Source organism: Enterococcus pallens ATCC BAA-351, assembly GCF_000407485.1.
Classification (GTDB): Bacteria; Bacillota; Bacilli; order Lactobacillales; family Enterococcaceae; genus Enterococcus_A; species Enterococcus_A pallens.
This window is the reverse complement of record NZ_ASWD01000003.1, coordinates 691,773-922,458: the sequence shown is the minus strand read 5'-3', so window position 1 is coordinate 922,458 and position 230,686 is coordinate 691,773. Positions and strand designations below refer to the sequence as shown.

Annotated in this window: 239 protein-coding genes, 3 tRNA genes, 2 pseudogenes, 1 riboswitch and 1 other annotated feature (1 of these 246 running past the window's edge); of the genes and pseudogenes, 189 read left to right on the top strand and 55 right to left on the bottom strand. The window is 40.4% G+C overall.

Going from position 1 to position 230,686, the window contains the following annotated elements; translation table 11 throughout:
* Positions 1-51 precede the first annotated feature (51 nt).
* From I588_RS17055 to secG, 6 genes are all read left to right on the top strand, one after another.
* Positions 52-924, top strand: coding sequence for a fumarylacetoacetate hydrolase family protein (locus I588_RS17055; RefSeq protein WP_010760012.1), 873 nt, complete (start codon positions 52-54; stop codon positions 922-924).
* A gap of 17 nt (positions 925-941) precedes the next feature.
* On the top strand, positions 942-1,436 hold the full coding sequence (locus I588_RS17050) for a gamma carbonic anhydrase family protein (protein WP_010760011.1): 495 nt from the start codon (positions 942-944) through the stop codon (positions 1,434-1,436).
* Positions 1,436-1,762, top strand: a complete 327-nt coding sequence (locus I588_RS17045; RefSeq protein WP_034694753.1) for a hypothetical protein — start codon at positions 1,436-1,438, stop codon at positions 1,760-1,762. Before I588_RS17050 ends, I588_RS17045 begins: the two co-directional genes overlap by 1 nt.
* A gap of 64 nt (positions 1,763-1,826) precedes the next feature.
* On the top strand, positions 1,827-2,096 hold the full coding sequence (locus tag I588_RS17040) for a (4Fe-4S)-binding protein (RefSeq protein ID WP_010760009.1): 270 nt from the start codon (positions 1,827-1,829) through the stop codon (positions 2,094-2,096).
* 2 nt (positions 2,097-2,098) lie between these two features.
* A complete protein-coding gene (locus I588_RS17035; protein WP_010760008.1) occupies positions 2,099-2,374 on the top strand; it encodes a GNAT family N-acetyltransferase in 276 nt (91 codons plus the stop codon).
* Between the two features lie 84 nt (positions 2,375-2,458).
* Positions 2,459-2,695 (top strand): preprotein translocase subunit SecG, encoded by a 237-nt coding sequence (gene secG, locus I588_RS17030; RefSeq protein ID WP_010760007.1) that lies wholly within the window; start codon positions 2,459-2,461, stop codon positions 2,693-2,695.
* A 51-nt stretch (positions 2,696-2,746) separates the two neighbouring features.
* On the opposite strand, the gene I588_RS17025 is transcribed toward secG, so the two are convergent.
* Positions 2,747-3,172, bottom strand: a complete 426-nt coding sequence (locus tag I588_RS17025) for a hypothetical protein (protein WP_010760006.1) — start codon at positions 3,170-3,172, stop codon at positions 2,747-2,749.
* Between the two features lie 182 nt (positions 3,173-3,354).
* On the opposite strand from I588_RS17025, the gene I588_RS17020 reads away from it, so the two are divergent.
* From I588_RS17020 to I588_RS27605, 25 genes are all read left to right on the top strand, one after another.
* A complete protein-coding gene (locus tag I588_RS17020; protein WP_010760005.1) occupies positions 3,355-4,104 on the top strand; it encodes an alpha/beta hydrolase in 750 nt (249 codons plus the stop codon).
* Position 4,105: 1 nt separating this feature from the next.
* The gene (gene rnr, locus I588_RS17015; RefSeq protein ID WP_010760004.1) at positions 4,106-6,445 is read left to right on the top strand and encodes a ribonuclease R; all 2,340 of its coding nucleotides are present in this window, start codon (positions 4,106-4,108) and stop codon (positions 6,443-6,445) included.
* A gap of 7 nt (positions 6,446-6,452) precedes the next feature.
* Positions 6,453-6,917, top strand: coding sequence for an SsrA-binding protein SmpB (gene smpB / locus I588_RS17010; RefSeq protein WP_010760003.1), 465 nt, complete (start codon positions 6,453-6,455; stop codon positions 6,915-6,917).
* A gap of 289 nt (positions 6,918-7,206) precedes the next feature.
* Complete coding sequence (gene atpB, locus I588_RS17005) at positions 7,207-7,926, top strand: F0F1 ATP synthase subunit A (protein ID WP_010760002.1); 720 nt, start codon at positions 7,207-7,209, stop codon at positions 7,924-7,926.
* 35 nt (positions 7,927-7,961) lie between these two features.
* Positions 7,962-8,177, top strand: a complete 216-nt coding sequence (gene atpE, locus I588_RS17000) for an ATP synthase F0 subunit C (RefSeq protein ID WP_010760001.1) — start codon at positions 7,962-7,964, stop codon at positions 8,175-8,177.
* A 70-nt stretch (positions 8,178-8,247) separates the two neighbouring features.
* Positions 8,248-8,769, top strand: coding sequence for a F0F1 ATP synthase subunit B (atpF, locus tag I588_RS16995; RefSeq protein WP_010760000.1), 522 nt, complete (start codon positions 8,248-8,250; stop codon positions 8,767-8,769).
* Complete coding sequence (gene atpH, locus I588_RS16990; RefSeq protein WP_010759999.1) at positions 8,759-9,304, top strand: ATP synthase F1 subunit delta; 546 nt, start codon at positions 8,759-8,761, stop codon at positions 9,302-9,304. The genes atpF and atpH overlap by 11 nt, the downstream gene beginning before the upstream one ends.
* A 15-nt stretch (positions 9,305-9,319) precedes the next feature.
* A complete protein-coding gene (gene atpA / locus I588_RS16985) occupies positions 9,320-10,846 on the top strand; it encodes a F0F1 ATP synthase subunit alpha (RefSeq protein ID WP_010759998.1) in 1,527 nt (508 codons plus the stop codon).
* Positions 10,847-10,865: 19 nt separating this feature from the next.
* Complete coding sequence (locus I588_RS16980) at positions 10,866-11,768, top strand: F0F1 ATP synthase subunit gamma (RefSeq protein ID WP_010759997.1); 903 nt, start codon at positions 10,866-10,868, stop codon at positions 11,766-11,768.
* Between the two features lie 22 nt (positions 11,769-11,790).
* Positions 11,791-13,191: a F0F1 ATP synthase subunit beta gene (atpD, locus tag I588_RS16975; RefSeq protein WP_010759996.1), complete on the top strand. Its 1,401-nt coding sequence runs from the start codon at positions 11,791-11,793 to the stop codon at positions 13,189-13,191.
* A gap of 13 nt (positions 13,192-13,204) precedes the next feature.
* Positions 13,205-13,633 (top strand): F0F1 ATP synthase subunit epsilon, encoded by a 429-nt coding sequence (locus I588_RS16970; RefSeq protein ID WP_010759995.1) that lies wholly within the window; start codon positions 13,205-13,207, stop codon positions 13,631-13,633.
* Between the two features lie 195 nt (positions 13,634-13,828).
* A complete protein-coding gene (locus I588_RS16965) occupies positions 13,829-14,062 on the top strand; it encodes a DUF1146 family protein (RefSeq protein WP_010759994.1) in 234 nt (77 codons plus the stop codon).
* 59 nt (positions 14,063-14,121) lie between these two features.
* On the top strand, positions 14,122-15,423 hold the full coding sequence (gene murA, locus I588_RS16960) for a UDP-N-acetylglucosamine 1-carboxyvinyltransferase (protein ID WP_010759993.1): 1,302 nt from the start codon (positions 14,122-14,124) through the stop codon (positions 15,421-15,423).
* A 13-nt stretch (positions 15,424-15,436) separates the two neighbouring features.
* Complete coding sequence (locus I588_RS26935; protein ID WP_010759992.1) at positions 15,437-15,613, top strand: DNA-directed RNA polymerase subunit beta; 177 nt, start codon at positions 15,437-15,439, stop codon at positions 15,611-15,613.
* A gap of 46 nt (positions 15,614-15,659) precedes the next feature.
* Positions 15,660-15,950, top strand: coding sequence for a membrane protein insertion efficiency factor YidD (gene yidD, locus I588_RS16955; RefSeq protein WP_010759991.1), 291 nt, complete (start codon positions 15,660-15,662; stop codon positions 15,948-15,950).
* A 430-nt stretch (positions 15,951-16,380) separates the two neighbouring features.
* Positions 16,381-17,559, top strand: coding sequence for an ABC transporter substrate-binding protein (locus I588_RS16950; protein WP_010759990.1), 1,179 nt, complete (start codon positions 16,381-16,383; stop codon positions 17,557-17,559).
* A gap of 69 nt (positions 17,560-17,628) precedes the next feature.
* On the top strand, positions 17,629-18,507 hold the full coding sequence (locus I588_RS16945; protein WP_010759989.1) for a branched-chain amino acid ABC transporter permease: 879 nt from the start codon (positions 17,629-17,631) through the stop codon (positions 18,505-18,507).
* 9 nt (positions 18,508-18,516) lie between these two features.
* Entirely contained in the window at positions 18,517-19,491 is a 975-nt protein-coding gene (locus I588_RS16940) for a branched-chain amino acid ABC transporter permease (RefSeq protein ID WP_010759988.1), read from the top strand.
* Positions 19,472-20,248 carry an ABC transporter ATP-binding protein gene (locus I588_RS16935; protein WP_010759987.1) on the top strand — a complete coding sequence of 259 codons (777 nt, stop codon included), beginning with the start codon at positions 19,472-19,474 and terminating at the stop codon, positions 20,246-20,248. Before I588_RS16940 ends, I588_RS16935 begins: the two co-directional genes overlap by 20 nt.
* Positions 20,248-20,949 (top strand): ABC transporter ATP-binding protein, encoded by a 702-nt coding sequence (locus tag I588_RS16930; protein ID WP_010759986.1) that lies wholly within the window; start codon positions 20,248-20,250, stop codon positions 20,947-20,949. Before I588_RS16935 ends, I588_RS16930 begins: the two co-directional genes overlap by 1 nt.
* Positions 20,950-20,952: 3 nt before the next feature.
* Positions 20,953-21,597 carry a CBS and ACT domain-containing protein gene (locus I588_RS16925; RefSeq protein ID WP_010759985.1) on the top strand — a complete coding sequence of 215 codons (645 nt, stop codon included), beginning with the start codon at positions 20,953-20,955 and terminating at the stop codon, positions 21,595-21,597.
* Between the two features lie 81 nt (positions 21,598-21,678).
* Positions 21,679-21,909, top strand: a complete 231-nt coding sequence (locus I588_RS16920; RefSeq protein WP_010759984.1) for a DUF2969 domain-containing protein — start codon at positions 21,679-21,681, stop codon at positions 21,907-21,909.
* 116 nt (positions 21,910-22,025) lie between these two features.
* Positions 22,026-22,106 (top strand) — tRNA-Tyr (locus I588_RS16915).
* A gap of 4 nt (positions 22,107-22,110) precedes the next feature.
* Positions 22,111-22,182, top strand: a tRNA-Gln gene (locus I588_RS16910).
* A 129-nt stretch (positions 22,183-22,311) separates the two neighbouring features.
* Complete coding sequence (locus tag I588_RS27605) at positions 22,312-22,488, top strand: hypothetical protein (RefSeq protein WP_010759983.1); 177 nt, start codon at positions 22,312-22,314, stop codon at positions 22,486-22,488.
* 36 nt (positions 22,489-22,524) lie between these two features.
* Here the strand turns inward: I588_RS27605 and I588_RS16905 are convergent, their stop codons facing one another.
* The gene (locus I588_RS16905) at positions 22,525-23,133 is read right to left on the bottom strand and encodes a TetR/AcrR family transcriptional regulator (protein WP_010759982.1); all 609 of its coding nucleotides are present in this window, start codon (positions 23,131-23,133) and stop codon (positions 22,525-22,527) included.
* Positions 23,134-23,309: 176 nt separating this feature from the next.
* On the opposite strand from I588_RS16905, the gene I588_RS16900 reads away from it, so the two are divergent.
* Both I588_RS16900 and I588_RS16895 read left to right on the top strand, forming a co-directional pair.
* The gene (locus I588_RS16900) at positions 23,310-27,554 is read left to right on the top strand and encodes a 2-hydroxyacyl-CoA dehydratase (protein WP_010759981.1); all 4,245 of its coding nucleotides are present in this window, start codon (positions 23,310-23,312) and stop codon (positions 27,552-27,554) included.
* A 112-nt stretch (positions 27,555-27,666) separates the two neighbouring features.
* On the top strand, positions 27,667-28,371 hold the full coding sequence (locus I588_RS16895; protein WP_010759980.1) for a GntR family transcriptional regulator: 705 nt from the start codon (positions 27,667-27,669) through the stop codon (positions 28,369-28,371).
* A gap of 9 nt (positions 28,372-28,380) precedes the next feature.
* On the opposite strand, the gene I588_RS16890 is transcribed toward I588_RS16895, so the two are convergent.
* Complete coding sequence (locus tag I588_RS16890) at positions 28,381-29,025, bottom strand: YigZ family protein (protein ID WP_010759979.1); 645 nt, start codon at positions 29,023-29,025, stop codon at positions 28,381-28,383.
* Positions 29,026-29,099: 74 nt separating this feature from the next.
* Here I588_RS16890 and I588_RS16885 point away from each other — a divergent pair, with 74 nt between their 5' ends.
* The 26 genes and pseudogenes from I588_RS16885 to I588_RS16765 all read left to right on the top strand — a co-directional run bounded on the left by I588_RS16885 (position 29,100) and on the right by I588_RS16765 (position 53,830).
* Complete coding sequence (locus I588_RS16885; RefSeq protein WP_010759978.1) at positions 29,100-29,387, top strand: DUF7662 domain-containing protein; 288 nt, start codon at positions 29,100-29,102, stop codon at positions 29,385-29,387.
* Positions 29,388-29,442: 55 nt separating this feature from the next.
* Positions 29,443-30,747, top strand: coding sequence for a DEAD/DEAH box helicase family protein (locus I588_RS16880; protein ID WP_010759977.1), 1,305 nt, complete (start codon positions 29,443-29,445; stop codon positions 30,745-30,747).
* Positions 30,748-30,770: 23 nt separating this feature from the next.
* Positions 30,771-31,412 carry a ComF family protein gene (locus I588_RS16875; protein ID WP_245569622.1) on the top strand — a complete coding sequence of 214 codons (642 nt, stop codon included), beginning with the start codon at positions 30,771-30,773 and terminating at the stop codon, positions 31,410-31,412.
* Between the two features lie 139 nt (positions 31,413-31,551).
* Positions 31,552-32,097 (top strand): ribosome hibernation-promoting factor, HPF/YfiA family, encoded by a 546-nt coding sequence (gene hpf, locus I588_RS16870; RefSeq protein ID WP_010759975.1) that lies wholly within the window; start codon positions 31,552-31,554, stop codon positions 32,095-32,097.
* 286 nt (positions 32,098-32,383) lie between these two features.
* Positions 32,384-34,757 (top strand): annotated as a pseudogene (gene secA / locus I588_RS16865) (preprotein translocase subunit SecA); the annotation flags it as partial.
* A 74-nt stretch (positions 34,758-34,831) separates the two neighbouring features.
* Positions 34,832-34,915 (top strand): annotated as a pseudogene (locus tag I588_RS28225) (SEC-C metal-binding domain-containing protein); the annotation flags it as partial.
* 89 nt (positions 34,916-35,004) lie between these two features.
* A protein-coding gene (gene prfB / locus I588_RS16860; RefSeq protein WP_179943933.1) for a peptide chain release factor 2 occupies positions 35,005-36,115 on the top strand; the annotation gives its coding sequence in 2 pieces (ribosomal slippage) (positions 35,005-35,076 and positions 35,078-36,115; 1,110 coding nt in all).
* 94 nt (positions 36,116-36,209) lie between these two features.
* Entirely contained in the window at positions 36,210-36,899 is a 690-nt protein-coding gene (gene ftsE, locus I588_RS16855) for a cell division ATP-binding protein FtsE (protein WP_010759972.1), read from the top strand.
* Positions 36,892-37,776, top strand: a complete 885-nt coding sequence (gene ftsX / locus I588_RS16850) for a permease-like cell division protein FtsX (protein WP_010759971.1) — start codon at positions 36,892-36,894, stop codon at positions 37,774-37,776. The genes ftsE and ftsX overlap by 8 nt, the downstream gene beginning before the upstream one ends.
* 135 nt (positions 37,777-37,911) lie before the next feature.
* Positions 37,912-39,363 (top strand): cardiolipin synthase, encoded by a 1,452-nt coding sequence (cls, locus tag I588_RS16845; RefSeq protein ID WP_010759970.1) that lies wholly within the window; start codon positions 37,912-37,914, stop codon positions 39,361-39,363.
* Positions 39,364-39,432: 69 nt separating this feature from the next.
* Positions 39,433-40,281 carry a phosphate ABC transporter substrate-binding protein PstS gene (locus I588_RS16840; protein ID WP_010759969.1) on the top strand — a complete coding sequence of 283 codons (849 nt, stop codon included), beginning with the start codon at positions 39,433-39,435 and terminating at the stop codon, positions 40,279-40,281.
* 268 nt (positions 40,282-40,549) lie between these two features.
* A complete protein-coding gene (gene pstC, locus I588_RS16835; protein ID WP_010759968.1) occupies positions 40,550-41,476 on the top strand; it encodes a phosphate ABC transporter permease subunit PstC in 927 nt (308 codons plus the stop codon).
* Positions 41,476-42,363 (top strand): phosphate ABC transporter permease PstA, encoded by an 888-nt coding sequence (pstA, locus tag I588_RS16830; RefSeq protein ID WP_010759967.1) that lies wholly within the window; start codon positions 41,476-41,478, stop codon positions 42,361-42,363. Before pstC ends, pstA begins: the two co-directional genes overlap by 1 nt.
* A 10-nt stretch (positions 42,364-42,373) precedes the next feature.
* A complete protein-coding gene (pstB, locus tag I588_RS16825) occupies positions 42,374-43,174 on the top strand; it encodes a phosphate ABC transporter ATP-binding protein PstB (RefSeq protein WP_010759966.1) in 801 nt (266 codons plus the stop codon).
* Between the two features lie 17 nt (positions 43,175-43,191).
* Positions 43,192-43,947 (top strand): phosphate ABC transporter ATP-binding protein PstB, encoded by a 756-nt coding sequence (pstB, locus tag I588_RS16820; protein ID WP_010759965.1) that lies wholly within the window; start codon positions 43,192-43,194, stop codon positions 43,945-43,947.
* Between the two features lie 24 nt (positions 43,948-43,971).
* The gene (gene phoU / locus I588_RS16815; protein ID WP_010759964.1) at positions 43,972-44,649 is read left to right on the top strand and encodes a phosphate signaling complex protein PhoU; all 678 of its coding nucleotides are present in this window, start codon (positions 43,972-43,974) and stop codon (positions 44,647-44,649) included.
* A gap of 212 nt (positions 44,650-44,861) precedes the next feature.
* Positions 44,862-46,235, top strand: coding sequence for an MATE family efflux transporter (locus I588_RS16810; RefSeq protein WP_010759963.1), 1,374 nt, complete (start codon positions 44,862-44,864; stop codon positions 46,233-46,235).
* 251 nt (positions 46,236-46,486) lie between these two features.
* Positions 46,487-48,025 carry a daptomycin-sensing surface protein LiaX gene (gene liaX, locus I588_RS16805; RefSeq protein WP_010759962.1) on the top strand — a complete coding sequence of 513 codons (1,539 nt, stop codon included), beginning with the start codon at positions 46,487-46,489 and terminating at the stop codon, positions 48,023-48,025.
* Positions 48,026-48,050: 25 nt separating this feature from the next.
* Entirely contained in the window at positions 48,051-48,356 is a 306-nt protein-coding gene (locus tag I588_RS16800) for a PspC domain-containing protein (protein ID WP_010759961.1), read from the top strand.
* The gene (locus I588_RS16795; protein ID WP_010759960.1) at positions 48,356-48,718 is read left to right on the top strand and encodes a phage holin family protein; all 363 of its coding nucleotides are present in this window, start codon (positions 48,356-48,358) and stop codon (positions 48,716-48,718) included. Before I588_RS16800 ends, I588_RS16795 begins: the two co-directional genes overlap by 1 nt.
* A 118-nt stretch (positions 48,719-48,836) precedes the next feature.
* Positions 48,837-49,778 carry an HPr(Ser) kinase/phosphatase gene (gene hprK, locus I588_RS16790; protein WP_010759959.1) on the top strand — a complete coding sequence of 314 codons (942 nt, stop codon included), beginning with the start codon at positions 48,837-48,839 and terminating at the stop codon, positions 49,776-49,778.
* Positions 49,775-50,608: a prolipoprotein diacylglyceryl transferase gene (lgt, locus tag I588_RS16785; RefSeq protein ID WP_010759958.1), complete on the top strand. Its 834-nt coding sequence runs from the start codon at positions 49,775-49,777 to the stop codon at positions 50,606-50,608. Before hprK ends, lgt begins: the two co-directional genes overlap by 4 nt.
* Positions 50,609-50,661: 53 nt before the next feature.
* Complete coding sequence (locus I588_RS16780) at positions 50,662-51,678, top strand: NAD(P)H-dependent glycerol-3-phosphate dehydrogenase (protein WP_010759957.1); 1,017 nt, start codon at positions 50,662-50,664, stop codon at positions 51,676-51,678.
* A 22-nt stretch (positions 51,679-51,700) separates the two neighbouring features.
* On the top strand, positions 51,701-52,600 hold the full coding sequence (galU, locus tag I588_RS16775; RefSeq protein WP_010759956.1) for a UTP--glucose-1-phosphate uridylyltransferase GalU: 900 nt from the start codon (positions 51,701-51,703) through the stop codon (positions 52,598-52,600).
* A gap of 220 nt (positions 52,601-52,820) precedes the next feature.
* Positions 52,821-53,249, top strand: coding sequence for a DUF948 domain-containing protein (locus I588_RS16770; protein ID WP_010759955.1), 429 nt, complete (start codon positions 52,821-52,823; stop codon positions 53,247-53,249).
* Positions 53,250-53,263: 14 nt separating this feature from the next.
* The gene (locus tag I588_RS16765) at positions 53,264-53,830 is read left to right on the top strand and encodes a YtxH domain-containing protein (RefSeq protein ID WP_010759954.1); all 567 of its coding nucleotides are present in this window, start codon (positions 53,264-53,266) and stop codon (positions 53,828-53,830) included.
* Between the two features lie 61 nt (positions 53,831-53,891).
* On the opposite strand, the gene I588_RS16760 is transcribed toward I588_RS16765, so the two are convergent.
* Positions 53,892-54,992 carry a M24 family metallopeptidase gene (locus tag I588_RS16760; RefSeq protein ID WP_010759953.1) on the bottom strand — a complete coding sequence of 367 codons (1,101 nt, stop codon included), beginning with the start codon at positions 54,990-54,992 and terminating at the stop codon, positions 53,892-53,894.
* A gap of 195 nt (positions 54,993-55,187) precedes the next feature.
* Between I588_RS16760 and ccpA the strand changes: the two genes are divergently transcribed.
* Positions 55,188-56,189, top strand: a complete 1,002-nt coding sequence (ccpA, locus tag I588_RS16755; RefSeq protein ID WP_010759952.1) for a catabolite control protein A — start codon at positions 55,188-55,190, stop codon at positions 56,187-56,189.
* Positions 56,190-56,276: 87 nt separating this feature from the next.
* On the opposite strand, the gene I588_RS16750 is transcribed toward ccpA, so the two are convergent.
* Entirely contained in the window at positions 56,277-58,652 is a 2,376-nt protein-coding gene (locus tag I588_RS16750; RefSeq protein WP_010759951.1) for a transglycosylase domain-containing protein, read from the bottom strand.
* Between the two features lie 189 nt (positions 58,653-58,841).
* Between I588_RS16750 and tyrS the strand changes: the two genes are divergently transcribed.
* The 14 genes from tyrS (at position 58,842) to I588_RS16680 (ending at position 73,587) form a co-directional block, all read left to right on the top strand.
* The gene (gene tyrS / locus I588_RS16745; protein ID WP_010759950.1) at positions 58,842-60,104 is read left to right on the top strand and encodes a tyrosine--tRNA ligase; all 1,263 of its coding nucleotides are present in this window, start codon (positions 58,842-58,844) and stop codon (positions 60,102-60,104) included.
* A gap of 53 nt (positions 60,105-60,157) precedes the next feature.
* Positions 60,158-61,066, top strand: a complete 909-nt coding sequence (locus tag I588_RS16740; protein WP_010759949.1) for an AEC family transporter — start codon at positions 60,158-60,160, stop codon at positions 61,064-61,066.
* A gap of 34 nt (positions 61,067-61,100) precedes the next feature.
* Complete coding sequence (locus I588_RS16735; protein WP_010759948.1) at positions 61,101-61,988, top strand: deoxyribonuclease IV; 888 nt, start codon at positions 61,101-61,103, stop codon at positions 61,986-61,988.
* 195 nt (positions 61,989-62,183) lie between these two features.
* Positions 62,184-63,344 carry an MFS transporter gene (locus I588_RS16730; RefSeq protein WP_010759947.1) on the top strand — a complete coding sequence of 387 codons (1,161 nt, stop codon included), beginning with the start codon at positions 62,184-62,186 and terminating at the stop codon, positions 63,342-63,344.
* Positions 63,334-63,966 carry a FadR/GntR family transcriptional regulator gene (locus tag I588_RS16725; protein ID WP_010759946.1) on the top strand — a complete coding sequence of 211 codons (633 nt, stop codon included), beginning with the start codon at positions 63,334-63,336 and terminating at the stop codon, positions 63,964-63,966. Before I588_RS16730 ends, I588_RS16725 begins: the two co-directional genes overlap by 11 nt.
* A 108-nt stretch (positions 63,967-64,074) precedes the next feature.
* Positions 64,075-64,293: a YneF family protein gene (locus tag I588_RS16720; protein ID WP_010759945.1), complete on the top strand. Its 219-nt coding sequence runs from the start codon at positions 64,075-64,077 to the stop codon at positions 64,291-64,293.
* Between the two features lie 201 nt (positions 64,294-64,494).
* Complete coding sequence (trxB, locus tag I588_RS16715) at positions 64,495-65,409, top strand: thioredoxin-disulfide reductase (protein WP_010759944.1); 915 nt, start codon at positions 64,495-64,497, stop codon at positions 65,407-65,409.
* A gap of 113 nt (positions 65,410-65,522) precedes the next feature.
* On the top strand, positions 65,523-67,238 hold the full coding sequence (locus I588_RS16710; protein WP_010759943.1) for a phospho-sugar mutase: 1,716 nt from the start codon (positions 65,523-65,525) through the stop codon (positions 67,236-67,238).
* 14 nt (positions 67,239-67,252) lie between these two features.
* Complete coding sequence (locus tag I588_RS16705; protein ID WP_010759942.1) at positions 67,253-67,543, top strand: ArsR/SmtB family transcription factor; 291 nt, start codon at positions 67,253-67,255, stop codon at positions 67,541-67,543.
* A gap of 134 nt (positions 67,544-67,677) precedes the next feature.
* The gene (locus I588_RS16700; protein ID WP_010759941.1) at positions 67,678-68,970 is read left to right on the top strand and encodes a homoserine dehydrogenase; all 1,293 of its coding nucleotides are present in this window, start codon (positions 67,678-67,680) and stop codon (positions 68,968-68,970) included.
* A gap of 5 nt (positions 68,971-68,975) precedes the next feature.
* The gene (gene thrC / locus I588_RS16695; RefSeq protein ID WP_010759940.1) at positions 68,976-70,034 is read left to right on the top strand and encodes a threonine synthase; all 1,059 of its coding nucleotides are present in this window, start codon (positions 68,976-68,978) and stop codon (positions 70,032-70,034) included.
* Positions 70,031-70,894, top strand: coding sequence for a homoserine kinase (gene thrB / locus I588_RS16690; protein WP_010759939.1), 864 nt, complete (start codon positions 70,031-70,033; stop codon positions 70,892-70,894). The genes thrC and thrB overlap by 4 nt, the downstream gene beginning before the upstream one ends.
* 6 nt (positions 70,895-70,900) lie before the next feature.
* Positions 70,901-71,129 (top strand) — a binding site (T-box leader).
* A 248-nt stretch (positions 71,130-71,377) separates the two neighbouring features.
* Positions 71,378-72,649, top strand: coding sequence for an O-acetylhomoserine aminocarboxypropyltransferase/cysteine synthase family protein (locus tag I588_RS16685; protein WP_010759938.1), 1,272 nt, complete (start codon positions 71,378-71,380; stop codon positions 72,647-72,649).
* 2 nt (positions 72,650-72,651) lie between these two features.
* Positions 72,652-73,587 carry a homoserine O-succinyltransferase gene (locus tag I588_RS16680; protein ID WP_010759937.1) on the top strand — a complete coding sequence of 312 codons (936 nt, stop codon included), beginning with the start codon at positions 72,652-72,654 and terminating at the stop codon, positions 73,585-73,587.
* 87 nt (positions 73,588-73,674) lie between these two features.
* On the opposite strand, the gene I588_RS16675 is transcribed toward I588_RS16680, so the two are convergent.
* Entirely contained in the window at positions 73,675-74,538 is an 864-nt protein-coding gene (locus I588_RS16675) for a pyruvate, water dikinase regulatory protein (protein ID WP_010759936.1), read from the bottom strand.
* 84 nt (positions 74,539-74,622) lie between these two features.
* Between I588_RS16675 and I588_RS16670 the strand changes: the two genes are divergently transcribed.
* The 25 genes from I588_RS16670 to glyS all read left to right on the top strand — a co-directional run bounded on the left by I588_RS16670 (position 74,623) and on the right by glyS (position 99,072).
* A complete protein-coding gene (locus I588_RS16670) occupies positions 74,623-75,057 on the top strand; it encodes a Fur family transcriptional regulator (RefSeq protein WP_010759935.1) in 435 nt (144 codons plus the stop codon).
* A gap of 143 nt (positions 75,058-75,200) precedes the next feature.
* On the top strand, positions 75,201-75,377 hold the full coding sequence (rpsU, locus tag I588_RS16665; RefSeq protein WP_002356740.1) for a 30S ribosomal protein S21: 177 nt from the start codon (positions 75,201-75,203) through the stop codon (positions 75,375-75,377).
* Between the two features lie 18 nt (positions 75,378-75,395).
* Positions 75,396-75,839: a GatB/YqeY domain-containing protein gene (locus I588_RS16660; RefSeq protein ID WP_010759934.1), complete on the top strand. Its 444-nt coding sequence runs from the start codon at positions 75,396-75,398 to the stop codon at positions 75,837-75,839.
* A gap of 154 nt (positions 75,840-75,993) precedes the next feature.
* Positions 75,994-76,323 carry a PTS lactose/cellobiose transporter subunit IIA gene (locus I588_RS16655; RefSeq protein ID WP_010759933.1) on the top strand — a complete coding sequence of 110 codons (330 nt, stop codon included), beginning with the start codon at positions 75,994-75,996 and terminating at the stop codon, positions 76,321-76,323.
* A complete protein-coding gene (locus I588_RS16650) occupies positions 76,323-77,717 on the top strand; it encodes a glycoside hydrolase family 1 protein (protein WP_034694739.1) in 1,395 nt (464 codons plus the stop codon). The genes I588_RS16655 and I588_RS16650 overlap by 1 nt, the downstream gene beginning before the upstream one ends.
* A 56-nt stretch (positions 77,718-77,773) precedes the next feature.
* Positions 77,774-78,064, top strand: a complete 291-nt coding sequence (locus I588_RS16645) for a PTS sugar transporter subunit IIB (RefSeq protein ID WP_010759931.1) — start codon at positions 77,774-77,776, stop codon at positions 78,062-78,064.
* Between the two features lie 6 nt (positions 78,065-78,070).
* On the top strand, positions 78,071-79,426 hold the full coding sequence (locus I588_RS16640) for a PTS sugar transporter subunit IIC (protein WP_010759930.1): 1,356 nt from the start codon (positions 78,071-78,073) through the stop codon (positions 79,424-79,426).
* A 79-nt stretch (positions 79,427-79,505) separates the two neighbouring features.
* Positions 79,506-81,365, top strand: coding sequence for a BglG family transcription antiterminator (locus tag I588_RS16635; RefSeq protein ID WP_010759929.1), 1,860 nt, complete (start codon positions 79,506-79,508; stop codon positions 81,363-81,365).
* A 213-nt stretch (positions 81,366-81,578) separates the two neighbouring features.
* A complete protein-coding gene (locus tag I588_RS16630) occupies positions 81,579-82,499 on the top strand; it encodes a PhoH family protein (protein ID WP_051130133.1) in 921 nt (306 codons plus the stop codon).
* 15 nt (positions 82,500-82,514) lie between these two features.
* Positions 82,515-84,716, top strand: coding sequence for an HD family phosphohydrolase (locus I588_RS16625; protein ID WP_010759927.1), 2,202 nt, complete (start codon positions 82,515-82,517; stop codon positions 84,714-84,716).
* Positions 84,716-85,189: an rRNA maturation RNase YbeY gene (gene ybeY / locus I588_RS16620; protein WP_010759926.1), complete on the top strand. Its 474-nt coding sequence runs from the start codon at positions 84,716-84,718 to the stop codon at positions 85,187-85,189. Before I588_RS16625 ends, ybeY begins: the two co-directional genes overlap by 1 nt.
* Entirely contained in the window at positions 85,167-85,622 is a 456-nt protein-coding gene (locus I588_RS16615; protein ID WP_425387145.1) for a diacylglycerol kinase family protein, read from the top strand. The genes ybeY and I588_RS16615 overlap by 23 nt, the downstream gene beginning before the upstream one ends.
* A 96-nt stretch (positions 85,623-85,718) precedes the next feature.
* Positions 85,719-86,618, top strand: coding sequence for a GTPase Era (era, locus tag I588_RS16610; RefSeq protein WP_034694785.1), 900 nt, complete (start codon positions 85,719-85,721; stop codon positions 86,616-86,618).
* 106 nt (positions 86,619-86,724) lie between these two features.
* The gene (gene recO, locus I588_RS16605) at positions 86,725-87,516 is read left to right on the top strand and encodes a DNA repair protein RecO (protein ID WP_010759923.1); all 792 of its coding nucleotides are present in this window, start codon (positions 86,725-86,727) and stop codon (positions 87,514-87,516) included.
* A gap of 227 nt (positions 87,517-87,743) precedes the next feature.
* A complete protein-coding gene (gene hisG / locus I588_RS16600; RefSeq protein ID WP_010759922.1) occupies positions 87,744-89,300 on the top strand; it encodes an ATP phosphoribosyltransferase in 1,557 nt (518 codons plus the stop codon).
* A complete protein-coding gene (gene hisD / locus I588_RS16595; protein ID WP_010759921.1) occupies positions 89,297-90,580 on the top strand; it encodes a histidinol dehydrogenase in 1,284 nt (427 codons plus the stop codon). Before hisG ends, hisD begins: the two co-directional genes overlap by 4 nt.
* Positions 90,577-91,635: a histidinol-phosphate transaminase gene (hisC, locus tag I588_RS16590; protein WP_010759920.1), complete on the top strand. Its 1,059-nt coding sequence runs from the start codon at positions 90,577-90,579 to the stop codon at positions 91,633-91,635. The genes hisD and hisC overlap by 4 nt, the downstream gene beginning before the upstream one ends.
* On the top strand, positions 91,632-92,225 hold the full coding sequence (gene hisB / locus I588_RS16585) for an imidazoleglycerol-phosphate dehydratase HisB (protein ID WP_010759919.1): 594 nt from the start codon (positions 91,632-91,634) through the stop codon (positions 92,223-92,225). The genes hisC and hisB overlap by 4 nt, the downstream gene beginning before the upstream one ends.
* A 14-nt stretch (positions 92,226-92,239) precedes the next feature.
* Entirely contained in the window at positions 92,240-92,866 is a 627-nt protein-coding gene (gene hisH, locus I588_RS16580) for an imidazole glycerol phosphate synthase subunit HisH (protein ID WP_010759918.1), read from the top strand.
* Positions 92,863-93,582 (top strand): 1-(5-phosphoribosyl)-5-[(5-phosphoribosylamino)methylideneamino]imidazole-4-carboxamide isomerase, encoded by a 720-nt coding sequence (hisA, locus tag I588_RS16575; RefSeq protein WP_010759917.1) that lies wholly within the window; start codon positions 92,863-92,865, stop codon positions 93,580-93,582. The genes hisH and hisA overlap by 4 nt, the downstream gene beginning before the upstream one ends.
* Positions 93,582-94,340 carry an imidazole glycerol phosphate synthase subunit HisF gene (hisF, locus tag I588_RS16570; protein WP_010759916.1) on the top strand — a complete coding sequence of 253 codons (759 nt, stop codon included), beginning with the start codon at positions 93,582-93,584 and terminating at the stop codon, positions 94,338-94,340. The genes hisA and hisF overlap by 1 nt, the downstream gene beginning before the upstream one ends.
* Positions 94,341-94,352: 12 nt before the next feature.
* Positions 94,353-94,988, top strand: coding sequence for a bifunctional phosphoribosyl-AMP cyclohydrolase/phosphoribosyl-ATP diphosphatase HisIE (hisIE, locus tag I588_RS16565; RefSeq protein WP_010759915.1), 636 nt, complete (start codon positions 94,353-94,355; stop codon positions 94,986-94,988).
* 11 nt (positions 94,989-94,999) lie between these two features.
* Positions 95,000-95,824, top strand: a complete 825-nt coding sequence (locus I588_RS16560; RefSeq protein WP_010759914.1) for a histidinol-phosphatase HisJ family protein — start codon at positions 95,000-95,002, stop codon at positions 95,822-95,824.
* A 277-nt stretch (positions 95,825-96,101) separates the two neighbouring features.
* Positions 96,102-96,992 (top strand): glycine--tRNA ligase subunit alpha, encoded by an 891-nt coding sequence (gene glyQ / locus I588_RS16555; RefSeq protein WP_010759913.1) that lies wholly within the window; start codon positions 96,102-96,104, stop codon positions 96,990-96,992.
* A gap of 1 nt (position 96,993) precedes the next feature.
* A complete protein-coding gene (gene glyS / locus I588_RS16550; RefSeq protein ID WP_010759912.1) occupies positions 96,994-99,072 on the top strand; it encodes a glycine--tRNA ligase subunit beta in 2,079 nt (692 codons plus the stop codon).
* Positions 99,073-99,116: 44 nt separating this feature from the next.
* On the opposite strand, the gene I588_RS16545 is transcribed toward glyS, so the two are convergent.
* The 4 genes from I588_RS16545 to I588_RS16530 all read right to left on the bottom strand — a co-directional run bounded on the left by I588_RS16545 (position 99,117) and on the right by I588_RS16530 (position 103,534).
* Positions 99,117-100,058: an AEC family transporter gene (locus I588_RS16545; RefSeq protein WP_010759911.1), complete on the bottom strand. Its 942-nt coding sequence runs from the start codon at positions 100,056-100,058 to the stop codon at positions 99,117-99,119.
* A gap of 78 nt (positions 100,059-100,136) precedes the next feature.
* Positions 100,137-102,062, bottom strand: coding sequence for a fructose-bisphosphatase class III (locus I588_RS16540; RefSeq protein ID WP_010759910.1), 1,926 nt, complete (start codon positions 102,060-102,062; stop codon positions 100,137-100,139).
* A 12-nt stretch (positions 102,063-102,074) separates the two neighbouring features.
* Positions 102,075-102,893, bottom strand: a complete 819-nt coding sequence (locus I588_RS16535; RefSeq protein WP_010759909.1) for a pyruvate, water dikinase regulatory protein — start codon at positions 102,891-102,893, stop codon at positions 102,075-102,077.
* A gap of 11 nt (positions 102,894-102,904) precedes the next feature.
* Entirely contained in the window at positions 102,905-103,534 is a 630-nt protein-coding gene (locus I588_RS16530; RefSeq protein WP_010759908.1) for a helix-turn-helix transcriptional regulator, read from the bottom strand.
* Between the two features lie 164 nt (positions 103,535-103,698).
* On the opposite strand from I588_RS16530, the gene I588_RS16525 reads away from it, so the two are divergent.
* The 3 genes from I588_RS16525 (at position 103,699) to I588_RS16510 (ending at position 105,186) form a co-directional block, all read left to right on the top strand.
* Positions 103,699-103,770, top strand: a tRNA-Glu gene (locus I588_RS16525).
* A 164-nt stretch (positions 103,771-103,934) separates the two neighbouring features.
* Complete coding sequence (locus tag I588_RS16515) at positions 103,935-104,774, top strand: helix-turn-helix domain-containing protein (RefSeq protein WP_010759907.1); 840 nt, start codon at positions 103,935-103,937, stop codon at positions 104,772-104,774.
* Entirely contained in the window at positions 104,767-105,186 is a 420-nt protein-coding gene (locus I588_RS16510) for a DUF2000 domain-containing protein (protein ID WP_010759906.1), read from the top strand. Before I588_RS16515 ends, I588_RS16510 begins: the two co-directional genes overlap by 8 nt.
* Positions 105,187-105,276: 90 nt before the next feature.
* On the opposite strand, the gene yidC is transcribed toward I588_RS16510, so the two are convergent.
* Complete coding sequence (gene yidC / locus I588_RS16505; RefSeq protein WP_010759905.1) at positions 105,277-106,200, bottom strand: membrane protein insertase YidC; 924 nt, start codon at positions 106,198-106,200, stop codon at positions 105,277-105,279.
* A 105-nt stretch (positions 106,201-106,305) separates the two neighbouring features.
* Positions 106,306-106,581: an acylphosphatase gene (locus I588_RS16500; RefSeq protein ID WP_034694730.1), complete on the bottom strand. Its 276-nt coding sequence runs from the start codon at positions 106,579-106,581 to the stop codon at positions 106,306-106,308.
* An 86-nt stretch (positions 106,582-106,667) separates the two neighbouring features.
* Between I588_RS16500 and I588_RS16495 the strand changes: the two genes are divergently transcribed.
* The 3 genes from I588_RS16495 to I588_RS16485 all read left to right on the top strand — a co-directional run bounded on the left by I588_RS16495 (position 106,668) and on the right by I588_RS16485 (position 109,136).
* Positions 106,668-107,429 carry a TrmH family RNA methyltransferase gene (locus tag I588_RS16495; RefSeq protein ID WP_010759903.1) on the top strand — a complete coding sequence of 254 codons (762 nt, stop codon included), beginning with the start codon at positions 106,668-106,670 and terminating at the stop codon, positions 107,427-107,429.
* A gap of 131 nt (positions 107,430-107,560) precedes the next feature.
* Positions 107,561-108,046, top strand: a complete 486-nt coding sequence (locus I588_RS16490) for an HD domain-containing protein (RefSeq protein WP_010759902.1) — start codon at positions 107,561-107,563, stop codon at positions 108,044-108,046.
* A 466-nt stretch (positions 108,047-108,512) separates the two neighbouring features.
* Positions 108,513-109,136 carry a YczE/YyaS/YitT family protein gene (locus I588_RS16485; RefSeq protein WP_010759901.1) on the top strand — a complete coding sequence of 208 codons (624 nt, stop codon included), beginning with the start codon at positions 108,513-108,515 and terminating at the stop codon, positions 109,134-109,136.
* Positions 109,137-109,153: 17 nt separating this feature from the next.
* On the opposite strand, the gene I588_RS16480 is transcribed toward I588_RS16485, so the two are convergent.
* A complete protein-coding gene (locus I588_RS16480) occupies positions 109,154-111,508 on the bottom strand; it encodes a cation-translocating P-type ATPase (RefSeq protein ID WP_010759900.1) in 2,355 nt (784 codons plus the stop codon).
* A gap of 228 nt (positions 111,509-111,736) precedes the next feature.
* Between I588_RS16480 and efp the strand changes: the two genes are divergently transcribed.
* Positions 111,737-112,300, top strand: coding sequence for an elongation factor P (gene efp, locus I588_RS16475; protein ID WP_010759899.1), 564 nt, complete (start codon positions 111,737-111,739; stop codon positions 112,298-112,300).
* 95 nt (positions 112,301-112,395) lie between these two features.
* Here the strand turns inward: efp and I588_RS16470 are convergent, their stop codons facing one another.
* Positions 112,396-112,932 carry a folate family ECF transporter S component gene (locus tag I588_RS16470; protein WP_425387144.1) on the bottom strand — a complete coding sequence of 179 codons (537 nt, stop codon included), beginning with the start codon at positions 112,930-112,932 and terminating at the stop codon, positions 112,396-112,398.
* Between the two features lie 26 nt (positions 112,933-112,958).
* A riboswitch (THF riboswitch) is annotated at positions 112,959-113,056 on the bottom strand.
* Between the two features lie 219 nt (positions 113,057-113,275).
* On the opposite strand from I588_RS16470, the gene I588_RS16465 reads away from it, so the two are divergent.
* The 6 genes from I588_RS16465 to I588_RS16440 all read left to right on the top strand — a co-directional run bounded on the left by I588_RS16465 (position 113,276) and on the right by I588_RS16440 (position 117,916).
* Complete coding sequence (locus tag I588_RS16465) at positions 113,276-114,043, top strand: formate/nitrite transporter family protein (protein WP_010759897.1); 768 nt, start codon at positions 113,276-113,278, stop codon at positions 114,041-114,043.
* A 107-nt stretch (positions 114,044-114,150) separates the two neighbouring features.
* Positions 114,151-115,125: an alpha/beta hydrolase gene (locus I588_RS16460; RefSeq protein WP_010759896.1), complete on the top strand. Its 975-nt coding sequence runs from the start codon at positions 114,151-114,153 to the stop codon at positions 115,123-115,125.
* The gene (locus I588_RS16455) at positions 115,122-115,490 is read left to right on the top strand and encodes a DUF1722 domain-containing protein (protein ID WP_010759895.1); all 369 of its coding nucleotides are present in this window, start codon (positions 115,122-115,124) and stop codon (positions 115,488-115,490) included. The genes I588_RS16460 and I588_RS16455 overlap by 4 nt, the downstream gene beginning before the upstream one ends.
* Before the next feature lie 37 nt (positions 115,491-115,527).
* On the top strand, positions 115,528-116,505 hold the full coding sequence (locus I588_RS16450) for an NADP-dependent oxidoreductase (protein WP_174316943.1): 978 nt from the start codon (positions 115,528-115,530) through the stop codon (positions 116,503-116,505).
* Between the two features lie 206 nt (positions 116,506-116,711).
* The gene (locus I588_RS16445; RefSeq protein ID WP_010759893.1) at positions 116,712-117,455 is read left to right on the top strand and encodes a cyclase family protein; all 744 of its coding nucleotides are present in this window, start codon (positions 116,712-116,714) and stop codon (positions 117,453-117,455) included.
* An 8-nt stretch (positions 117,456-117,463) separates the two neighbouring features.
* Entirely contained in the window at positions 117,464-117,916 is a 453-nt protein-coding gene (locus I588_RS16440; protein ID WP_010759892.1) for a GNAT family N-acetyltransferase, read from the top strand.
* Here the strand turns inward: I588_RS16440 and nfsA are convergent.
* A complete protein-coding gene (gene nfsA, locus I588_RS16435; RefSeq protein WP_010759891.1) occupies positions 117,908-118,639 on the bottom strand; it encodes an oxygen-insensitive NADPH nitroreductase in 732 nt (243 codons plus the stop codon). The two genes, I588_RS16440 and nfsA, sit on opposite strands and share 9 nt — an antisense overlap.
* 155 nt (positions 118,640-118,794) lie before the next feature.
* Between nfsA and I588_RS16430 the strand changes: the two genes are divergently transcribed.
* The 3 genes from I588_RS16430 to I588_RS26485 all read left to right on the top strand — a co-directional run bounded on the left by I588_RS16430 (position 118,795) and on the right by I588_RS26485 (position 121,923).
* A complete protein-coding gene (locus I588_RS16430; protein WP_010759890.1) occupies positions 118,795-119,064 on the top strand; it encodes an ACT domain-containing protein in 270 nt (89 codons plus the stop codon).
* A gap of 30 nt (positions 119,065-119,094) precedes the next feature.
* On the top strand, positions 119,095-120,438 hold the full coding sequence (locus I588_RS16425; RefSeq protein ID WP_010759889.1) for a PFL family protein: 1,344 nt from the start codon (positions 119,095-119,097) through the stop codon (positions 120,436-120,438).
* 84 nt (positions 120,439-120,522) lie between these two features.
* Complete coding sequence (locus I588_RS26485) at positions 120,523-121,923, top strand: DUF4767 domain-containing protein (RefSeq protein ID WP_010759888.1); 1,401 nt, start codon at positions 120,523-120,525, stop codon at positions 121,921-121,923.
* 35 nt (positions 121,924-121,958) lie between these two features.
* Here I588_RS26485 and I588_RS16415 read toward each other — a convergent pair whose 3' ends face one another.
* Positions 121,959-122,507 (bottom strand): TetR/AcrR family transcriptional regulator, encoded by a 549-nt coding sequence (locus tag I588_RS16415; protein ID WP_010759887.1) that lies wholly within the window; start codon positions 122,505-122,507, stop codon positions 121,959-121,961.
* 150 nt (positions 122,508-122,657) lie between these two features.
* Here I588_RS16415 and I588_RS16410 point away from each other — a divergent pair, with 150 nt between their 5' ends.
* Complete coding sequence (locus tag I588_RS16410) at positions 122,658-123,359, top strand: ABC transporter ATP-binding protein (protein WP_010759886.1); 702 nt, start codon at positions 122,658-122,660, stop codon at positions 123,357-123,359.
* Positions 123,360-123,369: 10 nt separating this feature from the next.
* Positions 123,370-126,036: an ABC transporter permease gene (locus I588_RS16405; RefSeq protein ID WP_010759885.1), complete on the top strand. Its 2,667-nt coding sequence runs from the start codon at positions 123,370-123,372 to the stop codon at positions 126,034-126,036.
* A gap of 86 nt (positions 126,037-126,122) precedes the next feature.
* On the opposite strand, the gene I588_RS26480 is transcribed toward I588_RS16405, so the two are convergent.
* The gene (locus tag I588_RS26480; protein ID WP_010759884.1) at positions 126,123-126,866 is read right to left on the bottom strand and encodes a hypothetical protein; all 744 of its coding nucleotides are present in this window, start codon (positions 126,864-126,866) and stop codon (positions 126,123-126,125) included.
* Between the two features lie 207 nt (positions 126,867-127,073).
* Between I588_RS26480 and I588_RS16395 the strand changes: the two genes are divergently transcribed.
* The 5 genes from I588_RS16395 to I588_RS16375 all read left to right on the top strand — a co-directional run bounded on the left by I588_RS16395 (position 127,074) and on the right by I588_RS16375 (position 134,065).
* Positions 127,074-128,384, top strand: a complete 1,311-nt coding sequence (locus I588_RS16395) for an NAD(P)/FAD-dependent oxidoreductase (RefSeq protein ID WP_010759883.1) — start codon at positions 127,074-127,076, stop codon at positions 128,382-128,384.
* Positions 128,374-129,840 (top strand): AcpB/EbpR/MafR family transcriptional regulator, encoded by a 1,467-nt coding sequence (locus tag I588_RS16390; RefSeq protein WP_010759882.1) that lies wholly within the window; start codon positions 128,374-128,376, stop codon positions 129,838-129,840. Before I588_RS16395 ends, I588_RS16390 begins: the two co-directional genes overlap by 11 nt.
* 161 nt (positions 129,841-130,001) lie before the next feature.
* Positions 130,002-131,498, top strand: coding sequence for a glycerol kinase GlpK (glpK, locus tag I588_RS16385; RefSeq protein WP_010759881.1), 1,497 nt, complete (start codon positions 130,002-130,004; stop codon positions 131,496-131,498).
* 17 nt (positions 131,499-131,515) lie between these two features.
* Positions 131,516-133,348 carry a type 1 glycerol-3-phosphate oxidase gene (gene glpO, locus I588_RS16380; RefSeq protein WP_010759880.1) on the top strand — a complete coding sequence of 611 codons (1,833 nt, stop codon included), beginning with the start codon at positions 131,516-131,518 and terminating at the stop codon, positions 133,346-133,348.
* Entirely contained in the window at positions 133,349-134,065 is a 717-nt protein-coding gene (locus I588_RS16375) for an MIP/aquaporin family protein (RefSeq protein ID WP_010759879.1), read from the top strand.
* Between the two features lie 57 nt (positions 134,066-134,122).
* On the opposite strand, the gene I588_RS16370 is transcribed toward I588_RS16375, so the two are convergent.
* Entirely contained in the window at positions 134,123-134,728 is a 606-nt protein-coding gene (locus I588_RS16370) for a TetR/AcrR family transcriptional regulator (protein WP_010759878.1), read from the bottom strand.
* A 214-nt stretch (positions 134,729-134,942) separates the two neighbouring features.
* Here I588_RS16370 and I588_RS16365 point away from each other — a divergent pair, with 214 nt between their 5' ends.
* The 5 genes from I588_RS16365 to I588_RS16345 all read left to right on the top strand — a co-directional run bounded on the left by I588_RS16365 (position 134,943) and on the right by I588_RS16345 (position 139,314).
* Positions 134,943-136,037, top strand: coding sequence for an ABC transporter permease (locus I588_RS16365; RefSeq protein WP_010759877.1), 1,095 nt, complete (start codon positions 134,943-134,945; stop codon positions 136,035-136,037).
* Position 136,038: 1 nt separating this feature from the next.
* Positions 136,039-136,713 (top strand): ABC transporter ATP-binding protein, encoded by a 675-nt coding sequence (locus I588_RS16360; protein WP_010759876.1) that lies wholly within the window; start codon positions 136,039-136,041, stop codon positions 136,711-136,713.
* Positions 136,714-136,778: 65 nt separating this feature from the next.
* A complete protein-coding gene (locus tag I588_RS16355; protein ID WP_010759875.1) occupies positions 136,779-137,783 on the top strand; it encodes a nucleoid-associated protein in 1,005 nt (334 codons plus the stop codon).
* An 85-nt stretch (positions 137,784-137,868) separates the two neighbouring features.
* Entirely contained in the window at positions 137,869-138,777 is a 909-nt protein-coding gene (locus I588_RS16350) for a ParA family protein (RefSeq protein WP_010759874.1), read from the top strand.
* Between the two features lie 48 nt (positions 138,778-138,825).
* Positions 138,826-139,314 carry a hypothetical protein gene (locus tag I588_RS16345; RefSeq protein ID WP_010759873.1) on the top strand — a complete coding sequence of 163 codons (489 nt, stop codon included), beginning with the start codon at positions 138,826-138,828 and terminating at the stop codon, positions 139,312-139,314.
* Between the two features lie 92 nt (positions 139,315-139,406).
* On the opposite strand, the gene I588_RS16340 is transcribed toward I588_RS16345, so the two are convergent.
* The 6 genes from I588_RS16340 to I588_RS16315 are packed head-to-tail and all read right to left on the bottom strand — an operon-like array spanning position 139,407 to position 144,588.
* Positions 139,407-140,579 (bottom strand): aminotransferase class V-fold PLP-dependent enzyme, encoded by a 1,173-nt coding sequence (locus tag I588_RS16340; RefSeq protein ID WP_010759872.1) that lies wholly within the window; start codon positions 140,577-140,579, stop codon positions 139,407-139,409.
* Positions 140,580-140,594: 15 nt separating this feature from the next.
* Positions 140,595-141,554: an ornithine cyclodeaminase family protein gene (locus I588_RS16335; RefSeq protein ID WP_010759871.1), complete on the bottom strand. Its 960-nt coding sequence runs from the start codon at positions 141,552-141,554 to the stop codon at positions 140,595-140,597.
* Positions 141,555-141,569: 15 nt separating this feature from the next.
* Complete coding sequence (locus tag I588_RS16330) at positions 141,570-142,313, bottom strand: amino acid ABC transporter ATP-binding protein (RefSeq protein ID WP_010759870.1); 744 nt, start codon at positions 142,311-142,313, stop codon at positions 141,570-141,572.
* On the bottom strand, positions 142,310-143,017 hold the full coding sequence (locus tag I588_RS16325) for an amino acid ABC transporter permease (RefSeq protein ID WP_010759869.1): 708 nt from the start codon (positions 143,015-143,017) through the stop codon (positions 142,310-142,312). The genes I588_RS16330 and I588_RS16325 overlap by 4 nt, the downstream gene beginning before the upstream one ends.
* On the bottom strand, positions 143,014-143,715 hold the full coding sequence (locus I588_RS16320; protein WP_010759868.1) for an amino acid ABC transporter permease: 702 nt from the start codon (positions 143,713-143,715) through the stop codon (positions 143,014-143,016). The genes I588_RS16325 and I588_RS16320 overlap by 4 nt, the downstream gene beginning before the upstream one ends.
* 27 nt (positions 143,716-143,742) lie before the next feature.
* Positions 143,743-144,588, bottom strand: coding sequence for a transporter substrate-binding domain-containing protein (locus I588_RS16315; protein WP_010759867.1), 846 nt, complete (start codon positions 144,586-144,588; stop codon positions 143,743-143,745).
* A gap of 564 nt (positions 144,589-145,152) precedes the next feature.
* On the opposite strand from I588_RS16315, the gene I588_RS16310 reads away from it, so the two are divergent.
* Genes I588_RS16310 through I588_RS16300 form a run of 3 tightly spaced genes read left to right on the top strand, consistent with a single transcriptional unit; the run spans position 145,153 to position 148,481 of the window.
* Entirely contained in the window at positions 145,153-146,529 is a 1,377-nt protein-coding gene (locus tag I588_RS16310) for a cation:dicarboxylate symporter family transporter (protein ID WP_010759866.1), read from the top strand.
* Positions 146,530-146,547: 18 nt separating this feature from the next.
* Positions 146,548-147,726 carry a double-cubane-cluster-containing anaerobic reductase gene (locus I588_RS16305; protein WP_010759865.1) on the top strand — a complete coding sequence of 393 codons (1,179 nt, stop codon included), beginning with the start codon at positions 146,548-146,550 and terminating at the stop codon, positions 147,724-147,726.
* Positions 147,714-148,481 carry an acyl-CoA dehydratase activase gene (locus I588_RS16300; RefSeq protein ID WP_010759864.1) on the top strand — a complete coding sequence of 256 codons (768 nt, stop codon included), beginning with the start codon at positions 147,714-147,716 and terminating at the stop codon, positions 148,479-148,481. Before I588_RS16305 ends, I588_RS16300 begins: the two co-directional genes overlap by 13 nt.
* Before the next feature lie 106 nt (positions 148,482-148,587).
* On the opposite strand, the gene I588_RS27330 is transcribed toward I588_RS16300, so the two are convergent.
* The 6 genes from I588_RS27330 to I588_RS16275 all read right to left on the bottom strand — a co-directional run bounded on the left by I588_RS27330 (position 148,588) and on the right by I588_RS16275 (position 151,554).
* Complete coding sequence (locus tag I588_RS27330) at positions 148,588-148,668, bottom strand: type I toxin-antitoxin system Fst family toxin (protein WP_342662627.1); 81 nt, start codon at positions 148,666-148,668, stop codon at positions 148,588-148,590.
* An 86-nt stretch (positions 148,669-148,754) separates the two neighbouring features.
* On the bottom strand, positions 148,755-149,348 hold the full coding sequence (locus tag I588_RS26930) for a DUF2922 family protein (protein WP_010759863.1): 594 nt from the start codon (positions 149,346-149,348) through the stop codon (positions 148,755-148,757).
* A gap of 57 nt (positions 149,349-149,405) precedes the next feature.
* The gene (locus I588_RS16290; protein WP_010755456.1) at positions 149,406-149,798 is read right to left on the bottom strand and encodes a hypothetical protein; all 393 of its coding nucleotides are present in this window, start codon (positions 149,796-149,798) and stop codon (positions 149,406-149,408) included.
* Between the two features lie 124 nt (positions 149,799-149,922).
* Complete coding sequence (locus I588_RS16285; protein WP_010755457.1) at positions 149,923-150,165, bottom strand: DUF2922 domain-containing protein; 243 nt, start codon at positions 150,163-150,165, stop codon at positions 149,923-149,925.
* 2 nt (positions 150,166-150,167) lie between these two features.
* Positions 150,168-150,383 (bottom strand): DUF1659 domain-containing protein, encoded by a 216-nt coding sequence (locus tag I588_RS16280; RefSeq protein WP_010756368.1) that lies wholly within the window; start codon positions 150,381-150,383, stop codon positions 150,168-150,170.
* 397 nt (positions 150,384-150,780) lie between these two features.
* Positions 150,781-151,554: a hypothetical protein gene (locus tag I588_RS16275; RefSeq protein WP_016250079.1), complete on the bottom strand. Its 774-nt coding sequence runs from the start codon at positions 151,552-151,554 to the stop codon at positions 150,781-150,783.
* A 734-nt stretch (positions 151,555-152,288) separates the two neighbouring features.
* On the opposite strand from I588_RS16275, the gene I588_RS16270 reads away from it, so the two are divergent.
* The 16 genes from I588_RS16270 (at position 152,289) to I588_RS16200 (ending at position 167,237) form a co-directional block, all read left to right on the top strand.
* A complete protein-coding gene (locus I588_RS16270) occupies positions 152,289-153,401 on the top strand; it encodes a tyrosine-type recombinase/integrase (RefSeq protein WP_034706087.1) in 1,113 nt (370 codons plus the stop codon).
* Between the two features lie 187 nt (positions 153,402-153,588).
* Entirely contained in the window at positions 153,589-153,732 is a 144-nt protein-coding gene (locus I588_RS27600) for a hypothetical protein (RefSeq protein ID WP_016250077.1), read from the top strand.
* A gap of 38 nt (positions 153,733-153,770) precedes the next feature.
* Positions 153,771-154,604 carry a coiled-coil domain-containing protein gene (locus I588_RS16265; RefSeq protein WP_010759859.1) on the top strand — a complete coding sequence of 278 codons (834 nt, stop codon included), beginning with the start codon at positions 153,771-153,773 and terminating at the stop codon, positions 154,602-154,604.
* An 18-nt stretch (positions 154,605-154,622) separates the two neighbouring features.
* On the top strand, positions 154,623-155,756 hold the full coding sequence (locus tag I588_RS16260) for a hypothetical protein (protein ID WP_016250076.1): 1,134 nt from the start codon (positions 154,623-154,625) through the stop codon (positions 155,754-155,756).
* 51 nt (positions 155,757-155,807) lie between these two features.
* Positions 155,808-156,272 carry a signal peptidase I gene (gene lepB / locus I588_RS16255; protein WP_034706079.1) on the top strand — a complete coding sequence of 155 codons (465 nt, stop codon included), beginning with the start codon at positions 155,808-155,810 and terminating at the stop codon, positions 156,270-156,272.
* Positions 156,269-156,559, top strand: a complete 291-nt coding sequence (locus tag I588_RS16250) for a hypothetical protein (RefSeq protein WP_016250074.1) — start codon at positions 156,269-156,271, stop codon at positions 156,557-156,559. Before lepB ends, I588_RS16250 begins: the two co-directional genes overlap by 4 nt.
* On the top strand, positions 156,552-157,616 hold the full coding sequence (locus I588_RS16245; protein WP_016250073.1) for a glucosaminidase domain-containing protein: 1,065 nt from the start codon (positions 156,552-156,554) through the stop codon (positions 157,614-157,616). Before I588_RS16250 ends, I588_RS16245 begins: the two co-directional genes overlap by 8 nt.
* Positions 157,617-157,629: 13 nt before the next feature.
* The gene (locus I588_RS16240) at positions 157,630-158,559 is read left to right on the top strand and encodes a signal peptidase I (RefSeq protein ID WP_016250072.1); all 930 of its coding nucleotides are present in this window, start codon (positions 157,630-157,632) and stop codon (positions 158,557-158,559) included.
* A 61-nt stretch (positions 158,560-158,620) separates the two neighbouring features.
* The gene (locus I588_RS16235; protein ID WP_016250071.1) at positions 158,621-159,874 is read left to right on the top strand and encodes a hypothetical protein; all 1,254 of its coding nucleotides are present in this window, start codon (positions 158,621-158,623) and stop codon (positions 159,872-159,874) included.
* Between the two features lie 27 nt (positions 159,875-159,901).
* The gene (locus tag I588_RS16230) at positions 159,902-160,678 is read left to right on the top strand and encodes an LPXTG cell wall anchor domain-containing protein (protein ID WP_016250070.1); all 777 of its coding nucleotides are present in this window, start codon (positions 159,902-159,904) and stop codon (positions 160,676-160,678) included.
* Entirely contained in the window at positions 160,675-161,571 is an 897-nt protein-coding gene (locus tag I588_RS16225; protein WP_010759849.1) for a BsaA family SipW-dependent biofilm matrix protein, read from the top strand. The genes I588_RS16230 and I588_RS16225 overlap by 4 nt, the downstream gene beginning before the upstream one ends.
* Complete coding sequence (locus I588_RS16220) at positions 161,571-162,215, top strand: hypothetical protein (RefSeq protein ID WP_010759848.1); 645 nt, start codon at positions 161,571-161,573, stop codon at positions 162,213-162,215. Before I588_RS16225 ends, I588_RS16220 begins: the two co-directional genes overlap by 1 nt.
* 110 nt (positions 162,216-162,325) lie before the next feature.
* Positions 162,326-165,514, top strand: coding sequence for a hypothetical protein (locus I588_RS26475; RefSeq protein ID WP_010759847.1), 3,189 nt, complete (start codon positions 162,326-162,328; stop codon positions 165,512-165,514).
* 20 nt (positions 165,515-165,534) lie between these two features.
* Positions 165,535-165,726: a hypothetical protein gene (locus I588_RS16210; protein WP_016250069.1), complete on the top strand. Its 192-nt coding sequence runs from the start codon at positions 165,535-165,537 to the stop codon at positions 165,724-165,726.
* Positions 165,723-166,460, top strand: coding sequence for a recombinase family protein (locus I588_RS16205; protein ID WP_016250068.1), 738 nt, complete (start codon positions 165,723-165,725; stop codon positions 166,458-166,460). Before I588_RS16210 ends, I588_RS16205 begins: the two co-directional genes overlap by 4 nt.
* Before the next feature lie 15 nt (positions 166,461-166,475).
* The gene (locus tag I588_RS16200; protein WP_016250067.1) at positions 166,476-167,237 is read left to right on the top strand and encodes a helix-turn-helix domain-containing protein; all 762 of its coding nucleotides are present in this window, start codon (positions 166,476-166,478) and stop codon (positions 167,235-167,237) included.
* A 101-nt stretch (positions 167,238-167,338) separates the two neighbouring features.
* Here the strand turns inward: I588_RS16200 and I588_RS16195 are convergent, their stop codons facing one another.
* Both I588_RS16195 and I588_RS16190 read right to left on the bottom strand, forming a co-directional pair.
* Complete coding sequence (locus I588_RS16195; RefSeq protein WP_010759843.1) at positions 167,339-168,841, bottom strand: PTS transporter subunit EIIC; 1,503 nt, start codon at positions 168,839-168,841, stop codon at positions 167,339-167,341.
* Positions 168,842-168,875: 34 nt separating this feature from the next.
* Complete coding sequence (locus I588_RS16190) at positions 168,876-169,574, bottom strand: N-acetylmannosamine-6-phosphate 2-epimerase (RefSeq protein ID WP_010759842.1); 699 nt, start codon at positions 169,572-169,574, stop codon at positions 168,876-168,878.
* A gap of 149 nt (positions 169,575-169,723) precedes the next feature.
* Here I588_RS16190 and I588_RS16185 point away from each other — a divergent pair, with 149 nt between their 5' ends.
* Together I588_RS16185 and I588_RS16180 are read left to right on the top strand one after the other, a co-directional pair.
* On the top strand, positions 169,724-170,542 hold the full coding sequence (locus I588_RS16185; protein WP_010759841.1) for a MurR/RpiR family transcriptional regulator: 819 nt from the start codon (positions 169,724-169,726) through the stop codon (positions 170,540-170,542).
* Between the two features lie 17 nt (positions 170,543-170,559).
* Positions 170,560-171,519 carry a P1 family peptidase gene (locus tag I588_RS16180; protein WP_010759840.1) on the top strand — a complete coding sequence of 320 codons (960 nt, stop codon included), beginning with the start codon at positions 170,560-170,562 and terminating at the stop codon, positions 171,517-171,519.
* A 34-nt stretch (positions 171,520-171,553) separates the two neighbouring features.
* On the opposite strand, the gene I588_RS16175 is transcribed toward I588_RS16180, so the two are convergent.
* The 5 genes from I588_RS16175 to I588_RS16155 all read right to left on the bottom strand — a co-directional run bounded on the left by I588_RS16175 (position 171,554) and on the right by I588_RS16155 (position 175,818).
* Positions 171,554-172,072, bottom strand: coding sequence for an Asp23/Gls24 family envelope stress response protein (locus I588_RS16175; RefSeq protein WP_010759839.1), 519 nt, complete (start codon positions 172,070-172,072; stop codon positions 171,554-171,556).
* Between the two features lie 12 nt (positions 172,073-172,084).
* A complete protein-coding gene (locus tag I588_RS16170) occupies positions 172,085-172,273 on the bottom strand; it encodes a DUF2273 domain-containing protein (protein ID WP_010759838.1) in 189 nt (62 codons plus the stop codon).
* Between the two features lie 12 nt (positions 172,274-172,285).
* Positions 172,286-172,864, bottom strand: coding sequence for an alkaline shock response membrane anchor protein AmaP (gene amaP, locus I588_RS16165; protein ID WP_010759837.1), 579 nt, complete (start codon positions 172,862-172,864; stop codon positions 172,286-172,288).
* A gap of 189 nt (positions 172,865-173,053) precedes the next feature.
* Complete coding sequence (locus I588_RS16160; RefSeq protein ID WP_010759836.1) at positions 173,054-173,947, bottom strand: SDR family oxidoreductase; 894 nt, start codon at positions 173,945-173,947, stop codon at positions 173,054-173,056.
* A 128-nt stretch (positions 173,948-174,075) separates the two neighbouring features.
* Positions 174,076-175,818 (bottom strand): ABC1 kinase family protein, encoded by a 1,743-nt coding sequence (locus I588_RS16155; protein ID WP_010759835.1) that lies wholly within the window; start codon positions 175,816-175,818, stop codon positions 174,076-174,078.
* A 140-nt stretch (positions 175,819-175,958) separates the two neighbouring features.
* Between I588_RS16155 and I588_RS16150 the strand changes: the two genes are divergently transcribed.
* The 3 genes from I588_RS16150 to I588_RS16140 all read left to right on the top strand — a co-directional run bounded on the left by I588_RS16150 (position 175,959) and on the right by I588_RS16140 (position 177,842).
* Positions 175,959-176,192: a type II toxin-antitoxin system prevent-host-death family antitoxin gene (locus I588_RS16150; RefSeq protein WP_010759834.1), complete on the top strand. Its 234-nt coding sequence runs from the start codon at positions 175,959-175,961 to the stop codon at positions 176,190-176,192.
* A 58-nt stretch (positions 176,193-176,250) separates the two neighbouring features.
* Positions 176,251-176,511, top strand: coding sequence for a type II toxin-antitoxin system RelE/ParE family toxin (locus I588_RS28220; protein WP_071879658.1), 261 nt, complete (start codon positions 176,251-176,253; stop codon positions 176,509-176,511).
* 380 nt (positions 176,512-176,891) lie between these two features.
* Positions 176,892-177,842 carry a zinc-binding dehydrogenase gene (locus tag I588_RS16140; protein ID WP_010759832.1) on the top strand — a complete coding sequence of 317 codons (951 nt, stop codon included), beginning with the start codon at positions 176,892-176,894 and terminating at the stop codon, positions 177,840-177,842.
* A gap of 104 nt (positions 177,843-177,946) precedes the next feature.
* On the opposite strand, the gene I588_RS16135 is transcribed toward I588_RS16140, so the two are convergent.
* Positions 177,947-178,408, bottom strand: a complete 462-nt coding sequence (locus tag I588_RS16135; protein ID WP_010759831.1) for a DUF441 domain-containing protein — start codon at positions 178,406-178,408, stop codon at positions 177,947-177,949.
* A gap of 192 nt (positions 178,409-178,600) precedes the next feature.
* On the opposite strand from I588_RS16135, the gene I588_RS16125 reads away from it, so the two are divergent.
* The 4 genes from I588_RS16125 (at position 178,601) to I588_RS16110 (ending at position 183,523) form a co-directional block, all read left to right on the top strand.
* Positions 178,601-179,962 carry an FAD-dependent oxidoreductase gene (locus I588_RS16125; protein ID WP_245569610.1) on the top strand — a complete coding sequence of 454 codons (1,362 nt, stop codon included), beginning with the start codon at positions 178,601-178,603 and terminating at the stop codon, positions 179,960-179,962.
* 107 nt (positions 179,963-180,069) lie between these two features.
* A complete protein-coding gene (locus I588_RS16120; protein WP_010759828.1) occupies positions 180,070-181,026 on the top strand; it encodes an aromatic acid exporter family protein in 957 nt (318 codons plus the stop codon).
* A gap of 93 nt (positions 181,027-181,119) precedes the next feature.
* Positions 181,120-181,941 (top strand): DUF4097 family beta strand repeat-containing protein, encoded by an 822-nt coding sequence (locus I588_RS16115; protein ID WP_010759827.1) that lies wholly within the window; start codon positions 181,120-181,122, stop codon positions 181,939-181,941.
* A 124-nt stretch (positions 181,942-182,065) separates the two neighbouring features.
* Entirely contained in the window at positions 182,066-183,523 is a 1,458-nt protein-coding gene (locus tag I588_RS16110; RefSeq protein WP_010759826.1) for an aldehyde dehydrogenase family protein, read from the top strand.
* Positions 183,524-183,556: 33 nt separating this feature from the next.
* Here the strand turns inward: I588_RS16110 and I588_RS16105 are convergent, their stop codons facing one another.
* Positions 183,557-184,240 carry a YoaK family protein gene (locus tag I588_RS16105; RefSeq protein ID WP_010759825.1) on the bottom strand — a complete coding sequence of 228 codons (684 nt, stop codon included), beginning with the start codon at positions 184,238-184,240 and terminating at the stop codon, positions 183,557-183,559.
* 389 nt (positions 184,241-184,629) lie between these two features.
* Here I588_RS16105 and I588_RS16100 point away from each other — a divergent pair, with 389 nt between their 5' ends.
* The 3 genes from I588_RS16100 (at position 184,630) to I588_RS16090 (ending at position 186,584) form a co-directional block, all read left to right on the top strand.
* Positions 184,630-185,385: an AzlC family ABC transporter permease gene (locus I588_RS16100; protein ID WP_010759824.1), complete on the top strand. Its 756-nt coding sequence runs from the start codon at positions 184,630-184,632 to the stop codon at positions 185,383-185,385.
* Positions 185,378-185,695: an AzlD domain-containing protein gene (locus I588_RS16095; RefSeq protein WP_010759823.1), complete on the top strand. Its 318-nt coding sequence runs from the start codon at positions 185,378-185,380 to the stop codon at positions 185,693-185,695. The genes I588_RS16100 and I588_RS16095 overlap by 8 nt, the downstream gene beginning before the upstream one ends.
* A gap of 235 nt (positions 185,696-185,930) precedes the next feature.
* A complete protein-coding gene (locus tag I588_RS16090; RefSeq protein ID WP_010759822.1) occupies positions 185,931-186,584 on the top strand; it encodes a YfbR-like 5'-deoxynucleotidase in 654 nt (217 codons plus the stop codon).
* 87 nt (positions 186,585-186,671) lie between these two features.
* On the opposite strand, the gene I588_RS16085 is transcribed toward I588_RS16090, so the two are convergent.
* Positions 186,672-187,601, bottom strand: a complete 930-nt coding sequence (locus I588_RS16085) for a dihydroorotate oxidase (protein ID WP_010759821.1) — start codon at positions 187,599-187,601, stop codon at positions 186,672-186,674.
* Positions 187,602-187,991: 390 nt separating this feature from the next.
* On the opposite strand from I588_RS16085, the gene folB reads away from it, so the two are divergent.
* The 5 genes from folB to folP all read left to right on the top strand — a co-directional run bounded on the left by folB (position 187,992) and on the right by folP (position 190,935).
* Positions 187,992-188,363, top strand: coding sequence for a dihydroneopterin aldolase (gene folB, locus I588_RS16080; RefSeq protein WP_010759820.1), 372 nt, complete (start codon positions 187,992-187,994; stop codon positions 188,361-188,363).
* Positions 188,360-188,848, top strand: a complete 489-nt coding sequence (folK, locus tag I588_RS16075; protein WP_010759819.1) for a 2-amino-4-hydroxy-6-hydroxymethyldihydropteridine diphosphokinase — start codon at positions 188,360-188,362, stop codon at positions 188,846-188,848. The genes folB and folK overlap by 4 nt, the downstream gene beginning before the upstream one ends.
* 5 nt (positions 188,849-188,853) lie before the next feature.
* On the top strand, positions 188,854-189,417 hold the full coding sequence (gene folE / locus I588_RS16070; protein WP_010759818.1) for a GTP cyclohydrolase I FolE: 564 nt from the start codon (positions 188,854-188,856) through the stop codon (positions 189,415-189,417).
* 139 nt (positions 189,418-189,556) lie between these two features.
* Positions 189,557-190,153, top strand: a complete 597-nt coding sequence (locus I588_RS16065) for a non-canonical purine NTP pyrophosphatase (RefSeq protein ID WP_010759817.1) — start codon at positions 189,557-189,559, stop codon at positions 190,151-190,153.
* A 20-nt stretch (positions 190,154-190,173) separates the two neighbouring features.
* On the top strand, positions 190,174-190,935 hold the full coding sequence (gene folP / locus I588_RS16060; protein WP_010759816.1) for a dihydropteroate synthase: 762 nt from the start codon (positions 190,174-190,176) through the stop codon (positions 190,933-190,935).
* A gap of 122 nt (positions 190,936-191,057) precedes the next feature.
* Here the strand turns inward: folP and I588_RS16055 are convergent, their stop codons facing one another.
* The 3 genes from I588_RS16055 to I588_RS16045 all read right to left on the bottom strand — a co-directional run bounded on the left by I588_RS16055 (position 191,058) and on the right by I588_RS16045 (position 193,150).
* Positions 191,058-191,357: a hypothetical protein gene (locus I588_RS16055; RefSeq protein ID WP_010759815.1), complete on the bottom strand. Its 300-nt coding sequence runs from the start codon at positions 191,355-191,357 to the stop codon at positions 191,058-191,060.
* Between the two features lie 81 nt (positions 191,358-191,438).
* Positions 191,439-192,479 (bottom strand): HAMP domain-containing sensor histidine kinase, encoded by a 1,041-nt coding sequence (locus I588_RS16050; RefSeq protein ID WP_010759814.1) that lies wholly within the window; start codon positions 192,477-192,479, stop codon positions 191,439-191,441.
* Entirely contained in the window at positions 192,479-193,150 is a 672-nt protein-coding gene (locus I588_RS16045) for a response regulator transcription factor (RefSeq protein WP_010759813.1), read from the bottom strand. The genes I588_RS16050 and I588_RS16045 overlap by 1 nt, the downstream gene beginning before the upstream one ends.
* Before the next feature lie 128 nt (positions 193,151-193,278).
* On the opposite strand from I588_RS16045, the gene I588_RS16040 reads away from it, so the two are divergent.
* Positions 193,279-195,621, top strand: coding sequence for an ABC transporter ATP-binding protein/permease (locus I588_RS16040; protein WP_010759812.1), 2,343 nt, complete (start codon positions 193,279-193,281; stop codon positions 195,619-195,621).
* Between the two features lie 46 nt (positions 195,622-195,667).
* On the opposite strand, the gene pepA is transcribed toward I588_RS16040, so the two are convergent.
* Complete coding sequence (pepA, locus tag I588_RS16035) at positions 195,668-196,738, bottom strand: glutamyl aminopeptidase (protein ID WP_010759811.1); 1,071 nt, start codon at positions 196,736-196,738, stop codon at positions 195,668-195,670.
* A 167-nt stretch (positions 196,739-196,905) separates the two neighbouring features.
* Here pepA and I588_RS16030 point away from each other — a divergent pair, with 167 nt between their 5' ends.
* The 3 genes from I588_RS16030 to I588_RS16020 are packed head-to-tail and all read left to right on the top strand — an operon-like array spanning position 196,906 to position 199,262.
* Complete coding sequence (locus I588_RS16030) at positions 196,906-197,691, top strand: glucose-1-dehydrogenase (RefSeq protein WP_010759810.1); 786 nt, start codon at positions 196,906-196,908, stop codon at positions 197,689-197,691.
* A gap of 16 nt (positions 197,692-197,707) precedes the next feature.
* Complete coding sequence (locus I588_RS16025; RefSeq protein WP_010759809.1) at positions 197,708-198,559, top strand: GRP family sugar transporter; 852 nt, start codon at positions 197,708-197,710, stop codon at positions 198,557-198,559.
* A gap of 22 nt (positions 198,560-198,581) precedes the next feature.
* Positions 198,582-199,262: a Pr6Pr family membrane protein gene (locus I588_RS16020; protein ID WP_010759808.1), complete on the top strand. Its 681-nt coding sequence runs from the start codon at positions 198,582-198,584 to the stop codon at positions 199,260-199,262.
* Positions 199,263-199,357: 95 nt separating this feature from the next.
* On the opposite strand, the gene I588_RS16015 is transcribed toward I588_RS16020, so the two are convergent.
* Positions 199,358-200,077, bottom strand: a complete 720-nt coding sequence (locus I588_RS16015; protein WP_010759807.1) for a methyltransferase domain-containing protein — start codon at positions 200,075-200,077, stop codon at positions 199,358-199,360.
* A gap of 68 nt (positions 200,078-200,145) precedes the next feature.
* Here I588_RS16015 and I588_RS16010 point away from each other — a divergent pair, with 68 nt between their 5' ends.
* The 5 genes from I588_RS16010 (at position 200,146) to I588_RS15990 (ending at position 205,086) form a co-directional block, all read left to right on the top strand.
* On the top strand, positions 200,146-200,529 hold the full coding sequence (locus tag I588_RS16010) for a VOC family protein (protein WP_010759806.1): 384 nt from the start codon (positions 200,146-200,148) through the stop codon (positions 200,527-200,529).
* 167 nt (positions 200,530-200,696) lie between these two features.
* The gene (locus I588_RS16005; RefSeq protein WP_010759805.1) at positions 200,697-202,427 is read left to right on the top strand and encodes an ABC transporter ATP-binding protein; all 1,731 of its coding nucleotides are present in this window, start codon (positions 200,697-200,699) and stop codon (positions 202,425-202,427) included.
* Positions 202,420-204,183 (top strand): ABC transporter ATP-binding protein, encoded by a 1,764-nt coding sequence (locus tag I588_RS16000; protein WP_010759804.1) that lies wholly within the window; start codon positions 202,420-202,422, stop codon positions 204,181-204,183. Before I588_RS16005 ends, I588_RS16000 begins: the two co-directional genes overlap by 8 nt.
* 108 nt (positions 204,184-204,291) lie before the next feature.
* Positions 204,292-204,708: a GNAT family N-acetyltransferase gene (locus I588_RS15995; RefSeq protein WP_010759803.1), complete on the top strand. Its 417-nt coding sequence runs from the start codon at positions 204,292-204,294 to the stop codon at positions 204,706-204,708.
* On the top strand, positions 204,709-205,086 hold the full coding sequence (locus I588_RS15990) for an ACT domain-containing protein (protein WP_010759802.1): 378 nt from the start codon (positions 204,709-204,711) through the stop codon (positions 205,084-205,086).
* A 10-nt stretch (positions 205,087-205,096) separates the two neighbouring features.
* Here the strand turns inward: I588_RS15990 and I588_RS15985 are convergent, their stop codons facing one another.
* Both I588_RS15985 and I588_RS15980 read right to left on the bottom strand, forming a co-directional pair.
* A complete protein-coding gene (locus tag I588_RS15985; protein WP_010759801.1) occupies positions 205,097-205,798 on the bottom strand; it encodes a DUF554 domain-containing protein in 702 nt (233 codons plus the stop codon).
* Positions 205,799-205,929: 131 nt separating this feature from the next.
* The gene (locus tag I588_RS15980; RefSeq protein WP_010759800.1) at positions 205,930-207,354 is read right to left on the bottom strand and encodes an amino acid permease; all 1,425 of its coding nucleotides are present in this window, start codon (positions 207,352-207,354) and stop codon (positions 205,930-205,932) included.
* A gap of 230 nt (positions 207,355-207,584) precedes the next feature.
* Here I588_RS15980 and I588_RS15975 point away from each other — a divergent pair, with 230 nt between their 5' ends.
* The 10 genes from I588_RS15975 to I588_RS27320 all read left to right on the top strand — a co-directional run bounded on the left by I588_RS15975 (position 207,585) and on the right by I588_RS27320 (position 217,919).
* On the top strand, positions 207,585-209,147 hold the full coding sequence (locus I588_RS15975) for a PucR family transcriptional regulator (RefSeq protein ID WP_010759799.1): 1,563 nt from the start codon (positions 207,585-207,587) through the stop codon (positions 209,145-209,147).
* 215 nt (positions 209,148-209,362) lie between these two features.
* The gene (locus tag I588_RS15970; protein ID WP_010759798.1) at positions 209,363-210,634 is read left to right on the top strand and encodes a cytosine permease; all 1,272 of its coding nucleotides are present in this window, start codon (positions 209,363-209,365) and stop codon (positions 210,632-210,634) included.
* Positions 210,635-210,637: 3 nt separating this feature from the next.
* Positions 210,638-211,741 carry an S-methyl thiohydantoin desulfurase family protein gene (locus I588_RS15965; protein ID WP_010759797.1) on the top strand — a complete coding sequence of 368 codons (1,104 nt, stop codon included), beginning with the start codon at positions 210,638-210,640 and terminating at the stop codon, positions 211,739-211,741.
* Complete coding sequence (locus I588_RS15960) at positions 211,734-213,284, top strand: hydantoinase/oxoprolinase N-terminal domain-containing protein (protein ID WP_010759796.1); 1,551 nt, start codon at positions 211,734-211,736, stop codon at positions 213,282-213,284. Before I588_RS15965 ends, I588_RS15960 begins: the two co-directional genes overlap by 8 nt.
* A 477-nt stretch (positions 213,285-213,761) precedes the next feature.
* The gene (locus I588_RS15955; protein ID WP_010759795.1) at positions 213,762-214,310 is read left to right on the top strand and encodes a GNAT family N-acetyltransferase; all 549 of its coding nucleotides are present in this window, start codon (positions 213,762-213,764) and stop codon (positions 214,308-214,310) included.
* Between the two features lie 891 nt (positions 214,311-215,201).
* On the top strand, positions 215,202-215,885 hold the full coding sequence (locus I588_RS15950; protein WP_010759794.1) for a DUF1538 domain-containing protein: 684 nt from the start codon (positions 215,202-215,204) through the stop codon (positions 215,883-215,885).
* Positions 215,882-216,676: a DUF1538 domain-containing protein gene (locus I588_RS15945; protein ID WP_010759793.1), complete on the top strand. Its 795-nt coding sequence runs from the start codon at positions 215,882-215,884 to the stop codon at positions 216,674-216,676. The genes I588_RS15950 and I588_RS15945 overlap by 4 nt, the downstream gene beginning before the upstream one ends.
* A complete protein-coding gene (locus I588_RS15940; protein ID WP_010759792.1) occupies positions 216,669-217,040 on the top strand; it encodes a nitrogen regulatory protein P-II in 372 nt (123 codons plus the stop codon). Before I588_RS15945 ends, I588_RS15940 begins: the two co-directional genes overlap by 8 nt.
* Positions 217,041-217,493: 453 nt before the next feature.
* Complete coding sequence (locus I588_RS27325) at positions 217,494-217,667, top strand: hypothetical protein (RefSeq protein WP_010759791.1); 174 nt, start codon at positions 217,494-217,496, stop codon at positions 217,665-217,667.
* 75 nt (positions 217,668-217,742) lie between these two features.
* On the top strand, positions 217,743-217,919 hold the full coding sequence (locus I588_RS27320; RefSeq protein WP_010759790.1) for a hypothetical protein: 177 nt from the start codon (positions 217,743-217,745) through the stop codon (positions 217,917-217,919).
* Positions 217,920-218,029: 110 nt separating this feature from the next.
* Here I588_RS27320 and I588_RS15935 read toward each other — a convergent pair whose 3' ends face one another.
* Both I588_RS15935 and I588_RS15930 read right to left on the bottom strand, forming a co-directional pair.
* The gene (locus tag I588_RS15935) at positions 218,030-218,767 is read right to left on the bottom strand and encodes a cyclase family protein (RefSeq protein ID WP_010759789.1); all 738 of its coding nucleotides are present in this window, start codon (positions 218,765-218,767) and stop codon (positions 218,030-218,032) included.
* Between the two features lie 18 nt (positions 218,768-218,785).
* Entirely contained in the window at positions 218,786-220,015 is a 1,230-nt protein-coding gene (locus I588_RS15930) for a cysteine desulfurase-like protein (protein WP_010759788.1), read from the bottom strand.
* A gap of 200 nt (positions 220,016-220,215) precedes the next feature.
* Here I588_RS15930 and I588_RS15925 point away from each other — a divergent pair, with 200 nt between their 5' ends.
* Positions 220,216-220,908 (top strand): GntR family transcriptional regulator, encoded by a 693-nt coding sequence (locus I588_RS15925; protein ID WP_010759787.1) that lies wholly within the window; start codon positions 220,216-220,218, stop codon positions 220,906-220,908.
* Positions 220,909-221,158: 250 nt separating this feature from the next.
* Here the strand turns inward: I588_RS15925 and I588_RS15920 are convergent, their stop codons facing one another.
* The 3 genes from I588_RS15920 to I588_RS15910 all read right to left on the bottom strand — a co-directional run bounded on the left by I588_RS15920 (position 221,159) and on the right by I588_RS15910 (position 223,471).
* The gene (locus I588_RS15920; protein ID WP_010759786.1) at positions 221,159-221,704 is read right to left on the bottom strand and encodes a DUF6560 family protein; all 546 of its coding nucleotides are present in this window, start codon (positions 221,702-221,704) and stop codon (positions 221,159-221,161) included.
* Between the two features lie 195 nt (positions 221,705-221,899).
* Complete coding sequence (locus I588_RS15915) at positions 221,900-222,472, bottom strand: type IV toxin-antitoxin system AbiEi family antitoxin domain-containing protein (RefSeq protein WP_281169994.1); 573 nt, start codon at positions 222,470-222,472, stop codon at positions 221,900-221,902.
* A gap of 315 nt (positions 222,473-222,787) precedes the next feature.
* Positions 222,788-223,471 (bottom strand): metal-dependent hydrolase, encoded by a 684-nt coding sequence (locus I588_RS15910; protein ID WP_010759784.1) that lies wholly within the window; start codon positions 223,469-223,471, stop codon positions 222,788-222,790.
* A gap of 110 nt (positions 223,472-223,581) precedes the next feature.
* Here I588_RS15910 and I588_RS15905 point away from each other — a divergent pair, with 110 nt between their 5' ends.
* Positions 223,582-224,235: a B3/B4 domain-containing protein gene (locus I588_RS15905; protein WP_010759783.1), complete on the top strand. Its 654-nt coding sequence runs from the start codon at positions 223,582-223,584 to the stop codon at positions 224,233-224,235.
* Positions 224,236-224,285: 50 nt separating this feature from the next.
* On the opposite strand, the gene I588_RS15900 is transcribed toward I588_RS15905, so the two are convergent.
* The gene (locus tag I588_RS15900) at positions 224,286-224,762 is read right to left on the bottom strand and encodes a YbaK/EbsC family protein (RefSeq protein WP_010759782.1); all 477 of its coding nucleotides are present in this window, start codon (positions 224,760-224,762) and stop codon (positions 224,286-224,288) included.
* 91 nt (positions 224,763-224,853) lie between these two features.
* Here I588_RS15900 and I588_RS15895 point away from each other — a divergent pair, with 91 nt between their 5' ends.
* The 5 genes from I588_RS15895 (at position 224,854) to I588_RS15875 (ending at position 228,819) form a co-directional block, all read left to right on the top strand.
* Positions 224,854-225,828 (top strand): sugar-binding transcriptional regulator, encoded by a 975-nt coding sequence (locus tag I588_RS15895; protein ID WP_010759781.1) that lies wholly within the window; start codon positions 224,854-224,856, stop codon positions 225,826-225,828.
* Positions 225,829-225,978: 150 nt separating this feature from the next.
* Positions 225,979-226,659, top strand: a complete 681-nt coding sequence (locus tag I588_RS15890; protein WP_010759780.1) for a fructose-6-phosphate aldolase — start codon at positions 225,979-225,981, stop codon at positions 226,657-226,659.
* 148 nt (positions 226,660-226,807) lie between these two features.
* On the top strand, positions 226,808-227,275 hold the full coding sequence (locus I588_RS15885; RefSeq protein ID WP_010759779.1) for a Dps family protein: 468 nt from the start codon (positions 226,808-226,810) through the stop codon (positions 227,273-227,275).
* Between the two features lie 111 nt (positions 227,276-227,386).
* Positions 227,387-227,620, top strand: a complete 234-nt coding sequence (locus tag I588_RS15880; protein WP_010759778.1) for an AbrB/MazE/SpoVT family DNA-binding domain-containing protein — start codon at positions 227,387-227,389, stop codon at positions 227,618-227,620.
* 173 nt (positions 227,621-227,793) lie between these two features.
* A complete protein-coding gene (locus tag I588_RS15875; RefSeq protein WP_010759777.1) occupies positions 227,794-228,819 on the top strand; it encodes a CPBP family intramembrane glutamic endopeptidase in 1,026 nt (341 codons plus the stop codon).
* A 235-nt stretch (positions 228,820-229,054) separates the two neighbouring features.
* Here I588_RS15875 and I588_RS15870 read toward each other — a convergent pair whose 3' ends face one another.
* Together I588_RS15870 and I588_RS15865 are read right to left on the bottom strand one after the other, a co-directional pair.
* A complete protein-coding gene (locus I588_RS15870; protein ID WP_010759776.1) occupies positions 229,055-229,708 on the bottom strand; it encodes an Rpn family recombination-promoting nuclease/putative transposase in 654 nt (217 codons plus the stop codon).
* A gap of 111 nt (positions 229,709-229,819) precedes the next feature.
* A protein-coding gene (locus tag I588_RS15865; RefSeq protein ID WP_211219390.1) for a tyrosine-type recombinase/integrase crosses the window boundary here: on the bottom strand, positions 229,820-230,686 show its 3' portion. 114 nt of this gene lie beyond the right edge of the window; 867 of the gene's 981 nt are visible here — the last part of the coding sequence; the start codon falls outside the window, past its right edge — the gene reads right to left on this strand; the stop codon is at positions 229,820-229,822.

Sequence of the window (230,686 nt, the reverse complement as noted above, 5' to 3'; positions counted from 1 at the left end):
TTCCGTAAGCGAATACACTAAAATTAATTTAAGAAGAATAGGAGATCGACTATGAAATTTTGTACGTTTCGCCAACAGGGAGTAGAACAGGTTGGTATAATTTCCCAAAACAACCAATCTGTTTATGCCCTAAAAGAATTAGATCCTACCATTGAAAAAATGGAAGAATTAATTGAAAAGTATCCTGAGTTAAAAAAAGAAATTGCTGAAAAAATCGAACAATTGACCCCAATTCCCTTAGAACAGGTAGAATTACTTGCCCCAATTCCACAACCAAAGCATGATATGCTTTGCGTTGGTTTGAATTATCGACTGCACGCCTTAGAGTCTGCTAAATTTGCAGGAAGAGACTATCAAAAGCCAGAGCATCCAGTTTACTTTTCAAAACGAGTAAACCGAACGGTTGGTCCTAATGGGACAATCGATGCTCATTCAGATATTACAGAAAAGTTAGATTATGAGGTAGAATTGGCGGTTATTATAGGAAAAACTTGCTCTAAGCTGGCTCCAGAAGAAGTATTCGATGCTATTTTTGGATATACTGTCGGTAATGATGTTTCAGCTCGAGATATCCAAAAAGCTTATGGGCAGTATATGTTCGGTAAAGGACTGGATGATTTTGCTGCACTAGGACCTTGGATTGTCACGAGAGATGAAGTCAATGAGCCGCCTCATCTGAACCTTAAAACTTATGTTAATGGGGAATTGCGTCAAGATAGCAATACAGCTGATTTAATTTTCGACTTACCTTATATGATTAGCGAACTGTCTCAAGGCATGACATTGGAAGCTGGAGACATTCTATTGACCGGTACGCCAGCTGGAGTAGGAATGGGCTTCAATCCACCTAAGTTTTTAAATGCTGGTGACGAGATAATTTGTGAAATTGAAGGTATTGGACAGTTGAGAAATACAATTGTATGAGAAAGAGGTAGAGGAAAATGCCACAATTTATCGCAAACAGTGCTGACATTTATGGAGATGTAACGATTGGTGAAGGTTCAACAGTTTGGTTTCAATCGGTCATTAGAGGAGATAGTAATTCAATTAAAATTGGTGAGGTGACTAATATTCAAGATGGTACAGTCATCCATGTGGATCACGATGCACCAGTCTCAATTGAAGATTACGTAACAGTAGGCCATTCGTGCATCATTCATGGGTGTACTATTCATTCTGGTGCATTAATCGGCATGGGCAGCACTGTCTTAAATTATGCTGAAATTGGTGAGAACAGTCTGATTGGGGCCGGGTCATTAGTTACTGAGCATACAGTGATACCTCCTAATTCGTTGGCCTTTGGATCACCTGCGCGAGTGATTCGTCAGCTAACGTCAAAAGAAATTGAGAAGAATCGTCAAAATGCTTTACACTATCAGGAACAGGGTGCCGCTTATTCAGTAGACCAATTCTCTTCTTATACAGGTGAAAAATGATGAATGAGGATGGATTTCTCCAATTGTATACGGAACTGCAAAAGATCTTTTCAGAAGAAGACCTGCAGGAACTATTAATCTATCCTGATGATCAACAACGCTTTTTAGTTTTCCATCAGAAAGGCATGTATGTACTAGAAAATACTGCTAAAAAACCTTTTCGCTATTACCCAACCAGTCTGTTGAAGCCTTGCAGTGTCTATTCCTGTGCAGGCAACTTTCAACTGGTCATCGAGACTATTGGTGGACATACTTTCAAACTCTTGTTTGAAGAACAGTCCAAAGCCTACCAAGTGATGACCGCCTTGATGGAGATTATGACCTGACAGACACTTTGATGTATCTTTTTTAAAATAATTGCTATAATCTAAAAAAAGGGGAGTGCTGACTATGAAGGGCAATCAAATTAACGGTGAAGCTGTTACAGCAGAAATGCTGGAGGCTAAAGGCTATAAAAGATACCGCGGTGAAGGGATAGACATTTACTATAATAAAGATATTTGCGCACATATTGGCAACTGTGTTCGAGGCAATCCGGATATATTTGAGGTTGGGCGTCGCCCGTGGATTATTCCAGACAACGGGAGTGCAGAAAATGCTGCCTACGTGGTAGACACGTGTCCAAGTGGTGCATTAAAGTTTATTCGAAAGGAAGATTAAACATGGAAATGAAAGAAGAGAAAAATCGCTTAGTGCTATTAAATGATGAAGGTCAAGAAGCAGGAGAAATGACTTGGTCTGATGCAGGAGAAGAAATCATGATTATTGACCATACATTTGTAGATCCAGCCTATCGTGGTCAAAAACTGGCAGAAGGTTTAGTACGTGAGGGTGTTGAAATTGCCCGTCGCGATCACAAAGAAATTATTCCACTGTGTCCATTTGCTAAGCGTGAATTTGAACTAAAAAGTGAGTACAGTGATGTACTAAGAAAATAAACAAAAAGCGGCTCCCCCTAGTCAAACGCTCAGAATTGTGCTAAAGTAATTCTGAGATAGTTTGGGATAAAGGAGGAGCTTTTTTTGTACAATATTATTTTAGGTGTGATTTTGGTATTATCTGTCATTATCATCATTACGATTATGATGCAGCCAAGTAAACAAAATAGTGCAGCAAGTGCATTCACTGGAGGAGCCGATCAATTATTCGGTAAACAAAAAGCACGTGGTTTCGAAGCAGTAATGCAACGATCGACAGCCATTTTAGGTGCAGTTTGGATGATACTTTTATTCGTTTTGATGTATTTATCAAGCAAATAAGGAAAAACCTCTCACATAGGAGAGGTTTTTTTATTTAGTTGGACCGAGTAGTTATTCACCCGGAGAAATCAATTCAATATTTTCAATGGAATTTCCCGGCAGTTGAGGAGGGATTGACATGGTCATGACAGGAACTTTTTTGAGTGTACATTGCACAATGCTTCCTTCTGATAATTGTTCTGGGGACAGCCCTTCTAAAGTATCGATAGGTACATGAACGATTACACCGTCATTTTTAAAGACGGAAACAATGTCCTCTGGATCATTAAGTGCTTCTACTGAATGCAAAACAATACTTAAAACGGAAGGATCAGACTCTGCCGTATAGGAAGAGGTAACTTTACCAGTGAAAATAGTTGTCATTGTAGCTTCTCCTTTCGTTGTTATTTGCTCAGTCGTCTGGGAGTGTTCAGGTTCTGGTTGATTGCTGCAAGCCGTAAATAAAAGTAAAGCAAGCATAAGAACAAGGCGTTTCATGCTAGAATCCTCCGAATCTCTTTTTCGATTAACCAATTATACGAAAAAATTATTCGGACTTACAACAATTAAGCGCTTAATAAAGTGAGAAATTTTTCGGGATTCCAGCGTTTTTATTCACTGAATCGAAAAAATAAAGTATCATCAAAGGTGTGCTAGAATGAATCGAGGAGTTGAGGGTTATGATCCAAACAAAAGCGCCAAAACCTATTTTTTTGCCACACGGAGCTAAGGCTGTTCTATTGTTGCATGCCTATTCTGGAAGTCCCAATGATGTTCGCATGCTAGCTCGTGCATTAGAAAAGCGAGATTATACTGTTTATGCACCAATGTATAAAGGGCATGGGACAATGGATCCGATAGATATTTTGCAGCAAAAGCCTGAAACTTGGTGGCAGGAAACGAAAGAAGCAATCGCCTTTTTACAAAGTAAAGGATATAACGAGATTGCCGTATTTGGTCTTTCAATGGGTGGTGTATTAGCAACTCGATTATTGACTGAAAATCAGGCTGGGGTAATCGGCGGTGGCTTTTTCTGTTCACCTATTGCACCGGTAAAAACTACAGTAGTAGAAAGCTTCTTGGCTTATGCTAAGCAACTATTAGAAGGAAGCAAAACGACAGACATAAATGAACGACTGCGAGAGTATCAACCATTAGTAACCGAACAGCTGGCAAAGATTGAGCAACAGGCAAGTGTAGCCTATCAAAAACTATCGGAAGTTCAGCAGCCTTTTTTCATGGCACAGGCTGGCAAGGATCAAATGATTGAACCAGAAGGGGTATTTAAGACAGCCCGAGAATTAGAACAAGCTCGCTTTCAGTTGAACTGGTATCCCAAGAGTGGTCATGTAATTACTGTTGGTCCTGAACGAAGACAATTAGAGCAAGACGTGGCCGAATTTTTGGCAGGTCTTGATTGGAGAGAATGAAATGACAAGAAAAACAATTAAGGAAGAAATTCTGAGCTTTTTGCAGGAGGCCAAGAAAAAGAGCTTCTCGATGGAAGAACTGGCTCAGCACTTGGGGATGCAGAAAAGTACTGACTATAAATTACTTGTTCAAACAATTGCACAAATGGAACGAGAACAAAGTGTCGAATTTAGCAATAAAGGAAAGATCAAGCTGCCCTTTGCACCAGTAATGGTTGAAGGTACGTTTCGTATGAATGAACGAGGCTTCGGTTTTGTAACGGTTGATCCGGAAGAGCCGGATATCTATATTTCCAGTGATGCAACTAATTATGCGATGAATGGCGATAGAGTCATGATTGATATCGTAAAGAATGCCGACCCATTTGGTGATCGAGGTGCTGAGGGGCGAGTTGTATCAATTAAAGAACGGGCTATTCATCAAGTAGTGGGAGAGTTCACTGCCTATACGCCTACTGAAATCGATGAGACCGATTTATATGGTGTGGTCACGCCTAAAGACAAGAAAAATGCACCATTCAAAGTATTTGTAGCAGCTGAAGGGATTCAGCCCGTGGACGGAAGTATCGTAGTTGTAGAAGTAACTCATTATCCTGAAAAAGGTTATGCCTCAAGCTTAGAAGGATTAGTAAAAAAAGTCGTCGGTCATAAAAATGATCCGGGAATGGATATTTTATCAGTAGTAGTTGCTCAAGGGATTCCTACTAGCTTTCCAGATGAGGTTTTGGAAGAAGCTGATCAAGTGCCTGATCAAATTTCCGAAAAAGATCTTATCGGCCGTCGTGATTTGAGAGACCAAATGATCGTCACTATTGATGGCGCTGATGCTAAAGATTTGGATGACGCGGTGACGGTTCGTAAACTATCAAACGGGAATTACTTTTTAGGTGTCCATATTGCCGATGTTTCGTATTATGTAACAGAAGGCAGTCAATTAGACCGAGAAGCTTTTGAACGTGGAACGAGTGTCTATTTAACAGATCGAGTGATTCCAATGATTCCGCAGCGTTTGTCTAATGGTATTTGTTCATTGAATCCACAAGTACCTCGATTAGCGATGAGTTGTGAGATGGAAATTGATACGAATGGTACGATTGTTTCCCACGAGATTTTTCCAAGTGTGATTCAAACAGTGGAAAGAATGACTTACTCTGCTGTAAACGGTATTTTGGAAGAGACTGATGCCGAACTAATCAAACGTTATGAATCTCTGGTTCCAATGTTTACTTTAATGAAAGAATTACATGAAATTTTAGAAAGTCGGCGTATTAATCGTGGAGCGATCAATTTTGAAGACCGCGAAGCTAAAATCTTAGTGAGTGAAAACGGCACACCTTTGGCAATCGAGTTGCGTTCCCGTGGTGTGGGTGAACGGCTGATTGAATCTTTTATGTTAGCAGCTAATGAAACTATAGCGGAACATTATAATCAATTGAAGCTGCCTTTTATTTATCGGATTCACGAACAGCCAAAGGAAGAAAAAATGCAGCGATTCTTTGACTTTGCTGCTGCATTAGGAATCTTAGTTAAAGGTACCAAGGAAAGTATTACACCAAAAGATTTACAACAAGTAATTTCCGATGTAGAGGAAAAACCAGAATCAGCAGTAATTAACACAATGCTTTTAAGAAGTATGCAGCAGGCTCGTTACTCTGAAGACAATTATGGGCATTATGGACTGGCTGCGGAGTACTACACGCACTTTACCTCTCCAATTCGCCGTTATCCTGATTTAATTGTTCATCGTTTGATCCGTACCTACGAAGAAAGCCAGAGTGAAAAGGTTCAGGGAAAATGGGCGGAAGTCTTGCCAGAGATTGCTAAACATAGCTCAGATATGGAGCGACGGGCGGTTGATGCAGAGCGCGAAGTAGATAGCTTGAAAAAAGCAGAATATATGGCTGATAAGGTGGGAGAAGAATTTGACGGCATTATCAGTTCCATTACTAAATTTGGAATTTTTGTTGAGTTGCCAAACACAGTAGAAGGCTTAATTCATTTAAATGAATTGAAGCAAGACTATTTCCATTTTATTGAAAATCAATTAGCCTTGGTTGGAGAACGTACGCGCCAAACCTTTAAAATTGGTCAGAAGGTAAAGATTAAAGTAACGAAGGCGGAACCAGAGACACGGGAGATTGACTTTGAACTTCTTGAGGCTGAAGAAATTCCAGCATTGGAAGCACCAACACGTAATCGGCGTCGTGAGCGCAAGGGAAAGCCGTCTTATAATAAGAACAACAAAGAAAATAAACAACCGCGTAAGAATAAGAAAAAAACAAAAGGGAAAAAGCCTTTTTACAAATCCGTAGCTAAGAAGAAAAAAGGTGGAAGAAAGTAGGGATACTATGCCAAAAGGTGAAGGAAAATTAGTTGCACAAAACAAAAAAGCACGCCATGATTATACAATCATTGACACCATAGAAGCTGGAATTGTTTTGCAAGGAACAGAGATTAAATCAATTCGCAACAGCCGAATTAATTTAAAAGACGGTTTTGCTCGCATCCGTAATGGGGAGATGTATTTATATAATGTGCATATCAGTCCTTATGAACAAGGAAACATTTTTAACCATGATCCTCTGAGAACAAGGAAACTTTTATTGCACAAGAAGCAAATTGATCGTTTGGCTGGTGAAACGAAAAATACGGGTGTAACCATTGTGCCATTAAAAGTGTATTTAAAGGATGGCTATGCTAAGGTATTACTAGGGTTAGCAAAAGGAAAGCATCAATATGATAAACGTGAAGCCTTAAAGCGAAAAGATGTGGACCGCCAAATTAGCCGTACACTGAAAAATTATAGCAGGTAATTGAATATCCTTTTTCGCATATTTGATAAGAATTCCTTTACTTAATTATGAATTTTGATACGATTAGTAATTATCATAATAGCTCTCTTATGGGCTAAAATGCTTGGCGTTATCATCTTTTTCCGTGAGAATCTTTCTATTAGAAAAAGAAATAGAATTTATTTGATTTTTTTCATGAAAATCCTTTGAAATTTACGGGCGATGGTGGTAACATACGGTAGTATTTTGCCTGGTATGCCAAATACGACGAATACAAGCATCAGGTTACTGGGAAAAGAGGTGAAATGGATTGGATGAAAAATCTTGGGTTTTTCATATTGGTCCAATATGGTTTGACGGGACTGTGACAACAATGATTCTGTTGACTTGCTTAATTGTTTTTCTTCTTGTGTTCTTTTTTACGAGAAATCTTTCAATGAAGCCAACAGGCAAACAAAATGCTATTGAGTGGTTGGTCGATTTTACCTCCGGAATAGTTGGCGACAATATGCCGCGAAAAGAAGTGAATAACTTCAGTCTTTTATCTTTTACACTATTTCTATTCATTTTTGTTGCCAACCAGATCGGCTTGGTTACGAAGATCGTTACACCAAACGAGGTATCTTTATGGAAAAGTCCAACTGCTGACCCGTTTGTAACAATGGGATTAGCAATGATGATACTGGTGTTGTCGAACCTTCTAGCATCGGAACGCTTTGGTCTTCGCGGGTATATTAAGAATTCATTCTTATCACCGATGCCAATGTTGTTGCCGATCAAAATCATGGAAGAGTTTACGAATGTTATTACATTGGGGTTACGTCTTTACGGAAACATTTATGCCGGTGAAGTCTTGCTAACATTGATTGCCAGCATGGTAACAAGTCTCGGCTGGGTCGCTATTCCGATAGCTATTCCATTGGAAATGATCTGGATTGCATTTTCATTATTTATTGGTAGTATCCAAGCATTTGTCTTTACCACTTTATCTATGGTGTACATTAGTCATCAGATAGAAGTAGAAGAATAAACAAGAAAACAAACATTTTAGGAGGATTTTTAATTATGAACTTTATCGGTGCGGGAATCGCAATTTTAGGAGCAGCAATTGGTGCTGGTTATGGTAACGGAAAAGTTATTTCAAAAGCAATCGAATCTATGGCACGTCAACCAGAAATGTCAGGTCAAATCCGTTCAACGATGTTTATCGGTGTTGGTTTGATCGAAGCTGTGCCTATCTTAGGTGTCGTATTGGCTATGTTGATGGTCTTCAATGGCTAAAAGCAACGAATTTCGTTGCTGCTTTTTTGCCTAAAAGCAAAATGTTACTTACCAGAAAGGAAGACCGAGTATGCTGAATCTAGTTATCGCTGCAGCTCCCAACACAACGCTCGGTAACTTAATAGTTGTTACAGGATCTTTTTTGATTTTGTTGCTTCTATTAAAGAAATTTGCTTGGAAAAGCGTTATCGAGATTTTAAAGAAACGGGAAGAAAAGATCGCCAATGATTTAGATTCTGCTGAACAATCACGTGTTAAAGCAGCGCAATTAGCAAAAGAACGCGAAACACAATTGCAAAGCTCGCGCAGTGATGCAGCAGATATTATCAAAAATGCCAAAGAAAACGGCGAATTAAGCCGTCAAAACATTATCAAAGACGCGAAGGAAGAAGCAGCTCTTTTAAAGGATCGTACAAAAGTAGAGATTCAAGAAGAACGCGAGAACGCTTTGACAGCAGTTAAAGATGATGTGGCAGATCTTTCCTTGCAAATCGCTGAAAAACTTTTAAACAAAGAGTTGACTGGTGATGCGCATCAAGAGTTAATCAATGAATATATTGACAGACTAGGAACGACCAAGCATGAAGCTTGATAAATATACTGTTGGTAAACGTTACGGTAAAGCTTTGTTTGAACTGGCGGTCGAAAAACAAGCCACCGATGACATTTATCAAGAGTTGTTAACAATTCGTCAAATTTTTAAAGAAGTGCCGGATTTAGGCAACATCTTGTCAGATGTGCGCTTAACTGGTGATGAAAAAGAAGCGATTATGGAAAAGTTCGCCCAAGGTTTCGAAGGAGTTATCAAGAACTTCTTATGGGTCGTATATGACTATAATCGAATTGACGATCTTTTGTTTATGATTGACGAGTACGAGCGTCGCTATGACAGCTTAAATCAAGTTGCTTTAGGGACAGTTACGACAGCGGTGCCGCTCTCTGAAGAGAAGCAGCGCGAAATTGAAGCAAAAGTCGCTGATATTTTTGGCTACAAGAAGGCCAATTTAACCCCTGTAATCGATGAATCGATTATTGGCGGTGTCATTGTTGAAGCCGATCATCAGGTGATCGACGGTAGCCTCGCTAGCCAGTTAAATGGCCTACGAGCAGCACTTAGCAAAAAGTAAGAAGAGGTGAAATGAATGGCCATCAAAGCAGAAGAAATCAGTGCATTGATCAAGGAACAGATCGAGAACTATGATAATAAATTGTCTGTGGAAGAAATTGGCACAGTCACATACGTAGGGGACGGGATCGCTCGTGCCCATGGACTAGAAAATGCAATGAGCGGCGAGTTGTTAGAGTTTTCTAACGGCTCTTATGGAATGGCCCAAAATTTAGAAAGCAATGATGTTGGTATTATTGTTTTAGGAGAATTTGAAACCATTCGTGAAGGGGATAAAGTAAAACGTACTGGAAAAATCATGGAAGTCCCAGTTGGTGATAACATGATTGGCCGGGTAGTAAATCCTTTAGGTCAGCCAGTTGATGGACTTGGTCCAATCGAAACAAGTAAAACACGTCCTGTTGAAACCTTAGCTCCAGGTGTTATGCAGCGTAAATCAGTTAGCGAACCAATGCAAACTGGTTTAAAAGCGATTGATGCTTTAGTTCCAATCGGCCGTGGTCAACGGGAACTGATTATTGGCGATCGTAAAACCGGTAAAACTTCCATTGCTATTGATACAATCATTAATCAAAAAGGGCAAGACATGATTTGTATTTATGTAGCGATTGGACAAAAGGAATCAACTGTTCGTTCACAAGTTGAGACTTTGCGTAAATTTGGTGCATTGGATTATACCATTGTTGTGACAGCGGGAGCTTCTCAACCAGCACCATTACTGTATATTGCTCCTTACGCTGGAACAGCGATGGGTGAAGAATTTATGTACAATGGTAAGCACGTATTAGTTGTCTTTGATGACTTATCAAAACAGGCAGTAGCTTATCGTGAACTTTCTTTACTATTACGTCGTCCTCCAGGTCGTGAAGCTTATCCAGGGGATGTTTTCTACTTACATTCCCGTTTATTAGAGCGGGCAGCAAAATTGTCTGACGAATTGGGTGGCGGTTCACTAACAGCTTTACCATTTGTTGAAACACAAGCTGGAGATATCTCGGCTTACATTCCAACTAATGTGATCTCAATTACTGATGGTCAAATTTTCTTAGAAAATGACCTGTTTTACTCAGGAATTCGTCCAGCTGTAGATGCTGGTTTATCAGTCTCTCGAGTTGGCGGCTCTGCGCAAATCAAGGCAATGAAAAAAGTTGCTGGTACACTGCGTCTTGATTTAGCCAGCTTCCGTGAATTAGAAGCCTTCACTCAATTTGGTTCAGATTTGGATGCTGCAACACAAGCTAAACTGAATCGTGGACGTCGTACTGTTGAAGTATTAAAACAACGTCTGCATGATCCACTTCCAGTTGAAAAGCAGGTAGTGATACTTTACGCATTGACTCACGGTTTCTTAGACAGTATTCCAGTGAACAATATTTTAGATTTTGAAGAACAATTATTTGAATACTTGGATGCGAATCATTCAGATTTATTTGATACGATTCGTACAACAAAAGATTTACCTGATACTGATCAGTTAGATCAAGCAATTCAAGCATTTAAAGATATTTTTGATGCAGCAAACACAAAACAAAACCCAGCATAAATCGAGGTGAGAAGAGTATATGGCATCCTTAAATGAAATCAAGACGCGGATTGCGTCAACTAAAAAGACCAGCCAGATTACTAATGCAATGCAAATGGTATCAGCTGCGAAATTAACTAAATCGGAAGCCTATTCTGCCCGTTTTCAAATTTATGCCTCAAAAGTACGGGAAGTTTTGACCCACTTAACCGCCAGCGAATTGGAGGAAATTGCGACAGCAGATCATGAAATTAATGGAATAAATTACCATAGTATGCTGATTAATCGTCCTGTCAAAAAGACAGGGTATATCGTAATCACTTCTGATGGCGGTCTTGTAGGCGGGTATAACAGTTCTATCTTGAAGCAAACGATGACAATGTTGGAAGATGACCACGATTCTCAGGACGAATATGTCTTGTTGGCAATCGGTGGTACTGGTGCGGACTTTTTCAAAACTCGAGGGGTAAAATTGGCCTACGAATTGAGAAACTTATCTGACCAACCTAGCTTTGATGAAGTTCGTAAAATAGTTTCTATGACAACCAGCATGTACGAAAATGAAGTATTCGATGAATTGTATGTTTGTTACAATCATCATGTGAATTCGTTGTCTAGTCAATTTCGAGTAGAAAAAATGCTGCCAATTTCTGATTTGGATCCGGATGAAGCAGAAGTCTATACGCAAGAATATATTTTCGAACCTTCTAAAGAAGCGATATTAGATCAATTATTGCCTCAATATGCTGAAAGTTTGATTTATGGAGCGATTGTCGACGCTAAGACAGCAGAACATGCTGCTGGCATGACTGCGATGAAGACGGCTACAGATAATGCAAAATCAATTATTGGTGATTTGACCATTTCGTATAACCGTGCGCGTCAAGCGGCGATCACTCAGGAAATAACGGAAATTGTCGGCGGGGCTTCCGCGCTAGAATAATTTCGAGATTGGAGGAAAAAACATGAGTTCAGGCAAGATTGTTCAAGTAATTGGTCCCGTTGTTGACGTGGAATTTTCTTTAGATCAATCCTTACCAGATATCAACAATGCGTTGATCGTATACAAAAATGACAAAAGTAAAGTCGTACTTGAAGCGGCATTAGAACTCGGTGACGGTGTGATTCGGACTATTGCAATGGAATCTACAGATGGTTTGCAACGTGGCATGGAAGTTGTAGATACAGAAAAACCAATCTCAGTCCCAGTTGGAACCGATACACTAGGTCGTGTCTTCAATGTCTTAGGGGAAACAATCGACAACGAGGCACCATTTCCTGAAAATGCTGAAAAAAGCGGTATTCATAAAAAAGCGCCAGCTTTTGATGAGTTAAGCACTAGTAACGAAATTCTAGAAACTGGAATTAAAGTTATTGATTTATTAGCACCCTATCTTAAAGGTGGTAAGGTCGGCTTATTCGGCGGTGCTGGTGTTGGTAAAACAGTGCTGATTCAAGAGCTGATTCATAACATTGCGCAAGAGCACGGTGGGATTTCTGTATTTACCGGAGTTGGTGAACGAACTCGTGAAGGCAATGATTTATACTTTGAAATGAAGGAATCTGGCGTTATCGAAAAAACCGCTATGGTGTTTGGTCAAATGAATGAGCCACCAGGTGCCCGGATGCGGGTTGCATTAACTGGTTTAACTTTAGCTGAATATTTCCGTGATGAACAAGGCCAAGATGTTCTTTTGTTCATCGATAATATTTTCCGTTTCACTCAAGCTGGTTCAGAAGTATCTGCCTTATTAGGCCGGATGCCATCTGCAGTTGGGTACCAACCAACCTTAGCGACTGAAATGGGACAATTGCAAGAACGAATTACTTCAACTAAAAAAGGTTCTATTACGTCGATTCAAGCTATTTATGTGCCAGCGGATGACTATACTGACCCTGCGCCTGCTACTGCGTTTGCCCATTTGGATGCAACAACCAACTTGGAACGTAAACTAACTGAGCAAGGTATTTATCCAGCGGTGGATCCATTAGCATCTTCTTCTAGTGCTTTGGCACCTGAAATTGTTGGAGATGCCCACTATCAAGTGGCAACTGAGGTTCAACGTGTTTTACAACGCTATCGTGAATTGCAAGATATCATAGCTATCCTGGGAATGGATGAATTATCTGACCAAGAAAAAGTTATCGTGTCTCGGGCACGTCGTATTCAATTCTTCTTGTCACAAAACTTCCACGTGGCTGAACAATTTACTGGTCAGCCAGGATCATACGTACCAGTTGAAGATACTGTTAAAGGATTTAAGGAAATTTTGGAAGGAAAATACGATGACCTTCCAGAAGATGCTTTCCGTAATGTAGGGAAAATCGAAGAAGTAGTCGAAAAAGCAAAATCTTTAGGCTACTAGAAAGAGGTGCCCTATGGAAAATAAAGAAGTGCTTAATGTAAACGTAGTGACACCTAATGGGCTTATTTATGACCATCATGCAACGATTGTGGTGGCTAAGACTGTATCAGGTGAGCTAGGAGTTTTGCCAAAACACGCACCGATTATTGCACCGCTGGCGATTGACGAAGTACGTATTCGTCGAACAGACGCTGATACTCACGTGGATTGGATCGCTGTCAATGGCGGTATTTTAGAAGTTCGGGATAATCAGGTGACGATTATTGCCGATTCTGCTGAACGTGAACGGGATATTGATGTTTCACGGGCAGAGCGTGCGAGACAGCGTGCTGAACAACGAATACAAGAAGCAAAAGCACAACAAGACAGCGATCAGCTTCGTCGGGCTGAGGTTGCTTTACACCGTGCAATGAATCGAATTAAAGTATCAAAACACACATAAAAATGAGTACAGATTCTAATTTTTAGAGTCTGTACTTTTTTTGATTAGTATGATTTTTATGTCTGTAAAAAATAAGAAGAATTGATTTCTATTTTCTAAAAGTTTTTTAAAAGTCTTATAGAGCTTTAAAGCATTCTACTTTCTTGAAAACTATGATATAATCCGTTTGTTGATTTTTTTGAAAGGAAGACACAAATGCAAGTATATGGTATAGATGCGATCATCCGAATTGTTTCACACTTTGCTTTTATCTACTTGGCTTTTTGGGCGTTGCGCTCGATAAGGACGGAAAAGCTGTTTAAAGCATTTCATGAAACACAGATCCGAATGGTGATTATGATGGCATCTGTAGCACTGGGATTTACATTCAGCACTTTCTTTTTAGAAATCATCGTCTTGTGTAAAAATATCTTTTTAAGTTATCAATAATAATAACTAAGTACATACAAACGTGTGAATCGGTTATAGCGATTTTTGGAGGGAACGTAATGGAAGAGATCATCGTTCGAGGTGGCAGAAAATTAAACGGTACAGTAAAAATTGAAGGTGCGAAAAATGCGGTGTTGCCTATCTTAGCTGCAAGCTTATTGGCTGAAGAGGGCACAACAAAATTAAGCAATGTACCGATATTATCTGATGTATTTACGATGAATCAGGTGATTAGTTACTTAAATACAGAAGTTGAATTAGACGAAACAGCAAAGGAAATTACTATAGATGCAACAAAACAATTAGAAGTTGAAGCGCCGTATGAGTATGTAAGTAAGATGCGAGCATCAATTGTTGTTATGGGCCCTTTATTGGCTCGTAACGGACATGCCAAGGTTGCATTACCTGGCGGTTGTGCTATTGGTAAACGACCAATTGACTTGCATTTAAAAGGATTCCAAGCCTTGGGTGCTAAAATTATCCAAAAAAACGGGTATATTGAAGCAATTGCTGATGAATTGACTGGCAGCAATATTTATTTAGATTTTCCAAGTGTTGGTGCAACTCAAAACATTATGATGGCTGCTGTTAAAGCTAAAGGAACGACTGTCATCGAAAACGTGGCTCGTGAACCTGAAATTGTTGATTTGGCTAATTTTTTGAATAAAATGGGTGCTCGTGTTTATGGTGCGGGTACAGAAACCATGCGTATTGAAGGTGTCACTCACTTGCACGCAGTATCACATCCAATTGTGCAAGATCGTATTGAGGCAGGTACTTTCATGGTGGCTGCAGCGATGACTGAAGGAAATGTCTTGATAGAGGAGGCTATTTCTGAACACAATCGTCCATTAATTTCAAAATTATTGGAAATGGGTGCAGTGATTACTGAAGAAGAAAATGGGTTGCGTGTTGTAGGACCAAAAGTCATTAAAGCTACTGATGTAAAAACAATGCCACATCCAGGCTTCCCAACAGATATGCAAGCTCAAATGACTGCTATTCAAACAGTTGCTGATGGAATCAGTACGACTGTTGAAACTGTCTTTGAGAATCGCTTCCAGCATTTAGAAGAAATGCGCCGAATGAATGTCGACGTAAAAATTGACAATAATGTAGCAGTTATTAAAGGTAATACCAAATTACAGGGAGCAGAAGTATATGCGACTGATCTGAGAGCAGCAGCAGCACTAATTTTAGCTGGTTTGCGTTCTGAGGGGATTACACGCGTACGCAACTTAAAATATTTGGATCGCGGTTATTATCAATTCCATCAGAAATTACAGTTGTTAGGTGCTGATGTTGAACGGGTAGACAGCGAAACTGGTGAAACTGTAGCACAATCTGCTGTATTTGCTTAAGGGGTGAAAACTTATGAGTTCAAGTGATCATATTTTACGCAGTTTAATAAAGATTGTCGGTGTATTGTTGGCAGGGGTTATTCTGTTTATTATCGGCAGTATGATCGGTTATGGAGTCATGGGCGGCGGAAATCCTTTTGGTGTATTACTTCCAGGTGTTTGGCGTCACATTTTAGATTTTGTACAATAAAGGGCCTAGTTTAGGCCCTTTTTACTTTTTTGAAAGGAAGTTTCGTATGATTAAGAATGGATTGATTATGCTTGTACGAGGCTATCAGCGTTTTATCTCGCCTTTATTTCAACCTTCCTGCCGTTACTATCCTTCATGCTCTAGTTACATGATTCAAGCCTTAAAGGTCCATGGAACGGTTAAGGGGCTTCTAATGGGGATTTCTCGCATTTTTAGATGTAATCCTTTTGCCAGGGGGGGAATTGACTATGTACCTGTCAAATTTTCTCTCCGTAAAAATTTGATAGATGAAGATCCGCCAAATTATGAAGAGAAAAAAAGATACTTCTTTTTTTAGAATAGTCAAAAGAATAACTTTGGTAGTGAAATGTTTACTCACGATAGTTTTAGGCATTTTTTTAAGAGGGTTAATTCCTCTTAAAAATTCTATCGGTAGTGAAAAGTTTGTCGAAAGGGACAGTATACTAAAATCGCCGATTAATTCTTCTAAAAAATGCAGTTGAAATTATATGTGATAGGGGAAAATGATTTTAGTAAGCTTGATCAAAAGCATATTATATGACTAGTTAACTTAAAAGAAATCTGTGCGTTTAAGATAAACTGCATAGATTTCTTTTTCTATTCCAGTTTGAGTGTAAGCGTTATGAATTATTCAATATTCGCGAATTATTAAAATATTCAGAAAATTTAATTGACAGTGAGAAAAAAATCCGATATATTGATACTTATCTTAGCGTTCTATCATTATTTTATTAGGGGGAAATAGGATGAAAAAAAGTGTATTTGTTGCGGTAGCAGCAGGACTATTTTTGTTTGGCGCATGTGGCTCGCCATCAGCAAATTCTAACGGAGACAGCGGTGGCGGCAACAGCGCTGACAGCGATACAATTAAGATTGGTGGCAACTTTGAGTTATCAGGAGCTACTGCAGCCTATGGTGAGGCTGAAAAAGAAGCGGTTGAATTAGCAGTCGAACAGATCAATGCAGATGGCGGTATCTTAGGTAAAAAAGTTGAATTTGTTTCTAAAGATAATAAATCAGACAATAATGAGGCTGCATCTGTTGCAGCGAATTTAACTACAAAAGACAATGTAGTAGCAGTTGTAGGACCAGCTACTTCAGGAGCAGTAAAAGCAACTTTACCGAACTTGACTAAATCTAAAATTCCAGCAGTTACTCCATCAGGAACTGATGATGCAATTACTGTACAAGGAGACAACGTACAACCATACATCTTCCGTGCGTGCTTCCAAGACAGTTTCCAAGGAGTTGTATTGGCAAAATATGCACAAGACAACATGAATGCACAAAAGGCAGTTATCTTTGGCGATAATGCAAGTGACTACGCAGACGGGTTAACGAAAGCCTTCAAGAAAACTTATAAAGGTGAAATTGTTGCAGAAGAAAAATTCACAGCTGGCGACAAAGATTACCAAGCAATGTTGACAAAAGTAAAGGACAAAGATTTTGATGTCATCTTCATTCCTGGTTACTATACAGAAGCGGGCTTAATCATCAAACAAGCACGTGAAATGGGTATTGACAAGCCAATTATTGGTGCGGATGGATTTGGTGATGAGAAGTTAGTTGAAACTGCTGGTGCAAGCAACGTATCTAACGTTTACTATACTGGACACTTCTCAACTGAAGCACCAGCAACTGATAAAGTTCAACCATTCATTGAAGCATTCAATGAAAAATACGGACGTCAGCCTTCTTCATTCAATGCGCTAGGATATGACGCAGTTTACATGATCAAACAAGCAATTGAAGATCAAGGGGAAGCGACACCAGCTGCAATTACTGAAGGCTTGGCAAACTTGAAAGACTTTGAAGGTGTAACCGGTAAAATCACAATGGATGATCAACATAATCCTGTGAAATCGGCTGTAGTTCTTGGTCTGACTGACGGAAAAGAATCTTCTGCTGAAACTGTAAATCCTTAATTGTTTAAGCAGGCAAGGCAAGACAAGCATGCTTGTCTTGCCTTTATTATTTGAAAAGAGAGTGATTAGATGGAAATATTCATCCAGCAATTGGTAAACGGCCTATTCTTAGGTAGTATTTACGCACTGATGGCTTTAGGATATACCATGGTTTATGGAATTATTAAACTGATTAATTTTGCCCATGGGGATATTTATATGATTGGGTCGTTTATCGGCTATTTTTTGATTAATCAATTTAATATGGGATTCTTCCCTGCGCTGATTTTATCAATGCTTGGAAGTGCGGTATTAGGAATCGTGATTGAATTTCTAGCTTATCGTCCATTAAGAAATTCAACTCGAATCGCCGCATTGATTACAGCAATTGGGGTTTCCTATTTATTACAAAATACGATGATTTACTTCTTTAGTTCCACTACAAGACCTTTTCCGCAAGTTATTCCGTTACAAACTTACCATATCGGATTCTTGCAGGTATCAAATATTCAATTATTGATTTTGGGTATTTCTTTACTGTTAATGATCTTATTGAATTTAATTGTTCAAAAAACCAAAATGGGTAAAGCAATGCGTGCTGTGAGCGTTGATGCTGATGCAGCACAATTGATGGGGATTAACGTGAATCGGACTATCTCATTTACTTTCGCTCTGGGTTCAGCTTTAGCTGCTGCTGGCGGAATGATGATTGGACTTTATTATAACTCGATTGAACCGATGATGGGATACATTCCGGGTCTTAAATCATTTATCGCTGCTGTATTGGGCGGTATTGGCCTGATCCCGGGAGCTGCAATTGGCGGTTTTGTGATTGGCTTGATTGAAACCTTAACAACTGCATTAGGCTTTTCTGATTTTAAAGATGCGGTGGTATATGCTGTATTAATTCTAATTTTATTGGTGCGTCCTGCCGGAATTTTAGGCAAGAACATCAAAGAGAAAGTGTAGGTGAATCAAATGAAAAAGAATTTAAAATACAATTTGATTTGGCTCGCTTTAATTATTGCCGGTTATTTGGCTTTGTACATTTGTTATTCGGCTGGAATGGTCAATTTGTTTTTAGATAATATCATTGTTCAAATTGGAATCAATGTCATTTTAGCGGTAGGGCTGAATTTGATTATCGGTTTTGCTGGACAATTTTCTCTAGGACATGCGGGATTTATGGCAATTGGTGCGTACGCCGCAGCTTTAATCTCTATGAGCAATCCAACCTATGCGGGCTTCTTTTTAGGAATGGCAGTAGGGGTAGTCCTAGCTGGTATAGTAGCTGTTATCGTAGGGATTCCAACCTTACGTTTAAGTGGAGATTATTTAGCCATTGCTACATTAGGTGTTGCGGAAATTATCCGTATTTTGATTATCAATATGAAGGATATTACTAATGGTCCTTCAGGTATTTTTGGTATTTTACCATTTGTTGACTGGCAGATGGTATATGGCTTTATGGCAGTAACAACTCTGATTGTTGTAAACTATATTCATTCTGGTGCTGGTCGGGCAACTACTGCCATTCGTGAAGATGAAATTGCAGCGGAATCAATGGGAGTAAATACGACTAAATATAAAGTAATGGCTTTTACTATTGGTGCTATGACTGCTAGTGTGGCAGGAGCATTATATGCCGGATATTTACAATCTATTGCACCAAAGGATTTTGCCTTTACGAAATCAATTGATATTTTGATTATGGTCGTTTTAGGTGGAATTGGTAGTGTTACTGGTAGTTTTATTGCAGCAATTCTATTAGGCATTATCAATATGTACCTACAGGACTTTGGAGCATTACGTATGATTATCTATGCATTGGCACTAATCATTTTGATGATCTTCAAACCAGGCGGTTTATTAGGTACAAAAGAACTGTCAGTGAAGAAAATTTTTAACAAAGCAAAAAAAGGAGATGACCAAAATGCCTCTATTGGAAATTAAAGATTTAACCAAAAATTTCGGTGGGCTGGCGGCTGTCTCTAATGTAAATATGCAATTGGACAACAATCAGCTGATTGGCTTAATTGGACCAAATGGAGCAGGAAAAACAACTTTGTTCAACTTGATCACGGGGGTATATGAACCTAGTGAGGGCGATGTACTGCTAGAAGATAAGGGACAAGCTGTCCGACTTAATGGCAAAAAGCCCTATAAGATTGCCGATTTAGGCTTAGGTCGTACATTTCAAAATATTCGTCTATTTAAAGACTTAACAGTATTAGATAACGTACTAATTGCCATGAACAGCAAAAATTCAGAAAGCTTCATTTCTAGTGTTTTCCGACTACCTAGCTTTTATAAAAAGGAAGAAGAACTAAAAAAAGAAGCAATGGAATTACTGGCAATATTTGATTTGCAGGATAAAGCTGATAATTTAGCGCGTAATCTGCCTTATGGGGAACAGCGCCGATTGGAAATCGTTCGAGCGTTGGCAACACATCCGAAAATCCTGTTTTTGGATGAACCAGCAGCGGGAATGAATCCACAGGAAACAGCTGAACTAACTGAATTAATTCGTAAAGTTCAAAAGGAATTCCAAATTACGATTCTTTTGATTGAACATGATATGAGCTTGGTTATGGAAGTATGCGAGCGTATTTATGTTTTGGAATACGGTCGGGTATTGGCAGAAGGTACGCCAGAAGAGATTAAATCTAATCCAGAGGTAATCAAAGCCTATCTGGGAGGTGACCTATAATGCTGAAAATAGAAAATCTTTCTGTACATTATGGTGTTATTCAAGCGGTTCGTGACGTAAATTTCGAAGTTAATGAGGGTGAAATTGTTTCATTGATTGGAGCTAATGGTGCGGGAAAAACAACCATTTTGCGCACGATTTCAGGTTTAATTCAACCTTCAAACGGCAAAATTACTTTTGAAGGAGAAGAAATTCAAAAGCGCCAACCGCAAAAAATCGTGGCTAAAGGAATTTCTCAAGTTCCAGAAGGGCGACATGTTTTTTCAGGACTAACAGTTCAAGAAAATCTTGAAATGGGCGCTTTCTTGCGTAAAGATGGCAACCTGGGAGAAGAATACGAAGCAATTTTCCAAAAGTTCCCAATTCTGAAGGAACGTCGTACACAAGATGCTTCGACTCTATCTGGTGGAGAACAGCAAATGCTGGCAATGGGGCGGGCATTAATGTCTAAACCACGTTTGTTACTTCTAGATGAGCCATCAATGGGTCTGGCGCCAATCTTCATTAAAGAGATATTTAACATTATCCAAGAAATTCAGCAGCAAGGGACAACAGTTCTGCTGATTGAACAAAATGCTAAAATGGCTCTGTCGATTGCTAATCGAGGGTATGTGCTGGAAACTGGTAAAGTTGTTTTAGAGGGTACTGGTGCAGAGCTCTTGGCAAGTGATGAAGTGAAGAAAGCATACTTAGGAGGATAAAAAATGAGCGTAAAAGATTTTATGTCCGCTGATTTAGTGGTGGTTGATCCACAAACTAAGATATTTGATGCAGTGGATTTAATGAAAAAGCATGATATTCATCGTTTACCAGTCATTGACAATGGTAAATTGGTGGGCTTAATCACTGAAGGAACTATTCAAGAGGCTCTACCTTCCAAAGCGACCTCTTTGAGTGTATATGAAGCAAACTACTTGTTAAATAAAACGGTTGTTGCTGATGTAATGATTAAAGACGTAAAAACAATCCAGCCTAAAGCTCAGCTAGAGGACGCAGTTTATACAATGCGGAAAAATAATATCGCTGTTCTTCCTGTTTTAGACAATGACCAGTTAGTAGGTATTATCACGAACAATGATATTTTTGATGCGTTTTTGAAGTTGGCTGGCTATCATGAAGGTGGAAGCCGCATCCAGGTGCGCATTCAAGAAGATAAAAAGGGTGTCTTAGCAGAAATTGCTAAGGTACTGGCTGATAATGATTATAGTATTTTAACAGTGATTATTGATCATGTGGATGGTGCTGCAATCGTTGAGCTGCAAATGCAAGCCAAAGAGCCTGAAAAAATAAAAACTTTGCTGGAGCAAGCAGGTTTTGAAGTAACACAGGCTGTTTTAACGAACCCTTAAAGACAAAACTGACCGCTTCTGGCGGTCAGTTTTGTTTTCAGCCTTAGGTTATGCTACAATGGATTTCGCGAGGTGAAAGCAATGGCAAAAAAGAACAAAGACATCCAAGTACAAATTCAAGATGCTCAAAAGCAAGTGAATGGAAAAACTATTGAAGTTATTCAGTTAGTGATTGGAAAAAAAATCATTGGCGAGCTGATTCCTGATGGAAAAAATTTCCAAATCTTTGTTGATGGTAATTCTTTAGGTGCTGCAAAGTCCCTTGATGACGGGATTGAAGCGGTCATTCGAAATTGGAATCTTCATGATTAAAAAAATGAAGAAAAGTACTTGCATTTTTTTTTGAAATTCGGTATTATAACTGAGTCGGGTTTTTAAGAAACCTTTCAAAGAATGCAAGTTCCGACTTTGGGATTTGTTTTAAATATGGAGGAATAGCGAAGTGGCTAAACGCGACGGACTGTAAATCCGTTCCTTAGGGTTCAGTGGTTCGAATCCACTTTCCTCCATCATTGGGGTATAGCCAAGCGGTAAGGCAAGGGACTTTGACTCCCTCATGCGTTGGTTCGAATCCAGCTACCCCAGTACTTCTAGTCAGATTATGATCTGGCTATTTTTTTTGCCCAGCCGTTACCTAAGCGTCAAAAAGAAAAATATAGTAAAATAATAGTAAGGAAAGAAAAATAGACGAATTCTTATATCGGAGGCGATAAAATGGAACGAGCAAAAAGAATAAAAGAAATGGTAACAGAAGCAGCAGAGCATGTATACGATCTTTTAAAAGATAATCAGGTAGAGGTAACTTTAGATACCAAAGAGAAAAAAGGCTTGAAGGTCCGCAAAATGCGTCCAACACAACATACCATCAAGTGGAAAGCTAAAAACCATTAAAATAAAAAATGGCGAGCAAATTTGTTCGCCATTTTTTTAATGTTCAATTTCTATTCCTAGAATGGTTAAATGACCATTACCTACTAGTTTGATTACTAACTTAGCTAGATGATCTGCTGGCATTTGTGTATCACTAGTAATCCACCAATGCAAAGTACCAACAAAGATAGAGGTCATGTATTCTAAGATGAAATCCATGGGTACTTCAATGTCATTTTCCGTAATTTTTAGACGCTTAAAGACATGAGCATATTTTTCGTCTAAAATTTCTTCAATTTGTTTTCGCAATAGTTCATTGGCTGAACCATCCATGATAGTCAAAAAGAATTTGCGGTTTTCTTGAATTCTTCTATAAATGTTGGTTAAGACAAGTTCGATTTGTTTTACCTTCAAGCGGTTGCCTTGAACAATTTGATCGGGATCTAGTACAGAAGCAAAGGCTTCAACAGCGTTACGGAAAATAAAATCATACAAATCCTGCTTGTCCTTGAAATGAGCATAGAAGGTAGCTCGATTAATCATTGCTTCATCTGCGATTTCTTGAACGGTGATATTATCATAACCTTTTTGCTCAACGAGGTGGACAAATGCCTCCACAATCATTTTATGAGTGCGCTTTACACGTAAATCTATTTTTTTTGCCATAGAAATTCCTTTCTTTTTGACGACAAGTAGCAATAAACTGTTGCTTATCTCACAGTTACAGGTAATTTGCTTGTTGCTTTCTAATCAAAATCTTTTTAGAATATACGTGAGTAGTATAACAAACACGATGTAAGATAATCAACATGTGTCGTAAAAAATAGAAGGTAGGAAATAAAATGACATTACGTGCCGGGATCGATGTTGGCTCAACCACAGTCAAACTAGTCATCCTAGATGAAGAGAATCGGAGTCTGTTTTCAAAATATGAACGTCATTTTTCAGATGTGAAAGCTGCCACAGAACGTGTATTAAGAGAAGCACGAGAGATTGTTCAAGATCGTCCATTGACTATGAATATCACTGGGTCTGGTGGTATGGGTCTGGCGGATGTTCTGTTGATTCCATTTGTACAGGAAGTAATTGCCTGCACCAGAACCGTGGAAGAGGTAATTCCACAAACCGATGTAGCGATTGAATTAGGTGGGGAAGACGCAAAAATTACTTTTTTTGAAGGTGCCTTGGAGCAGCGTATGAATGGAAGCTGTGCGGGAGGTACGGGAGCCTTTATTGACCAGATGGCAGTTTTATTAAAAACGGATGCTAATGGTGTGAATGAGTTGGCGAAGAATTATAAAACTCTCTATCCAATCGCTTCACGCTGTGGCGTATTCGCCAAAACGGATGTGCAGCCATTAATTAATGAAGGGGCGGCCAAAGAGGACCTTGCTGCAAGTATTTTTCAAGCAGTAGTAAATCAGACGATTGCCGGTTTAGCTGCTGGACGTAAGATTAAAGGGAATATTGCTTTTCTAGGCGGTCCTTTATATTTCATGTCGGAATTACGCAAACGATTTATTGAAACTTTGGATATTGCACCTGAAAATGTTGTATTCCCAGAAAATCCGCAATTATTTGTGGCAATGGGAGCAGCCTTTTATTCTGAGGATGCTGAAGCTACGACACTTGCACAGTTGATTACACGTTTAACTACAGCTGAAGAAGGGCATCTTTCTCCTTCAGAACGATTAACACCTTTATTTAAGGATGAAGAGGATTTAGCAGAATTCCGAGCTCGTCATAGCCAAGCATTAGTTGATGAAAAGGATTTGCAGGAACATCATGGAGCAGCTTTTCTAGGGATTGATGCTGGATCAACGACCACTAAAGTAACCCTGATTGATGATAGCGGCCGTTTAATGTATTCTTTCTACGGAAACAATCAAGGACAGCCTTTAGAAACAACCATGACCGTGTTAAAGGATTTATATAAAAAGCTGCCAGAAGATGTATTTATCGGGAAAGCGGCCGTTACTGGTTACGGCGAACAGCTGATTAAAAATGCTTTGAAGGTAGATATTGGTGAAGTAGAGACTATGGCTCACTACAAAGCAGCGAATCACTTCCAACCTGGCGTGGATTTTATTTTAGATATTGGTGGTCAAGATATGAAAGCAATGACTATCAAAGATGGCGCTTTGTCTTCTATTCAGTTAAATGAGGCCTGCTCTTCCGGGTGTGGATCATTTATTGAGACCTTTGCAAAATCATTAAACTATAAAGTAGAGGATTTCGCTCAAGCAGCTTTGAAATCACAATCGCCAGTTGATTTAGGATCACGTTGTACGGTCTTTATGAACTCTAAAGTAAAACAGGTTCAAAAAGAAGGAGCCTCTGTCGGAGATATTTCGGCTGGACTTTCCTATTCCGTAATTAAAAACGCTATTTATAAAGTAATTAAAGTACGTCGTCCAGAAGAATTAGGTGCTAAAATTGTTTGCCAAGGTGGTACATTTTACAATGAAGCTGTTTTAAGGGCTTTTGAATTAGTTACCGAACGTGAAGTAGTGCGGCCATCTATTGCAGGTTTGATGGGAGCATATGGTGCAGCGCTCATTGCATTAGAAAATTATGAAGTTGGTGTAACTAGCCAGACACTGTCATTAACTGAACTAGATGAGTTTACCGCAGAGAAAGAGTTCACTCATTGTGGCTTATGTGAAAACAACTGTATGATGACAGTAACAATTTTTTCAGATGGACGCGAATTCATTACTGGAAATCGATGTGAACGCGGTGCACGAATCAAAATTAAGCGAGAAGATCGCAAAGTAAATTTAGTGGATTACAAATATCGTCGACTGTTTAAATATCGTCCGTTGCGTAAAAAAGAAGTTACTCGCGGCTCAGTGGGAATTCCGCGTGTCTTGAATATGTATGAAAATTATCCCTTGTGGCATACCTTCTTCACTGATTTAGGGTTTCGTGTGGAGCTGTCGCCTCGTTCAAACAAGGAATTATATGAACAAGGCATGGAGACTATTCCAAGTGACACAGCTTGTTACCCAGCTAAAATCGCTCATGGACATATTCAGGCGTTGATTGACAAAGGGATTCCCATGATTTTCTATCCTGGAGTAGTTTTTGAACGGGAAGAATCCAAGAATGCGGATAATCATTTTAATTGTCCAATTGTCCAAAGTTACCCCGATGTTATTCGGAACAATGTGGATGACATTCGCGAAGGAAAAGTGGACTATCGCAATCCGTATTTGAATTTAGCTAACGAAGCTTCGGTTGCAAAAGTGTTGAGTCGTACTTTCCAAGATTTAGGAATTAGTGAAGATGAGATTACTCAGGCATTGCATCATGGATATCAAGAGCTTGAAGCTTTCAAAGATGATATTCGAAGTAAAGGTGAAGAAACCCTGATGATGTTAAATCAGAAAGGTGAAAGAGGGATTGTTCTATCCGGTCGTCCATATCACCTTGATCCTGAAATTAATCATGGGATTGCTGAGGTTATTACCCAAGAAGGTTTTCATGTCTTAACAGAAGACAGTGTTTCACATTTAAGTGATGTAGGCAATTTGCGGGTAGTCAATCAATGGGTATATCATTCTAGGTTATATGCGGCTGCTCGCGTAGTTGCCAAAAGTAAAAATCTTGAATTAGTTCAATTAAATTCCTTTGGCTGCGGCTTAGATGCTGTGACAACTGATCAGGTCGAAGAAATTATGGATCAATATGGCAAGATTTATACGGTGCTTAAAATTGATGAAGGTTCTAATTTAGGTGCTATTAGGATTCGATTACGTTCCTTGAAAGCTGCTGTGAACGAACGGGACAAATCTAATTTTGAACCTGTTCAACGTTTTGAAGAACCAGCTAAAATTACTTTTACGAAAGATATGCGTAAGAAGCATACACTACTCTTGCCAATGCTAAGCCCGATTCATCAAAGTGGATTATTTGATGTGGCGTTAGAGGCTTCTGGCTATAATGTCGTATGTTTGCCGGCTATGGATCGTGAAGCAGTCAATGTTGGTCTAAAATACGTAAACAATGATGCTTGTTATCCAGCGATTATTTCAATCGGGCAGCTAGTTGAAGCTTTACAAAGTGGAAAATATGATTTAAACAATGTCAGTGTAATGATGAGCCAAACTGGAGGCGGTTGTCGTGCAACCAACTATATTCCGTTGTTACGTAAGGCATTAGCTGATGCTGGCTTCGGCCAAGTACCGGTTGTATCGGTATCATTGGGGAATAAAGGTGTCGAATCCAATCCAGGATTTAAGTTCACACTGCCTATGATAAAACGTGCTGTTGTAGCAATTCTTTACGGCGATTTATTTGAGCGAGTTGTTTATCGAACGCGTCCTTATGAATTGGAAAAAGGTCAAATTGACGCTTTACATGAGGCTTGGTTGAAAAAAGTTGAAGGTAATGTTCGCAATGGTTCATTAACCCAGTTTAATCGCAATATGAGAAAAATCATTAAAGATTTTGATACAGTGCCGATTTCGGATGAAGTGAAACCCAAAGTTGGAGTAGTAGGAGAAATTCTGGTCAAATATTCGCCAACGGCTAATAACGATATTGTTCGTTTACTAGAAGAAGAAGGGGCCGAAGCAGTTGTACCCGACCTTGTAGGGTTCATGAATTATTCCTTATATAACCAGATTTGGAAGCATGATAATATGGGAATGCCGAAAAAGAGCAAAAATATTGCGGAATTTGTCATTAAATTAATCGAAGTAGTCGAAAAACCAATGGATAAAGCTTTACGCAACTCTAATCGCTTTACCGGTATTCATTCGATCTATCAATTGGCTGAGGATGCCAGCAAAATTCTTTCTATCGGGAATCATACTGGTGAAGGCTGGTTCTTAACCGGTGAAATGATTGATCTGTTAAAAACAGGGGTTAACAACATCGTTTGCATGCAGCCATTTGGTTGTTTACCAAACCACGTAGTTGGTAAAGGGGTGATTAAGGAGTTACGTCACCAGTATCCAAAATCTAACATCGCAGCAATCGATTATGATCCAGGAGTATCAATTGTCAATCAATTAAACCGTATTCGATTAATGATGGCAACTGCTAATAAAATGTTAAAAGAAGAAAAGGTAAAACTTTAAAAAATAGTGATAAATAAGGAGGTAGATCATTTTTTTCGTGAATGGTCTACCTTTTTTTATTGTGAATGAGGTATATACCAGTTATAATGGATAAAAAAGAGGAGCGATCAAAATGGCTAATCAAGTCCCGGTTTATATTCAAATACATGACCAATTGAAAGATGAAATTGAAAAGGGTGTTTGGAAGGTCGGAGATCGTTTGCCGTCTGAACGGGAATTATCAGTGAAATTCAAAGTCAGTCGAATGACTTTACGGCAAGCTATCCAAACTTTGGCAGACGAAGGAATTTTGGAACGTAAAATTGGTTCCGGAACCTACGTTGCAAATGAAAAAGTTCAGGAAAAAATGAGCGGAACCACCAGCTTTACTGATATTATGGAATCACAAAATCGTATTCCTTCTAGCAAAACTATTTCATTTTTCCATTCACCAGCCAGTTCTAGTGAAGCTGAAAACTTAGGAATGGCAAAAGGAGATCAAATTTTGCGGATGGAACGAATTCGTTATGCAGATAATATCCCGATCTGCTTTGAAGTTGCAAGTATACCGGCAAAAATTGTTAAGGGCTTCAGTAAAGAAGAAATTACCGATTCCTTTTACCATACATTGCAACAAAAAGGGATGGAGATCGGGCGAGCAAATCAAACAGTTTCTGCAATCCTAGCTTCAGAGCAAATTGCTGATTATCTGCAAATCAAACGAGGAGATGCGATTTTGCGCTTGCGTCAAATATCCTATCTAGCTGATGGGCAACCCTTTGAATATGTTCGAACGCAGTATGTTGGTAGTCGTTTTGAATTTTATTTGGAAAAATAAAGGAAGCAACTAATCTGCTTCCTTTACAAGTTGTTCAAAATAAGCGATTTCTCCAGTATCAAAGGTTGCTTGACCACTCAAAAGATCAGTGACCTGGTCTTCGAACTCATCAATTTTTGGTTGATCAATCATACAGGTTACAACTACTTGATCGGTAAACTGGGTATCCTTTACAGGAATCTGCTGGTTTTCAATAAAATTCTCCATTTTAGCCCAGCTAGCATAATTCAGTGTAACCATAATTTCTTGCTGCAATCGTCCCTCAACAATTCCGGTTCCGCGAATTGCGTGGGCAACTGCGCCAGAATATGCCCGAATTAGTCCGCCAGCACCTAGCTTAATTCCACCAAAATAGCGAGTGACAACAACGGCGACGTTAATGAGATCATTTTTTTTCAAAACCTCTAGCATAGGAACACCAGCTGTGCCACTAGGCTCGCCATCATCACTAGTTCGTTGAATCTCTTGATGATCTCCCAGCACATAAGCACTGCAGTTGTGGTTCGCTTTCCAATGCTCTTTTTTTATTGCTTGAATGAAAGCCTTTGCTTCTTCTTCAGTTGTTACGCGCTTTAAGGAACAGATGAACTGAGATTTTTTAATCTCGGTTTCATGAACACTATCTTGCTGAATTGTTCGATAACTTTGCAACATTTTATCACCTCAAAGTATAGTATAGAGGAACCACTAAAAAAAAGAAATGGATCATCAAAAAGGAGGAACAGATAATGGCTCGAACCAAAAAATATGACGGGATTACTCATTACCTTAAAAGTAATGGCGGTTCGCAGGTTACATTAACGTTTACTCAATACGATGAATTATTATTTCCTAGCAGCGGACTGCCTAAAACAGCCCGAGAGGATTCAGATTGGTGGGCAAATGATTATCGTCATCCTGAAAAAGGTGCCTATGGGTGGCTGAATGCTGGATATGAAGTAGTACATGTTAATCTAAAAAAAGAATATGTTGTTTTCAATCGTTTGGTTAAGTCCAATTGGTTCTTCAAAAAGTGAGCGAAGTTAAAAATTCGTTCACTTTTTTTGCGTATATTATTACGAGGTGAAGACAATGAATGTATATGAGGGGCAACGCCTGTTAAAAAGTGAGTGGGAAACCTTTTATCCCACCATCGATATAACAAAAGCTCAAACGATCCCAGCGATGATCAAGCATGAAAAATCAGGCATGCTTTGTCAACGCTGCGGCAGTAATTCTAGTGAACAGGTTCCTGCAGGTTTTTACTATTGTCCGTTTTGCATCAGCTTAGGACGCATCAGCAGCAATCAATTGCTGTACACTTTTCCACTAACTTCGCTGTTAAGACGCAGTGTATCTTGTCAATGGACCGGAACTTTATCACAAGCACAACAGGAAATAGCCGATCAGCTAGTGGCAGATCAATCATTGGCTGATACATTTTTAATCTGGGCAGTTACTGGGGCTGGAAAAACTGAGATGTTGTTCCCTTTAATTCAAGACTATTTATCACAAGGCAAACGGATTGCGGTTACTTCTCCAAGGGTAGATGTTTGTAATGAACTACATTTACGTTTTACTCAATCCTTTCAGCACGAAAAAATTAGTTTGTATCATGGCAGCAAGAGAATTGATGCAGGAAACCAGTGGATTGTTTGTACTATTCATCAACTGTTTCGCTACCATAATACCTTTGATTTAATTATTTTAGATGAAGTCGATGCTTTTCCTTACGCTAATAATTCTTTTTTAGAGCAGGCTGTTATGCGCAGCAAAAGATTGCAAGGGAAAATCGTCTATCTAAGTGCAACTCCAGCTAAGCTGCTGCAACATTCGGTAGAGCGCTGCTACCGTTTGCCCGGACGTTATCATAGAAGACAACTTCCAGTGCCTAAAGTTTTATTGTCAGTATTCCTCTATAAACAGCTGTTTCAAGGAAAGCTGCCTAAAGCAGTTATCAATGAGTTGATGCGTTTATTAAAGAAGAATGATGTTTTGCTGTTTTGTCCAAGTATTCCGTTGCTTGAAGTTGTCGCAAAACAGTTGTTAGCGAAGGAACCAACATTGACTTTGACCACTGTTTTTGCGAATGATGAAGAGCGTTCAATAAAGGTAGAAAATATGCGGGACAGTAAGTATCAACTCCTAATTACTACTACCATTTTAGAACGGGGGGTAACCTTTGAAGGTGTATCGGTCATGATTTTAGCGGCGTCTCACCAGGTTTTTAACAAAGCGGCTTTAGTTCAGATTTCAGGAAGAGCTGATCGTAAAGGGCCTTTTCGTGAAGCAGAGGTTTGCTTTGTCACAAGTGAATGGACTAGAACGATTAAGCAAGCGATAAAGGAAATTGAAGAAAACAATCGCCTAGCGAAAAAAGCGGGGTTGATTGAATGAAATGCAGCAATTGTCAGACTGATATGATTGAAAATTTAACCCTCATTGAATGGTTTAAAACCTCTGATGTATTGTGCACTTGCTGTCAGCAACAATTTTTTCGTTTAAAAGATACAACAACTTGTCCAGGATGCGGAAGGAAAAATGATGGGATTCTGTGTTCCGATTGTCAAAGATGGCGAGAGATACAAGGATATACTTTACAAAATAGAGCTTTATTTGCTTACGATGAAGGATTTCAGCGATGGATTGAAGCTTACAAGTTTAAAGGAGATTATCGTTTGCGAAAGGCCTTTGCTCAGGAATTAAAGCAGGAGCTGCAAAATTATTCTGATTTTTTATTTTGCCCAATTCCACTATCTAAAGAGCGTTTTGATCAACGAGGATTTAATCAAGTAATTGGCTGTTTAGAAGCAGCAAATTGTTCTTATGAATTACTATTGAAAAGAAAAGAGGACGGGACGCCTCAAGCGATGAAAAAACGTTTCGAACGATTGCAAATGCCTCAACCATACGAATTAGAGGAAGATGAAAGCAAAATTAGAGATAAAAATATTCTTATAATTGATGACGTTTATACTACTGGCAGAACTTTGTTTCACGCGGCGGAAATTCTATATGAAAATGGCGTCAAAACAGTGCAAAGCTTGAGTTTTGCTAGATAATAATTTCTAGTTTTAGATAAAAAAATGATAGCGATTTACTTTGCAAACCGATTAGAGTTGGTTATAATAGAGTTAAGAAGTGGGGCGAAGAGTGGTCCTTCCCCGTATCTTCAGTTGGTAGACGAAAGGGGCAATTTGTATGTTTAGATATAACGTTCGAGGAGAAAATATCGAAGTTACTGAAGCAATTCGTGATTATGTAGAGAAGAAAGTGGGGAAACTAGAACGCTACTTCACAGATGTGCCCGATGCAACTGCACACGTGAACTTAAAAGTTTATACTGAAAAAACAGCTAAAGTTGAAGTAACGATTCCTCTTCCTTACTTAGTGCTACGTGCAGAGGAAACTTCACCAGATTTATATGCAAGTATTGATTTGGTAGTGGATAAATTAGAACGTCAAATCCGTAAATTTAAAACAAAAATTAATCGTAAAGCACGCGAAACTTCTTTACCAACCCGTGAGGTTGCCGTAGAGTTGAATGATGAAGCAGAAGAAACTTCAGAATTAGAAATTGTGCGTACAAAACGTCTTTCTTTAAAACCAATGGGCAGCGAAGAAGCCGTATTACAAATGAACATGTTAGGACACAACTTCTTTATTTTTGAAGATGCTGAGACTAACGGAACCAGCATTGTTTATCGTCGTAAAGATGGCAAATATGGTTTAATTGAAACAGATTAAGCATTTAACCCTCAGCCTTGGCTGAGGGTTTTCTACTTTTACAGCAACATGAACAAACTTTTTTTGTGGAAAATTTCTTAATGTAACTCTCGAAGCCTCTAATTTTTTATCAAAAAAGAGGAGTTCGAGAGTGTTTTTAGGTGAAAGTACTAAAAGTAGGTAGTACTTTTTGTAAAGATATTCTTTTTATTCTAGGGATAAGTTTCTTTTCCGCAGGACTAATGATAAAATAGACTAGCGGATTTGTAGACAAATCAAAGAGAGCATAAAGGAGTAAGAAAAACGAATGGCAAACTTTCTAAGAAAGATGATCGAAAACGATAAAAAAGAACTGAAGCGTTTAGATGGTATAGCGAATCAAGTCGAGCGATACGCTGACGATATGGAGAAACTCTCCGACGAACAACTTCGAGCAAAAACAGATGAGTTTAGAACGCGTTATCAAAATGGAGAAACTTTGGATGAGCTGTTACCAGAAGCTTTTGCAGTAGTACGTGAAGCAGCTAAGCGAGTATTAGGATTATATCCTTACCATGTACAGTTAATGGGTGGCGTTGTATTACATGATGGTAATATTCCAGAAATGAAAACCGGTGAAGGTAAGACTTTGACCGCGACAATGCCGGTTTATTTGAACGCTCTAACTGGGGAAGGCGTTCATGTTGTTACCGTGAATGAATATTTGGCAACTCGTGACTCGACTGAGATGGGAGAACTATATAATTTCCTAGGCTTAAGTGTTGGCTTGAATATCAATTCAAAAACCGCCGATGAAAAACGAGAAGCTTATGCCTGTGATATTACTTATAGTACCAACAACGAGCTTGGTTTTGATTATTTAAGAGACAACATGGTAGTTTACCGCAGCCAAATGGTTCAGCGTCCGCTAAACTATGCAATCGTCGATGAGGTCGATTCTATCTTAATTGATGAAGCTAGAACACCTTTGATTATTTCGGGAGCTGCTGAAAAATCTACCGCTCTATATACTCGCACGGATAATTTCATTAAACGATTGCGAGAAGACGATGATTACAAGATTGACGTTCAATCAAAAACAATTGGTTTGACTGAACAAGGAATCGAAAAGGCTGAGGATAATTTTGGTCTAGAAAACTTGTATGATTTAGAAAATACTGCATTAACACATCACCTAGATCAAGCATTGCGTGCAAACTACATTATGATTCGTGATATTGATTATGTGGTTCAAGAAGGAAAAGTCCTAATTGTTGACCAATTTACTGGTCGAATAATGGATGGTCGCCGCTATTCTGACGGTTTACACCAAGCGATCGAAGCAAAAGAAGGCGTAGAGATCGAAGACGAAACGAAAACAATGGCTACCATTACATTCCAGAACTATTTCCGTATGTACAAGAAATTATCTGGGATGACAGGTACGGCGAAAACGGAAGAAGAAGAATTTCGTGAAATCTACAATATCGAAGTTATTCAAATTCCAACGAACCAGCCGGTTATTCGTGAAGACCATGCTGACTTATTGTACCCGACTTTGGAAAGTAAATTTAAAGCAGTGGTGCAGGATATCAAAGAACGTCATCGTAAAGGACAACCGATTCTTGTTGGTACGGTAGCAGTTGAGACGTCTGAATTGTTATCAGATATGCTAAACAATGAAAAAATTCCTCATGAAGTATTGAATGCTAAAAATCACTTCAAGGAAGCTGAGATTATTATGAACGCTGGACAAAAAGGTGCGGTAACTATCGCAACCAATATGGCTGGTCGTGGTACGGATATCAAACTAGGTTTAGGTGTTGTTGAATTAGGCGGTTTAGCAGTTATTGGTACAGAACGCCATGAATCACGACGTATTGATAACCAGCTGCGTGGACGTTCTGGTCGTCAAGGAGATCCAGGGGTTTCTCAATTCTATTTATCTCTTGAAGATGATTTAATGAAGCGGTTCGGTTCTGAACGAATCAAGGCCTTCTTGGATCGTATGAAAGTGGAAGAAGAAGATGCAGTTATCCAAAGTAAAATGTTGACCAAACAAGTTGAATCTGCACAAAAACGAGTAGAAGGAAATAACTATGACACTCGTAAAAATGTTTTGCAATACGATGATGTTATGCGGGAACAACGGGAAGTTATCTATAAACAACGTCAAGATGTAATTATGGAAGAAAAAGATCTTTCTCCACAATTATTAAACATGGTTCGTCGGACGATTTCTCGCGTTGTAGACAGTCATACTCAACTTGAAAAGGACAATTGGACATTAGAAAGCATCGTAGATTTTGCTGGCAATGCTTTAATTCATGAAGATTCTATTTCAGTGTCTGATTTGGAAAATAAAACACCAGAAGAAATGAAGGATTTGTTGTTTGAGCGTGCGAAAGAAGTATTTGAAGCCAAAGCTGCACAATTGCACAGCCCAGAACAATTGTTAGAGTTTGAGAAGGTTGTCATCTTGCGTGTAGTAGATACTAAATGGACCGATCACATTGATGCAATGGATCAATTACGTCAGTCAATTGGTCTGCGGGCTTATGGACAAAATAATCCATTGGTAGAGTACCAAACTGAAGGTTATACTATGTTTGAGGACATGGTTGGCGCAATTGAGTATGAAGTTACTCGTTTGTTCATGAAAGCTGAAATTCGTCAAAATGTTCAGCGGGAACAAGTAGCTGAACCACAGGAAACGCATCCTGTTGAAGCCGATGGCGATCCTAAAAATTTAACTAGTACAAAAAGAATGCCGAAAAAGGTTCAAAAAGTAGGACGGAACGATCCATGTCCGTGCGGTAGTGGTAAAAAATACAAGAACTGCCACGGTAAGGGAGAATAATATCCTAACTATCGGACGGGACATAGTAGCCTAACAGCTATGTCTCGTCTTTCTATGTTAATTGATCCATAAAGAAAGAGGGAAAGACTTTGGAAAACGCAGAGATCAGAAACTTGTTGGATACAATCCAAGAACAAGTAAACAGCTTTAGGGGGTCTCTTTGACCTCGATCGCCTAGAAGAAGATATTGCTGAAGCCGAACATCAAATGGCGGATCCAGGCTTTTGGGATGATTCTGAAAAAGCGCAGGAGCTGATTAATAAAAATAATTTAGAAAAAGAAACCTTTACTAAATTTAATGATATCAAGGATGAGGCAGAAGAACTGAATTTAATGGTGGAGATGCAGCAGGAGGAATATGATCCCGAATTGCAAACAGAGCTGGTGGATCGACTGCAGCAGTTAAAAGATCAGGTGGCTAGTTTTGAACTATCCTTGCTGTTAGATGCTCCTTATGATAAAAATAATGCTATTTTAGAACTTCACCCAGGAGCCGGGGGCACTGAGTCACAGGATTGGGGATCAATGCTATTAAGAATGTACACTCGCTGGGCTGAGCAGCATGGTTTTGGTGTAGAAACCATTGATTATCAGGCTGGAGATGAAGCAGGTATCAAAAGTGTTACTTTGATGATTAAGGGCGTAAATGCTTATGGCTATTTGAAGTCTGAAAAAGGCGTTCATCGATTAGTGCGCATCTCTCCCTTTGACTCAGCAAATCGACGCCATACTTCATTTTGCTCTGTTGACGTTATGCCGGAATTAGATGGTACTATTGAGGTAGAAGTGAACCCTGATGATTTGAAGATAGATGTTTATCGGGCCAGTGGTGCCGGTGGTCAGCACATTAATAAGACTTCTTCGGCTGTCCGTATTACCCATTTACCTACCGGAACAGTGGTTGCCAGCCAAGCACAGCGATCCCAATTTCATAATCGGGAAACAGCAATGACTATGCTGAAAGCGAAGCTGTACCAAATGGAACTGGATAAGAAGGAACAAGAAGCAGCTGCATTGCGTGGCGAACAAATGGATATTAGCTGGGGCTCGCAGATTCGTTCTTACGTTTTTCATCCTTACTCTATGGTCAAGGATCACCGTACAAATTATGAAACAGGTAATGTGCAAGCAGTCATGGATGGCGATCTGGATCCTTTTATCGATGCTTACTTGAAATGGCATTTAGGTCAGAGCAGCTAAGTCAAATGAAATCAAATTGTAAACTACTGAAAGCCTGTTGCAATGTTTCCGTGCTATAATAGCTAAGAATTTAAGAGGATATGGAGAGATAACCATGATTGAAATGAAAGATGTGGTGAAAAAGTATCCCAATAAGACTACGGCGGTTCGCGGTCTTACGGTCAATATTGATCAAGGGGAGTTTGTATATGTTGTAGGACCCTCAGGAAGTGGGAAATCAACCTTTATCAAATTGATGTACCGGGAAGAAAAAGCAACTTCTGGGAAAAAATTGGAAGTAGCCGGTCATGATTTGTTGAAAATTAAGAACCGAGATGTACCTTATTTACGCCGAGACGTTGGTGTGGTTTTCCAAGACTTTAAATTACTGCCACGAAAAACAGTTTATGAAAATGTTGCCTATGCTATGCAGGTAATTGGACGTAAGCCTCGAGATATTAAAAAGCGAGTAATGGAAGTTTTAGATTTAGTTGGCTTAAAGCATAAAGTTCGTGTGTTTCCAGGAGAACTATCTGGTGGGGAACAACAACGGGTATCTATTGCTCGGGCGATCGTTAATACACCGAAAGTATTAATTGCTGACGAACCTACGGGAAACCTTGATCCAGAAACGTCATGGGAAATCATGAAATTACTGGAACGGATCAATGCACAAGGAACAACAATTGTCATGGCAACTCATAATAAGACAATTGTGGATACGATGCGTCACCGATTGATTGCGATTGAAAATGGCTTGATTGTTCGAGACGAAGCGGGAGGAGAATACGAATTCGATGATTAGAAATTTCTTCCGACATTTGTTGGAAAGTGTCAAAAGCTTAAAACGTAATGGCTGGATGACTTTGGCTTCTGTCAGTGCAGTAACCATCACATTAACGTTAGCAGGTGTCTTTCTAGCAATTATTATGAATGCAACAAAACTAGCCGAAGATGTTGAAGGCAATGTCGATGTAACGGTCTTTGTGGACATCGGTACTAGTGAAAAAGATTTAAAAGCGTTAAAGGGTGACTTAGCTGATATTTCTCATGTTGATAAGGTTCAGTTTTCTAGTAAAGAAGATCAGCTTAAAAAGATCCAGTCCGCTTTAGGGGATGCTTGGGATTTATTTGAAGGTGACAATAATCCTTTGTATGATGTCTATATTGTTAGTGCAACAGATTCTCAGTACATCAAACCTGTTGCTGACCAAGCAAGTAAGCTGCCAAATGTTAATCGTGCCGATTACGGTGGTAATTCGGCGGATCGGATTATTACAATTGCCGGAGTTGTCAGAACTTGGGGGCTAGCAGCCGCAGCCTTGCTGATTTTTGTAGCAATTTTCCTAATTTCCAATACGATTCGAATTACAATTATTTCCCGTAAACGCGAAATTCAAATTATGCGTTTAGTAGGAGCCAAAAATGGGTATATTCGTTGGCCGTTCTTCTTGGAAGGTGGCTGGATTGGTTTAATTGGTTCGATTGTTCCTATTTTAATTTTGACATATGGATATCAGCAAATCTATGAATTAGCTGCACCATATTTACTACAGTCTAACTTGAACTTGTTAACGCCAAGCAGTATTGTTTGGAAGCTGGATGTTTTAATGGCTGTAGGAGGATATTTAATTGGATCGTTAGGATCGATCATTTCAATGCGTCGTTTCTTAAAAATTTAGAGCAAAGCAAGTGTTGGCGATTCATTTTGCCAACACTTTTTATTTTGCTATAAGAAAGCAGAATCTGTAAAATAGCTATGTTTTTGTTTACTTTCAGGACCTTCTTCGCTATTCTTTAAAAGAAGGAGTGGGAGCATGATAAGTTTTTTGATGGGACATATGGGCTTAGTTTTCTTAATCGTGAATACAATTTTGTCATTAATTATTGTCTTTCGAGAACGAAAGGATACTGTTACAACTTGGGCCTGGTTGTTAATTCTAACTTTCTTGCCTGTTGTAGGTTTCGTCATGTACATCTTTTTAGGAAAAGGTATCTCGAAGGAACGTATTTTTGATTTGAAGATGCAGACTAAGGTGGGAATGAATGTTGAGATCGAACAGCAGCAGCGTGCTCTAGCTCGGGGATTATTTCCTAAGCCCTCAACGGATCAAGTAGACCCGAAACAATTGATTTATATGCTAACCATGTTTGAAAGTTCACTTTACACGACGAATAACGAGGTTACCCTGTATACTGATGGTAGGGAGAAATTCGACGCATTGCTAGCGGATATTCAAAAGGCAAGTCTTCATATTCATATGGAATATTACATCTATCGCAGTGATGCGTTAGGTGTAGAAGTAAGAGATGCCTTAACCGAGGCAGCTAAACGAGGAGTTAAGGTGCGCCTTTTACTAGATGCTTGGGGATCTACCCAAGTAAATCGTAAATTTTTTGCACCATTACTAGAGGCTGGTGGAGAAGTCGAATTCTTTTTTCCACTATTTGTACCCTATTTAAATCCTCGAATGAACTATCGCAATCATCGTAAAATTGTTGTTATTGATGGGGAGATTGGCTATACTGGCGGCTTCAATGTTGGTGATGAGTATTTAGGGTTAGTGGAAAAATTTGGCTATTGGCGTGACAATCATATTCGTGTACATGGAGATATCGTATATTCTTTGCAAAACCGCTTTTTAATGGATTGGAATTCCCAGCATAAGAATGAAGTCTTGTATGAGCCGATTTATTTTCCAAAGATTGATTCTGAGGGGCATTGTGCTTTGCAAATTGTAACCAGTGGACCAGATAGTGCTCATGAGCAGATTAAGATGACATACTTGAAAATGATCAATCTGGCTAAAAAAGAAATACTGATTCAAACGCCATACTATATTCCAGATGACTCTATTCATGAAGCTCTGAAGTCTGCTTTACTATCAGGTGTGAAGGTACGCATTCAAATTCCTAACAAGCCGGATCATATTTTGGTTTATTGGGCGACTTATTCCTTTGCAGCTGAGCTTTTGGAATACGGAGCTATAATTGAGACTTACGAAAATGGGTTTATTCATGCGAAAACGATGATTATTGATGAGGGGATTGCTTCAGTTGGCTCAGCGAACATTGATGTTCGATCCTTTCAACTAGATTTTGAAGTAAACACAGTCATTTATGACAGTCAATTTGCTTCTAAGGTTCGCAATGCTTTCTTCAAAGATTCTGAGAAGTCGGAATTATTAACTCAGGAGCGCTATGATCAACGTGGGGTAGTAATTAAGTTTAAAGAAGGAATTGCTCGTCTGATCTCACCATTATTGTAAAATATCTCTTGCTCTTTAAAAATGAAATGGTACAATAAACTAGCTTATTTTATTTAAAGGAGAATCCAAATGAAAAAATGGTTACTGCCCCTCCTAGGGACTGTACTTTTATTGTCTGGCTGTTCTAAATGGATCGATCGTGGTGAATCAATTACAGCTGTTGGTTCATCTGCACTGCAGCCTTTAGTGGAAACAGTTGCTGAAGAATATCAAAGTGAAAATCCTGGAAAATTCGTTAATGTCCAAGGTGGCGGAAGTGGTACGGGATTAAGCCAGGTACAATCTGGTGCAGTTGAAATCGGCAATTCTGATGTATTTGCGGAAGAAAAAAGTGGGATTAAAGCGGATCAACTAACTGACCATAAAGTTGCAGTAGTCGGGATCACCCCAATTGTAAACAAGAATGTCGGTGTGAAAGATATTTCTTTAGAAAATTTGCGTAAGATCTTTTTAGGTGAGATTACCAACTGGAAAGAACTTGGCGGAACCGATGAAGATGTCGTTATTTTGAACCGCGCTTCCGGCAGTGGAACTCGAGCTACTTTTGAAAAATGGGTATTGGATGGTCAGACAGCTGTCCGAGCTCAGGAACAAGATTCTAGCGGAATGGTTCGTCAAATCGTTGCTGATACTCCAGGTGCTATTAGCTATACGGCATTTTCATATGTGAGTGATGATGTACAAACACTTAGTATCGATGGGGTTGAGCCCACGGATGAGAATGTCACTGTGAATAAATGGCAAATTTGGGCTTATGAGCATATGTATACTAAAGGGAAACCGAGTGAATTGAGTGCTGAATTTTTAGAATACATTCAGTCAGAGGAAATACAGAATCGAATTGTTCCCCAATTAGGCTATATTCCAATTTCTTCTATGAAGGTTGAACGTGACTGGCAAGGAAATATTGTAAACTGAGGCGGAAATCCTCAGTTTTTTTTGTGAAATTTTATTTGAGTGTGGAAGCATTGAACTTTTTTGTATTTAAAAAGTTGGGATCTTTGGCAAAAGTAGGATTACTTTGAGTATCTGAAAAATTAGGCTAAAATTGAGATAAATCACCGTTGATTATGTGAATTTACACAATCTTTACAATTGTCATCCAAGCTTTACACAAGATTAAAAAGAAATTGACGTTCAACTTGTAAAATGAATCCGTTAGATTATCGTTTAGGAGGAATATCCTTTGGAGAATGAAGAAGTAAAAAAAGCTCTTACCACTAAATCAAAAAGAGCACGTATTGAGCAACGAGGGCGATTCATTAGCTTCATCTGTATTGCCTTGATTGTATTTGTAGTAGGTGCTATCTTCTATTTTGTTGCCAGCAAAGGGTTGGCTACATTTTTTGTAGATAAAATTAATGTTTTTGACTTTTTATTTGGGACGACTTGGAATCCTAGTGCCACGGGGCCAGATGGTCAGCCGTTAGTAGGGGCCTTGCCGATGATTGTGGGCTCATTTATCGTTACCTTTTTATCAGCAATTGTAGCAACCCCCTTTGCGATTGGTGCGGCAGTCTTTATGACAGAAATTTCACCCAATAAGGGACAAAAGTTTTTACAACCAGTAATTGAATTGTTGGTGGGTATTCCATCTGTTGTTTATGGATTTATCGGTTTATCGGTTATTGTGCCAATGGTACGTTCCGTTTTTGGCGGAACTGGATTCGGAATTTTATCTGGGACATTTGTTCTGTTTGTAATGATTTTGCCAACAGTAACAACGATGACTGTCGATACATTGAAATCTGTTCCACGGTACTACCGAGAGGCTTCTTTGGCTCTGGGAGGTACTCGTTGGCAAACTATTTACAAAGTTGTGCTGCGGGCAGCAATTCCAGGAATTTTAACGGCGGTTGTATTTGGGATGGCGCGTGCATTCGGTGAAGCCTTAGCCATTCAAATGGTAATTGGTAATGCAGCTTTGATGCCAACTAGTTTAACTACGCCAGCTTCAACTTTAACTTCAATTTTAACAATGGGAATCGGAAACACTATTATGGGAACTGTAGAAAACAATGTACTGTGGTCGTTAGCGCTAATCCTGTTGTTTATGTCTTTAGTTTTCAACATTGTGATTCGCTATATTGGTAAAAAAGGAGCGATTAAATAATGGATAAAGCAAAACGCGCAGATAAGATTGCTACAGGTGTCTTATACGTGATCTCTGGATTAATTGTTTGTATTTTGGCTTTTCTATTACTTTATATTTTAATTCGCGGGTTGCCGCACATTTCTTTGGAATTTTTAACCTCACCTTCTAAAGCTTATCAAGCAGGCGGTGGTATTGGTATTCAATTATTCAACTCAATCTTCTTATTGTTCATTACTATGCTGATCAGCTTTCCGATTTCTTTAGGAGCAGGAATTTATCTTTCAGAGTATGCGAAGGATAATTGGCTGACAGGTTTAATTCGAACCTCTATTGAGATCTTGAGCTCATTACCATCAGTAGTAGTTGGTTTATTCGGGTTCTTAGTATTTGTTATTCAATTTGGTTATGGCTTTTCAATTTTGTCAGGGGCATTAGCTTTAACCTTGTTCAATCTGCCTTTACTGACACGTAATATTGAAGAATCTTTACGGGCAATTCATTATACTCAGCGGGAGGCTGGATTGGCTTTGGGCTTATCTCGTTGGGAAACTGTGACCAAAATTGTTGTCCCAGATGCTTCACCAGGAATTTTAACGGGGATCATTTTGAGTTCAGGTCGTATTTTTGGTGAGGCAGCTGCTTTGATTTATACTGCAGGACAAAGTGCTCCAGCTTTAGATTTTACTAACTGGAATCCATTGAGTGTTTCTAGTCCGATTAGTATTTTCAGACAAGCAGAAACTTTGGCAGTACACATTTGGAAGATCAATACTGAGGGAACCATGCCGGATGGTGCAAGTGTCTCTGCAGGTGCTTCGGCAGTCTTGATTATTGCAGTATTGCTATTTAACTTTGGTGCGCGGGCGATAGGCAAACGTCTGCATAAAAAGATGACCTCAGCATAAGGAGAATTCGATGAAAGAATATAATTGGGAAGAACGCAATATTATCCATATGCCTGGAGATATCGTTCTCCACACAGAGGATTTACATGTTTATTATGGAGAAAATGAAGCAATCAAAGGTGTCGATTTAGAGTTCGAGAAAAACAAGATTACGGCTTTAATTGGACCATCTGGTTGCGGAAAGTCTACGTACTTGCGTTCATTGAACCGGATGAATGATGGCATTAGCAGTGCCAGTGTGACTGGGAAAATTATGTATAAGGGTGTAGACATCAATGCTGATAATATAGACGTATATGAAATGCGTAAACGAATCGGCATGGTATTCCAACGCCCAAATCCTTTCAGTAAATCCATTCGTGAGAATATCACGTTTGCTTTAAAGCAGCATGGAGAAAAGGATAAGCACAAACTAGAAGAAATGGTTGAAACCAGTTTGAAGCAAGCGGCTTTATGGGATCAAGTAAAGGACAACTTGGACAAAAGTGCTTTGGCTTTATCAGGTGGACAGCAGCAACGTCTGTGTATTGCTCGAGCAATTGCCATGAAGCCGGATATTTTACTTTTAGATGAACCAGCAAGTGCCCTTGACCCGATTTCGACTGGTACAGTAGAAGAAACCTTAACACAATTGAAGGATGACTATACAATTATTATTGTTACCCATAATATGCAGCAGGCAGCTCGTATTAGTGATTACACTGCATTCTTTTACCTTGGTCATGTGATTGAGTATGATGAAACTCGTAAAATCTTTACACGACCAAAAATCCAAGCGACCGAAGATTATGTATCTGGGCACTTTGGTTAAGAGACGGAGGAAAATAAATGTCTGAGATTATTACTTCCAAAGACCTTCACCTGTATTATGGGAAAAAAGAGGCCTTAAAGGGAATTGATTTAGCTTTTAATGAAAATGAAATCACGGCAATGATCGGGCCTTCCGGTTGTGGGAAATCCACTTATCTGCGTTGTCTGAATCGAATGAATGATTTGATTCCAGACGTAACAATTACCGGTAGTGTAGTGTATAATAATCGGGATATTTACAGTCCTAAGACTGATACGGTTGAATTGCGCAAACAAATCGGTATGGTTTTCCAGCAACCCAATCCTTTTCCATTTTCCATTTACGAGAATATCGTTTATGGGTTAAAATTAAAAGGTGAAAAAGACAAAGCAAAATTAGATCAGGTTGTGGAAGAAAGCTTGAAAGCGGCCTCTGTATGGAATGACGTGAAGGATAAACTGCATGAGAGTGCGTTATCCTTGTCTGGTGGACAGCAGCAGCGGGTTTGTATCGCTCGGGTTTTGGCTGTCAATCCAGAAATTATCTTGATGGATGAGCCAACCAGTGCCTTAGATCCTGTTTCAACCGGGAAAATTGAAAACATGCTTTTGGAATTGAAGGAACGCTACACGATTATTATTGTAACTCATAATATGTCCCAAGCTTCACGAATTTCTGATAAAACAGCTTTCTTTTTACAAGGCGAGCTTATCGAGTTCGACAAAACAAAGAAAATCTTCCTAGACCCTGGCAAACAAGAAACGGAAGATTATATTTCTGGTAAATTCGGTTAAAAAAAAGAATTAGGGAGGTAAACAATGCTACGTACACAGTTTGAAGAAGATTTGTTAAACTTGCATAATCAGTTTTATGAAATGGGGATGTCGGTTTCTAGCGCGGTACACAAATCCGTGCGTTCCTATATTGAACATGACAAGCATTTAGCACAAGAAGTGATTGATAACGATATTGAAATCAATAATATGGAAGTAAAGCTGGAAAAGAAAAGCTTTGAAATGATTGCTTTACAACAGCCGGTTACAACAGATTTGCGCACAATCATTACAATTATGAAAGCTAGCTCTGATTTGGAACGGATGGGGGATCATGCCGTTTCGGTTGCCAAATCGACTATTCGACTAAAGGGAATGCCACGGATTTTAGAGGTTGAACAAGAGATTTCAGAGATGTCTGACTATGTGAAGAAAATGGTGGACAATGTGCTGATCGCCTATGTAAAAACGGACGAAAAAGATGCCCGTATGATTGCTAAAATGGATGAACGTGTTAATGAGTACTTTAAGCAAATTTACAAAATGACGACGGACACGATGGAACAGCAATCAGAAACAATTATTAGCGGAACGGATTATTTGAATGTAGCCAGTTATCTAGAACGGATCGCTGATTATGTCACTAATATCTGTGAATGGATTGTTTACTTAGCTACTGGTAAAATCACAGAGTTAAATAGTAATCGCGATGAACAATTTTAATTTTGAAGACACGTCATTGTGCGTGTCTTTTTCTTTTTAGCACAAAGTTTTATTGGTTTATGATAATTTTTTTAAGATCAGCTTGAAAAGTGATCGTCAATTTTGTAGAATGACGATAATAGAATATTGCTTATTAAAGCCCGTCTTTTGCTATTTTCACGACTTAAAATAGTAAGAGGGGGCTTTTTCTGCGAGAAAGAAGGGATGTTAAAATGAATAAAATGGCCGAAAAACCAATGCCATCATTGTTGTTTGGTATGGCACTGCCGCCAATGGTCTCAATGCTGATTCAGTCGCTTTATAATATTGTTGATAGTATGTATGTGGCTCAAATCAGTGAAGGAGCATTAACTGCGGTGTCAATTGTTTTTCCGATTCAAAGTTTGATTATTTCTGTGTCGGTGGGGATTGGTGTAGGAGTGAACTCTTATATTTCACGTAAACTAGGGGAACAAGATCAAAAGGAGGCCAATAGCACAGTTGCTCATGGGATGCTGCTGGCTACGCTTGCTTCCATCATTTTTTGTTTATTTGGATTAGTGGGCACTGAACGTTTTTTACAAATGTTTACTCAAGATGCAGCGATTATTGCGGATGCATCTAGCTATATGTACATTGTTGTTTATTTTAGTTTTACGAGTTTCTACTATATATTAATAGAAAAGATTTTCCAATCGACTGGTCAAATGAATATTCCGATGATGATCCAAGTTGTTGGAGCAGTAGTGAATGTTGTTTTAGATCCAATTATGATTTTTGGCTGGTTTAGCTTTCCTGCATTAGGGGTTGCTGGAGCTGCTATTGCAACCGTTACTGCACAATTTATTTGTATGCTGTTGTCTTTTTATTTCCTACTAAAAAAGAATCAGGATATCACATTAAAATTGCGGGAATTTAAATACAATGTTGAAACTCTCAAGCAGATTCTATTTATTGGGATTCCTAATACATGTATGAATGCTTTAGGATCCTTTTTAGTAATGGGATTAAATGCAATCTTAATTTCTTTTTCGACAACTGCAGTTTCTTTATATGGAATCTATTATAAGCTGCAAACATTTGTCTTCATGCCAGTCAGTGGTTTAACTCAAGGTGCGATGCCAATTATGGGTTACAATTATGGCAGAAAGGATGCCAGCCGTCTGTTGCATTGCTTGAAAATCTGTTTAGGTGCAGCCATGGGAATGCTTTTAGCAGGTGTTTTGCTTTTTCAGCTCATCCCTGCGGAATTATTAAGCTTATTTAATGCTTCAGAGGAAATGCAAGCGATGGGAGTTCCAGCCCTACGAATTATTTCCATTAGCTTTATCCCAGCGGCTTTTGGTTTCATTTTGCCTACTTTGTTTCAATCAATGGGTAAGGGGAAAGAGTCGCTAGTTGTTTTCTTGCTACGCCAATTTTGTATTACAATGCCGCTAGCTTGGTTACTGAGTAAAATTTGGGGGCTTAATGGTATTTGGTTTTCATTTATTATTGCTGAAACAGTGGCTGCGCTTGCGTCTGTTGCTTTTTTCAAACGGTTGACTAAGCGTGATCGAGTGTTAAGCAAAGAAATTGCACCAGTGATAACTAACGAATGGAGCTAAAAATGCTAGAAGATTTTGTGAATTTTTGCTAAACAAATCGTTTTATCTGATCTATACTTATGACAAAAAGCCTTGAATTCGGTACACTTTCAGTAGTTGGAAGAGGATTCAGGCTTTTTTCTTTAGAAAGGTTTCGATGGTTGGAGAAAAAGATAAGCCTTTAGTCCTATGACAAATGGAGAAAAACATTGCATAATAGGTACATAAGTTAAGTAACCCAAACGTTTGATTGCTGAAGGAGGCAATTTTTTATGAATGAAAGACAAAGAGTTTTAGAACTAGTAAAAAAAGGAATCATCTCAACTGAAGAAGGTTTAGATTTATTGGAAAGCATGGCGAAAGCCAAAGATGAAGCGCAAATCGAACAGGACGCAGATAAGGTAGATTCTTACCACCGCGACCAAGCCGCTAACCTAGCTGATGAATGGGAAAACGGTCAAGAAGAACGTGAAACAAAAGAAGATGGGCTGGAAGATTTAGAAGCTTACTTCGACGAACTAGCAACCGAAGCCAATCAAATTTCTACCCGTATCGATGAGATTAATCGGGAAAAACAAGAACTTAAAGAGGACATTCGGGAAAAACAAGAAGTATTGATGGAATTAAACACGAAGGAAGAACTAGATGCTCTATCTGAAGAAGATGAAGCAATTCGGGAACGTGTGGAAGCTGAGATCAAGGTTTGGGAAGAACAGTTAATTCGTTTAGAAAACCAAGAGCTGGAACAGCAAGAAGCATTAGAATCCATTCGAGAAGACCAAGAAGCTAAAGGCAAACGTATTTACATGAATTTCGAGATTCCTGAAGATTTGAAGGAACAAGCAAGCGAAACTTTCAATCAAGTAGGTGAAAAGTTAGGCGAAGCTGGTGTACAGTTCGGCAAATTCATGAAGAAAGCTATCAAAACTGTTTCAGAAACAGTTGAAGAAAACGTCGATTGGAAAGATATCAATGTAAAAGTTCCTGGCGTTGCTACTACTAAGTTTGAACATCAATTTTTATACAGTGATGTTGAACCAACCTTGATTGATGTTAAATTAGCTAATGGTAAAGTAACTTTCAAGTCTTGGGATGAAAAAGACATCAAAGTAGATGCAAAAGTTAAGCTTTACGGTAAAATGAATGAAGCAACACCACTGCAATCCTTCATGGAACGCAGCCAGATTGAAGTAAATGATGAACATATCACATTCCAAGTACCAAACAAACGAGTGAATGCAGAACTAGTTTTCTATTTACCAAAACGTACCTATGACCATGTTGCAGTTAAACTATTAAATGGCAACTTGATGGTTGAAGAATTGGATGCTAAAGATGTATATGCTAAATCAACGAATGGAAATATTGTATTCAAGCAAATCAATGCTACCATGTTGGAAATTCAAGGTGTAAACGGCAATATCGAAATTCGTGAAGGAGAAGTTCTGGATTCTATCATTGAGACGGTAAACGGAACGATTTCTTCAAGAGCAGCTGTTCAAAACTATGGTATTTCACTAATCAATGGTGATGTAAAATTAACTGTCGGTCACGACACACTGAAAAAGATTAAAGCAAGTTCTGTCAACGGAAATGTTAAAGTTTCCTTGCCTAAAGCTTTAGGTTTAGAAGGAATTGCAAAAACAAGCTTGGGAAGTATCAACCACCGCTTATCAGACTACGAGGTGGTTCGCGAGAAAAAAGAAAAAACCAACCGCTTATTGCAATTCAGAAGAACCAATGAACAAATGGCACAAATTGATGTTTCAACGACAACAGGCAGCATTTTCTTGAAAGATTTTGACAAATAAGGAATAATAGGAAGGAAGATTATATATGCAAAAGAGACTAACAAAATCAAGGAGCAACGTGGTACTGACTGGTACCCTAGCCGGAATCGCAGAATTCTTCGGCATTGATCCTACTATTGTTCGTGTCATTTATGTCTTCTTGAGTTTTGGCTTGATTGGTGCACCGGTAGTTCTATATGTTTTGTTGGCATTAGTAATTCCAGCAGGACCACGAACCAATTCATATGGTCATGACAATCCTTATTACGGACGTAATAACACGAGTCAAAAGAAGACGAAAGAACGCAAACAAGCTGAACCCGTTGATGACGATGACTGGAGCGATTTCTAATGACTTACTTACAGCGCGTAATAGCTAATACTTTGATTTTTATCTCATTGTCCGTGATATTTCCCGCACATGTATTTGTCGCAAATATCTGGGTAGCTATTCTCGCAAGCTTTATCTTGTCTATTCTCAATACATTGGTAAAACCGATCTTAACGCTTTTGTCTTTACCGTTGAATCTATTGACCTTTGGACTGTTCAGCTTCGTGATCAGCGCTGGTATGTTACAAATGACTTCCAGCATTGTAGGAAGTTATCGTTTTGGCTTTGCAAGCTTCGGAACAGCTATTTTGGTAGCTGTGGTGATGGCGATCGTCAATGTGATTGTATCCGATCATTACCTAGATAAATATAACGAACGCTAACCAGAGGACGCTTTTGTCTTCTGGTTTTTTAGTTTTGTCTCAGAAAGGTTGTATAACCTAGTAACCCTCTTCAATAAATGATAAAATAGAACGGAAACTGATAGAAAGAGGGGCTCAAATGTCTGAAACAGTTAAAGTGAAAGAATTAGTTGAAGCACTTTCATTGGAGGTAGTAACGGGGGATGAAACCAGTTTAGAACGGGTAATTGTAACTGGCGACATTTCGCGTCCCGGTCTAGAATTGACCGGATATTTTAATTACTATTCCCATGATCGTCTGCAGCTATTTGGAAATAAAGAGATTACCTTTGCGGAACGTATGATTCCGGAAGAACGATTAATGGTTATGCGTAGAATGTGTAGTGAGGATACGCCAGCGTTTATTGTATCTCGTGGATTAACACCGCCAGAAGAGATGGTGACAGCAGCCAAGGAGCATGGTATTGCCGTACTGCGATCACCAATTGCGACTTCGCGTTTATTAGGAGAAATATCTAGCTTCTTAAATGGCAGTCTAGCACCACGTACTAGTGTCCACGGTGTTTTAGTAGACGTATATGGTTTAGGGGTTCTAATTCAGGGAGACAGCGGCATCGGAAAGAGCGAAACAGCTCTAGAGCTGGTGAAACGGGGGCATCGTTTAATTGCTGATGATCGTGTAGATGTTTATCAGCAAGATGAATTGACATTAGTGGGTGAACCACCAAGAATTTTGCAGCATTTAATCGAAATTCGCGGAGTGGGGATTATCGATGTCATGGATCTGTTTGGTGCAAGTGCAGTTCGCGGATCTATGCCAGTTCAATTAGTAGTGTATTTAGAAAATTGGGCGAAAGATAAGAAATACGATCGCTTGGGTAGCGATAATACAGAAGTTGAAATTGCAGAAGTGAATATTCCACAAATAAAAATTCCAGTTAAAACAGGACGAAATGTCGCAATTATTATTGAGGTTGCGGCCATGAATTTCCGGGCGAAAAGCATGGGCTATGATGCAACGAAGACATTTGAAAATCGTCTAACGGCTTTAATTGATGAGAATTCGGGGCAAAATAAATGATTGCTCAAGTAAATCGGACAGCCTTTGAGATATTTGGTCTTGAAATCTATTGGTATGCGATTATTATCGTTTCTGGAATTGCTATTGCCTTATGGTTAGCAACTCGTGAAGCGGTTCGCGTGGGGTTGAAGGAAGATGATATGACCAATTATTTAATCTGGGCGTTGCCAATTGCGATTATTGGTGCCCGGCTGTACTTTATTTTATTTGACTTAGAGCCTTATTTGGCGGATCCAATTCAGATTTTTAATATTAGAAGTGGAGGTCTGGCAGTCTATGGCGGATTAATTGCGGCAGTGATTGTTTTGTTCTTCTATACAAGGTACCATTTCATTGATCCTTGGTTGTTTTTAGATGTATGTGCTCCAGGTGTTGTTTTGGCACAAGGAATGGGCCGCTGGGGAAATTTTATGAACCATGAAGCATTTGGTGGTGAAACAACTCGCAGTTTCCTAGAAAGCTTGCATTTACCGCAGTTCATCATTGATAATATGTATATTGATGGTGCTTATCACCAACCAACCTTCTTATACGAGTCACTTTGGTGTTTTCTAGGCTTTTTCCTGTTAATTTTCTTAAGGAAAAAAAACAACCTCTTTAAACAAGGGGAAATCTTTTTGAGTTATGTTCTTTGGTATAGCTTTGCTCGTTTCTTTATTGAAGGAATGCGGACAGATAGTTTGTATCTATTTGGCGAATTGAGAGTATCCCAGGCACTATCATTAGTATTGTTTGTTGGGGCATGGATTGTAATCTATTTGCGCCGAAAACATCAACCACCAGTGCCCGCTTATCGACGAGATCAAGGTACCAATCAACACATAGTATAATTTACGACAATTAAATAAAATTATGATAGGATTAAAGACAGGAGGAACGAGCTGTGAAACAAAAAGTTGCCGTTCTGGGGCCGGGTTCTTGGGGAACCGCCTTAGCAAAAGTATTGGCAGAAAATGGTCATGATGTGAGAATCTGGGGAAATAATCCTGCACAGATTGATGAGATTAACACTTATCATACGAATCGTCACTATTTACCTGATTTAAAGATCCCCGACAGCATTCTTGGCTGTAAAGACTTAAAAGAGGCCATTGATGGGGCTGATGCAGTTCTATTCGTTGTGCCAACTAAAGCAATGCGTATAGTAGCCAAGGAATTTAGTAAAATCGTAACTGGCGCCCCAGTGATTATCCATGCAAGTAAAGGTTTAGAACAGGATAGCCACAAGCGCATTTCAGAAATATTAGCCGAAGAAATTCCAGAAGAGAATCGTCAGGGAATTGTAGTCTTGTCTGGTCCAAGTCATGCTGAAGAAGTAGCAGTCCATGATATTACAACAATCACTGCTGCCAGCGACAATGAGGAACTGGCAAAATATGTACAAAAGCTGTTCATGAATGAGTATCTGCGCATCTATACAAACACTGATGTGATTGGTGTTGAAATGGGGGCCGCACTTAAAAATATTATTGCTATTGGAGCTGGAGCTTTACACGGTCTTTCCTACGGTGATGATGCCAAGGCGGCTATTATGACTCGAGGCTTAGCTGAAATCAGCCGTTTGGGTGTGGCCATGGGAGCCAATCCATTAACATTTATCGGTTTAAGCGGGGTTGGTGATTTAATCGTTACTTGTACTTCAGTTCATTCACGAAATTGGCGTGCCGGCAACCTGCTGGGCAAAGGCCACAACTTGGATGAAGTATTGGAGAATATGGGGATGATTGTTGAAGGAGTAGCAACAACCAAAGCAGCCAAAGAGCTTTCTGAAAAAATGGAAGTCCAAATGCCAATTACCCAAACAATTTACTCTGTTTTATATGAAGGAAAGGACGTTCGTCAAGCTTGTACGGATTTGATGCTGCGGGCAGGGACGTTTGAAAATGAATTTACACTATAATCAAAAAGTTGGAGGAAGTACCATGCGTGTAAAAAAAGCTGTGATACCAGCAGCAGGTTTAGGAACTCGTTTTTTGCCGGCTACTAAAGCGATGGCAAAAGAAATGCTGCCGATTGTTGACAAACCAACAATCCAATTTATCGTTGAGGAAGCCTTGAATTCAGGTATTGAAGATATTTTAATTGTTACCGGAAAAGCAAAGCGCCCAATTGAAGACCATTTCGATGCGAATATTGAGCTGGAAATGAATTTAAAAGAAAAGGGCAAAACTGATTTACTAGCCCTAGTTGAAGAAACCACAGATGTTAATCTTCATTTTATCCGTCAGTCACATCCAAAAGGTTTGGGTCATGCAGTCTTGCAAGCGAAAGCATTTGTGGGAAATGAACCTTTTGTTGTTATGTTAGGTGATGATTTAATGGAAGATAAGGTGCCGTTAACAAAGCAGTTAGTCAATGATTATGAGAAAACTCATGCATCAACGATTGCTGTAATGCGTGTACCTCATGAAGATACATCAAAATACGGAATCATCAATCCTGGTGAAGAAGTTGAAAAAGGCTTGTTTAATGTAAAAAACTTTGTAGAAAAACCAAATCCTAAAGAAGCACCTAGCGACTTAGCAATCATCGGACGCTATTTGCTGACACCGGAAATCTTTTCTATTTTGGCTAATCAAAAACCAGGTGCGGGTGGCGAAATCCAATTAACGGATGCCATTGATACATTGAATAAAACACAAAGAGTTTTTGCCCAAGAATTTACTGGCAAACGTTCAGATGTGGGAGATAAATTTGGTTTCATGACTACCAGTATTGAGTATGGTTTGACTCACCCAGAAATTAAAGACAAATTGGCTGATTACATTGTGAAGCTAGGAAAAGAAATTGAAGGTAAAAAGCCTAAAGCACCGAAAGAATAGGAAGTCAGAAAACAGCAGCTTAGGTTGCTGTTTTTTTCTTTTTTAGAAGGAAGAATTATTAAGGCAAAGGCAGCTGGTGTGCGCAATAAAGAGGGCTCTCTTTTGAGTAGCCGTCATTTTTGTTCTGGGGGATAAACTTTTGTTTAATACTGGATGAATGGTATAATAAAAGTTAACAAATAAAGGTTTTTTTACAGAAAATGAGCAAGGGAGTGTTCGGATGAGCCTAGGAGGTATTGCTGCCCTCATTGCAGCCTTAGCATTTGTTGTATTGGTTGTTTTTCTGGTAAGAGTATTGAATCAGGTCGCCAAAACGGTGGAAAAAGTCGATACTACAGTTAAAGAAGCAAATACAACAATCAGTGTATTAACAAAAGATGTAGATTTGTTGATGCAGCAAGTAGAAGGATTGCTGGTGAAAAGCAATCATTTATTGAATGATGTCAATGGGAAGGTAGCGACGATTGATCCATTGTTTACTGCTGTAGCAGATTTAAGTGAAAGTGTTTCTAACTTGAACCATGCTAGTCGCAACTTAACCGGAAAGGTAGCTAGTGTCGGTAAAACTACTGCTAAGGTAAAAGTTGCTGGTAAGGTTGGAGAATCAACCATGAAGTTTTTCAGAAATCGCAAACAAACTAATTTATAGTAGGAGGAATTACGATGGGAAGAAAAAAAGGCGGATTTTTATTAGGAGTAGTCATTGGTGGAGTTGCAGCAGCAGCTACAGCTTTATTATTAGCACCTAAATCAGGTAAGGAACTACGTGATGAATTAGCAAGTAAAACAGATGATTGGCGTGATTTGGCGTCTGATTACACTGAAGAAATTGTTGGAAAAACTAGTGAAATGAGTGCAGTAGTAAAAGAAAAAGCAGCAGATCTAACGAACCAAGCAACTGAATTTGCTTCTTCAGTCAAAGGTAAATCTGAGGATGCTGTGGATGATTTAGGTGATATTCAAGCAGATTTATTTGATGACTTGAAACAGCAAAGCTCAGATTTATCTGATCGCTTCCGTAAAGCCGCTGATGAAGCACAGGACGTCGTTGAGGATACTGCTGATGATATTGTCCTTGATGCCGATGAAGTTAAAGCAGACGCTAAACAAACTGTTTCTGAGGGAGCATCAGAACTAAATGTAAAAGCCGAAGATTTAAAAGACTCTGAAACCTTTGATGAAATCAAAGAAGAGATTAAAGAAGAAGTTGAAAAGAACAACCCTGAATAATAAATCCCGACAGTAAAAAGTTGTCCCTCTCAAATATTTTATGAGGGACAACTTTTTTATTTTATAAAATGATCAATTCTTTCGAGGTCTTGGTAAATGGTATGCAACCATCTTTAGTTACAAAAATACAATCCTCGATTCGGACACCTATATCATTTGGCAGGTAAATCCCAGGTTCAATGGAGAAGCACATACCTTCTTTGATTTCCATGTCATTTCCACCAACAATTGAAGGAAATTCATGGATAGTGGTTCCTATGCCATGACCTAAGCGGTGATTGAAGTACTCGCCATAGCCGTAGCTTTCAATCACATCACGTGCAATTTTATCTAATGCGGCTGCTGTAATGCCAGGTTTAACGGCCTCCTGAGCCTTTAATTGCGCTTCTAATACAATATCGTAGATTTCCTTTTGACGATCCGTTGGCTTGCCGCAAGCGACTGTTCGAGTAGCATCACTGCAATATCCGTTAACAATTGTTCCAAGGTCAAAAAGAACTAATTCATTTTCCTTCACAGTATTTTTTCCTGGTGAACCATGAGGACTAGCGGCGTTTGGTCCAGCTAGTACTTCAGTTGGGAAGGACATTTCTTTAATTCCTTGTTTTTTCAATTCGTATTCGATTTCTGCTACAATAGATTCTTCTGTTGCACCAGCTTTAACTAGCTTAAAGCCAATTTCAAAAGCCAAATCAGCAGATGAACCTGCTTCAATCAAACGTTGGCATTCTTCTTCTGTTTTATAAAGCTGTAATTGCTGTACTAAAGGAGTCAGGTCAGCAGAGAAGTCAGTACCGGTAAAAGCATCTGCTAAGCGTTGATAACGATCTAAAACTAACTGTCCTTTTTCGACAGCTAATTTCTTCGGTGTACCATAACGTTTATTAATTTCGGCAATAATAATTGCCCAAGGATCTTCACTGTCTAAGTAGCCAATTACATCGTATTCCCAGCTGCTTGCTTTAGCGTCTTCAACTTCTAAGCCTGGAGCGAATAAAAAAGGGTCTTTGTCTAAAGGAATGAAAAGTGCTAAAATTCGTTCCATCGGATTGCTGTCAAAGCCTGAGAAATAAGCGATATGGCTAGGATCAGACACATAAGTTAAATCCACATTATTTGACGCCATCCATTTGCGTAGTTCTGCAACTTTTTCTTGATTCATAGTTATCCTTCTTTCTTTTGAGCATATAAATATTGTATCACTTGTACCGTTTTCTGCAAATAATATTAGAAAACGCTTGCAAATCTTTTAATAAATTAGAGTAAAACGGTTGCAATCAGAGAAAAGACGTGCTATTATCTTTAGGAAATGTAAATGAGATTTTCTGAAAACGAAAAGAGATGGGAGAAAAATCAAATGGAAAAACAAACAATCACAATTTACGATGTTGCCCGGGAAGCAAATGTTTCGATGGCAACCGTTTCACGCGTAGTAAACGGCAACCCAAATGTTAAACCAACAACACGCAAAAAAGTTTTGGAGGTCATTGATCGTCTAGATTATCGTCCTAATGCAGTGGCACGTGGACTTGCAAGCAAGAAAACAACAACTGTAGGGGTAATTATTCCCGATGTCAGCAATATGTTTTTTGCTTCATTAGCACGAGGAATTGATGATATTGCTACTATGTACAAGTACAACATTATTTTAGCTAACTCTGATGGTGAAACCTTGAAAGAGGTTAATGTATTAAACAATCTGTTGGCTAAACAAGTGGATGGTGTTATTTTCATGGGACACCGCATTACTGATGAAATCCGTGCAGAATTTTCACGTTCTAAAACACCAATTGTTTTAGCTGGTTCAATTGATCCAGACGAACAAGTTGGCAGTGTAAATATCGATTACGCAACAGCTGCGAAAGATGCAGTAGAAATTTTAGCTCAGCACGACAATAAGAAGATTGCTTTCATTGGTGGTGCATTAATTGATCCTATTAACGGACAAGCACGTATGAAAGGATATAAAGAAGCCTTAAGCGACCATGGTCTTTCTTACAACGAAGGCTTAGTTTTTGAAGCTGCTTATAGTTTTAAAGATGGATTGGCTTTAACTGATCGAGTATTAAACAGCGGTGCAACTGCTGCTTACGTAACAGATGATCAATTAGCAATTGGTTTGTTAGATGGCTTGTTGGACAAAGGTGTAAAAGTACCTGAAGACTTTGAAATCATCACAAGCAATGATTCCTTATTGACAGATGTTGCTCGCCCACGCTTAACAAGCGTTACTCAACCGTTATATGATATCGGTGCAGTAGCAATGCGTCTATTAACTAAAATGATGAACAAAGAAGACATCGAACAAAAAACGATTATTTTACCACATGGTGTCGATGAAAAAGGTTCAACTAAATAATCAACGGAAAGCTCTCAGTTTTTGAGGGCTTTTTATTTTATTCCGCAAAAAAAGACTAGGAGAAAGCTCCTAGCCCAATTATCGATGCTAATTTTCATCATCGTCCTCATTGTTATTGTTGTTTGTTACGTTGCTGCGATTCGAACGATTACGAGTATTCCAGTAGTCTTCATAGTTAGCATCTGTACCACCGATACCAAATTTGTAAGTGTTGCTTCCTGGTCCATCTTTTGCCCAGAAGGATTCAGATTCACCGCTCGGCACTTGGTAGGTAGTTCCATCATGACTAACTTTTCCAGGTTTTAATCCAGTAAAAGTTGAAACCTTTTCTTTCTTGACATCATCAGATAACTTAAATTCCTCATTTACCCCAAATACATCAGGATTCACACCATAGATTCGACCAGCTAGATAAGCCATATAGGTAGCAGTACGGTTTCCAGCATTGCTGTCCATAGGTTGATTATCATCTCGTCCAGTCCAACTGCCTAAAGTAACAGAAGGTGTAGAAACGATAAGCCAATTATCCGTATAATTATCGGTTGTTCCCGTTTTACCTACCCAGTCAGCAGTGCTTAAGGTATAATTTACGCCACTCAGTAAAGCTTTAAATGGAGTAGTTTGTTGTTCGGTGATTACACTGCGCATCAGATCATTCATGATACTTGCTGTGGCTTTAGAGTAGACCTGCACAGGATTTTCTTGGTGTTTGTAGATTTCTTTGCCTGTACTGTCTGTAATTGATTCAATCAAGTAGCCCTCTTGATAAACACCACCATTAGCTAATGCTTGGAAGCCATTTACCTGATTCAAAGTAGTGGTCTCGATAGTTCCCAATGGGGCGGATTCAACCCCCCAATTGTCGGAGCTTGGAAAATTCATCTTCTTCAAATAATCGTTGTAAACATATTGATCAGAACCTTTTTCGGTTAATAAATCTTGATAAACGTGATAAGCCGGGATATTGGTAGACTCTACTAACGCTTCACGAGTTGTTTGGAAGGTTCGTGAGCCTTCGCCAGTCGCGTTTTTCAATTCTTTTCCAGCATTAGTACCTTGTTGATATTTCATTGGAAAATCAGCTATACGCGTTCCGCTGCCGATTAATCCTTGATCAATAGCAGGTCCATAAACCAAAAGTGGTTTAATCGAAGAGCCTGGCTGCCGAATGGTATCAAAAGCATGATTGTTCTGATTCGTATTGTAATCACGACTGCCGACGAAGCCATAAATCCGACCTGTCTGATTGTCCATCAAAATATTTCCGGTTTCGATAGGTGTTCCCGATCCATTGTCAAGATACTGACCGTATTCGGCTACCGAAAGCTGCATTGCATCATAAATATTTTTATCAATCGTTGATTTAACGTTTAAACCTTGATTCTGAATTTTTACTTTAGCTTGTTCAACGTAACGAGTGCGTACGTCATCTTTACTATAATCAGCTTCACTGACACCATCTTGTGCCGCCTGCTGTCTAGCTAAAATGCTGACCGCTTCATTGTATACAGTATAGTATAAGAAACCACGTTGCTCCTCAACCACATTTTCTCGTGGTTGAAAATCTTTAGCTAAGTCATAATTCTTGGCATCTTCGTATTCTTGTTTGGAAATTACCTTTTCCCGATACATATTAAAAAGTACATTATCCTTGCGGTCCATTCCAATAGAGTAATCTTCTTTGAGATCACCAGTATTTGTATAAGGGCTGTAAACAATAGGGCTTTGGGGCAAGCCAGCAATAAAAGCAGCCTGCGGCAAGTTTAAATCTTTAGCCTGAACACCAAAAATACCAGTAGCGGCTTCTTCCACGCCTGCAATATTTTGTCCCTTGTTGTTACGACCAAATGGTGAAATATTTAAATAAGCAGTGAGGATTTCATCTTTACTTAAATACTTTTCAACATCTAGAGCGAGAACAATCTCATTGGCTTTTCGCTTAAAAGAAGTTTCGCTGGTTAACACTTGCTGTTTAATCAGCTGTTGAGTTAATGTTGAACCACCAGAGCTTCCTCCCAGACCAGTTACTTCGCTGACTAGGGCTCGAACAACGGCTTTTGGCACGACCCCAGGATGTTCATAAAAATATTCATCCTCTGTAGCAACAATGGCTTTTTTAACCCAAGGTGAGATTTCATCAGAGTTAACTTTTTGCCGAATAGGGTCAGCACTGATTGTGGCAATTTCTTTATTGTCTGCATAAAGCAGTTTGGATGATTCGGTGATATCACCGACAGTTTGCTTTACTTCTTCTTTCGTCGGTGTGGCAGTTCCTTCAACTAAATAAGCAAAATAGCCCGCACCGATTCCTAAAGCCAGCATACCTCCTAGAAACAAAACTAGGACAAGGCCAATAGATAAGGATTTTACCACCCTTAGTATGACATTAATATAAAAAGAAGTACCTACCAAGTGTTTGGTGGAACGGGGCTTCTTCTTTTTTTCTTTTTTCTTGTGAGCCAAAAAGTTCACCTCATCGATTATCTGTATAATTCTGTTGAATTATAGCAAAGAATCTAATGCCATAACAAGCACTTGACGATATTGTAATCAAAACTTCAAATAATCGTAGTCATTTTGAATCTTACGTCTTTTAATTCGTCATTTTTTCAGTTAATATGGGGAAGTATACAACTTTGAGGAGGAAGAAAAATGAGTTCAGACTTTTTTCAGGAGCTAAAAGACCGTGGCTTGGTCTTTCAAGTGACCGATGAAGAAGCTTTAAAAAAACAATTAAACGAAGAGTCTGTCAAATTATATATTGGATTTGATCCAACTGCTGACAGCCTGCATATTGGGCATTTGCTGCCAATTTTGACTTTGCGTCGTTTTCAGCAAAATGGTCATGTGCCAATTGCTCTGGTAGGTGGAGGAACTGGTATGATCGGTGACCCTTCATTTAAGGACGCTGAACGTCAGTTAAACACTTTGGACACTGTTCAAGCTTGGTCACAAAGCATTAAAAATCAGTTATCCGGGATTATTGATTTCGAAAGTAAAGAGAATCCAGCGATTGTAGCCAATAACTATGAGTGGTTAGGTGAGGTATCGTTGATTGATTTCTTGCGGGATGTAGGTAAGAATTTTACGATTAACTACATGATGAGTAAAGAAAGTGTAAAACGCCGAATCGAAACCGGGATTTCTTACACAGAATTTGCTTACCAATTGTTACAGGCTTACGATTTCCTTCAATTATTTGAACGCTATGGCTGTCAGCTGCAATTAGGCGGCAGCGACCAGTGGGGCAATATTACTTCCGGAATTGAATTAATTCGTCGTGAAAAGGAAGCCCAAGCATTTGGCTTAACAATGCCTTTAATCACAAAAGCAGATGGAACGAAATTTGGGAAAACTGAAGGAAACGCAGTGTGGCTTGATCCTGAAAAGACTTCTCCTTATGAATTCTATCAATTCTGGATCAATACAGATGACCGGGATGCAGTGAAATTCTTGAAATACTTTACTTTCCTGCCGTTAGAAGAAATTGACGCCATTGAAAAAGAATTCAATCAAGCACCAGAGAAGCGTTTGGCGCAGCGTACATTAGCTAAAGAAGTTACTACTTTGGTTCATGGTGAAAAAGCCTATGAACAGGCTGTTCATATTTCAGAAGCATTGTTTAGCGGAGATGTAAAAAATCTAACTGCGGATGAAATCAAACAAGGCTTTAAAAACGTACCAAGCTACCAAGTAAAGGCTGAGGATGATTTAAACCTAGTAGAAATTTTAATTACAGCTGGGATCGAGGCTTCTAAGCGTCAGGCCCGTGAAGATATCACTAACGGAGCGATTTATGTGAATGGCGATCGTGTACAAGATCTAGCTCACATCTTAAGTGATGAAGATAAATTGGCGGATGCTTATGTGGTTATTCGCCGTGGAAAGAAAAAATACTTTGTGTTGCAGTTTTAACAGATAGTTGGCTAAATCTTCGGATTTAGCCAACTCTTTTATAAGGAGCAAAAATGACAAACATTTTATGGAATTCTTTAGGGCTGTTTTTGATTGTCTGTTTAGGCTATTTAACGAAGCGTTTTAATGTATTAAGCAAAGCAGATGGATCGACATTATCGATGATTATTATAAATATTACGCTGCCAGGGGCAATTATCGTCAATCTAGCCAGATTAGATATTGCTTCTAATTTGCTGTTACTGATTCTTGCCGGAATTGTAATGAATATGGTGATGATCGGGTTAGGGGCATTCTTTTCCAAGAGGCAGCAGACAGTGGAGCGCGAGCTGTTAATGTACAGTGCTTCCGGCTATAACATTGGAAATTTTGCTCTGCCTTTTCTACAGAGCTTCTTACCGCAAGCAATTCCTGCCTTGTCAATCTTTGATATTGGCAACAGTATTATGCTGGCAGGTGGATCGACAGTCATGATTGAGGCTGTTAGTGGATCTAGTAAAGAAATTCCCAGCATTTTTCAAATTGGTAAACGTTTAGCTCGTTCTGTTCCTTTTTTATGCTACTTAATCATGCTGTTTTTGCGCAGCTTTTCTATTGAAATTCCGATGCGATGGGTAACTATGATTCAACCAATTGCAAATGCCAATACCTTTTTATCGATGTTTATGATCGGATTATTCTTAGAGCTGCGGTTGCCTAGAAGTGATCTGGTACTGGTGGTGCGAACATTAGCTGTAAAATATGTATTTGGCGGCATGGTTGCTATATTGGTAGCACTATTACCGCTACCATCTATTATTAAAATTGTGTTGTGCTTAGTTTCGTTGGGACCTTTAACTACCTTTGGTGTGGTAAATAGTGTACAAGCAGGGGCTCGGCCGGAGGTTGTTGGTTTCACCTCATCCGTCAGTTTTCTAATTAGTCTGCCGCTGATGACAGCGATTTTGTTGATCGTATTGTAATTGACTAAAAGTTTTGTAAGGAGTGAAGGAACATATGTTAATCGGTTCTCATGTAAGTATGAAAGGAAAAGAAATGTTGTTGGGAGCTGCTAAAGAAGCAGCTAGCTATAATGCTTCTACTTTTATGATTTATAGCGGTGCGCCGCAAAATACTAAACGCAAGCCTGTGGAAGAAATGAATATTCCAGCTGGAGAGGCTTTTATGAAAGAACATGGCTTATCTAATATCGTAATGCATGCACCTTACATCATTAACTTAGGGAATACAACCAAACCTGAAATGTTTGGTTTTGCAGTCCAGTTTTTACGAGATGAGATTATGCGTGCAGAAGCATTAGGTGCCACGCAAATTACCCTTCACCCGGGAGCTCATGTGGGGGCAGGTGAAGAGGCTGCACTGAATCAAATCATTAAGGGACTAAATGAAGTGCTGACCAAGGAGCAAAAGGCTCAAATTGCTTTAGAAACCATGGCCGGTAAAGGGACTGAAGTGGGAAAAACCTTTGAAGAGCTGGCGTATATTATTGATGGTGTGACGTTAAATGATAAGTTATCAGTTACGTTTGATACTTGTCACACGAATGATGCAGGTTATGATGTAAAAAATAATTTCAATGGTGTAATGGAAGAGTTTGACCGAATTATTGGTTTGGATCGACTGAAGGTCCTCCATATTAACGATTCAAAAAATCCAATGGGTGCTAGAAAAGACCGCCATGCTAATATTGGTCATGGAACAATTGGTTTTGAGGCATTGAATCAAATTGTGCACGATGAACGCTTTGCTGCAGTATCTAAAATTTTAGAAACACCTTATGTTGGAAAAGATAAAAAGACTGCTTATGCACCTTATGGAAAAGAAATTGCCATGTTTAAGGAGCAAAAATTTGATGAGACAGCTTTTCCAGAGTTAGCTGAATAGTAATTGTTAACTGATAATCCGAACGACGAGTATTTTACCTGTGAATTGATCGTGCTTTAGCGATTGATTGAAAGGTTAGACTAGTTGTTGGGATTTTTTTGTGGCAAGAATAGAGAAAATTCTTATTGGCAAACCTCCACACAAATGATATGATGATTTTAAATTCATCATATGATTTAGAAGATGAGGTAATCAATGACAAAGAAAAAAACTGTGGTGTTAATCTTTTTAGTGGCATTTAATTTACGGTTAGGTATTTCTAGTGTACCGCCTATTTTAACTATTATTCAAAATAGCTTGGATTTATCCAATTTTGCGGTTAGTTTGCTGACAAGTATTCCCGTAGTTTGTATGGGAATCTTAGCCTTTTTAGTTGCGTTTGTACAAAAAATACTCGGACGGAATAATGGGATTTTTTTATTCTTGTTGATTTTAGGCGCCGCAACTCTAAGCCGTAGTGTGCTTAATAATTTTGGGGGATTAGTAGTTACTACTTTATTAATAGGCTGCTCAATTGCATTGATTGGACCTTTGTTGTCCGGCTTTATTAAAGAGCTTTTTCCAGAAAAAGCAGGTCTATTGATTGGTGTTTATTCGTTAAGTATGGGATTAGGTTCGGTTAGTGCCTCCAGCCTAATGATACCGTTGACTCAAAGATTTGATGGTCAATGGTTTAAAGCATTGTCTGTATGGGGAGTATTAGCCCTAATAAGTGGCATTATTTGGAAATTAGCGATAGGGAAGCAGACGACCTTGACTGTCAATAATCAGCTCAAATCTTTTTCTTTTAGAGATAAGAAGTTGTGGAAGCTAGCCTTGTTTTTTGGTGTTCAGTCGGGAGTATTTTACAGTTTTACCACTTGGATTACTTCTGCCTTATTGAATAAAGGAGTATCACAGGTAATGAGTATTACCTTACTGACTACCTTTACAGCGGTACAAATGATTAGCAGTTTTCTGATACCGACTTTAATGGACAAGGTCGGAACAACTAGACAATGGATTGTTTGCTGCAGTTGCTGTTTATTAAGTTCGGCTCTATTATTGCTTTTCACAAGTGGGTTATTTATGCTGATAGTGAGTGTTCTATTGGCAGCAGTAGCAACAGGCGGTTTTTTCCCAATTGCTATGCTGCTGCCAATTCAAGAAAGTCAAGACGCTTCACAGGCTAGTATTTATGCTAGTATTGTACAAGCTTTTGGCTATGTTATTGGGGGCTTTACTCCTATATTAATTGGCAGCCTTATTGATTTAACAAACAGCATAACTAGCTTATATTGGTTACTGTTAATTGGTGCATTTTTACTGCTGATTATAGGATATTCATTGGAAAGCGGGGAAGCAAATGGTAAATAAAAGAGGACTGGTTAATCAGACTATTACTGAGCTTTTAGCTTATATTGAGGCACAAAATTATGAAGCAGGACAAAAACTTCCTATTGAAGCAGAACTGGCTAAGCAATTGGGTGTAGGACGTTCCACTTTAAGGGAAGCAGTAAAAATATTGTCTTTTTCAGAAGTCTTGGATGTTCGTCAAGGTTCAGGCACTTATTTGAAAACGACCCGTTTTAAAGAGGATTTCTCAACAGCAGAATTGCTAGTTGCGCGGCAAATGCTGGAGGTTCAGGCTGTTCGATTAATTATCCAACAAGAATCTGATGTAGAAGATATGCTTAAATTAAAAGAATTATTGTTTAAACGAAATCACCTATTAGAAGATGGTCAATTTTCCAAATACGTAATCCAGGATATGGCTTTCCACAAGAAAATTATAGATCTAGCCAATAATCCATTTTTAGTAAAATGGTATCAGGAAATCGAAGAAGATATTCGGCTGTATCTTAGCGCTCAGATGTTGCAAGCTACTAACTATCAAGATAATACTCGGCTTCATAATCAGCTGTATCAAGCTTTAGTAGAGAAAAATTTAGAACTGGCTGAGCAAATGATTATGGCCAATAATGGTTTTGAAGAGTAGTGATTTTCGAATATTCTAAGGAGATTACCAAGTTTTGGAAAATACCTTTTCTTTTGAGGGAAGTTCTAGTAAAATATGTAGCGAATGTCAAAAGAGAGGAGCGATAAAATGGTATCAACAGGAATTGTTGTGTTGATTGCAGTCATTGCCGCAATATTGGGTGCTGTAGGTGGTTTCTTCTTAGCTAGAAACTGGATGAAAGATTATTTAAAAAAGAACCCTCCAATTAACGAGGATATGTTGCGTCAGATGATGATGTCGATGGGTCAAAAGCCTTCTGAGAAAAAAATTCGTCAAATGATGCAGCAAATGAAAAATCAGGATTAATTTTAAGCAAGGACAATCATTTATAGATGGTTGCCCTTCTTTTTTGAAATGAAGGAAGTTAAATTGAAAATAATCGACAATTCGGCTTTGCCAAAAACGTTTCAATGACAAAATCTAGGGATGTTTACAAACCTTTTGTAAGCAAATAACTCGACAGAAATCAATTGTAGCAGTAAAGTTAAGCCAAATGGGGGGATTCGAATGTACGACGTAATTATTATTGGTGCCGGTCCTGCAGGGATGACGGCTGCTTTGTATGCATCACGTTCAAATTTGTCTGTATTAATGATCGAGCGCGGTGCGCCTGGTGGACAGATGAACAATACAGCTGAAGTAGAGAACTATCCAGGATTTGACTCAATTATGGGTCCTGAGTTGGCACAAAAAATGTATGAAAATGTAGAAAAATTTGGAACTGAAAATGCTTATGGTATTGTCCAAGATATCAAGGATCACGGAGATTACAAAGAAGTAATCACTGAAGATCAAAGTTATCAAGCAAAAACAGTGATTATTGCAACTGGATGTGTCCATCGTAAATTAGGTGTAGCTGGGGAGGAATCGTTCGCTGGTCGTGGTGTGTCTTATTGCGCAGTTTGTGATGGAGCCTTTTTCCGCAACAAACGGTTACTAGTTGTTGGCGGCGGCGATTCAGCGGTAGAAGAAGCAATTTACTTAACGCGTTTTGCTTCTGAAGTAGTTATTGTTCATCGTCGGGATGAATTAAGAGCTCAAAAGATTATTCAAGACCGTGCATTTGCCAATGAAAAAATTTCGTTTATTTGGGATAGTGTAATAGAAGAAATTGTTGGTAATGAAATGGTTGTAACAGGTGCGAAAATCCGTAATGTTAAAACTGAGGCAGTCCATGAAGAACCAGCAGACGGTGTTTTCATCTATGTGGGGCTGGAGCCATTAACTGAACCATTTAAGAATAGCGGAATTACTAACGGAGCAGGCTGGATTGAAACAGATCATGAGATGAAAACCAGCATTCCAGGCGTTTTTGCAATTGGTGATGCGCGTGAAAAAGATTTGCGTCAAATTACAACTGCAGTTGGTGAAGGCGGAATTGCAGGTCAACAAGTTTATAAATATATCGAGAGCAATAAATAATGAGTGTCATTTTTGACACTCTTATTTTTTTGCTCCCTTTTAATGTTTTTGTTTGCTGAATATAACAAGGATGGTATACTTGAAAGGTAAGAAAAATGAAAGAGGTGTCCTTCATGTCTTGGGAACAAGTGTATGAACAATGGATGAATTCCGATAAACTGGATGAAAAAATGCAACAGGAATTAAAAGCGCTTGATAAGGATGCTGAATTGAAGCAAGATGCGTTCTATACATCTTTAGAATTCGGCACAGCAGGTATGCGCGGAATTTTAGGACCAGGAACCAATCGTATGAATATCTTTACGATTCGTCAAGCGACAGAAGGTTTGGCACGTTTTATGGATACACAAGATGAACAAACCAAAAAGCGTGGCGTAGCAATTGCCTATGATTCTCGTCACATGTCACCTGAATTTGCTATGGAAGCTGCGCGAACATTGGCTGCCCATGATATTCCTTCTTATGTTTTTGAAAGCCTGCGACCAACGCCAGAACTTTCTTTTGCAGTACGTCATTTGAATGCTTTTACCGGCATTATGATTACAGCTTCACACAATCCTGCTGAGTATAATGGGTACAAAGTTTATGGTGAAGATGGAGGTCAAATGCCGCCAGAAGATGCGGATGCGTTGACTAAATTTGTCCGTTCGGTTGAAAATCCTTTAGAAGTAGAAGTTTTACAAGATGAGAACAGCAAATTAATTACGATTATTGGTGCAGAAGTTGATGCTGCCTACTTAGAAGAAATTAAAGCTGTGACTATCGATCAAGCATTGATTAACGAGATGGGTAAAAACCTTAAACTTGTTTACACACCGTTGCATGGTACTGGAACAATGCTTGGAGAAAAGGCTCTGAAGCAAGCCGGTTTTGAGGAGTACATGCTGGTGCCAGAACAGGCAGTAGCAGATCCCGATTTTTCTACTGTGAAGTCGCCAAATCCTGAAGAGCATTCAGCGTTTGAGTATGCGATTAAGTTAGGGGAAAAAGAAGGCGCAGATTTATTAATTGCTACTGATCCGGATGCTGACCGCTTAGGAGCAGCTGTTCGTTTGCCAAGTGGTGAATATCAAGTACTAACTGGTAATCAAATCGGAGCGATTTTGATACGTTACATTTTAGAAGCGCACAAACAAGCGGGCGATTTACCAGAAAATGCGGCAGTACTGAAATCTATCGTTTCAAGCGAGTTGCCAACCGCAATTGCTAAAGCATATAATACTGAAATGATTGATGTTTTAACGGGCTTCAAATTTATTGCTGAGAAGATCCAACAATACGAAAAAGATGGTTCTCATACTTTCATGTTTGGTTTTGAAGAAAGCTACGGTTACTTGATCAAACCATTTGTCCGTGACAAGGATGCTATCCAAGCATTGCTTTTATTAGCAGAAGTTGCTGCTTATTATAAGAAACAAGACAAAACACTTTATGATGGATTGCAAGAAATCTTTGAAGAATACGGCTACTTTGCTGAAAAAACCATTTCTGTAACATTAAGCGGTGCTGAAGGTGCTGCTAAAATCAAAGAAATTTTGGAAGGCTTACGGGCTCAAGCGCCAACCGAGTTTGCTGGTGTTCCAGTTTCGTTAACTGAAGATTATTTAACGCAAAAGGCAACCGATAGTAATGGGGCAAGTACACCAATCGATATGCCATCTTCTAATGTGTTAAAATATACTTTAGAAGATGCTACTTGGTTAGCTATTCGACCTTCTGGTACAGAACCAAAAATTAAATTTTATATTGGAGTAAAAGGTTCTTCAGAGGAAGATGCAGAAAATAAATTAGCAACCTATGAAGCAGCAATTCGTAAAATCACAGAGTAGGAGAGTGGCTTAGAATGAGTACACGGGAAACAGAAATTCAAGCCGTTAGTCAATTGTTCAAAGTATTGAGCGACCCCACTCGTTTAAGAATTTTATTGTATTTGAAACAAGGTGAGCGCAATGTTTCTTCCATCAGTGAAAATTTAGCGATGGAGCAGTCAGCGGTTTCCCATCAATTGAAGTTGTTGCGGGATAATCGTTTAGTCAAAGCAAGACGAGACGGCAAGGCAATGCTGTATAGTTTAGATGACCATCATGTCTTGGATATTTTGGATCAAACCTTCCGTCACGTGTCTCACCATTAAGACAACTAGTGATTTTCCACTTTTATTGGAAAATCACTAGTTTTTTTTTGGTATTTTAGTTATACTAAGACACAAACTATATTAAAATATGATGAAACACGTTTAATCTTTGTGCAATCATTTGGAGGCGAATTATGGAAAAACCAGTTAAAGTAGGTCTATTAGGTTTAGGTGTTGTAGGAACTGGCGTGCTAGAGATTCTAGCAGATCATCAGGAAAAAATCGAAAAGAGTATTGGTTGTCCTTTAACCGTAACAAAAGCGTTGATTCGCCCAACCGAGGACAAAGATGAAATGGCGAAAAAATACAATCTTCAATTAGTACATGAGTTAACCGATATTATTGAAGATCCAGAGATTGATATTGTGGTAGAGGTAATGGGACGAATCGAACCAGCTAAAACTTTCATTGCTGAAGCTTTAAAAGCTGGCAAGCATGTCGTTACTGCAAACAAAGATTTATTAGCGCAGCATGGCAGTGAGCTAGCTTCACTGGCTCATGAACAAAAACGAAACTTATACTATGAAGCAAGTGTAGCGGGGGGAATCCCAATCTTGCGCACTATTGCTAATAGTTTAGCTGCTGATGATATTCAGGAAGTATTAGGAATTGTTAACGGAACGACTAATTACATGTTGACTAAGATGGTTACTGAGCAGCTGGATTATGATACAGCCTTAAAACAGGCACAAGAATTAGGCTTTGCTGAAAGCGATCCTACCAATGATGTGGATGGTATTGATGCCGCTTATAAAATGGTCATTTTAAGTAAATTTGCTTTTGGGATGACCATTAACATGGATCAGGTAAAAGTAAAAGGAATTCGCGGCTTATCTGGCAACGATGTTACGGTTGCTGATCAATTAGGCTATACTGTTAAATTAATCGGATCTACGGTTAAACAGGGCGATAGTATCGCTGCAGAAGTAGGCCCAGTATTAGTACCAAGTGATCATCCACTGGCTTCAATTCATAACGAATTCAACGCAGTATTTGTGAAGAGTTCAGGGATTGGTGAATCAATGTATTACGGACCAGGTGCTGGATCACGACCAACGGCAACTAGTATCGTGGCAGACTTGATGACGATTGTTAATAAGATTCAACTAGGAACAATTGGTCACCGTTTTAGCGAATATACTCAACCGACTAAGTTAACACCGCCAGAAGAAATTGTCAGCAAATATTTCTTATCATTAAAAATGCCAGACGAAACTGGTCAATTTTTACAATTAGCAGAAATTATGGCGAAAGCTGGTGCCGGACTTGAGCAAGTAGTTCAAGAGAAAGCACAAGTAGAAAATCATGCTCGAGTTGTGGTAATTACGCATAAAATGTCTGAAACAACCATGAGCCAAATTCAAAAAGATATTGCTGAAAAAACGAATTTTGAACTACTATCAACAATGAAAGTAATGGGGGAATAGCCAACATGTACGAAGGATTATTAAAGCAGTACCAAGAATATTTGCCAATCACTGACAAAACACCAATGCTGTCACTAGCAGAAGGAAACACACCATTGATTCCACTGCATAATTTGTCAAAAGAATTAGGAATTACCTTGTATGGTAAATATGAAGGCTTGAACCCAACTGGATCATTTAAAGACCGCGGAATGGTAATGGCTGTAGCGAAAGCTGTAGAAGACGGAGCGAAGGCGATTATCTGTGCTTCAACCGGTAATACTAGTGCAGCAGCGGCTGCTTATGCGACTCGTGCAGGGATTAAGGCATATGTAGTGATTCCTGATGGAAAAATTGCCATGGGTAAACTAGCTCAAGCCATTATATATGGTGCAGACATCATTTCAATTCCTGGTAACTTTGATGAAGCATTAAAAGCGGTGCGGGACATCGCTGAAACCGAAGCTGTTGCTTTGGTGAACTCAGTGAATCCTTATCGTTTAGAAGGCCAAAAAACGGCTGCATTTGAAATTTGCGAGCAATTAGAAAAAGCACCTGATGTTTTAGCTATCCCTGTCGGTAATGCTGGAAATATTTCGGCTTACTGGAAAGGATTTAAAGAATGGCATGAGGTTAAGGGTACAGCCTTACCTCGTATGCACGGTTTTGAAGCAGAAGGAGCAGCGGCAATTGTTCGGGGAGAAGTGATCGAACAGCCGGAAACTGTAGCGACAGCGATTCGTATTGGGAATCCTGCTAGCTGGAAATTAGCAGAAGCAGCTAGAGATGAATCGGGGGGACACATTGATGCAGTAACCGATGAAGAAATCTTAAATGCTTATCGTAAAGTTGCTGCTCAAGACGGTGTCTTTGTTGAACCAGGTTCAGCTGCATCATTAGCTGGAGTGATTCAGCATGTGAAGAGTGGAAAAATCAAACAAGGTGAAACTGTAGTAACAGTCTTCACTGGAAATGGATTGAAAGATCCGGATACAGCAATTAATGCAACCGATGTTAAAATCAGCAAAATGAGTGACTTGGAAGATATGCGTCAACACTTGAAAGAAGGAGTGGCGAAACTATGAAAATCCGCGTTCCAGCCACAAGTGCCAACCTAGGTCCAGGCTTTGACTCTTGTGGGATCGCGCTTTCGCAGTATTTAGTGATCGAAATCGGTTCAGTGACGCAAAAGTGGGTAGTAGAGCATGATTTATCTAACGCTATTCCCCGTGATGAGAAAAATTTATTGATTCAAACAGCGCTGAAAATAGCACCTGAATTGACGCCTCATAGCATAAAAATGTCAACCGATATTCCAGTGGCTAGAGGGTTAGGCAGCAGTTCTTCAGTCATTGTAGCTGGAATTGAACTGGCAAACCGTTTAGGCAATCTAAACCTTTCTGTTCGAGAAAAATTAGAGATTGCCACTGAAATCGAAGGACACCCTGATAATGTAGCACCAGCTATATGCGGTAGTTTTGTTGTAGCAAGTTATGCGGATGGACAGGTAGAATACGTGAAACATCATTTCCCTGAATGTGATGTAGTGGCTTTTATCCCAGATAAAGAATTGCTGACTTCTGCCAGCCGCAGTGTTTTGCCAGATGAGTTTTCTTATCAAGAAGCGGTGAAGGCTAGTTCAATTGCGAACGTGATGATTGCCGCAGTCTTAAATGGCAATCTTCCTTTGGCAGGTAAAATGATGGAAAAGGATTTATTCCATGAGATACACCGGAAGCATTTAGTGCCTCATTTGACTGAAATCCGGGCTATTACTCAAGAGCTAGGCGGATATGGCAGCTATCTTAGTGGAGCAGGTCCTACTGTACTTACTTTGTTAGCACCAGACAAGTCTCAACAGGTTGCTGAACGGCTAAAGGATTTGGATACTACTGCTCGAGTAGAAATTTTAGCTGTGGATCAAGAAGGCTTACAAGTTTATTAAGTGAATAGTTACGCGATGAAAAGAAGAGTATAAAAAATAAGGGTTTCCAGAGAGCTTCGGTAGCTGAGAAGAAGCATTCCTTATCTTTTAGAAGATGGTCTTGGAGCATAGAATGATGAACGGAGTAGTCATTTTCGGGTTAGCCCGTTACAGCTTGCAACAGTTTATCTGTTGAATAAGATTGATGATTGATCAATGAATAAAGGTGGTACCACGGAAAACTTCCGTCCTTTCCTATAGCAGGAGGACGGAAGTTTTTTTGCCAGTCGCACTTTTCATAGTATGACTTAAGCAGTAAGAGATTGCTATCTTAAAAAAGGTATAGCAATAGAAATATTTAGTACGGTATGCCTATGACGATAGAATTCATTTTTCTATTTTTGAAAGATGAGAACCTAACGACCAGTTAGCTGCCAGTTTTAAAAGTAAAAATTTTCTATATTGTATTTAGTATAAACCTAAAAATTAAAGGAGGAAAAGAATATGGAATTTGAAACAAAATGTCTGCATGCGGGGTATACACCAGGAAATGGGGAGCCTCGGGTATTACCAATTACACAGAGTACCACTTATACTTACGACTCAACAGAAGAAATTGGAAAACTATTTGATTTGGAAGAAAGCGGCTATTTTTATACTCGTTTAGCCAATCCCACTACTGGGGCAGTTGAAGAAAAGCTGGCTGCATTGGAAAATGGTGTGGGTGCGTTATGTACAGCTTCCGGACAGGCAGCAACTTTTTATGCTATTTTGAATATTTTAGAGGCTGGGGATCACTTTATTTCTTCTTCCTATGTTTATGGTGGAACCTATAACTTATTTGCTCATACCTTACGTAAAATGGGTATTGAGGTAACCTTTGTCGATCAAAATGCCTCTTTGGAAGAGTTGAAGCAGGCAGCTAAGCCAAATACTAAAGCGGTTTTTGCTGAAACGATTGCAAATCCTGCCTTATATGTCCTTGATATTGAAAAATTTGCTCAATTGGCTCAAGCTTTAGATGTGCCGTTCCTAATCGATAATACCTTTGCTACACCTTATTATTGCCGTCCAATTGAATTTGGTGCGGATATTGTCATTCACAGTACAACTAAATATTTGGATGGTCATGCAGTTCAGACTGGCGGAGTGATTATTGATGGCGGTAAATTTAACTGGAATAACGGTAAATTCCCGCAATTATCTGAACCAGATGAAACCTACCATGGGATTGTTTACACTGAAGCTTTTGGAGCAGCTGCTTACATTACTAAGGCACGCGTGCAGTTAATGCGTGACCTTGGTGCGACACCATCACCTCAGAACTCTTTCTTGTTGAATTTAGGAATTGAAACCTTGGCAGTAAGAATGGAACGTCACTATCAGAATGCATTAGTTGTTGCCGAGTTTTTGACAAAGCAAACGGCGGTTAAATCTGTGACTTACCCAGGCTTGAAGCAAGATAAAAGCTATGAGTTGGCACAAAAATATGTTCCAAACGGTTTATGTGGCGTGATTTCTTTTGAAATTGCAGCTGGAAAAGAAGCGGCAGCTAAATGGTTAGATGCTTTACAAATGGTTTCTTTAGAAGTTCATGTGGCAGATATCCGGACATGTGCGTTGCATCCAGCAACCTCTACTCATCGTCAGTTAAATGAAGATGAATTGATGAATGCAGGAATTTCACCTGGGCTGGTACGTTTATCTTGTGGAATTGAAAATGTAGCTGATATTTTAGCAGACCTGCAGCAAGCTTTTGAACAGCTGGAGGGATAGTCATGCCGATTCGTTTAGAACCTGATTTTCCAGCTAAAAAGGTTTTGGAAAATGAAGACATTTTCGCCATTGATAATCTACGAGCGAATCAGCAGGATATCCGTCCGTTAAAATTATTGATCTTAAATTTGATGCCCAATAAAATTGTTACAGAGATTCAATTGCTGCGTTTAATTAGTCAAAGTCCTCTGCAAATTGATGTGGATTTTATGAAGGTAGCTTCTCATGAGCACCGGAATACTAGCAAAACCCATTTGGAAAAGTACTATTTAGAATTTTCTTCTATTAAAGAAACCTGTTATGATGGATTGATTATTACTGGTGCACCGATTGAAAAGCTGCCTTTTGAAGAGGTAGATTATTGGGAGGAGCTTACAGCTATTATGGCTTGGAGTCAAACCCACGTGACTTCGGTTATCCACATCTGCTGGGGAGCTCAAGCAGGGCTGTATCACCATTATGGAATCAATAAGGTTATGTTCGAGGAAAAACTATTTGGTATTTTTTCGCAAAAGCTTTTGACAAAGCATCGGCTGTTTCGCGGCTTTGATGACGTCTTTTGGATGCCGCAATCTCGTTATACTGGTATTGATGAAGCACAAGTTTCAAACAGTCCCTTAGAAGTGATTGCTCGTGGAGAAGAGGAGGATGCTACGATTCTTCTTTCAGACGATGGCCACAATGTATTTTTACTAGGACACTTTGAGTATGACTCGGGGACCCTGGAAGGTGAATACCTGCGGGACTTAGATAAAGGCTTAGACACTCAAAAACCTGAAAATTATTATTTGTCATCAGATGAAAAGGTTACAAATCGCTGGCGAGCGCATGCTTATTTGTTTTTCCATAATTGGATCAACGATGTTTACCAAACAACGCCTTATGTATTAAATCAAATAGTAGAAATTCAAACGAAAAAGCTAAATAAGTCATTTTAGAACTAAAATATCCGAATTCTAGTGATTTCGCTCCTGTAACAATGGGCGATTTCACTATCATTCGGATATTTTTAATGTTTTTTAGGGTTATTCGTCATCATCAGAGTCTTCCATGAAATAGTAGCTGTGGTCTTCTAGGTCCAAGGCAGTCATAATTTTTGCAGCAGTTTCTTCGATCGAATAATTGGCTACATTTACCACATAGCAACCTAGCTTTTGATACAAATCATTGGCAAATTCTAATTCAGCTTGAATTTTGTCACGATCTGAATAAGCCGTTTCAGGGTTAAGTCCGTAAGCACGCATCCGTTCTTTCCGAATATTGATTAATACCTCTGGATCATTGGTCAAGCCGACAATTTTCTTAGGATCAATCTGGAACAGCTGCTTAGGAATATGGGCTTGTGGAATTAATGGTAGATTAGCAACCTTTAAGTTTTTGTTAGCTAAAAACAAGCTTAAAGGTGTTTTTGAGGTCCGTGATACCCCTAATAAAACGATGTCAGCATCAAGGAAGCCTTTCGGATCTTTCCCATCATCGTATTTTACAGCAAATTCTAATGCTTTGATTCGTTTGAAGTAATTGTCATTTAGGTGATGTAATGCTCCAGGTTCGTAGCTAGGTTCAATATGTGCCCGGCGTTCAATTTCATTAACAACCGGATTCAGCAGGTCCATATGGAACAAGCCGGCCTGTTCACAAAATTCTTCGGCAATTCGTGATAGCTTTGGATCGATCAATGTATGAATGATTAGTGCATTTTCGTTTTTTGCATCCTTTAATGCTTTCAACAGTAATTCTGATGAGCTAATAAAGGTTCGACGGAATAAGCAAAATTCTACAGTTGGGTATTGGGCCATAGAAGCTTGTGCCAATTTAGAAGCTGTTTCACCTGCCGAATCGGAAATGATAAAGATCGTTACAAGATCAGTTTGATTTTCCTTCTCCATAAAATTCTCCCTTGTATTTTAAGATAATTTATTATACCATATTGTTTATTCATAATCATTACGATTTAATTAGGAGGAATCGTCATGACTCAACCGACCTTGTTAGAAAAAGCATTGGTAAAAGTAAAAGAAAATGGCTTTAAATACACAAAAAAGCGTGAAACTTTGCTGGATTATTTAATCAAAAAGAATCGTTATGTAGCTGCCAAAGAAATCTATGAACATTTGAATAATCTTTTTCCAGGACTTAGTTACGATACTGTTTATAGAAACTTAAGAGAATTTTGTGAAATTGGAATTATAGAAGAGACTGATTATCAAGGTGAGATGAAGTTCCGCTTCAGCTGCAGTGAAGATTTTGGGCATCATCATCATTTTATTTGTACTGTCTGCGGCAAAACGAAAGAGATCCATATGTGTCCCATGGATTTCTTTAAGGAACAATTAGATGATTGTCAAATTGAAGGCCATCGTTTTGAGTTATATGGGCGTTGTTCGGATTGTAAAACGATTGCTTAAATAATCGGGAAAAATAAAACTCCTCAGTACCTTGACTCGTATTTATCCATTCGATATAATAACCTATGGACGGTCTTGTTTTTTGAGAGTATATTTCAATAACAAAAACGGTTACTTTTTAAGCTCGGAGGGAGGGAATTTATATGTCAAAAACAGTGGTTCGTAAAAATGAATCTCTTGACGATGCTCTTCGTCGCTTCAAACGTTCCGTTTCAAAAGCGGGGACTCTACAAGAATCTCGTAAACGTGAATTTTATGAAAAGCCAAGTGTGAAACGTAAGAAAAAATCAGAAGCAGCTAGAAAACGCAAAAAATTCTAGTGTGAATGGAGTGATATGATGTCACTGCTTACTCGGCTAAACGAAGACATGAAGCAGGCGATGCGCAGCAAGGACAAGGAGTCTTTGCAGGTGATCCGAATGCTGAAAGCCGCTGTTCAAAATGAACAAATCAATACCGGACAGGAATTATCAGAAGATGAAGAATTGACTGTATTGTCTCGTGAGATGAAACAACGTCGTGATTCATTAACTGAATTCGAAAAGGCCGATCGTACTGATTTAGCGGACAAAGTAAAAAAAGAAATTGTAATTGTGGAAAAATACTTGCCAGCGCAGCTTTCAGAAGATGAAATCCGCAGCATAGTAAGTGATGCAATTGCCAAAACTGGAGCAGCTTCACCAAAAGAATTTGGTAAAGTAATGGGTGCTGTGATGCCTAAGGTCAAAGGTAAGGCCGATGGTAATCAGGTAAATGCCATTGTGAAAGAGCTGTTACAATAAGAATTCTTACCATCGAGAAGAAATTTCTCGGTGGTTTTTTTGTTGTGTAAATAGTGCGTCTCGTAATTTCCACTTTAAAGTGGAAAATAAAAAATTTAAACCAACTTGAAAACGTTTTATAGTTAAACCAGAGAGAAGGAGGAGGAACTTTTTAATGGAAGAAGTTAGAATCGGAACTGAGATGGAATCGATGGCCATCATCTTACATGCAGGTAACGCAAAAAGTGATGCCTATGAAGCCCTGCTCGCTGTAAAGCAAGGAGACTTCAAAACATTTGATGAAAAATATATGACAGCGAAAAGTGAGATGAAGCTTGCCCATCGTGCTCATGCAGAAATGCTGAGGAAGCTTTCTTCAGAGGAGCGAATGCAAGATGTGGATCTATTATTAGTACATGCAGAGGGGCACTTAACCTCAACTGATATTGCAGTAGATATGATTGCTGAGTTTGGAGAATTGTATAAATGGAAGGAGACTATTTAATGGATAAAAACTTTTTCTGGGGTGGAGCAACCGCTTCTTATCAATGTGAAGGTGCTTGGGATGTAGATGATAAGGCAGAATCTATGTGGGATCATTACCTACATGAAAATGGTATGGAAAATGGGGATGTTGCCAGCGACCATTATCATCGCTTTGAAGAAGATATTCGCATGATGAAAGAAGGAGGACAAACCTCTTATCGTTTTTCACTGTCTTGGCCGCGAATCATCAAAAATAAAGCGGGTGAAATTAATTTAAAGGGGATAGAGTTTTATCATCGTTTACTGGATGCTTGTCACAAACACGGCATTGAACCCTTTGTAACGATTTATCATTGGGATTTACCACAGTATTGGGAAGCAGAAGGCGGATGGTTGAATCGGGATGTAGCTTATGCGTTTGAGCATTTAGCAAAGGTTTGCTTTGAACATTTTGGAGATAAGGTTCGCTATTGGACAACCTTCAATGAGCCGAAATGGTTTATTGCTAACGGCTATTTTATCGGTAACTATCCACCGGGTTTACAAGATGTGCAGAAAACAATGATTGGTGCGTATCATGTAATGCTGGCAAGTGCTTTGGGAGTCCGCGCTTTCCGTGAAGGTGGTTATCAGGGACAAATCGGCATCGTTCATAGTTATACACCTGTTAATGGCGTAGACGATACAATCGAAACCAAGATTGCGATGCGCTATGCTGATAACTATTGCAACAACTGGATTTTAGATACTGCAGCTTTAGGCAAATTCCCAATTGACTTAGTAGCCAAGCTAGCACAGGACTATGACGTAAGCTTTATGCAGGCAGAAGAATTGCAAGTTATCAAAGAAAATACGGTTGATTTTATCGGCCTAAACTATTATGCTCGTACTTTAGTGAAACCGTATACTGAAGGTGAAACACAGTTAGTGTTCAATCATTCTGGAAAAAAAGGACAAAGTAAAGTAGTAATCAAAGGCTGGTTTGAACAAGTCAAGGATCCGAACAGTGAATTTACTGCTTGGGATACAGAAATCTATCCTAAAGGCTTACAAGATGGCTTACTTGAAGCTTGGGATCGGTATCATTTACCAATTTACGTGACTGAAAATGGTGTGGGTGTTCGTGAAGATGTGACAGTTGATCAAGTGAATGACGATTACCGTATTTCATTTATGAATGATCATATTAATGCCATCATGAATGCGATGGATCGTGGTGTGGATATTCGTGGCTATTATGCTTGGGCATCCTTTGATTTATACTCTTGGAAAAACGGTGTCGAAAAACGTTATGGATTAGTTGCTGTTGATTTTGAGAAGGGACAGGAACGTAAACCGAAAGCTTCTTATTACTGGTTTAAGGATATTATTGAAAGTCATGGAGAAAAAATCCAAAGAAGAGCGTTTGAATAAAAGCAGTTGTATTTTCAAAACATAGAAAAGTACTTCATTGAGAGGAACGATGAATAATGAAAAAAGTGATGCTAGTTTGTAATGCAGGGATGTCAACAGGAATGTTAGCCAAAAAAATTGAAGCAGCCTCCGGTAATACGCTGGAAGTAAAGGCCTACAGTGAGTCAGAATACCAAGATTACTTGGACGGAGTAGATTTGGTTCTAATTGGACCACAAATTCGTTTCTTAAAACCACAAATTTCTGAGGCAGTGGACGTGCCAGTCGAGGCAATTTCGCCAATGAAATATGGCATTATGGATGGTAAAGGTGTTTACGAAGATATCAAAAAATTGATCGGGGGATAAAAGGTCATGGGATTTAATACATTAAGTGAGAAAATGGATCAATACATCTCGCCGCTTGCGAACAAATTAAGTCAGCAGCGGCACTTAAAAGCAACTCGTGATGCCTTTATGTCGATGCTGCCAATTACTTTGTTCGGTTCAATTCCAATCATTTTAAATGCTGCACCGGTGACTGAAAATACGACAAATGGTTTTTTACTGGCTTGGGCGAGCTTTGCAGAACAAAACAGTATGATTTTAAACTGGATAAGTGGAATTACTTTAAGTGCCATGTCATTATTCATCTGTATCGGTGTAACCTATTTCTTATGTCGTCATTATAAGGAAGATGTTTTGCGACCGTTAATGTTTGCAGTAGCAGGATTTTTGATGTTGGTACTGACTCCTTTGAAATTGGGCTGGGATGGTAAAGAAGTCGAAATCAGTTTTTTAGATGGTCGGGGTATTTTGTTGGCACTCTTTGTTTCTATTGTTACGGTGGAAGGCTATCATTGGATGCGTAAGAAAAATATTGGACGGATATCTATGCCTGACAGTGTGCCGGCCTCATTGTCAGAAACTTTTGCAGCTTTGGTGCCTGGATTAATTTTGATGACATTCTTTTCAATCATCTTTATTATTTTCCATGCTTTTGATACAACTGCTGTGCAATTCTTATACAATATTATGGCGCCAAGCTTCCAAGCGGCTGACAGTTTGCCGTTTACTATTTTAAGTATCTTCTTGATTCACTTATTCTGGTTCTTCGGAATTCATGATGCGGCACTGGCGGGCATTTTGGGTCCGATCCGTGATGGAAATTTGTCGATTAATGCCGCAGAAAAAATGGCGGGTACTGATTTAAGCAATATTTTTACTACACCATTTTGGACTTACTTCGTTATTATAGGCGGATCTGGTTCGGTATTGGCACTAGCGTTTTTGATGATGCGTTCTAAATCGAAGCAGTTAAGCACCGTAGGGAAAGTCGGATTTCTGCCTTCCATTTTCGGAATTTCAGAACCGATGATCTTCGGAACACCCTTGATGTTAAACCCAATTTTCTTTGTACCCTTTATCTTCACATCTGTATTTAACGGAATTGTCACCTATTTATGTATGTCATGGGGGATTGTTGGTAAGACATTCGCAGTGTTCTCTTGGCAGATGCCTGCCCCGATTGGAGCCTTTCTTTCGACTATGGATTGGCGTGCCATTGTATTAGTTGCGGTGCTAATTGCCTTGGATGGGGTGCTGTACTATCCATTCTTCAAGGTCTATGAGAAAAACTTGGTTGCGTTGGAAAAAGAATCTGAGGCAGAAAATGCAGAAGCTGAGCAAAAAACACCTGTAGAGGTTTCAAACGATACGACAACTGCCTAATATTTTGGAGCATAGGTAATCCTATGCTCTTATTATGATATAATCTAAAAGCTAAAATGCCTTCAGGAGGATGGAAAATATGCAAATTTCTCAACGTCAAGAGCAGATTATTGAGAAATTGTCCTTTAGTAATCTTCCTCTTACTGCTCAGGTGCTATCTAAAGAGCTAGGGGTATCTACTAAAACAATTCGTAATGATATTCAACAACTAAATGGACAAACAGAACAAGCTGTAATTTTGTCGAAGGCGGGTGCGGGATTTTATCTTAATCCGGAAACTCTTTCGTCTTTGGATAGAGAAAAAACAATAGATCAATCGAACCTTCATTTTGAATTGCTGGGTCAAATTATTGATCAAGACAGCTGCGATTTTTACGAATTGGCCGATGATTTCTTTATAAGCGAATCAGCGCTTAATCGGATTATTAAAGAGTTAAATGATTTGATTTCTCGACAGGATCAATCATTGATTATTCAACGAAAAAACAATCAACTATTTATTGCTGGTGAAGAAGCTGATAAGCGGCGAGTGTTTACTTTGTTTTTGAATCAAGAAATTGAAGCAAACAAACTGAGCTTAGAAAAGTATTCGAATTATTTTGGACAAATAGATTTAGCTAAACTATCGCAATTGGTTATTCGGTTTCATCAGCAGGAAAATTTTTTCATTAATGACTTTTCGACGATTTCTTTTATATTGCATGTCGCTGTATTGCTGGAGCGGGTGAGCAAAGCGAGCTTTTTGAATACCGTTAAGCCTGTAATGAAAGATCAGGAGAGTCGACTGCTTACACTTAAGCTGGCAGCTTTACTGGAAGAAAATTTTCAGGTGGGCATTCCAGAAGAGGAGTTGCCATACATTTATCGATTATATTCCGGTGTGATTGTTTCAAATGAGAGCTTAGAAGAACTGCAGCTAAAAGATGTGATTGAAGAATTACTGGATAGTATCATGGGGATTTTTTATTTGGATTTTACTCAGGACGAAAAGATTGTTGATTATCTACTAACCCATGTTTCAGCCTTATATAAACGTGCGATTAGTCATCAATACTTGACTAACCCTTTGTTAGAAGAGATTAAAAGCAAGTTTCCTTTCGTTTATAATGTTAGTGTCTATGCTTCTGCATTTTTACAGCGGACATTGCATATTCAATTTCCAGAGGACGAAATTGCCTATTTGTCTTTGCATTTTCTTTCGGCACTAGAAAATATTCGCCGGAAAATGAAGAAACAGGTTTTGCTAGTCTCGCCTTATGGGGTGGGGAATCAGCGGATTGTCCGCGCGTATCTTGATCGAATCAAGGATTTCGAAATAGAGCTATCGGTAGCAAAATCAGTTTTCGATATAAATGATGAATTAATCAAGAACAAGGATTTGATTTTGACTACGGAAGCACTGCAATTAGAAACAACTGTTCCGATTTATCATTATCATTCTTTTCTAACTGAGCAGGATTTAAATGAAATTACGCAAATTTTTGTAGAGGACAGCCAAGTACCATCAGTTCTAACTCGCTTTTTGAAGGAGGAGCTGTTCTTTCCACATGAAGCACAAAAAACACCTGAAGAGGCTATCCGTTTTCTTTGCCAACAGTTGTTCGAGAAAGAGTATTGTGAAGCAGACTATGTAGAGAAAGTATTGGAACGGGAGTCTTTGTCCAGTACGGCCTTTGGTAATTACTACGCGATCCCCCATGCGATTAAACGTGAAGCTAAGAAAAATGCTGTAGCAATTTGTTCCTTTGAAAAGCCGATTCAATGGCAGGGGAAAAAAGTCAAACTTGTTTTGCTGCTGGCACTAAAAGGGGAACGGGATAATTCCTTTGAGCAACTGTTTGAAGAACTGGTAATGATTTTAAACGAACCTGCACGAGTCAAACGACTAGCAAAACAAACTAGTTTTGAAAAGTTTTTGGCAATTTGTCAGGAAAAATGAAAAAGACAGTGATTTTGGAAGGGACCCAATCTCGGGTACTTCGAAGATTGCTGTCTTTTTAGGTCTTTCTTAAGGTGCAATCGCTGGCAATTTTTCTTTTATTTAGAGTGTGGTATGATAGGGTGAATGATTAAATGAGGGGATGAAGTATTTTTGACAAAAAACGATTTTGAGTCGTTGGAAATAAAACTTAACGCCAAAGATGATATTAGTATGTTGTTAGGTTCCCATGACAAACATATCAAGTTTTTAGAAGATAATACAGAAACAACAATTAATACACGTGGCGAAACTATTCAAATCATTGGTGAAAAAGAAGAAACTAAACTGGTAGCTGATGTCATACGCGCATTGCAGATGTTGATTGATCGTGGTATAAAAGTTGCGACACCTGATGTGATGACTGCTCTTCGTTTAGCTAAAGATAATCATTTAGATGAGTTCGTGATGATGTATGAAGAAGAATTGTTAAAGGATCGCAATGGAAAACCCATTCGACCTAAAAATATTGGTCAAAGCCGCTATATCTCAGCTATCCGTAAATCAGACGTAGTATTTGGAATCGGTCCTGCCGGTACGGGTAAGACCTATTTGGCGATTGTCATGGCGATTGCTGCACTGAAAAAGGGTGAAGTACAGCGGATTATTTTGACTCGCCCAGCAGTAGAAGCAGGAGAAAGCTTAGGCTTTTTACCAGGTGATTTGAAGGAGAAGGTTGATCCTTATTTGCGGCCAATGTATGACGCACTTCATCAAATCTTTGGGGTTGAGCACACGAATCGTTTATTAGATCGTGGTGTCATTGAAATTGCTCCGCTGGCCTACATGCGAGGACGTACTCTAGACGATGCTTTCGTCATTTTAGATGAGGCGCAAAATACCACGATTGCCCAAATGAAAATGTTTTTGACTCGGCTGGGATTTAATTCTAAAATGGTGGTTAATGGCGACACGAGTCAGATTGATTTGCCAAAGGGACAAATGAGCGGTTTGATGCATGCTGAAAGAACGCTGCGCGCAATCAAACGGATTCGCTTTGTGAACTTTGAATCTGCTGATGTAGTTCGTCACCCAGTAGTAGCTGAAATTATCGAAGCTTACGAGAAAGAAAATCTACGCCATTCAAATGAGTAGATTGGAGGAAACAACATGTTGAATCAACCAATCAATAATTTGCGAAAAAAACTCGGCTCACGTTTCATTCCGTTAATCTTGGTCTTTTTTGCATTTCTTTTGATTGTTACGATGTTTACCAGCGTGCGTCAAAAACGAGTGGACTATCGGGAGGGACAAGTTGCTTCTGAAAGTATTCGTGCCAACAAGACTATTGAGAATAGTGCTGAAACGGATCAGAAACGTCAGTTGGCAGCAGAGGCTGTTACTCCGGAGTACACGTTCCAGCCGGAATTGGCTGAAACTCAGCACGATCGCATCAGTCAATTGATTGATTTGGTTCTGAAAACCAATAGTGATATTGATAAAGCTAATCAAACCAAAGTTTCCCAAGCTAAAGAAGGTGAAACAGTTCCTCAACCGACTGTGGAGGAACGTGTCGCCGCAGTAAAAAAGAACTTTGAAAACATTAATCAAGATACTGTCAGCTTTTACCAAAAGCTGCCGGAGAATTTTTTTCGGCTGGTTGTTCAGCTAAATAGTCAACAGCTGGAGCAGGTGAAAACCTCGACGCTGAAACTGAATGATGAGCAGATGAGCAAACGAATTCGAGAAAGTGATCTAGAAATCTATCGACAACAGGCGATTGATCAAGTTTCTAATTTAGGCTTAACAGATAATCAAAATCAGGTGATTCAGTACTTGCTGGAAAGTGGTATTGTGGTCAATGATATTCTTAACGAGAAACGAACAGAAGACTTGCGGGAACAGGCGAAAAGCTCTGTTCAGCCAGTTATGATTTATCAAGGGGAAATCATTGTGCGTGAGGGCAGTCAAATTGACGCCAGCGCCTTTAATAAGTTGAAATTGTTAGGTCTAACCAGTTCTGGCGGGTCAACTTTCCCGTTAATTGCGATGATTTTATCGACTATTTTACAAGGATTTGTCCTATGGTTTTACAGTCGGCAATTCGAAGTGGAATTTCAACGCATTCGATTCATTTTGTTCTATTCAGCTTCAATGATTTTTAGTGTGCTGGTTATGAAGTTTCTGCAGATTTTCCAAAGCACTAGCAGTAACAACCTAGCACTGTTTTTCCCAGCGGCCTTTGTACCGTTGCTGTTAACGGTGTTTGTAAATCGTAGAGCGGGTAGTCTAGCCGCAGTCTTTCAAACTATTTTTGCTTTATTTGTCTATTATGATTCCATTGGAACCAACATGTTGACAATTATTTTAATGACTTATTTGTTCTCAGGTGTATTGGCAGTGATGGTGAAGCAAAAACGAGTGTCTGATCAAGCTAAACAAGCCTTGCTTTGGATTGTTATCTTCCCAATTATATGGGCGATCATTTTAAATATTTACCAAGGCTTATCATTTACTAATAGTGCAACTTGGGGAACGTTAATTTGTGCCGTAGCTGGTTCGTTACTTTCTTTCTTGTTAGGGACCGGCTTGCAGCCGTATATTGAATTATTAGTAACCGACAATGGAGTGATTACGTTAAATGAACTAAGTAATCCTAACCATCCATTGCTGAAGCAGCTTTTGGAGGAAGCCCCAGGGACATACCATCATTCCATGATGGTAGCAAATCTGAGTGCTAATGCGGTTGCGGAAATTGGCGGACGGTCACTGTTAACGCGAGTGGCTTGTTACTACCACGATATTGGTAAAATTCGTCATGCAAATTTCTTTGTGGAGAATTTGCCGCCAGGAGCGGAGAACCCGCACAACTTCTTGCTGCCGGAAGACAGCAAGCAAATTATTTTTGGTCATGTGATTGAAGGAGCCAAAATTTTAGAGGAATATAAAATGCCGCAAATGGTGATCGATATTTGTTATCAGCACCATGGAACGACTTTAATGAAATTCTTCTATGTGAAAGCTAAAGAACGCAATCCAGAAATCACTGAAGCAGAGTTCCGTTACCCTGGTCCAAAACCTCAAACCCGTGAAGCTGGGGTAGTTAGTATTGCAGACAGCTGTGAAGCAGCAGTACGAGCGATGGATCATCCATCAATTGAAAAAATCAGTAGCTTTGTTCATGATTTGATCGAAGAACGTATTTCTGATGGTCAATTAGATGAATCTGGTTTGACCTTGAAGGAAATCCGAATTGTCGAAAAATCGTTAGTCAGCAGTTTGAGTTCGACTTTCCATTCACGGATCAAATATCCGAAGATGAAATCAGAAGCGGAGAAAATGAAAGAAGAGCAAGAAAGAGGCGAACGGTAGTGGATATTACGTTTATTGATGAAACTGGTGAGGTTTCTCAAGATAAAATCACCGAAATCGAAGACCTGCTACAATTTGCAGCGGACTATTTAAAGCTGCCGGAAGATACTGAAATGTCCGTTACTTTTATGGATAATGCGGCGATTCAGGTTATCAATCGTGATTATCGTGATAAGGATGCACCAACAGACGTTATCAGCTTTGCCATGGAAGAAGATGGTGAAGATGAAGTACCGATTATTTTTGACGAAGAAATGGCGATGCCGAGAAATCTAGGAGATATTATGATTTCTACAGAACGTGCGGCAGAACAGGCAGAAGAGTACGGACATAGTTTCGATCGGGAATTGGGCTTTTTGGCTGTTCATGGTTTTTTGCATATCAATGGCTATGACCATATGACACCGGAAGACGAAAAAGAAATGTTCGGACTACAGAAAGAGATTTTGGATGCCTATGGACTCAAAAGATAAAACAGAAAAAGTAGAAAAGACAGACAAAGTTGTTGAAAGTGATAAGGAAAAAAGAGACAGAAATATCGAGAAAAACAAGCATTTTATTACTTCTCTAGAGTTTGCGGTCAAGGGAATTCAAACCGTTTTTGAGGAAGAGCGTAATATGCGCAAACATGTTTTTCTTGGTGGCTTGGCAATGTTGGCAGGTGTTGTCTTAAGACTAAACCGTTTAGAATGGCTTTGGATTTTCTTAGCAGTTTTCTTAGTTTGGATTGTCGAAATTATCAACACAGTATTTGAAAATGTAGTGGACATGTGTACCGACTGTCATTTCCATCCAATTGGAAAAAAAGTAAAAGACATGGCTGCTGGGGCGGTATTAATGACCTCAATTTTTGCAGTGATTGTTGGTCTGATTATCTTTTTGCCAAAAATCATCGCATTATTTTAACCAATGGAAACAGACAGGGAGTAAAGAGTGGCTGGACGAACAGGCTTTCAAAAGCTGGTATGTTCGCCCAGCCTTTTTCAAGAAAGGAATAAAACTATGACAGAACACAAATCAGGATTTGTCGCAATTGTTGGTCGTCCAAATGTAGGAAAATCAACTTTATTGAACCGGATTGTTGGGCAAAAAATTGCCATTATGAGTGACAAGGCTCAAACAACTCGTAACAAAATTCAAGGGGTTTATACAACAGATGAAGCTCAGTTGGTTTTCATTGATACTCCAGGAATTCATAAGCCAAAGCATCGTTTAGGGGACTATATGGTGGAAGCTGCTTACAGTGCGTTACGAGAAGTTGATGCCATCATGTTTATGATTAGTGCTGATCAAAAACGTGGACCGGGAGACAATTTCATTTTGGAGCGTTTGAAAAATCAGAATGTTCCAGTTTATTTAATTATCAATAAGATCGATAAAATTCATCCAGATGAACTACTGGCAATTATTGACGATTATCGCCAAGTGATGGAATTTAAAGAAGTGATTCCTATTTCAGCGACTGAAGGGAATAATGTAGAGCATATGATGGAAACCTTAGTGGATCAGATGCCTGAAGGACCGCAATATTTTCCAGAGGATCAAGTGACAGATCATCCAGAATATTTTATTGTTTCGGAATTAATCCGGGAAAAAGTGTTGCAGCTGACTCGCGATGAAGTTCCTCACTCCGTAGCAGTCGTAACTGATTCCATGAAAAGAGACGAGAATCAGAAGGTTCATATCCAAGCGACAATCATTGTAGAACGTACCAGTCAAAAAGGAATTATTATTGGCAAGGGTGGCAAAATGCTGAAAAATGTAGGCACTCAGGCACGTAAAGATATTGAGCGCTTGCTGGGAGATAAAGTATTTTTAGAGCTGTGGGTGAAGGTGCAAAAGGATTGGCGCGACAAAAAAACTTATTTACAGGATTACGGCTATCGTAATGACGATTATTAAGCTAAGTAGGGGTGAAGCTGAGCTTTGCCTCTTTTTAGATGGATTCATTTTGTAGGGGAAACGTGAAAGTCCCTTTATAATAGAAGAAAAGAGCGGAGGTGACGTGATGGCACAGGTCAGTGAAACGAAAGGGTTGATCCTTTTTAGTCGTGACTATAAAGAAAAGGATAAGCTGATTAAAATTTTTACAGAATCAGCTGGCAAAGTCATGTTCTTTGCTAAAGGGATTCATCGGCCAAATAATCCGTTGCGGCCTGCAATTATGCCTTTTACTGAAGCAGTCTATATTGGCAATTTAAAGGAGGACGGTCTATCTTTTTTAAATAGTGCCAAGGAGGTTCATCCTTTACGCAAATTGCAGGAGGACATTTTTCTCAATGCTTATGGTTCCTATATTTTAGGTTTGGTGGATGCGGCGATTGATGATCATGTGTATGATCCAGCTTTGTACAGCTTTACTAAGCAGGCGCTGGAATTGATGGATCAGGGCTATGATGGAGAAACAATCCTGAACATCTTTGAATTGCAAATAATGCAGCGCTTTGGGGTAGCTTTAAACTGGCGGGCCTGCAGTATTTGTGGGAAGACTACCGGGGCCTTTGATTTTTCTTCGAAATATAGCGGGATTTTGTGTCAGGATCATTGGCATATGGATGAGCATCGCTATCATGCAGATCCACGGTCGATTTATTTCATCCGGATGTTTTCGACAATTTCTTATGATAAAATCAGCAGCGTAAACTTGAAGACTGAAACGAAGCAGGCTATTCGTAAAACGATTGATCAGCTGTATGAAGAATATGTTGGACTGCATTTAAAGAGTAAACGATTTATTGATCAAATGGGGGAATGGCAAAATATGCTGAAGCCGGTTGATCCAGATAATGATCTTAAATAATCTGTACTGTCTTATGAACAGTGCGGATTTTTTTTTGCTTTTTAGCGAAATTTTAGCGGGTAAGAGATTTTAGAGAGCATAAAAATCCTTTTTCAGATTCTTTCTTGAAAAAATATCCAGTTTGTTTAATAAATTTTCCAGCTTTCCTTGACCTTTAATGATAAAATGATTAATATACTTTAAACGTAAACTTATTAGAATTTCATTTTGGAAAAGGAGTGGTATAGATGAAGGAACTTTGGGATGTGTTACGCCCAGAAGAACAAATCGAATTGCAAATAAGAAGGTTGTATCAAGAGCATCATTTTCATCTATACCAGTTAAACAGCTTTGAAGAATTTGAAGGCTATCAGCAACAACGAAATTTTTTCAAGGACAGCACAATTATTACCTTTACCGGAAATGATGGACGAACGATGGCTTTGAAGCCGGATGTAACTATTTCCATCGTTAAAAATACACCTTCTGGCGAACGACGCAAAGTGTATTATGTCGAGGATGTTTATCGACAGGATCGTCAAGAAGGGGAATATCAAAAAATTCGTCAGGTAGGACTTGAGATTATTGACAATATCAGTCAGCAAGATGAGCTGGAGGTTCTGCGATTAGCTTGGCAGAGTTTAGCCTTGGTGGGCGAAGGAACCTTGGATATTTCACATATGGGAATTATCAATGCGATCTGTGAGCAGTTTCCAGAAGAGGAACGTGACCAGGTGTTAAAGGCTTTACAGCATAAAAGTTCTCATGCCATGGATGAGTTGACGCAAAAATACAATTTACCAAAGGAAGATAGCGAGAATTTAGGGAAACTACTGCGACTTTCCGGAAAATTTGAACAATTTTACGAAAAAGCCCGCAGATTATTAGCTGCTTTGCCTAAAGCTCAGGCAGCTTTGGATGAGTTAAAGGAATTGCATGATAAGTTGACCAACGATCCTGAGCTGTCGTCACTGATTCGCTTGCGACTGGATTTTTCAATTATGAATGATGCTGATTATTATAGCGGTTTAGTCTTCCAAGGGTTCATTAAGGAATCAAAGGAAACCATTCTTCATGGCGGACGCTATGATCTGTTGTTAAAACGACAAGGGAAGAGTCAGGGAGCCATTGGATTCGGGATGAAGCTGAACCACGTTGGTGAGAAAACGGCCCCTAAAGATTCTGAATATCTGAACATTGCTTTACCAAAAGGACGGATGGGCGACACAGTCTATCAATTATTTACTAAAGCTGGCATTGCCAGTGAAGGTGTTTTTGAAGACAATCGTAAATTAATTTTCGTGGATGAAAAAAATAAATTGCGCTTTTTCCTAGTGAAACCAAGTGATGTGGCTATCTATGTAGAACATGGTGCGGCTGACATCGGAGTGGTTGGGAAAGATATTTTAATGGAAAATTCTGCGCATGTGATAGAATTTTTAGATTTGCATTTAGGGGAGTGTCGGATTGCGGTTGCGGCCTGCAATGATTTTGTCGAGGATGAAAGCCGCCCACTCAGGGTTTCAACGAAGTACTCCAATATTACGCGAGATTATTATGATGGCATCGGCCGGTCGATTGAATTGATTGAACTGCACGGTTCGATTGAATTAGCACCATTATTAGATTTATCGGATGTGATTGTCGATATCGTAGAAACAGGAACTACCTTGAAGGAAAATAATTTAAAGGTCATTCAAGATATTGCTCCGTCTTCTGCACGATTGATTATTAATCATGCTACCTGGCGCTTTAAACAGGCACGTATTCAAGAGGTTATTGAGAAAGTGAGGCAGGAAATTTGAAAATCTTCTCAACAGTAAAACAAACTCAGGCAGAAATTTTAGCACGAAAAATGTCTGAATCGGTGGATGTTTCGGCTACTGTAGCTGAAATTTTAGCGAAGGTTCAAACTGGCGGCGATCAAGCGGTCAAAGAACTGACTAAAGAAATTGATGGTGTTGAGCTGGCAGATCTGCGAGTAGCAGCGGTTGATATCGAAGCAAGTGTCCATGAGATTTCCAGTGAATTATTGGCCGTTTTGAAAAAAGCTAAAGAGAATATTATGGCTTATCACGAAAAACAGGTTCGCCAAGGTTTTGTCTCAACTTCGGAGCAGGGGGTTGTCATGGGACAACGGGTACTGCCGCTGGAAACGGTTGGGGTGTATGTGCCTGGTGGGACAGCAGCCTATCCTAGTACAGTCTTGATGGATGTATTGCCAGCAAAAATAGCTGGAGTGAAGCGAATTGTTATGATTACGCCGCCTAGCAAAGAGGGAAAACTGGCACCAGCTATTTTGGCCGCGGCTCAGATTGCCGGTGTAGATGAGATTTATCAAGTTGGTGGAGCACAAGGAATTGCCGCTCTAGCTTACGGAACGGAAACCATTCCAGCAGTAGATAAAATTGTCGGACCGGGCAATATCTATGTTGCAACCGCTAAACGCATGGTTTACGGACTGGTGGATATCGATATGATTGCTGGGCCAAGCGATGTCTTAATTGTGGCCGATGACAGTGCCAAGCCTGAATGGTTAGCCGCAGATTTAATTGCACAGGCAGAGCATGACCCTTTGGCGCAAGCGATTTTGATTACTACCTCAGAGTCAATGATTCAAGCAGTTGATCAAGCTGTTCAGCGGCAATTGGCAGATTTGCCTAGACAAGCAATTGCTCAACAGTCGCTGGATAATAATGGCAAACTAATTTTGGCCCAAAACTTAGACGAGGCAATAGCTTTAGCAAATCAAGTAGCACCAGAGCATTTGGAGCTGGCTGTTGATCAGCCTTTTGGACTATTAGGCAAAGTGAAAAATGCCGGTAGTGTCTTTTTGGGGCATTATACACCTGAGGTTTTAGGAGATTATTTCGCGGGTCCGAATCATACCTTGCCAACTGAAGGAACTGCCCGTTTTTACTCACCGTTATCAGTGGATGATTATGTTAAGAAAAGCAGTTACCTTTACTATACACCGGAAGCTTTGGCAGAGGCAGGACCATCGGTTGAATTATTTGCTAAAACGGAACATTTGGATGGACATGCTCGTTCGATGGCTATCCGTTTAAGGGGGGAAGAAGAATGAATTTCTTACATTCGAAATATGACCACTTAATTCCTTATACTCCAGGAGAGCAGCCGAAAGCGACTGATTTTATTAAGCTGAATACTAATGAAAGTCCTTATGAACCGGCTCCTTCGGTTATGGATGCAGTAAAGGCTGCCGCACACAGCTTGAATCGTTATTCAGACACTGCTGCGCGAATTGTTGTGGAACCTTTGGCCAGACAGCTGGGGATCAAAGCAGAGCAAGTTATTTTAGGAAACGGCAGCGATGAAATTTTATCCTTCATTTTTCAGGCCTTTACTGAAAAAGGTATGGCTTTTCCTGATGTGACCTATGGCTTTTATCAAATTTACTGCGATATGTATCAAGCAAAAGCTAATGTCGTTCCCTTAAAAGAAGACTTTACCTTAGATTTAACAGCTTATGATGAGCTGGAAGGGACCGTAATTATTGCCAACCCTAATGCACCAACTGGTTTACTGCTTTCCTGCGAAGAAATCTGTACTTTCTTAAAACGTCATCCCGACCGTTTGCTGGTAGTCGATGAAGCATATATTGATTTTGGCGGCGAATCGATGGTGGGGTATATTGAGCAATTTGAGAATTTGCTGGTTGTAGGAACTTTTTCAAAATCACGTCAATTAGCTGGCGCACGATTGGGCTACGCTGCTGGCAATAGTCAACTGATTGAAAACCTAAATCGGATTAAATACAGTGTGAATCCCTACAATATAAATGCGATGACCCAAGCAGCCGGAGCTGCTGTCTTGGCAGAGCAGGCGTATGTAAATCGATGTATTCAAGAAACCATTCAGGTCAGGGAATGGAGTATACAAGAATTAAAACAGCGCGGATTTGAAATGACCAACAGTTATTGTAATTTCCTGTTTGCCAAACATCCTAAACTTGCCGGGGAAACACTTTTTGAAGCGTTGCGAGAGCAAAAAATCTTAGTCCGCTGGTTTAACCAGCCACGAACCAAGGACTATCTTCGTATATCAATTGGAACCAAAGAACAAATGGAACGCTTAATGGAAGCCGTAGATCGAATTTTGGAGGGAGTCAACCAATGAGAAAAGCAGAAGTAACACGCAATACCTCAGAGACGAAAATTCAACTGCAATTAGCGGTTGATGGGACTGGTCAGCAAAAAATTAAAACAGGTGTCGGTTTTCTAGATCATATGCTGGAGCTGTTTACTCGGCATGGTCGTTTTGATTTAGAGCTGGTTTGTGATGGCGATATTGAAGTGGATGCACACCATACTACAGAAGATGTGGGGATTGCAATTGGTCGAGCCTTTTCTGAAGCTTTAGGTGAACGCCGGGGAATTAAGCGCTACGGAAGTATGATGCTGCCAATGGATGAAGCATTGGTGGTGACTGCCTTGGATATCAGTGGCCGCGGCATGGCAGTGGTGGAGCTGGATATTCCCACAGAAAAAATTGGACAACAGTTTGATACTGAATTGGTGGAGGAGTTTTTCATTGCCTTTGCTCGTGAATTAGGAGCAACCATTCATCTACATCAAATTGCTGGCAAAAACAGTCATCACATTGTTGAAGCCTGCTTTAAAGGATTTGGTCGTGCATTAGGTGAAGCAGTGACCATCAATCAGGCTGCTCCTGATGAAATTCCTTCAACTAAAGGAACGATTATCTAGAAAGGGAGAATCTGATGATAGCGATTATTGATTATGGTGTCGGCAATTTGTTCAGCTTAACCCGATCATTGGAATATATCGGTGAAAAAAGTGTCGTGACGCGAGATTTAAGTATCTTAGAAGCGGCTGATCATATTATTTTGCCAGGTGTCGGTGCGTTTGGTGATGCTGTTGAGAAGTTGGCACAGCTGGAATTAATTGCACCCATTCAGCAATTAGCAGCTAGCGGCAAACCTTTCCTAGGGATTTGTTTAGGGATGCAGCTTTTATTTGAAACCAGTGAGGAATTTGGCAGCTATCAAGGGCTCGGCTTAATCCCTGGAAAAATTGTTTCTATGACTGAAGCCTTTCAAAAGCAAGCAATTGACTTGAAGGTCCCACAAATTGGCTGGAATCAATTGGAAATCCTGCAAACCGCTTGTCCGCTGGTTCGCGATATCCAGCAGGGAGATTATGTTTATTATGTGCACAGCTTCTATGCGTCGGATTGCGAAGAGTCACTGATTGCAGTGAGTGATTATGGCGTAAAGGTCCCTGGAATTGTTCAAAAGGGCAATGTCATGGGAACTCAATTTCATCCAGAAAAAAGCGGCGATGTCGGCTTGAAAATTCTTAAAGCATTTGCGGAGGTGGGGAAATGAAAATCTTTCCAGCAATCGATTTATTAAATCAAAAGGTGGTTCGCCTGTATCAGGGAGATTACGATCAGCAGGAAGTCTTTGGTGACGATCCAGTCGCTTTTGCCCAATCCTTTGAGGAAGCTGGAGCGGAATATCTGCATTTAGTGGATTTGGATGGGGCCAAGGCAGGAAAGCTGCATTATTTTGAAATTGCCAAGCAAATTGCTGAGCAAACCAACCTGTTTGTAGAGGTTGGCGGTGGGATTCGAGACGAAGCCACGATTCAACATTGTTTGGATGCTGGTGTAAACCGGGTTATTTTAGGAACAATTGCACAAAAAGATCCTGAATTTACCCAAGCGATGCTGGCAAAATATGGTGAAAAAATCGCTATTGGTGTTGATGCTAAGGACGGGAAAGTAGCTGTGGAAGGCTGGTTGGAGAAAACCGAAACCGATGCCTTCGACTTTTGTCAGCAGCTGCAAAGCTGGGGAGCCAAAACAATTATTTTCACGGAGATTTCGCGAGATGGTACGGGGCAAGGAATCAATATTCCTTTATACCAAAAGCTAAATAAACTAGATTTAGAAATTGTTGCTTCTGGCGGAGTAGCTAGCTTAGCTGATATCCAGCAGCTTAAAGAGAGTCAAATTGGTGGAGCGATTGTCGGTAAATCGTTGTATAACGGCAGCTTGAAGTTAGAGGATGTCTTGGCAGCTGGCAAGGAGGAAAGCTGATGCTTGCAAAACGAATTATTCCTTGTTTGGATGTCCGAGATGGACGAGTCGTTAAGGGCGTAAACTTTGCTGGGCTGAAAGATGTCAATGATCCAGTTACTCTGGCCCGTTTTTACAATGAACAGGGGGCGGATGAGTTGGTTTTTTATGATATTACCGCCTCTGCAGAAGACCGCGAGCTGTTCACTGATATTTTAGAAGCCGTTGCTTCCGAAGTCTTTATTCCCTTGACTGTGGGCGGCGGCATTAATGAAGTGGCCGATTTTGAACGAGTACTAAACTGTGGCGCCGATAAGGTAAGTGTGAACTCCGGTGCTTTAAGGAATCCCCAGCTGATTGAAGATGGCGCCAAACGTTATGGCAGCCAATGTGTGGTCCTTTCGATTGATATCCGCAGGGTAGGCGATCAATGGCGAGTTTTCGCTAAAGGCGGCCGCGAAGATACGGGGTTGGACGCTTTAGAATGGATCAAAAAAGGGGAAGCGTTAGGCGCTGGTGAATTGGTAATTAACAGTATGGATACTGATGGTGTGAAGCAGGGCTTTGATTTGCCTTTGTTAAGAGCAGTTAGTGAGATCAGCTCCTTACCCATCGTTGCTTCTGGCGGAGCTGGCAACAGTGAAGACTTTTATCACCTGTTCCAGCTGCCGAATATTGAAGCCGGCTTAGCGGCTTCGATCTTCCATTACGGAGAAGTAAAAATTCCTGATTTAAAACGTCAATTAGCAGAAAAAGCAATTCCGATGCGGATTGTTTAGAGGAGGAAGCAGATGGAACTGAAATTTGATGAACAAGGCTTAATCCCGGTGATTGTACAGGATGTTAAAACGAATCAAGTTTTGACCCTTGCCTATATGAATCAAGAAAGCTTAGAATTGACCTTGAAGGATCGCCTGATGACCTTTTATTCTCGCAGTCGTCAGGAATTATGGCGCAAAGGTGAAACCAGCGGCAATTATCAGCATTTAGTTTCTTTAACGGCTGATTGTGATCAGGATGCGTTGGTTGCCAAGGTAACCAAAGATGGACCAGCTTGTCACACCGGTTCAGAAAGCTGCTTTACGGAAAAGCTTTTTGGTGAGGCCGAGCAGGAAAAAGTTCAGTTGACAGATTTGTATCAATTAATTAAAGATCGTAAAACATCCCCTAAAGAAGGCAGCTATACTAGTTATTTGTTTGATAAAGGCTTAGAAAAGATTTTGAAAAAAATTGGTGAAGAGTCTACTGAGGTTGTCATTGGTGCAATGAAAAAGGATCGGCAGGAAACGGTTTTTGAAGCGGCAGACTTAACGTATCATATGTTGGTACTTTTAGTAGAAATGGGTATTTCAGTAGAAGAGGTTCAGCAGGAGCTAGCCAAACGGCACGTCGTTGATCATAAGGTAAAACAAGAAACGCTAAAATAGGGGGGAGTTTCATGTTCTATTCAAATGCACATACCCACAGTACTTGGTGTGATGGGAAGGATTCTTTGCTGGCAATCGCTGAGGCGGCGATTCAAATCGGCTTCACCGATGTAGGCTTCACTAGTCATTCTTCCGCACCCTTTGATCCATCTTGTCCGGGTGTTTCAGATGAGTCTGGATATCAAAAAGAGGTTCGGGCTGTGCAGGAACAGTTTAAGGATTATTTGACCGTTCGCCTAGGATTAGAGTGGGATTACTACAGTCCTGATCCCCAGATTGGGTATGACTACTTTGTGGGTTCGGTTCATTATTTTCCGCCACGAGAGGGTGTTTATCGTTCAGTAGATGAAAGCCCAGAAAGTCTAATGGAAACCTTACATGACTGGTATGGTGGTGATAAGCTGTTGATGATTCAGGATTACTATGACACAGTAGTCGCTCATATTCAGCAGCATCAGCCTAAGATCGTTGGACATTTTGATTTAATTACCAAGTTTAATGAAAAGGCTCCATGGTTTGATGAAACTAGCAGTGCTTACCAGAAAATCGCATTAAAGGCGTTGGATGATGTGATTGATTTGGTGCAATCCTATGATGGCTTGGTAGAAGTGAATACTGGGGCTATTTCCCGTAATTGGCGAACCCAGCCTTATCCCGATTGTTTCTTGCTGCAGCAGCTGCAGTTGAGAGATTGTCCGGTAATTGTTACCAGCGACAGCCATGAGACAAATACCTTAAATTTTCATTTTAGAGAGACAGGCGAGCTGCTGCAGTCCTTAGGTTTTATTTCAACCGTTCAATTAAAGGATGGCGAATTTCAAAAAATTTCGTTTTAAGCTAAATACGATTTGACAAACCATAGGAAAAGTCGCTATTATAGTAGCAAGTTGAATAGGTGCGTTGAGCAAAAAAAGAAGTTCATCCCTCTTTTGAGCGAGTCCGGGGCAGTGGAAGCCGGGTATGATATGAATTTTGCAGGCGTTTGTGAGCACAGGAATGAAAAGCTGCCAAGTTCTTTACTTGGAAGTAGGGTGGAACCGCGTTAATACGTCCCTATGTCTATTGCAGACATAGGGCTTTTTCATGTTTTAGCACAATCAAGGAGGAAAACAAATGAGTAAACGATCGATGCAAGACATTATTTTGACATTGCAAAAATTTTGGTCCGACAATGGCTGTATGCTGATGCAGGCCTATGACACAGAAAAGGGTGCCGGAACGATGAGTCCTTATACCTTTTTACGGGCAATTGGACCAGAGCCATGGCGGGCGGCTTACGTAGAGCCATCACGTCGACCAGCGGATGGACGCTACGGAGAAAATCCAAACCGTTTGTATCAGCATCACCAGTTTCAGGTAGTGATGAAGCCTTCACCAGAAAATATTCAAGAGCTGTATTTAGACAGCTTGCGTTTATTAGGAATTGACCCATTGGAGCATGATATTCGCTTTGTAGAAGACAACTGGGAAAACCCATCAATGGGCTGTGCGGGTCTGGGCTGGGAAGTTTGGTTAGACGGGATGGAAATTACCCAATTTACCTATTTCCAACAAGTTGGCGGCCTGCCTTGTCACCCAGTTACTGCGGAATTGACCTATGGATTGGAACGTCTGGCTTCTTATATTCAAGAAGTAGAAAGTGTTTATGATCTGCAATGGTCAAACGAAGTAAAATATGGCGAAATCTTTAAACAGCCGGAATATGAGCATTCAAAATACTCCTTTGAAGTCAGTGATCAAAAGATGCTGCTGGAAAACTTTGATAAATTCGAAAAAGAAGCACAACGTTGTATTGACGAAGACTTGGTACATCCAGCGTATGACTACATTTTGAAATGCAGCCACACCTTCAATCTGCTGGACGCGCGGGGAGCAGTTTCGGTTACTGAGCGGGCAGGCTACTTAGCACGTATTCGTAACATGGCACGGGCTGTGGCGAAAATCTTTGTCGCTGAACGGGAAAAATTAGGATTCCCATTGTTAAATCATGAGGAGGGCGAATAATATGGCAAAAGATCTATTGTTAGAAATTGGTTTAGAAGAAATGCCTGCCCATGTGGTTTGGCCTAGCAGCAAGCAGCTGGAAGAGCGAGTAGTAAAATTTTTGGAAGAAAACAGCTTAACCTTTGATTCAGTGGAAAGCTTTTCAACACCTCGACGTTTGGGGATTCGGGTAACTAACATTCCTGATCGTCAAGAAGATGTGCAAGAAGAAGTTAAGGGACCGGCTAAGAAGATTGCTCAGGACGCAGAGGGGAATTGGAGCAAGGCTGCAGAAGGATTTGTACGCGGCCAAGGTTTAACTACAGATGCAATTACTTTCCGTGAATTAAACGGTGTTGAATATGTTTATGTAACTAAGTATATTCATGGAAAAGAAAGTAAAGAAGTGTTAACGCAATTAGACAAGGTTATCACTAGTATGACTTTCCCAGTAACAATGCATTGGGGCGATACGACCTTTGAATACATTCGTCCAATTCACTGGATTGTGGCTCTACTGGATGAAGAAGTGATTCCGTTTGAAATCTTGAACGTTAAAACGGGTCGTGAAACCCGCGGCCATCGTTTCTTAGGCGACAATGCGGTAATCAACGAGCCAAAAGAATACGAAGAAAAATTAAAAGAGCAATTCGTCATTGCGAATGCCCAAACACGTCAGCAAATGATTGTCGAGCAAATCAATCAATTGGCTGAAGAAAACAAATGGCAAATTGATTTAGATGCAGATTTGTTAGAGGAAGTAACGAACTTAGTGGAATACCCAACAGTTTTTGTTGGTGATTACGAAGAGCGCTTCTTATCTGTCCCTGAAGAAGTTTTAGTTACCTCCATGAAAGAACATCAACGCTATTTTGACGTTCGTAACGAAAAGGGTGTATTATTGCCGCACTTCATTTCGGTTCGTAACGGAAACAATGTCAAATTGGACAATGTCATCAAAGGGAATCAAAAAGTATTAACTGCGCGTTTAGAGGACGCAGACTTTTTCTACGAAGAAGACAAGAAGCTGTCAATCGACGCTTGTGTTGAAAAACTGAAAAATGTTACCTTCCATGAGAAAATCGGCAGTATTTACGAAAAAATGCAGCGAGTTGGCAAAATCAGCCAATTAATTGGCCAACAGGTTGGCTTAACAGACGAGGAGTTAGCTGATTTGCAGCGGGCTTCAGAAATTTATAAATTTGACCTAGTCACCAATATGGTGGGAGAATTCCCAGAATTGCAAGGAATCATGGGTGAGAAATACGCCTTGCTGCAAGGGGAGAAACCCACTGTTGCGCAAGCAGTTCGTGAACATTACCTGCCAATTTCATCAGAAGGCGAACTGCCTGAATCGACTGTCGGAGCAGTATTAGCAGTTGCTGACAAATTGGACAGCATCTTAGCCTTCTTTGCGGTAGAAATGATTCCAAGTGGATCAAATGACCCATATGCGTTACGTCGTCAAACTTACGGAATTGTACGGATTATTGAGAATAAAGGCTGGAGTTTCCCATTCCGTAAAGTTCAACGAGTGGTAGCTGAAGCCATTAACGCTGATGAAGCTAGCTTTGGCATTCATTTTAATCAAGATCAGCAAGCCTTAGTAGACTTCTTTAAAGGTCGTTTGCGTCAACGGTTGCAGCTGCAAAATATTCGTCATGACTTGATTGATGCAGTATTAGCTTCAAAACAAGATGACCTGACCCAAATTTTTGAAGCGGCCCGTATTTTTGGTCAACATGCCAAAGATGGAGATTTTAAAGAATCAATGGAAGCTTTAACCCGAGTAATTAACTTAGCGAAGAAGGTCAATCCTGAAGCAGTTGGTCAAAAGGTTGATCCGAAACTCTTTGAAAATGACAGCGAAAAAGAATTGTTTGCTGCTGTAAAATCTGCCCGTGATCAATTTGGTGATCAGTCAATGGCAGATAACTATGAAATGCTGGCAAACCTGCGGCCGGTAATTGAGCGTTACTTTAACGAGACGATGGTTATGGCAGAGGATGAAAAAATCCGCAACAATCGCTTAACTCAATTGGCTCAAATTGCTGACATGGCAGAAGCTTTAGCAAGCATCGATAAAATCATTACAAAATAAGCAGAAAGAAACCTTCAGACCAACAATCTGAAGGTTTCTTTCTATTATAAAATAAGTTTTAGCAGCACTGGAATGTACACGAGATACAATAAAACGGAGTAGCCTAATGAAGAAGTCGCATATTCTTGATCTCCGCCATAAGAGCGCGTTAATATCGGCACTGAATTTTGTACTGGCATAGCTGATTGGATAATGAAAACTGACAGCATCAGCTCAGGTACCCGAATCCACTGTCCCAGCAGCCAGACAATCAAAGGTGACAACAGGTAACGACCCACTAAAACTCCAACGATATCCTTGTTCAATTTAAGATTCCGAATCCCTACATTATATACGATGATCCCAATGACGAACATTGATAGAGGGGTAGTCAGATTTCCTAAATAGGCAAAAAAGGTGGCCGCCTCGTCAGGCATTGGAAAGTTGAGCAACACCCAACCTACACCTACCAAAAAACCTAATAAGGCAGGGGAGAAAATCTTCTTTAAGACCTGTATCGGATGAAAATGAACCGTTGCTTGTTCGATTTGCGGATGATCTTTGGCGATCAGATAAATCCCAATGGTCCAAAATAATGTCGTATTGACAATGTAATACAGCAGAACATAGGGCACGGATTTTTCACCGAAAATTGCTAAGTTAATAGGCAAGCCGATAAAAATTGTATTCGAGCAGGTAAACATGGTGGCGAAGGCCCCTTGCCGTCCTTCAGAAACTTTGAATAATTTGACATATAGATAGCTAAAAGCAAAGGTCAACAGCATAGAAATAAGGGGAATAATCATTCCACTGAATAGCTGTAAAAATTCTTCACGCGAAAAGTTCTTGGTAATATTCAAAAACATATTGCAGGGAAGAGCAATTTGCAGCACCAGCTTGGAAAAGACATCACCGACTTGGTTGGTAAACCATTGTTTGTACGTTAAAAAATAGCCCATAAACATCAAGGCAAAGATTAGAAAGATATTAATGTACGCAGAAACCATAAACAACACCTCGTTTTAACTATACCGAAAAACACCTCTCCCAACAAGCTGAATTGGAAAGAGGTGTGAAAATTTTTCTTAGTTTTTCTGATATTGAAGCAAACCAGTTAGATTTTCGATTTGTTCTTCAATGCTAAGACCAACTGTTGTATCCTTAATCAAAATTCTAGTCAGTTCCTGGTCGATCACTTTTTTCAAAGAGGTTTGATCTGACTGCTTCTCTAATAGATTTTCAACCGAAGTAAACGGCTCATGGGTTACTAATTGGAAGCCATAGGAATTATTCAATAGTGAATAACCGGCAATCCCAGTCGTTTTCTGGTAAGCTTTTGAAAGGCCGCCATCAATGACAAACAGCATACCTTCACCTTTAATCGGAGATTCTCCACCTTTGACCTTCACCGGTGTGTGCCCGTTAATGATCCGTGAAGCTGGTGAATACAAACCAAATTCCTCTAAAATCATTTCGCAAATTTCTTTTTTATCTCGGAAGGAATAGTAGCTGTTTTTCACCTCAACGTGGGTCTTTTTATCTTCAATAAAGTAGCGTTCAAAGGTCGTCATGGCACTTTTCCCGAATTGCGGCGAAATTTTGCCGGTCCAGCAATACCAAATCCAATCAGCATGGGGATTATCTGTACTTTGATCGTTACAGCCCAAACGGATCTGATTTTCAAAAAATTCCAACAGCCCTTTTCCTTCGTACACGTCTTTTCCAACCTTTAGCGGCAAGAAATTTCCTTTCTCATCTAGTGGAATACAGCCGTGGAATAGAAGGTGCTGATTATATACTAAGTACATGGAGCCTTTGTCTAGTAAAAAATTCATATGTTCCTGCATTTTTGCTGACATTTGGAAGGAGGCCATCAGCATATCCACTACATAATATTCCTGCTGTGTAAGGGCATATGGGTCCTTTTGCAGTGTTTGGAAACAGCTTCCTTGCAAGGGATAAGTGTTTTTCCCCAGTTTGATCGTATTCGACTTGAAATTAATTCGATCAAACATTAAACGATCCTCCATCTCAAATTCAGGATGACGTTTAATTAACTGGCCTTCTAATTTGAATTGTAAAATAGATAAGGCTTGATGAACCTTTTCTAGTGTGTCTAAGCTTTCAATAGAATAATCAGCACTGCAATTCTTTTCTTTAGGCGTAAATACTGGATTCTTTTCATAATGCTCTTCAGCATACATAAACAAAGGACGCAGATTTAAGGCATAAGCCTGCTCAATTTCATAAAGATAATTGTAACGAGCGGCAATCCGCAGCAAGGTAATCAAACAAGCACGAGATCCGCCATATGCTCCCATCCATAAAATGTCGTGGTTGCCCCACTGAACGTCGATAGAAGGCTGCTGGCATAATCGATCCATAATCTTGTCCGCAGCCGGTCCACGGTCATAAATATCGCCTACTACGTGCAGATGGTCTAAAACCAGTCGTTGAATACTGTAGCACAAAGCAATGATAAAGGGCTCGCCCTGATCCAGCTCCAAAAGATGAGACATGATTTGGTCAAAATAGTCGGCTTTATCCTGATAATTGGTATCAGTGTACATTAACTCTTCAATAATATAAGCATATTGCTTAGGCAAAGCTTTTCTGACCTTCGAACGGGTATATTTGGTAGAAGAATAGCTCAATAGCTCAAGCAGCTGGCGAATTTTTTTACGGTACCAAGAACAATCCTTATGGTCAAAGAAGGTTTTACTGGCTAACGTTTCTCTTGGATAAGCCACTAAAAGGGTTAATTTATCTTTCTCATGGGAAGTCAAGCGATCTTGAAACAATCCGCTGATCTTTTCTTTGATATTACCAGCTCCGGTGCGCAGAATATGATTAAAGGCATCATATTCACCGTGAATATCGCTGATATACAATTCGGTTCCTTTAGGCAAGTGCATGATTGCTTCTAGGTTAATCAGTTCAGTCAAGATTGCTTCTTTGGTATTGAATTCCTTTTCCAGCATTTGATAATATTTTTCACGGGTAGACTGCATAAAAACCTCCAATTAGTCTGGTAAATTGCTATCCATGTATTCAGCAATTAAGGTGGCAGCTTCTTCAATGGATTTATTGGTTACATCAAGTGAGAATGCTCCTAACTCATCAAACACACCTAAGGCATAATCCAGCTCATCTTTGATTCGTTTGATATCTGCATAGCGAGAGTTTTCCTGCAGGCCTAATGAATGTAGACGGCTGGTACGGATTTTTTGTTGAGTTTCTGGCTCAATAACTAAGCCCACCAGTTTTTCTTTCGGCACCTGCTTAATCTGTTCGGGCAATGGCACCTCAGGAATCAGTGGCAAGTTGGCAACTTTGTAACGGTTATTTGCTAAGTACATGCTTAAAGGTGTTTTAGAAGTGCGTGAAATCCCCAATAGGACAATATCAGCTTCCATAAAGCCTTTTGGATCTTTTCCGTCATCATATTTCACTGCAAATTCGATGGCTTCTACTCGGTTAAAGTATTCCTGATTCAATTTATGAACCGTACCCGCTTCTTGCAGCGGTTCAACCCCGGTTTTTTGATAGATAATATCCATGAATGGACACATCAGGTCGATATATTGCAAACCAGTTCGGCTACAGAATTCCGCAACAATCTTCGTTAAATTACTACTAACCAACGTGGTGACCACGATTGCGCCATCTTTTAAGGCATCGCTCAAAATTTCCTTCAACTCTGCTTCATCTTTCATGAAAGGGAAACGATAAGACATATCGAAATCAACATCAGGAAATTGTGCAGTAACTGCATTTACCAATTTTAAAGAAGTTTCGCCAACGGCATCAGAGATCATATATAACGGTACACTTTTTTTCATTATTAATTCTCCTATCGATTAGTTTCTGTTTGCTTCGCTTGCTGCATAATATAGTTGAAGATACGTGATTTTGTAATTTTGCCAATCACTTTTTTGGGATCATCATCACTGACAACCGGCAAAGAATCCACTTGATAATCCAATAAGACTGCTCCTGCCTCTAAGACGGTATAGTCTTTTGTGCACGTGCGGATGTGGGGTGCGCGGGTCATGACCACTGCAACGGGTGTATTCTGCAAATTGCTGTTCAAAGCGGCCCGCAGCAAATCTTTTCGGGATAATAAACCAACTAAATGCTGCTCTTTGTCTGTGACATAAATAGAACCGACATCATACATGAACATATTAGTAATCGCATCGTGAATCGATGTGTCCTGCGGAGTCAGCAGTGGTGAGAGCATAATATCACCGACCTTCACTGAAAAGATTTTATCAAACAAGAATTGTTCGATGCCGATACCGGTATAGGTATACCCGACTTTAGGGCTGGCCTCCAGCATACCGGCCATCGTCAGAAAAGACAGGTCTGTACGCAACGTTGCGTGGGAGATGCCTAAATTTTCAGCAATCTTTTCTCCGCTTAACGGCTGGTCTTTTTTTACGATTTCGATGATTTTCTCTTGCCGTTCTGATAGCTTCATAAGTTCCTCCTATAGTGCTATGATTCATTCGTACATCAAATATTATACACTTATTCGCTATATAAACAACATAAATAGCTAAATAAACGCATATTAATTTTCCGTTGATGAGACAAATTCTTTTACGAATAAAAGGATTAGCGTTATACTGTTTTTGGTTAAATAGCCTGTTGGTCAAGGGGTTAAGACGCCGCGTTCTCAGCGCGGAATCACGGGTTCAAATCCCGTACAGGTTATAGTTGGCTGCGGCAGTCGTTTTTTTATTGACGATTGTCGCAGCTTTTTTTTCTTATGAAAAACTAAAAGGTTCCTCTTTTTTCGTTGAACAAAAAAGTCGATATTTTCCAAGCCAATTGGCGTATACTGTCTATATAATGAGGAAAAGACAGGAGCATGGTGAATGGCACAAGCAAAAAAAGTGATTTGTTATGATGCACAATTGGAGCTGGAGGCGTATACCTTTACGGGCGTTTCCCAAAATTTTCCCAATCATTTCCACGATTATTATGTAATTGGTCTAATTGAGGCTGGTGAGCGCCATTTGATTGTAAATCAACAGGAATATAACATCGGACCAGGTGATCTTCTGACCTTTAATCCCTATGACAAGCATAGCTGCGAAGAAATTTCGTCAGGACGTTTAACTTATCGTTGCTTCAATCTCCAAAAGGAAAAAATGCGTCAAGTTATGCAGGAGATTGGCGCTCAGGAGGAATTGCCGTATTTTCTTCAACCAGTTCAATTTCAAATTACTCAAGGGGACGACTTTACCCAAGTCCATCAAATGATCATGGCTGAGCAGGAAGAAAATGAAAAGGAATCGCTGTTTTATTTGCTTATGGAAGAGCTGCTGCAAAGCTTTACTTCTATGCAGCCGACTCAATTATCGTTTGCCAAGGAAGAAGTGGAGCAGGTGTGCAGCTATTTGGAACAGCATTACGAGGAGAAGATTACCTTAGATCAATTAAGTGAAATTGCTCATTTAAATAAGCACTCCTTAGTTCGTAACTTTACCCGTTACAAAGGCATCACACCGTATCGCTATTTAGAAACTTTACGGATTGACAAAGCCAAAAAATTGCTGGAGCAGGGGGAAAGCTTGTTAGCAGCGGCCCAACAAACTGGCTTTTATGATCAAAGTCATTTTGCCAATTATTTTAACCGCCTAATTGGTCTTACGCCTAGTCAATACCAGTCTGTCTTTTTAAAAATGAAGGAAAAAGAGGATTTGTATGAATAGTGAACGAAAATGTGTCATGGTAGTGGATGAGAAGATGCCTTTAGGAATTATCGCTAATAGTACCGCAGTAATGGGGGTTACGATTGGCAAGCTATTTCCAGAGGTGGTAGGACAAAATGTATTTGATCAAACCGGTTATGAGCATCAAGGGATTATTGAATTTCCGATTCCCATTTTGAAGGGCAATAAAGATTTTTTGCGGGAATTAAAGGAGAAAATCCAAGAACCAAAGTTTGAAAAGGTAACGGTAGTCGATTTCTTTGATGCCGCTCAAAGCTGCAAAACCTATGAAGAATATATTGAAAAAATGAAGGACATTCCAGAATCAGCCCTTCAATATTTTGGCTTAACCTTTTTTGGTCCGAAAAAACAGGTGAATCAATTAACAGGCAGTTTGCCCTTATTAAGATAAACAGGAAGCTGTGTCCGTTCACAATTATGCGAGCTGACACAGCTTTTTTTGCTGAAAAAAACCTAGCTGCAACGAGCTAGGCTTAATCAACTATTTACGTTTTTGTTTTCCGGCATTCCGACCATTAGACGATTTCTTCGGCTGATTAACAGCTTTAGGTTTAATTGGTTCGGCTTTTTTCATCGTTTGAGGCGTCACGACCTGTTTTGGCGGATTTTTCGCCAGGTCTTCTTTAATTTGCGCTTTAATTCTTGGACGCATCAATACATTAGTAATAAATGTTTGGATACAGCTGAAGATACCGCCGACTACCCAGTAAAGACCCACACCAGCTGGTGAACTGAAGGTCATGAAAACGATCATCAAAGGTGAGGCAATCATCATGCTGCGCATGGTTTTCTTCTGTTCTTCTGGCACACCAATTAGTGAAATATAGCTTTGCAGCAGGTAAGCCACCCCTACAAAAACCACTAAAATATAGCTAGGTTTTGCTAAATCAATCCCTAAGAAGACTGAGTCTTGGATTCCTGTAGAGAAACGAGCTGTATAATACAAAGCAGAAAAAATTGGCATTTGAATTAATAACGGTAGACAGCCGATACCGCCCATCATGCTAACATTGTTTTCTTTATAAACTGCCTGCATTTCTCTTTGAGCTTCCATTTGTTCTTCAGGAGTTGATGCTTCCTTTAATTTTGCTTGAGCAGCGTCAACCTGGGGCTTGATAGATTGCATTTTCTCTGTTTGAATCAATGATTTTTTCGACTGATTGATTCCTAATGGCATAATAATCAAACGGACAATGATCGTCAAAACAATGATTGCTAAACCATAGGACCAGTTGAAATTATGAACCATCCATTCCAAGAAGCTCTCTAAAGGGACAACTAAGAAGCGGTAAACAATACCTGATGTATCTGGTTTTCCGTCACTGCCCATGCGGACACAGCCAGATAGAAATACCACAAGACTTAGGAGACCCGTTCCAAGAAGCCATTTTTTCATTTTATTCATTTAATTCTTCCTCTGCTAATAAAATTTCACACAGGAAATACTATACTAAAGATCACATCCCTTTTCAATTGAATTTCAAAAAAAGGCGATGGATTCAACGTTTTCTTAATAGATTACCGAGAATTTCTTCCGATCCTCAATCGAAGAGTCCTCATACTTTTCCATATGGTCTACTCGAGCAAAGGAATGGGGCGGCTGTTTGATTTTTTCCAAGAAGGTTTCCATTTGTTCAGCTGTACCAATGGCCTCAATTGTTACACTACCATTATCTTCATTTTTTACAGTTCCAGTAATACCGATTTCCTGAGCCAGCATTTGCGTAGTGTAGCGGAAGCCGACACCTTGAACACGTCCAGTGACATTAATATACATTTTCATGATCTGATTCCTCCTTTTTTACTATCATAACGAGTTTTGCTGGCTGAGACAAGAAAACGCGTGCTATAATGCCAAAGAGGTGACGCAAGTTGAAAGAAATTCAATCCATCAAAAATCCATTAATTAAAGAAACAAAAAAATTGCAGCAGAAAAAGTATCGCCAGCAAACCAATTCCTATATGCTGGAGGGCTTTCATTTGGTTCAGGAAGCCTTCCATGCAGGAGCAGCGATTCAAGAAATTTTTGTTAACCAGCGGGGGCATAAGGAATGGTCCGATTGGCTGGAGGAACGGTACCCTGAATATTATTTAGTTAGCGATGAGATTCTAAAAACGCTGGCTGACCAGCCCACACCCCAAGGAATGATCGCCGTTGTTTCCATGACAGAAGGCTCAATGGAACAGTTCGATGGCGCCTGGCTGCTGCTGGATCAGGTTCAAGATCCAGGAAATGTTGGTACAATGATTCGAACCGCGGATGCTGCTGGTTTCAGCGGTGTTGTGTTAGGCGAGGGAACCGTTGATTTATATAATCCCAAAACCTTGCGCAGTATGCAGGGAAGTCACTTTCATTTAACCGTGGTGTCTAGGAAGCTGGAGGAATTGATTCCTGAACTACAAGCACAGCAAATACCTGTCTATGGAACAGCCTTAGACAAAGATGCCAAAAACTATCGAACAGTGGAAGCACAAGCCAATTTTGCCTTAGTGATGGGAAATGAAGGTCAGGGAATGAATCCAGACATATTAGCGATGACAGATGCTAACTTATATATTCCCATTAAAGGCCAAGCAGAGTCCTTGAACGTAGCAGTAGCCGCTGGAATCCTAATGTTTAAGTTGGTTAAGTAATTGTGAAGAAAGATTCATGCTTATTAAGGTTCCTTTAAAGTTGGTTACAAGTCAGGTAGTTCACCTATTTTCTTGTTTGAAAGCGTGTTATACTACTTAACAGATACGAAAGAAAAGGGGCTTTGCATTACATGAATTGGCAAGACGATAAAGAGTATATGTCCTATGTTGAAGATCTGCTAGCTACCGAAGAAGTACAAAAATTGGCAAATTATACCCAACACATGAATTCAACACGCTTGGAACACTCAATTAGTGTTTCTTACAATAGCTATAAAATTGCAAAACGTTTGAATGGCAACGCGAAAGCAACAGCGCGCGCGGGACTGTTACACGATTTGTTTTATTATGATTGGCACACAACTAAGTTTGATGAAGGTTCTCATGCTTATATGCATCCGCGTATTGCAGTGAAGAATGCAGAAAAGATCACTGAATTATCTGCATTGGAACGTGATATTATCATCAAGCATATGTGGGGCGCAACCATTACACCGCCTAAATACAAAGAAGGCTATATTGTGACAATGGTTGACAAATATTGCGCTATTAAAGAAGCAGCAGCACCATTTACTGCACGCTTAAACAGAAGAAGAGTAAAAAAAGAAGTTATCTAAAGAGCCTAATTTAGGCTCTTTTTTTTTATCAGTTCTGCTTTTGGCAGGATCTTAATGGAATGAACACTGCATAAAATTCAAATAAAATCAGAAAAGTGAACAGTATAGCAGAATGATATGCGCAAGAGAATGAGAATCATTTTTCGGTTTTAGAAAAATGCTATCCTATTTTACGAATTAGCTGTCAGTTCTGCTTTTCGCAGCATGCAAATGGATGATAACTACATAAAAAATATCAAAAAATTGGAAAAGCAACCAGTATAGCAGAATGATATGCGCAAGAGAATGGGAATCATTTTTCGGTTTTAGAAAAATGCTATCCTGTTCAACGTGTCTTTCTAAGATATTGAAAGGGTTCTAGGTTTAAATGTTGACGGAAATGACGGTTTGCGGCTACAATGATAAGAGGTGAATTTAAGTAAACTACACCTTTTCCCTGGAATAGACATGAGTGAGGAAGATAAATTTGATTGGAAAAGACAATTTAGTAAAACAGTTTACGTTAGCATTAACAGGTACGTTTATTGCAGCTTTGGGCATTCGTTTAATTGTTGTTAGTGGATTAGGTGCTGATGCAATTAGTACACTGGTGTTGGGTCTCTTACAGCACATCCCATTGCGCTTTGGTACAATCAGCTTACTATTTAATGCGATTGTATTAGTGATTATCTTTTTTTATGATCGCAGTATGGTTGGTATTGGTAGCGTTATCAATGGTTTTGGCGTGGGACTTTGCCTAAATCTGATTGATTCGCTTGGGTTGCTGCATACGATACCTGAGGCACTGGCCTATCCGTCAGTTGTAATAGGAACGGTCGTATTTGGGATGGGTACAGGTATATACCTGTTGGCAAATGCTGGCTCAGCTGCTTACGAAAGCTTAATGATCGTTTTGCAGCGAGTATTAAAGGTATCAGTCAAAACAGCCCGCATTGTATTAGATGGCAGTTTCTTTCTAGTCGGCTTTCTGCTGGGGGGGACAATTGGTTTTGGTACAGTGATTGTGCTGGTGCTGATGGGGCCGTCATTGGAGCTGACCTTGAATCATTTACCAAAGTGGAGGATGTTTCGGACGCGAAAAGTAAATTAAAAAGCTGGTGCAAAATTCTAATGAAAGAATTTTGCGCCAGCTTCTTTTTTGGGCATTGGATGAGGCAGTGCCTTGGATAGGAAAATGTAGCCAACAGCATTTAAAATCATCATACCAATAAAGATAGCAAATGATCCAGGGTGTAGTAGACCAACTTCCAAAATAGAATGGAAAAGCATGGCAGCTACATAAATCCCCCCTACGGTTGTTACGATCAAAAAGATACGTAAGGGGTTTAGCGGCAGGCAGGCTTTGATAACTGCCAAACAGCTGATACCGATTAACAGATAATACATCAAAGTCGTTGTATCAATTTGTGTCCAGTGATTGTTTCGAGCAAGCAAGGAAACAATCAGCACATTTGCAACAACGAGTAAAGCGTTAGGAGCGGCTGCCCGCAATGCTGTTGGCAGGAATTTACCTTTAATCCGTTCCTTGTTTCCTTCAAAGGATAAGAAGAAGGAAGGGTAGCCTTCAATCGCCAAATCAATTAAAGTAATTTGAATCGGGATGAAAGGGAACGCCGTAGCGGTTAATAAGCAAATCACAGACAACAGAAACGAATAGATCGTTTTGATAAAGAAGATCCCAGATACCTTGGTAACATTATTGACTACTCGGCGACCTTCAAAAACAACTTCAGGCAAGGAAGTAAAATCTGAATCTAACAAGACTAAATTAGCAATCTGGCGAGTGGCATCATCACCATCAGCCATTGCAATACTAACGTCCGCTTCCCGCAGAGCTAATACATCATTTACACCATCACCGGTCATGGCAACGGTCCGGCCAGCATTTTTCAATGACTGCACCAGTAATTTTTTCTGATGAGGAGCAACCCGGCCAAAAACCGTATATTGTTGTGCTGCATCAATGACTTCTTGGTCTGTGTCGCAGGTAGCCAAATCAATATAGCGTTCAAAATTTGGCAGGCCAGCCCGACGAGCAATGTTGGACACGGTGATGGGATTATCACCAGAGATGACCTTCAATTCCACACCCTCGTTATAGAGATAAGCCAGTGTTTCTTCTGCATTGCGGCGGATCACGTCTTCAATCTCAATCACAGCCAGAGCAGTAAGATTTTCTTTCTCCTCAGGAACTTTGCTGCCAGGACCTGCGGCTAAAAGCAATACCCGTAGTCCTTCTTCTTGAGCGCTTGCTACTTGAGCGGGTAAAGCATTGGCAGCTAATAATTTTTCAGGTGCTCCCAGGTAAACCACACCAAAGTCTTCTAAAGCCATTGCTCCCCATTTACGGTCAGAGGAGAAGGGTAAGACATCTAAGCTGCGGTAACGATCAGTTTCAGGAAAGTAGTCTCGCAAAGCTTGCATCGTGACATTGCTATCCGTGCTTTGTGCCAGATAACTGCCAAGCAAGGCCTGGACATCAACATCGGAAGCAACCGAGTGAACATTGGTTACTCGCATGTTTCCTTCAGTAATGGTTCCCGTTTTATCTAAACAAAGAGTATCCACATGAGCCAGGGTTTCGATTGAATACATATCTTGCACTAAAATCCGTTTTTTCGCCAATTTGGTTACACCAGTTGTTAAGGCGATACTGATTAAAAGGACCAATCCTTTTGGCAGCATACCTAAAACCGCAGCAGCTGAAACGACTACGGATGCTTTAATCCCGCTTGTCCGGAAAAAGAAGGCCTCCAGAAACAACAAGATCCCAAAAGGAATAATGATGAAGCTGGTAAACTTAGATACCTTACGAATAGCTCGAACCAATTCTGAATTGAATGGTTTGTGAACTTTGGCTTCACTTGCCAGCTTCGTTGCGTAATTGTCTGCACCCACGTGAATGACTTTTGCGACCACTTCACCACTGGTTAAGAAGCTGCCTGATAACAATTCGCTGCCAGCAGTTTTACTGATTAAATCAGATTCGCCGGTTAACATCGCTTCATTGACTTCAGCAAAGCCCGATAGAACATCCATATCAGCTGAAATTTGTTCGCCAGCATGGACAATCGTGATATCGTCCAACACCAAGTCTGTCGAGTTGATGGCTTGCTCCTGGCCGTCACGAATGACTTTAACCTTTTGCTGGTTAACTATCGATAGTTTCTGCACCAGATTCCGCGCATGAATTTCTTGGTAAATTCCGATACAAATATTGGTTAAAATAATGACTAGATAGAACATGTTGGTGTAGGCACCTACTAGAAAAAGGCAGATACCAATAATCAAATTTAAAAAGTTGAAAAGAGTGACAATATTATCGTAGAGAATCGCCTTCGTTGATTTTGTGGCGTTTTCCTCATAGTTGTTTTGCAGCCCCTGCGCTTTGCGCTGCTGTACTTCGTTTTCAGTTAGTCCTGTTTGCTTCACAACATTTCCCGCTTTCCGTAAAAATCTCATACAGCATCCAAGATAGCATAAAATAAAGGGCAAATAACGAAAATGTGGGGAAACACGCGTTTTTTTATGAAAATTTTAAAGGACAAAATTGTAAATTAAAGGAAACTATTTCTTGGATTTTCAGTCTAAAAAGTTCTTTTAAGAAGAAAACGCATTTATGCCTAGTAAGTCAGGAACATATTTGCTACAATAAACGAGGTGTAATTATCGAAGAAGGAGTGTTTTTTAATGATTTCAGCAAGCGATTTACGTGCCGGCATGACCTTTGTTCAAGACGGCAAATTAATTAAAGTACTAGAAGCCAGCCATCATAAACCTGGTAAAGGAAATACCGTTATGCGTATGAAATTGCGTGACGTTCGTTCGGGTGCTACTTATGATACGACTTTGCGTCCTGATGAAAAATTTGAGAAGGCTATGATGGAAACCAAACCGGTTCAATACCTTTACAGCCAAGATGACATGGCTATCTTTATGGATTTGGAAACCTACGAACAATATGAATTACCTATTTCTACAATCGAAGAAGAAATGAAATATTTGTTGGAAAACATGGAAGTAAAAATCCAATTTTTCGGTTCAGAAGTTATCGGCGTAACATTGCCAACATCCGTTATCCTGCGAGTGGTTGAGACCCAACCATCCATCAAAGGTGCAACGGTAACAGGTTCTGGTAAACCAGCTACAATGGAGACGGGCTTAGTTGTTAACGTTCCTGACTTTGTTGAAGCAGGAGAATTATTAGAAATCAATACACAAGAAGGCACCTACGCAAAACGCGCAGGTAAATAATCGACCAGAGGACCCAAGTGCTTTTAGGCAATTGAGTCCTCTTTTTTATACGGTAAAAGGACCAGCCACCGGGATTGGATGGCTGATCCTTATTTTTAATGTGTATAAAAATGGGTGACCCAACGCTTGTAAGGCAAGACACTTCCTAAGAAATAGGTAAGGATGCTTTGGATCGGAACCCAGATGACTGCTTTAATTAGTCGTGGTGCCCAGATAACCCAGCTGTCTAATGGAACATGGTACATCATTGCCAGCCATAAAGGGGTTAACATCAAGTTAATTACCACAGTGTTGACTAAAACAGATTGAATAGAGTTTTTCCAGGTAATTTCCTTTTTGTAAAAAAAATACCCGTAGATTGCACCAGATAAAAAGGCATTAATCGTAAAGCCAATAAAAAAAGGTGCTTTTGGCAGCAATGCCATACCGATAAAATCAGCAATGACAGCTCCTACTCCGGTCCAGATAGGACCAAAAAGCATGCCCATAATGATTTCCGGGACAAAGGAAAAATTCACTTTCAAAAACTGTGTCTCAATTCCTAGTACCCGAGTTAAAGTGACCATCATAGCAATCAATAATGCCATAGTGGTGATGCTTCTAGCATCCATTTTTTTCTTCATTTCTAGCATCTCCTTTAAGAGCTGCTACATCTTCATGCAGCGAATGCGAAAATAAAACCGCAGACCGAAGTCTTTCGTCCAGCAGGCAACATCCCATCCTCCCGGCACTTAACGCTTTATTCTCTACTCTGATTTTTATTTGGGGAAAACCCCGCTAAATCGTATCACAAATCCCTACTAAGCGCAATCGAACCCAGCCTTCGTTTTCAGAAAAACAAAATAAAAACTTTTCTTATTCTACGTTTTCTTATAAAATAGGGAGGAGTTATGGGAAATAATTCACAAAGATGCAAGTTTTCCTGAATTTGAGTAAGCAAATGGGAAACTAATTTGATAAATGAGGAGCAGGGACATGTATTCACCAACGGAAATTGCTGAGATTTGTGTAAAAAAAGGAATAGAAAAAACGAAGAAATCATTCATCGCCAAGCTTATTTTAGGCTTTATTGGTGGAGCAATGATTTCGTTAGGGTATTTGGGCTATATGAAGGTAGTGGCAATCACCCCAGAGGAGCTGCTTTTCTTGGGGACGCTGTTAGGGGCGTCGATTTTTCCAATTGGATTAGTAGTCATTTTGTTAGCCGGCGGTGAATTGGTGACAGGAAATATGGTGGCTGTCTCAATTGCTTGGCTGGATAAGAAGGTCAGCGGTATGGCTGTCATAAAAAATTGGGCGCTGATTACGTTTGCTAACTTCATCGGTGCGATTTTTGTTGCTTATTTCTTTAAACACTTAGTAGGATTAACGAGCAGTGGTGCGTATTTGCATGAGATTCAGGTTGTAGCTGCATCAAAGTTGGCTGCAACGCCACTGCAGGCCTTTGTATCAGGGATTGGCTGTAACTGGTTTGTGGGCCTTGGCGTATGGCTAAGCTATGGCTGCAAAGATTCAGCAGGCAAGATTCTCGGCATCTGGTTCCCGATTATGGTATTTGTTTTGCTGGGATTTCAACATAGTGTGGCTAACATGTTCGTCTTAACGGATGCAATAATCGAAGGGTATGCGGGCTTCGGCGATTTTTTCAGCAATATTATCCCCGTTTATTTTGGAAATATCGTTGGTGGTGTCGGTTTTGTTTCGCTGCCGTATTTTATGAGCTACTTAAATGGGGATCATTAGTTTTTGGTTGAGGAGCAGGATTGACTTGCTGCTCTTTTTTTATTTAGTGGCCTTCAGTTGTTGTGGCAAAAGAAAATATGCTACTCTAGGAAAAAGAGGTGGAAAGTATGACCCATTCAAAGGAAATAGCTGCAGAATTACGAGGGAACGTCTTGTTCAAAGTGTTCCCCTATTTATATAGTAAAAACTTGTCAAAAATGGCAAATCGTTTTCTTTATTCTTCCATTGGCAGCCAAGTAAAAAGTCCCACGCTGGGCTATGAGGAACGCTTTATCCCTCGAGTGGATGGCAGTCAGCTGCGTATTTGCATTTATCGGTCTAAAGACGAAGAAGTATCTAAAAAAGGTCCAGGCATTCTTTGGCTGCACGGAGGAGGGTACTCCATGGGAATTCCAGAGCTGGATGAACGAACCTATGAAGCACTTCTATCTGCCCATCCATGTGTCATTGTGGCGCCGGATTATCGACGGAGTGTTGATGCTTCGTATCCAGCAGCCATAGATGACAGCTATTTAGCCTTAAAATGGTTAAAGGAAAATGGGGAGCGTCTTGGCTGTCGTGTGGATCAATTGATGGTAGGCGGCAATAGTGCTGGCGGTGGACTGACTGTCGCTTTGACCATGCTGGCTCGTGACAAGCAGGAAGTCAGCATTGCTTATCAGATGCCGCTGTACCCTATGCTGGATGATCGCATGCAGACCGATTCAGCTAAGCATAATCATGCGCCGGTCTGGAATAGCCGAGCAAATCGGATTGCTTGGGATTTATATTTAGGTAAGCTGAAGGATTCACCCGACGTTCCTATTTATGCCGCCCCTGCTCGAGCCAAAGACTATACAGGGCTGCCGCCAGCAGTTACCTACGTGGGGGATATTGAACCTTTTTATGATGAAACCCTGCAGTATGCAGCTCAGTTGAAGGCGGTGGGTATTCCAGTTGCTTTAAAGGTTTTTCCAGGGGCTTATCATGGGTTTTCACAGGTGAAATTCGATCAGACGATCTCTCAAGAGGCCTTTGCTTTCTTTATTGAGAACTATATCTATGCCTGCCAACACTATTTTGCTAAGCAGGTGGAGGCATGAATCAGCGGGAAGCACAACAGGAATGGGCTCGTTGGAAATACTATGTAATGGCGCGCTCACAAGCAGAATATTTAAGCTTACGTCAGCTTTTCTCAGGAAATCAATGGGATGAAGAGAAGGAAAAAAGCTTTGTTGCAAGTCTTCAAAGAATCCAAAAACTTCCCGCTAATCCGAAAGCTATGCGCAATGCTTATGAACATGTGTGGGGCTACTATAAAAAGCAGGCTACCTCGGATGAACGAGCAACTTTTTACCAGAAGCTGACTGCTATCAGTGAAACAAAGGATGAGGCCTTAGCTTATTTACGCTATTTAAATGAAAAATATCCCAATCAATACCTTACGGACTCTAAACTATTCACTTAAAGCAGATTGTTTTCTTCTTTCCTGCAAACCTTCTATAATGAGGACGATGGAGGGATACATAATGAAAACTAGAGCAATTGTGATAAATCAATACGGCGGAGCCGACCAATTAGTAGAAGATACAGTGGAGCTGCCGGAATTAGAAGCGAATCAAGTAATCGTGAAGGTTAAAGCAACTTCAGTCAATCCAATTGATTGGAAGCTGCGTGAAGGATATTTAAGTCAAATGATGCCTTGGGAATTCCCCATCATTTTAGGCTGGGATGTTGCGGGTGAAATCGTAGAAGTAGGGGACCAAGTAAAGGATTGGCAGGTAGGAGATCAAGTCTTTGCCCGACCTGAAACGACCCGTTTTGGAACCTATGCCGACTACACGATTGTCGATGATCATCTGTTGGCTAAATTGCCTGAAAATATTTCCTTTGAAGAAGCTGCGGCTGTTCCCTTGGCAGGTTTAACTGCTTATCAAGCGTTATTCACCCATGGTCATTTAAAGGCTGGTGAAAAAGTCTTAATCCATGCTGGTGCTGGCGGGGTAGGTATGTTTGCTATTCAGCTGGCTAAAAATGCTGGGGCTGAGGTAATCACTACCGCTAGTGCAAAGAACCATGAATGGCTGAAGAAATTAGGGGCTGATCAAGTGATTGATTACCACACGACTGATTTTTCAGAAGTCTTAAGCGATATCGATTTAGTCTTTGATACAATGGGCGGCGAGATCCAAGCGAAAAGCTTTAAGGTTTTAAAACCAGAAAGCGGCCGGTTGATTTCAATTGTAGGCACACCAATTTTGGAGCTGGCTAAGGAATACAATATCTTGTTGGCTAAAAGTATTTGGTTAAATCCAGATGGTGGTCAGCTACAGGAATTGGCTGAGTTATTGCAAAAAGGAAAATTGCAAAGTATCGTTGGCGAAACGTTTCCTTTAACAGCTGATGGTGTGAAAGAAGCCCATCAATTGAGTGAAACCCATCACGCCAAAGGGAAAATTGTTTTAACGAATACCTTTAGTTAATAAAACAAAACGCTGACAGATAAGAACTCTCTTAGGCGATGACATCAGTTTTATGCAAGGCAGTCAATCAGTACTTAATCAGTGTCAAAAATACTTACTAAAATGCGTGCTTCTTAAATGAAGGACGCATTTTTTTGTGGTTTATTCGCTATTGACAGCCTTATCTTTTGTTTGTATCGTTAAAATAAAACGTTGGAGGTTGTGCCATGAGTAAAATTACCGAAAGTATTGCTTTTTTACAGCAGCAAAAATGGATTGATTTGACCCACACGGTTTCAGCTGAAATTCCTTATTTTCAATCTTTTAAACCCTTAAGTGAAGAAACCCTGTGTACATTGGAAAAAGATGGATTTTTCGCTAAAGAATATCATGTGGTGACCCAGTACGGGACCCATATTGATGCACCGATACACTTTGCGGCGGGTAAGGATTATTTGGAACAATTGGATATGCGGCAGTTCATTTTACCATTAATCGTGCTGCATAAAGAAGCGGCTGTAGCTGAGAATCCGGACTATTGTTTGACAGTAGCGGATATCGAAGAATTTGAACAGCAGCAGGGCAAGATTCCCGCCGGCAGCTTTGTAGCCTTTGCCAGTGGCTGGTCGAAACGCTGGCAGGATCACGACTCATTTTATAATGTTGACGAGGATGGACAGGCGCATACTCCGGGCTGGTCTTTGGAAGCTTTAAAGTTTTTACATGAAGAACGCGAGGTAACCGCGATCGGACATGAAACACTGGATACGGATACTTCAATGGATTGTACGAAAAATGGCGGTTTAATCGGTGAATTATACTGGCTGTCCCAAAATAAATTCCAAGTCGAAGTATTAACCAACCTATCAGACCTGCCAGCAACTGGCGGCGCAATTTTCCTAGGGGTTCCTAAAATCAAAGCCGCTCCTGGTTTTACTGTTAGAGCCTTTGCTATCGTGCCAGAAGAGTAGGTCAAAGGATGATTAAGGTAGTGACTGCTGATTACGAAATCCAGGAAGCTGTTGAGTTGATTTGGCAGGTGTTTAGTCAATTTGAAGCCCCGGAGTATTCGCCAGAAGGCATTGAGGAGTTCAAAGCGTACATTGGCTTGGCTGGAACTAAACGTCGAATAGAAACACAAGAATTGAAATTGTGGGGGTGCCAACAGAAAAATAAACTCGTTGGGGTGATTGGGATCAGGCCTCCAGCTCACATTTCATTACTATTCGTGGATCCGGCATATCACCGTCAAGGAATTGCCAGAAGCTTGTATCAGGCAGCTTCTGCAGCAATGGGGGAACAAACGATGACCGTAAATTCTTCGCCTTTTGCGGTTCCAGTGTATCGGCGCTTAGGCTTTAAGGAGACGACTGAAGAACAAACCGTGAATGGAATTCGTTTTATCCCGATGAAAAAACAAGGCTTAGAATAAAAAGCCTTGTTTTTTTAGGAATTCTTTTGTTTGTGGACGCCGAGGTTCATAAAAGTGAGCCAACATTTTTCTTGACCAGTCAGCATCAGCTGCATTAGACGAACGTTGTGCGTAGTAGTCCTGCATCAGCTGATCATAGGCCGAAATTCGTTCTTTTGTCATCGGCTGATAACGATCGAGATGTTGAATATCCTGCATTGGCAAACGCGGCTTCACTTCATTTTTTTCCGCTGGATAGCCTACTGACAGGCCAAACAATGGGAAAGTATATTCAGGCAGCTCAAGCAGCTCTGCCATTTTAAACAAATCGTTGCGAATACCGCCGATGTAGCAAATACCTAAGCCTAACGACTCAGCATACACACTCATAGTTTGAGCGGCAATTGTTGTGTCTACCACGGAAACGGTGAACGCTTCTTCATTTTTTAAAGCTTGTAGAGAATGCTCCTGCTGGGTTAGGATCTGAGCATGCTTATTTAAATCAGCTACAAAAACATAAAAGGCACCGGCATCTTTGATATAACCAAAGCAGTTAGATAGGCCTTCAATGATTTCCAGTTTTTGTGGATCAGTTACTTCAACAATGGAATAGGCCTGAATGAAATTGGAACTGCTGCCGCTTTGGGCTGACAAAATCAATTGCTTCTTGATTGCTGGTGATAATTTTTCTTTAGTAAAGTTGCGAACCGAAGTATGGCTCATTAATTGGTCAAGTAAATCCATGGTACAGCCTCCATTCTTTCCTTTATAATAAAACAGCTGAATGAAAATGTAAAAGGCGAACGTTCCTGTAAATAATATGAAAAAAGATTCACGATTCCCTCATCTCTTTCTAAAGATTGTGCTATAATGAGAAAAATCAATTTGGAGGGATTATTATGCGCGGCATCGTTACCGTTATTGGAAAAGACAAAGTAGGAATTATCGCAGGTGTCAGTCAAAAATTAGCTGAGCTTGAAGTGAATATTTTAGATGTATCTCAAACAATCATGGATGACTATTTTACTATGATGATGTTAACTGATTTAACCAGTGCTAACAAAGAATTTGATGATATCCGTGAAGAGCTTCATCAATTAGGCAAAACATTGGGAGTCAAAATCAGTGTGCAAAATCAAGAAATTTTTGACACAATGCACAAATTATAGGAATTTTTTAACCAAAACAGGAGGGGCTACATGGAAACCAATCAAATATTAGAAACCATCCGAATGATTGAAGAAGAAAATCTAGACATTCGTACGATTACGATGGGTATTTCATTGTTAGATTGTATTGACAGCGACAGTGAAAAAGCCTGTGAAAAAATCTATCAAAAAATTACAACTAAAGCAAAGAACTTAGTACAGGTCGGCCAGTCCATTGAATCTGAGTATGGTATTCCGATTATCAACAAACGTATTTCTGTAACACCCATCGCGATCATCGCAGCGGCTAGTGAAGACACTGACTATGTGAAATATGCGAAAACCTTAGACCGTGCAGCAAAGGAAGTCGGGGTTGATTTTATCGGCGGATTCTCTGCGTTAGTTGAAAAAGGCTACCAAAAAGGCGATAAAATTTTGATTGATTCAATTCCTCAGGCCTTGGCTGAGACTGATTTTGTCTGCTCATCAGTTAATATCGGTTCGACCAAAGCGGGGATTAACATGGATGCTGTAAGACACATGGGTGAGATCATTAAGGAAACAGCAGCGGCTTCTGACTTAGGCTGTGCGAAATTAGTAGTCTTCGCCAATGCAGTGGAGGACAATCCATTTATGGCTGGTGCTTTCCATGGCGTCGGAGAAGCTGACTGTATAATTAACGTTGGCGTGAGCGGACCTGGTGTCGTTAAACGGGCCTTAGAAAAAGTCAAAGGAGAACCTTTTGACGTTGTGGCTGAAGTAGTGAAGCAAACGGCCTTCAAAATTACCCGCATGGGTCAATTAGTTGGTCGGGCAGCCTCTGAACGTTTGGATGTTCCATTTGGAATTGTTGATTTATCCTTGGCACCAACACCTGCTGTTGGTGATTCAGTTGCTCACGTATTGGAAGAAATGGGTCTGGAAACAGTTGGGACACACGGAACAACTGCTGCTTTGGCACTGTTGAACGATGCAGTGAAAAAAGGCGGGGTAATGGCCTGCAACCATGTTGGCGGATTATCGGGCGCATTCATTCCAGTTTCTGAGGATGCTGGTATGATTGATGCAGTAAACAATGGTTCCTTGAATATTGAAAAATTAGAAGCAATGACAGCGATTTGTTCCGTTGGTTTGGATATGATTGCTATTCCTGGCGATACACCAGCAGCCAGCATCTCTGCTATGATTGCAGATGAAGCAGCGATTGGGGTTATCAACCACAAAACGACGGCTGTTCGAATTATTCCAGCAGCCGGTACTAAAATAGGCGACACCGTTGAGTTCGGCGGTTTGTTGGGTCGTGCACCGGTTATGAAGGTAAATCCGGCTGGATCAGCTGACTTTGTAGCCCGTGGCGGACGGATTCCGGCACCGATTCATTCCTTTAAAAATTAATCCACTAAAGAAGGCCCTAGCGGCTTTCTTTTTTTGATTGTTTTCCTTTCACCTTTTTGAGAGAATAGGGTGGGAGGCGAGAATATGCGAAAGTGGATTGGCCTTGTCGCATGTCTGTTTTTTATAGTAACAGGCTGCAGCAAGCAAACAAATACAACTGACGAAGCGACCTTTGATAAGCATGTACAGCAGGCAGAAAAGCTGGTTAAGGAGCAGAAATATCCTGAAGCAATTGAGGCGTACGATCAAGCGTTGGCGGTGGAAACCAAGCAGGATAAGCAATCGGTCGAAGATGATAAGGCAGGGGTAAACTTATTAATTACAGTCAATAAATTAATTGACCAAGAGAACTATCGTAAAGTGATCGAGCGTCTAGGCTCTTCGGACTTGCGGAAGAGCAAGAATGTGATTGTTCATAAAGAACTGGAAGAGGTCTATCAAGCGGCTCGCTCCAAACAACGGGAGCAATGGGGCAGCGAAAAGGAGTCTACTGAAGAATCAACGGCAACCTCTGATACGACTGTTCAATCAACGAGCTTGTGGAATCAAGAAAAAGGCCAGGCCTTGGAAGGTTTTATGGCACAATGGGGCTCAGCTATGGGTCAGAAGTATGAAAACTATTCGAATGGAGCAATTGGTGATTTTTACGGCATGAGTATTCCTAACGACGTAATTGCTCGGGCTGCGCTTGATGGAAAGCAAGCGAACCTTTCTTTAACTAAGGAAGTTACTAGTAAGCAAGGGCGCCATTTAGTAGCTGTTTATTCTGATGCTGCTCATGGCGGCTATCTGGATAAGCATCTCTACCTGTTTATCATTGATAATGGTCAGCCAAAGGTTTATGTGACCATGCAAAATCAAGGAAATAATGAAAATTTATTGTACTTTGATGAAACGGAAAACCAGGATGTAAAAAATGGCTTTGCAGCGATTGTTGCCAATACGAAAGGCTATCAATCTTCGGGACAAGCTAAGAAACAGCTTTCTCAAGTTGAAATCAATCAAGCCTTTTTAGACTGGGCGATTCAGCGTGCTGAACTGGGTGGTATGGCAATATCCAGCCAATACTTTACACACGGAGCTGCTGGTATGGGTGATTGGTATGCTCAGACTCCAGATGGTGATGTTCAATTGCAGGACAACAGAAACCCAGGTGCGGCAGCATTTAAAACTCACATTATTGGTGGCTGTGTATTTTACACTTCTAAAGATGGCACGGTAGGCTTGGATCAAAAAGCAGAGAACGGGACCATAGCTGATAGTTACCATATTAATTTGGATCGAAGTCAACCAGTCCATATTTATCTATTAGGTGATAATGGCAAAGTATATGAAGGTACCTATATGCCGGATCATGAAACAGACAGAGACCTGATTGGCGAACTGGAAGATGATGGTACCAAAGGACAATACGGTCCCACTAAAACCTTCGCTGTTTCTGAAGATGCGGATGCCCAGGCGAAATTAAAAGAATTGCTAAATTAAAAACGGCTTCCCACAATCAAAGTGGGAGCCGTTTTTTAGTAGATCTCAGTCTTGAAAACATTCAATAGCAGTTTGCTGATAGCCGCAGCACTCATACTTTCATAATCTCTTAGCCAGCGAACAATTAAGCCCACTGAGCCTTCGACAAAATAGGACAAATAGAGCTCTTTTTCTACCGTTGAAGCTTCTGGAAAATACTGGGAAAAATGCTGGAAGGCTTCTGGTTTAATCCGCTCCAACAAGGGCGATAAGAAATTGCTTTGATGATTGCCCAGCACCAGAATACGTACCTCTGGCCGCTGCTGAATTTTTTGCAGCAGAGTGGTCAACCATTTTTCAATTGGCTGACTGTTTAACTGAATATCCGCCAACAAATCCTCCATAGTTTCTTCTTCAATCTTCTGCAGCAGATCAAAGGCATCTTTATAATATTTGTAAAAGGTCCCTCGATTAATATCGGCTAGCTGAGTAATTTCTTTTACAGTGATTTTTTCTAAGTCTTTTTGTGTTAACAAGGTTAAAAAGGCTTCCCGAATAGAATTTTTCGTATAAATCGTGCGCCGATTATTGGCTATTCCTACCATCTTTTCTCCTGCTTTCTTTCAACATTTCAATTAAAACTGTCGCTTTAATGACAGGCATTTTAGTTTTGTTTCTTGTCCTTTGGAATGTTGCCTAGTATACTAACAACAGACTAAAAAAGCAACAGCTGTTCAATTAATGGAGGTCATAAAGTGAATTATGTAGAAGTCCAACATGTATCCAAACGTTATAAAATGGGAGAATCTGTCATTACAGCTAATGACGATCTGTCCTTTAACATAAAAAAAGGGGAGCTAGCCGTGATTTTAGGTCCTAGTGGTGCCGGAAAATCTACCGTATTAAATATTTTAGGCGGCATGGATGCACCAGACGAGGGTAAGATTTTAATTGACGGCACCGATATAGCTCAGTTTAATGATAAACAATTGACTGCCTATCGCCGTGAAGATGTGGGATTTGTTTTTCAATTTTATAATTTAGTGCCGAATTTAACGACAAAAGAAAATGTTGAGCTGGCAACCGAGGTTTCTCCTAAAGCACTAGATCCTGAGGAGGTCTTGAAGCAGGTAGGGTTGGATCATCGCTTGAACAATTTTCCAGCGCAATTGTCTGGCGGTGAACAGCAAAGGGTTTCGATTGCTCGAGCTTTAGCTAAAAATCCGAAGCTGCTTTTGTGTGACGAACCAACTGGAGCACTGGATTTTGAGACGGGTAAGCAAATCCTCAAGCTCTTGCAAAATGCCAGCCGCGTTCAAGGCAACACCGTCTTAATTATTACCCATAATTCAGCGTTGGCTCCAATGGCTGACCGAGTGATTCGCATCAATGATGCCAAGGTACGTTCGGTTGAGGTCAATGAACATCCTATTTCAATTGATGAGATTACATGGTAGGGGAGAGCGTATGAAAAATAAAACCTACTTAAAAGCCAGTCTGCGGGAAATAGCCTATTCGAAGGGCCGTTTTATCGCGATTATCTTGATTATTTTATTAGGAACGATGCTGTTTGTGGGAATCAAAGCAGCAGGTCCAATTTTGAATTCCTCAGCCAGTCGTTATGTAGACCGTCACGAGCTGTCGGATTTGCAGATCGTATCTACTGGCGGACTGACAGAGGAGGATCTGACTCAGGCGAAAAAGCTTGAAGGGGCCAAGGTTGAGCTTGGCTATCAGTTCTTTTACGCCAATCCAGACAAAAATGAAGTTGTTCAAGTCTTCTCCTACGATCCGCAGCAAAAACAAAATCAATTAGTTGTAACTGAAGGCCGTTTACCCGAGAAAAACAATGAAATTGTATTGGATACCAAAGCCAAAGACGATGGCTATCAGCTAAATGACACGTATAAAATAGATGACAAGGATCAACTGAAGACAAACAGCTACAAAATTGTCGGTTTTGCTAATTCACCGATTTTTATCGGCACGAGTGAACGGGGACTTTCTAACGTTGGCAACGGACAGGTAAGTTATTTTGCTTACGTGCCGAAAGCCCAGTTCAAAGCTGACGTCTATGGTATTTTCTATCTAACCTTCAAGAATACTCAAGGACTGGAAACCTATGGCAGTGAGTACGAAGACATCATGGAAGATAATCGAAAAGACCTGGAGAAACTTTTTGTTGAGCGTCCGCAAGAACGGCTGACAGAAATCCGCTCCGACGCGCAGGCTGAAATAGATCCAGAAAAAACCAAAGTAAGTGATGGATTAGCAGAGCTGGACCAAGCTCAAGCACAGCTGGACCAGCAGCAGGCCTTTGCAGCACAGCTGCCAGCTGAACAACGGGCACAATTATCAGCAGCTCAAATACAACTGACAGAAAACCGCCAGCAGTTGACGGAGGCTCAATCCAAAATTGAGGAACAGGAACAAACCTTGGCGGACTTGAAGGAGCCCAGCTATTCTTTCCATCTGCGCTCTGATAATCCTGGTTTCCAAGAATACGGTGACCTTTCGGAACGAATTGCAGCGATTGCCAACGTATTTCCAGTCTTCTTTTTCTTTATAGCGGCCTTGATTACCTTCACCACCATGACTCGGATGGTTGAAGAAAATCGCCGGGAGATTGGTACTTTGAAGGCTTTAGGCTACAGCAAGTTTGAGATTTCTAAAAAGTATTTCATCTATGCCTTATCTGCTGCAGCACTTGGGATTTTATTAGGAAGCGTGACTGGAACAGAGGCCTTGCCGCGAATTATTTTCGCCTTGTCCAGTGAACGCTACAACTTTGATCAGGTGCATGTTTATTATTTACCACGTCCGATTATTCAGGCAGCGATTGCTTTTGTGATAGCTAGTTTAGGATCAGCCTTACTGGTTCTCATGAAGGATTTGAGAGAAAAACCAGCTCAGCTGCTGCAGCCTAAAGCGCCAAAGCCGGGAAAACGAATCTTTTTGGAATACATTAAGCCGTTATGGTCCCGTTTGAGCTTTAATCAAAAGGTCAGCTACCGCAACCTTTTACGCTACAAGTCTCGGATGGTGATGGCGATTATCGGAATTTCCGGTTGTGCCGGTTTGATGGTTGCCGGAGTGGGTCTGAAGGATTCATTAAGCTCAGTTACTGCTAAACAATTTGGACCAATCATTGATTATCAAGGAATCGTCACCCTATCCGATGATGCGGATAATCCAGCTGATCGACAAACGGTTGAAACAGTATTTGATCAAGACGGACAAGTAACAGCTTCTTTGCCTAGCTTTAATGAAGCTGTTGAAATGCGCCAAAGCGGTCAGGGAACTCAGCAGCTGACAATGATGGTACCGCAAGATAATAAAAAGTTTGCTGACTATGTTCATCTAACGAATCTGGAAGGACAAAGGGTTCAGCTGGATGACCAAGGAGCGGCGATTACTGAGAAGCTGGCTGAACTTTTTGATCTAAGTGAAGGTGACAGCGTGACGATTTATGATAGTCAGCAGCAGCCAATTCAACTGAAAATCAGTCACATTGTTGAAAATTATTTGGGCAGCTTTTTGTACCTGTCTCGGGAATACTATCAGCAAGTGACAAAAGAGCGTTATCAGCCGAATGCCTATTTCCTGCAAACTGGAAAAATGACTGAAGCACAGGAGAATCAGCTGTCAGAGGATCTGCTGGCGAGCGGCCATGTGGTAAACACCTCCTTTGTATCACAGCAGATACAAGCTCAAGAGGATTCCATGGCTAATTTAGATGCCATTGTATTGATTTTCGTGGTCTTGTCGGGTTTATTGGCTTTTGTTGTATTGTACAACTTAACCAATATCAATGTTTCAGAACGTATTCGCGAGCTGTCGACAATTAAGGTGCTGGGCTTCTTTGACAAGGAAGTCACCATGTATATTTTTCGGGAAAACGTGATTTTCACGTTACTGGGAATCGTGGTTGGTTACGGTGTCGGCTATGTGCTGACCGCCTTTATCCTGCGGCAGGCTTCAATGGAAAATGTCATTTTTCCACTTGTCATTCACTGGACGGCCTATGTCATTTCCGGTGGACTGACGATTGTCTTTACCTTGATTGTTATGGCAGTCACTCATCGCAAGCTGAAGCATATTAACATGATTGATGCCTTAAAATCCAATGAATAACCAACTTCACCGGAGAATTTTGCAGAATTTATTCTCCGGTGGTTTTCTCGTTTAATTCAAAGTTTGATTCAGTATTTTCATTTTTATTATTTAACTTCTACATTATTTTCTTTATCATATAAAATGAAGTCTACAGTATATCTTGTAGAACCATCGGACATCTGGACTTCTCGGATTTTTCCAAGCCAAGCGTGATTTTTGTTTCCATTAATACCATTAGCGCTATACCATGGAGAATTTTGATCAGTCAAAAAGGCAATAACAGCAGCATGGGCTTCATTTGAAGTTAATACAAAAACGCCGCTGTTCCCTATTGGACTAATTGCTATTGGATCAGTTGAGTCTCGATTTGTACCGTACCAAGCAATTCCTTCCTCTCTCCAACCTGCACTTAGTAGCATCTTTTGTTCATTAGCGTTCACTGTGTAATTATGGCTGCCTGCTTTAGCATTTGGGTTATAGGCACGGTAAAGAGGAATTGTCTTTTTAGCATCAGAATACCAGCCTATACCTTCGTATTTCCATCCAACTTTGACAAGAGCTTCTTTTTCATTCCAGTCAACTGTATAATGATGGTCTCCAGCATTTGCATTATAGACACGATAAACAGGATTACCAGATTGAGGTGCAAACCAGCCTACACCTTCATATCTCCAACCTGCTTTTACTAAGATATCCTTTTCTACACCATTTTGTGTGTAAAAGTGTTCCCCACTATTTGGATTGTACACACGATGCATATCCGTGGTTGCAGCTTCACTATGTGCTGAAAAAGATGTTGCTGCTAACATGCCCACTAAAAATGCTCCTTTGATAAATAACTTTTTCATTCTAACTCTCCGTCCTTTTTCTTGATACTACTAGTATATCAAAAATTTTTATTCAAATTCTATTATTGAAAAAAATGAGAGAAATAACTAATACAATACACGTTAAAATCCCCCTTCTTTTCTTATCTAATGATAAAGGGTTTTACATGGGCGATTTTTATTTCTCATGGTATCATAAATATAGAAGCAGAAATGGGGAAATGCTAGATGAAGATCGTCATTATTGGTGGTTCGTTTGCAGGGATACAGGCAGCCATTACTAGCCGCACATATTATCCACAAGCTGAAATTGTGTTATTGGAAAAGCAGTCGGAGATTGGGTATATTTCTGGAAGCTTGTCCTTGCTGCTGCAGGGGAAAATTACAAATCTGGATCAGCTGTCTTGGATGTCCGCACGGCAGTTGCAGGAGGAATATCAAATTGATGTACGCTGCAATCGAGCTGTCGTCGGATTAATGGAGGGCAACCAATTACAGTTGGCTGACAATGAAATCGTTTCCTATGATCGGTTAATTATTGCAACCGGTTCAGGTCAATATTCCCGTTATGGCGGTGAAGCTGGAGAAGCTCCGTCACGTATTTTGCGTTTTAAGAAAAAAAGTGAAGCCGAAGTATTGCTGGAATGGCTGCCCACGGTTCAAAAGATCGCGGTAATTGGCGGTGGTCAGGTGGGCTTGGAGCTGTCTGAGGGCTTAATCCATGCAAACAAACAGGTCCATTTATTTGAAAGCAGTTCGCAGCTGCTCTTTCGTTATTTGGATGCTGAGATGGCAGCACCACTGACCAAATCAGCTGCCGCGGCCGGTGTACAGCTGCACTTGAATGCCTATGTACAAGAGCTGCAGGAAAAAAACGATCAAGTAACATTGATTACTGCCAACGAGCAGGAAACGGTTGATCTAGTGTTAGTAGCTACTAGTACACGTCCTGACAATAGCTTATGGGACGACACCTTGAACCTCAATGATGATGGAACAATTCAGGTGGATCGCTGGATGCAGACCAGCCGTCCCAATGTTTTCGCAGTAGGGGATGCTGTACAGGTGATTTTTCAGCCGACTGGTGAGGCGATGTATATTTCTTTAGTTAACAACGCGATCCGCACGGCTAAGCTGGCAGCAGCTAATTTAGCGGGGCTAAAAGAAGAAGATTCTGGAACTCTGCGAACAATCGGCAATTATTTATTTGGTTATTATTTAGGCAGTACGGGTTTAACTGAAAGTGAAGGGATCTTTTATTCTGCACCCTTAAGAACCCAAACCTTGGAGCTGCCGATCAATCTTTTCACTAAGGAAAAACAACGAATCAAATTACTGGTTGATGAGCAAACTCACCAGCTGGTTGGAGCTCAAATAGTAAGCACAGCTCCTGTACTGGAAATTCTAAATCGTTTTGCAGAGGCCATTCGCTTAAAGCAAACGATCCAGCAGCTGCAGCAAAGTGAGGAATTTTTCCATCCGGCGCTTAATCTTCCTCAGCCCTTGATGGCTAGAATCGAGGATCCGTATGAGGATTGAACAGTTGTTAGAGAAAAAAGAGCAACTGCAGCTGATGATTTTACGGCAACTGATTCTGCAAGGAGGACGTGTTTCCGCTGCCGACTTGCGTAAGGTGGTGGGGTTGTCCCGCAACGCCTTTGAACAGTATGTTAGTGACTTGGAATATGTATGTCAAGTGTCGCAAATCCCCTTAAAGCTGTTGTATGAGGGAAGCGACCTAGTAGTGGAGCTGCCGGCAGCATACAATTTGATGGACGTAGTGGAGCTGTTTACTGCTGAGAGTATCCATTTTCAAATCTTAGACTTTTTATTGCAGCACAAGGAGTTTACGATTGTACAGCTGGTCAATGAGTTTATGGTTAGCGAGTCATCTATTTTTCGCAAGATCAAAGAGCTGAATCGGTTACTGGCCGAATTTGGATTGCAGATTAAAAATGGTCAGTGGCAAGGAGAAGAAGCCCAGATTCGCTATTTTTATGATCAAGTCTATCGTTTTTTACCGAATAAGTTACCGGCTTACATGCAAATAACCTCGGAAAATCAAAGCTTTATTCATGCCCTGGAGCAAGTCTTAGAAACGCGTTTCTCTCAAGAGGCTGTAGTAAAAATTTCCCGTTGGCTAGGCATTACCCGTAAGCGGTTGATGGTTAAGAAAACGCAAAACAAAAAAATTCAACAACAAATACGGCCATTTTTAGAAAATGCGCTTTATAAGAAGATTGATCACGTTGTAACCCTGTATTTTAGTCGGACATCGCTGGAGGTTACTCAAAGCGAAAGTATGATTTTCTATGCGTTTTTTGTTTCTAACTATCTGTTGGAAGAAGACGATGCCTATCATTTTGAATTGTTGCGCAGCAAAAAGCTGCCCACTGCTGTTGTAGACGTGTATGTGCGAGAAACATTGCTGCTGCATTATCGGCCGCGAAGACTTCCGATTGAAATGGAAAAGAAAATCGGCTATCATCTGGCGCGCATACATAATGAGCTTTACTTTTTTCAAGGGAAAATAGAACAATACCAGCGTGATCACCTGCTGAATCAGCAAAAGCGTTTGCTGGGCTCAGCTCTTAGCCAGTTAATCGATCAGCTGACAGAGCTTGCGCTAAAGCAAATGAAGCAACCCTTTAATCCAATCAATGGCCTGCATTTAAGTCTGCCGCAAAACTATGCTAGTGTGCTGTCGATGATTGATTTTTATTTGATGGACAATGTCAAAATCGGGATTGATTTGACAGGTGTTTGGAAAGAGCCCTTTTATCAGCTGTTAATTGCTGCATTGCGACCAATCATCGGGGTCCAAATCGAGGTTTATCAGGCCGACCGCAGCTACGATATGATCCTGACAAATCGCGCAAAGCAGCAGGCTTATATTGGCCAGCCGTTAATTTACCGTCTCTCAGAATTTGCTTCTGCTTATGATCTTGAAACGATCAAAGGGTGGATTGACCGTTTAAAAAAGACCAATGTCTAATTTTTTTAAGCGGTCTCAATACCTTGAGGCTGTAGCTGTCTTAGTCAAAACTATCATAGAAAATAAAAATTTGCTTGATTTTGACAGTTTGCATTTTTGAAAGCGTTGTATGATAAATACAGTTGAAAGAAAACGGTTGCAAATTATAAGGGGGAAACATGATGACAGCAGAAACTTACATTATGGCGATTGACCAAGGAACCACCAGCTCACGGGCAATTATTTATGATAAAAAAGGTCGCCAAATCGGCAGCTCGCAAAAGGAATTTGCTCAATACTTTCCGAAAGACGGCTGGGTGGAGCATGATGCGAACGAAATTTGGAATTCAGTGCAGTCGGTCATTGCTGGGGCTTTTATTGAATCGGGGATTAAACCGGATCAGGTTGTAGGTATTGGAATTACCAATCAGCGAGAAACAACCGTAATCTGGGACAAAGAAACCGGACATCCAATCTATCATGCGGTGGTGTGGCAATCTCGCCAGTCAGCACCGTTAGCGAACAAATTAAAAGAAGACGGGTACAGCGATTTTATTCATGAGAAAACAGGCTTAATTATTGATGCCTATTTCTCTGCTACCAAGATTCGCTGGATTCTAGATCACGTAGATGGGGCACAAGAAAGAGCGGAAAAAGGCGAATTATTATTTGGAACCATCGATACTTGGCTAACTTGGAAGTTAACGGATGGTGGTGCTCATGTGACTGATTATTCTAATGCCAGCCGAACGATGCTTTTCAACATCAACGAGCTGGATTGGGATCAAGAAATTTTGGACTTATTAAAGATTCCTCGTTCCATGTTACCAGAAGCCCGCTCCAATTCAGAAATTTATGGCCACACTCAGAGCTATCATTTCTTTGGAGCAGAAGTGCCTATCAGTGGAATGGCTGGCGATCAGCAGGCAGCCTTATTTGGTCAAATGGCTTTTGAACCAGGGATGGTGAAAAATACTTATGGGACGGGTTCCTTTATTGTAATGAATACGGGGGAAACGCCTCAACTGTCGAAAAACAATTTATTGACGACCATCGGCTATGGGATTAATGGCAAGATTTACTATGCATTGGAGGGCAGTATTTTCGTTGCCGGTTCCTCCATTCAATGGCTGCGGGATGGCTTGAAGATGATGAAGAAGGCCAGCGAATCAGAAGATGCAGCGAAGCGTTCGAAAAATCACAACGAAGTATATGTGGTACCAGCCTTTGTTGGTCTAGGAGCACCCTATTGGGATCAGGAAGCTCGAGGTTCCATGTTCGGCTTGACTCGCGGAACTACTCGCGACGATATTATTAAAGCTACTTTGCAATCCATCGCATACCAGGTTCGCGACATTGTTGATACGATGCAGCAGGATACAGGAATCAAGATTCCCGTACTGAAGGTGGATGGCGGAGCAGCCAAGAATGAATACTTAATGCAGTTTCAGTCGGATATTTTAGATACACCTATTCAACGAGCACAAAACCTAGAAACCACCGCTTTAGGAGCAGCATTTTTAGCAGGGTTAGCGGTTGGCTATTGGAAAGACACGGATGAAATTCGCGAGTTCTATGAAGCCGGCAAGATTTTTGAAAGCAAGATGCAGGAAGACGAACGAGAAAAACTTTACAACGGTTGGAAGAAGGCCGTCGCAGCAACACAAGCGTTCAAATAAGAAAGGAAGCGTAGAGCATGGCATTCTCAATTCATACACGAAAAGAAACCATTCAAGCAATGCAACAAGAAGAATTAGATCTGCTGATTATTGGCGGAGGAATAACCGGAGCAGGGGTGGCCTTGCAGGCTGCCGCTTCTGGTGTAAAAACGGGCTTAATAGAAATGCAGGATTTTTCTGAAGGCACGTCTTCACGTTCAACGAAGCTGGTACATGGCGGCATTCGCTATTTGAAAAATTTTGATGTCGAGGTGGTAGCAGATACAGTAACTGAGCGAGCTGTTATTCAAGGAATTGCTCCTCATATTCCTAAGCCTGATCCAATGCTGTTGCCAATTTATGACGACGAAGGCCCAACAACCTACAACATGTTCTCAGTAAAAATCGCGATGGACCTGTATGATCAACTGGCTCATGTTAATGGTACCTCTTTTGAAAATTACGTGATTGACCCAGAGGAAGTGCTGAAGCGGGAACCCTATTTGAAAAAAGAAGGACTGCAGGGGGCGGGCGTTTACCTAGATTTCCGCAACAATGATTCACGACTAGTGATTGAAAATATCAAGCAAGCAGCTGATGACGGCGGCTATATGGTCAGCAAAATGAAAGCAGTAGGCTTCTTATACGAAAAAGAAAAAATTGTCGGTGTGAAGGCCCGCGATTTACTAACTGGCGAAACGATTGAAATTCGGGCAAAATTAGTCATTAATACAAGCGGTCCTTGGGTAGATAAGGTGCGTAATCTGAACTTCAAACGGGCAGCAGTACCTAAAATGCGTCCAACTAAAGGGGTTCACTTAGTAGTAGATCGTGAAAAACTGCCAGTTCCGCAACCAACCTATTTTGATACCGGCAAACAAGATGGCCGAATGGTCTTTGCTATTCCGCGAGAAAATAAAACCTACTTTGGAACAACAGATACGGATTATACAGGTGATTATGAAGATCCAAAGGTAACACAAGAGGATGTAGATTACCTGTTGGATGTAATCAATCATCGTTATCCTGAAGCGAACTTAACCTTAAATGATATTGAATCAAGCTGGGCTGGATTGCGACCGCTGCTTACCGGCAATGCAGGTTCGGATTACAATGGCGGCGACAATGGTTCAATTTCAGAAAAGAGTTTTGATGAAGTAATTGATGTGGTCTCACGCTACAAAGCCGATCAAGCATCTCGCGGTGATGTAGAGCACGTGTTAAACAATCTAGAGAGCAGCCGGGCAGAAAAAGAACTGTCCCCGTCGCAAGTTTCCCGCGGCAGCTCTTTGGAACGAGAGGAGGATGGCTTAATAACTTTATCTGGCGGGAAAATTACTGATTATCGCAAGATGGCAAATGGAGCCATGAAACTGATTCAGCAGCTCCTGAAGGATGAATACAATCAGGACATTGAAGTAATTGATTCTCAGCATTACCCGGTTTCTGGTGGTCACTTTGACCCAACGCAAGTGAATGAACATGTAGAAATGCTGACTAAGCAAGGTGTTTCAGCAGGTTTGCCAGAAGAAGAGGCTCGCTACATCGCCGATTTCTATGGAACCAATGCGCAAGAAGTTTTCAAACTGGCTCAGGAGGAACCATTCCCTGGCTTGTCAGCAGCAGAATCTGGCCGTTTGCGTTATGCACTGGAATCAGAAATGATTCTGACACCGGCTGATTATCTGATGCGCCGAACGAATCATATTTTGTTTGAACGAGACACATTGGATGAATTAAGACAGCCAGTAGTTGATGCAATGGCTGACTATCTATCTTGGGATGAAGCAGAAAAACAAAGACAACAGGAAGAATTGGATGCAGTGGTGGCCGAATCTGATTTGGCAGAATTGAAAGAAGGGGTGAACTAAATGACAGGAGATATGGCAGCAATTTTCGGTGAATTTATTGGTACAATGATTCTGATCGTGTTAGGGAGCGGAGTCTGTGCGGCAGTCAATTTGAACAAAAGTAAAGCGCAAGGTTCTGGTTGGATTGTTATTGCTTTTGGCTGGGCAATGGGTGTTGCAATGGCCGCGTACATTTCTGGATTTATGGGGCCTGCCCATTTAAATCCGGCGGTTACTGTAGCTATGGCAATGACTGGTAATTTGGAAGTTGGATTAGTCTTTCCATTCATAATTGCTCAAATGCTAGGGGCGATTGTCGGGGCTGTATTAATTTGGTTAGCATACCTGCCGCACTGGGCAGTGACAGAGGACCAAGATGCTATTTTGGGAACCTTTGCTACCGCACCAGCGATTCGCAATTATCCCGCAAACGTGATGACCGAAATCTTAGGAACCTTTATTTTAGTCCTAGGACTACTAGCCTTTACGCAAAATGAATTTGCTGGCGGTGTAAATGTTTTAGCAGTTGGTGGTTTGATCCTAGCCATTGGTCTATCACTAGGCGGACCGACTGGGTATGCCATTAATCCGGCTCGGGATTTAGGGCCACGAATTGCTCATGCCATTTTACCAATAGCCAATAAAGGCGGTTCTGATTGGGCTTATTCATGGGTACCAATTGTTGGGCCAATGCTTGGAGCGGTGATTGCAGTATTGGTTTATCAAGTGATGGTTTAATTATGCTATTCATACAAATAAATTAATTGAAAAAGACTTGCGAAAAGGGTGTGTGGTTTACCCCTTTTGCAAGTCTTCTTTTTTTAACCCTTCCGTCAGCCAGCGAGCCTTAAAACGGAAATCCTTCACCAGCTGCTCTTCTGTCCAGTGATTCGCCAGTAGATCGGTTAAGGATTCAATGACCAGCTTCATAGAAAAGTACAAAAAGCTGATACTTTCTTCTTGAGAGTCAATGGCAAATTGATTCTTATCCAAAATTTCCTGCCACAGTTCTAATCCGTGAGACACCTCATTGCGGTAAGAGAACAAATAGCTGTTCTTAGTCAGCAGCACTACCTCACGATAGCGCAGCTCATCTGGCTTCAGTCCAGCAGCCAGCAGTAAAAATTCTTCGATTCCCTTGAAGAAATCTCCTTCATGATGAGTGATATATTCAATAATTTCCCCGTGAACCTTGCCGGCATAATAGCGAATGATATAGTCATAGGCATCGTTCAAATCCTCAAAATATTTATAAAAAATACCACGGGACATTTGCAATGCAGCCACAATTTCACTCACCTTCACCTGGCTGACAGGTTTCTCATAGAAAATGGTCAGCAGCAGTTCACGAATCTGCTGTTGCCGTTCAGCTGGCAGATTATTAAAGGTTGACTTAGGCAAAGCGATTCCTCCTGTCTTGTACGAAAGTATCATACCACGATTTTGATAAATAGCTTCTTTTTATTCTTTTTCTTAAAGGAATTCTGTTCTTTTCAGCATAAACAATTGGCTAAAATAGGGAGTCTTTTTTATTAGTATAGCACATGAGCAAATCAAGTGACATTGTGTCACTAAGGGAGTAAGATAGCACAAGTAAAAGAAAGGAAGATCCCTTATGTATTTAGCATGGAAGGAAATACGCTATTCAAAATTGCGTTATGGACTAATCATCGGCATCATGTTTTTAGTAGCCTATGTAGTCTTTATATTATCAGGATTAGCCAATGGATTGGCTCAAGGAAATCGTCAAGCGGTGGATGACTGGCAGGCAAAAACAGTCATTTTATCCGAAGACAGCAATAAAGTTGCCAGTGCTTCTCAATTGACCCGCAGTGATGTGGATCGAGTAAAAGCTTCGGATAAGACAGCCGTAGGAATTTTTTCATCAGCAATGGAGCGCAGCAATAGTAATGCTAAAACCAACGTTTCGATTTTTGGCGCAAACAGTGACAGCTTTATCGTACCGAAAATCAAAGACGGCCGTTCCGTTAAAGCCGCTGACGAAATTGTGATCTCAGAAAACTTGGAAAACGACGGCTTTAAGTTGAATCAAACCGTGAAACTGGGCGCCGGAAAAGAATTCAAGATTGTTGGTATTGTTCCAGCAACAACTTACATGATCGCACCGGTTGTTTATATGAACTTGGATGGCTACACTGGGTTGAAATATGGCGCTCAGCCTTTTGCCAGTGAGGATCAAAAACCAATCAGTGCGGTAGTGGTCAAAGACGAAACACCTAGCCAAGTCTCCATCACCACTAACGATGGTCAAAAGCAAATGCAAAAACTAACCAGCAATGACTTTGTGGAAAGTCTACCTGGCTATAAGCCTGAAAAATTAACTCTGGATGCCATGATCTACTTCTTGTTTGTAGTTGTTGCAGCCATCATTGGGATTTTCATGTATGTAATGACTCTGCAAAAGACGGCCATTTTTGGTGTTATGAAGGCACAAGGCGTTTCCACCGGCTATTTGGTTCGTTCGATTTTGGCTCAATCCTTAATCGTCGGTATTGTCGGTGTCGCATTAGCCGTACTGTTTAGTGAGTTGACGAGTCTAGTATTACCAGACGCCATGCCTTTTGCAGTTGATTGGCTGGAGTGGGGCATTTACAGTATCGTTCTAGTACTTGTAGCAATGGTGGGCGGTTTGTTCTCCATTCGCACTGTGACCAAGGTCGATCCTGTTACCGCGATTGGAGGAGAATAAGATGGATAACGAAATTTTAGTCATGAAGGATACCGTGAAGAAGTTCGGACAAGGACATACAGAAGTGACGGCTCTAAAAGGCATCAACTTCACTGTCCATGGCGGTGAATTTATCAGTATCATCGGACCCTCTGGATCAGGAAAAAGTACCTTTTTAACGATTGCCGGCGGTCTGCAAACACCGACTAGCGGAACGATTGAGATCAATGGACAAGACTTTACCCACATGGGAGAAAAGGAACGTTCGAAAGCGCGATTCAAAGAAATCGGCTTTATCCTGCAAAGCTCTAATTTGATTCCTTTTCTTAAAGTGCAGGAACAATTCGAGTTAGTCGAACGGATTGAAAAGCAAAAGAATCAGGATAAAATTGAAGACCTGTTAAAATCACTTGATATTTGGGAGCTGCGAGAACAATTTCCTAAGGCCTTATCTGGTGGGGAACGCCAGCGGGTAGCGATTGCCCGTTCGCTGTTTAATGATCCTAGCTTGATCTTGGCGGACGAACCTACTGCCAGCCTGGATTCCGATCATGCCTTTGATGTAGTAAAACTATTGGCTAAAGAAGCCCATAGCCGCAACAAGGCAATCGTGATGGTGACCCATGATGAACGAATGACCCAGTGGAGTGATCAAATTTACCGCATGGAAGATGGTATTTTGGTCTCTCAAAAATAAAACTTGCCAATTTTCCTGTTTCTTGTGTATGATGACTAAGTCAGCAATTAGGAAGTAGGAAAAGCATGGATATCTATTTAAAAAAAGCAGCATTGCATATTATTGACCGGGAAACCGGTAATCCCATTTACAGCCAACAGGAGCTGGATTTGACTAAAGAATTCGTTCGCGAATACTTGATTAAAAAAATTCAAAAGCTGTCATCGGCCCAAACCAAAACAGGTATTTTAGCCGAGGACTCTGAATTTGCCCAGCTTAGTCGTCAGGCTCAGCACGACTTTTTACCATCCAGTGAGAAAATCGTGGAGCGCTGGTACAATGCCTATCAGGAAAGTGAAGAAGCGCCTAGCGCCGATGTATTTGTGGCGCTGTATGAACAAGACACCCAGCTGTACATTGCCTTTTTGAAGGTTAACTATCACGAAGGCTATACCCATCTGGTAGACTCCAACGAAGCCGGCTTAAACAATGAGCTGATTTTACACAGAGCGATTCTTTCTGGCAAGACCCAAAAGGCCGACGAAGGCTTAACCGTAAATTTGGATAATTTGAGCTTTGAACTCATCGAGAAGAAATATCCCTTCTCTGGGGAGAAACGCTTATATTTTTCAACAGATGTCATCGAAAGTGAACCAGCCCCTTCGTTAGAAGAAAGTGTCAAGGTGATCAAAAAGGTTGCCGAACGGATTGGCTCCCAATTTGAAAATCCGAAGCACGATGTGGTTGCTGACGTGAAGGAAGCCGTTTATGAACTCGTGGAGGAACACGGACAAATCGATGCCAAAGAAGTTTCTCAACGAGTCTTCAAGGACAACATTTCAGCACAATTAGCCTTTCAAGAAGAAGTCGTAGAAAAAGGCTACGTGGATCAAGCACCGTTGCCTCGCGAAGTCAGAGAAATTACCGAAAAGAAATATGGCAAACAAAAACTAAAGCTTTCTAACGGAATCGAATTGATCGTGCCTTTGGAAGTCTATCGCAATCCAGAGCTGATCGAGTTCATCAATAACCCCGATGGCACCATTTCCGTTACAATTAAAAATGTTGACGAAGTCATTAACCGCTTATAGTGGTTGATGGCTTTTTTTGAAATCATTTTGCCGCCCGTTTGCGTATCTTATACACGAGAAACAAAAGCAACAATAGGAGGATGACATGAAAAAGATATTTATCGGCAACTACAAAGGCGGCGTCGGCAAGACAACCAGTACCTTATTTTTAGGAAAGTGCCTGAAGGATCTAGGAAAGAAGGTTTTGCTGATGGACTTAGATCCCCAAAGTTCCCTCAGCGAGATTTGTATTAAGAAGGACGACAAGGAACGCTCACTGGAATATCTTGAACCCAAGCAAACCCTGAACTATGTTTACGATCTTTCGATTGATAATGTGCGCAAGGGCTATAACTTAGAACTGCAATTTGATTTGAATTATTTGATTAGTCAATACGAAGAGAAGTTAGATTTTATTGCATCAAGTCTATATTATCGGGAAAACGTTGGTTTAGATGAACTGAATATGGCTATGGAAAAGGATATACGATACTTCTCTATATTGGCAAAACTAATCCAGAATATCGAGGATAAACTGCCAGACTATGATTATTTACTAATGGATTGTCCGCCTAACAGCAGTATTATCACTCAAAGCGCGTTTATGATCTCCGATGGTTATCTAATTCCTACCATTGTTGATTCGATTAGTGCCAAAGGTATCATGCATTATATCGGAACGATTTCTAAAATCCATGCAAAGTATTGTAATGACTATGAGGATGCTTATTTGTTTAGACATTATTTTGGCGAGAATCCTAAATTAATAGGTATATTCTATACACTTATTCGGGGGCAGGTTAGGTATGACGAAGTGATTGAAAAGTTAAGAAATGAATTGGGTAAACTAAATATTGATCAATGTATTTATGTATTTGAGAGTTTTACGAACAATTATGTAGCTATTACTAGAGCCGTTGCAGAAAATAAATTGGGTAATTTACATGTATCGAAAAATACGTACCCAAAAATCACAAAAGAGTTTCTAAAGAGGCTATCCGATTTGAATCTGTAAGAAAAATTATGTAAAATAAGTTTACAAGTACAAGGGGAGTGAAGGACGATGACCAAGACCAACCAAACTCTTTTTGAGGAATTCATGCAAGCTTTAGCTGAAGCCAGTCGTACTGCTCCTGTTCGTCCAAAATTGAAGGAATTGGAGAATAAATTTGATTTGGAGGATATGGATCAAATTTTGACCCTGTTTTACAAGGTGAATAGATCCAGATTGAAAAACGCGGATAAACCAGTCACTCCTCATATTTCTAAAACGTCCAAAATGCTTTCTCGTCCAGCAGAGGTGATTGAAAAACAGTACTCCGAAGAAGAAGTGCGAAAGATATTTAAGACAGAAACCAAAGAAGAAACGATTCGCAACTATACAAAAAGAGAACTGACCGATATGTACGTTTCTCTGACAGGGACTAAACTACTAACTAGTAGTAATAAATCAGATATCTACAATAATATACAAGGACTCTTTGATGCGCAGCAACGTGGAGCAGCTATCTATCGAAACTATATAGAGAGACCTTGGGAAAAAGTAAAATAATCATTATGTGCCGGCGACCTAAATATCGCTGGTATTTTTTTACACCACAACAAAAAAAGACGCCAAGTCAACACTCAGCATCTTCTCAAAAATCATCTTAATTCATAGTCTCCTGCAATCGCCAGCAGCTGATCGATATCCTCCTGATTGTTAAAAGCACCCAGTGAAAACCGAATAAACTGATCAGCACTGATACTTAAACAAACGTTTTTGCTGCGGAAATAGTCAAACATCCACTGCAGTTGATCAGTTTTCAACGATAAAATTCCGCAATGAGCAGCTTCCTTGGCAGGTGTTACCACCTCGTAGCCCAACTCAACTAATCCGGCATGCAGCTGATCGTAAAGAGTACGAATATGCTGCCAAATCGTATCAGGACCAATTGCCAAAATTTCCTGCAAGGCATCATGCAAAACATAAATGCCCAAATTATCTAACGAACTATTTTCCATTTTACCGGCTTTGGTATCCTCTGAACAGCTTAAGGAATACTGACCGTCAGCTTCTTCAATATGAATAAAAGAATTAGCTGCTGTGTAGACCGGCCAAATGTGCTTTAGTAATTCAGGATGATAGTAGGTAAATGCTGTACTGTTAACTCCGCAAAGCCCCTTATAGGAAGCAGCAGCTACAGCGGCTACGTGCCATTTTTGAGCCAAGAAGGGCTGCAGGCCTAAACTTTGAATAGCATCGACAATTAAGAAAATCCCCCGTACATGACACCAGCGGCCTAGCTTCTCCAAATCAATTCGATAACCGGTCGCTGATTGGACATGGCTGACTAAAATCATGCGAGTCCGATCATCAGCGGCAGCCGTCAGCTCTTCAATTAATACCTGTCCATCTTCTCTAGCAGGGATTACCCGAGCTTCTACACCTCGGGTTCTAGCAGCATTCAAGCAAGGCATCAAAACAGAAGGGTGCTCCTGTCGGCTGGTAACGATATTGTCACCAGGTTGAAAATCGAAGCCTTGTAAAATTGCATTAATGCCTTCATTGGTGTTTCTAGTAAAGGCGATTTGGTCAGCTCCCAATCCGCCAACTAATTGATTTAGTAATTCCCGCGTGGCATCCAGCGTTTTAAACAAGGTTGCCCGTCCAGGACCGCCGCGCTCATTGCGCACAGCACCATACTCCCAATCATCAAAATATTTCTCAGGTGCTTTTCTGGCGATGGCTGTGCCGCCGCAATCGTAAGCATTATCTAAGTAAATACACTGCTCGGCAACTGGAAACTGCTGCCGATAAGTTGTTTGCCAATCCATTTTTTCACCTTATTCCTATCGATTCTTAGCAACCTGACATAAGTAATTGGCTACCGCTAAATCTTCAACGGCCATTCCTAGCGCCTCGAAAACAGTCATGTCATCCTTTGCTAATCTACCAGAAACAGCACCTTGGATGACTTGTCCAACGGTTCCTAAATAATGATCTTTAGTAATTGCCTCTTCATGAAGCGGAATAAGAAAATCTCCCGCTTCGTGCATCACGGATTCTTCATTGTCACCGAAAAAGCGGGCTTGTTGAACAATGTCCGTCGCCAACTCACGGGTGTCGGCAGTACAAGCCCCCACGGCATTAATATGAACGCCAGGCTTTAGCCAAGCGGCTTCAATAATCGGTGCTTTTGCCGGCGTGAGGGTACAAATAATATCAGCATCCTGCACTGCTTTCTGACTTGTTTGGCACGCAGTAATGGCAACCTGCTGCTTTGCACTTTCCCTGTCTGCAAACCGCTGTGCCCGCTCAAAATCCCTATCCCAAACAGTAACCTCTGTTAACGCAAATTGAGTCAGTAACGCCTGCAAATGAGATTCGCCTTGCTCGCCAGCACCTAGTAAAGCCAGCTTGCTAGAGTCGGGATTCGCTAATACTTTGCTGGCAGCAGCACTGACTGCGCCAGTTCTAAGCTTCGTTACGGAAGTTGCATCCACGACTCCCTGCAGCTGACCATGTTCTTTTTCAAAAATCAAAATCTGACCTTGGTGGGAGGGGTAGCCGTCCTGACTGTTTTGCAAATAAACGCTTAAGACTTTCGTTCCAAAATAACCAGAATTAGAATAGCCCGGCATTAAGCCTAAGATATTCTCGTTAGGCATTTTGATCGCGTTACGCAAGTATTGAACATCCTCACCAGTTTCTACATTTTTCAATGTTTCAGTCATTAAATCAACACAAACCTGCATATCCAAATGTTCTTCCACAAAGGCGGCATCTAAAACTAGAAGTTCTTGTGTCATGCTGTTCCCCTTTTCTTAAATCGATTCCGGCAAAATGCGTTTTAGGAAGCGGCGGGTTCGTTCTTCTTTAGGATTTGAGAAGATTTCCTCTGGCGGTCCTTCCTCGACAATGACGCCTTCATCCATAAAAATTACCTTGTTAGCTACTTCAGAAGCAAAGGCCATCTCATGAGTAACTACAATCATAGTGACGCCTTCATCAGCAATCTTTTTCATGATTTTCAAGGTTTCTCCTACCAGCTCAGGATCAAGGGCTGAAGTCGGTTCATCGAACATGATGATTTCAGGATTCAAGACAATTGCTCGAGCAATGCCCACCCGCTGCTGCTGCCCACCAGATAATTGAGAAGGGTAGGAGTCATATTTTTCTGCCAACCCCACTTTATCTAAGGCTTCTTTTGCTCGTTTTTCAGCTTCGGCCTTGGGCACCTTGCGAGCGATAACCAGACCCTCCATCACATTTTCCAGCGCAGTTTTATTGTTAAACAAATTGTGGTTTTGGAAAACAAAGGCCGTTTTCTTGCGAACATTTAAGATTTCTTTTTTCGATGCATGCTTCAAATCCACTGTTTCTCCCGCGATAGTCAATGTACCGCTGTCCGCTTTATCCAAAAAATTGATGCAGCGCAGCAGGGTGGTTTTCCCTGAACCGCTGACACCAAGAATAACGATTACGTCACCAGTCTCTACCTTCAAGCTTACGCCCTTCAGCACCTCATGGCGATCAAATTTCTTATAGACATCTTTAACCTCAATCATGCTTGGCTCCTTCTATAACGTCCCATACGTTCTTCAGCTAATTTTCCTAGTTGGATACAAATCAGGCTGATGCCCCAATAAATCAAGGCCGCGGCCACATATGCCTCCAGGTAGCAGTAGTAAATGCTCGCAATTTTCAATCCAGCGTTCAACACATCCTGAACCCCAACTAAGATAACCAGGGCAGACAGCTTCACTAAGGAATTGATATTGCCGATCAAGGTGGGAACAAGCACTAAAAAGGCTTGCGGCATAATAATACGGTAGAAGGTTTGAAACTTCGTTAATCCCACCGTGTAGCCGGCTTCGTACTGTCCTTTATCTACCGACATTAATGCCCCACGAACTGATTCAGAAAGCAGAGCAATTGCTGCAATCGACAAAGCAAAAACGGCCACATAAATTTTGTCTACTTCAGAAACGGTAATGTTCCGGCCTAATGATTGCGCAATGGCGTTAAAGTTGCTATTGAACCACAGTCCAGCAATCAGAATAATCAGATTGACCGGAATGGCTTTAACAATCGCAATCACCACAGTAAAGAATTGATCCAGCCCCCTCACATGAAAGATCCGAATCAAGGCGATCGGTGTACCAATCAGCAAACCTACAATCAAAGTAGTTGCCGCAATACCTAAACTAACCGGAATCTTCATGAAGCTGGCCTGCAAACATTCAAGAAAATAATTCAATTGAAAGTTCATACGACCACCTTCTTTCTACTGCCAGATCTACGATTAATCACCGCGAAAATACCTTCTAATATCAGACTGATTGCTGCAAAAATAATTGCTACGCCAATATATCCTTCAATTGAATGCCGGGTAGTGGCTGCAATCATTCGAACTTTTCCCATCATATCGGCCACACCGATCATATAAGCCAAGGCGGTATCCTGCAGCAGCATAACAAACAAAGTCTCCAATCCAGGAATAGCTACCTTTAATGCTTGCGGGAAAACAATGCGATAGAAAGCCTGCCAGCCAGTTAAGCCTACCGAATAAGCCGCTTCCGTTTGTCCAATGGGAACCGATAAAATTGATGCTCGAATCAACTCCGCCATGTAACCGGCTTGGTTCAACCCAAAAGTGATGAAGACAAAAAAGATCTTGTCCACACCACTTAAATCCATATTCAAGTAAGAACGGAATAATAGAGGCATTCCATAGTAAACGATGAACATTTGAACCAGCGCCGGTGTTCCGCGGAAAAAGGAGATCATCAAATAGGCCAGCTGATTTAAAACGGGAATCCGTTTGATCCGAATCACCGCAAGCAGCGTTCCTAGCAACAGTCCAATAATTGTCGCAATCACAACAATTTGAAAGGTTACTGGGAGCTTTTGCAGCACCTGCGGAAAGACGTGAACAAAGCGTTCCCAAGAAAAAAAGTTAGAACTCATAGTTTACATCCTTTTCCCTAAAGCTTCTTATTTTGTATAATCTTCACCTAAATATTCAGTGGAAAGCTTCCCAGTTTTTCCTTCTTCATGTAATTCCTTCAAAGCAGCACTAACGTCTTTTTCTAATTGCTCATCATTCTTGTTGTACAAGTAGTAGCAGCCAGAATCAGCCTTGTCGCCAAAGATATTGGTTCCATATTGTTCTAAGCCGTCAAATTGCTTCACCCATTGATCAGCATCGATTTTTTCATTAATGTAAGCATCGTAAACACCGTTGGTTAGATTGCTGACGATTTGCTCGTTTTCTGAATCCTCATAAACGATTTCAACCGCTTTTTTAGGATTTTCCTTGTTGTAAGCTTCCAACAGGTTCGAAACGTTGCCGCCAGTTTTCACCTGAACCTTTTTTCCAGCCAAATCATCAAGAGTTTTAAAATCCTTGCCTTCAGCCCCTAGAATCACATAACCACCAGTAGTTACACTTGGTGTTTCAGAATACAGATATTTTTTGTCACGATCTTCATTCCAGCCAAAGCCATGAACCCCCATGTCATAGCTGCCAGTATCTAAACCAACTAAGATATTAGAAAATTCCGTTGGTTCATAACTAAACTCATATTGTGGCAGCTTTTCATCTACCAGCTTCAGTACCTCATATTCATAACCTGCCAACTCTTCGTTTTCATCTAAATAACAAAAAGGATTGTAGGCATTACCAATACCAACCTTGACTACCCGAACATCATCTGCTGAAGCAGAATCACTGTCGCCAGTTGCCGAATTATCATTATTGCCGCAAGCTGTCAGTACGATCCCAGATAACGTTAATACCCCAAGCACCGCCAATTTCTTAAAAAAACCATTCTTCCCCATACATAAAGACCTCTTTTCTCATTTTTTGTTTAAAAATTACTAATCTAATTTTAAGGTAAGTGTACATTCTTGAGCAAGAGGTGTCAATCAGTCCTTTGAATCTCTTTTTCAAAGGATCAGATAGAAAAATAATCGAATTTTACAAATAAATATAATTCTTTTTTATTCAGTATAGACTTTGAAACATCAGATTTTATGGACACCAGCAGACTTGTGAATTGTCTCATCAAATCCTAATGACTGATTGCCATTTATCAGCCTTATCGGTTATACTTTGGGTGAAGATTTTCATTTAGTAAAAGGCAGGTGGGAAAGATGTTACGTCAACGTTTTTGACTTTGAGTAGGTCATACGCTTAGAGGTTCTAAGTTAGTGAAGTCGATCGTCTTTCCTTCAAGCCCTTTTTTTGTGTGCGCTTTTATGTGATTCGTATCACAAAATTTGAGATATGAGGGAAAACATACGATTTATGTATGTTTTTTTGTTGTGCCTCGAAATTTAAATGAAATCTTATTGAAGAGACAAGAGTTAGACTTCCTAAAAACTATTTGGGAGAGTGTAAACATGTTAATTGCTTTGTCGTTTATTATTATGATTGCTGCTATTTATGGACTTATTTATTTGAAAGGGAAAAAAGTCCCTTTTTCTAAACGAGTTGTCTTTGCTTTGGTATTGGGTATTGTTTTAGGATTTATTTTCAATCAGCTGTTCTCTTCTGCAGAAGGTGCAGTCTTCTCTGATTGGATCGGCATGTTCGGCAGTATCTATGTGAAGCTGCTGCAAATGATCGCAATGCCGCTGATTTTGGTCTGTGTCATCTTAGCCTTCACGAAAATTGAAATTAAAACTAACGTATTGAAAATTGGCGTTACGATCGTGGGTACCTTAATTGTTACCGCAGGAATCGCAGGAATTGTCGGAATTGCGACAGGGTACTTTGCGAATATTGACGGGAGCACCTTCAATATCAGTCAATCGGCTTTAAGCGCTGCTAATGATATTGAAAAGAATTATGTAGCAGGTGGGGAGCACACCTTGTCATTGCCGCAAAAAATTGTGGCGATTTTCCCATCGAACCCCTTCTTTGATTTAACTGGGCAACGAGCAAGTGCAACCTTAGGTGTAGTAATTTTTGCCTTATTTATCGGAGTAGCTTATCTGCGGATTAAGGATAAAAAGCCAAAAGAAGCAGATTTGTTCCGTCGCGGCATGGACAGCATTTACGAAATTGTTATGTCAGTGGTTCGTTTATTCTTGTCCTTTGCACCTTATGCTGTGCTGACGATTATGACTACAACGGTTGTGAACAATGATTTGTCAGCAGTTTGGAAGCTGGCGCAATTCTTTGTAGCCTGCTATGTGGCTATGCTGATTCAATTCATCATCCAACTAGGAATTATGGCAGCTTGTGGGATGTCACCAATTCGCTACTTGAAAAAAGCTTGGCCAGTTCTATCGTTTGCCTTTATCACGTCATCAAGTGCGGGTTCAATGCCGATGAACTTGGAAATGCAGGAAGAGCTGGGGATTCCTAAAGGGATTTCAAGCTTGAGTGCCTCTTTTGCCACTTCCATGGGAATGAACGGCTGTGCTGGTCTTTATCCAGGAATTATCATTGCGATTGTGGCCGTTACTCAAGGTATCAATCCACTATCACCACAATTCCTATTTTACGCAGCCTTTATGATTGCCATGACTTCATTTGGGATTGCTGGAACAGGTGGCGGTGGTACTGTAGCAACCATTATTTCACTATCTGCATTAGGGCTTCCGGTTGGCTTGGCAGGTGTCTTTATTGCCATCGAACCATTAGTTGATATGGGACGTACCGCAGTGAACCTGAATGGCGGTGTCGTTGCCAGCATGGTTACCTGCAAGGTTAATGGCGTTGACTTGAAGCAAGCAAAAGAAAACAAAGAAACAGTGTTAACAACGAAGTAAAAAAGGAGGAAAAGAAGTATGGAACTACGAACAGAATTACCTGAAGTATTTGACGAATTTGGTGAAGCACGGCGCCAAGGATTTTTAACCGTGAAGAACTTGAAGGAACAGGGTCAAGCAGTTGTGGGTGTGTATTGTACCTTTATGCCAGAAGAATTGGTAATGGCCAGTGGAGCCATTCAGATTAGTTTGTGCTCGACCTCAGACGAAACCATTCCAGATGCAGAGGAAGATTTGCCGCGGAATCTATGTCCCTTAATCAAATCAAGCTATGGCTTCGGTAAAACCGATAAATGTCCATACTTCTATTTCTCTGATTTGGTGGTAGGCGAAACTACTTGTGACGGTAAGAAAAAAATGTACGAATACATGGAAGAATTCAAGGACACGTACTTAATGCATTTGCCTCATAACCGTGACAGCGAAGCCAGTAAAAAATTATGGTACAGCGAACTAGTGAATTTTAAAGAAAAATTGGAAGACTTCTTCGGTGTGACAATTACCGAGGAACAAATTCAAGAAGCCATCAAAATGAAAAATCATGAACGTCGTGCCAAACAAAACTTTTATCGTCTAGGACAATTAAATCCGCCAGCTATCAGCGGAACCGAAATCTTCCAAGTAATGTATGGTTCACAATACAAATTCGATAAACAAGAAGTCATTCAAATGCTGGAAGAAACCACCAATAAAGTAAAAGAAGGCTACGAAGCAGGCAAAACACTGCCAAGAAAACCGCGCATTCTGATTACGGGTTCACCAATGGGCGGCGTAACTGAAAAAGTAATTAAGGCGATTGAAGACAACGGCGGCATCGTAGTCGCTTTCGAGAATTGTACGGTAAGTAAAGCGGTAGAGCGACTGGTAGAAGAAGATACCGAAGACGTTTACCAAGCTTTAGTAGACAAATATATTAATATCGGCTGTGCCTGCATGTCCAACAACCAGCCAAGAAAAGATTTGTTAAGTCAAATGGTGGATGATTATCAAGTCGACGGAGTCATCGATATGGTGCTGCAAAACTGCATTCCATTCTCGGTTGAGTCGCTGAAGATCAAACGATACCTGAATGAAGAAAAAGATACCCCGTACCTATATTTGGAAACGGACTATTCTACTTCTGATATTGAACAGATTAACACTCGCGTGACCGCCTTTATTGAAATGCTAGAGGAAGAAAAAGCATGTTCTATATAGGCATGGATTCTGGCTCCACCACAACCAAAGGGGTTCTTTTCTCAGAGGATCAATTACTAGATAAATACCTGATCCCAACTGGCGGTAATCCTCGAGGGGCAATGGAAGAAATCGTCACTCGTTTTACCGAAAAATACAGCCTGACTGACGAGAATAGCAAACTAATTACCACTGGTTATGGCCGTAAACTGATTGACAGCGATTTAGCCATTACCGAGATCAGCTGTCATGGCAAAGGAGCCGAGTATTTACAGCCAGGCATTAAGCAGGTTATCGATATTGGCGGTCAGGACTGCAAAACCATTCAACTAAATGGTAAAGGGACTGTAGTTGAGTTCAACATGAACGATCGCTGTGCAGCCGGAACAGGACGCTTCGTTGAAGTGATGATGCGAACCCTAGGCGAAGATATTACTAAGCTGGATCAATTTGCTTCAATTGGTGAACCAGTAACTATCAACAGCATGTGTACCGTTTTTGCAGAATCAGAGGTTATCGGTCTGATCTCCAAAGGCGAGAAAAGGGAAGACATCGCTTGCGGAGTGCTGCATTCAATCGCCAAACGTATCAGCAGTCAATATTCCAAGCTGCGGCCAAAGCGTGGGGAGGAGGTTCTCTTCACCGGCGGACTTTCCCGCAGCACGCAATTTGCAGAAGTTTTATCCACCTATGTACATGCGCCGGTTCATACTAATGAGCTGTCACAATATGCCGGCGCTATCGGTGCTGCTCAGATTGGACAAAGAAAATTATAGTCAGCAGCTTGATAAGGAAAAAAGGTCACAAAAAGCCATTAATAAATCAGTAACTTCATACCTGCGAAGGGCGCCATCTTCGCAGGTATCTTTTTGTATTCAATTCTCAAGGATCGTGATCGTCTAACCAGTGGTTAAACAAAGCAATAACCAGCCCTACGAAAAGTGGGGCTAAAATGTATTGCACCAAGGATCGCAAACCATCACCTCCTTTCAGTGAATGGCCGTGATCCGACTAATCTGATCCTCGCCTACGCTAGATCAAACTAGATTCTAAGAGGAAGAATCTGGTGAATTCTGTCGCTCCTGCTCCTTTTTCCGTCTTCGCAGCTTTCGCTTGAACATTTCTTTGACTATGTCATACGGCTTGTTGGAAGGTTCCTCAGTGACAGGTGACGTTCTCTGAGCGATCTCTTCTATAGTAATTCCAGTAATTCCCTGGAAACTATTTTCTGGTTGTTCATTCAATTCATCTATATAAACTTCCTTGTTGGCTAAGGAAGATAAGGATATTCTCGGTACCTGCGGCAATTCCCGCCGGGTACTTTTAGCTTTTAATTCTTCAAGGCTAGAGGGATCAACCTCTTCTGGTAATTGTGCTTCTTCTTCAGGACTTTCTTCAATTGGTGCTGGAACACCAAACAATTCGTCGCCTTCAAAAATTGGATGTTCAATGGTTTCTACAAATTTGGCTTTGACGACTTCTTGGAACAATTCAACGCCGTCTTTTTCAAACAGATGTAAACTGCTTAACAGCTTCAATGATTCTTTGATTTCTTCAGGACTTTTCGTCGTATCCGGATCTTTAACTGTAAAATTATGTGTTTTTCCTGCACTGTTCAGGAAGGTGGATACTAGTTTGATCATTTATTGGACTCCTTTCATTTTTATTTGCGTAGGTGAGACAGACAATAAATATCATTTTCAGGTGGCTTCAGTGTCGGCTTCTGTATGGAATAACTTGGCAACTTGTGACTTGATCAGAGACTTGGTTTTTTCAATAAAATTGCGAACCGGATTCAGTTTTAAGTTCAAGATCCGCAACTCGCTAGTTTCAAAATAATCCACGAAATACCAGAAGAATTGCTTCATAGTTTTCGTAGCCTTGGTATTCATAAATAAGTAACGAACTAAATCTTGCAATACCAGAGCGAACTCCTTCGCACCAAGTTGATAACGTACGCGTAAAGCTAGTAATAGCTTGATGGTCATGGTGCCATTCTGGGTTTCCTGATAATATTCCATGAGTCTTTGTTCAATAGTTTCAAGTTTTAGGTTAAACAGTTGTTGGTGGGTGAAGGGTTGCTCTGACATCATAATGGATTCCTCATTTCTCTTTATAGTAAGTATTTATTGAACTCAGCCACCTAGGAAAGTTGGTTCAATCATAAAATAGTGCAAGAGAAGCACGCCACGTCTGTCGCTGCTTCTCATGTTTTAATTAGCGTGTAACAGGGACTTCTTCAAAGATCGGTGTTTCAATTGTTTCGACATACTTGGCACTCACGACGGTATCAAACAGACGAATGCCGTCTTTTTGGAATAGGTTTAGCTTAGTTAAATCTTCCAAAAGAGCTTTAATTTGTGAGGGTGTCTTGGTGGTATCTGGATTATTCAGCGACCACGTTTGGCTTTTTCCTGCACCATTTCTAAACATAGAAACTAATTTCACGACTCGATTCATGCTTATTCAACCTCCTTCGTAATACGTGACTGCACCGTCATAATCACACTATCCAATGAGCTGCCTTGTTGAGACAGATCTGCCATAATTTCGCCTAACTTCACCACATCTTCTTCAGGTGGATTATCAATTACATTTGAAAAGTTCACTTTCTTCTGTTTGTCTTCGCCTTCTTGTTCAATTTGTACTTGTAATTTTGTGCCTAATTTTTGTATCACAGGTCGTTCCTCCGTTTTCTGTTTTTGGTTGGTATTTGATGTTGCTGGATGTGTTTCCCGGCCGGTGACTAAACCATACTTCAATAACAAAAAATTGAAAACTGCACGATTAGCTCTCGGACTGCATGATTAGCCCCCTAAATTTTTTGAAGAATCTTGATTTCATGGGATTTTGTATTTTTCGGGTAAAGAAAAAGGTGGCTAATCAGAGGGTCAGAAAAAGTTTATGTGTTTTATGTAAACCTTCTGTTTTTTGTGAAAAAGAGTTAGATTATTGCTGTATTTAAGGTATTTACACTTGTGAAGCATAAAAAAAGGAACGAAAAAAAGTTGTTTCCGTCTTCCCAAGAGAGAAATAAAATAACGGAAACAACTCTTCTGTTGTGTTGACTAGAGATTACTGATCAAATAAATCGTAAAAGGTTTGATGGTTCCAATGCTCCAAACCGCTCTGATAGCCAAAACGTAAAATCGTTTGTAGAGCGAGTTCTTTTTCATATGCCTCCTTAAGCAGCCGCAGAGGTAGCGGAAATTTCTGCAGCTTCGGTCGTTGACTAAGGGAACGGGCAAAAGGCGTGTCTGGGATACCTAAGACAGACAACGGAGAGACCGGCCCAATCATCCCGGTGGAGAAATGATCCCGTGCAACCGTGGCTAAAATCACTAAGGCATTTTCGGTGTAATTTCGAATCGTTTGGCTGGTTAAAGGAACCTTGATAGCTGGTCCATTACAGAAATAGATCCACGTAAATGGCCCCTCCTCTTTTAGTTCCAAAATCTCAAACGGATTGATCCAAGCGGTATGATTAGGTTTCCCCAAGGGAAACAAGACAGACGTAAAGCTGACCATCGGCATCCGATAATGGCCGAAGCAGTTAAAGCGTCTCAATACTTTTGTTAATACAGAATAATCCAGAAAATTATGCGCTTTTTCATAGATTTTAAGTGTAGTGAAGGTCTGTTTCGGGTAGTAATAGTGTGTATCCTGATAAAAAACCATGCTCACATTTTGTTCTGGAACAGGCAGCACGAAAGAGAGCGGTTGATTTTCCTGTGGGACATAGGGTTCTGCTTGGCTTAACAGTCCTTGCCAAACGTCGGGATCTTTTTCGCAATCTAGTAATAATGAGTTGGCCCCAACAAATTCCTCAGGGGAAGTTTCTTTTTGCATAATCGTTACTCCTATTTCTTTTCTATTTTTAGTCGCTCAATTAATCGTTTCAATGTTAGAAAATACTACTTGAATGGTTTTGATTCAACTCAAAAAAGTGGTTGTCAGAAGTGTTGACTGCTTTGAAGCAGGTAAAGGCTCGTGCGCACGAGAAGAATTGGAAGGAAAAAAAGCGATTCTTCAAAGCGAGTGATCAGTCAAAAGTGTTTTTTGCTGATCTCAAACGTCACTGACAAAGTTACTAATAACTATCTGGTAATAGTTATCAATAACTAGATCATACACATGATTTAGTTATTTTGTAAAGGCATTCTGAAAAATAATTTCATATGAAAATCAGCGATGAAAGCGTACGGTAATCAATTTATGCGAAAAGTGTTTTTTTGAGTATAATACTTAAAGTAATAATGAAGGTATTTAGGTGGGTATCACAAGTATGATAAAGGAAATTATAAAAACAAATGTTATTTATTTTGTTAAGAAGTTTCATGGTCTTAAGAAGACCAAGAGTTCCTCGGGTAAACGAATCTTTTTTTACCATTGATTAATATAATTATAGAATACGATGAATAATTACGCAATATCTTTCAATAAAAATAATTAAAATGGCAATTTTATGATTGGTTTACGATAAAAATGAAGAGGTTTGACTAGAAGCGATGAGAAAAGATGGAAAATTGACAGGTATTCCAGAGACCGTCAATGGCACCGTCGAAAACGAAGGAGTGTATACCATGCGAAGAGGCGAAAACATTTATTGGCGCAAAGATCAACGATGGGAAGGGAGGTATTGCAAAGGTAAAAAATCAAATGGTAAAACAAAATATGGTTCGGTATACGGGAAAACACTTACGGAAGTTCGTGAAAAACTGTATCCCTTGAAGGTGAAGTATCAACTGATCCTAAAGGATCAAGGGAAAGTAACCATGTCGGTGTATGAATGGGGGCATCAGTGGCTGGCTGAAGCGCAAGAAACCATTAAAGAATCCACCTATGCCAACTATGAATATAAACTAACCCATTATGTGTTGTCCGTTTTGGGGGATTGTGCATTGAATGAACTAGATGAAGCAAGCGGTGAGAAATTGTTGGATTCCTTGAAGCAACAACAGCTAAGTCCATCAACGATTCAGTCGGTCTTTCGTATTACAAAGCAGTGCATCAATGCGGCTATCCGCAAAAAGCTGTTAAAAGAAAATCCATTTACCCAAATTTCGTTGCCTAAGTTAGTGAAAAAAAAGCATCAGGTGCTGACTAAAAGAGAACAAAAATGTCTTGAAACAGCTGCTCTGGCGGAGAAAAAAGGAAAAGGACTACCTATACTATTGGCACTCCACGCTGGATTACGGATTGGAGAGATTGCGGCATTGTCTTGGCAAGATGTTGATTTTGATACCAATGTTATCCATGTACAAGGGACGTTTCAGCGGATCATTGGTGTGTTTAATGGAAAGAAAACCCAATTGATTCACAGTAGTTCAAAGACAGAAACATCGACACGTACGATTCCGATGAGTCAAACGTTAAGAAAAGTATTATCGCAACAGAAGAATGAAGCAACCGGTGAATTCGTCGTTTCCAGAAAGCAGCAGCCGGTGGAGCCGCGTTTGATCACGTATCATTTTCATAAGATTCGTGAGAAAGTCCAGCTTGAAGCAACTAATTTCCATCAACTGCGCCATACATTTGCGACACGCTGCTTGGAAAGCCAAGGAGATATTGTCAGTGTGAGTGCGTTAATGGGGCATAGCTCTACTCAGATGACGTTAGATACCTATGCCGCATCCATGATGGAGCAGCGGATCCATGTTGTGAATCAAATGGAAAAGTTTATTATAACTAAATAAACCGCTTTCAAAATTATAATTGATGGTTCCTGGGAGGAACCTTACTGCTTTTGCCAAGTAAGCGCTTACTAAAATAAGGTATGTTAATTGTGACAGCTGAAAGGACATAATCGATGATTAATTATGCTAAAAACACCTGCTCTTGGGCAGTGTTATTGAAAACAAGAAAATGAAGGGGTGGTTTTCAATGGATTCCACCGTCGATGACCGTCCAAGGGCGGTCTTTTTTGTTGTTCTGACAGTCTTTATGGTAGTTATCCTGGTCTTCTTAAGACCAAGTAAAAAAATGAGCGGAATGACTGATAAGAGTATAGAGCAATTATATGAATAGATCAAAACTAACGGGGATGAGACAGAGGAGGAAACTGCATGTTCGGATTTGGCAAGCAGAAAAAAGAGACATTTCAAGAGGGTCCACAGGAAGACTACTACTATGATGAGTACGAAGAAGGTTATGAAGAGGATTACGGGTACGATTCTTATCCAGAAGAAGGGTACGAACGACCAGTTGAACCCTATAACGAGTATGAACGGGTAGGCAGACGTTCGCGCCAACGAACGGAAGATCATTTTCAAGAGGAACAAACAGGACGAAAGGAAGCAACAACTGCTAAGGAACAACCGCTACAACAGGAAGTTGAACGCCTAGAAGAAACCGTGGCGCAATTAAAACATCAATTAGAAGTAAAACAGACCGAGTTGACCAGTATGGCAACAACGTTGACCGAAAAAGAACAACAGCTACAAGATCAGAAACTCGCTAATGAGCTGCAAGGCAATCAGCTCAACGAACAAATCGATCAACTCACTTACTTGAAAGAAGAAGTGCGACAGTTGAATCGAGAATTGGATGAAAAAGAATCCGATGCCTCTGCATTGATCGAGGCTAAGCAACAAATTGATCAACTGAAACAAGAGTTGTCAGCCAATGAGGAAATGAAGGATGAACTGGCCAACATCTTGGTGGAATCCAAGAAGCAGGAACGGGAAATTTTGGAGCGAGCCGAGTACGAAGCCAACGGCATTCGTCACCAAGCCGAGCATGAAGCCCAACAATTGATGCATGATGCAGCTCTAGAACTTCGGGTAATGAAACAAGAGATCAAGAATTATCGCAAGCGCCTGCGAGCAGTACAGGAAGAAACGGCCCAGTTTTTCGTTAAATTATTAGCCAATAGCGATCATCTATTAGATGAAGAGTAACAGAAGGGATGATCCACAGTGAAGACGAAACAGACACAAGTAACACTGTATCCCACCCCTGCACCAACGATGACCGATGTCTTGGCTGAAACAGACTTATTAGTGGCTATTGAAACAGCCTGTGAGTATTTGTATGCACCGGAAGGTAGTTTAACTAGCGAACAACGAGAAAAAATTCACACACATTTTAAACAATTATTCCAATGGATGGATGGCAGCTATCATCTGGAGCTGTTGTTAAAGCCAGGAGAGTTCGACTGGCAATCCTTCTGGAAAGCCATTCAACAGTTCTTTCCTCAGTTTGCTTGGCTAAAGGGACAAACGGAAGAACCTAAATATGGACGTCAAGTCTATCGCTTTGATTTTGTGCCACTGACATTAAGAAAAGAAGGGTTTCCTTTTGCGGTTCATTTAGAAGAAAGCTTATCGCAACAATTTGCTTTGGAATCAGATGAAGCCTTGCAACGAGCCGAACAGCTTTTCCAAGAATTAGCTGCCCAACAACTGGGAAAAGAAAGAAGAGAGATCACCACTTCATCTCCTGTAGAGACAACGAATGAAGAAACAGTAGCAGTAGATCGAGTTCAAAAAGAGGAGGAAAACCTCGAAAGCCAAAGCAAGGCCCGCCTGCGAGCGGTGAATCAAAAGCTGGAGCTGGTGATTGAAAAATTAGAGCTCTCCATGCTTTATAGCGGCATTCAATATTTTAAACAGGAACAGAAAGAAGAAAGCAACTGGGACAAACAAATTAAGATCAGTCTGCGAGAGTACACGTATTTGCTTCAAAAAGCCAAATTTCTAGAACAAATGTGGAACCTTAATGGTGAGTTAATTAATAAAACGGAAAAGATGACTATTACCGGAAATAAAATGGTCTACGAACGCGATCAGGTGAAACAGATTAAGGCCAATTTTTCTGCGCGTGATATTCATTTTGTGATCTATGAATGCCAGGTGATTGAATCGCGAGCTCAGGTTCATGCCAGACCGTGGTTTCGAAAGCCGTATGTCAAATTAATGAAAATGGATTACGACAACCTGTTAGGCAAAGCAGCGTACTTTGATTTACTCCAAGGTGAAAGTTCCGTTTTAGAAAAGATGGTCCGGGAGCATCAGGATCCCCCGGTAAAAGACGCCGAGGAGGCGGGTTGAGGTGGGAGACTCAATCCGTTCAGCAGATGGCCGCTTCCAACGAAAGCCGCTCTGCTTTTTGTCGGACTGTATCTGATATTTTTTAGTTTCTTTCAAGCGTATCACTGGCTGTATCCCAAATACTCAGTCAGTGGCTTGTCCATGTACCCAACCTTTAAAGAAGAGGAAGTGATTCAAATTACTGCCCATCATAAACCTAAACGCTTTGATGTGATTGTCTTGCATCCACCTGAAAACCCAGAAGGAACGTATTTAAAACGGGTGATTGGTCTGCCAGGAGAGCGGATTGATTATCACAACGGGAAATTATTTGTCAATAAAAAGCGGGTACACGATCCGTTTGCCCCAGAGACCGAAGATTTTATCTGGGATGACTTTTCTCGAGATCGAATCCCGGAAGGCTATTACTTTATTTTAGGAGACAATCGGGAATTGTCGTGCGACAGCCGCCATTTTGGCTTGATTACCGAGCCCCAAATCTTAGGGATCGTCCATGAGGGGCTTTACCGAAAATGAAGACATTGCAGGAAAAAATCGAATGGTACACCTTTTGGTATTGGGTATATTGGTTGTTCTCACTTGTGGTGTTGTTAGGTGTTTTAGTGTTAGGAATTTTCTTTTACTTCACCGATTTTCAAGAAGTGGTAACTGTCAGTCAATTGTTTCTATTGTTGTTACTGATGTTATTGGCGATTTATTTACGAATGACCGCTTTGCATTATCATTCGACACTTCAAGACTTAAAACGAATGGCTCGACCAAGAAGGCGAAGACCACCGGAAAGACGGCAGTCCAATGAATAATAAACGAGCATTGATTATCTTGCTGGTTGGTTGCTTTGGGGTAATGGGCTGTCGCTCTCAGATAAAAGAAGCTGTTGGGGCGGAAACCATTGATTCTGGAATTGTCCAAGAAGAGACAACACAAAGTGAAAAGGATTCAACGGTTCAAAGCAGGCAATCAAATAGCCAAACACGTGAAGCGAGTGGATGGAGTGTTCCAGAAGAAACGACTAATAAAGAAGGAAGCGCTGAGATAAGCGAAGGTTTCGCGTCTTCTTCAATAGAATCGAGTGAAGCCGTGATTCCTGAATCAACCGCACTTGCAGAAATCATTCAACCACCAAGTACGAACAAAAAGGCTGAAGAGAATGATTCATTTGCAGTGCTTAAGAATCAAACGACAGAGGAGTTTATTCAATTAATCGGCTCCGATGCCCAACAGATTGCGTGGGACAACGGACTCTATGCTTCGGTGATGATTGCTCAAGCAATTCTAGAAACGGGTTCTGGCAATAGTCAGCTGGCTCGACCACCGCACCATAATTTGTTTGGGATAAAGGGGAGTTATCAAGGCAAACAGGTGTCTTTTAAAACAAAAGAAGATAAAGGGAATGGAGAGCTGTATACGATTCGTTCCGCTTTTCGTCAATACCCTAGTTATAGGGAATCACTAGAAGATTACGCCTCCCTATTGAAAAAGGGCCTTTCTGGAAATCCTCAGTTCTATCAAGGGACATGGAAGGAAGTCGCAACAACCTATCGCGAAGCAACTAAAGCATTAACTGGAAGATATGCGACAGACACCTCGTATGATAAGAAACTGAATGCTTTGATCGAGGCGTATGAGTTAACCAGGTTTGATCAGGAACCCAATCGAGAGGTAAAACCAATTGAATTAACTGAGGTATCGCAAGAATTACCAAAATCAGAGGAACCAACCACTGAAATGACTGATTCTAATCATTCTATAGAAGAAAACCAAGTAGTAGTCACAGAAACTAAGCAATCCGTTGTGAAGGTATCACCGATCACACAACGACCTGCGAAACAAGTCGCAGGAAAGCAAATTGTGGAATGAAAGAAGGGACAGGATGACGAGACAAAGAGAAGAGCACAGGCGGGAATATCGTGAAGCACCACCCTATTATCGGTCATCCAATGAGTATCAACGCCCTCCTTCAAAACCACGGCCTGCTAGAAGGCATCAGGAAGAAGACAACTATTTCTATGAGGAGCGTCCCCGCTATCGAGACTATCCAGAGCAGCGAAGGGAACGATCAAGGCAACAGAAGGAGTATCGACAGAGGGAACAACCACCTAGAAGACCTAATACGCGGACATATTATCCGCGCCAACCCTATGATCGCGAACGGCCACCTCAGCGGCAAAGAGCGTATCCAAGAGAACCTGCTTACGAGGGGCGTTATCCGCTGCAACAGGCAAAGAAGACTACCAATCATAAACTCTTTTCGTTTGTTTACAACTTGTTTTTCTATACTTTGACGATTGGGATTCTCTTAAGTTCGGTAATGTTTGCCTTCAGTGAGAAATCGGATGCGGCTATTTTGGGTCATCGTTTTTATCAGGTATTGACGGATTCCATGGCACCGCAGGCCGATTCGCCGAAAGGTGGTTTCTATGCTGGGGACATTGTCATCGTTAAGTTGATGAATGGGTCTGAAGTTAAGGAAGGCGATGTGGTGACTTTTCAGGTAGGAGAAGGCGACCGTTACTTAACCCATAGGATGGTGGAGCGTTTAGATGAATTAAATGGCGAACCAGGGGAGTATATCGTTACTAGAGGAGATGCCAATAACACGAATGATCCGCCGATACCTGCAGAGCGAGTCTTCGGCAAGGTGACGTTTGTCATTCCTAAGATGGGCACTGTTTTAGCCTTTATTCAAGAAAATGTCTGGCTGTGTTTGGTCTGTGCCTTATCCACCTTTGGTTTTTTCCTCGTATTGAAAGCCTACTTTCTGCCATCAGAAAAAACGAATCCATCATCATCAAGGATATAACATTTGTTTCACACAAATGATTATATAAAAAAAGACAAATTTTTTTAGGGGGAGAAAAGAAATGAAAGAACGTAAAAAGAAAAAGTTGTTGGCTATTGCCGCACTGCTGGCCTTAATTGCGGTGATTTCCGGGACCTTTGCCTGGATCACGTCACAACAACAACGGATTAACCGAGTGGAGTCGGCGGCAGTAGTCGACGACAGTGTCACAGTAAATGAAAAATGGGAACCAAAACCAATGGTACCAGGAACGGAAGCAACTAAGGAAGTAAGCGTAACGAATACAGGGAATGCCAATGTGTTTGTCCGGGTTTCCTATGAAGAAGTATTGAAACACTTGGCAAGCGAAGGAGCGGTTTCTCATGGAGACAAGGATGTTGCCGGGGCAAAATATGATCCGAGCGCTGCGAATACACTAACTTCTCATGTTCCCGTTAAATACAGTGCCGATAAAATCAGTACTGCTAATGGTTTCTCTGAAGTGACCGATCCAAGTACACAAGTGACTGGATTAGAGCCAAATACGAAGTTATTTGTCAAAGGTGGACTAACGGTTGATCCTACGACAAATGAGCGATCCGTTAGCTACGAAGCAATCGTTGTTCATGAATATGCGCCAGGTGAATACCAAGCGATGCAATATACCGTGACTCCAACCGAAGACATTCCTGACAGAGCGCTTGCTGCAAAAGATTGGAAGTTTACCGTTAGTGATTTGAAATACAGCTACTATGCAGGTGGTTATGAGCATGCCGTGGTGAATTGGGCTGAGTCTTCTTTACCGGATAAAGACAATAACAAAACGGGTAACGCGTTGTTAGGAACTACTGGTAATCGTCATGGAGTTGATTATGATTATACAGCTAGCACATTAGGAGTTGCTATTCCAGGTCCAACTAAAGCAACAGATTCAGATCAGATTCCACTTGCTAATGAAGATATTAAAGGCGTGCAAGCAGATAAAAAAGGGTTTAATAAAAATCATATTCGGATCGGCTACGGAACAGATATCACAACAGCTGCTGTGTTAGATGCGAAGAAATGGGTCTACAACGAAGAGGATGGCTGGTTCTACTATACTGAACCATTGAAGCCAAGCGCAACAACGCCCGACTTGTTGAAAAAATTGATCTATGACAAAGACTTAGGCGGCGAATATACCAACGCTACCTATGACTTAGTGGTGAAAATGGAAGCGATCCAAGCCACTGAAGAAGCGTTGAAAGATACATCAGGTTGGGGATTAGGCAGTGCAACAGACGAAAGTACGACAGGCAAGATTGTTGAAAAGCTAGTTGAACGAATTGGTGCATAAAAATGAGGACTAGAGAGGGGGAGGTGTATGAAATACCCGAAATCAATCATCCGTTGTTTACTGGGACTTTCTCTTTTCCTCCTATCTTTTGGTCATGGGCTAGTCAGTGAAGCTGCCAATACATTGCCGCCAGGGCTTGTCATTGGTGATTCAGATGGCATTCATGTGACTCCTGAAGGTGAATATTATGTTGATTTAGTGGATATTCTGCCGGGTGAAAGCTATCAAAAAGAAATTACGATTCGCAGTTTGGATCTAGAGGAACCTTTTTCTCTAGGTTTATTGGTAGAAGAAGTTTCCTCCAGTGGTTCCGTGTTGTGGAAAGACCATATCACGTTGACGTTGGTACTGGATGAGAAGGAGATTTATCAAGGACCGTTGTTAGGCAATGGTGAATTCGACTGGTCGAAGACACCGTTGGAGTTGGGTGTTTGTACGTATGGTACGGATAAGGTGTTATTGGCAACCTTTACTATGGATTCTGCATTAACCAATGAAGATCTGAGAGAACAAAGCCTTCTGGAATTCTATTGGACCTTTGTGGGAACCAAGGATCAACAGCCGATTAAGCCGACAGAACCTTCGACGTCCGATTCATCGACACCAACGGTTCCTTCTGATTCAACCTCAGGGCCCGGTCGTGGAACGTTGCCAGCAGCTGGAGGGACTCCCCATACCTCCGGCTCTGGCAAACGATTGCCGCAAACCGGTGAAGAAATAGTGTATATGTTTCTCAGTGGCCTATTGCTTGTACTGATTGCCTTGTTCTTATGGAAAAAACGACGGGAGGAGGAACAGGGATGACCCCAAAAGAAAAACGACGCCACTTGATTCAAGTATTTCTTAAAAGTAAAGCCCTGTTCGCCTGCTTCTCGCTCGTGTTGAGTTTCCTTTTGATCATAGGCAGTACGTACGCTTGGATTACTTCAGCGGATGAACGAGTGAATCGAACAGAAGCCAATCGACGGAAGTTGTCTGCTCGAATTGATGAAGACTTTAACCAAGTCTTCCATTGGGCTCCTGGTACGACTCAAACCAAGGCTGTTCGAGTGACCAATGATGGAGAGACCCCAGTAATTGTGCGACTTTCCTTAAAGGAATTTTTAGTGGCCTTTGAAGCGGATACAACCGATAATCATGCCGAGGATATTCTTCATGGCAATGCCAACTTAAAGGTCTATGACATAACCGGTTTGCCGGAAGAAAACCAACTAATCGCAAAAAAAACGGATACCTGGGTTGTCGGAAATATCTATACAGCGTCGGCTGAGCGCCATTATAAGGCTACGCAGGTCTGGTTGGATCAAGTTTATCAGTATGGAGAAGCGCGTTCACTGCCGTTGTCGGCTTTTCAGCTGAACTTTCAAGCGAAGGTTTTTGACACACCAGCCGAAGCAGCAGGACAAACCGACTACTGGTATTACCATGACGGGTATTTTTATTATTCAGAAGTGTTGAAGCCTAAAGATACTCAACCTGGGGAGTCCACCATCAACTTACTGGAAAGTATCACCTTGGATGCTGGATACAGCAATTCTTACAAAGGTGCACTGTATAAACTGGTACCTGAAATGGACGCCCACGATATTACCGAATCCATCTTAGACGATTGGGGCATTGCCGGCAGTCAAGTCGAAGAGATGTATAAGGAGCAGCTGTATTACATGAATAAAGACAGACAAGGAGGGGGAGGCTGATGAAAAAAAGACACAACCGACATCACCCACTCTATCTTGGTTTGGCCTTGGCAGCTCTTCTATTGCTTATTGGCGGCAGCTACCTAGTGTATGCGGCAATGACAGCCAGCGATCGGAAAGAAAATGATTTTCAAATTGGACAAGTAGAGACAAAAATTTTTGAAGAAAACTTTGAAGAAGATCTGACAGAGACAGTCAAGGATCAATCGAGACCCAAAGAAGTCCGAATTCAAAACAAAGGGACGATTAAGCAATTTGTCAGGGTAATGGTGTTGCCGGAAGTCCGAACGGGTATTGCTGGAGACGATCAAAATGAACAAGTCTTACCATTGAAAATCGGCACAGATATCATTTTAGAGGAAATGGTGACAGCCGATTGGATCGATGGTGAAGATGGCTATTACTACTATATAAAAGAAGCCGTAAAACCTAATGAGTTCACCAGCTACTTGTTCAAAAAAGTGAAGCTGTCTGACCAATTGGGGAGTCAATATAACCAGGCTAACCTGTCCATTACGCTAAAGGTAGAAGCCGTCAACTGTGCAGAAGCTGCCTATCGTGATGCCTGGTGGCAAGGCGCAACACCAACAGAATCGCCACTCAAAGAAGTAGAGGATGCATTAAATACAGAAGTAGAAGACTAAGGGATACAGCTTCCCCACTGTATCTCAAAAAATAAGGAAACAACACTCATGAGGTGAGTGTTTTACGACTAAAGCATTGATTTGATGAGTATTGGGGAGGGAAAGAAAAGATGAAGAAAGTGAATCGAATATACATAAATAAGAAGTGGCAGAAGGCGTTAGGAATTATTTGTCTCTTGGGATTGATTCTAACAAGTGTTGTGTTTCTGACGGATTCTTCGCAGGAGAAGAAAGAGGTTTCGGCGCATCCGACAAATACAATTAGTCTAGGGAATATTGCAGATGATAATATTTTTGAGTTGCCAACAGATGCAACAAAAATAAAAGAATCTGGACTTCCTGCGCAGTTTAATTCGGGTTATGTACAGGGTGAAGATATTATACCAATTGCTGATAAAAGTAATGTGACAGCTTATGGAAGTAACAATGTAAACAATGGTGTTGTTCCATGGAATATTAACGATATCAAAGAAACGATTGGAGGTAATTATTTAGTTCTATTTGGGGCAGGAGGGACAAATAGAGGCGGAATAATAAAGGTTTCTATTTTTAATAAATCTGGAGATGAAATAGCCACTAAGACAATGGGAACTTTAGAAAATGCCGTTTTGAGAGTTGGAACAAAATTTTACGAAGTAGCAAATAATCGCTTTTTACTGAGCACAAGTGGAGATAGATATTTTAGATGTACTGTTAGTAATGAAACAATTAATAGCGCTGATATTGCTATTAATGAATTGCATACTTCTGGGAACAAGCAGCAGTTAAAAGTACATGAATCGAGGAAAGTGGATACAGACCAAAGAATTAATCATAGTCCTATAATTACTGGGCCTGTTTATCCCCAGTATGTCAATGAAGAAGGCATCATACGTGGAAGAATTCCAATAGGTACTATGGACACTCAAGGATGGGAAACAGGCAATCCAACAGCCAATTTACAATACGAATATTCTTTAGCAAACTTATTATTCAGTGATATTGGATACTCAGAAGGCAATCAAGAATCTATCCATCCTTATTTATTTATGAATGATAATCAAATAATATATGGAACCATTGTATATTGGGATGGTACAGGAACAAAACAATATCAGACTGTAGAAATATTTTCTCAAGAAAATGTTAATGTAAACGGAGTTAATTTGAAAAAGAGAAAATATATCTTCCATGATGAAAACGAAAATAGAGGTCTAAAAATACAAATTCTCAAGGAAATATCAAATACAGAATATGTCCATTTTTTTAATTATACTGCAACTGAAACACAATTGTATCAAGTAGATCTTAATACTTTTGAGGATAAAATTATCCGGCGTTTTCCTCCAGAAACAAGATTACTAATTTCAGATAATGGTGATGGAACTTTGTCATATTGTGGTAGTACAAAAAGTCTGACAGGAGAATTTAATTCTGCTTATTATACTTCGATGCTTAACAGCCCTTACTACTATGTTCAAGGGGTGATGGATGGCTTTACCTCCGCTACTCCAGCCAAGGTAAGAAGTATTCGTGCGATGGAACTGAACAATTGGCTCTTGCCAAATAATTTATTAACTATAGATACAAATAAATTTTTCATTGGCGGACAATTATTAGATTATCATACCTTTGCAGATCAGTCTTATGTTGTTAGTGCCGATGGTAGCGTAACTACAGGCATTCCCAGGAACAGCGGTGCTTTTCTAGGAATAAGTACAATTTTGGATGATTATTCTCCTATAATTAATCAAGATAAGAGATCTATAGTTATAGATATTACAAATGATCGTGTCCGAAATCCTATTGATTCTGGTTATAAGGGATGGGATACTCTTGATCGGTGGTTGATCACAGGGAAAGCAGAGGGATTAGTTACAACGGATGAGGCAATAAAAGTCTATGATCACTTTGACAGTAATGATACTCAAATCGGGGCAACTGCTGCTGAGCGAGAGGAATGGTTACAAAAAAGAATCAATCGAAACCCTAAAGATTTATCGGCAGAAATTGAATGGGAAAAACTTGGATTTGATAAAAACAAAGCAGGGCCACAGTTAGTCACGTATTTTGTTACGGATTCTCAGAGTCAGCCAGCAGTAACCTCCAGATGGGTGAATGCATTGGGGGAAGAAACCAAAACCGACGACGAGGACAAATTCGCTTTAGATGTACAAAACTTTCATATTCCAATAGAAGAGGTAACGAAACCAACCTTCAACGAGGAAGCAATTAAAAAACTTGCGAAAACTCTCGCTTGGAATTTAACCAATAATGAATCCAGTACAGGGGATCACGGGAATGGTCTAGATGAAGATGGTGCTGCTGAGAAATTTTCTACTACGAAAGTAGAAGTAAACGCGACCCAGCTAGCAGCTTTACAAGCGGCAACTGTCGCTAAACCTTATCCAGTAGATATCACCTACAAACCAGAAGCCGGGATTGAGATCACTAATCGTGTGTGGGTCTTTGTAACTACAGATAATACAGTGGCGAATACAGAAACCGGAGTAGTTTATTACGCTGATGATTACACGATTCCTTACCGTTCAAGAGGAGATCATGATTTAGAAGCAATCTTAACTCACGGAAATGTGAAAGCTTATAATTATTATGCTAAAGATACTACTGCTGAACTTGCCGCGCTGCCAAATTCAACAAGTGGTACAAGTAACTGGAGCATCAGTAATCACAATGTCATCCAAGATCCATTTTCTGGAGGTCCGGTAACTTTACCACTAACAGTCAAGCCAGAACTTACGTATACCTGGAATGCAGCGACGGATCACTATCACACCAATGGAGAAACTACGGAGGGGTCATTGGATGTGACGTTGACCGGTAATGTATTGCTTCATGTGCGACAGGTAATTCAAACGCCAACTGATGGAATAGTAGTACCAACAGAAGGTTACTTGACCCTTCAAACTATCCTTAACAACGGTGGCAATCCAGCTCTTGATCCAGATTATCAGTCGCAAATGACGATTTCTTCTGGCAAGCAGGCGGATAACCCCAACTTTAGTACGTGGGGAGTAGACATAGAACAGTTAGCTGATGGCGCGGATCAGGTGAAGTTAACCCCAATTATTCCAGAATTCTATCAATATAACGGGTATTATGCATCTAATGAGAAGGCTAGTCATAATGACAATAGCTTGAATACACCGAATAACATTGTGTTGACTCAAAGCTATTTATATGAAGAAGGGGAACTGTGGATCACTCTCTATCTAGAACCAAACGGCACAAACAATGGGAAGCCGCAACCCTACAGCTGGGATTACAAACACAATGACTTAGGAAAAATTACTGAGTAAACGAGAGGAAGAAACAAGCGGTGGTGTATCTTTTATTATTAGTGCTGGGACTAGTGCTGCTGGTTCAAAGCTACTTACTAGTTAATTTGCTTCAAAAACAACGTGAATTGGAACAAAAAGTAGCTCAGTTGGCCCGTAGAAAACGGCCTCCTGGCGCTAAACCATCACCACGGAAACAGAAAAATGGAGAAGAAAGAGGCCACCGGCGATGAATCTAGGCTATGCACGCGGCTATCAGTTTACCCAACAATTGGATTTGTTAGAAGACTATTTAGTAGATGAGATGTTCTCAGATGGTCATCAAGAGGCAGAAGCGTTGCTCTCTCCTGTAAGTGAATTTCAAGCACTTTTGGATTTTTCCAAAGCGGGAGATGTACTTGTAGTGGCTTCGCTTGACGTTCTTTCGCGAGATTATCGCCAGCTATTGGCTTGTTTAGATAAGCTGCAGGTGCTTGAAATGGAACTGGTAGTCTTAAACATGCCGGAACTAAGTTTGGAAGAATGGCGCCAGATTTTTAGCTGGTCTGTTCGCAATGATCGCATCCTGCATCCTTACTTAGTTCAGGTAGGGAAAGAACGAAGCCGCAGTAAGGATGCGTATTCATTATTTAGTAAAGAACCAGAAGCTCGCAAACTCTATCGAGAAGTCATTTGGTTGCTGGTAGAGAAGATGTCCGTTCGTCAAATCTCCCAGCGAAAACGAGTGCCAGTAGAAACGGTCTATCGGATTCAACAGGAATTGAAGCAACTACAATTAGCCATCATTCTGGTCATTTGTTTCCTGCTGGCAATTTTCAGTATCAAGTTAGTAGAGGCTTACTTTGATCAAATTTGGATTCAAGTCCTGATTTGCATCGTGGTCACGTTAATTATTTTATGGAATGTCTTAGTCGATAGTGATGAAGCAGCTGAGCCAAAGCAAGCAATAAAAAAATCTAAACACTAGAGAAGGTGGAACCTTATGCAACATGTACTTATTTTAACCAAAAATGTTTTATCCGAAGAACCATTGATTCAGCAGCTTCACTATTTGAATTATGAAGTTTTATGCTCAGCAGATTTGATTCAATCCCTGCAGCAGGGAAGAATGTCACCAGTCATCGCTTATTTCCAACTGGTAATTATCAGTGAAACAGTCAGCAACAGCGAAGCTGAACAACTTTTGCCAACCTTAAATCGCTATTCACTAGCCGTTATACGGGTGGGCGAACCTTTGCCATCCAGTGAACAGGCGATGTGGCAGGAACAGGGGATTCATCATTGGATTACTAAGAGTACAACCATTCAAGAGCTGCGAGAAGGACTAGTAGAAGCAATCCGCCTATTGGAAGATCAACGGGTGGGGACGAATCAAATTTTGAGTTTTCCAATGAGTGAAGTCGTAACAGAAGAGGCTGGTATGTTAAAAAAAGTTCACAAGACCTTTTCCAAAACAGAGAAGAAGGTATTTGAACGATTATTATGGGCACAAAGTCATGGAGGTGTATTGTCCAGACAAGAGTTGTGCGAATATCTGTGGGAGGACGGACAGACCTCGTCCAATATGAGTCAGCTATCTTGTTTGATTAATAAAATCAAAATAAAGTTTGAACATGCTGGGGTGACTCATGAAATCATTACTACTTTATGGGGCAGAGGCTATAAGCTAAATGAAGAGTTTTACCAACGCTGGTTAGCTGAAGAACAGGAAGCGCAGCTGTATTCTCCTCAGTCAGTTATTTAGATGAAGAAAACATGCAATAAGAATAGTTGCGCTGGATAGACAGAAGCTTTAACAAGAAAGGCTAGGTCAGAACGTTTTAGTTCTAACCTAGCCTATTTATATTAATCATCTCGACCCAATAGTTGATTAATCTCTTGACTGAACAAATCGGCTTTCCCGCCAAAAACGGCTTGGATTCCGCCTTGGACTTCAAAGACAGCTGTTGCTCCCAATCTTTTGAAGACCGGTTTCTGGACTTTATCACCATTTTTAACAGCGACCCGCAGGCGAGTAGCACAAGCAGTAACGGATTCGATATTTTCGTCACCACCTAGAGCCTCAATAATTTGCCAAGACTCTTCTTGCAGGGAAGTTGGTGCTGAGGAGTCTTCCTCAGCTGTCAGCTCACTGTCATCCTCCATGCCTGGAATGGCTACTCGGAATTTCTTAATACAGAAGCTGAAAACAAAGTAATAAATGAAGGCCCAAGCGATACCAAATGGGATAACTTTGATCCAGTTGGTTTTATCATTTCCTTGCAGTACACCAAACAGCAGGAAGTCGATTAAACCACCGGAAAAGGAATTTCCGATCCGAATGTTTAGGATGTCAGCAAAGAAGAAGGATAAACCATCTAAGAAGGCATGTACAACATACAGCCAGGGAGCGACAAACAAGAACATGTACTCGATCGGCTCAGTAATCCCAGTAAGGAATGAAGTCAACGCGCCACTGAAGTATAGTCCGCCGTTTTTCTCACGGTTTTCTTTTGGAATTGCTCGATACATAGCAAAGCAGGCTGCTGGTAAACCGAACATCATGGTAGCGAAACGTCCAGCAAAGAAACGAGTACCATAAGTAAATAGTCCCGTATGACCGGGGTCAGCTAATTGAGCAAAGAAAATATTTTGAGCCCCGGAAACAGAAGCACCAGCTACCGTTTCTACGCCGCCTAAGGAAGTGTACCAGAACAATGGGTAAATCGTATGGTGCAAGCCAACTGCTCCGGTTAGTCGCAACAGGAACCCATAGAAGAAGGTGCCAATACTGCCCATTTCCGCTGTTTGGTGACCAACTGCGACTAAAATGTTTTGCAATGGTGGCCAGATAATATAGAAGAAACAACCGATAATGATTGCCGCAAAGGAAGATACGATCGGAATGAAGCGTGATCCACCGAAGAAGCCTAGGAATTGAGGCAGCTCGATCTTGCGGTACCGATTATGCAGAAAAGCTACGGTTCCACCAATTACAATGGATCCGACGACTCCTGTATCGATACTGGCATCCTCGGCTGAAAATAATTGCAATAAGCCGCTAATCGTTGCGGTATAAACGAGAAATGCCACGCCCCCGGCTAGACCAGCCGTTCCTTTATCACCTTTCGCCAAGCCGACAGCAATACCAATAGCAAAGATCAATGCTAGATTAGCAAAAACAGCATTTCCGGCAAAACTCATAATACTTAAGATCGTTTGAAGCCAACCTTGGTTTAAAAAGGGATAAGCCGCTACAGCACTTTCATTGGTCAGTGCGCCTCCAAGACCTAACAACAAACCTGCTGCCGGTAAAATAGCAATCGGCAGCATAAATGCGCGTCCTAACTGTGAAAATTTCTTAAACATTTCTTTTCCTCCTAACTTTTTTTAACTGATTTGTTTAGTTTTCTTTCGTTAATGCCTCAATAAAACGAGCAGCGATTTCTTTGGGACGAGTAATTGCCCCTCCAACAACAACACCCGCGACCCCTAGTTCTTTGATTTTTCTTGCCTGCTCTGGGGTATGAATCTTTCCTTCCGCAATAACGGTCATACCAGCAGCGACCATGGCTTCTATCAGATTAAGATTAGGTACTTCGCTGCCAGCACTCTCTTCGGTATAGCCGCATAAGGTCGTACCAATAAAATCGATTCCTGATTCAAAGGCATTCTGAGCTTCTTCATAGGTAGAAATATCGGCCATAAATAATTGATTCGGATATTTTGTTTTGATTTGTTGAATAAAGCTGTTGATGCTTTGGCCATCAGGACGTTCACGCAGGGTGCAGTCGAGAGCAATGACTTCTACGTTTGTTTCTGCTAATTCATCAATTTCCTTCATGGTTGCTGTGATAAAGACGTCACTATTTGGGTAATTACGTTTGATGATGCCAATGACAGGTAAAGAAACTTTTTCTTTAATTTGGCGAATGTCACGAACCGTGTTCGCCCGGATACCAACCGCACCGGCCTCTTCTGCTGCCTTAGCCATCAAGGGCATGATTCCTCCTTCCTCGGTATATAGTGGTTCTCCTGGTAGTGCTTGGCAGGAAACGATTAAGCCATCTGCTACTAAGCTGAGAAATGTTGATTTTTTCATACTCCACTTTCTCTCCAATTTTAATTTATTTTGGATTTATTCTCCAACTAGACTATAGCACGCGCTTTCATGTCTGTAAATAAGAAATGAAAAAAAAGTTTTTTTGACGTATAATCGGTAGATGAGAAAGTAGTAAAGAAGGTGAACCAATGACAATTACGTATAAAATTCAAGAGAGCTATTCCAACTTGACGAAATCAGAGAAAAAAGTAGCTGATTATATTTTGTCCAGCGGTGAAAAAATTGTTTATAGTACGATGAGTGAGATTAAATCAGCCACTAATGTGGGGGATGGAACCATCATCCGTTTTTGCCAAAAGCTGGGTTTCTCAGGCTTTTCTGATTTGAAAATAGAAATTGCTAAAGAAGATTTTAGTAAGCAGCAGGAGGTTTCTCAAATTGCGGATGTGTTTGCTAAAACAGCTCAAAAGGTAAATGACTCGTTAAAAACCACCAATCATTTGTTGGATTCAGGGAAGCTGGATCAGGCGGTTCAGGCGATTACTGAGGCAGAACGCATCTACATGTTTGGTGTTGGTTCTAGTGGAAATACCGGGAAAGATTTAGAAGCGATGTTTTTACGAGTAGGGGTACATTCCTGTACCGTTATTGATCCGCATTTTCAGGCACAAATTGCTTCACTATTGACTGAAAAGGATTTGGTAATTGGCTTTTCTTTGTCTGGAAAAACGAAGGATACGTATAATTCGTTAAAAATAGCCAAGCAAAATCAGGCGAAGGTGTTGGCAATTACCAATTATTTATCCTCACCAATTGCCGAATTGGCTGATATTGTACTTCAGACGGCTGTTCAGGAATTTTTAGATGGTGCTTCATTAGCTGGAAAGATTTCTCAGCTTTATCTTTGTGACTTATTAGTCCAAGGCTATGAGGTCAAAAATAATATAGACTCTGTGGAATTGCGAGCGAAGGTGCTGCGCTCCATTCTGGATAAGAGTATTGATTAATGGAAAGCAGGGAGAGCATGGAAGAGGTACAACGCTATTTTAAAGTGGGGCATTATACCGATACAGAAGCAATGACTGGCTGTACGGTGATTTTAGCTGAAGCAGGAGCTACTGGTGGTGTTTGTGTACGTGGCGGTTCACCTAATACCCGAGATACAGATGCCTTGAAGTCAGAAAATAATCGAAAGCTGGTTCATGGGATAACTTTATCAGGCGGCAGTGCCTTTGGCTTATCAGCCAGCGATGGGGTAGTGAACTATTTGGAGGAACACCAAATCGGTCGAGATGTCGGAATTGGTGTGGTACCGAATGTTAGTGGGGCTAGTTTGTTTGATTTAGGGATGGGCAGACAGGATGTTCGTGCAGACAGCAGCTTTGGGTATCGAGCTTGCGAGGCAGCGTTTAGCAATGAACCTTTTTTAGCTGGGAATTTTGGGGCTGGAACAGGGGCAAGCGTGGGAAATATTAATGGCCTTGAGAATGCTATGAAGGGTGGCATTGGCAGCTGTACTATCCGACATGGAGAATTGTTTGTATCAGCTGTTGTGGCAGTCAATGCGGTTGGTGATATTTACGACGAACAGCAGCAGATCTATTTAGCTGGAGCTCGTGATGGGCAAAAAATTGGCTGTTCGGAGGCCATATTTTTGAATCGGTATCAGGATTTGCGGGATATGTATTCCGGGAATACGGTGATTGGCTGTGTGATGACCAATGCAACCTTACCGAAAGCCAAGGTTAATAAATTAGCTGATATTAGTCATAATGGGATTGCTCGAGCTGTTCGTCCCGCTCATACAACCTTTGATGGTGATACAATGTTTGTCCTCTGTGCCAATCAGGTCAACGCAACCTTTGAAGCAGTGTCAATTTTGACAGTTGAGGCAGTTCGGCAAGCGATTTTGGATGGGGTAAAGCAGGCTGAAACTTATGGTGATTACTTGTCTTATAAAGATTATTACGCAAAAAAAAGCTGATCTGAATTTCAGATCAGCTTTTTGAGCAGGTAGATTATTGAACGCGTGGTTCTGATTCCATTGCGTTGCGTGCTTTATCTGTTTGACGAGAAGCAAATTTACCAGTTGATTCAGCAGCATTGCTTACTTTGTCTTGAACAGTTTCACTTTCGTCTTGGTATTCAGCACGAGTTTTAATGTCTACAACGTTTACGTTCACTTCAACCACGTCTAAGTGAGTCATTTTCTTCACTTCTTCAATGATTAAGCCTTTCATTTCGTCGTAAATTTTTTCAATGTCTTTACCATATTCGGCAACGATATCCATATCAACTGCTACTTGCTTCTTACCAACTTCAGTGTTGATTCCAGCAGTTACATCATCGCTGTTAACCAATTTGTCTTTGATGTTAGAGAAGAAGCCGCCGTCTACAGTTAATAGACCGTCGATATTTTCTAAAGCAATGCCGATAATTTTTTGAATTACTTTATCTTCGTAAGTTAATTCTCCTCGAACGTTTGTGTTAGCTGCTGGTGCTTGTGTATTGTTAGTCATTGGTGTTTTGTTTTCCATGGTAAATTCCCCCTATTTTTTTATATAATTGTCTAATACGCCGTTGTCTTTCAAATATTTTCCGACAGCGACACCGATTCCAGTAATAATAATTAATAAAATGGTTTTAAAGAAGCCTACTGTAAAGAACAATACCGCCAAGATAAAACCGATCACCCCGAAAATAAGGGGCAACTTGTCTTTAGTAATATACTCTTGCATCGTTTCCCCTCCTTATTCTACTCGTGACTGATCTGATGATGCTTTTTCTCGTTGCTTTTGATCTTCTTCAAAGCCGACATATTTAACATCTACGACTACTTTTTCATTTGGACCGAGCACACGCATAAGTTCGTCTTGCATTTGTGCTGCCCAAAGATCCATTTTGCCAATTATTGATGAGGTACGTTTTAAGTTACCTTTAACCTTGACTTTTATCTTATTATTCGTTGCCTTTACATTAACCTTTGGAGAGTTCATGAAGCCCCCTTGGTTGATGCTGGTACGAACATAGCCCTCAATAGCACGTTTATCTAAAGATAATTTTCCGTGATTATCCTTCAAGGTAAATTTGCCAGTTGTTTTAGGGTAAAAGATAATGACCAAGATCGCTAAAACCATCAAGATGGCTAAAACAGCGCCAACCCAGAATAAATATTGTTGGGCGATGTAGTTTGTCAATGTGAAATATCTCGCTGGCCCCAATTGCATTGGAATATTCACAATATGTGAATTAATAACAACAATTGATAGAAAAACGGATAGCAAAATTAGCGATATGATTATCAGCAAAGACTTTAGACCCTTGTTCATAACAACCCTCCTTAACTTTCGTCAGATTAATTAATTTGTTTACAATATGATGGTAAAATAAACCGCGAACAAAGTAAAATGATATGCCTTATAATTTAAAAAAACTATTGACTAAAGATGGATTTTGTGTATAGAAAAGAGATCAGGACGGCGTTTTTGCCGTTTTGATCTCTTTAAAAAAAATATTTTTTACAAATTAATTGGTTCGCCGCCGGTTACTCCATAAATTTGAGCAGTCACGTAGCTGGCATCATTAGAAGCTAAGAACACATAGACTGGTGCAAGTTCAGCAGGCTGACCAGCACGTTCTAGTAAAGAGTCTTGACCGAATTCTGGCAAAGCATCTTTAGGTTGACCTTGATCTAATTGCAGAGGCGTCCAAATTGGACCAGGAGCTACACCGTTCACGCGAATCCCTTTTTCTGCTAATTGTTGGGCCAAACCAACAGTAAAGTTAGCAATGGCTGATTTTGTTGTTGCATAATCCAATAAATGAGGACTTGGATTGAATGCTTGAACGGATGTTGTTGTAATGATTGAACTTCCAGCCGGTAAATGCGGCAGGGCTTCCTTAACCAAAGCGAACATCGAAATAATATTCACGGTGTAAGTATCTCTTACCTGTTCCATAGGCAATTCTTCGATGGAAGGCCATGAAATCTGTTGGGCAGAATTCATTACCATTGTGTCCAATCCGCCTAATTCTTCGACTGCACGTTGGACGATTTCTTTTGGTGCGGATTCATCCCGTAAATCATAAGCTAATAAAACAGCTTTACGACCGGCATCTTCAATATACTTAGCTACTTCTTTAGCATCTTCCTCTTCACCTGGCAAGTATTGGAAGGCCACGTCTGCACCTTCGCGAGCATAAGCGATGGCTGCTGCTCGGCCAATTCCTGAGTCGGCACCAGTAATAAGCACTCGACGGTTTTCTAATTTGTGGTTCCCCTTGTAGCTGTCTTCGCCACAATCGGGTTTTTCACGCATGTATTCTTCTTGAGCAGGCGTTTCTTGGTCTTGCTTAGCGAAACCTTCTTGACGGTACATTTTTCTTGGATCTTTTAAAATAGGTTCTGTCATAAATAAACTCCTCCTTCATGTAATTTCAGTCTATCGAGAAGTTCAAAAATAACAAAGTATTGTGCTTGTGTATTTTAATTTAAGCAAAAAAACGCACGAAGAACTGGAGGTTCGTTCGTGCAAAAAAATTATTTTTCCCGCCATTTTTTATAACGACGGTAGAGACTTTCTACAACTAAAAAGAGAATTGAAATCGCCGCAACACCATAACCGAATATCCCTAAATTGGAGATGAAGGTGCCTCCTCGGGGAGCGGTTTGTACCAGTAGGGAAGAGCCAATCACCAGTGCTGAAAGAATCAGTCCAATCACTAATCGATTGACCATTGCTTCGGCTCTTTCCAGTAAAATATGCTGATTTTTAAACTCTAAGTTCAGCTTAGCTTTGCCTTTGTTAAAGGTTTCCAGCACTGCCAACGACTGACTGGGCAGCTTAGGAACGGCTTTAATCGAACCAAGATAATCCAAGCCTGTTTGCCGCAATTCCTCTTTAAAATCAAATTGTTCAAAGAAGTACTTTTGGGCAAACGGTGCGATGACTTCAAATAACGAAAGCTCAGGATTCAGCTCCTCGATAACTCCTTCCAAGGTGCCAAAAGCTTTAATCAGCATAGTAATGGAATCATCAATTTGCAGATTGTTGTTGTGACAAATTACTACCACCTGTGAGAAAACCTTCTGAATGTCGATTTCCTTGACTGGCATATTTAAATAGCGCTTCAGAAAATCATCCAGCTCTTCATTGAAGCGCTGCTCTGAAAAGGGGCCGGTCTGCTTACAGATGGCCAAGACAGCATTCGCGATTCGCTGAGTATCCTTACTATAAATGGCAATAATCACATTGCTCATTTTCAGCTGCATTTCTTTCGTGATTTCACCCATCATACCGAAATCGATAAAGTTTAAGCGAAATGGCCGCAGTGGTTCTGTGGTTGAAAAATCAAAGCTGAAGGGGAAGGGACCAATTTTTCCATCGTAGCGCGCATTGTTAGGCTCCTGATCCTGCTGGTTTTCTTCCTCTGTCAAAAACTGCAGCAGCATGTTGCCAGTATGAGGATCGGCGTGGAAAAAGCCATCCTCAAAGACCTGCTTCATGAAATGATCAATTAGTAATGAACTGATCATTTCTTTGAATTCCTGATTGGTGATGTCACCATAAGCAATCTCATCTTCTGGTGAGTTTACCAGCTCTCGCAGATTATTTCCGGGCATGAATTCCATCGTCAGTACTTTTTTAGTGGAATAGCTGTCGATCATTCGCGGCGAGCGGACTTCCTTCCAGCGATTATTCAGTTGATAGAAGCGCTCAGCATGCTCCAGCTCCTTGCGAAAATCCAGCTCATTGGATAATGATTCACGTATTTCCTTCAAAATACTCTTAAGATCAACAACATTGCTTTCTGGCACCCAGCTGGCCAATGGCAAGGCTTTTTCAAACAGTAAAAGATCGGTTTCGATTTCTTTGTCGATGCCAGGGTGCTGAACCTTTACTACCACTTGCTCATCATTTTTCAAAGTAGCGTGATGGGCTTGTGCAATAGAGGCTGAGGCAAAGGGCTGCTCATCAAAGGAGTTAAATAATTCCTCTACAGGCAGTCCCAGTTCGCTCTCCACCAGCTGCTTCACCTCAGCAAAGTCATCTGTTTTGACATTATCCTGCAGTCTGCGTAGTTCTTTAGTAAAGTCAAGAGTGAAGATATCGTTTCGCACCGACATCATTTGTCCGACTTTAATGAAGGTGGGACCTAATTCTTCGAAGGCCTCCCGCACTTCTTCTGGATGGGTTTGCTGCGTGATATTTTTAATCAATTTATATTTATTGGCAACCTTGATGATTTGCCTTAAACGTGCGGTTCTTCCTGATCCGACCATCGTTATCCCTCCTCGTGAGGTTTTTGGTTACGTCTATCTTACAAGAAAATGCAGGAAGACACAAAGATAGGTTGCGATGGTGAAGGTGCTGTAAATTAATCGTAAAAAAATGCTACAATTACTTTAAGGGGTTGAGACGAATGCCGAATATTAAACCTGTGTCAGATTTACGAAATTATAATAAGCTGCTTGAGGAAGTTACGAATGATCAACCAGTATTTCTAACTAAAAATGGCCGTGGAATGTATGCAGTTATTACTATTGAAGAGTACGATTGTCTGAAAGCAAGCATAGAGATTGTTGAAAAATTAAAGCAAGCAGAAAAGAGCGGCGTGGTCAACCTATCTGAAGCCAGAAAGAAATTTGGTCTATGAGCTATGCGGTTGTTTTGACAAACAAGTTAATGTCAGAGTTGGCCCAACTTAGTTTTATTTGGAAAATGAATTTTCTGAGGATCGTTCAAAGAGGGTGATTAGCCAACTTTTCGATACCTTTGATACACTAGGAACTTTTCCAAAAAAGGGTAAGGATGCTTCAGATTTGATGTTTACCTTTCAAGGATATAGGTATTTACCTCTCGAGAAAAATGTACTCTTCTACTCGATTGATGAAAATTCGAATACAGTGACACTCTTGAGATTATTTTCAGTGACTGAAGAGTATATAGAGAAATTTGATGGATTTATTCATTAAAATATAAAGAAGTTGGTGATATTTTTCGCCAACTTCTTTATTTCGCTATCCATCAAGGAAACGTAAAATAATTCGGCATTGTAGATATGCTGCTTGGGGGTCTAAAAAACGAAGGCTGCTTTCAAACGATTGCTTTAAAGGAAAAACATATGAAAGCAACATGCTGGAAGTGGTCATTCAGTTAATTGCTGCTACTGATTCCAAAACACCAATCGGAATATATAAAAATCCTGCACTAGAAGGAAATGTGAGCGAATCTAAATGTATAAGGCGCAGCAGAAGCTAATTCTGATGAGATTACTATTTTCGGATAGACTATGATACGATATTAGAAGTTTTATCAATAAACTATTATCTAATTGATAGGAGACGAATTGGACATGAAGGCTTTATTTTTTAACGAGTTTGGCAGTTCTGACGTTTTAGAATATGGAGAATTACCAGACCCAATAATTTGTGAAAATGAACTATTAGTAGAAATGAATTATATTGGGCTAAATTACGCAGATATTTACAGAAGAAAAGGCACCTATCATATCGAAGAACGCACCCCATATATAAATGGGTATGAAGGAGTTGGAACTGTTGTTGGTCTAGGACGCTCCGTCAGCGACTACAAACTTGGGGATAAGGTACTTTTTGTCGATGTTCCTTTTTCAAACGCAACGCTAGTAGCTGTTCCAGAGGAAAATGCCATAAGAGTTCCTGATGACATGGATGCTAAGTTGGTAGCAAGCATTGGGCTGCAAGGCTTAACGGCAGATTTTTTGGCACACGATTTGGGTAATGGACATGCGAATAACAATGTTTTTGTACATGGAATAAGCGGTGGTGTAGGACAAATTTTGTCACAGATGTTGACTGCGGATGGTCTCAATGTTTATGGAATTACATCAACTCAGGAAAAACAGCGTTTAGCCTTGAATCAAGGAGCAAAAAAAGTATTTTTAAGAAATTCAAATTGGGAGGAAGAGTACTTATCTTTCTTTGATACCGTCTATGATGGGGTGGGCATCACACTGCTGGATAGTATCAACCTAATTAAAAATAAAGGAAAAGTAGTTTTCTTTGGTATGGCTGGAGGGAATCCTCCTAGCATTGATTTTGTTAAATTGCTGTCTCAATCTAAAAGTATAGTAACTGGAGATTTGTGGGATTACCTGAGTAGTTCTCAAGAGCGCATTAAAAGAAGTAATCGACTGTTTGAGTATTTTAGAGAGGGAAGAATCCAGATCAGTGAGCCTACAATTTTCGCTCTGTCTAAGGGGAAAGAAGCACATGAATTTTTAGAATCGGGTAAAAGTGTTGGAAAGATTCTATTACAACCGTAAAGATGACTTGATTAATACGGCTAGTTCTTACAATGGTATTTTTTGAATAGCCAACTATAAACGTTAGCAGGACAAAATCTGATGGATTATTGTCCTGCTACTTTTTATTTTGCGGCAAACATTTGAATGGCCTGCATGATACAGTAAGTAATCCCAGCAGCAATTACTGGTCCAGCGGCTACGCCTTTCAAGAAAACGACACCGACAATCGTCCCGAAAACTAAAGCAACGGTGACTTCAGGAGATGAAGCAATCAAGCCGACACCGCGAGCGGATAAAATTGCGACTAGAATGCCGCAAATGGTCGCTACCCAGCCTAGGGGGGATTTTAAGGTATTCAATAAATCCTTTAAAACAATGTCTCCTGTAGCAATCGGCACAAGAATCGTGGCTGAAATCAGGGTAACTCCCCAGTTAATACCTTTTTGGTTCAAGGTTGTCAATATTTTGTCTGATTGCGGCAGCAATTTCAACGCCAGCACGGCTAGTGTGGCAATCAGTAAGCTTTGATTTTTTGCTAGAAGGGCCACCAATAAAATAATGCCAAGAAATAACCAGCTTTCCAAAGTAATCCACTCCTTATCTGAATTTACTATACAAGAAAATCAGTGAAAGTGCGACTAGAATCTTAGAATTTTGAAAAAATATCAATTAAGAATAATTGTCAATAATCAAGGCTTATTCCTCCTCTTTTGAGTAAAAATAGCGTAGAATTAGTATGTACAGTTCTGTACAAAAGAAACTTAGGAGGGATATACATGAAGGTTATTGTATTAGGATCTTCACACGGCGGCTATGAAGCGGTCGAAGAACTGTTATTGACGCAGCCTGATGCGGAAATTCAGTGGTATGAAAAGGGCGACTTTATCTCATTTATGGGGTGAGGCACGCAAATGTATCTTGAAGGAGTCGTTAAAGATGTGAATTCAATTCGCTATGCGACTGCTGAAGAGATGGAACAACGCGGGGTCCGCGTTTTCACAAACACTGAAATTACTAAAGTAGAACCTGACAAACACCAAGTTGAAGTGTTGAACCATGTTACAGGGGAAACACGGGTAGAAAGCTATGACAAATTGATTTTGAGTCCCGGAGCCAATCCATTTATCTTACCTGTGCCAGGCAAAGATTTAGGCAACATCAAAACAATGCGCGGTCGTCAAGACACTATTGATTTAAAAATGTTGTCTGTTGATCCAGCTATTGAAAACGTTGTGGTTATCGGCGTTGGCTATATCGGAATCGAAGCGGCTGAAGCATTTGCCGTAGCTGGTAAAAAGGTTACCTTAGTGGATATTATCGATCGTCCATTAGGCGTTTATCTGGATAAACAGTTTACCGATGTATTGGAAACCGAAATGGTTGATCATGGCATCAAGCTGGCAATGGGTGAATCAGTCGTCGAATTTGTTGGCGATGACAATGGCAAAGTGACTAAAGTAGTGACTGACAAAGGTGAATATCCAGCTGACATGGTTGTAATGTCTGCCGGTGTCCGACCAAATACTGCTTGGTTGAAGGATGCCGTTGAATTATTGCCAAGCGGCATGATTAAGACGGATGAATATATGCGTACTAGTGAACCAGATGTATTTGCTGTTGGAGATGCAACGCTAATCCAATACAATCCTGGTAACACTTCAGTTAATATTTCATTGGCAACCAATGCTCGTCGTCAAGGTCGTTATGCTGTTCGCAATTTAGAAGAAGCTAAATACCCGTTCCCTGGCGTTCAAGGATCTTCTGCTTTACGTGTTTTTGATTATAAATTTGCTTCAACTGGTTTGAATGACCAAATGGCCAGCAAACTAGAGATTAAAACAAAATCTGTTTTCTTGGATCAAGATACTTTAATGGATTTTGTGCCACAAAACTTAAAAACTCGGATGATGTTCAAACTAGTATACAATCCAGAAAATCTGGAAATTCTAGGCGCCCAAATCATGTCGAAGGAAGATTTAACGGCGAACATTAATGCGATTTCCATTGCTATTCAAACGCACTTTACGGTAGAACAACTGGCGTATGCCGATTTCTTCTTCCAGCCAGAGTTTGATACACCATGGAATCTGTTGGGAATGGCAGGCTTAAAGGCCTTGCAACAAGAAAACAAAGCATAAGAGGTTTACAGGCTGCACTGGATAGTGTAGCCTTTTTTATGAGGCTTGAATGCCAATACTTAAAATTAGTTAGCTTACATAAAGCTTTTTCGATGAGGAGTGAAAAAATGAAGATCGGCTTGCGAACGATAAAAACAGCCATCGCGGCTCCGATTGCTTTAATGATTGCCAATTTATTAGGATTAGAAAGTGCGACTGCTGCGGCGATTATCACGGTACTGAGTGTGACAAATACAAAACGATCTACGGCAAAAACTGCGTGGAATCGTGTAGTATCATTGACTTTAGCAACAGCGATTGCAGCTTTATTTTTTTCACTTTTTGGTTTCAATGCCTTTGCCTTTGGGTTGTATTTACTTTTGTTTATTCCCTTATCCGTGCGATTAAAGGTAGCAGAAGGAATCTCAGTCAGCTCAGTCCTGATTACCCATTTTTTAGCCAGTGAAAGCTTGGCACCTTCCCTGATTTTGAATGAATATTTGCTGATGATTGTCGGAGTTGGTTGTGCCTTAATTGCCAATATTTATATGCCAAATACCGAAAAGAAAATTAAAGAGGACCAGCAGGTAGTAGAAGTAATGATGAAGAAGCTGCTGGCTAAGATGTCGGATTCTCTAAACCAAAATGCTGGAGAAGAAGTGTTGCTGGAAGAGTGTCTTTCACTGGCAGACTTTGTGAAGCAGGCGCAAAAGCGAGCCTTGAACTTTGAAGAGAATCGCTTATGGTCGCCCAACAGCTATTATTTTGAATATTTTGCTATGCGACGGTTGCAGGTGAAGACTTTGTCCGACATGCTGCAGGTCCTGGTCCATTTGAATGCTTCAGAAAGTGAGGTTCAAGAATTGCATGAATTGTTTACTTTTACTTCGCAAACATTGGCTGAAGATAATGATGGACAAGAGATTTTGAAAAAGATCGAAGAGACGTATCAACGCTACCGGGCCAAAGAATTACCGGAAAATCGAGAAGCTTTTGAAAATCGGGCGATGTTGTTTCATTTGTTCCAATTATTCCAGGATTTTATTGAGATAAAAGCTGGGTTTTATCGGGAGATTCAAAGGTAAGCGATAAGTCCTAGGCAAAATCAGTCTTATGACCAAGGCAAGCCTTCCTTGTTTCCTTTACTATAAAGGAGAAGGAAATAGGAGGAGTTTATAATGAAAAAAATAGCGGTAGGGTTAATATTGGTTGGGTTAGCAATTGTAAGTATGTCGAGTATGTTTTTCCATAATCGTCAGACAAATAAAACGTATCATGCAGAGGCAGCGGTTGAAAGTATTGTTATCGATGACAAAAATACACCAGTGACTGTTGTAGGAACCAATGACAATAGAGCTACTATAGAATACAAAGAATCTAGAAACAACAAATATCGCCTGAATGAACGTGGTGGGGTACTGTCACTTGAACGTAAAGACGACTGGTTCTTTATTTCTTCTTGGTTCAGCTTTGGTAATGATCGAGGAGAAGTCGTTGTTGAAGTTCCGAAAGAACAGCTGGAAACCTTAGATTTAGAAACCAGCAATGCCAATGTCTCAGTTAAAAACCTTTCGGTAGATTATGCGGACATCGAAACCTCGAACAGTGAAATTGATTTATCTAAGCTGAAGGTTAGTGGTACGATTGAGGCAGAAACCAGTAATGGCAAGATGACCTTGTCTGATTTAACCTTTAATGACGGAGAATTCATTACTAGCAACAGCAAGTTGGAAGCAGATCGTTTAGATGGTGAATATATCCTATTAGAAACCAGCAATGGCAATCTTAAATTTGATAATGTAAAAGTCGGCAGTGAATTAACAGCTGACAGCAGCAATGCGAGTATCCAGGGCTACATTCTTGGCAAACAAGCTGATTTTGAAATTAATTCTGATACCTCAAATGGAGAAAATACTCTAAGAAATTCAGAAAGTTCTGGTGAAAAAGTATTGGATTTAAATACCTCAAATGGAGATATTACAGTTAAATTTAGTGAATAAGATGAAGAAAACGGGGCGCTGATGCGGCTCGTTTTTTTGTGCAGAATCCCGGATGGTGCTGAGCCGATTCTTTGTCATTCATGAAACCGTATTCTATGATGAGTAGAAGGAAGGTGGAGAATAGATGGAGAAATTTGATAAACAGTTTATTGCAGGAAAATGGCAAACAGGCAACGACAGCGACCATGTGAATGAGGATAAGAACCCGTACACACAGGAAACGATCGTGACGATTCAAGGAGCCAATACTGATGATGTTGATACAGCCTATCAAGCTGCCAAGAAGGCGCAAAAGGTATGGATGGAAAAAACGCCCCAAGAACGCAGCGCAATTATTGAAAAAGCAGCGGATCTGATGGAGGAGCACCAAGCTGAAATTATAAAGTGGTTGATTAAAGAAGGTGGGGCAACCAAAGTTAAAGCTGGCTTAGAGGCAAGCTTAGCCCAAGGAATCACTCGTGAGGCAGCGACGTTCCCCATGCGATCAGAAGGGAAAATTCTGCCTACAAATAAACCAGGGGAAGAAAGCTTTGTAACCCATCGACCACTAGGGGTCATTGGAATTATCAGTCCGTGGAATTTCCCGTTTCATTTAACGATGCGTTCGTTAGCGCCAGCTTTAGCAGCCGGCAATGGTGTAGTAATTAAACCTGCTAGCGATAGTCCAGTAACTGGCGGCCTGTTGCCAGCGAAGTTTTTTGCGGAGGCAGGCGTACCTGAAGGGCTAGTCAACGTAACAGTTGGCAGCGGCAGTGAAATCGGTGACTACTTTGTGGAGCATCCAATACCAAGCTTTATCTCGTTTACCGGCTCAACGGCAGTTGGGAAAAACATTGCCAGTCATGCCGTGAGCGGAAAGAAAATTAAACAGGTCGCTTTAGAACTGGGTGGAAATTCACCATTTATCGTGCTGGAGGATGCGGATTTGGAAGAAGCAGCTCAAGCATTAGTCGTAAGTAAATTTATGCATTCTGGCCAGATTTGTATGGCAGCCAATCGGGCAATTGTTGTCGCGTCTGTTTTCGATGAATTTGTGGAAAAAGTTGTCGCTCGGGTAAAAGAATTAGCTGTAGGTGATCCGGCTAAGGATGAAACGGTAATAGGTCCGATTATTAATCAGAAGCAAACGGATCAGATCCAAGAAATCGTGAAAAAAGCAAAAGCAGCAGGCGCTGAATTTTTAATTGAAGGCGGAGTAGAAGGCCGAGTAGTTGAGCCGTCTATTCTAATCTCAGAAGATCCGGCACTAGAAATTTTCCATCAAGAAATTTTTGGTCCTGTGCTGCCAATCCTTAAGGTTAAGGATACCGAAGCAGCCATCGAAGCTGCTAATGATACAGAGTATGGGTTATCCAGCGCATTGTTCACAAAGGATCTGAACAAGGGTCGCTTGTTAGCAAACCAAATTGAAGCAGGAATGTGCCATATTAATGGCTTAACTGTCGATGATCAGCCTAATGCACCATTTGGCGGAGAGAAAAATTCCGGTATTGGCCGCTTTAACGGTGAGTGGGTACTGGAAGAATTCACACGTGTTCAGTGGGTGACAACCCAGTCTGGCAAAGGACAGTATCCATTTTAAAATATAGAAATAAGAGCTGTCGGCTGACAGCTCTTATTTTGTCGTGTAAACCTCTTTATGAAACCGCCAGATTTGATAGCTTTGAGTAACGGCCAGGTATAGAAACAACACCGATACCAGCAAAATCGTTTGTCTGCCTAGATAATCATAGCTAAAGACGGAAACCACCACGCCAGCCAAAAATGCCAACACCACCCATAAAAAGTGGAAAAACTGCTGTTTGGCTTTGTCATCTTTAGTTTTCAGATAGTCGTAAAAATTTGTAGCAACCCCCTTAAGATTGCCTGTTGTGAACAAATTGGTGTAGGTTAAGCCATTAATTTTATCAAAGGCAATCCATTGAATCGCAGCGGTGAAGGCAATAATCACTGTGATTGCAGAAGGATGCGGCTCTAACCACTGCAAACTTATTACGAAAAATACCAAGGCTTCAAAATACAATAAAAACAGTCGCCAAAAGTGCAGTCCCTTTTCCCGGAAGTAATCAATTAAATATTTTGCTAGTAAAATACCTAAAAAGAAAAACAGGGTAGAAAGCAGCTTCTTGCCGACAGAAGCCCATTGATGATCAAAGGCCTGAATAATGGCTAAAATTAAATTTCCAGTCTGGGCCGAGGCAAAGGCTTCGTAGCGGATGTAGGTGTAGCTGTCCATCACGCCGCCAATAAAAGTCAAAATTAAACCGACGGAGCGATGTTCATGAAAACTTGAATTCACGGGTGCTCATCTCTTTTCTGAAACTATCGTAGCACATTGTTTCAGAAAATGGGTAAAAAATTAATCGACTAGAAGGAATTGACTGAAAAACAGGACGATTTTTTTAAAAATGGCAAGAGCATTTTCCAGTATGACCTAAAATAGTTATCGAATGAAAGAAGTGGATTTCAGGAAATACCGAACCTTTATCAATCCAAAAGCAGCTGATTTCAGCAGTATCTGAAAAACGCTTTAAATAGCCGCTTTTCGTGGTTCCAAAAGCAAAAAATTCCGAACGAAGATGGAGGTTTTTCAAGTAATTAAGCTTAGCAAAGTTCTCTATCTTTTTTCAGAAATTGTGTTAAAATGGGTATGCTTTTTATTCTTGAAATTGGAAGGAAAAGATTCTGATGTCTTTAAAAAATCGGACAGACTGGCAAGAAGCACTTCAAGCCGTCATGCCCCTTTGTTTCAGCTATATTCCGGTAGGGTTGGCCTGCGGGATGCTGCTGCAGCAAGTAGGGTTTAGTCCTCTTTTAACCGCACTGCTGTCTTTAGTGGTATTTTCAGGAGGTGCGCAGTTTTTGGTGGTCTCATTGTTAGCGGTTCACGCTTCGTTTACCTCGATTGTTTTGATGGTATTGTTTCTGGAATTACGCTATGCCTTATTAGGTTCCAGCTTGTCACACTTCTTCAAGCAAGAACAGCGGGGATTTTTAGCTTTGTTTTCACAATCAATGAATGATGAAAATTATGCAGTGAATTACTTAAAGTACTCTACCGACAAAACCTGGAATCGCACTCGGGCGATTATGGTGAATTGGTTCTCTCAAGCTTCTTGGGTGATTAGTACGGTATTAGGCAGTGTTTTCGGTTCGTTCATCCAAGTAGATACAGAGCTGGTGCATTTTGCTTTAACTTCGATGTTTATTTTTATGTTTGTGATGCAAGTGAAAAACAAGCTGCTGCTGTTGACAGGCTTGTTTTCAGGAGTATTGGCTGTCGTGTTTATGCTGCTGTTGAAAAATACCTTTGGGTTAATTTTAGCAACGGTGCTTGCTTCACTGACAGGTTTTATAATAGATAAAAAGATTCGTGGGACTTCAGCGAACAAGGATGAGGACGATCTTTTTTCTGTAAACGGTGAGGAGGTTCATCATGAGTAATCTTTATTTAGTTCTGTTGATTTTAAGTTTATTCGTGGCTTCGTATATTCCTCGTGTGATCCCGATGCTGTATTTCTCACAGCGGAAGGTACCGGAATGGTTTAGTGAATGGATGAAATTTGTTCCAATTTCGCTCTTTGCGGCGTTGGTGTTTAAAGATGTTTTTATCAGCCACGAGCATTTTGAGATAGGTGGCAATATTCGAATTCTGGCTATGCTTTTGGTGGCTGGAGTTGCTTACAAAACTCGCTCGATGGCCTGGTCAGTAATCGCTGGTTTAGCAGCGGTTTTTCTATTATCGTTAGTGTAAGACGCCGCTTAAACAGCAGGCGTTTTTTTGTTGCTCTGTAAAGAGAGTGGTTAAATGATAAGATATTTCATTAGAAAAAAGGGAGTCAGGTGCAGAAAATCTGCCTGTATCAGGGTCATGACAATACTGTAAGATAATCAACGAAAAAAGTGTGGTAAACTTTTTACTTGAGAACTGTGTCCGGCTTTTCGACATATTCTCAATATAGATGAAAATAACAAAAGGGGGAAAAGAGATGGGATTGAATGCATTTTTATTGGGCTTGTCGAATTTAGAAAAGATTCGAAGAGCACCAGGTTTTTTCAAATTTACTGAACACACAGTGGCAGCCCATTCGTTTCGTGTAGCAATGATTGCTCAAACTCTTGGCGATATAGAAGAAGTTCACGGAAATACAGTGAACTGGAGGAGCTTGTATGAAAAAAGCTTGAACCATGATTATACAGAAAGGTTTATTGGGGATATTAAGACACCTGTTAAATATGCCAATAAAAATTTGCGTGAGATGCTGGCTGATGTAGAAGCGAGTATGGCAAAATCTTTTATTGAGCAAGAAATACCTCTAGAGTTTCAAGAAAACTACTTTAGAAGATTTGCTGAAGGAAAAGACGATAGCCTAGAGGGACAGATTTTATCCATTGCGGATAAGATTGATTTACTCTATGAATCCTATGAAGAGATTGCAAAATCAAATCCAGATACGGTTTTTAAGGAAATGTTTTTTGAAGCGATGATAACGGTTAAAAAAATGGATCACCTTGCAAGTGTAGACTATTTTTTTAGTGATATTTTTCCAGAATTAATTGAAGAAGACTTTTATGGTAAAGAAAGCTTCCAAAAAGAGATTAAAAGAATTCTGGAATGCTATCCTAAACAGGATATAAAATAGACGCTTTTATTAGCGGACAAAACGAAACAGGGATTGGTCCAAATGAACCAGTCCCTGTTTAAAATATTCTCAGAAAATCGTTTGTCGTTAAAGACTTTTTAATTTGCCACGAAATTCATCGATTGTTTGATAGCCTTTTGAATCCATAATAGTAGTTAATTCATTGATTAAACGATCAAAAATTTTCGGGCCTTCGGTATGCAGTGCCGTTCCAATTTGAACTAGCTGAGCTCCGCATAACAGGTGTTCAAATACATCTTGACCGGAATAAATTCCGCCGGTTCCAATAATCTTGATTTGCGGATTCAACCGGGTATAAAACGCACGAACATTGGCCAGAGCAGTAGGCTTAATATATTCTCCGCCTATTCCTCCAAACCCATCCTTTGGTTTGATTACGACTGATTCCTTTTCAGAATCGATATATAATCCATTTCCGATGCTGTTAATTGAATTAACATAAGCCAAAGGAAACTGATTTAGAATTTCCGCCATTTGGTCAAAATGAGCAATATCGAAAAAAGGTGGTAGTTTTATCCCAATAGGTTTGGTAAAGAAATGAAATACCTCTGTTAATAATTGTTGAGTCAAAGGAAAATCATATGCTATCTGTGGTTTTCCAGGTACATTAGGACAAGAAAGGTTCAGTTCAACAATGCCGTTAAAAGAGCTAGATTCAATTTTCCTTAGTATCTGAATAATTTCTTTTGCACTCATTCCAGCTACTGAAAAGAATAAAGGTCTTTGATTGTTTTCTTGATAGGCTAGTGCATAGTCCAAGTAATAGTCTAAACCGTTGTTAGGAAGCCCCATTGAATTGATACTTCCTAAGGGAACATCAACATAGCGTGGTTCGGAATTACCCGATCTGGGATGAATGGTCGCACTTTTGGTGATTAGGGTGCCTGCAGAGGAATCGTGTAATTCATCTAATTCAGTTGTTGTCGTACAATAAACACCAGAAGCATTCATGAGTGGATTGTTGAAGCGATAGTCCAGAAAATCGGTCGTTAACATAGCAGAATCTCCTAACGTATTCAATTTATTGATAATTGAGAATTGTTCTCAATTGAGATGGTAGCACAAAGCGGATCATTTCGTCCAATAAGAATATGCTTAAAGCTGTCTTTGAAAGTTCATAGAACAAATAATGAAATTTTTGTCTATACAGGCAGTGCAAAATAAGTTATTGTACTATTCATAAGTTATATAAGGGGCTAGTATAAATAGACCCGAATAATTATTATATTGTTTGAAATAGCGTGATTTTAGAGGTGAAAATTGGTAAAGCCTGCCTTTAACAGATAACTTGGTGTTCCAAGGGTCTTTTGAAAGAAAGGCAAGGTAACGATTTTAATGAATACCAACTAAATAGCTTTAAAAAACTTACTTTTCAGGAGGAAACTAATGGGAAAAATTCGTATCAACAACCTTAAGTTTTATACAAAAAATGGCGTTCTGAAGGAGGAACGTATTCTTGGGCAACAACTAGAAGTAGATGTTGAATTAACCTTGGATTTAACCAAAGCTGGAAAAACCGACAATGTTGCGGACACTGTCAATTATGCAGAAGTAAATAATCAAATAGCAGAAAGACTAGAAAACGAGTCTTTTAATTTAATTGAATCTGCAGCTTCAGCAATTCTAGATGATATTGAGCATCTGCATGCTGCAAAATTACAAAAAGCATTGGTTAGAATCCGAAAATACAGCGTTCCGATGCCAGGTATTTTTGATAATATCGAAATTGAGATGGAAAGAGAGTTTAATAAGAAATGACGATCAGTTACCTAGCTCTTGGAAGCAATATAGAGGATAGAATCGGCTATTTAAGAAAAGCAATTGATTATTTAGATCAGACAACAGGAATCAAGGTATTAGAAAAATCATTTATTTATGAAACAGCTCCATATGGGGACGTTCCACAGGATAACTACTTAAACGCAGTAATAAAGATAGATACCAGCCTGGAGCCTTTAGAATTACTCAATCAGACCCAACAGATTGAAAAAAGATTAGGGAGGGAACGTTTGATTCATTGGGGCCCTAGAACAATTGATATTGACATTCTATTAATGGAAGGTCTCACGCTTTCTTCTGAGCGCTTGACAATTCCTCATCCAGAAATTGAAAAACGTTCTTTCGTTCTAATTCCATTAAAGGATGTATACACGCAGCCCCTCCTATTTGGACAGACAATTGATCATTTAATTGATCAAACAGGTAATAAAGAAGATGTATGGACAAGTAAAGAAAGTTGGTAGTAGAAATGGCTTTTCAACAACAAAAAATCGAAGCGGCAGTTAAGCAAATTTTGGAAGCGATAGGTGAGGATCCTGAGCGAGAGGGGTTAATCGATACCCCTAAACGTGTCGCAAAAATGTATGGGGAAGTTTTTAGCTCATTAAACGAACCGGAGTTTGATGATTATACATTATTTGCTAGCGGCAATGATGACGATATGGTAGTAGTGAAAGATATTCAATTTTACTCCATGTGTGAACATCATCTTTTGCCATTTTTTGGCAAGGTGCATATAGCTTATGTTCCAGAGGGCGATAAAGTATTAGGGTTAAGTAAATTACCACGCTTAGTTGATTACTGTACCAAACGTCCTAGTGTGCAAGAAAACTTGACTGTACTAATTGCCGATCAGCTAGTAAAGCACGTGCCAGTTAAAGGCGTAGCAGTATCAATTGAGGCTGAGCATATGTGTATGACGATGCGAGGAGTTAAAACACCTCACAGTTCAACAAAGACATTTCATTATACAGGGATTTTTAAGGAAGATCGCGAATGGAAAAGGGATTTCTTAGCAGCTATCAATAATTAGGTAATGAAGCCTGCAACTCCAGCTTTTATCTTTGCGTGTAAATAAAAAGAAAAAGGAGCATTCACTTAGGAAGGACTTTGATCGTACGGATGATTTTTCTTTCCTAAAACAGATGTTGTGAATGTCTGAGAATAAACTTATGTTGAAAATTATCATAGGGACAAACAATCAAGGAAAATTAAAAGAAATGCAGGACAGCTTAAGTACAGATAAGGTGAAGTTAATCCCTTATACAGAAATAAGAAATCAAAAGCTAGACTTTATTGAAACGGGAACCAGCTTTAAGATGAATGCTGTACAAAAAGCCCAAAATTTTTCCCTATCCTTAAACGAAGCGGTTCTTGTTGATGATGGTGGGTTAGTTTTAGCAGCGTTTCCTCAGCTATTGGGCGTTAAAACAGCCCGTTTTTTTAAAAAAGGTCTGGATGATCATGAAAAGAATCAACAATTGTTTGATTTAATGGCAAAAGAAACCGATCGAAGAGTTTCATTGTTTTCAACACTAGCGTATGCCATGCCGAATGGTCAGACATTAATCGTTGAGAAATCCTTGACGGGAGAGTTAACAGTTGAGGAAATGGGGACAGAAGGCTATGGCTTTGACCGATGCTTCTACTTACCGACTATTGGGAAAACATTGGCACAATTACCGCTGGAAGAAAGAAATAATTATAGTCCGCGAGTAAGGGCTTTACGTGAAATGGTAGATCAAATCTTATCGATGGGAGCAGATTGAAATTGAGGGATGTCAAGATAATGGGAATTGTTAATGTAACTCCCGATTCATTTTCCGATGGTGGGAAATTCTATCAACCTGAAAAAGCTGTTCATCATGCGTTCAATTTAATTCAAGAGGGAGCAGATATTTTAGATATCGGTGGACAATCAACTAGGCCAGGATATCAGGAGGTTTCTCCGGAAGAAGAAATTCAGCGAATTGCTCCGGTGATTAAAGCAATTCGCCAAAAAAGTGATATTCCCCTTTCAATTGATACGTATTTTCCAAAGGTTGCTGATTACGCATTAGCAAACGGCGCAACAATTCTAAATGATGTGCGGGGATTTGATATGGCGGGCATGCTTGAGGTAGCTCAGAAATATTCGCAAGCAGATGTGATCCTGATGCATTCTCGTCCTAGAAAAGCCGGCTGGTCGTTAGCAGAAGAGTTGCAAAATTTTTATGAAGAAAAATATCAAGCCTGTATGGCTGCGGGAATCAAGAAAGAAAGGATTTGTTTTGACCCGGGAATCGGTTTTGGCAAGTCGCTTGAAGAGAATATTGATATTTTAAAAAATCCCGCAAAGTATCGCTATAAGGAATTTCCCTTGCTTTATGGCGTGTCTAGAAAACGTACAATCGCTCACTTAGTGGATGAAAATCAGCCATTAGAGAGAGATTATGCTTCTGTTACTGCCAGTTTGTATGCTGCAGTTCAAGGAGTTGATATTATTCGTATTCATCAAGTAAAAGGAATGAAGGATGCCCTGAGAGTTTGGCAAAAATTATCAAATGAATAAAAAGTTCTATCCGATATCCCTTAAGCAGAGCAGTAATGCTTTGCTGGCAGGCAGCTTGAAGAATAGAAAAATGAACACACTAAGCTCAGAATCAACAGAGTTTAGTGTGTTCATTTTTAGTCTTATCCTTGGTATTCAGCTAATGGGCGATACGTTAGAACTTGCATTTTGCGGTAAAAATCAGAAGGCAGTTTTTTCCAAGCCCGCATTAGCTGCATGAAATAACTTTGATCTGCTTTAATGACATATTCATTCAATAGTAGTCCGAAAGATTTACGTTTGCTTTGTTTTAACATATCTTCATAAGCCTTTTTGGCATCTTCTTCATTATCTGCTACATACAACGTTTGAACTTCGACATAGGCGCCTTCAATACTTTGCGTTTCTTCGATAAAATAAATGGATCTAGTTTCCTGGCTCATTTAAATCATCCTCTCCATGTATATAGAATAACTGTCGTTCGTGAATTAACTGTGAACGATTTGGTCATTTTTTCTTGGGATTTACCTAGGATTTGGTAAATAAATGATAAAATGGCTGCCTTGTCCTGTTTGAGTCGTTACGTTGATGCTGCCATGATGCAAATGAATAATTTGTTTTACCAGCGCTAATCCCAATCCGTTGCCTTTTGTTTTCCGACTAGTATCGGCTTGGTAAAATTTGTCAAAGATGCGCTGACTTTCTTCAGGGTTCATGCCTAATCCTTCATCACAGATGGCGATCTCCAATCCGCCTTCAAGCTTCCTTAAAGTAACCGTAAGTAAACTTTCTGATGGACTGTATTTGATGGCGTTATCCAGCAGGTTTAGCCATACTTGATAGAGCAGCTCTTCGTTGCCTTCATAGCTGGCTTCTTCAAGATCAATATCTAACTGCAGCTGCTGTGCTTCCCATTTCGGCTGCAGGAACAATATGACTTCACGAATTTGTTCGTCCAATGGAAAGGCTTCTTTTACAAATTGAATACTTTGGCTTTCCAGCTTAGTTAAGCGTAAGACGTTATCAGTCAGCTGAGACAATTGCTGAGTTCCGTCCAGCATGCGCTCCAAATAGATTTTCTGCTGTTCTGGCTTCAGGTGTTCATTCTGCAGCAGCTGTACATACCCCCGAATAGTGGCGACTGGTGTCTTGAACTCATGAGAAACGGTCGAAACGAAGTCATTGCGCAGGGTCTCAATGCTGCTTAATTCTTTTACCATCACGTTAAAATCATGATAGAGCTGCTCTACATCCTCAACCTTTTGATCCTCGGTTAGTTGCACCGTCAGATCCCCTTTGGCAACCTGGGTCATGGCCTGCCGGAGACTGGCGATAGGATGAAGAATTCGTTTGCTGACAAAAGCGGACACGCCTAAACCAATCATTAGACTCAGGAGTGAAATGATCGCTAAAGGAAAGATATGCTGCTCCTGTTTGGTACTTAAAATGTCAAAGCGATTAAGCACAAGCATGGAGGTTACAAAGAAACCTAACAAGAGTACCATAATTAGAAAAATAATGCAGGTAAAATACACCCATAAGGAAGAGTGCAGCTTCTTCAACATTATAAAATCACCGCCTTATAGCCTAAACCGCGAATGGTTTCAATCGAAAAATCGGGATTTTCTTGAAATTTCTGCCGTAGTCGTTTGATGTGAACATCGATGGTTCGTTCATCACTGTCAGAATCCAAGCCCCAAATTTCATCCATCAGTTGCCGGCGAGTAAAAATTTTATTGGGGTAGGCTAAGAGCTTATACAATAATAAAAATTCTTTTTGCGGCAAAGTTTCAGCTTCCTCTTGAATAATCACCTGGTAGCTTGCTTGATCGAGGGTTGTTTGTCCAACAGTCAGCTGTTTATTATGGACGATTTGTGCACGTCGCAATAAGGCTTCAACTCGTAGAACCATCTCATTGAGATCAATGGGTTTTACCATATAATCATCGATCCCCATACCAAAGCCTTTCTTTTTATCTTGAAAGGTATTTTTCGCAGTAATCATCAGGATAGGCAGCTGGAAGCCAGCCTCTCTTAAGTCTTGCGTTAATTCATACCCGTCCATATCCGGCATCATGATATCAGTAATCATTAAATCAATGTGCTGTTTATCTAAAATTTCAAGCGCCTCAACACCGTTCGTTGCTAGAAATACGACAAAATCGTTTTGCTCTAAAATCGATTGATAAAGAAACAATAAGTTTTCATCGTCTTCTACAATCAGTAAGTGGTTCATTTGCCAACGCCTCCTTTTTGCATAATAATAGTAGCTGAATGCTGTGAACTGTATGTGAAGTTTGTTCATCTTGAGTTAATAAAGCTCTGGTATCTTCATTTCAAATTAAAAAATAAAGGGATGAATCCATGTTAGAATTAAAAGATATAAAGAAATATTACCATGTTGGGGACACAACTACCAAGGCCTTGGATGGCGTATCCGTTGCTTTTCGCCGTCAAGAATTTGTCGCGATTTTAGGAGCTAGTGGTTCCGGGAAAACGACACTGTTAAATGTAATCGGTGGTTTGGATAATTACGATACTGGGGACATGGTGATTAACGGGAAATCAACTAAGACCTTTAAGGATGCGGATTGGGATGCCTATCGGAATAATTCCATCGGCTTTGTTTTCCAAAGCTATAATCTGATTAGTCATTTAGGAATTATCGATAATGTTGAGCTTGGTATGACCTTAAGTGGTGTACCAAAAGAAGAAAAAACTCAAAAGGCTGAGGACGCGCTGCGGCGTGTAGGCTTAGCGGACCACATGCATAAAAAGCCGAATCAGTTATCTGGTGGACAAATGCAGCGGGTCGCAATCGCCCGAGCATTAGCCAATGATCCAGATATTTTACTCTGTGATGAGCCGACTGGAGCCTTAGATACCGAAACCAGCGTGCAAATTATGAATCTTATTCAGGAACTTTCCAAAGAGAAACTAGTGATTATGGTAACTCATAATCCAGCTTTAGCCGATGAATATGCTGATCGGATTATTCGTTTTTCTGATGGGAAGATTTTAAGTGATTCACATCCCCATCAGGAACGACCAAAACCGGATCAATTTAATTTGAAGCGGACTAAAATGAAATTCATGACAGCGTTGAAGCTGTCCTTTAACAACCTGCGAACTAAAAAAGGACGAACCTTCTTAACTGCTTTTGCTTCTAGTATTGGGATTATCAGTATAGGAATTGTCTTGTCGCTTTCCAGTGGTTTCCAGACACAAATTGACCAGACTCAATCAGAAACCATGGCGAAATTCCCGATTACGATTTCCCAAGTTGCAGCAGATCGCAGTGGGAGACAAGAGGATGCTTTAGGGACCGATGATGGAAAATTTCCAAAAACGGATACGGTAACGGCGAAAATCAGCGACCAGGATCGCTCGCAGCATACCAATAAAATCGATCAAGAATATGTCGACTACATTGAAAACATTAGTCCTGATTTAAGCAACAACATCGGTTTTACTCGTTTAGTTGGCATGAATTTGCTGCGTGATGTAGATGGTAAAATTGAACCAGTGAAGCTGTCCAACGATGCTTCTGATAGCGCCAGTGCAGGCATGACTAATGCCATGGCAAATATGACGGGTGTTGGCGTTTCTTCTTTCCCTAAACAATTGAAAGAAGGCAACGAAAGCTTTTTAGAAGAAAATTACGATCTGTTAAACGGTGCGTATCCAAAAGACCCAACAGATGTTGTCTTAATTGTTGATGGTAACAATAGTACCAACATCAATTCCTTGAAAAATCTTGGCTTTGAGGTCAAGGATGGCGAGAAAATAAACTTCGACCAAATAGTTGGCACTACCTTTAAGCTCGTTCATAACAACGACTACTATACTGAACTGCCAACGGGGAATTTTGTACCAAATAACGATTACAATGACATTTACAATAATACCAACAATGAAGAAATGAAGATTTCCGGCGTGCTGCGGGTGAAGAAAGATTCAACGATGAATCTATTAGCTCCAGGGATTGCCTATAGTAACGAATTGACGCAGAAAATTGTTGACGAAAACAAAGACTCCGCAATTGTTGCAGCCCAACGTGACAGCAGTACCAATGTAATGACTAATGAACCTTTAGATGACAGCACAAAGGAAAGCACCTTAGCTTACCTTGGCGGCGACAGCATTCCATACAGTATTATGATTTATCCAAATAACTTTAAGGACAAAGAAGCGATTTTGGATTACTTGGACAAATACAACGAAGGCAAGTCTAAAGAAGACCGCATCATCTACCAAGATTTGGCAGGAACGATGACTGAGTTAACCGGTGGTCTGATGGACGCTATCACTTATGTGCTGATAGCCTTTGCAGGTATTTCACTAGTAACCAGCATGATCATGATCGGGATAATTACTTATACTTCAGTAATTGAACGGACCAAAGAAATTGGTGTTTTGAAGGCCTTAGGAGCTCGGAAGAAAGATATCACTCGCGTGTTCGATGCAGAAACCTGTATTTTAGGGTTGGCTTCGGGAACCTTGGGTGTGGTGCTTGCTTGGCTGGCAACTTTCCCAATCAATCTGGTTTTGTATAATATGACTGATTTGGAAAATGTTGCGCAATTAAATCCAGTTCACGGGATCGTCTTAATTCTTGTATCAACAGTATTGACGATGATCGGTGGACATATTCCAGCACGAATGGCTGCTAAGAAAGACGCAGCAATTGCTTTACGAGCAGAATAGAATACAAAAAATCAGTACCTTTCACAGGGTACTGATTTTTTTAGGTTTATCCGTAAATAATCGTATTGATCGTACTTTGATCCAAACCTTTCAACACTTGAATCAGCATTTCTCGGGCTGCATCAAAATCAGCAATACTGAACATGGTTTGGTGAGTGTGAATATAGCGTCCGCAAACGCCGATTACGCTGCTGGGAATACCTTCATTAGCCATGTGAGCAGCTCCAGCATCGGTCCCGCCTTTAGAAACAAAGTATTGATAAGGAATATTGTGAGTCTCAGCGGTATCCAGCAAATATTCCCGCAAGCGAGGCAGTAAAATCATGCCTGGATCTTGAATACGCAGTAGGGTTCCTTCGCCTAGATGACCAAATGTGCCATTGGTAGTAGTTAAATCATCTGCTGCAGAACAGTCCACTGCAAAGAATAAATCCGGTTTAAACTTAGTGACTGCTGGTCTGGCTCCGCGCAAACCAACCTCTTCTTGCACATTCGCACCAGCAATTAATGTATAGTCTAAATCTTCTTCTTTTAATGCTTCTAAAGCCTCCAAGACGACCGTGCAGCCATAGCGGTTATCCCAAGCTTTGCTGATGATGTTTTTTCCGTTGGCTGTTTTGATGGTCTCCACTTGAGGGACGATAGTATCCCCTGGCAGAACACCGTATTCCAAGGCTTCTTCCTTTGATTCAAAGCCAGCATCAAATAAAATGTCTTCAACTTTTACCTGAGCTTGTCCACCAGTTCCTCGCAGTAAATGGGGCGGTACGGAGGAAGAAATACAAGGATAATTTCCTTTTTTAGTTTTTAAGGTAAAACGTTGTGCCGAAACAACATAGGGATTCCAGCCGCCTAAAGGAACAACCTTGAATAATCCTCGCGGCGTAATTTCCGTCAGCATAAAGCCAACCTCATCCATGTGAGCTGCTACCATTACGCGAGGTGCATCGTCAGCTGCATGCTTCAGGCCAAAGATCCCACCTAAGCCATCTTGTTGAATGTCATCTACTAGAGGGGTCATTTCTCTTTTTAAATAGGCCCGAATATCATCTTCAAAGCCGCTGGTTCCTTGTAATTCTGTCAATTCTTTAATCCGGTTAAACGTAGCTTCCTTCATACATACGCTCCTTTTTTCTTTTATATTTGATTATTATAATCTTTTTTGACGGATCTGTAAGGTCTGACTGCTATTTGAGCCGATTATTGGCAACGAAAAATAAAAACAGGTAGAGTAATTGTAAATTGAATGACGCATTTTCATCTCAAGAAAGAAGGAAAAAATATATGTATACGGATCTAAAAAACAAGGTAGCCGTAATTACCGGCGGCTCAAAAGGAATTGGAACAGCTATTTCCAAACGCTTTGGACAAGAACAAATGAACGTAGTAGTCAACTATCATTCGGATGAACAAGGGGCCGATGAAGCCGTTAAATTAATTGAAGAAGCTGGCGGAAAAGGAATCGCAGTTCAAGCAGATGTTGGTACCGAAGAGGGGAACCAAGCCTTAATTGATGCCGCAGTAAAGGAGTTTGGTGATCTGGACGTTTGGATCAACAATGCCGGCATGGAAAATCAATACGAAACCCATGAATTGCCATTAGAGGAATGGAAAAAGGTGCTGGATGTTAATTTGACGGGGGTATTTTTGGGAACAAAGGCTGCGTTAAATTATTTCTTAGCCCATGACAAAAAAGGCAACATTATCAATATGTCCTCAGTTCATGAACAAATCCCTTGGCCCACCTTTGCTCACTATGCCGCATCTAAGGGTGGAGTAAAATTATTTTCTGAAACAGTAGCGATGGAATATGCGGCGCGTAATATTCGGGTTAACAGTATTGGACCTGGTGCTATCAATACACCAATCAATGCCAAGAAATTTGCTGACCCAGAACAATTGGCAACAACTACCAGCATGGTGCCCATGCAGCGAATAGGTGAGCCAAGCGAGGTAGCCGCAGCGGCTGCTTGGTTAGCTTCCGATGAATCCAGCTATGTCACAGGAATAACACTGTTTGTAGATGGCGGAATGAAATTATACCCATCTTTTCAAGGTGGAAAAGGATAGAATGGAGGGGTGATGGATGAATATTTTAATTGCATTATTGCCAGCGATCGGCTGGGGCATTCAGCCGCTGATTCTAAAAAAGATCGGTGGTCGTCCCACCAATGAAATTTTAGGTACAGGAATTGGTACGTTGATTGTTGGGCTGATTGTCTATTTTTTCTTTTCCAGTCAAAGTGTTTCTTTAGGCACATTTTTAATTGCAATGGCTTCTGGCGCTTTTTGGGTAATTGGGCAAACGGGACAATATACAGCATTTAATTTGTTAGGTGTTTCGCGAACGATGCCGATCTCAACTGGCTTACAGCTGATAGGAACTTCCTTAATCGGTGTTTTTGCCTTCGGAGAATGGGCTGGAACCACCTCTAAAATTATTGGTTTTGGCTCAATTGTGCTGCTGGTTATTGGAGCCGCGATGACCGCTATTACAGAAGGCTCAGATGACCAAGGTGGAACTAGCAAGGGATTAATTATTTTAGCTAGTACTAGTGTGGGTTATTGGGTGTACAGTGCGCTGCCTAAACTAGTAGATGCACCTGGAGCTGCTATTTTCTTTCCTCAGATGTTAGGTGTATTTATTGCTGCATTAATTTATGTTATCCTTAAACAGCCAACTGCCTTTTCAAGCGATAAAAGCTGGAAAGCAGTTATTGTCGGGATTATTTTCAGTATTTCAGCCTTCGCTTATATTTTCTCAGCACAGGGCAATGGAGTAGCGACTGCTTATGTAATTACTCAGTTGAATGTAGTTATCTCGACATTAGGTGGTATGTTTATTCTAAATGAGAAAAAAAACCCTAAAGAGTTCCGCTTTACATTAATCGGGTTAGCTCTGATTGTGATTGGAAGTGTGACAACGGCGTTTTTATAAAATGAAAGGAGGAGTTAACTCGTTGTATCTTACGATAAAAAATATTTTTCGTTTGGTATTGGTTATCGGCTGCGGGTGGGGACTTGCATTGCTGTTGGGGCTGTTTGAAGGTCGGTTTGAATTGAATCAGCTAGTGTTTTATACGATTCAAAGCAATCTGCTGGTATTTTGTGCTTACTTATATTTGCTGATTAAAAGTATCGTCAAAAGTCTTTCTTTGAAACAGATGTGGTCGGCTGATTTTTCGCCGAATAGCATGGGTGCGTTAACCTTAATCATCGTGATTACTGGTTTGATCTATAATTTTATTTTAGTGCCTACTATTTCGGATACTTCAGGCTATGCTGTAAATAGTTTCTCAGATATTCTAGTTCATACCTTTACACCAATTATGGTATTTGTCGATTGGGTTTTATTTGTGAATACAAGCGATACAAAAAGGATTAAGCCTTGGACCTGGACGATTCTGCCGCTGCTTTATTGGGGATTTACGATTATTCGTGCCCAAATTGGCGGGCCGATTGCCGGCTTTGGCAGCTACTATCCTTACTTTTTCATTGATGCCGATGAACTAGGCTGGACACGAGTAGTTATTAACGTGCTGGTTCTATTAGTTGTCTTTGCTTTATTTGGCTATTTAATGAAACTGATTGCCTGGCTAACCAACCGCTTCAAACCATTTACTAAAAGGAATCTCCTCTAATTGCCGAGGAGATTTTTTTATTTTATGGTGATAGCTGGTTATTGGAAAATCGAGCGGAAAGCCTTTTTTGCTCATTTATTGAATCCACAGGAATCTCAAACCCGGTAGTAAATCAGTCGATAGGTGACGTTTTGAAGATTCATTAGGGTTTTATTCGAGCCAAAAACTTCTGCAGCCAGTTCTCTTGCCTGCTGAGGGGAGAATTCTTCGGCAAAGTAAGCTTCAAAGAACTCACGAGTAATTTCTTCGCGGGCTGAGAAATTGAAATCCTGCATTTCAAAAGGAATTCCTGCTTCTTTCAAAGAAATTTGATAGTTTTTCATTAAATCGACTTCTTCTTCAACGACTTCGTAAGGCGAAAACAAGCTGTCAGATTGCTGAACTAAACGCAGAATCAAACACCAGCTGTGACTTTTCCGGGAAAAGTTCAGCAGGTCTTCTTGGGTGACTAATCCAGGATTCATTGCCGTGAAAGCAACAGCATAGGACTGCGAATCTGTTTTGAAAAAACTATTTTGATCTTGGTGAATGAAGTCTATTTTTGAATTTTTTTGCTTCGTTCGCGCAATCTCCAGCATTTCATTAGAAATATCCACCAACGTATAGTGTTCAACTGCATCTTGAAGTTCTGCTAAATAGCGGCCGCTTCCTCCAGCTAGGTCAAGAAAAGAGTGAGCAGGCAAAATTTCTTGTTGCAGCAGGAATTGCTTTAACTCCTCAGCAATCGGAAAACGTGATTCCTGCTGAATCGTTTCATATTCTTCAGCAAAAGCATCCCAAAATTGTTCCAGCTCATTTAAGTAATCTTCAGTCATGAGTCTTCCTTCTTTCTGCCGAATAGTATACCATTAGTGGTAACAGAGAAAAAGAAAAGGGGAATTGGATGAAAATCGAACACATCGCAATGTATGTCCATGATTTAGAAGGCATGCGGGAATTTTTTGAAACATATTTTGAGGCAAAGAGCAATAACCAGTATCACAATCCTAAAACCGGTCTGAAAACATATTTTCTTAGCTTCGAGGATGGTTCACGCTTAGAATTAATGACTAGACCTGAAGTGGAGGGGGGCGCACCTTCCTTGTACCAGGCAGGCTTAATTCATTTAGCCTTTAGTGTTGGCAGCAAAGAAAAAGTTGACGAGCTGACGAAACGATTCCTAGCCGATGGGTATCAAGTATTATCAGGTCCACGCACTACTGGGGATGGGTACTATGAATCAGCGATTGTAGCAATGGAAGGAATCCAGATTGAGATAACCGAATAAACAATAAGTTAAGGCAAGCTGCGGCTTGTCTTTTTTTCTTTATTTCCACAGGAAATTGAAGATAAATGCACAAACTACCTCGAAAGTCCTTTACTTGTTGAATAACATATGTAATAATTCACTTGAGATTGAGAATCATTATCAATTAAATTTTTGGAGGACTTCGTATGGAAAAGGCAAGCGTCGGGTATTTGTTTAGGTTGGCTGGGAAATCCAGTATTTTGCTGCTATTTTCTGCCTTATTTAGTATTATTTCGGGAATTATGGACTTTGTACCGTTAGTAATGCTGTATCGTGTGTTGCTGTTTCTGTTTGGGAATAATCCCAATATCGACTTAGCGATGCAGTATGCAGTTTATGCAGGGATAGCTATTATTGTGAAATTTGTAGCGATGTTAATCAGCGGTTCATTGTCTCATATTGGGGCTTTTAATACGCTGTATGAAATTCGTAAACGTCTGAGTATTCATATTGCTACCTTGAATTTAGGCTTTTTCACTAAGACGACATCGGGAAAGCTGAAAAAAACCATTATTGAAGATACCGAGCGGATTGAAACGATGCTGGCTCATCAAGTACCAGATTTGGCTAAGGCTTTGGTGGTTCCGCTTCTGATGTTTGGCTATTTATGTACACTGCATGTCGGATTGGCCTTGTGTCTGTTAATTCCCATTTTAATTGGAGCTGTTGTATTGGCTGTGGGAATGCGCTCCAGTGGAAAATACATGAGTTGGTATCATCAATTGGTCGGACAGTTGAATTCTTCTATTATGCAATTTATCAATGGGATGAATGTCATGAAATCCTTTAATGTAACTGCCAAAGGCTTCAAGCAGTATTCAGATACGGTTGAGGAATACCACAAAATGTGGACGGAATGTAGTCGAGCGCAGGCATGGCCTTATGGACTATTTATGGTTTTAATTGAATCTGGTTTATTGTTTAGCTTTCCAGTTGGAGGCTGGTTGTATTTGCAGGGCAGTGTAGATTTACCAACTTATTTGTTTTTCTTGATTATGAGTATTGTTTTTCTTTCTTCCTTAAAAAGCTTAAGCGGATTTGCGGTGGCAATCAGCCAGATTTTGACTGGAACAGAAAAAATCAAAGACATTATGGATTTGCCGCAGCAAGGATTTGGTTCTACTCATCAGGTGCTGAATCAAGTTGACGTTGCTTTTGAAAATGTTCATTTTTCTTATGAGGAGGATGAAGTATTGCATGATATTTCGTTAACGATTCCTGCGAATACATTAACGGCCTTTGTTGGGGTATCTGGTTCAGGCAAATCAACAACAGCCCAGTTGGTTCCGCGCTTTTGGGATATTCAAAAAGGCCAGATTCGTTTGAACGGTCAATCAATTGATACCTTTGATGAGTCGAGCTTAATGGAATCCATGAGCTTTGTTTTTCAGGATGCATTTATGCTGAGTGATACCATTCGCATGAATATTTTGGTGGGTAAGGACGAGGCTACGGACGAAGAAATTCAGGCGGCAGCCAAAGCGGCCCAGATTCATGACTTTATCATAAGTTTGCCAGATGGCTACGATACAGTAATGGGAGAAGCGGGCATAAAGATGTCTGGTGGGGAAAAGCAACGGATTTGTATTGCTCGAGCTATCTTGAAGGATGCACCGCTAGTTATTTTTGATGAAGCGACCAGTTTTACCGACATTGAAAATGAACGGAAGATTCAGCTGGCATTAAATGAGTTGCTGCAAAATAAAACAACGATTATGATTGCTCATCGTCTAAATACCATTAAGCACGCCGATCAGATTTGCGTCTTTGACGAAGGAAGGATTGTTGAACGAGGAACGCATGAAGAGCTGCTGCACCGCAAAGGAAGCTACGCGAAGCTGTGGGCTATCTATGCAGAGGAGGGGCAAAATGATTAGTATTATTCGAAATGTGAAGACTGTTGTAGGAGACAATGTTAAGCTGTTGTATAAACCGATTGTATTGTCAATTTTTGATGCTTTTTTGAATATGGTCTTTTACTCAGTTATGATTTTGGCAATTGTAAATTTGGTGTCTCAACGATTTACTGAGACATTTTTCTTCCAAGGTTTGGCAGTGTTGGCAATCGTTTTTGTTGTTCGGGCAATTTTAGCACGCTATGTTTTTTACTCATTGCAGATGAACAGCTCAGCAATTGCCACTGACCTGCGTTTAAAATTGGCTGAACATGTTCGAGGGTTGAATTCGGGGTATTTTAATCAAAATAGTGTCGGACGGTTAACCAGCTATTTTTCTACGGATATCTCTGATTTTGAGCAAGTATTGTCTCATAATTTAACGGATTTTATCCGAGCGATGTTCAGCGTGTGTGTCTGTATGCTAGGCGCCTTGATTATTGATTTTCGTTTTGCTGGGGTGATGGTGGTGATGATTCTGATTGCTTTACCTTTAATGATTAAAGGAGGGACAGTTGGACATAATATTGCACCTGAGCATCGGGAAAAAATGAATGCGGTGATCTCTCGCGTGGTTGAATACATTAACGGGATTAAAACGTTCCGCTTATACCAGCTGACAGGAACAAAATTCAAACGGTTGGATCATTCCTTTAATGAATTTAAAAAGTCATCGATTCGAGTGGAATTATCCATGATGCCCTATGTCATGATCTTTTCAACCATTGTCTCTTTTATGATTCCGGTGGCGCTGATTTGGGGAACCAATCTGCTGCTGCAAGGTAATACATCTCCGGAGCAATATATTGCTGTATTGATGCTGAGTGTATCCACTTCTAGTCAGTTGATGGTAATTGGCATGTTGTACCCAGAACTAAAATATATTGCTAAATCAGCAGATAACTTACGTCAGATTTTTGAAACACAGCCATTGCCGTATACGAAGGAAAGCTTCGAGAGTATGAATCACGGGATTGATTTTAAAGATGTCTCCTTTAGCTATGAAAATGATGTTCCTGTATTGAAGAATTTAACCTTTACAGTAGAGGATGGGAAAACGACTGCTTTAGTCGGACCTTCCGGTTCTGGCAAATCAACAGTAATTAGTTTGATTTCACGTTTCTGGGATGTCTCAACAGGAACCATCACAATTGGTGGTGAGAACGTTCGGGAAATTCGCCCTGACGCTTTAACAGAAGAGATTACCTGTGTCCTGCAGGATGTTTACTTGTTCAATGATACGATTTTGAATAATATTCGGATTGCCAAACCAAATGCCTCTATGGAGGAGGTAGTCAAGGCTAGTCGGTTAGCCAATTGTCATGAATTTATTATGCAGCTGGAAAATGGCTATGATACGATGGTGGGTGAAGGCGGCTCAACCTTAAGTGGTGGCGAAAAACAACGGATATCGATTGCTCGCGCTTTATTGAAGGATGCTCCAGTTGTGCTATTGGATGAATCAACCTCCAGCTTAGATGCCGACAATGAAAAGGAAATTAATTTGGCTTTGGATCGTTTGATGGCTGAAAAAACGGTTGTGGTTATTGCTCATCGCTTGAATACAATTATTAACGCTGATCAAATCATTGTTCTTTCGGATGGTGAGATTTTGGAAAAGGGCAATCATCAGGAGCTTTGTCAGATGAAGGGCTGGTATGCCAAAATGATCCACGAACAAAAGGTGGCTCGAACTTGGATAGTTGGAGAACCGATGGAACTAGAAGAAGCTAAATAAGCGGAAAAAGGCTCTGGCGAAGGCTAGAGTCTTTTTGCGGCTAGGGAGTTTAACTATTACTGTCATTTAGATTATAATAAAGGGAAATCGATTCAATAGGAGATCGCCATGGAAATTAGAGAAACCGCACAGGCGGAGCTGCGGCCGTTTTTAGCAGAAATTTTTGATGACCAGTATCGCCAGTTTTTCGCTGAGGAAATGGAAGCGGAAAAGGAAATAGCGCTAGGTGCTTGGCAGGAAGGTCAGCTTCTTGGAGGGATTACAGGGAAGTATCAATATCAAACCTTACATGTTTCCATGCTGGCGGTTGATGCCAAGGCTCGACACGCTGGTGTGGGCAGTCAGCTGCTAAAGGCGATGGAGGAGAAAGCTTTTGCTATCGGGATCAACACCATTACCTTGACCACTAAGGAATATCAGGCGGCTGATTTCTATCTAAAGAATGGCTATCAGAAGTTTGCTCAGCTGGAAGATGTTCCGATGACTGGGATGACCAAATACTATTTTGTGAAAAGGAGAAATTAAATGGAGTTAGTTGTAATGAAAGAGGAGTTATCAGTTTTTCAGGTGGCTGATTTAAACCAGATTGATTTAAGCATTCGTCCGTTATTTATTGGCGCAACTGATGAAGAAAATTCAGTGGTAGCACCTACTAAGACGGTACCAAACGAAACGATTCAACGAGAAGATGATTGGCGCGGATTTAAGATTGAAGGTGTACTGGATTTTGCTTTAGTTGGTATTTTAGCTAAAATTACTGGCATCCTAGCTGAAGAGAAAATCAGTGTATTTGCTCTTTCGACTTATAATACTGATTATGTGTTAATCAAGAGCAATGATTTTGAAGCAGCCTTAGCGGCGTTAGCAGCCAAGGGATACAAAATAAAAACCAGCGAGGCATAAGCCCGTTGGTTTAGAAGTAGTAATATTGAAGAATCAAAAAAGCAATCAAAACTAAGATACTTGGCAAAAAATTGGATACCCGAATCTTGGTCAGCTTGATGATATTCAATCCAATACCTAAAATCATTAAGCCTCCGATGGCACTGATTTCATGCATCAAGACGTCCAGCAGTTCCTGCGGCAAATATTTCACGATAAAACTGGCAAAAATGGTAATAGCTCCTTGGTAAAGCACTACCGGAAAGGCTGAGAACAAAACGCCTACGCCTAGAGAAGCTGTCAGCATGATCGACATAAATCCATCCATCACTGCTTTAGTGAATAAGGTCTGATGATTGCCGGCAACCCCGCTTTCGATCGCTCCGATAATCCCCATTGATCCGATTAAATAAATCAACGTGGCAGTTACAAAGCCTTCAGCGAAATTACTGTTGCCGCGGGCAAATTTCCGTTCCAGAAACAGACCTAAGTTGTTCATGCCATCTTCAATTTTTAGAAATTCTCCAATCATCCCGCCAATACAAATACTGATAATGATCAGAATAAAGGAGCTGGCTTGAATCGCCATTTGAATCGCTAGGGCGATAACCCCTAGACTGATGCCTTTAGTCACGGTATCCTTCGTTTGTTCTGTCATATTTTTTAATACAATACCTGAAAGACTGCCTCCAACAATTGCTAACCCGTTAACGATTGATCCCAGTAACAGCATCCTGTCACACCTTTCCATCTATTCTAAATTTTATGTGAGAAAAACATTAAAATCTCAGTTATTCAACATACTACCATGACTTGTCAGATTTTGAAACAACTACATGAAAAAAGAGTGGAAGAATTCCACTCTTAGACTTGTTGTTCGCGTTTTGCCAAGGCGGGCATCACAAAGCCTAACCCAATTAAAACGACGATCCCAACGATATTCAAAATTAATTCGTGCCAGAACAGAGACGAGCCATAAGCAGCATCCTGAGGCAGAATGCCAAAAATAGTTGCCAAAATGGTGATCACTAAGCACCACCAGCCGACAAAAATTGCCATGCGGTCATTTTTAATAAAGACATAATCAGATTGGAACCTGCGGCTGTCCATCCGAATACGGATAAAGGCATAGAAAATCCAACAGGTTACCCCTGGGGAAATAATGCCGTTCAGGTTCAATAACCAGTTGAAAATATCATTCATTTCAGGTAGAAATACTCCTAAAAGCAAAATGAAGGCACTTAAGCTGGTGGTTAAAATATAGCCATTAATTGGCAAACCCTCCGCATTCAGCTTCGTCAATTTCTTCGGTAAAAATTGTTTGCCAGTGTCTGAAATCAGCATGCGGGTCATGGCATCCAACAAAACGGCTAGCAGAGCACACATGTAAATAATTTGTGTGACAGCAAAAACATACATCAAGGTATTACCTAAATGATAAAACTCGCCTAAGCGTTGAAAAGCATAATATGAGCCATTCATTTTCAAATTATTTGGCAAGTGATGGGCATCAAAAAACACCCCTAAAGAAAACGAACCAAATACAGTCAGAAAAATGGTCATTACCGTCAGCATAACCATCGCCCGAGGAAAATCACGCGTAGGCTTCTTCATGCGAGTCACGAAGGGCGCAACCAGCTCAGCACCATTGATCGCATAAATCAATAAACCGATTGTTGTCAGATAATGCAGGTCAAACTTCGGCAGCAGTGTTCGCCAGGTCATGGGCTGTGTTTCTACATGTCCATTAGGCATAAATAATGAGGTAAAGGTCATGAAGACAAACAATACGGTAAGAATAAACATCGCACCGCCGCCTAGGGTACTAAGGACTTCCAACGATTTCTTGAAATGTCGCTGCAAGAAAATAAAGGCCAAGAAAATGACAAAGGTCAATAAAGCAAACATGGAATTGGACATCGTATCTTCCATAGAATCATTGCCGTTAATCAACCAGCCGAAGCCGACCACCACAGCATTCGCGGTATCCACCACATAAGGAATCGAAGCCGCCCAATAGGTCCAGGCTGTGAAATAGCCTAAACGATCCCCGCTAGTTCCCCGTACCCATGAGCTTAGTCCGCCGCCTTCGTGGTTAAAGACCGAGCCCAATTGCCCTACCATTAATGAATAGGGAATGACGTATAAAAGCAGCAGAATGATCCAAGAGGTAATAACCCCCATGCCTTGGTTAGCAAAATTATAAATAATATCATCGAAGCCGATCACTGTCACAAAGGACATCAAGGCCAAAACTGGCCAGGAAATAAATTTTTTCTTTTCTTCCATCTAAGAAACCTCCTGATATGATTAAATGCGGGAATGCATTACATCACATGGGGGCTTGTTTCGATAGACTGCCACCATCGAGGAAACTTCCTTTCCAATTGAAAATACGGTTTATCTTGCCATAAAAGAAGGGTACTCGTCAACTGATAGGGAAAAAATAATTACTTGGAGCCCATAGACAAGTATTCCTTAATTTGCTATCTTAAAAAAAGATCAGGGGGTTGATTAGGATGGGAGTAAAATTAAAAAATTTATTACTGCTGCCTTCTTTAAGGGAAGCAGAAGTAATCGCTGGCCATAATAGTTTAACCAGCACAGTAACTTCTTTGTCCTTTTTAGAGGTTTCTGATATGGATTTTTTTTCAAAAGAAATTGCCTTAGAGAATGAGTATTATGCCGGTGAAATAATCATTACTTCATTTTTTAGTATTCGTGATGATGTGAGAAAGCAATGTGCGGCGATTCGGTATTTGCATAGTATCGGTGAAATCGGCATGTTGTTATACTATGTGGGGATCGTGATTCCTAAGCTATCGCAGGAAGTCATTGATGTGGCAAATGAGTTAGATTTTGTGATTATTCAAATGCCTAAAAACAATGTATCGCTACGATATAATGAAGCGATCATTGAAATTATGACAGAAATTCTGCAGGAAAAATCACCTGATAACATTGTCAATGAGGTGTTGGAAAAGGCTTCTTTGCTGCCGGAGCATTTACGCAGTGTTGAGATGACGTTAAAGCTGTTGTCTGATTTGCTGCGAGCCAATATTGTTTTAACCAATGCGGATGGAGAGGTAATCAACCAAATCAAATGGCCACGTAATTCTACGATGGATGTAGCGCGCTTTGTTCAGCAAAATCCAATTGAAGATGGCTTACAGCTGCAGAAGGATGAGTATTCCTTCTATTATAAAGAGATTTATCATAAAGATAATGGCGTATTGAAGCTGCACATCATTCGAGAGCATACGCTGTTAACTCAGGTAGAGTGTGAGCAATCAGTAGAATTGGTTCGGGTTTCCTTGAATCTGTGGGGGAAAAAGCATGGAGAAGTCAGTGAATACGCATTGGTGCAGGCGATTTTAAATGATGAAAGTGAAAAAATGTATCGCTTAGCCAAGAGTCTGTCAGTGGATGTGAAGGCCATTGATATGATGTGGCTGCTGCAATTAAATAATCTTCAAGAGGAAAAGGAAATTAAAGAAGAGCTGCTGGAGCATGTGGCGAAGTATTATCGGACCTGTGTCGTGCAGGTGGTGGAAAACCGCTTGATTGTTCTATTGGGGAATTACCGTCATAACGATTCAGAAATTGAGCTGAGCAATGAGTTTATGCGAATTACTCAGCACCAGCAGATGATTGACAGCATTGTTTTGTGTCCGCGCATGCGTAATACGACGGATGTTCGCAACACTTATCAGCTGGTCAGTGAGGTTTCAGATCAATTGCCTGCTATATTCAAGGAGCGCAAGAATTTCTCAATTAGTGAGCTTCGTCAAGTGGCTTATGCCTTGAAGCTGGTGCAATCAGGTGAGTCTGAGGTAGAGCAATGTTTGTCGATCTTGGAACCAATTATTGATAATCAAGAGTATTTAACAACACTTTGCTGCTATTTATTGGATGCCAGTGCGGATTTTCAGCGATGCAGCGAGCTGCTGTTCATCCATAAAAATACGGTAAAATACCGGATTAAAAAAATCAGTGAGCTGTTAGGCTATAATATCACCTACTTTTCTGAAAGCTATGAGTGCTATCTAGCCTGTATGATTTATTGTGTGATTAATGATTAAGTATAAAGGAACCAAACTGTCTAATCGGCATTTTGGTTCCTTTTTTGTGCGCTTATCAGTGATCAGTCTGTTTTCCCCTGTATGAACCACAAAGTCTTCTTAAAATGAGATTTTTTTCATTTTAGACAAAATATTGCCATATTTTTTTCATTATGCAAAAGACGCAGACGGCTCTCATCTTATATAATCGTAACAATACAAAAGGGGGAATTGACATGAATGAAGAAAAGAATAATCAATCATGGCAAAGTTTAGCGTTTGTTTGGGCCGGGGCAATGATCTGTGTGCCTAGTTTAATGATTGGTGGTACGTTGGTTTCAGGCATGTCATTTTTACAAGCCTTACTGGTAGGATTAGTGGGCTATGGAATTATTGTGGTATTGATGATTTTGCAGGGGATGCAGGGAGCGGATTTACATAAGCCGACAGTAAGTATGGCTTCACAGGTATTCGGCAAGGTAGGCTCACAAAAGATTATTTCGATTATTTTGATGATTGCTTGCTTAGGCTGGTTTGGGATTCAGGCCAACGTTTGCGGTCAGGCCTTTACGACCTTTTTAGCAACTTATGGCATTCAATTGCCGATACAGATTTCTTCTTTAATTTGGGGTGTGATTATGCTGGTGTCAGCACTTTACGGGATTAAGTTTTTGAATATCCTGAATTATGTGGCCGTACCAGTTTTGGTAGTAACTTGTATTTATGGCGTTATTGTTTCGATTAGTAATAGTTCAGTAGGTGAGATTCTTAGTTACCAAGGAACTGGAGACGTCTCGATGGCTTCTGGCTTAGCGATTACAATCGGTTCCTTTGCGTTAGGAGCGGTAATTGCTGGTGATTATTCACAATATTGTGCTTCACGAGGAGACGTTATTAAGGCAGCAACTTTAGGGATATTGCCTTCTGGTGTCTTGATGATTGGTGTGGGAGCTATTTTGACCTTGACTGCTGGAACTGCAGATATTGCTGAAGTATTTATGGGATTGGGTTCGCCGGTCCTAGGAGTAATTGCATTGATTCTAGCTACTTGGACCACAAATGCAGTCAACGCCTTTTCAGGTGGTTTGGCAATGATTAATGTATTCAATATTTCTAAGGAAAAGGAAAAAATGGCGGTTGCTGTAGCTGGTGGAATCGGAACCGTCTTGGCAGTTGTAGGTATTTTAAATTACTTTGTCCCGATCATGTCGGTCTTATCAGCAATGGTTCCCGCGGTAGCAGGCGTGATGATCGCCTCTTATTGGGTAGTCCAAAAAGGAGATCCAGAAAAATGGCAGCCGGTGGACGGAGTAAATTGGTTAGGGATTCTTTCATGGCTAATTGGAGCGGTAGTTGCTAGTACACCAGTGATTTTGAGCTTTTTCCCAAGCCTGCCGCAATTACCGAATCAGCCATTGATTGGGATTGTTTTATCATTTATTTGCTATTTAATTGGCAACAAAGTTTTTGTGAAGCAGTCAGCTCAAATTCGTGAAGTGGAGGAGTAAGCTATGCGTTATTTAGATCAAGAAGCAATTGAAGACATCGCGGTAGGAGCAGCCTTTTTAGGAACGGGCGGCGGCGGTGATCCATATATCGGTAAAATGATGGCCTTGTCCGCAATTAAGGAATTCGGACCGGTCAAAATGGTAGCACCAGAAGAAGTGGCGGACGAAGATTTCTTCCTGCCATCAGCGATGATGGGGGCACCCTCGGTTTTAATTGAGAAATTTCCAAAAGGCGACGAATTTGTAAGGGTCTTTGAAAAACTGGGCCGCTATTTAGGCGTTGAGAATGTTGCCGGTACCTTTCCGATGGAGGCTGGTGGTGTGAACTCGATGATTCCCATCGTGGTAGCCGCTTCTTTGAAAATTCCTCTAGTGGATTGCGATGGGATGGGGCGTGCCTTTCCAGAATTGCAAATGACGACCTTTAATTTGGGTGGTGTTTCAGCCGCTCCGATGGCAATCACGGATGAAAAGGGCAATATCGGCATCATGGAAACCATCAGCAACAAATGGACCGAACGTTTGGCACGAGTGCAAACGGTGGAAATGGGAGCCAGCTCCTTAGTTAGTCTTTATCCATCTACTGGACGTCAGCTGAAGGACCACGGTATTCACAATATTGTGACCTTCTCAGAAAAAATTGGCCAGGTGATCCGCAGTAATGAAGCGGATGAAGCAACAAAATTGAACAACTTGCTGGAATTGATTAATGGTACCCAGCTTTTTGAAGGCAAAATTATTGATGTGATTCGTCGTTTAGAAGGCGGCTTTAACTTTGGTGAAGCAACGATTGAAGGTTTAAATCAGGATTTAGGTTCTGAAACGAACGTCTTCTTCCAAAACGAAAATCTGATTGCTGAAAAAGATGGGGTGCCCATGGCAATGACACCGGATTTAATTTGTATGGTAGATCTGGAAACGTTGATGCCAGTTACCACGGAAGCTTTGAAATACGGGAAACGAGTGCGGGTTATCGCTCTGCCATGCGACGAAAAATGGCGAACAGAAGAGGGCATCGCAACAGTTGGTCCGCGCTACTTCGGCTACGACTTGGATTATGTTCCATTAGAAGAAATGCTGGCACAAGGAGGAGAAGCGCATGTATAAGATTGGAATTGATGTGGGCGGAACCAATACTGATGCAGTTATTATTGATGAACAGTTGAAGCTTGTCCATGGCGTGAAGGTGCCTACCAGCGAGGATATTCAAACGGGTATTGAGCAGGCGTTGCATAAAGTCATGGCAGAGTCGAAAATTGATCCAGCGGCGATTAGCCACGCGATGCTAGGAACTACCCAATGTACAAATGCTATTGTGGAACGTAAGAAATTGTCTAAGGTGGGCGTAATCCGCTTAGGCTATCCTGCGACTGGTTCAGTGAAGCCTTACACCGCTTGGCCGGAGGATATGATTGCTACCTTAGGTGAAAACTATGAGCTGCTGCATGGCGGTTATGAATATGACGGTCAAAACTTGAGTGAGCTGAATGAAGCAGAGGTAAAAGCTGCTTTGCAGAATTGGCAAGGTAAAATTGAATCTTTAGCAGTAGTAGGGGTATTTTCATCCTTGAAAAACGATCAGGAGTTTCAGGTAGCTGAATGGTCCAAAGAGATTTTAGGCGAAGAAATCCCGGTTTCTTGTTCTTCGACTATTGGTTCAGTCGGCTTAATCGAACGAGAAAATGCGACGATTTTAAATGCAGCCTTAAATAAGGTCATGAGCATGACCAGCAACGGTTTTGAACGGGCACTAGAAAGTGAAGGGATCCAATCTGCAGAGGTTTATCTTTGTCAAAATGATGGAACCTTGATGTCGATTGAATATGCTCGCCAATTTCCAATCTTAACGATTGCTTGTGGTCCAACCAACAGTATTCGCGGCGCTTCTTATTTAGCTCAGCTTAAAAATGCGATTGTGCTGGATGTTGGTGGTACAACCTCTGATCTAGGGGTATTGACTGACGGTTTCCCACGGGAGTCCTCGTTGGCTGTAGATGTTGGCGGCATTCGCACAAATTTCCGGATGCCAGATATTATTTCTATCGGACTGGGTGGCGGCAGTATCGTGCGGGAAGCAGATGGCAAAGTAACTGTTGGGCCGGATAGTGTGGGCTACAAAATCACGACAGAAGCGAAAGTTTTTGGCGGTGACCAGATAACTGCTACTGATATTGCTGTACGGTTGGGCAAAGCCGAAGTAGGCGATGCCAGTTTAGCATCAGATATCCCGTTAGAACTTGCCGAAAAAGCTTACCAGACAATCAAAGAAATGACTGAAGAAGCCATTGATAAGATGAAAACCAGCTCTGGCGATGTGGATTTGGTATTAGTCGGCGGCGGGGCCATCATTATCCCGGAAGAATTGAAGGGAGTAGCGAAGGCGTATTACAATGAGCACGGCGGCGTAGCCAATGCGATTGGAGCCTCCATTGCACAGATCAGTGGACAATACGAACAAATTTATATTTATACTAAAATGGATCGCAAGGATAGTCTGGCAGATGCGCAGGCGAAAGCAACCCAGCAAGCCATTTTAGCTGGAGCGATTGAAGAGACGATTGAATTGGTTGAGGTAGAAGAAACACCGTTAGCTTATCATCCAGAAAATGCCACACGTTTACGGGTGAAGGTTGTCGGAAAAATGGAATAGCACCTGAAGATGAATCAACGTACTGAAAAGTATTTGATTCATCTTTTTTGTCAGTCGTACTTTTCGCAGTTGCATAAAAACAGAAACGAGTAGTCAATGAACAACAGCTAATCCAATAGGGAAGTATAGTACGATGATATGCGAAAGCCGATCAGTCCCATTTTCCGATTTTTGGAAAATGGTTCCTTAAAAAGGAATTAGCTGTCAGTCGTACTTTTCGCAGTTGCATAAAAACAGAAACGAGTAGTCAATGAACAACAGCTAATCCAATAGGGAAGTATAGTACGATGATATGCGAAAGAAGATAGGTCTCTTTAGAATAGAGCTAGCTGTTAGTCGTAAATCGTACGAGCTATACATCTTTCTAATGATGTGTTTACCGAAAAAATGTATATTTTTGAAGAAAATTGAAAGAAAATCTATATTTTTTTCATTTCTGTATTTTTTCCTGTTAGAATGAAAGAAGGAGGTGACGGCATGATCGAAACAGAGCGCTTGGTTTTAAGAGAGTGGACAGCCGACGATCTTTCTAATTTAAAGCGTTTTTTGCAAGATGCTGAAGTAATGTGGGCCTATGAGCATGCCTTTTCTGATGAAGAAGTATCCAATTGGTTGCAATGGAATTTGGATTCTTATCATGCAAATGGTTATGGTCTTTGGGCAATCGTACATAAAGCAACTAGTGAAATTATCGGCGAATGCGGAATTACTCAGCAAACAGTTGAGGGGACAGACTATCCCGAAATTGGCTATCACTTAGTCAAGACCCATTGGCATCAGGGATTCGCTAGTGAGGCTGCTCAAGCAGTGAAAGACTGGGGATTTAAAGAAAAACAGTTTCCAGAATTAGTCTCCATTGTCAGAGATACCAATTTGGCTTCAATGAATGTGGCGATTCGTAATGGAATGATCGTAAAGAAACGGTTTGTTAAACAATACCGAGGGATTGAGATGCCCCATTACTTATTTAGCATAAAAAATGCAATTTTTACTCTTCCCAGTGAACAATCGGACGAGAAGAAGTAAAAGAGTACTAATCAAATATGCGTATGAACTACTTAGTAGAATGGTATGCGAAACGAAAAACAAACTCATTTTTCAGAGAAAAATGAATACAGTATTAAAGAGATAGGATGCCATTTCTACTCTTCCCAACGAGCAATCGGACGAGAAGAAGTAAAAGAGTACTAATCAAATATGCGTATGAACTACTTAGTAGAATGGTATGCGAAACGAAAAACAAACTCATTTTTCAGAGAAAAATGAATACGGTATTAGTGAGATAGGATGCCAGTTCTACTTTTCCCAGCGAGCAATCGGATGAGAAGAAGTAAAAGAGTACTAATCAAATTTACGTATGAATTACTTAGTAGAATGGTATGCGAAACGAAAATCAAACTCATTTTTCAGAGAAAAATGAATACAGTATTAAAGAGATAGGATGCCAGTTCTACTCTTCCCAGCGAGCAATCGGACGAGAAGAAGTAAAAGAGTACTAATCAAATATGCGTATGAACTACTTAGTAGAATGGTATGCGAAACGAAAATCAAACTCATTTTTCAGAGAAAAATGAATACAGTATTAAAGAGATAGGATGCCAGTTCTACTCTTCCCAACGAGCAATCGGACGAGAAGAAGTAAAAGATTACTAATCAAATATGCGTATGAACTACTTAGTAGAATGGTATGCGAAACGAAAAACAAACTCATTTTTCAGAGAAAAATGAATACAGTATTAAAGAGATAGGATGCCATTTCTACTTTTCCCAGTGAGCAATCGGACGAGAAGAAGTAAAAGATTACTAATCAAATATGCGTATGAACTACTTAGTAGAATGGTATTCGAAACGAAAATCAAACTCATTTTTCAGAGAAAAATGAATACAGTATTAAAGAGATAGGAGGAATGGCGATAGATGAAGAAAACCTTCAAGGAAGTGATAATGGCCATTGTGCCAATGACCGTGTTGATTATCATCTTGACTTTAGTTTTTGCTCCTTTAGAAGCAGAAGGAATGATTACCTTTTTGGTAGGGGCAGGAATTATGATGATTGGGATGACATTGTTTTTGTTTGGTTCAGACTACTCCATGATGGAGGTAGGGGACCTGTTAGGGAAATTCTTAATTAAGAAGCGGAGTTTTCCTTTGTTGATAGGCTTAGCCTTTATTATTGGAATTGTGATTACGATTGCGGAGCCTTCCGTGCAGGTATTGGCTCAACAGGTAAGAGAAATTTCTGATGGAGCGATACCTCGGTCGATTTTGATAGGCGTAGTAAGTGTTGGAACCGGAATTTTCTTGGCCTTTGCTGTGATGCGGATGGTCTTTAAATTTTCGTATTTAAAAATGATGGCAATTGGTTATGGAGCGATTTTGATTGCTTCGTTTTTCACTGATCCGCAATTTATGCCGATTGCTTTTGATGCCGGCGGAGTAACTACCGGGCCGGTAACAGTACCCTTTATTTTATCCTTTGCCACTGGGTTAACCAGTATGGTTCGTCAGGGCAAACATGAAAACGACAGCTTTGGAATGGTGGGCGTCTCCTCATTAGGTCCAGTCTTAGCTGTGATGCTGTTGGGAGTGATCTTCCGATGAGTATTGATTTTGCAGATGTTTTGGAGCGCATTATCACCGGGATTGGCGAAGTTACCTGGGATGTCGTTCTTTCAGTAGCGCCAATTGTATTGATTTTTGTCGTATTAAATGCAACCAGCTTTAAGCTGCGGAAGCGGCGTTTTGCGACGATTATGAAAAGCTTTTTGATTACTACAGTGGGTCTGATTTTGTTTTTGCACGGTGTAAATATTGCCTACTTGCCAATTGGACAACATTTAGGCGGTGCAATAGCAGCAATGGACAACAACTGGATTTTGATTCCTTTAGGTTTTGCAATGGGCTTTTTGGTCGGTTTTGCCGAGCCGGCGATCCATGTGATGGTCAAACAGGTAGAAGAGCAAAGTGAAGGCCGCATTAATGGCAATGTGCTGTTGGCGTCTATCTCGATAGGGATTGGCTTAGCCGTTAGCTTGTCAATGTGGCGATTGTTAGCCGGCTTTTCCTTGTATTACTTTTTAATTCCAGGATACCTATTGGTCTTTGTTTTAGGTCGAAAAGTCGATAAAATGTTTTTGGCGATGGCCTTTGACAATGGCGGTGTTGCTACCGGCCCGATGTGTTCGACATTTATATTAGCCATGTGTGTAGCCATTGCCTCACAGATCGAAGGGCGCGATCCGATGATTGACGGTTTTGGTGTTGTCGCAATGATTGCCCTAACCCCTATTTTAACTACGTTAGTTTTAGGGTATATTTATAAGAAGAAAGACGAACTGGATCAAAAACGAAAACAAGCTTTACAGGATAGCGAGGGAGAAGAGAATGGGTAAATTAGTGGCATTGCACTTGAAGATGATTGTAACGATTGTTGATGGAGGAACAGGACAGGATGTCGTTGATTTCTCAAAAGAAGCCGGAGCGGTAGGGGGAACCATCCTTCACGGGAGAGGTTCTGGTGTACATGATGCCGGTAAATTTTTTGGCTTGGACATTCAACCAGAAAAGGACATTGTATTAACCTTAGTTCCTGCTGAAATGGAGCTGACAGTGATGGAAGCCATCGGCAAAGGAATTAAAATTGACAAGCCGGCTAACGGCATCTGCTTCTCTGTAGATATCGACAAAGCGATGGGAATCACCTCAATTAAAAGCTTTGGTGAAACCAAAACGATGGATGAGTTGAATCAAGAATAATCGTTTATAGTTAGAAAGTATCAGTAAAAAGAATGAAAATTCTTTTGCTGATGCTTTTTTGTTATAGAAGATCTCTTTTCAGGGTGTCTCGATATATATGTGTGCATATATGAATGAAGTAATATAAATGGGAAAGATTTAAGGAAAGACCTGTTCACAATATTAAAGGATATAGCAAACTCAAATAATGAGATTGAGGTTACAATGAGGTCGGAAAATGGATTAAATGATGGAGGAATCTTTGGGTTACGAGAAAATCCATACGAAAATGTTTGAAGTCGAAAAAATTTAAATCCCTAAAATAAACCAATTTTTCTATGAGAATCAATCGTAAGCATAGATTAGTGTATACTATTGGTAAAGATAAACATACGGTAAAAGTATGGAGGGCTTAGTCTCAATACGAAAACGGAATGCCTAAAAGCTTTGAACATACAATAGGAGGGTTCGTAAATGGAGACAATCAAGCGTGTCAAACAGAATAAGAAATTGTTACTTCTTTTCGTTATGGGAATTCTAATCGGAGTCTTTATGCCAAAGTATAGACTAGCTTTGAATGCAGGTTTGCTGTTTCTGATTTTTTTTATATTAGCCGTGCACGACCTTCGCAAAAGAAAAGCGAAGTGATACTTCTAAAAGTAATGTTTAATAAAGCTGTCCCGAGGTTAGCTTGCCGGGTGGAAAAAGAAAAGGGAGCCGCAAATGGAAAAACTGAAACGCGTTAGCCAAAATAAGCTTTTACTAGTAATACTGCTGTTAGTAATAGGAATTCCAGTTGCGTGGTTGATGACCAAGAAACAATCTGTTCTGAATTTAGGTATTCTGCTATTGTTTGTGGTAGCAAATAAAGAACTCGCCCGTAAAAAAAATTCAAAGTAAGTTATGAAGTCGTTCGATTTTCAATTATTCAATCATGTCAGGCTTTTTTTGCGCGTCATTCAAACAAAAGGAAGGTGCGCAAACACCTTCCTAACCATCATTTGATAGTTTTACTTCTCATAAACCGCCACACATCGCGCTGTATATCCGGGAGCACCAGTCACATTCGGAAAGCTGCAGCAAATAACTGCTCCCGTTGCAGGCAAATCATCTAAATTCCTTAACATCTCAATTTGATATTTATCTTGCTCCAACAAGTAGCGTTCACCAGCCCATGGGACGATTAAATTGGCAATTGCAGGGTCAGTATCAGGTGTTTCATGTCCAACAGCAGTTATTTTCCGTTCTTCGCAGAGGAATTTCAAGGCTTTCTGTGACCAGCCAGGATAGTGAGGCTGTCCGCTTTCGTCAGGGTTAAAGAAGGCTTCTCCTTGACGATGGGACCAGTTTGTCCGAATCGCAACAAAGCAATCATCCGGGAAGTGGCCATGCTCAGCTTCCCAAGCTTTGAGATCTTCCACTGTAAAGGCATAATCGTGGTCTTGTTTAACTTTTTCTGTGAGATCAACGACACATAAAGGTAAGATAGTTTCCTTCACAGTAATCTGATCCAAGGTTCGGCCACCTTCAACAAAATGGGAAGGTGGGTCAATATGGGTGCCGTATTGACTGACGATTTTATACTCACTGGCACAAACGGTGTGCTCTGCGTAGGTAAAAACTTCGTACATTTCTAACGTATTGTAGCCTGAATAATGAGGAGTATCCAGATTGACTGGATAGCTGAGATCCACCCATTCATAGTTAACTGACTTCAATTCTTCTAGTTTATTCCAAAGATTACTCATCTTCTTTCCACCTTTCTCTTAAAGGGAGGCCATAATTTCTTGAACACCTGTTAAAAAGCGTTCAGCTTCTTCGACTGTGTTGTAAGGAGCGATGCCTGCGCGAATAAACCCGCCTGTTTGATCAATTCCTAGCCGTTCCACCAGCGTACGGGCATAAAAATCTCCCTCGGCAATAAAGACACTGTATTCTTCACACATGCGAATACAAAAATCTCTTGGTGTAATTCCTTCAGCGCGAAAGGCAATCGTCGGCGTTTTTGCCTGTTGGCTTTGGTAAATCGTGATTCCTTCTATTTTCGCCAAGCCTGCTCGAATAATTTCTGCCAAATGATTTTCATACAATTCAATCGCATGGTAGCCACTTTTCAGCTGGTCTTTCAAGCTGTCGCCGCTGCCTAAGCTGGCAATAAAATGGATCGCTGCGGAAACTGCCGGGATGCCTTCATGATTCTGCGTACCCATTTCTAGTCGGTCTGGAACATTATTAGGAGCCGGAACTACTTTGTAAATGTCCAAGCTTTCAAACAGGTCTTTACGAATGACAGCCATACCCACATGAGCCGCAAAAAACTTATAGGCGGAAGAAAAGAGCATGTCAATTCCCAGCTCCTGCATGTCTACATACATATGGGGAATGCTGTGAACGGCATCCACAGCCACCAAAGCACCGACTTTTTTCGCCTTAGCCGAAACGGCTTTGATGTCGGTGATCGTACCGACGCAATTTGAGGCATGACCAACGGCGACTAACCGGGTCTTATCGGTAATTAGTTCATCCAGCTTATCTAATTCCAGCTCCAAGGTTTCAGTGTTTAATGGGATATAGCTAACCTTAACACCGCGATCTTCGGCTGCTCGGCGCCAGGAATCAATGTTGGAATGATGCTCTAATTCTGTCAATACGATTTCATCACCGGTCTTCCATTGCTGAGCTAAGGCACGGCTGACATGGAACATCATGTTAGTAGCATTGGGGCCAAAGGCAATTTCAGCAGGGTCGGCATTAAAGAGAGCAGCAATATCTTCTTTGGCTTCTTGAATCAGTGCTTCTGTTTCATGACTAGTGGGAAAATTGCCGTGAAGGTTAGCAGCTCCTTGGCGCATATAATTACTAATTTTAGTAATAGCGCTCTCTAAAAACTGCGAACCGCCAGGGCCATCGAAATAGGCAACCGGCTTTCCGTTGTGTGTGCGAGCTAAGGCGGGAAATTGCTTTCTGACAGCGTCAATCGGAAATGATGGTTCCATAATAATCACCCTCCAATATATTTGATATGTTTAGTGTAAAGAAAAAGTATCTTAAGTGTCTAAAAAAATCCAAATCGCGATTTATTCTGGCATATTGGTTTTAAAATAAGCCAGAAAGGGATGATTTGGCTGATAAAACAATTGGTAGGAAAGCGTTTTCTTTGATGGTAAAATAGGTTTGAAGAAAGTGAGGGAAGGATATGGTAGATGATCAGCGATTTGAGGCACTAAAAAAAGCGCACCCCTTTTTCTCTATTACTGAGCTAGTGTATTTGTTTTTACGAGAGGAAATTATTCATTTGCATTTATCCCCTAAGCAAAAGATCAATGAGAGCCGAATTGCCAGTGAGCTGGGGATCAGTCGGACGCCTGTCAGAAAAGCTTTGGATAAATTGCTGGAGGAGCTGTTAGTGGAGAAGACTGGCAAGCTTTATGCTGTTTCCAGTATGCAAAAAGAAGAAAGTATGCTGCTGTGTGAAGCACGGATTGCTATCGAAGGGCATGCCGTTTTCTTAGCTACCAGCAACATTAACAAGGCACAATTAGAGAAATTAGCGGAATTGACAGCAGAGTATGAGCAGGTAGATTTGGATGACGGCAGCTGGCGTTATGCAGACTGCGATCATGAGTTTCATCATCTGTTGATTGAAGCGGCTGGAAATCCCCATATTGCCAAAATGTATGAGACAATCGAGCTGCGGCTGCGGCATTACCGTCATTGTTTGCTGGAACAAATCGGTAAAAAGCAGCTCCAACCGATTTTAGTAAAATCAGCGCGGAATCACCGCAGCATTCTAAATGCTATTAAGCTGGGGTTTGCCGATCAGGCCAAGTGTTTGATCGAAAAGGATATTCGAGGAATGTATGAAGTATTTTTTGAGTGGAAAGAATAGCCTAGAGCATGATGGGGATGCTTTAGGTTTTTTTGTTTGAACAGAAGTGGTCATACGAATATTTCGCCAAATGTTTAATTCGAAAAAAAGGGTTCGATGTTATTTTTTATAGAAGCTGGAGTAAATATCGAACCGTTTATCCATGCAATTGCGAAAGCTTTAATTTACTATCGCCAGAAAAAGTAGAAGGGGACTTTGAGCAACTTTCTGACCTAATTCATCATAGAATACCTTACAGCCTAAAATAGTTTCATTGCGTCGGCAGATTCTCAAAATAGACACCTTCAAAGATTAGACGAGTTAACAACTCATAATAACCAGCACAATTTGTTTCAACTGCAAACATTCGCTCATTTTCACAATAGATAATCAAGGTGAGACTCATGCCGAATCTCACCTTAGTTATTTCTTCAAACAAAAAAGTCGTCTTTTTTAAAACACTTCGGTAGTCTACCACCTGATCACACACTGTAACTCTCCGCACGTGGCAATAAACAACCATATAAAAAGTACCACTCAAAAGAATTACGATGACGATGAGATCCAGTAGAGAATCCAACTTTCCCTGAAAGAGCAGACCAAAAAATAAAAGGATGGTGAAGAGAGAGAAGACGAGAATCAGTAGTCGCACAGGTTTTGACTCTCGGACAATGAAATGAGTAGGCACTTGTCGAGCAGCTCTTGCTTTAATTATCGCTTTTTTAAGCTTCGTTTCCCGTTGATGCACAGCTGCTTTGATAATTTCAGGCAAACATATACAAATAAAAAATAAGCAGACCAAAACAACTACACTCATACAACTGCTCCTTAATAGTTTTGTAAAAGAGTGACATTCCATCCGTTTGCTGCTGACTACCTTCGAAGCAGTCTTTGTATGTAATAGTATACACAATAATGCAAAAGAATTCTTTTGACTTTTCATTCGAAGATTGAATTTTATCTGGTAATGAATGGCTATTTTCCTTTGCCTGAAATATAATGGACGTTATTTTTACAGCAATGCTTCTAAATAAGGCTGAATTTTCGATTCCATATTAAGCAGATCAGCATAGTCCTTCAATTTAGCAATATTGCCTGCTTCTGAGTGTATGTATTGCTTCAAAGCCTCTACCAACAGTTCTTTGTCGGTTTTGTATTTTGGCTTCAGCAAGTCAAGCAATGTCCGCTCTATTTCATACACCTTGACCGTCGTTCCACCAGAGCGTTCAACGTTCGTAACACCAAAGGCAAGATCGGTGGTAACAATAATCGGCTGTACTTTGACTTTTTTTGCTCGCGACGAGTTGAATCCTTTGAGGAAGGTCATCTGTATTTTTTCTGGGGCTCTCTTCATGAAACCCAAAAGATACAGGGCCGTTTCATGAGAGAACACTCCTTGCGGCAGACGTTGCTGAATGACAAAATAGTTATCAACGTAATCGGAAGCCATCACATAGATTCCCCGTTCTACTCGCGAAATCTGTTTCTCATCGGCTAGCTGAGATAACGCCTTCCGTGAGTAACCAAGTTCGCTCACCATTTTAGCGGTGATTAGCCCGTTTTGTTCTCTTGCTAAGCGTAAAATATGTTCTTTATTAGATATTAAAACTCTCCGTAGTCAATCAGCTGTTGTTGCAATCCATAGAAGGAAGTGGCGAGATTGTAGAAGAGAAACGTTCCAGCTGGTTTCCAAAGCGCAAAAGCGGCACCAATCCGTTAGCCGGTTTTTCGACAGATAAACGACGAAACAAAAAGGCGATCAATCGTTGGAAACGGAAAAAATAAAGATAAAAAATAGTCAGATTACAAGTCTGCGAAGCCGCCACGGGTGAAACGCACAAGCTTAAATCAAAAAAAGCCCCGAGGAAGGACGATCGATTCCTCGAGACTTCTAATTAGACTAAAGCTCAAATGTTTCTCCCACATCTAAGACCTTAACTACGCCAGCTGGCAATGCATCTACTAGCTGTTGCGGGTCTTGTTCGATCAATGGGAAGGTGTTGTAATGGATTGGTACAACCTGCTTTGCTTTAAGTCGTTTGGTAGCACTGGCAGCCTCTAATGGTCCCATCGTAAAATTGTCGCCAATTGGTAGAAAAGCAACATCAATGTCAAAGGCTTCACCAAAAAGAGCCATATCGCCAAAGTTGGATGTATCGCCAGCATGATAAATCGTTTTTCCTTCTGCCTGTAAAATAAAGCCGGCAGGTTCACCCATGTAAATCATTTGTCCGTCTTTTTCATAGCCGGAGCTGTGTTGAGCGTGAACCATTTTTACGCGACCGAAGGGAAAATCAAATTTGCCGCCGATATTCATGCCATGGGTTTTTGTGACGCCTTCTTTTTGAGCAAATTTCGCAATTTCTACGATACTGATAATTGTGGCATCGTTGCGTTTCGCAATTGGGACCATATCGCCGATGTGATCGTCATGGCCGTGAGTAATCAATAGCCAGTCAGTTTCTACTTCGTCTGCTTTCAGATCGGTGACTGGGTTACCTGTGATAAAAGGGTCAAACAAGAGCTTTTGTCCGTCGTTTAGCTCAATCGCTACTATTGAATGTCCATGATACGTAAGCTTCAATTGAATCATCTCCTTTTTCTATATTATAGCGAAAATTGCAGGAATTAACCTATTAGGGGTTTTATTTTCTGGCAAATCCATTAGAATAAAATGAAAAGGGAGGAAGATACATGGAATTAGTAGTTGAAGAACGGCTAAAGGAGTTGGGAGTTTCTCTGGCTTATACAGTTGTAGAGTTCACTAACAGAGCTTACAGCGAAGCAATTTGGGAAAGCTTGCTGAATCCGTTAATTGCGAAAATTGAAGCAGAAGATACTATTGAGATGATTAAGGACAACGAGAAAATGATTGCCACCAAGAAAGCCTATCGCGCGCTAGGCAAGGATCCGGCACGTTTCCGACCATCCTCTGACAGTTTGTGGCGTCGAGTGATCCAGAAAAAGGGCTTGTACCAAATCAATGATCTAGTAGATGTAAACAATTATTTCTCTTTGCTGTACAAATTGCCATTTGGCAGCTATGATTTAGCCAAAATTGGTGATGAAATCACTTTAACTGTGGGTGAAGCTGGCGAAAGCTATGCAGGAATCGGCAAAAAAGCGGTAAATATCGAAAATTTGCTGGTACTCAAAGATGCAGAGGGTCCTTTTGGCAGTCCGACTTCGGATTCTACTCGGGGGATGATCGGTGAGGAGACCACTCAAGCCATTTTAATTGGTTATGTGTTTAATGAAATGGATGTTGCAGGGATGCAGCAGGAGATTAAAGCAGCTGTAGAGAAATACTTGCAGGATTGCAAGGTAATACAGCAAGCGGTGATTTAGTAAATAGGCAGTCAGATACCTTTCGATCAAGGTTTCTGACTGCCGTTGTTTTAGTTCCAGCCTTTGCAGACATCTACCCAGTTAGTTGTTCGGGAATAAGTCTCCAATTGTGGAATGGTTAATTCAATGGCACTTTGCGGACTGCCGCAGGCCGGAAAAACAGTCTCAAATCGCCTCAAGGATTCATCTAGGAAGACCTCAACCCCCTCATTAATAGCGAAAGGACAGACTCCGCCTACCGGATGACCAATTTTTCCTTCTACCTCGTCAGGCTTAAGCATCAAGGCACGTTCGCCAAAGGTTTGCTTGTACTTTGCGTTATCCACCTTTGCATCACCCGCGGCTACAATCAATAGGACCCGATCGCTTTTCTTTAATTTAAAGGATAAAGTTTTTGCGATACGCTCTGGGGCACAATTTAACGCTTTTGCTGCTAGCTCGACTGTCGCACTGGATACTTCAAATTCAATAATTTGATCAGCCATGTCATAGGTTGAGAAATAGTCTTCGATTTTTTTAACTGGCATTCATGATCGCCTCCATTCCTTCAAATCATACCGAATTTTTGCTAGTGGGTAAATGAGTTTTTTGCTATAGTGAAGAAAAGGAGCCGGATGTATGAAGGAAGAAAAGAAGAAATTATTGGCAAAGGTGGCCTATATGTACTATCAACAGGATTTTACTCAGGCCCAAATTGCCAAGGAATTGAAAATTTATCGGACAACGGTTAGTCGTATGCTGGCCCAAGCCAAGCAATTAGGTATTGTTGAAATTACCATTAATCATTTTGATCCAACACTTTTCTCACTGGAGGACCAGCTGAAAAAGATCTATCAGCTGAAGCATATCGAAATTGCGCCCGTTGAAGCTGGCATGAGTGCTGAAGAAAAGGAAGAAAGCTTAGCGAAAACAGCTGCTAGCTGGTTGCGCCGCCAGTTAACGGATGAGTGTGTGATTGGGGTTTCTTGGGGTGAAAGTGTGGGAAATACAGTCAGTCATTTAGAGGCTAAATCGGTAAATAATGCGACAATTGTGCCGATTGTAGGCGGTCCAAGCCACATTAATTCCCGTTACCACGTGAATACATTGGTTTATGAGCTGGCTCGCAAGCTTAACGGTCACAGCGTTTTTGTTAATGCGACGGTCACTCAAGAAACGAAGCAACTAGCTAAAGGGATTTTTCAATCGAAATACTTTCAGGAGCTGCGAGAATATTGGCAGCAATTAGATATGGCGATTGTGGGGATAGGCGGTCCATTAAGCTACAAAAAAAGTCAGTGGCGAGATTTGTTAACCGAAGAGGATTACGAGGAGCTGCGTCTGCGGGAAGCTATTGGAGATTGCTGCTGCCGCTTTTATGATCGGCATGGCAAGCTGTTGAAGGGGAAGCTGGATCAACGAACAATTGGGTTGCCGTTAGAGACATTGGCTGAGATTCCTCAATCGGTAGGGATTGCTCGTGGCACTGCCAAAGCTCGTTCGATTGTCCCACTGTTAAAGCAAGGCTATCTAAATACGTTGATTACCGATCAGGAAACTGCTCAAGAAATTTTGCGGATTACTGAAGAAGGCATAAGTAGTAAAATAGAATAAATTTGCACATTTGTGCGATTTTTAAGTTGTTAGCCTAAAAAATGCTTGCTAAATCAAGCTTTTTCTACTTTTTCTTAAAAAGATACTGTTCCTGCCGTCAACAGGTGCTATGCTAGATACGTAGAATAAATCATAAAGGAGCGTATCAGAATGGAATTTATGTTAGATACAGCAAATATCGCTGACATTAAAAAGTATGTGGAAATTTTACCAGTAGTAGGGGTGACTTCCAATCCCTCTATCGTTAAAAAGGAAGGTAAGGTAGCCTTTTTCGATCATATGAAGGAAATTCGCAGCATCATCGGCGAAAGCCGTTCCCTGCATGTACAGGTAGTAGCGAAGGATTACGACGGCATGATCAAGGATGCTGAGACGATCTTAAATAAAATTGACCAAAAAGTGTTTATTAAAGTTCCAGTTAGTGAGGTTGGTTTAAAGGTAATTAAAGAATTAAAGCGTCGCGGTGTCAACGTGACTGCCACAGCGATTTATACTAAATTTCAAGCATACTTGGCGATTGCAGCCGGAGCAGATTATATCGCGCCATACTTCAACCGAATGGAAAATATGGGAATTGATCCTCGTGAAGCAATTTTTGAAATGGCTCAGGAAATTGAACGTACTGACAGCGAAACCAAAATTGTGGCAGCCAGCTTTAAAAACGCTGGTCAAGTGAATGCAGCTCTAGAAAGCGGCAGTCAAGCAGCTACCATGGGTGTCGACATTATTCAACAAGCCTTAGCAATGCCTTCAATTGGCCAAGCCGTTGATGACTTTACTGCTGATTGGGAAGCCGTTTATGGTGCTGACACTAATTTAGCTTCTATTTAAACCGATGAATTCTATAGCACTTCTCTTATTTTAAGAGAGGTGCTTTTTTAGCCAGTTGATAATAATTATTAATTGATCTTAATTATTGCATTCCCCCTTCCCTTAAGATATACTTAATGAGTAAACAAAAAGAAGTGAGGGATAAATCATGAAATATGGAAAAACAAAAGAAGTCTTGAACCAATTGGTCGCTGATTTAAGTCAAATGAGTACAGTCATTCACCAAACGCACTGGTATATGAGAGGCCCTGAATTTTTAACTTTGCACCCATTAATGGATGATTATATGGATGAAATTAATGATCAGCTAGATGTGATTTCTGAACGGTTGATTACGCTAGATGGCTCACCTTATTCGACTTTGCGTGAATGGGCAGACAATACTGGCATTAAAGATGAAGTTGGCAGCTGGGATCGAACTATTCCTGAACGTATGGAAGTGTTAGTAGAAGATTACCGTTACTTAGCTGATCTTTACCAAAAAGGAATTGACGTTTCTGGTGAAGAAGGCGACGACAGCACACAAGATATCTTCATTGCTTTCAAAACCGATATTGAAAAGAAAATTTGGATGCTGCAAGCTAAGCTTGGCAAAGCACCTGGTATTGACGCATAATAGAAATGAAAACTGCTTTTTCTTTAGGGAGAAGCAGTTTTTTTGTGGCGATTTATGGGGATAAGTTTGCTAAATGATGTTAAACTTAATTTAACAAGAGGCTGATGAAAAATGGAAACAGCAGCTAGAAAAATAGGAAATTCAATAGGGATAAATTTTCCAAATGCTGTCGCTCGAGAAGCAGGAGAAAGATTTACAATTATAAAAGTTGGGTACTCATACATATTGAAACTGAGAAAGATGGATATTTTTGAGAACACTGAAGATTTGGCAGGGTTTAGAAATTCTGTAACTTCAGAAGATCAAATATGGGATACGATGAGATTTGAAGGAGATGAAAGCTAAGATGAGTTATCTCAGATAAATGGATATTGTTTGGTTAGATTTTGATCCATCTAAGGGAAACTGAGAGTCAGAAACGATGACCTGAATTAGTAGTTAGCAGGAATGAATTTCTTTATCTGGCAAAATAGTCAGGCGTTCGGTCTAGTTTGAAAAATTGAAGGGAAAGGGCTAAAATGACACCTTTTGAACTCCTTAGTCAGCAGTTTAAGCGATTTTTAGTCATCACTTATGGAATCCCGTATATCATGGGGGTTTTTATGGCCTATGGCTATTTTACCGGAAAAGACTTAACTCTTTTCGTGATCGTTCAGATGTTGTGTCCTGCAGCTGGTGTAATCTTGGCAGTAATTACTGGAAATAATAATAAAGCGTTGATACCATGGCGCTTTTTCACTATCTATATTGCAATAACCGTCATTGGGATATTCTGTGCGGTGTTGAGTGTGTTTGTTTTAAATAAAGAGTTGAATAGTATTTTTAATTTAATCAGTGTGATTGGTTCGATCGTCTTACTTTTATTGATAGTTTTTGAAGAAGACACAAAATTGAAAGCTTATGGTTTACTAGGAAGATCCTGGAAGAATATCCTGCCGATAAGCATTTTGTTCTGTATACTTTGTTTCACTAGGACGATTATCTACTTTTTAGGTAATCAACTAACCATTTTAGCCGAAGAATTGTTTATGCCTGAGACAATATTCCGTTTGGTTTTTATGATGATAAATTTCTGGCTTAGTTTTGCTTTGTTTTTTGGCGAAGAGTACGGGTGGCGTTACTACTTACTGCCGTTGGTTCAGAAAAAATTCGGAGCAATTAAGGCGACTTTTATATTAGGATTTATGTGGGGGATTTGGCATCTGCCGTTGAACCTGTTTTATTATAATATGTTGGAGGATGCACTGCTCAGCGTGATGATGCAGGTTATCTCCACTACAATTAGCGGAATCTTTTTTGCTTATTTTTACATGAAGACCCAAAACATTTGGTGTCCGATCATTTTGCATTATTTAAACAATAGTCTTGTTTCGATCTTTCCATCAGCCAGTACAGAGACAAGAGACATCGCTGTGGTTCCAGTTGTGGCAGCAATCGCGGCATTAAATTTCTTGCTGTTCGGCTGGCCGATCTTCACAAAGTTTTACCGTGATTATAATAATCGAAGTGAGACACTGGAGGAACAAGTAGCCAAATTTGAATAAAAAATACGCGGAGGGTAAAGCAGCATTGCTATGTGCACGATTGCCAATGCAGCAACTGGTGAGAAGACCAGTTTGAAGTCAGTACAAACGCGGAAGCCTACTTAATTCTAAGACTAGAACTAAATAGGCTTCTATTTATGATTTGAGTGATTCGATAACTCATTTACATTTATTCAAAAAAATCTCGCTAATTCTTAGCAGCAAAGTTACAGGCTCCTTCAATTCTAACTGCAGACTAAACGAGAGTCTTTTGAAGCTTTTCCACTTCTTCAATTGTTAATTTAGTACTATCAGCAATTTGCTCTGCCGAGAGGCCGATTTTTAGTAAGTTCAATGCAATTTCCAATTTTTCTGCTTTAGCTACTTTCTTAACTTCCTCTCGTCCTTCTTCCCGGGCTTTTCTGACTGCTGTTGAAAGTACAGCATCATTTATCATCTTTGCCTTGTTCATATCCATGATCATTTTTTGTTCCTCCTCGTTAAGTGAATAGTAGTCGGTTTTCTTTTGAGCTTCCTTCAAATAATTCGGGGCATCCTCGGGTACTTCTCCAGTTTTGAAAAACTGCTGCCAAAGATAGGCGGGACTATTGCGATCAATGTTTCTATTTTTCAAACTGAAGAAGCATAACATAAGCAGTTCATCACCTTGTCTTGCAGGTAGTGGTTTGTGAGAGCTTAAGTCCAGCAGGCCAAACTTGCGAATCGCAGCTCCATCCTGCTCAAATAAGTGAAAATCAATGATGTTAATTCCATAAGCGGGACGAAGAGCGGAAAAATTGTTACTTTTGATAAAGTCCTCGGTCTCTTGGTTGCCTAACGAACTGCGAAAGGCTTCTAACAAGTAAAAGAGGGACCGTTCGATAAAATACTCATGAGGCTGGATTTGCATCTCTTATGTAAAGCTTTGCATAAGAGATGTTATGAAAAGTAAATAGTTATGTAAAGAACATCAAAATAGTGCCCGTAGATCAACTATCGTGATGCTCTTTACTTTACATAACTAAAGTGAAGTTTTCAACCATTCAACCAATTCTGATTTTTTTTCGTCCGTATACTTTGTATCAGAATGAACTTCTGAATAGTTTTTTTCCAATATCCTTCGCTTTATTTCTGGGTTTACCCTTGCATAAATTTCTGTCGTATTCACTGAGGCATGTCCTAATAAATCTCGGATATAAATCAAATTAACCCCAGCTTCCAACAAATGCATGGCTTTACTATGCCTCAAACTATGGTTGGAAATTTTTTTGAGAAATAAGTGTGGATTCTCCTGTCGAGCTTTTTGGATATTTTTATCCAATATATACTGGACGCCTGCTCGGGTCAATTTCTTATTTACATTATTTCGAAAGACGTATTGTTCTGAAGAAATATTCAGATTTTGATCTTTAAGGTATTCCCTCAGTAAGTCACGGACTTCTAATGAAAAAGGTATTTGACGATATTTAGCGCCTTTTCCAAGAACCTCCACTGAAGGTGGCGAAGAAAAGCGAATATTACATATTTGGGTCTCAATTATCTCTTGAACGCGACAGCCTGTATCATACATAAAGGATAATAACGCCTTTTCTCTGCGCCCCTTTTTAGTAGTATTATCAGGCATAGATAAAAGTATTTTTAACTCTTTTATTGTTAAATATGCTATTTGTTGAGTGATCTTTTTTTTGCTAGGAATGTCTGTTATTCTTTCCCATTGACTCAAAAAGGCAAACTCTTTTCGTTTTAAATAATTCGCAAAACTTTTTAAGCAACCTAAGCGTTGATTTCTTGTATTGATACTATTTCCACGATTTTCTTCTAAATAGTTGAGGAACCTTTCAACGATTGCTTCATTAAAATCTTCTAGCTTTATGTTGTCAGAAGTAAT

Coding starts and splice junctions, on each gene's coding strand:
- I588_RS16680 (WP_010759937.1), top strand. CDS start 72,652: ATGCCGATTCGTTTAGAACCTGATTTTCCAGCTAAAAAGGTTTTGGAA.
- I588_RS16935 (WP_010759987.1), top strand. CDS start 19,472: ATGCCTCTATTGGAAATTAAAGATTTAACCAAAAATTTCGGTGGGCTG.
- I588_RS16840 (WP_010759969.1), top strand. CDS start 39,433: ATGAAAAAATGGTTACTGCCCCTCCTAGGGACTGTACTTTTATTGTCT.
- folB (WP_010759820.1), top strand. CDS start 187,992: ATGGGAAAAATTCGTATCAACAACCTTAAGTTTTATACAAAAAATGGC.
- I588_RS16000 (WP_010759804.1), top strand. CDS start 202,420: ATGATTAGTATTATTCGAAATGTGAAGACTGTTGTAGGAGACAATGTT.
- I588_RS16190 (WP_010759842.1), bottom strand. CDS start 169,574: ATGAAAAAATCAACATTTCTCAGCTTAGTAGCAGATGGCTTAATCGTT.
- I588_RS16170 (WP_010759838.1), bottom strand. CDS start 172,273: ATGCAAGAGTATATTACTAAAGACAAGTTGCCCCTTATTTTCGGGGTG.
- I588_RS16515 (WP_010759907.1), top strand. CDS start 103,935: ATGGCACAAGCAAAAAAAGTGATTTGTTATGATGCACAATTGGAGCTG.
- I588_RS16340 (WP_010759872.1), bottom strand. CDS start 140,579: ATGGATTGGCAAACAACTTATCGGCAGCAGTTTCCAGTTGCCGAGCAG.
- atpE (WP_010760001.1), top strand. CDS start 7,962: ATGAACTTTATCGGTGCGGGAATCGCAATTTTAGGAGCAGCAATTGGT.
- folK (WP_010759819.1), top strand. CDS start 188,360: ATGACGATCAGTTACCTAGCTCTTGGAAGCAATATAGAGGATAGAATC.
- I588_RS16290 (WP_010755456.1), bottom strand. CDS start 149,798: ATGATGTCAGAGCAACCCTTCACCCACCAACAACTGTTTAACCTAAAA.
- I588_RS16360 (WP_010759876.1), top strand. CDS start 136,039: ATGGATAACGAAATTTTAGTCATGAAGGATACCGTGAAGAAGTTCGGA.
- I588_RS16455 (WP_010759895.1), top strand. CDS start 115,122: ATGAATCAGCGGGAAGCACAACAGGAATGGGCTCGTTGGAAATACTAT.
- I588_RS16660 (WP_010759934.1), top strand. CDS start 75,396: ATGTCACTGCTTACTCGGCTAAACGAAGACATGAAGCAGGCGATGCGC.
- I588_RS15935 (WP_010759789.1), bottom strand. CDS start 218,767: ATGAGTAATCTTTGGAATAAACTAGAAGAATTGAAGTCAGTTAACTAT.
- ftsE (WP_010759972.1), top strand. CDS start 36,210: ATGATTGAAATGAAAGATGTGGTGAAAAAGTATCCCAATAAGACTACG.
- I588_RS16405 (WP_010759885.1), top strand. CDS start 123,370: ATGAAAAATAAAACCTACTTAAAAGCCAGTCTGCGGGAAATAGCCTAT.
- hisH (WP_010759918.1), top strand. CDS start 92,240: ATGATAGCGATTATTGATTATGGTGTCGGCAATTTGTTCAGCTTAACC.
- I588_RS16700 (WP_010759941.1), top strand. CDS start 67,678: ATGGAAAAACCAGTTAAAGTAGGTCTATTAGGTTTAGGTGTTGTAGGA.
- thrB (WP_010759939.1), top strand. CDS start 70,031: ATGAAAATCCGCGTTCCAGCCACAAGTGCCAACCTAGGTCCAGGCTTT.
- I588_RS16530 (WP_010759908.1), bottom strand. CDS start 103,534: ATGAAGCTATCAGAACGGCAAGAGAAAATCATCGAAATCGTAAAAAAA.
- I588_RS16445 (WP_010759893.1), top strand. CDS start 116,712: ATGAGTAAAATTACCGAAAGTATTGCTTTTTTACAGCAGCAAAAATGG.
- I588_RS16725 (WP_010759946.1), top strand. CDS start 63,334: ATGGTAAATAAAAGAGGACTGGTTAATCAGACTATTACTGAGCTTTTA.
- I588_RS16710 (WP_010759943.1), top strand. CDS start 65,523: ATGTCTTGGGAACAAGTGTATGAACAATGGATGAATTCCGATAAACTG.
- I588_RS16675 (WP_010759936.1), bottom strand. CDS start 74,538: ATGGAGAAGGAAAATCAAACTGATCTTGTAACGATCTTTATCATTTCC.
- I588_RS16330 (WP_010759870.1), bottom strand. CDS start 142,313: ATGATTGAGGTTAAAGATGTCTATAAGAAATTTGATCGCCATGAGGTG.
- I588_RS16655 (WP_010759933.1), top strand. CDS start 75,994: ATGGAAGAAGTTAGAATCGGAACTGAGATGGAATCGATGGCCATCATC.
- I588_RS16730 (WP_010759947.1), top strand. CDS start 62,184: ATGACAAAGAAAAAAACTGTGGTGTTAATCTTTTTAGTGGCATTTAAT.
- I588_RS16315 (WP_010759867.1), bottom strand. CDS start 144,588: ATGGGGAAGAATGGTTTTTTTAAGAAATTGGCGGTGCTTGGGGTATTA.
- I588_RS27320 (WP_010759790.1), top strand. CDS start 217,743: ATGGAAAAACTGAAACGCGTTAGCCAAAATAAGCTTTTACTAGTAATA.
- I588_RS15920 (WP_010759786.1), bottom strand. CDS start 221,704: ATGAGTGTAGTTGTTTTGGTCTGCTTATTTTTTATTTGTATATGTTTG.
- ftsX (WP_010759971.1), top strand. CDS start 36,892: ATGATTAGAAATTTCTTCCGACATTTGTTGGAAAGTGTCAAAAGCTTA.
- I588_RS16905 (WP_010759982.1), bottom strand. CDS start 23,133: ATGGCAAAAAAAATAGATTTACGTGTAAAGCGCACTCATAAAATGATT.
- I588_RS15885 (WP_010759779.1), top strand. CDS start 226,808: ATGAAATATGGAAAAACAAAAGAAGTCTTGAACCAATTGGTCGCTGAT.
- I588_RS27600 (WP_016250077.1), top strand. CDS start 153,589: ATGGATTCCACCGTCGATGACCGTCCAAGGGCGGTCTTTTTTGTTGTT.
- I588_RS16395 (WP_010759883.1), top strand. CDS start 127,074: ATGAAGATCGTCATTATTGGTGGTTCGTTTGCAGGGATACAGGCAGCC.
- I588_RS16705 (WP_010759942.1), top strand. CDS start 67,253: ATGAGTACACGGGAAACAGAAATTCAAGCCGTTAGTCAATTGTTCAAA.
- I588_RS16235 (WP_016250071.1), top strand. CDS start 158,621: ATGAAAGAACGTAAAAAGAAAAAGTTGTTGGCTATTGCCGCACTGCTG.
- I588_RS16925 (WP_010759985.1), top strand. CDS start 20,953: ATGAGCGTAAAAGATTTTATGTCCGCTGATTTAGTGGTGGTTGATCCA.
- I588_RS16040 (WP_010759812.1), top strand. CDS start 193,279: ATGTTAGAATTAAAAGATATAAAGAAATATTACCATGTTGGGGACACA.
- I588_RS16615 (WP_425387145.1), top strand. CDS start 85,167: ATGCCTATGGACTCAAAAGATAAAACAGAAAAAGTAGAAAAGACAGAC.
- I588_RS15945 (WP_010759793.1), top strand. CDS start 215,882: ATGAGTATTGATTTTGCAGATGTTTTGGAGCGCATTATCACCGGGATT.
- ccpA (WP_010759952.1), top strand. CDS start 55,188: ATGGAAAAACAAACAATCACAATTTACGATGTTGCCCGGGAAGCAAAT.
- I588_RS16685 (WP_010759938.1), top strand. CDS start 71,378: ATGGAATTTGAAACAAAATGTCTGCATGCGGGGTATACACCAGGAAAT.
- I588_RS16055 (WP_010759815.1), bottom strand. CDS start 191,357: ATGAGCCAGGAAACTAGATCCATTTATTTTATCGAAGAAACGCAAAGT.
- I588_RS16450 (WP_174316943.1), top strand. CDS start 115,528: ATGAGGACGATGGAGGGATACATAATGAAAACTAGAGCAATTGTGATA.
- I588_RS15930 (WP_010759788.1), bottom strand. CDS start 220,015: ATGGAACCATCATTTCCGATTGACGCTGTCAGAAAGCAATTTCCCGCC.
- trxB (WP_010759944.1), top strand. CDS start 64,495: ATGTACGACGTAATTATTATTGGTGCCGGTCCTGCAGGGATGACGGCT.
- nfsA (WP_010759891.1), bottom strand. CDS start 118,639: ATGGATTTACTTGACCAATTAATGAGCCATACTTCGGTTCGCAACTTT.
- cls (WP_010759970.1), top strand. CDS start 37,912: ATGATAAGTTTTTTGATGGGACATATGGGCTTAGTTTTCTTAATCGTG.
- pstB (WP_010759965.1), top strand. CDS start 43,192: ATGTCTGAGATTATTACTTCCAAAGACCTTCACCTGTATTATGGGAAA.
- I588_RS16230 (WP_016250070.1), top strand. CDS start 159,902: ATGAAATACCCGAAATCAATCATCCGTTGTTTACTGGGACTTTCTCTT.
- hisF (WP_010759916.1), top strand. CDS start 93,582: ATGCTTGCAAAACGAATTATTCCTTGTTTGGATGTCCGAGATGGACGA.
- I588_RS16930 (WP_010759986.1), top strand. CDS start 20,248: ATGCTGAAAATAGAAAATCTTTCTGTACATTATGGTGTTATTCAAGCG.
- galU (WP_010759956.1), top strand. CDS start 51,701: ATGCGTGTAAAAAAAGCTGTGATACCAGCAGCAGGTTTAGGAACTCGT.
- I588_RS26485 (WP_010759888.1), top strand. CDS start 120,523: ATGCGAAAGTGGATTGGCCTTGTCGCATGTCTGTTTTTTATAGTAACA.
- I588_RS16940 (WP_010759988.1), top strand. CDS start 18,517: ATGAAAAAGAATTTAAAATACAATTTGATTTGGCTCGCTTTAATTATT.
- I588_RS16100 (WP_010759824.1), top strand. CDS start 184,630: ATGTCTTTAAAAAATCGGACAGACTGGCAAGAAGCACTTCAAGCCGTC.
- I588_RS17055 (WP_010760012.1), top strand. CDS start 52: ATGAAATTTTGTACGTTTCGCCAACAGGGAGTAGAACAGGTTGGTATA.
- I588_RS16765 (WP_010759954.1), top strand. CDS start 53,264: ATGGGAAGAAAAAAAGGCGGATTTTTATTAGGAGTAGTCATTGGTGGA.
- I588_RS16270 (WP_034706087.1), top strand. CDS start 152,289: ATGCGAAGAGGCGAAAACATTTATTGGCGCAAAGATCAACGATGGGAA.
- tyrS (WP_010759950.1), top strand. CDS start 58,842: ATGAGTTCAGACTTTTTTCAGGAGCTAAAAGACCGTGGCTTGGTCTTT.
- I588_RS16980 (WP_010759997.1), top strand. CDS start 10,866: ATGGCATCCTTAAATGAAATCAAGACGCGGATTGCGTCAACTAAAAAG.
- I588_RS16155 (WP_010759835.1), bottom strand. CDS start 175,818: ATGGTCGGATCAGGAAGAACCGCACGTTTAAGGCAAATCATCAAGGTT.
- I588_RS16635 (WP_010759929.1), top strand. CDS start 79,506: ATGCAAATTTCTCAACGTCAAGAGCAGATTATTGAGAAATTGTCCTTT.
- I588_RS17020 (WP_010760005.1), top strand. CDS start 3,355: ATGATCCAAACAAAAGCGCCAAAACCTATTTTTTTGCCACACGGAGCT.
- I588_RS26475 (WP_010759847.1), top strand. CDS start 162,326: ATGAAGAAAGTGAATCGAATATACATAAATAAGAAGTGGCAGAAGGCG.
- I588_RS16795 (WP_010759960.1), top strand. CDS start 48,356: ATGACTTACTTACAGCGCGTAATAGCTAATACTTTGATTTTTATCTCA.
- I588_RS16510 (WP_010759906.1), top strand. CDS start 104,767: ATGAATAGTGAACGAAAATGTGTCATGGTAGTGGATGAGAAGATGCCT.
- I588_RS17025 (WP_010760006.1), bottom strand. CDS start 3,172: ATGAAACGCCTTGTTCTTATGCTTGCTTTACTTTTATTTACGGCTTGC.
- rnr (WP_010760004.1), top strand. CDS start 4,106: ATGACAAGAAAAACAATTAAGGAAGAAATTCTGAGCTTTTTGCAGGAG.
- atpF (WP_010760000.1), top strand. CDS start 8,248: ATGCTGAATCTAGTTATCGCTGCAGCTCCCAACACAACGCTCGGTAAC.
- hprK (WP_010759959.1), top strand. CDS start 48,837: ATGTCTGAAACAGTTAAAGTGAAAGAATTAGTTGAAGCACTTTCATTG.
- lgt (WP_010759958.1), top strand. CDS start 49,775: ATGATTGCTCAAGTAAATCGGACAGCCTTTGAGATATTTGGTCTTGAA.
- I588_RS15925 (WP_010759787.1), top strand. CDS start 220,216: ATGGTAGATGATCAGCGATTTGAGGCACTAAAAAAAGCGCACCCCTTT.
- I588_RS16065 (WP_010759817.1), top strand. CDS start 189,557: ATGTTGAAAATTATCATAGGGACAAACAATCAAGGAAAATTAAAAGAA.
- glyS (WP_010759912.1), top strand. CDS start 96,994: ATGGCAAAAGATCTATTGTTAGAAATTGGTTTAGAAGAAATGCCTGCC.
- I588_RS16180 (WP_010759840.1), top strand. CDS start 170,560: ATGGAAGAGGTACAACGCTATTTTAAAGTGGGGCATTATACCGATACA.
- atpA (WP_010759998.1), top strand. CDS start 9,320: ATGGCCATCAAAGCAGAAGAAATCAGTGCATTGATCAAGGAACAGATC.
- I588_RS16800 (WP_010759961.1), top strand. CDS start 48,051: ATGCAAAAGAGACTAACAAAATCAAGGAGCAACGTGGTACTGACTGGT.
- era (WP_034694785.1), top strand. CDS start 85,719: ATGACAGAACACAAATCAGGATTTGTCGCAATTGTTGGTCGTCCAAAT.
- I588_RS26480 (WP_010759884.1), bottom strand. CDS start 126,866: ATGAAAAAGTTATTTATCAAAGGAGCATTTTTAGTGGGCATGTTAGCA.
- murA (WP_010759993.1), top strand. CDS start 14,122: ATGGAAGAGATCATCGTTCGAGGTGGCAGAAAATTAAACGGTACAGTA.
- folE (WP_010759818.1), top strand. CDS start 188,854: ATGGCTTTTCAACAACAAAAAATCGAAGCGGCAGTTAAGCAAATTTTG.
- I588_RS16335 (WP_010759871.1), bottom strand. CDS start 141,554: ATGACACAAGAACTTCTAGTTTTAGATGCCGCCTTTGTGGAAGAACAT.
- I588_RS16120 (WP_010759828.1), top strand. CDS start 180,070: ATGAAGATCGGCTTGCGAACGATAAAAACAGCCATCGCGGCTCCGATT.
- I588_RS15895 (WP_010759781.1), top strand. CDS start 224,854: ATGAAGGAAGAAAAGAAGAAATTATTGGCAAAGGTGGCCTATATGTAC.
- I588_RS16160 (WP_010759836.1), bottom strand. CDS start 173,947: ATGACAGAACCTATTTTAAAAGATCCAAGAAAAATGTACCGTCAAGAA.
- I588_RS16225 (WP_010759849.1), top strand. CDS start 160,675: ATGACCCCAAAAGAAAAACGACGCCACTTGATTCAAGTATTTCTTAAA.
- I588_RS16345 (WP_010759873.1), top strand. CDS start 138,826: ATGACCAAGACCAACCAAACTCTTTTTGAGGAATTCATGCAAGCTTTA.
- I588_RS15995 (WP_010759803.1), top strand. CDS start 204,292: ATGGAAATTAGAGAAACCGCACAGGCGGAGCTGCGGCCGTTTTTAGCA.
- I588_RS16150 (WP_010759834.1), top strand. CDS start 175,959: ATGCCGAATATTAAACCTGTGTCAGATTTACGAAATTATAATAAGCTG.
- I588_RS16890 (WP_010759979.1), bottom strand. CDS start 29,025: ATGTTGCAAAGTTATCGAACAATTCAGCAAGATAGTGTTCATGAAACC.
- I588_RS16415 (WP_010759887.1), bottom strand. CDS start 122,507: ATGGTAGGAATAGCCAATAATCGGCGCACGATTTATACGAAAAATTCT.
- I588_RS15990 (WP_010759802.1), top strand. CDS start 204,709: ATGGAGTTAGTTGTAATGAAAGAGGAGTTATCAGTTTTTCAGGTGGCT.
- I588_RS16265 (WP_010759859.1), top strand. CDS start 153,771: ATGTTCGGATTTGGCAAGCAGAAAAAAGAGACATTTCAAGAGGGTCCA.
- I588_RS16300 (WP_010759864.1), top strand. CDS start 147,714: ATGTTCTATATAGGCATGGATTCTGGCTCCACCACAACCAAAGGGGTT.
- I588_RS16945 (WP_010759989.1), top strand. CDS start 17,629: ATGGAAATATTCATCCAGCAATTGGTAAACGGCCTATTCTTAGGTAGT.
- I588_RS16310 (WP_010759866.1), top strand. CDS start 145,153: ATGTTAATTGCTTTGTCGTTTATTATTATGATTGCTGCTATTTATGGA.
- I588_RS17045 (WP_034694753.1), top strand. CDS start 1,436: ATGAATGAGGATGGATTTCTCCAATTGTATACGGAACTGCAAAAGATC.
- I588_RS16460 (WP_010759896.1), top strand. CDS start 114,151: ATGACCCATTCAAAGGAAATAGCTGCAGAATTACGAGGGAACGTCTTG.
- I588_RS16140 (WP_010759832.1), top strand. CDS start 176,892: ATGAAGGCTTTATTTTTTAACGAGTTTGGCAGTTCTGACGTTTTAGAA.
- I588_RS15905 (WP_010759783.1), top strand. CDS start 223,582: ATGGAATTAGTAGTTGAAGAACGGCTAAAGGAGTTGGGAGTTTCTCTG.
- pstB (WP_010759966.1), top strand. CDS start 42,374: ATGAAAGAATATAATTGGGAAGAACGCAATATTATCCATATGCCTGGA.
- I588_RS15890 (WP_010759780.1), top strand. CDS start 225,979: ATGGAATTTATGTTAGATACAGCAAATATCGCTGACATTAAAAAGTAT.
- I588_RS16970 (WP_010759995.1), top strand. CDS start 13,205: ATGGAAAATAAAGAAGTGCTTAATGTAAACGTAGTGACACCTAATGGG.
- glyQ (WP_010759913.1), top strand. CDS start 96,102: ATGAGTAAACGATCGATGCAAGACATTATTTTGACATTGCAAAAATTT.
- I588_RS16045 (WP_010759813.1), bottom strand. CDS start 193,150: ATGAACCACTTACTGATTGTAGAAGACGATGAAAACTTATTGTTTCTT.
- I588_RS16540 (WP_010759910.1), bottom strand. CDS start 102,062: ATGCAGTCTACCCGTGAAAAATATTATCAAATGCTGGAAAAGGAATTC.
- rpsU (WP_002356740.1), top strand. CDS start 75,201: ATGTCAAAAACAGTGGTTCGTAAAAATGAATCTCTTGACGATGCTCTT.
- I588_RS15880 (WP_010759778.1), top strand. CDS start 227,387: ATGGAAACAGCAGCTAGAAAAATAGGAAATTCAATAGGGATAAATTTT.
- I588_RS16625 (WP_010759927.1), top strand. CDS start 82,515: ATGTTGAATCAACCAATCAATAATTTGCGAAAAAAACTCGGCTCACGT.
- I588_RS16015 (WP_010759807.1), bottom strand. CDS start 200,077: ATGACTGAAGATTACTTAAATGAGCTGGAACAATTTTGGGATGCTTTT.
- I588_RS15960 (WP_010759796.1), top strand. CDS start 211,734: ATGTATAAGATTGGAATTGATGTGGGCGGAACCAATACTGATGCAGTT.
- I588_RS16670 (WP_010759935.1), top strand. CDS start 74,623: ATGACTCAACCGACCTTGTTAGAAAAAGCATTGGTAAAAGTAAAAGAA.
- I588_RS16895 (WP_010759980.1), top strand. CDS start 27,667: ATGGCTAATCAAGTCCCGGTTTATATTCAAATACATGACCAATTGAAA.
- I588_RS16440 (WP_010759892.1), top strand. CDS start 117,464: ATGATTAAGGTAGTGACTGCTGATTACGAAATCCAGGAAGCTGTTGAG.
- amaP (WP_010759837.1), bottom strand. CDS start 172,864: ATGAACAAGGGTCTAAAGTCTTTGCTGATAATCATATCGCTAATTTTG.
- hisIE (WP_010759915.1), top strand. CDS start 94,353: ATGGAACTGAAATTTGATGAACAAGGCTTAATCCCGGTGATTGTACAG.
- I588_RS16630 (WP_051130133.1), top strand. CDS start 81,579: ATGTTGTTAGGTTCCCATGACAAACATATCAAGTTTTTAGAAGATAAT.
- glpK (WP_010759881.1), top strand. CDS start 130,002: ATGACAGCAGAAACTTACATTATGGCGATTGACCAAGGAACCACCAGC.
- yidD (WP_010759991.1), top strand. CDS start 15,660: ATGATTAAGAATGGATTGATTATGCTTGTACGAGGCTATCAGCGTTTT.
- I588_RS16220 (WP_010759848.1), top strand. CDS start 161,571: ATGAAAAAAAGACACAACCGACATCACCCACTCTATCTTGGTTTGGCC.
- I588_RS16480 (WP_010759900.1), bottom strand. CDS start 111,508: ATGAGATTTTTACGGAAAGCGGGAAATGTTGTGAAGCAAACAGGACTA.
- thrC (WP_010759940.1), top strand. CDS start 68,976: ATGTACGAAGGATTATTAAAGCAGTACCAAGAATATTTGCCAATCACT.
- I588_RS16735 (WP_010759948.1), top strand. CDS start 61,101: ATGTTAATCGGTTCTCATGTAAGTATGAAAGGAAAAGAAATGTTGTTG.
- efp (WP_010759899.1), top strand. CDS start 111,737: ATGATTTCAGCAAGCGATTTACGTGCCGGCATGACCTTTGTTCAAGAC.
- I588_RS16770 (WP_010759955.1), top strand. CDS start 52,821: ATGAGCCTAGGAGGTATTGCTGCCCTCATTGCAGCCTTAGCATTTGTT.
- I588_RS15955 (WP_010759795.1), top strand. CDS start 213,762: ATGATCGAAACAGAGCGCTTGGTTTTAAGAGAGTGGACAGCCGACGAT.
- I588_RS16535 (WP_010759909.1), bottom strand. CDS start 102,893: ATGAAAAAAAGTGTACCGTTATATATGATCTCTGATGCCGTTGGCGAA.
- glpO (WP_010759880.1), top strand. CDS start 131,516: ATGGCATTCTCAATTCATACACGAAAAGAAACCATTCAAGCAATGCAA.
- liaX (WP_010759962.1), top strand. CDS start 46,487: ATGAATGAAAGACAAAGAGTTTTAGAACTAGTAAAAAAAGGAATCATC.
- I588_RS16875 (WP_245569622.1), top strand. CDS start 30,771: ATGATTGAAAATTTAACCCTCATTGAATGGTTTAAAACCTCTGATGTA.
- I588_RS15980 (WP_010759800.1), bottom strand. CDS start 207,354: ATGGAAGAAAAGAAAAAATTTATTTCCTGGCCAGTTTTGGCCTTGATG.
- hisC (WP_010759920.1), top strand. CDS start 90,577: ATGAATTTCTTACATTCGAAATATGACCACTTAATTCCTTATACTCCA.
- I588_RS26930 (WP_010759863.1), bottom strand. CDS start 149,348: ATGATCAAACTAGTATCCACCTTCCTGAACAGTGCAGGAAAAACACAT.
- I588_RS16010 (WP_010759806.1), top strand. CDS start 200,146: ATGAAAATCGAACACATCGCAATGTATGTCCATGATTTAGAAGGCATG.
- I588_RS16085 (WP_010759821.1), bottom strand. CDS start 187,601: ATGTTAACGACCGATTTTCTGGACTATCGCTTCAACAATCCACTCATG.
- I588_RS16275 (WP_016250079.1), bottom strand. CDS start 151,554: ATGCAAAAAGAAACTTCCCCTGAGGAATTTGTTGGGGCCAACTCATTA.
- I588_RS16030 (WP_010759810.1), top strand. CDS start 196,906: ATGTATACGGATCTAAAAAACAAGGTAGCCGTAATTACCGGCGGCTCA.
- I588_RS16285 (WP_010755457.1), bottom strand. CDS start 150,165: ATGAATCGAGTCGTGAAATTAGTTTCTATGTTTAGAAATGGTGCAGGA.
- I588_RS16430 (WP_010759890.1), top strand. CDS start 118,795: ATGCGCGGCATCGTTACCGTTATTGGAAAAGACAAAGTAGGAATTATC.
- I588_RS16465 (WP_010759897.1), top strand. CDS start 113,276: ATGTATTCACCAACGGAAATTGCTGAGATTTGTGTAAAAAAAGGAATA.
- I588_RS15965 (WP_010759797.1), top strand. CDS start 210,638: ATGCGTTATTTAGATCAAGAAGCAATTGAAGACATCGCGGTAGGAGCA.
- I588_RS17035 (WP_010760008.1), top strand. CDS start 2,099: ATGGAAATGAAAGAAGAGAAAAATCGCTTAGTGCTATTAAATGATGAA.
- I588_RS16560 (WP_010759914.1), top strand. CDS start 95,000: ATGTTCTATTCAAATGCACATACCCACAGTACTTGGTGTGATGGGAAG.
- I588_RS16185 (WP_010759841.1), top strand. CDS start 169,724: ATGACAATTACGTATAAAATTCAAGAGAGCTATTCCAACTTGACGAAA.
- I588_RS15940 (WP_010759792.1), top strand. CDS start 216,669: ATGGGTAAATTAGTGGCATTGCACTTGAAGATGATTGTAACGATTGTT.
- I588_RS16050 (WP_010759814.1), bottom strand. CDS start 192,479: ATGTTGAAGAAGCTGCACTCTTCCTTATGGGTGTATTTTACCTGCATT.
- atpD (WP_010759996.1), top strand. CDS start 11,791: ATGAGTTCAGGCAAGATTGTTCAAGTAATTGGTCCCGTTGTTGACGTG.
- I588_RS16195 (WP_010759843.1), bottom strand. CDS start 168,841: ATGTTTAAGAAATTTTCACAGTTAGGACGCGCATTTATGCTGCCGATT.
- I588_RS16305 (WP_010759865.1), top strand. CDS start 146,548: ATGGAACTACGAACAGAATTACCTGAAGTATTTGACGAATTTGGTGAA.
- I588_RS17050 (WP_010760011.1), top strand. CDS start 942: ATGCCACAATTTATCGCAAACAGTGCTGACATTTATGGAGATGTAACG.
- I588_RS16350 (WP_010759874.1), top strand. CDS start 137,869: ATGAAAAAGATATTTATCGGCAACTACAAAGGCGGCGTCGGCAAGACA.
- I588_RS16720 (WP_010759945.1), top strand. CDS start 64,075: ATGGTATCAACAGGAATTGTTGTGTTGATTGCAGTCATTGCCGCAATA.
- I588_RS16965 (WP_010759994.1), top strand. CDS start 13,829: ATGCAAGTATATGGTATAGATGCGATCATCCGAATTGTTTCACACTTT.
- I588_RS16760 (WP_010759953.1), bottom strand. CDS start 54,992: ATGAATCAAGAAAAAGTTGCAGAACTACGCAAATGGATGGCGTCAAAT.
- hisG (WP_010759922.1), top strand. CDS start 87,744: ATGAAGGAACTTTGGGATGTGTTACGCCCAGAAGAACAAATCGAATTG.
- I588_RS16640 (WP_010759930.1), top strand. CDS start 78,071: ATGGGATTTAATACATTAAGTGAGAAAATGGATCAATACATCTCGCCG.
- I588_RS27325 (WP_010759791.1), top strand. CDS start 217,494: ATGGAGACAATCAAGCGTGTCAAACAGAATAAGAAATTGTTACTTCTT.
- I588_RS16240 (WP_016250072.1), top strand. CDS start 157,630: ATGACGAGACAAAGAGAAGAGCACAGGCGGGAATATCGTGAAGCACCA.
- I588_RS16880 (WP_010759977.1), top strand. CDS start 29,443: ATGAATGTATATGAGGGGCAACGCCTGTTAAAAAGTGAGTGGGAAACC.
- I588_RS16205 (WP_016250068.1), top strand. CDS start 165,723: ATGAATCTAGGCTATGCACGCGGCTATCAGTTTACCCAACAATTGGAT.
- I588_RS16375 (WP_010759879.1), top strand. CDS start 133,349: ATGACAGGAGATATGGCAGCAATTTTCGGTGAATTTATTGGTACAATG.
- I588_RS16545 (WP_010759911.1), bottom strand. CDS start 100,058: ATGGTTTCTGCGTACATTAATATCTTTCTAATCTTTGCCTTGATGTTT.
- hpf (WP_010759975.1), top strand. CDS start 31,552: ATGTTTAGATATAACGTTCGAGGAGAAAATATCGAAGTTACTGAAGCA.
- I588_RS16115 (WP_010759827.1), top strand. CDS start 181,120: ATGAAAAAAATAGCGGTAGGGTTAATATTGGTTGGGTTAGCAATTGTA.
- I588_RS16025 (WP_010759809.1), top strand. CDS start 197,708: ATGAATATTTTAATTGCATTATTGCCAGCGATCGGCTGGGGCATTCAG.
- I588_RS16650 (WP_034694739.1), top strand. CDS start 76,323: ATGGATAAAAACTTTTTCTGGGGTGGAGCAACCGCTTCTTATCAATGT.
- I588_RS16810 (WP_010759963.1), top strand. CDS start 44,862: ATGAATAAAATGGCCGAAAAACCAATGCCATCATTGTTGTTTGGTATG.
- I588_RS16005 (WP_010759805.1), top strand. CDS start 200,697: ATGGAAAAGGCAAGCGTCGGGTATTTGTTTAGGTTGGCTGGGAAATCC.
- I588_RS16245 (WP_016250073.1), top strand. CDS start 156,552: ATGAATAATAAACGAGCATTGATTATCTTGCTGGTTGGTTGCTTTGGG.
- I588_RS15950 (WP_010759794.1), top strand. CDS start 215,202: ATGAAGAAAACCTTCAAGGAAGTGATAATGGCCATTGTGCCAATGACC.
- recO (WP_010759923.1), top strand. CDS start 86,725: ATGGCACAGGTCAGTGAAACGAAAGGGTTGATCCTTTTTAGTCGTGAC.
- I588_RS27605 (WP_010759983.1), top strand. CDS start 22,312: ATGGAACGAGCAAAAAGAATAAAAGAAATGGTAACAGAAGCAGCAGAG.
- I588_RS15875 (WP_010759777.1), top strand. CDS start 227,794: ATGACACCTTTTGAACTCCTTAGTCAGCAGTTTAAGCGATTTTTAGTC.
- I588_RS16900 (WP_010759981.1), top strand. CDS start 23,310: ATGACATTACGTGCCGGGATCGATGTTGGCTCAACCACAGTCAAACTA.
- I588_RS16490 (WP_010759902.1), top strand. CDS start 107,561: ATGAATTGGCAAGACGATAAAGAGTATATGTCCTATGTTGAAGATCTG.
- I588_RS16095 (WP_010759823.1), top strand. CDS start 185,378: ATGAGTAATCTTTATTTAGTTCTGTTGATTTTAAGTTTATTCGTGGCT.
- I588_RS15900 (WP_010759782.1), bottom strand. CDS start 224,762: ATGCCAGTTAAAAAAATCGAAGACTATTTCTCAACCTATGACATGGCT.
- I588_RS16645 (WP_010759931.1), top strand. CDS start 77,774: ATGAAAAAAGTGATGCTAGTTTGTAATGCAGGGATGTCAACAGGAATG.
- I588_RS26935 (WP_010759992.1), top strand. CDS start 15,437: ATGAGTTCAAGTGATCATATTTTACGCAGTTTAATAAAGATTGTCGGT.
- I588_RS16175 (WP_010759839.1), bottom strand. CDS start 172,072: ATGGAAAACAAAACACCAATGACTAACAATACACAAGCACCAGCAGCT.
- folP (WP_010759816.1), top strand. CDS start 190,174: ATGGGAATTGTTAATGTAACTCCCGATTCATTTTCCGATGGTGGGAAA.
- hisB (WP_010759919.1), top strand. CDS start 91,632: ATGAGAAAAGCAGAAGTAACACGCAATACCTCAGAGACGAAAATTCAA.
- I588_RS15975 (WP_010759799.1), top strand. CDS start 207,585: ATGGGAGTAAAATTAAAAAATTTATTACTGCTGCCTTCTTTAAGGGAA.
- I588_RS16200 (WP_016250067.1), top strand. CDS start 166,476: ATGCAACATGTACTTATTTTAACCAAAAATGTTTTATCCGAAGAACCA.
- I588_RS16250 (WP_016250074.1), top strand. CDS start 156,269: ATGAAGACATTGCAGGAAAAAATCGAATGGTACACCTTTTGGTATTGG.
- I588_RS15985 (WP_010759801.1), bottom strand. CDS start 205,798: ATGCTGTTACTGGGATCAATCGTTAACGGGTTAGCAATTGTTGGAGGC.
- pstA (WP_010759967.1), top strand. CDS start 41,476: ATGGATAAAGCAAAACGCGCAGATAAGATTGCTACAGGTGTCTTATAC.
- smpB (WP_010760003.1), top strand. CDS start 6,453: ATGCCAAAAGGTGAAGGAAAATTAGTTGCACAAAACAAAAAAGCACGC.
- I588_RS16425 (WP_010759889.1), top strand. CDS start 119,095: ATGGAAACCAATCAAATATTAGAAACCATCCGAATGATTGAAGAAGAA.
- I588_RS15870 (WP_010759776.1), bottom strand. CDS start 229,708: ATGCAAATCCAGCCTCATGAGTATTTTATCGAACGGTCCCTCTTTTAC.
- I588_RS15970 (WP_010759798.1), top strand. CDS start 209,363: ATGAATGAAGAAAAGAATAATCAATCATGGCAAAGTTTAGCGTTTGTT.
- I588_RS16740 (WP_010759949.1), top strand. CDS start 60,158: ATGACAAACATTTTATGGAATTCTTTAGGGCTGTTTTTGATTGTCTGT.
- I588_RS16390 (WP_010759882.1), top strand. CDS start 128,374: ATGAGGATTGAACAGTTGTTAGAGAAAAAAGAGCAACTGCAGCTGATG.
- yidC (WP_010759905.1), bottom strand. CDS start 106,200: ATGAATAAAATGAAAAAATGGCTTCTTGGAACGGGTCTCCTAAGTCTT.
- hisA (WP_010759917.1), top strand. CDS start 92,863: ATGAAAATCTTTCCAGCAATCGATTTATTAAATCAAAAGGTGGTTCGC.
- I588_RS16950 (WP_010759990.1), top strand. CDS start 16,381: ATGAAAAAAAGTGTATTTGTTGCGGTAGCAGCAGGACTATTTTTGTTT.
- I588_RS16470 (WP_425387144.1), bottom strand. CDS start 112,932: ATGCTAGAAATGAAGAAAAAAATGGATGCTAGAAGCATCACCACTATG.
- phoU (WP_010759964.1), top strand. CDS start 43,972: ATGCTACGTACACAGTTTGAAGAAGATTTGTTAAACTTGCATAATCAG.
- I588_RS16355 (WP_010759875.1), top strand. CDS start 136,779: ATGGATATCTATTTAAAAAAAGCAGCATTGCATATTATTGACCGGGAA.
- I588_RS16365 (WP_010759877.1), top strand. CDS start 134,943: ATGTATTTAGCATGGAAGGAAATACGCTATTCAAAATTGCGTTATGGA.
- I588_RS16885 (WP_010759978.1), top strand. CDS start 29,100: ATGGCTCGAACCAAAAAATATGACGGGATTACTCATTACCTTAAAAGT.
- I588_RS16920 (WP_010759984.1), top strand. CDS start 21,679: ATGGCAAAAAAGAACAAAGACATCCAAGTACAAATTCAAGATGCTCAA.
- I588_RS16320 (WP_010759868.1), bottom strand. CDS start 143,715: ATGAGTTCTAACTTTTTTTCTTGGGAACGCTTTGTTCACGTCTTTCCG.
- atpH (WP_010759999.1), top strand. CDS start 8,759: ATGAAGCTTGATAAATATACTGTTGGTAAACGTTACGGTAAAGCTTTG.
- I588_RS16325 (WP_010759869.1), bottom strand. CDS start 143,017: ATGAACTTTCAATTGAATTATTTTCTTGAATGTTTGCAGGCCAGCTTC.
- I588_RS17040 (WP_010760009.1), top strand. CDS start 1,827: ATGAAGGGCAATCAAATTAACGGTGAAGCTGTTACAGCAGAAATGCTG.
- I588_RS16090 (WP_010759822.1), top strand. CDS start 185,931: ATGGGATTGAATGCATTTTTATTGGGCTTGTCGAATTTAGAAAAGATT.
- pepA (WP_010759811.1), bottom strand. CDS start 196,738: ATGAAGGAAGCTACGTTTAACCGGATTAAAGAATTGACAGAATTACAA.
- I588_RS16110 (WP_010759826.1), top strand. CDS start 182,066: ATGGAGAAATTTGATAAACAGTTTATTGCAGGAAAATGGCAAACAGGC.